This is a genomic window from Kiritimatiellaceae bacterium (assembly GCA_013141415.1).
Classification (GTDB): Bacteria; Verrucomicrobiota; Kiritimatiellia; order Kiritimatiellales; family Tichowtungiaceae; genus Tichowtungia.
On the sequence record JABFQY010000003.1, the window covers coordinates 461,372 to 630,225 of the forward strand.

The 168,854-nt window shown below is 54.7% G+C and carries 163 protein-coding genes and 2 tRNA genes (1 of these 165 cut by a window edge); 70 read left to right on the forward strand and 95 right to left on the reverse strand.

The window, feature by feature from the left end:
* The 4 genes in view from HOO88_06155 to HOO88_06170 are tightly spaced (at most 14 nt apart) and all read right to left on the reverse strand, a layout consistent with a single transcriptional unit that may run on beyond the window.
* Positions 1–226, reverse strand: partial view of a class II aldolase gene (locus tag HOO88_06155; protein ID NOU36334.1) — the beginning only. The gene continues 827 nt to the left of window position 1, outside the view; the window shows 226 of its 1,053 coding nt (coding positions 1–226); it begins with the start codon at positions 224–226; its stop codon lies off the left edge, out of view.
* 14 nt (positions 227–240) lie between these two features.
* Entirely contained in the window at positions 241–1,380 is a 1,140-nt protein-coding gene (gene lpxB, locus HOO88_06160) for a lipid-A-disaccharide synthase (GenBank protein ID NOU36335.1), read from the reverse strand.
* A 5-nt stretch (positions 1,381–1,385) separates the two neighbouring features.
* Positions 1,386–2,453 (reverse strand): SGNH/GDSL hydrolase family protein, encoded by a 1,068-nt coding sequence (locus tag HOO88_06165; GenBank protein ID NOU36336.1) that lies wholly within the window; start codon positions 2,451–2,453, stop codon positions 1,386–1,388.
* 13 nt (positions 2,454–2,466) lie between these two features.
* Positions 2,467–3,288 carry an LpxI family protein gene (locus tag HOO88_06170; GenBank protein NOU36337.1) on the reverse strand — a complete coding sequence of 274 codons (822 nt, stop codon included), beginning with the start codon at positions 3,286–3,288 and terminating at the stop codon, positions 2,467–2,469.
* Positions 3,289–3,392: 104 nt separating this feature from the next.
* On the opposite strand from HOO88_06170, the gene HOO88_06175 reads away from it, so the two are divergent.
* Positions 3,393–4,670 (forward strand): MFS transporter, encoded by a 1,278-nt coding sequence (locus HOO88_06175; GenBank protein NOU36338.1) that lies wholly within the window; start codon positions 3,393–3,395, stop codon positions 4,668–4,670.
* Between the two features lie 8 nt (positions 4,671–4,678).
* Here the strand turns inward: HOO88_06175 and HOO88_06180 are convergent, their stop codons facing one another.
* The 13 genes from HOO88_06180 to kdpA all read right to left on the reverse strand — a co-directional run bounded on the left by HOO88_06180 (position 4,679) and on the right by kdpA (position 18,266).
* Entirely contained in the window at positions 4,679–5,293 is a 615-nt protein-coding gene (locus HOO88_06180) for a hypothetical protein (protein NOU36339.1), read from the reverse strand.
* Positions 5,290–6,498 carry an acetate kinase gene (locus HOO88_06185; GenBank protein ID NOU36340.1) on the reverse strand — a complete coding sequence of 403 codons (1,209 nt, stop codon included), beginning with the start codon at positions 6,496–6,498 and terminating at the stop codon, positions 5,290–5,292. Before HOO88_06185 ends, HOO88_06180 begins: the two co-directional genes overlap by 4 nt.
* Before the next feature lie 20 nt (positions 6,499–6,518).
* The gene (gene pta / locus HOO88_06190) at positions 6,519–7,499 is read right to left on the reverse strand and encodes a phosphate acetyltransferase (protein ID NOU36341.1); all 981 of its coding nucleotides are present in this window, start codon (positions 7,497–7,499) and stop codon (positions 6,519–6,521) included.
* A 103-nt stretch (positions 7,500–7,602) separates the two neighbouring features.
* Positions 7,603–7,983 (reverse strand): 50S ribosomal protein L17, encoded by a 381-nt coding sequence (rplQ, locus tag HOO88_06195; protein NOU36342.1) that lies wholly within the window; start codon positions 7,981–7,983, stop codon positions 7,603–7,605.
* 21 nt (positions 7,984–8,004) lie between these two features.
* A complete protein-coding gene (locus HOO88_06200) occupies positions 8,005–9,012 on the reverse strand; it encodes a DNA-directed RNA polymerase subunit alpha (GenBank protein NOU36343.1) in 1,008 nt (335 codons plus the stop codon).
* Between the two features lie 66 nt (positions 9,013–9,078).
* Positions 9,079–9,588: a 30S ribosomal protein S11 gene (rpsK, locus tag HOO88_06205; GenBank protein ID NOU36344.1), complete on the reverse strand. Its 510-nt coding sequence runs from the start codon at positions 9,586–9,588 to the stop codon at positions 9,079–9,081.
* Between the two features lie 21 nt (positions 9,589–9,609).
* A complete protein-coding gene (rpsM, locus tag HOO88_06210) occupies positions 9,610–10,026 on the reverse strand; it encodes a 30S ribosomal protein S13 (protein NOU36345.1) in 417 nt (138 codons plus the stop codon).
* A 20-nt stretch (positions 10,027–10,046) separates the two neighbouring features.
* The gene (rpmJ, locus tag HOO88_06215; protein ID NOU36346.1) at positions 10,047–10,163 is read right to left on the reverse strand and encodes a 50S ribosomal protein L36; all 117 of its coding nucleotides are present in this window, start codon (positions 10,161–10,163) and stop codon (positions 10,047–10,049) included.
* 337 nt (positions 10,164–10,500) lie between these two features.
* Positions 10,501–11,208, reverse strand: a complete 708-nt coding sequence (locus tag HOO88_06220) for a response regulator (GenBank protein NOU36347.1) — start codon at positions 11,206–11,208, stop codon at positions 10,501–10,503.
* A complete protein-coding gene (locus HOO88_06225) occupies positions 11,205–13,862 on the reverse strand; it encodes a sensor histidine kinase KdpD (protein NOU36348.1) in 2,658 nt (885 codons plus the stop codon). The genes HOO88_06220 and HOO88_06225 overlap by 4 nt, the downstream gene beginning before the upstream one ends.
* Positions 13,863–13,902: 40 nt before the next feature.
* Positions 13,903–14,469: a potassium-transporting ATPase subunit KdpC gene (gene kdpC / locus HOO88_06230; GenBank protein ID NOU36349.1), complete on the reverse strand. Its 567-nt coding sequence runs from the start codon at positions 14,467–14,469 to the stop codon at positions 13,903–13,905.
* A 14-nt stretch (positions 14,470–14,483) separates the two neighbouring features.
* Complete coding sequence (gene kdpB / locus HOO88_06235; protein ID NOU36350.1) at positions 14,484–16,562, reverse strand: potassium-transporting ATPase subunit KdpB; 2,079 nt, start codon at positions 16,560–16,562, stop codon at positions 14,484–14,486.
* A gap of 9 nt (positions 16,563–16,571) precedes the next feature.
* On the reverse strand, positions 16,572–18,266 hold the full coding sequence (kdpA, locus tag HOO88_06240) for a potassium-transporting ATPase subunit KdpA (GenBank protein ID NOU36351.1): 1,695 nt from the start codon (positions 18,264–18,266) through the stop codon (positions 16,572–16,574).
* Between the two features lie 124 nt (positions 18,267–18,390).
* Here kdpA and HOO88_06245 point away from each other — a divergent pair, with 124 nt between their 5' ends.
* A complete protein-coding gene (locus HOO88_06245) occupies positions 18,391–19,761 on the forward strand; it encodes a phosphatidylserine/phosphatidylglycerophosphate/cardiolipin synthase family protein (protein ID NOU36352.1) in 1,371 nt (456 codons plus the stop codon).
* A 589-nt stretch (positions 19,762–20,350) separates the two neighbouring features.
* On the opposite strand, the gene HOO88_06250 is transcribed toward HOO88_06245, so the two are convergent.
* Both HOO88_06250 and murJ read right to left on the reverse strand, forming a co-directional pair.
* The gene (locus HOO88_06250; protein NOU36353.1) at positions 20,351–21,358 is read right to left on the reverse strand and encodes a Fic family protein; all 1,008 of its coding nucleotides are present in this window, start codon (positions 21,356–21,358) and stop codon (positions 20,351–20,353) included.
* 129 nt (positions 21,359–21,487) lie between these two features.
* Positions 21,488–23,062 carry a murein biosynthesis integral membrane protein MurJ gene (gene murJ / locus HOO88_06255; GenBank protein NOU36354.1) on the reverse strand — a complete coding sequence of 525 codons (1,575 nt, stop codon included), beginning with the start codon at positions 23,060–23,062 and terminating at the stop codon, positions 21,488–21,490.
* 99 nt (positions 23,063–23,161) lie between these two features.
* Between murJ and HOO88_06260 the strand changes: the two genes are divergently transcribed.
* From HOO88_06260 to HOO88_06315, 12 genes are all read left to right on the forward strand, one after another.
* Positions 23,162–24,193: a hypothetical protein gene (locus HOO88_06260; GenBank protein NOU36355.1), complete on the forward strand. Its 1,032-nt coding sequence runs from the start codon at positions 23,162–23,164 to the stop codon at positions 24,191–24,193.
* Positions 24,190–25,083 (forward strand): lysophospholipid acyltransferase family protein, encoded by an 894-nt coding sequence (locus tag HOO88_06265; protein ID NOU36356.1) that lies wholly within the window; start codon positions 24,190–24,192, stop codon positions 25,081–25,083. The genes HOO88_06260 and HOO88_06265 overlap by 4 nt, the downstream gene beginning before the upstream one ends.
* Positions 25,083–26,045 (forward strand): hypothetical protein, encoded by a 963-nt coding sequence (locus HOO88_06270; GenBank protein ID NOU36357.1) that lies wholly within the window; start codon positions 25,083–25,085, stop codon positions 26,043–26,045. Before HOO88_06265 ends, HOO88_06270 begins: the two co-directional genes overlap by 1 nt.
* A gap of 29 nt (positions 26,046–26,074) precedes the next feature.
* Complete coding sequence (locus HOO88_06275) at positions 26,075–26,872, forward strand: GxxExxY protein (protein ID NOU36358.1); 798 nt, start codon at positions 26,075–26,077, stop codon at positions 26,870–26,872.
* Between the two features lie 98 nt (positions 26,873–26,970).
* Complete coding sequence (locus tag HOO88_06280; GenBank protein ID NOU36359.1) at positions 26,971–28,077, forward strand: glycosyltransferase family 4 protein; 1,107 nt, start codon at positions 26,971–26,973, stop codon at positions 28,075–28,077.
* 28 nt (positions 28,078–28,105) lie between these two features.
* On the forward strand, positions 28,106–28,870 hold the full coding sequence (locus HOO88_06285) for a hypothetical protein (protein ID NOU36360.1): 765 nt from the start codon (positions 28,106–28,108) through the stop codon (positions 28,868–28,870).
* A 3-nt stretch (positions 28,871–28,873) separates the two neighbouring features.
* On the forward strand, positions 28,874–29,902 hold the full coding sequence (locus HOO88_06290) for a glycosyltransferase (protein NOU36361.1): 1,029 nt from the start codon (positions 28,874–28,876) through the stop codon (positions 29,900–29,902).
* 266 nt (positions 29,903–30,168) lie between these two features.
* Positions 30,169–30,972 (forward strand): hypothetical protein, encoded by an 804-nt coding sequence (locus HOO88_06295; protein ID NOU36362.1) that lies wholly within the window; start codon positions 30,169–30,171, stop codon positions 30,970–30,972.
* 38 nt (positions 30,973–31,010) lie between these two features.
* Complete coding sequence (locus HOO88_06300; protein NOU36363.1) at positions 31,011–32,021, forward strand: glycosyltransferase; 1,011 nt, start codon at positions 31,011–31,013, stop codon at positions 32,019–32,021.
* Between the two features lie 13 nt (positions 32,022–32,034).
* Positions 32,035–32,778, forward strand: a complete 744-nt coding sequence (locus tag HOO88_06305; protein ID NOU36364.1) for a glycosyltransferase family 25 protein — start codon at positions 32,035–32,037, stop codon at positions 32,776–32,778.
* Positions 32,779–33,612 carry an alpha-1,2-fucosyltransferase gene (locus HOO88_06310; protein NOU36365.1) on the forward strand — a complete coding sequence of 278 codons (834 nt, stop codon included), beginning with the start codon at positions 32,779–32,781 and terminating at the stop codon, positions 33,610–33,612. It begins immediately after the preceding gene.
* 40 nt (positions 33,613–33,652) lie between these two features.
* Positions 33,653–34,210 (forward strand): CatB-related O-acetyltransferase, encoded by a 558-nt coding sequence (locus HOO88_06315; protein NOU36366.1) that lies wholly within the window; start codon positions 33,653–33,655, stop codon positions 34,208–34,210.
* Positions 34,211–34,282: 72 nt separating this feature from the next.
* On the opposite strand, the gene HOO88_06320 is transcribed toward HOO88_06315, so the two are convergent.
* Positions 34,283–34,831 carry a hypothetical protein gene (locus tag HOO88_06320; GenBank protein NOU36367.1) on the reverse strand — a complete coding sequence of 183 codons (549 nt, stop codon included), beginning with the start codon at positions 34,829–34,831 and terminating at the stop codon, positions 34,283–34,285.
* A gap of 290 nt (positions 34,832–35,121) precedes the next feature.
* Here HOO88_06320 and HOO88_06325 point away from each other — a divergent pair, with 290 nt between their 5' ends.
* Positions 35,122–36,093, forward strand: coding sequence for a hypothetical protein (locus HOO88_06325; GenBank protein NOU36368.1), 972 nt, complete (start codon positions 35,122–35,124; stop codon positions 36,091–36,093).
* 20 nt (positions 36,094–36,113) lie between these two features.
* On the opposite strand, the gene HOO88_06330 is transcribed toward HOO88_06325, so the two are convergent.
* From HOO88_06330 to HOO88_06345, 4 genes are all read right to left on the reverse strand, one after another.
* Entirely contained in the window at positions 36,114–37,877 is a 1,764-nt protein-coding gene (locus tag HOO88_06330; protein ID NOU36369.1) for an ABC transporter ATP-binding protein, read from the reverse strand.
* A gap of 125 nt (positions 37,878–38,002) precedes the next feature.
* The gene (locus HOO88_06335) at positions 38,003–38,242 is read right to left on the reverse strand and encodes a hypothetical protein (protein ID NOU36370.1); all 240 of its coding nucleotides are present in this window, start codon (positions 38,240–38,242) and stop codon (positions 38,003–38,005) included.
* Between the two features lie 217 nt (positions 38,243–38,459).
* Positions 38,460–39,608: a tetraacyldisaccharide 4'-kinase gene (gene lpxK, locus HOO88_06340; protein ID NOU36371.1), complete on the reverse strand. Its 1,149-nt coding sequence runs from the start codon at positions 39,606–39,608 to the stop codon at positions 38,460–38,462.
* Between the two features lie 6 nt (positions 39,609–39,614).
* Entirely contained in the window at positions 39,615–40,388 is a 774-nt protein-coding gene (locus HOO88_06345) for an MBL fold metallo-hydrolase (protein NOU36372.1), read from the reverse strand.
* 90 nt (positions 40,389–40,478) lie between these two features.
* Here HOO88_06345 and rpoN point away from each other — a divergent pair, with 90 nt between their 5' ends.
* Positions 40,479–41,894: an RNA polymerase factor sigma-54 gene (gene rpoN, locus HOO88_06350; protein NOU36373.1), complete on the forward strand. Its 1,416-nt coding sequence runs from the start codon at positions 40,479–40,481 to the stop codon at positions 41,892–41,894.
* 114 nt (positions 41,895–42,008) lie between these two features.
* Positions 42,009–42,596 carry a 3'-5' exonuclease domain-containing protein 2 gene (locus HOO88_06355; GenBank protein NOU36374.1) on the forward strand — a complete coding sequence of 196 codons (588 nt, stop codon included), beginning with the start codon at positions 42,009–42,011 and terminating at the stop codon, positions 42,594–42,596.
* Here the strand turns inward: HOO88_06355 and HOO88_06360 are convergent.
* The 5 genes from HOO88_06360 to HOO88_06380 form a co-directional block, all read right to left on the reverse strand.
* Positions 42,593–43,027, reverse strand: a complete 435-nt coding sequence (locus tag HOO88_06360) for an OsmC family protein (GenBank protein ID NOU36375.1) — start codon at positions 43,025–43,027, stop codon at positions 42,593–42,595. The two genes, HOO88_06355 and HOO88_06360, sit on opposite strands and share 4 nt — an antisense overlap.
* Before the next feature lie 136 nt (positions 43,028–43,163).
* Positions 43,164–46,061, reverse strand: a complete 2,898-nt coding sequence (gene priA / locus HOO88_06365; GenBank protein NOU36376.1) for a primosomal protein N' — start codon at positions 46,059–46,061, stop codon at positions 43,164–43,166.
* Positions 46,062–46,123: 62 nt separating this feature from the next.
* The gene (locus HOO88_06370) at positions 46,124–46,540 is read right to left on the reverse strand and encodes a YjbQ family protein (protein NOU36377.1); all 417 of its coding nucleotides are present in this window, start codon (positions 46,538–46,540) and stop codon (positions 46,124–46,126) included.
* A gap of 20 nt (positions 46,541–46,560) precedes the next feature.
* A complete protein-coding gene (gene rsfS / locus HOO88_06375) occupies positions 46,561–47,055 on the reverse strand; it encodes a ribosome silencing factor (GenBank protein ID NOU36378.1) in 495 nt (164 codons plus the stop codon).
* The gene (locus tag HOO88_06380; GenBank protein ID NOU36379.1) at positions 47,048–47,668 is read right to left on the reverse strand and encodes a nicotinate-nucleotide adenylyltransferase; all 621 of its coding nucleotides are present in this window, start codon (positions 47,666–47,668) and stop codon (positions 47,048–47,050) included. Before HOO88_06380 ends, rsfS begins: the two co-directional genes overlap by 8 nt.
* A gap of 238 nt (positions 47,669–47,906) precedes the next feature.
* Here HOO88_06380 and HOO88_06385 point away from each other — a divergent pair, with 238 nt between their 5' ends.
* Positions 47,907–48,911 (forward strand): cellulase family glycosylhydrolase, encoded by a 1,005-nt coding sequence (locus HOO88_06385; GenBank protein ID NOU36380.1) that lies wholly within the window; start codon positions 47,907–47,909, stop codon positions 48,909–48,911.
* A gap of 60 nt (positions 48,912–48,971) precedes the next feature.
* Here the strand turns inward: HOO88_06385 and gatB are convergent, their stop codons facing one another.
* Genes gatB through gatC form a run of 3 tightly spaced genes read right to left on the reverse strand, consistent with a single transcriptional unit; the run spans position 48,972 to position 52,163 of the window.
* Complete coding sequence (gene gatB / locus HOO88_06390) at positions 48,972–50,396, reverse strand: Asp-tRNA(Asn)/Glu-tRNA(Gln) amidotransferase subunit GatB (protein NOU36381.1); 1,425 nt, start codon at positions 50,394–50,396, stop codon at positions 48,972–48,974.
* Between the two features lie 10 nt (positions 50,397–50,406).
* Complete coding sequence (gene gatA / locus HOO88_06395; GenBank protein ID NOU36382.1) at positions 50,407–51,870, reverse strand: Asp-tRNA(Asn)/Glu-tRNA(Gln) amidotransferase subunit GatA; 1,464 nt, start codon at positions 51,868–51,870, stop codon at positions 50,407–50,409.
* Positions 51,871–51,872: 2 nt separating this feature from the next.
* Positions 51,873–52,163, reverse strand: coding sequence for an Asp-tRNA(Asn)/Glu-tRNA(Gln) amidotransferase subunit GatC (gene gatC / locus HOO88_06400; protein NOU36383.1), 291 nt, complete (start codon positions 52,161–52,163; stop codon positions 51,873–51,875).
* A gap of 326 nt (positions 52,164–52,489) precedes the next feature.
* On the opposite strand from gatC, the gene HOO88_06405 reads away from it, so the two are divergent.
* Both HOO88_06405 and trmB read left to right on the forward strand, forming a co-directional pair.
* The gene (locus HOO88_06405) at positions 52,490–53,560 is read left to right on the forward strand and encodes a M42 family metallopeptidase (GenBank protein NOU36384.1); all 1,071 of its coding nucleotides are present in this window, start codon (positions 52,490–52,492) and stop codon (positions 53,558–53,560) included.
* Between the two features lies 1 nt (position 53,561).
* A complete protein-coding gene (gene trmB / locus HOO88_06410) occupies positions 53,562–54,152 on the forward strand; it encodes a tRNA (guanosine(46)-N7)-methyltransferase TrmB (protein ID NOU36385.1) in 591 nt (196 codons plus the stop codon).
* A gap of 12 nt (positions 54,153–54,164) precedes the next feature.
* Here the strand turns inward: trmB and HOO88_06415 are convergent, their stop codons facing one another.
* Both HOO88_06415 and HOO88_06420 read right to left on the reverse strand, forming a co-directional pair.
* On the reverse strand, positions 54,165–54,362 hold the full coding sequence (locus tag HOO88_06415; GenBank protein ID NOU36386.1) for a SlyX family protein: 198 nt from the start codon (positions 54,360–54,362) through the stop codon (positions 54,165–54,167).
* A 4-nt stretch (positions 54,363–54,366) separates the two neighbouring features.
* Positions 54,367–54,978 (reverse strand): inorganic pyrophosphatase, encoded by a 612-nt coding sequence (locus HOO88_06420; GenBank protein ID NOU36387.1) that lies wholly within the window; start codon positions 54,976–54,978, stop codon positions 54,367–54,369.
* A gap of 97 nt (positions 54,979–55,075) precedes the next feature.
* Here HOO88_06420 and HOO88_06425 point away from each other — a divergent pair, with 97 nt between their 5' ends.
* The 3 genes from HOO88_06425 to HOO88_06435 are packed head-to-tail and all read left to right on the forward strand — an operon-like array spanning position 55,076 to position 58,001.
* Positions 55,076–55,846, forward strand: a complete 771-nt coding sequence (locus HOO88_06425; GenBank protein ID NOU36388.1) for a TIGR00282 family metallophosphoesterase — start codon at positions 55,076–55,078, stop codon at positions 55,844–55,846.
* Positions 55,846–57,768, forward strand: a complete 1,923-nt coding sequence (xseA, locus tag HOO88_06430) for an exodeoxyribonuclease VII large subunit (GenBank protein NOU36389.1) — start codon at positions 55,846–55,848, stop codon at positions 57,766–57,768. Before HOO88_06425 ends, xseA begins: the two co-directional genes overlap by 1 nt.
* Before the next feature lie 2 nt (positions 57,769–57,770).
* Positions 57,771–58,001 carry an exodeoxyribonuclease VII small subunit gene (locus tag HOO88_06435; GenBank protein ID NOU36390.1) on the forward strand — a complete coding sequence of 77 codons (231 nt, stop codon included), beginning with the start codon at positions 57,771–57,773 and terminating at the stop codon, positions 57,999–58,001.
* A 114-nt stretch (positions 58,002–58,115) separates the two neighbouring features.
* Here HOO88_06435 and HOO88_06440 read toward each other — a convergent pair whose 3' ends face one another.
* The 4 genes from HOO88_06440 to HOO88_06455 all read right to left on the reverse strand — a co-directional run bounded on the left by HOO88_06440 (position 58,116) and on the right by HOO88_06455 (position 61,088).
* The gene (locus HOO88_06440; protein ID NOU36391.1) at positions 58,116–58,553 is read right to left on the reverse strand and encodes a CBS domain-containing protein; all 438 of its coding nucleotides are present in this window, start codon (positions 58,551–58,553) and stop codon (positions 58,116–58,118) included.
* Between the two features lie 81 nt (positions 58,554–58,634).
* Entirely contained in the window at positions 58,635–59,501 is an 867-nt protein-coding gene (locus tag HOO88_06445) for a 4-hydroxy-tetrahydrodipicolinate synthase (GenBank protein ID NOU36392.1), read from the reverse strand.
* A 29-nt stretch (positions 59,502–59,530) separates the two neighbouring features.
* The gene (locus HOO88_06450; protein NOU36393.1) at positions 59,531–60,796 is read right to left on the reverse strand and encodes a diaminopimelate decarboxylase; all 1,266 of its coding nucleotides are present in this window, start codon (positions 60,794–60,796) and stop codon (positions 59,531–59,533) included.
* A 40-nt stretch (positions 60,797–60,836) separates the two neighbouring features.
* Positions 60,837–61,088 carry an EF-hand domain-containing protein gene (locus HOO88_06455; GenBank protein NOU36394.1) on the reverse strand — a complete coding sequence of 84 codons (252 nt, stop codon included), beginning with the start codon at positions 61,086–61,088 and terminating at the stop codon, positions 60,837–60,839.
* A 256-nt stretch (positions 61,089–61,344) separates the two neighbouring features.
* On the opposite strand from HOO88_06455, the gene HOO88_06460 reads away from it, so the two are divergent.
* Positions 61,345–61,614 (forward strand): hypothetical protein, encoded by a 270-nt coding sequence (locus HOO88_06460; protein ID NOU36395.1) that lies wholly within the window; start codon positions 61,345–61,347, stop codon positions 61,612–61,614.
* A 99-nt stretch (positions 61,615–61,713) separates the two neighbouring features.
* Here HOO88_06460 and HOO88_06465 read toward each other — a convergent pair whose 3' ends face one another.
* The 4 genes from HOO88_06465 to HOO88_06480 form a co-directional block, all read right to left on the reverse strand.
* The gene (locus HOO88_06465; GenBank protein ID NOU36396.1) at positions 61,714–63,180 is read right to left on the reverse strand and encodes a RimK family protein; all 1,467 of its coding nucleotides are present in this window, start codon (positions 63,178–63,180) and stop codon (positions 61,714–61,716) included.
* Positions 63,167–63,652: a GNAT family N-acetyltransferase gene (locus HOO88_06470; GenBank protein ID NOU36397.1), complete on the reverse strand. Its 486-nt coding sequence runs from the start codon at positions 63,650–63,652 to the stop codon at positions 63,167–63,169. The genes HOO88_06465 and HOO88_06470 overlap by 14 nt, the downstream gene beginning before the upstream one ends.
* A gap of 232 nt (positions 63,653–63,884) precedes the next feature.
* Entirely contained in the window at positions 63,885–65,084 is a 1,200-nt protein-coding gene (locus HOO88_06475; GenBank protein ID NOU36398.1) for an argininosuccinate synthase, read from the reverse strand.
* Positions 65,085–65,153: 69 nt separating this feature from the next.
* Entirely contained in the window at positions 65,154–65,510 is a 357-nt protein-coding gene (locus HOO88_06480; protein ID NOU36399.1) for a DUF3127 domain-containing protein, read from the reverse strand.
* 180 nt (positions 65,511–65,690) lie between these two features.
* Here HOO88_06480 and HOO88_06485 point away from each other — a divergent pair, with 180 nt between their 5' ends.
* Positions 65,691–66,719, forward strand: a complete 1,029-nt coding sequence (locus HOO88_06485; protein ID NOU36400.1) for a hypothetical protein — start codon at positions 65,691–65,693, stop codon at positions 66,717–66,719.
* Here the strand turns inward: HOO88_06485 and hflX are convergent.
* The 8 genes from hflX to infA form a co-directional block, all read right to left on the reverse strand.
* Positions 66,716–67,993 carry a GTPase HflX gene (gene hflX, locus HOO88_06490; protein ID NOU36401.1) on the reverse strand — a complete coding sequence of 426 codons (1,278 nt, stop codon included), beginning with the start codon at positions 67,991–67,993 and terminating at the stop codon, positions 66,716–66,718. The genes HOO88_06485 and hflX overlap by 4 nt on opposite strands.
* 33 nt (positions 67,994–68,026) lie before the next feature.
* A complete protein-coding gene (locus HOO88_06495; protein ID NOU36402.1) occupies positions 68,027–68,803 on the reverse strand; it encodes a hypothetical protein in 777 nt (258 codons plus the stop codon).
* An 8-nt stretch (positions 68,804–68,811) separates the two neighbouring features.
* Entirely contained in the window at positions 68,812–69,714 is a 903-nt protein-coding gene (gene miaA / locus HOO88_06500; protein NOU36403.1) for a tRNA (adenosine(37)-N6)-dimethylallyltransferase MiaA, read from the reverse strand.
* Positions 69,701–70,183, reverse strand: coding sequence for a signal peptidase II (lspA, locus tag HOO88_06505; protein NOU36404.1), 483 nt, complete (start codon positions 70,181–70,183; stop codon positions 69,701–69,703). Before lspA ends, miaA begins: the two co-directional genes overlap by 14 nt.
* Positions 70,184–70,192: 9 nt before the next feature.
* A complete protein-coding gene (locus HOO88_06510) occupies positions 70,193–70,825 on the reverse strand; it encodes a TraR/DksA family transcriptional regulator (GenBank protein NOU36405.1) in 633 nt (210 codons plus the stop codon).
* A 103-nt stretch (positions 70,826–70,928) separates the two neighbouring features.
* A complete protein-coding gene (locus HOO88_06515) occupies positions 70,929–71,696 on the reverse strand; it encodes an MBL fold metallo-hydrolase (protein NOU36406.1) in 768 nt (255 codons plus the stop codon).
* 66 nt (positions 71,697–71,762) lie between these two features.
* Positions 71,763–72,362 (reverse strand): hypothetical protein, encoded by a 600-nt coding sequence (locus HOO88_06520; GenBank protein NOU36407.1) that lies wholly within the window; start codon positions 72,360–72,362, stop codon positions 71,763–71,765.
* 221 nt (positions 72,363–72,583) lie between these two features.
* The gene (gene infA, locus HOO88_06525; protein ID NOU36408.1) at positions 72,584–72,808 is read right to left on the reverse strand and encodes a translation initiation factor IF-1; all 225 of its coding nucleotides are present in this window, start codon (positions 72,806–72,808) and stop codon (positions 72,584–72,586) included.
* A gap of 152 nt (positions 72,809–72,960) precedes the next feature.
* Here infA and HOO88_06530 point away from each other — a divergent pair, with 152 nt between their 5' ends.
* The 3 genes from HOO88_06530 to HOO88_06540 all read left to right on the forward strand — a co-directional run bounded on the left by HOO88_06530 (position 72,961) and on the right by HOO88_06540 (position 76,823).
* Positions 72,961–75,531 (forward strand): PAS domain S-box protein, encoded by a 2,571-nt coding sequence (locus HOO88_06530; protein NOU36409.1) that lies wholly within the window; start codon positions 72,961–72,963, stop codon positions 75,529–75,531.
* Positions 75,532–75,777: 246 nt separating this feature from the next.
* Positions 75,778–76,038 carry a hypothetical protein gene (locus HOO88_06535; GenBank protein ID NOU36410.1) on the forward strand — a complete coding sequence of 87 codons (261 nt, stop codon included), beginning with the start codon at positions 75,778–75,780 and terminating at the stop codon, positions 76,036–76,038.
* An 83-nt stretch (positions 76,039–76,121) separates the two neighbouring features.
* Positions 76,122–76,823 (forward strand): hypothetical protein, encoded by a 702-nt coding sequence (locus HOO88_06540; GenBank protein ID NOU36411.1) that lies wholly within the window; start codon positions 76,122–76,124, stop codon positions 76,821–76,823.
* Positions 76,824–76,843: 20 nt separating this feature from the next.
* On the opposite strand, the gene HOO88_06545 is transcribed toward HOO88_06540, so the two are convergent.
* The gene (locus tag HOO88_06545) at positions 76,844–78,472 is read right to left on the reverse strand and encodes an FAD-binding protein (protein NOU36412.1); all 1,629 of its coding nucleotides are present in this window, start codon (positions 78,470–78,472) and stop codon (positions 76,844–76,846) included.
* A gap of 71 nt (positions 78,473–78,543) precedes the next feature.
* Here HOO88_06545 and sulP point away from each other — a divergent pair, with 71 nt between their 5' ends.
* The 4 genes from sulP to HOO88_06565 all read left to right on the forward strand — a co-directional run bounded on the left by sulP (position 78,544) and on the right by HOO88_06565 (position 83,712).
* Positions 78,544–80,196, forward strand: a complete 1,653-nt coding sequence (gene sulP, locus HOO88_06550) for a sulfate permease (GenBank protein NOU36413.1) — start codon at positions 78,544–78,546, stop codon at positions 80,194–80,196.
* 119 nt (positions 80,197–80,315) lie between these two features.
* Positions 80,316–80,597, forward strand: a complete 282-nt coding sequence (locus HOO88_06555) for a DUF485 domain-containing protein (protein ID NOU36414.1) — start codon at positions 80,316–80,318, stop codon at positions 80,595–80,597.
* Complete coding sequence (locus tag HOO88_06560) at positions 80,597–82,480, forward strand: cation acetate symporter (GenBank protein ID NOU36415.1); 1,884 nt, start codon at positions 80,597–80,599, stop codon at positions 82,478–82,480. Before HOO88_06555 ends, HOO88_06560 begins: the two co-directional genes overlap by 1 nt.
* Positions 82,481–82,491: 11 nt before the next feature.
* Positions 82,492–83,712, forward strand: a complete 1,221-nt coding sequence (locus HOO88_06565) for an outer membrane porin, OprD family (protein NOU36416.1) — start codon at positions 82,492–82,494, stop codon at positions 83,710–83,712.
* 70 nt (positions 83,713–83,782) lie between these two features.
* Here the strand turns inward: HOO88_06565 and HOO88_06570 are convergent, their stop codons facing one another.
* A complete protein-coding gene (locus tag HOO88_06570; protein NOU36417.1) occupies positions 83,783–84,535 on the reverse strand; it encodes a hypothetical protein in 753 nt (250 codons plus the stop codon).
* A gap of 86 nt (positions 84,536–84,621) precedes the next feature.
* Between HOO88_06570 and HOO88_06575 the strand changes: the two genes are divergently transcribed.
* A complete protein-coding gene (locus tag HOO88_06575; protein ID NOU36418.1) occupies positions 84,622–85,569 on the forward strand; it encodes a hypothetical protein in 948 nt (315 codons plus the stop codon).
* Between the two features lie 17 nt (positions 85,570–85,586).
* On the forward strand, positions 85,587–86,054 hold the full coding sequence (locus HOO88_06580) for a hypothetical protein (GenBank protein ID NOU36419.1): 468 nt from the start codon (positions 85,587–85,589) through the stop codon (positions 86,052–86,054).
* Here HOO88_06580 and HOO88_06585 read toward each other — a convergent pair.
* Together HOO88_06585 and HOO88_06590 are read right to left on the reverse strand one after the other, a co-directional pair.
* Positions 86,040–87,227 carry an NAD(P)/FAD-dependent oxidoreductase gene (locus HOO88_06585; protein ID NOU36420.1) on the reverse strand — a complete coding sequence of 396 codons (1,188 nt, stop codon included), beginning with the start codon at positions 87,225–87,227 and terminating at the stop codon, positions 86,040–86,042. The genes HOO88_06580 and HOO88_06585 overlap by 15 nt on opposite strands.
* Before the next feature lie 5 nt (positions 87,228–87,232).
* Complete coding sequence (locus HOO88_06590; GenBank protein NOU36421.1) at positions 87,233–87,400, reverse strand: hypothetical protein; 168 nt, start codon at positions 87,398–87,400, stop codon at positions 87,233–87,235.
* Between the two features lie 171 nt (positions 87,401–87,571).
* Here HOO88_06590 and HOO88_06595 point away from each other — a divergent pair, with 171 nt between their 5' ends.
* From HOO88_06595 to HOO88_06610, 4 genes are all read left to right on the forward strand, one after another.
* A complete protein-coding gene (locus HOO88_06595; GenBank protein ID NOU36422.1) occupies positions 87,572–88,498 on the forward strand; it encodes a hypothetical protein in 927 nt (308 codons plus the stop codon).
* A gap of 123 nt (positions 88,499–88,621) precedes the next feature.
* On the forward strand, positions 88,622–88,792 hold the full coding sequence (locus tag HOO88_06600) for a hypothetical protein (protein NOU36423.1): 171 nt from the start codon (positions 88,622–88,624) through the stop codon (positions 88,790–88,792).
* Between the two features lie 22 nt (positions 88,793–88,814).
* Positions 88,815–89,363, forward strand: a complete 549-nt coding sequence (locus HOO88_06605; protein ID NOU36424.1) for a hypothetical protein — start codon at positions 88,815–88,817, stop codon at positions 89,361–89,363.
* A gap of 415 nt (positions 89,364–89,778) precedes the next feature.
* A complete protein-coding gene (locus HOO88_06610) occupies positions 89,779–90,009 on the forward strand; it encodes a hypothetical protein (GenBank protein ID NOU36425.1) in 231 nt (76 codons plus the stop codon).
* Positions 90,010–90,091: 82 nt separating this feature from the next.
* Here the strand turns inward: HOO88_06610 and HOO88_06615 are convergent, their stop codons facing one another.
* Together HOO88_06615 and HOO88_06620 are read right to left on the reverse strand one after the other, a co-directional pair.
* Entirely contained in the window at positions 90,092–91,444 is a 1,353-nt protein-coding gene (locus HOO88_06615; GenBank protein ID NOU36426.1) for an aspartate kinase, read from the reverse strand.
* Between the two features lie 85 nt (positions 91,445–91,529).
* Positions 91,530–92,813: a homoserine dehydrogenase gene (locus tag HOO88_06620; GenBank protein ID NOU36427.1), complete on the reverse strand. Its 1,284-nt coding sequence runs from the start codon at positions 92,811–92,813 to the stop codon at positions 91,530–91,532.
* Positions 92,814–93,046: 233 nt separating this feature from the next.
* Between HOO88_06620 and HOO88_06625 the strand changes: the two genes are divergently transcribed.
* A complete protein-coding gene (locus HOO88_06625; GenBank protein NOU36428.1) occupies positions 93,047–94,462 on the forward strand; it encodes an NADP-dependent malic enzyme in 1,416 nt (471 codons plus the stop codon).
* Here the strand turns inward: HOO88_06625 and HOO88_06630 are convergent.
* From HOO88_06630 to HOO88_06650, 5 genes are read right to left on the reverse strand one after another with little or no spacing between them, the layout of a single operon-like run.
* Positions 94,447–95,883, reverse strand: coding sequence for an NDP-sugar synthase (locus HOO88_06630; protein ID NOU36429.1), 1,437 nt, complete (start codon positions 95,881–95,883; stop codon positions 94,447–94,449). The two genes, HOO88_06625 and HOO88_06630, sit on opposite strands and share 16 nt — an antisense overlap.
* Before the next feature lie 24 nt (positions 95,884–95,907).
* Positions 95,908–96,252 carry an STAS domain-containing protein gene (locus tag HOO88_06635; GenBank protein NOU36430.1) on the reverse strand — a complete coding sequence of 115 codons (345 nt, stop codon included), beginning with the start codon at positions 96,250–96,252 and terminating at the stop codon, positions 95,908–95,910.
* A gap of 23 nt (positions 96,253–96,275) precedes the next feature.
* Positions 96,276–97,010: a sugar transferase gene (locus tag HOO88_06640; protein ID NOU36431.1), complete on the reverse strand. Its 735-nt coding sequence runs from the start codon at positions 97,008–97,010 to the stop codon at positions 96,276–96,278.
* Positions 97,010–98,629 (reverse strand): response regulator, encoded by a 1,620-nt coding sequence (locus tag HOO88_06645; protein NOU36432.1) that lies wholly within the window; start codon positions 98,627–98,629, stop codon positions 97,010–97,012. The genes HOO88_06640 and HOO88_06645 overlap by 1 nt, the downstream gene beginning before the upstream one ends.
* Positions 98,626–98,985: an Hpt domain-containing protein gene (locus HOO88_06650; protein ID NOU36433.1), complete on the reverse strand. Its 360-nt coding sequence runs from the start codon at positions 98,983–98,985 to the stop codon at positions 98,626–98,628. The genes HOO88_06645 and HOO88_06650 overlap by 4 nt, the downstream gene beginning before the upstream one ends.
* 144 nt (positions 98,986–99,129) lie before the next feature.
* Between HOO88_06650 and HOO88_06655 the strand changes: the two genes are divergently transcribed.
* The 6 genes from HOO88_06655 to folB all read left to right on the forward strand — a co-directional run bounded on the left by HOO88_06655 (position 99,130) and on the right by folB (position 104,791).
* Positions 99,130–101,277, forward strand: a complete 2,148-nt coding sequence (locus tag HOO88_06655) for a hypothetical protein (protein ID NOU36434.1) — start codon at positions 99,130–99,132, stop codon at positions 101,275–101,277.
* Positions 101,278–101,315: 38 nt separating this feature from the next.
* Positions 101,316–101,645 carry a hypothetical protein gene (locus HOO88_06660; protein NOU36435.1) on the forward strand — a complete coding sequence of 110 codons (330 nt, stop codon included), beginning with the start codon at positions 101,316–101,318 and terminating at the stop codon, positions 101,643–101,645.
* A complete protein-coding gene (locus tag HOO88_06665; GenBank protein NOU36436.1) occupies positions 101,645–103,114 on the forward strand; it encodes a leucyl aminopeptidase family protein in 1,470 nt (489 codons plus the stop codon). Before HOO88_06660 ends, HOO88_06665 begins: the two co-directional genes overlap by 1 nt.
* The gene (locus HOO88_06670) at positions 103,114–103,647 is read left to right on the forward strand and encodes a PEP-CTERM sorting domain-containing protein (GenBank protein NOU36437.1); all 534 of its coding nucleotides are present in this window, start codon (positions 103,114–103,116) and stop codon (positions 103,645–103,647) included. Before HOO88_06665 ends, HOO88_06670 begins: the two co-directional genes overlap by 1 nt.
* A 19-nt stretch (positions 103,648–103,666) precedes the next feature.
* Positions 103,667–104,371 carry an SDR family oxidoreductase gene (locus tag HOO88_06675; protein ID NOU36438.1) on the forward strand — a complete coding sequence of 235 codons (705 nt, stop codon included), beginning with the start codon at positions 103,667–103,669 and terminating at the stop codon, positions 104,369–104,371.
* Positions 104,372–104,440: 69 nt separating this feature from the next.
* Positions 104,441–104,791, forward strand: a complete 351-nt coding sequence (gene folB / locus HOO88_06680; GenBank protein NOU36439.1) for a dihydroneopterin aldolase — start codon at positions 104,441–104,443, stop codon at positions 104,789–104,791.
* A 258-nt stretch (positions 104,792–105,049) separates the two neighbouring features.
* On the opposite strand, the gene HOO88_06685 is transcribed toward folB, so the two are convergent.
* From HOO88_06685 to HOO88_06720, 8 genes are all read right to left on the reverse strand, one after another.
* Positions 105,050–106,303, reverse strand: a complete 1,254-nt coding sequence (locus tag HOO88_06685; GenBank protein NOU36440.1) for a sulfatase-like hydrolase/transferase — start codon at positions 106,301–106,303, stop codon at positions 105,050–105,052.
* An 11-nt stretch (positions 106,304–106,314) separates the two neighbouring features.
* Entirely contained in the window at positions 106,315–108,093 is a 1,779-nt protein-coding gene (locus HOO88_06690) for a hypothetical protein (protein ID NOU36441.1), read from the reverse strand.
* Positions 108,094–108,174: 81 nt separating this feature from the next.
* Entirely contained in the window at positions 108,175–108,984 is an 810-nt protein-coding gene (locus HOO88_06695; GenBank protein NOU36442.1) for a phosphatase PAP2 family protein, read from the reverse strand.
* An 83-nt stretch (positions 108,985–109,067) separates the two neighbouring features.
* Positions 109,068–110,243, reverse strand: a complete 1,176-nt coding sequence (locus HOO88_06700) for a 23S rRNA (cytosine(1962)-C(5))-methyltransferase RlmI (protein NOU36443.1) — start codon at positions 110,241–110,243, stop codon at positions 109,068–109,070.
* 308 nt (positions 110,244–110,551) lie between these two features.
* Complete coding sequence (locus tag HOO88_06705; GenBank protein ID NOU36444.1) at positions 110,552–111,751, reverse strand: tyrosine--tRNA ligase; 1,200 nt, start codon at positions 111,749–111,751, stop codon at positions 110,552–110,554.
* A 397-nt stretch (positions 111,752–112,148) separates the two neighbouring features.
* A complete protein-coding gene (locus HOO88_06710; protein NOU36445.1) occupies positions 112,149–113,813 on the reverse strand; it encodes a family 20 glycosylhydrolase in 1,665 nt (554 codons plus the stop codon).
* Positions 113,791–115,266 carry a sodium/solute symporter gene (locus HOO88_06715; GenBank protein ID NOU36446.1) on the reverse strand — a complete coding sequence of 492 codons (1,476 nt, stop codon included), beginning with the start codon at positions 115,264–115,266 and terminating at the stop codon, positions 113,791–113,793. The genes HOO88_06710 and HOO88_06715 overlap by 23 nt, the downstream gene beginning before the upstream one ends.
* A 4-nt stretch (positions 115,267–115,270) precedes the next feature.
* On the reverse strand, positions 115,271–116,806 hold the full coding sequence (locus HOO88_06720; protein ID NOU36447.1) for an SIS domain-containing protein: 1,536 nt from the start codon (positions 116,804–116,806) through the stop codon (positions 115,271–115,273).
* A gap of 146 nt (positions 116,807–116,952) precedes the next feature.
* Between HOO88_06720 and HOO88_06725 the strand changes: the two genes are divergently transcribed.
* From HOO88_06725 to HOO88_06735, 3 genes are all read left to right on the forward strand, one after another.
* Positions 116,953–117,029, forward strand: a tRNA-Arg gene (locus HOO88_06725).
* 314 nt (positions 117,030–117,343) lie between these two features.
* On the forward strand, positions 117,344–118,282 hold the full coding sequence (locus tag HOO88_06730) for a hypothetical protein (GenBank protein NOU36448.1): 939 nt from the start codon (positions 117,344–117,346) through the stop codon (positions 118,280–118,282).
* A gap of 48 nt (positions 118,283–118,330) precedes the next feature.
* Complete coding sequence (locus HOO88_06735; GenBank protein NOU36449.1) at positions 118,331–118,774, forward strand: hypothetical protein; 444 nt, start codon at positions 118,331–118,333, stop codon at positions 118,772–118,774.
* A 65-nt stretch (positions 118,775–118,839) separates the two neighbouring features.
* On the opposite strand, the gene HOO88_06740 is transcribed toward HOO88_06735, so the two are convergent.
* The 4 genes from HOO88_06740 to trpE are packed head-to-tail and all read right to left on the reverse strand — an operon-like array spanning position 118,840 to position 122,545.
* Positions 118,840–119,664 (reverse strand): SH3 domain-containing protein, encoded by an 825-nt coding sequence (locus HOO88_06740; GenBank protein ID NOU36450.1) that lies wholly within the window; start codon positions 119,662–119,664, stop codon positions 118,840–118,842.
* A gap of 11 nt (positions 119,665–119,675) precedes the next feature.
* Complete coding sequence (locus tag HOO88_06745) at positions 119,676–120,458, reverse strand: TatD family hydrolase (protein ID NOU36451.1); 783 nt, start codon at positions 120,456–120,458, stop codon at positions 119,676–119,678.
* Positions 120,459–120,461: 3 nt separating this feature from the next.
* A complete protein-coding gene (locus HOO88_06750) occupies positions 120,462–121,025 on the reverse strand; it encodes an aminodeoxychorismate/anthranilate synthase component II (GenBank protein NOU36452.1) in 564 nt (187 codons plus the stop codon).
* The gene (gene trpE / locus HOO88_06755) at positions 121,022–122,545 is read right to left on the reverse strand and encodes an anthranilate synthase component I (GenBank protein NOU36453.1); all 1,524 of its coding nucleotides are present in this window, start codon (positions 122,543–122,545) and stop codon (positions 121,022–121,024) included. Before trpE ends, HOO88_06750 begins: the two co-directional genes overlap by 4 nt.
* 224 nt (positions 122,546–122,769) lie before the next feature.
* On the opposite strand from trpE, the gene HOO88_06760 reads away from it, so the two are divergent.
* Positions 122,770–122,922 (forward strand): universal stress protein, encoded by a 153-nt coding sequence (locus tag HOO88_06760; GenBank protein NOU36454.1) that lies wholly within the window; start codon positions 122,770–122,772, stop codon positions 122,920–122,922.
* A 12-nt stretch (positions 122,923–122,934) separates the two neighbouring features.
* On the opposite strand, the gene HOO88_06765 is transcribed toward HOO88_06760, so the two are convergent.
* The 6 genes from HOO88_06765 to HOO88_06790 form a co-directional block, all read right to left on the reverse strand.
* Positions 122,935–123,711 carry a hypothetical protein gene (locus HOO88_06765; protein NOU36455.1) on the reverse strand — a complete coding sequence of 259 codons (777 nt, stop codon included), beginning with the start codon at positions 123,709–123,711 and terminating at the stop codon, positions 122,935–122,937.
* 37 nt (positions 123,712–123,748) lie between these two features.
* A complete protein-coding gene (locus HOO88_06770; protein NOU36456.1) occupies positions 123,749–125,893 on the reverse strand; it encodes a tandem-95 repeat protein in 2,145 nt (714 codons plus the stop codon).
* Between the two features lie 116 nt (positions 125,894–126,009).
* Positions 126,010–127,257 (reverse strand): hypothetical protein, encoded by a 1,248-nt coding sequence (locus HOO88_06775; GenBank protein ID NOU36457.1) that lies wholly within the window; start codon positions 127,255–127,257, stop codon positions 126,010–126,012.
* A gap of 21 nt (positions 127,258–127,278) precedes the next feature.
* Positions 127,279–127,785 (reverse strand): DUF2271 domain-containing protein, encoded by a 507-nt coding sequence (locus HOO88_06780; protein ID NOU36458.1) that lies wholly within the window; start codon positions 127,783–127,785, stop codon positions 127,279–127,281.
* 11 nt (positions 127,786–127,796) lie between these two features.
* Positions 127,797–129,440, reverse strand: coding sequence for a hypothetical protein (locus HOO88_06785; GenBank protein ID NOU36459.1), 1,644 nt, complete (start codon positions 129,438–129,440; stop codon positions 127,797–127,799).
* Positions 129,437–130,450, reverse strand: coding sequence for an FAD:protein FMN transferase (locus HOO88_06790; GenBank protein NOU36460.1), 1,014 nt, complete (start codon positions 130,448–130,450; stop codon positions 129,437–129,439). Before HOO88_06790 ends, HOO88_06785 begins: the two co-directional genes overlap by 4 nt.
* Before the next feature lie 185 nt (positions 130,451–130,635).
* Between HOO88_06790 and HOO88_06795 the strand changes: the two genes are divergently transcribed.
* Genes HOO88_06795 through rsgA form a run of 6 tightly spaced genes read left to right on the forward strand, consistent with a single transcriptional unit; the run spans position 130,636 to position 136,284 of the window.
* Positions 130,636–131,670, forward strand: coding sequence for a 3-deoxy-7-phosphoheptulonate synthase (locus tag HOO88_06795; GenBank protein NOU36461.1), 1,035 nt, complete (start codon positions 130,636–130,638; stop codon positions 131,668–131,670).
* A gap of 23 nt (positions 131,671–131,693) precedes the next feature.
* A complete protein-coding gene (locus HOO88_06800) occupies positions 131,694–132,752 on the forward strand; it encodes an agmatine deiminase family protein (GenBank protein ID NOU36462.1) in 1,059 nt (352 codons plus the stop codon).
* Positions 132,752–133,633: a carbon-nitrogen hydrolase gene (locus HOO88_06805; GenBank protein NOU36463.1), complete on the forward strand. Its 882-nt coding sequence runs from the start codon at positions 132,752–132,754 to the stop codon at positions 133,631–133,633. Before HOO88_06800 ends, HOO88_06805 begins: the two co-directional genes overlap by 1 nt.
* 52 nt (positions 133,634–133,685) lie before the next feature.
* Positions 133,686–134,483 carry a hypothetical protein gene (locus tag HOO88_06810; protein ID NOU36464.1) on the forward strand — a complete coding sequence of 266 codons (798 nt, stop codon included), beginning with the start codon at positions 133,686–133,688 and terminating at the stop codon, positions 134,481–134,483.
* The gene (locus tag HOO88_06815; GenBank protein NOU36465.1) at positions 134,480–135,256 is read left to right on the forward strand and encodes a nucleotidyl transferase AbiEii/AbiGii toxin family protein; all 777 of its coding nucleotides are present in this window, start codon (positions 134,480–134,482) and stop codon (positions 135,254–135,256) included. Before HOO88_06810 ends, HOO88_06815 begins: the two co-directional genes overlap by 4 nt.
* Positions 135,253–136,284, forward strand: coding sequence for a ribosome small subunit-dependent GTPase A (rsgA, locus tag HOO88_06820; GenBank protein NOU36466.1), 1,032 nt, complete (start codon positions 135,253–135,255; stop codon positions 136,282–136,284). Before HOO88_06815 ends, rsgA begins: the two co-directional genes overlap by 4 nt.
* A gap of 1 nt (position 136,285) precedes the next feature.
* Here rsgA and HOO88_06825 read toward each other — a convergent pair whose 3' ends face one another.
* The 4 genes from HOO88_06825 to HOO88_06840 are packed head-to-tail and all read right to left on the reverse strand — an operon-like array spanning position 136,286 to position 138,967.
* Positions 136,286–136,969, reverse strand: a complete 684-nt coding sequence (locus tag HOO88_06825; protein ID NOU36467.1) for an RluA family pseudouridine synthase — start codon at positions 136,967–136,969, stop codon at positions 136,286–136,288.
* Entirely contained in the window at positions 136,966–137,433 is a 468-nt protein-coding gene (locus HOO88_06830; protein ID NOU36468.1) for a transcription elongation factor, read from the reverse strand. Before HOO88_06830 ends, HOO88_06825 begins: the two co-directional genes overlap by 4 nt.
* Positions 137,430–138,551: a GNAT family N-acetyltransferase gene (locus HOO88_06835; protein ID NOU36469.1), complete on the reverse strand. Its 1,122-nt coding sequence runs from the start codon at positions 138,549–138,551 to the stop codon at positions 137,430–137,432. Before HOO88_06835 ends, HOO88_06830 begins: the two co-directional genes overlap by 4 nt.
* Positions 138,551–138,967 carry a phosphoribosyl-AMP cyclohydrolase gene (locus HOO88_06840; protein NOU36470.1) on the reverse strand — a complete coding sequence of 139 codons (417 nt, stop codon included), beginning with the start codon at positions 138,965–138,967 and terminating at the stop codon, positions 138,551–138,553. The genes HOO88_06835 and HOO88_06840 overlap by 1 nt, the downstream gene beginning before the upstream one ends.
* 348 nt (positions 138,968–139,315) lie before the next feature.
* Here HOO88_06840 and HOO88_06845 point away from each other — a divergent pair, with 348 nt between their 5' ends.
* Positions 139,316–140,266: a family 43 glycosylhydrolase gene (locus HOO88_06845; GenBank protein ID NOU36471.1), complete on the forward strand. Its 951-nt coding sequence runs from the start codon at positions 139,316–139,318 to the stop codon at positions 140,264–140,266.
* Between the two features lie 23 nt (positions 140,267–140,289).
* On the opposite strand, the gene hisF is transcribed toward HOO88_06845, so the two are convergent.
* Genes hisF through HOO88_06860 form a run of 3 tightly spaced genes read right to left on the reverse strand, consistent with a single transcriptional unit; the run spans position 140,290 to position 143,651 of the window.
* Complete coding sequence (hisF, locus tag HOO88_06850; GenBank protein ID NOU36472.1) at positions 140,290–141,048, reverse strand: imidazole glycerol phosphate synthase subunit HisF; 759 nt, start codon at positions 141,046–141,048, stop codon at positions 140,290–140,292.
* Between the two features lie 55 nt (positions 141,049–141,103).
* Positions 141,104–142,699, reverse strand: a complete 1,596-nt coding sequence (locus tag HOO88_06855) for an oligosaccharide flippase family protein (protein ID NOU36473.1) — start codon at positions 142,697–142,699, stop codon at positions 141,104–141,106.
* A 4-nt stretch (positions 142,700–142,703) separates the two neighbouring features.
* Positions 142,704–143,651, reverse strand: a complete 948-nt coding sequence (locus HOO88_06860) for a hypothetical protein (GenBank protein ID NOU36474.1) — start codon at positions 143,649–143,651, stop codon at positions 142,704–142,706.
* 76 nt (positions 143,652–143,727) lie between these two features.
* Between HOO88_06860 and HOO88_06865 the strand changes: the two genes are divergently transcribed.
* Genes HOO88_06865 through HOO88_06875 form a run of 3 tightly spaced genes read left to right on the forward strand, consistent with a single transcriptional unit; the run spans position 143,728 to position 146,755 of the window.
* Positions 143,728–144,591, forward strand: a complete 864-nt coding sequence (locus HOO88_06865; protein ID NOU36475.1) for an NAD(+)/NADH kinase — start codon at positions 143,728–143,730, stop codon at positions 144,589–144,591.
* A complete protein-coding gene (locus HOO88_06870) occupies positions 144,588–145,394 on the forward strand; it encodes a prolipoprotein diacylglyceryl transferase (protein ID NOU36476.1) in 807 nt (268 codons plus the stop codon). The genes HOO88_06865 and HOO88_06870 overlap by 4 nt, the downstream gene beginning before the upstream one ends.
* Positions 145,376–146,755 carry a dihydroorotase gene (locus HOO88_06875; protein ID NOU36477.1) on the forward strand — a complete coding sequence of 460 codons (1,380 nt, stop codon included), beginning with the start codon at positions 145,376–145,378 and terminating at the stop codon, positions 146,753–146,755. The genes HOO88_06870 and HOO88_06875 overlap by 19 nt, the downstream gene beginning before the upstream one ends.
* Before the next feature lie 33 nt (positions 146,756–146,788).
* Here HOO88_06875 and HOO88_06880 read toward each other — a convergent pair whose 3' ends face one another.
* The 3 genes from HOO88_06880 to rpsD all read right to left on the reverse strand — a co-directional run bounded on the left by HOO88_06880 (position 146,789) and on the right by rpsD (position 148,594).
* Positions 146,789–147,157, reverse strand: a complete 369-nt coding sequence (locus HOO88_06880; GenBank protein ID NOU36478.1) for an ORF6N domain-containing protein — start codon at positions 147,155–147,157, stop codon at positions 146,789–146,791.
* 167 nt (positions 147,158–147,324) lie between these two features.
* Positions 147,325–147,957, reverse strand: a complete 633-nt coding sequence (locus HOO88_06885) for a 3'-5' exonuclease (protein ID NOU36479.1) — start codon at positions 147,955–147,957, stop codon at positions 147,325–147,327.
* A gap of 34 nt (positions 147,958–147,991) precedes the next feature.
* Positions 147,992–148,594: a 30S ribosomal protein S4 gene (rpsD, locus tag HOO88_06890; GenBank protein ID NOU36480.1), complete on the reverse strand. Its 603-nt coding sequence runs from the start codon at positions 148,592–148,594 to the stop codon at positions 147,992–147,994.
* Between the two features lie 255 nt (positions 148,595–148,849).
* Between rpsD and HOO88_06895 the strand changes: the two genes are divergently transcribed.
* Both HOO88_06895 and HOO88_06900 read left to right on the forward strand, forming a co-directional pair.
* On the forward strand, positions 148,850–150,079 hold the full coding sequence (locus HOO88_06895; GenBank protein ID NOU36481.1) for a pyrophosphate--fructose-6-phosphate 1-phosphotransferase: 1,230 nt from the start codon (positions 148,850–148,852) through the stop codon (positions 150,077–150,079).
* Positions 150,080–150,117: 38 nt separating this feature from the next.
* Positions 150,118–150,480 carry a hypothetical protein gene (locus tag HOO88_06900; GenBank protein NOU36482.1) on the forward strand — a complete coding sequence of 121 codons (363 nt, stop codon included), beginning with the start codon at positions 150,118–150,120 and terminating at the stop codon, positions 150,478–150,480.
* Here HOO88_06900 and HOO88_06905 read toward each other — a convergent pair.
* Positions 150,477–151,883 carry an MATE family efflux transporter gene (locus tag HOO88_06905; protein NOU36483.1) on the reverse strand — a complete coding sequence of 469 codons (1,407 nt, stop codon included), beginning with the start codon at positions 151,881–151,883 and terminating at the stop codon, positions 150,477–150,479. The genes HOO88_06900 and HOO88_06905 overlap by 4 nt on opposite strands.
* Before the next feature lie 92 nt (positions 151,884–151,975).
* The gene (locus tag HOO88_06910; protein NOU36484.1) at positions 151,976–153,079 is read right to left on the reverse strand and encodes a hypothetical protein; all 1,104 of its coding nucleotides are present in this window, start codon (positions 153,077–153,079) and stop codon (positions 151,976–151,978) included.
* 160 nt (positions 153,080–153,239) lie between these two features.
* Here HOO88_06910 and HOO88_06915 point away from each other — a divergent pair.
* The 7 genes from HOO88_06915 to HOO88_06945 all read left to right on the forward strand — a co-directional run bounded on the left by HOO88_06915 (position 153,240) and on the right by HOO88_06945 (position 161,227).
* A tRNA-Gly gene (locus HOO88_06915) sits at positions 153,240–153,314 on the forward strand.
* 98 nt (positions 153,315–153,412) lie between these two features.
* Entirely contained in the window at positions 153,413–154,237 is an 825-nt protein-coding gene (locus HOO88_06920) for an AAA family ATPase (GenBank protein NOU36485.1), read from the forward strand.
* Positions 154,238–154,249: 12 nt separating this feature from the next.
* A complete protein-coding gene (locus tag HOO88_06925) occupies positions 154,250–155,200 on the forward strand; it encodes a hypothetical protein (protein ID NOU36486.1) in 951 nt (316 codons plus the stop codon).
* Between the two features lie 80 nt (positions 155,201–155,280).
* Positions 155,281–156,297, forward strand: coding sequence for a hypothetical protein (locus tag HOO88_06930; GenBank protein ID NOU36487.1), 1,017 nt, complete (start codon positions 155,281–155,283; stop codon positions 156,295–156,297).
* A gap of 37 nt (positions 156,298–156,334) precedes the next feature.
* On the forward strand, positions 156,335–159,016 hold the full coding sequence (locus HOO88_06935; GenBank protein NOU36488.1) for a hypothetical protein: 2,682 nt from the start codon (positions 156,335–156,337) through the stop codon (positions 159,014–159,016).
* The gene (locus HOO88_06940; protein ID NOU36489.1) at positions 159,006–160,061 is read left to right on the forward strand and encodes a hypothetical protein; all 1,056 of its coding nucleotides are present in this window, start codon (positions 159,006–159,008) and stop codon (positions 160,059–160,061) included. Before HOO88_06935 ends, HOO88_06940 begins: the two co-directional genes overlap by 11 nt.
* Positions 160,058–161,227 (forward strand): polysaccharide export protein, encoded by a 1,170-nt coding sequence (locus HOO88_06945; GenBank protein NOU36490.1) that lies wholly within the window; start codon positions 160,058–160,060, stop codon positions 161,225–161,227. The genes HOO88_06940 and HOO88_06945 overlap by 4 nt, the downstream gene beginning before the upstream one ends.
* Positions 161,228–161,296: 69 nt before the next feature.
* Here the strand turns inward: HOO88_06945 and rimO are convergent, their stop codons facing one another.
* The 3 genes from rimO to HOO88_06960 form a co-directional block, all read right to left on the reverse strand.
* Complete coding sequence (rimO, locus tag HOO88_06950; GenBank protein NOU36491.1) at positions 161,297–162,649, reverse strand: 30S ribosomal protein S12 methylthiotransferase RimO; 1,353 nt, start codon at positions 162,647–162,649, stop codon at positions 161,297–161,299.
* A gap of 4 nt (positions 162,650–162,653) precedes the next feature.
* Positions 162,654–163,109 (reverse strand): hypothetical protein, encoded by a 456-nt coding sequence (locus HOO88_06955; protein NOU36492.1) that lies wholly within the window; start codon positions 163,107–163,109, stop codon positions 162,654–162,656.
* Between the two features lie 63 nt (positions 163,110–163,172).
* Positions 163,173–164,162, reverse strand: a complete 990-nt coding sequence (locus HOO88_06960; GenBank protein ID NOU36493.1) for a hypothetical protein — start codon at positions 164,160–164,162, stop codon at positions 163,173–163,175.
* Positions 164,163–164,328: 166 nt separating this feature from the next.
* Here HOO88_06960 and HOO88_06965 point away from each other — a divergent pair, with 166 nt between their 5' ends.
* Together HOO88_06965 and HOO88_06970 are read left to right on the forward strand one after the other, a co-directional pair.
* Positions 164,329–165,564: a glycosyltransferase family 4 protein gene (locus HOO88_06965; GenBank protein ID NOU36494.1), complete on the forward strand. Its 1,236-nt coding sequence runs from the start codon at positions 164,329–164,331 to the stop codon at positions 165,562–165,564.
* The gene (locus HOO88_06970) at positions 165,561–165,725 is read left to right on the forward strand and encodes a hypothetical protein (GenBank protein ID NOU36495.1); all 165 of its coding nucleotides are present in this window, start codon (positions 165,561–165,563) and stop codon (positions 165,723–165,725) included. Before HOO88_06965 ends, HOO88_06970 begins: the two co-directional genes overlap by 4 nt.
* Here HOO88_06970 and acnA read toward each other — a convergent pair.
* Positions 165,722–168,460 carry an aconitate hydratase AcnA gene (acnA, locus tag HOO88_06975; protein NOU36496.1) on the reverse strand — a complete coding sequence of 913 codons (2,739 nt, stop codon included), beginning with the start codon at positions 168,458–168,460 and terminating at the stop codon, positions 165,722–165,724. The two genes, HOO88_06970 and acnA, sit on opposite strands and share 4 nt — an antisense overlap.
* Positions 168,461–168,854 lie beyond the last annotated feature (394 nt).

Here is a 168,854-nt window from a genome sequence, read left to right on the forward strand (position 1 = left end):
CGCGTGAGGCTTTATCGGCGGGCGTTTTCACCGCATAGAGCGCATTGATTTTATGGCGGTTCATTGCAACAAACGTTTCGGGTTGCAGTCCGCTCAGCGTGGTGCCGGAAGGTTTAATCCAAAGCGTCTCCGCATTTTTACAAGAGGTGTTTCCGCCTCCGCCCTTCACATAATCAGCGCCACCGAATTCATGCGAGAGTTCCGTTATCGTCGTTAGACTGTCCATCGTGTTCTCCTAAATCAGTTGAGTTCATTTGAAATAATTTCCGCAACACGGCCGGCAGGACGTCCGGAGCCAAGCATTTTTTCCAAGGCTTGGAATTTTTCAATCATCGCTGCGCGCACCGGTGTACTGTTCATCAGCGGATCAATGGTTGCGACCAGTTCAATCGGACGCATGTGCTGCTGGAGCCTCTCCGGCATAATTTCTTTGCCGGAAACAATGTTGGCGATACCGAGCCACGGAATGCGGATCAGCGCACGGGCAAACAGATAGTTCAAAAAACCTCCGCGATAAACCAGCACAGTCGGACAGCGCAACAGCGCGGCTTCCAGCGTCGCTGTGCCGGAGGCGACAAAGGCGGCGTCGGCCTGTTTGAGCACTTCGCGCGCCTTGCCGGACAGAATGGAAATATTGCGCGGTGCTTTACCCGTTTTTTGCAAGATGGATTCGACCAGTGCAAGGCGGCGCTCCGGAACCGGAATCAAAAACGACACGTCGGAACGCGACTGTTCCAAAAGTTGCGCCGCTTCGAGCAGCGGAGGCAGAATGTAAATAATTTCCTGTTTCCGGCTTCCGGGCAGCAGAGCGATTTTCTTTTTACCGTTCCATGGCAGCGGCTCCGGATCTTTCGTCCGGAACTCGCGCAGTTCATCCACCATCGGATGTCCGACGAAATCGACTTTCAGATCAACGCCCTTAAACACATCGACTTCAAACGGAAAAATAACCATCAGCCGGTCAATAATCTTCGCCATCTTCGGAATACGTCCGCGGTTCCACGCCCAGACCTGCGGGCAGACATAGTAAAGAACTTTGATGCCGCGCCGTTTGAGCTCGCCAGCAAGGCGCAGGTTAAAGCCCGGATAGTCAACCAGCAGAGCGGCAACCGGTTTGCGCCGATCCGCTTCAGCCAGTATTTCTGAAAATGTCCGCTTGAAGAACGGATAGCGTTTCAGCACTTCGGCAATGCCGAGCACATCCATTTCCCTCGTGTCATGCAACAGTTCGACGCCTTCGGAACGAAGTTTGTCGCCGCCGATTCCCCAGAACGTCAGATCGGGCCGTTTTTCCCGAAGCGCACGGATCACATCCGCCGCATGCATGTCACCGGAATCTTCGCCTGCTATGACCAGAATGGATTTCACATTTTCTGACATTCTTTTTACCAACCGGTTATCTCGCGAACCTTCGCTGCCAGCTCGTCCGCCATTTCGCGATGTTTTTTAACGCTGGGGTGAAAACTTTTTCCACCCTGATCATCTGAGCCAGCATACTTGGAATAGATCAATACGGATACGTTGTCGAACTGCGCGGCAATCTCAGACAACCAACTCTGCACAGGGTCATACCTCATAGGACCGATACTCAGAATAATCTTTGAACCCGGAGCATCCGCGCGAAGTCGTTTGATTAAGCGACAGGCTGCATCGACATAATCCTCCTTCTTGAGAGGTTCTTTGCCGCTATTCGTGCCGGCGTCGTTCGTGCCCAGATTAATGGCGATGACATCCGGAACAAACTGCGAATGGTTCCAGGCCGGAGTGGCTGAAGCCGGCAGAGTCCGATCGAAAAGATCCGGGATCGTATCTTCCAGATAATTCTCCGCACCAATATTCCTGTACATACCTTTTCCGGACCAGCAGACCATCATCAGATCCGCATCGAGAGACCGGGCCGCGATGGCCGCATAGGACAGATAGCCGTTTTCGTTTTCAACTGTATTATTTGCCTGTTGAGCTGCGGCTTCGTTGGCGTACCCGCAGGTGATCGAGTCGCCGAGAACCAGCAGCTTGTGCTGACGGGGCGCAGGCGCGGAAAAAGCGCCATCCGTCGACGCACCAAAACCACCGAAACGAACGACTCCTTTCCCGCTAAGAGCACCTTCACTGCGCCGGAATAAGAGAATGTGATGTTTTTCTCCAGCGGCTAACCCTGAAGCAATCGGATAGGTGCTTTTCTCCGGGATCACGAGGATGAAGTTTTCTTTACCGTCTACTACGGCGGTAATTCCAACTTTACTGCCGCCTGAGAGTTCCAATGTGGCAGAAATTTCTGAGCCGGTGAAAATGGTTTCGATCTGGCTCCCGCTCCAGCCAAATTGATAGTCATCGGTAAAACGGCCGACGTAGCGGATTGCCGGATCGGCTGGCGATAACACCTTCAGGTCTTCTGCTGACACCCGGCAAACCAGAACAGCAACAACCAACAACACACCAAACAGCTTTTTCATTGTTGTCATTTCCTCACTCAATTCTCTTTAATACAACAATACTTATTCCTGCGGCATTTGCTTTTTTTACCACGGCCTCTTTTTCAATCAGAATAGCGCCACTCTCTTCCAAAGCCAGACAGGTTGCCCCGCTTTTTATCATTGAGCGCAAGGTTTTCATTCCGATGATCGGAATGTCGAAGCGCATATCGTGTCCGGCCTTTGGAACCTTAACGACAACTGCGCCGCGTCCGCCGAGCTTCCCGCCGCGCCGAATCGCTTTATTAGTGCCTTCAAATGCTTCAATAGCAAGAACCGTCCCTTCTCTCACAACGACCGTCTGCCCGATATCCAGATGGCTGGTGTCTTTGATAACGCGGCGACCGATCTGGATATCGTTAAGCTCACGCGCATCCGGTGAACGGGCTGTAAGCAGTCCGGCTGCCGGCATATAGTCCTGCATGAAAGAGCTGGCCGGCAGCACCTTTACCCCGGTCTTTTCGATTTCGGCGGTAATACCGCCGAGAACCGTGTGTGCATTTTTGACCGGCAGGCTTTTGAGAAGTTCAAGAAGTGCCCTATCCAGTCCAAGACGAAAAATGTTAGCAGGGCTGATTTGACCGGCCATGACCGCGTGCCGGGCACCGCACGTCTTCAGCACGTCCAGCATCGGCCCCAGACCGACGCGCAGCCAAATGACTTCGTCGGCAACTTGCGCGATCCCGCGACTGGTTTCTCCTTTGAAAGCAATGGCAATAATACGTTTTACGCCGCGGGAGCGGGCGGCGCAGGCAAGCCGTAACGGGTAGTCGTCCCGTCCGGCAATCAGAGCCAGTGTTTCGGGTGTTTCATTCATGACAGGGAAAATGGCAGAAGTTTACGTTCCTTGAAACTTTTTTCTCCAGGGTTTGGAAACCATCGGCTTGCTGAAAGGCCTGCCGCTTCTATAATGCGCGGTTTATGAGTTACCCGCCGGAAATAAGAAAGGCCCTGCGTAACATTACAATCGGACAGTGCGCCGGACTGCTTGGTCCGCTTCTTTTCGGCAACGGGTTCATGCTGGCCTATTTCCTACGGCTGGGCGTCCCCTCCTACCGCATCCTGTTTCTTTTTGCACTACTGCCGCTGATCAATATGGCGCTGACCCTGCCCTTCGCCTGGACATCAGACCGTTCCGGTAAAAAGAAAATCGGCGGCACCGGTCTTGCGGTTTCTATCATCGGTTTTTTCATGCTTCCGCTGGCCGCTTTTACTTCACACGATGCTCTGTGGTGGCTGACGGCAGGCATCCTGATTTTTTCCGTCGGCAACGCGGCCAATGGAGCCAGCTGGTTTGCACTACTGAGTCCACTTGTCCCAGAAGGAATCCGCGGAAGATGGTTTGGACAAATGCGAATGTCCTGGCAGACCACCTCCATTCTTTTTTCATTGGGACTGACTGTTCTATTGCGCCACAACCCAGAGTTATACATTTTCCAGTTTCTACTGGCGGCGACAGGCATCCTCATGATTGTGCGATTGGCCTTTTACTCACAAATACCGGAACTGGAACCGGTCAACCCGCATCGCGAAGGGTTCCTTCAGACCGCCGGATCATTGCTGAAAATACAGGACTACACGCGATTCTGCATTTACGGATTTCTGCTGGCATTTATCAACGGCGTAGCGGGTCTTTTCGGGCTGCTGGAAAAGGAAGTCCTTGGGTTCAGTGACAGCCAGCTGATCATGATGGGAAACCTGCTTTCCATCGGCACGATCGCCGGATTTTTTATCGGCGGAAAAATTGTCGACCACTTCGGAACAAAACCCGTTTTCCTCGCGGGTCATATCGGTCTTGCCCTCTCGCTAACCGGGATTTTGCTGCGCAACTTTTCACCCTTGGCAATGATCCCGACAATCGGGACGATTTTATTATTATGCGGGGCGACACAAGGTGCTGTCGGTATTGCCGGCACATCAGAACTGCTGGCGCTGATCCCGTCCAAAAACAAATCGCTCTCAACCGGATTCAACATGACACTTGCGGCAGCAGGCGCCTCCTTGGCCGGTTTTTTGAACGGACACCTTCTAAAAATAAAATTGCTTCCCGACTCCTGGATACTTTTCGGAAAGTCAATGAGCGCCTACGACATACTCTTCATCGGCTTTTTAGCGATGACGGCTCTGATGGCTGTAACACTGGGGCTCGTGCCGACCATCCGGCAGATACGCAGTCAGTGGATACCTCAAAACAACTGAGCTGAAAATTATGCTGTGAGGTGCATGTGAGAGCGATAATAGGCGAGTTCGGCGGCAGAAGCTACGATATCGAAATAGGCGTCGTGCTGGCGCAGGCGGCGCAGATCCGCTTCCGGGAAATATTTTTTGACGGTTTTCAAATCGTCCTTCTGAAACTCCTCACCTTCCGTCAAATCAAGCCACTGGATTTTCAGCGCGGAAACGTCCAGCAGGCGATAGTGCAGCCGTGAAGTGAATACCGGCAGAAATTTCCGGGCGAGTATCCAGTCGGTATGAACACTGTTGCCAGCCATAAGCGGACGCTTCTGGATGGTTTTGGTCGGCGTGCCGCACCAGCGGTCAACAAAGGCGGTCAGTTTTGAATCAATTTCTTCAACCGGCACAGCAGCGTTTGACCGGCATTTTTTCACAAGCTCCGGAAGATTTTTTTCCACCCACGGGCTGAGTGGAACGGTTTCGGAAAGCCGGACGTGGAAATTCAGATCCTCTTCCGGCGGCGTAATGCGTTTGAGGTCTTTATCCGTCAGCATAACGGCGACCTGCAGCAACTGCGCCTCGTCGAGTTCAAGCGACGTAAACTCGGTATCAAACCAGACGTAGGCGGTTGACGCTTTCCCTGTCATTTCTTTTTCGCTTTGAGAATTTCGAAGGTGTCGGAGGCGATCACCTTCTCTTCGTCAGTGTGAATAACCAATGCCTTCACCTTGGAGATTTTCGAGGTGATAACGGTTTTGTGAACCTTGTTGGCGCGCTTATCGAGCTTGAGGCCGAGGTAGCCGAAGTTTTCCAGAACCTTCTCGCGAACCTGCGGAACATTTTCTCCGATGCCAGCTGTAAAAACGATCGCGTTCACGCCGTTCATCACAGCGGCGTAAGCACCGATGTACTTTTGAATGGCGTACACAAAAATATCAAGTGCTTCGATACAGCCTTCGTAGCCTTTCTCGCACCCGTCAATCACATCACGCATGTCGCGCTGCCCGCAAAGACCCAGCAGCCCGCCCTGCTTGTTCATCATGGCGCTGACCTGCTCAGCGCTGAGCCCCTGAGTTTCCATAAGGTGCAAAGGAATGTAGGGATCGAGATCACCGGATCGAGTGCCCATCAGAATCCCGGCCAGCGGTGTGAGACCCATGGAGGTGTCCACCGATTTTCCGCCGTCGAACGCAGCGATGGATCCGCCGTTACCAAGATGGCAGGTTATAATCTTCAGCTTTTCAATCGGACGCTTCAGTTCTTTCGCCGCCTGTTTGGCAACATAACCGTGCGAGGTGCCGTGAAATCCGTAACGGCGTATTTTATGGACGGTGTACTGATCCTTCGGCAGTCCGTATAAATAGGCTTTGGGCGGCATAGTTTGATGAATGGCCGTGTCGAACACCGCGATTTGAGGCATGTCGGGATACAGCTCATAAATGGCCTGGATGCCCATCAGATTCGGCGGATTGTGCAACGGTGCCAGCACGGAATTTTTACGGATCGCGGAAACAACATCGCCGGTGATCAGAACAGAGCCGGTGAAATCTTCACCGCCATGCACCACCCGGTGCCCGACGCCGGACAACTCGCTCAAACTTTTTAACACACCTTTTTCAGCATCCGTCAGCAACTGGAAAATGGCATTGATCGCCTTTTTGTGATCGGGCAGATCCAGATACTGATGCTCTTTTTCACAGCCTGGTTTTTTGCAATCCACGCTGGAGCCGGAAATACCGATGCGCTCCGCCCCGCCCTGCGCCAGTACGGCAAAGTCATGGTCAGTGCCGACAGACTCGTAGAGTTTATATTTGATAGAGGATGAGCCTGAATTAATGACTAGAATTTTCATTTGCTACCTGTTCGCGTTTGTTATTTGAGAGACTGAACCGCCGTGATGGCTACAACACCGACAATATCTTCAGCACTGCATCCGCGCGACAAATCATTCACCGGTTTTTTCAAACCTTGGAGAACCGGACCGTAGGCTTCGGCTCCGCCGAGGCGCTGCACCAGCTTGTAAGCCATATTACCGGCGTTGAGGTCAGGAAAAATCAGCACACGCGCCTCGCCAGCCAGTTCACTCTGCGGGGCTTTGCTTTTGGCAACCTTTGGGACAATTGCCGCATCGACCTGCAATTCGCCGTCGAGTTTAACCGGCGCGCCGGGAAGTTTGGCCGCCAGCAGTTCTTTGGCTTTGACGGTGGCTTCGATCACTTTGTCAACCAGCGGGCTGGAAGCTGAACCTTTGGTGGAATAGGAAAGCAGTGCGACGTTAGCGGGAACACCGAATTGCAAAGCGGTCTTTGCGCTTTGCACTGCAATCTGTGCCAGCTGAGCGGCATCCGGATTTTCGACCAGACCGCAGTCCGAGAAAATATAAGGAACGTTATTCACACACATGAAAAATACGCTCGAAATAATTTCGCCCTTTTCCGCAGACTTAATGATCTGAAGCGCAGGCCGGACGGTGTCGGCGGTTGAATGAGCCGCGCCGGAAACCAGCCCATCGGCCTCACCGTTCTGCACCATCATCATACCGAAATAGTTGACGTCCTTGACGGTTTCTCGCGCCTGATCCAACGTGATTCCTTTGCTCTTGCGGATTTCATAAAAAGCAGCAGCGTAGCCTTCCAGCTTATCGGAAGTTTGCGGATTGATAACCGTTATGCCTGCGCTGACGCGAGCCGCGGCTTTTTCATCGCCCAGCACAATCACCTTTGCAATTCCCTCATCGGCAATCATATTGGCCGCAGTCGTCACCCGTTCATCCGCCCCTTCCGGGAGAACGATGGTGCGCTGGTTTGCTTTCGCCTTATTAATCACCGTCTGAATAAACTCACTGCGACTCATTTTCTGAATCCTTTCCATTAAATAAAAATCTGCTGAATGAAATTAAAAAGCCTCCTAAGCGTTTGCTTAAGAGGCTTTTTTCATAGGGATTCTCCTGCTGAACTTACTTTTTACTTTCGGCCGGTTCAGAAGCTTCCACCCATTCCAGAATAACCATCTCAGACGCATCGCTCATCCGCGGACCGAGTTTGGTAATCCGTGTATAACCGCCAGCGCGACCGGCAAAGCCGGGGGCGATCTTTTCAAACAACGCCTTAACCTGTTCGGGCTGTTTGATCGTAGCGAGCGCCTGACGGCGGGCAGCCAGTGTGCCTGCCTTACCAAGCGTTACCATTTTTTCGGCCAGAGAACGGGTCGCTTTGGCTTTAGCAAGGGTAGTTTTGATTCGGCTCTCGACAATCAGACTGCACACCTGATTAGCCAGCATCGAGTCGCGATGGGCGCCGGTGCGGCCCAGCTTCACTGTTTTCTTAAGATGTCTCATGATAAATCCTCGGTTTATAAACTATTCAATATCTTTGGCGGGCGGCTTGAGCAGGTCGGCGTCAAATGTCATGCCGAGTGACAGGCCCATATCTACAATCTTCTGCTTGATCTCATTCAGCGACTTTTTACCGAAGTTGCGATACTTGAGCATTTCGGCTTCCGTCTTCTGTGCCAGTTCGCCGACCGTCGTGATGTTGGCGTTGTTGAGACAGTTGGCGGCACGAACGCTCAGTTCAATTTCGTTCACACTGATATTGAGTTTGCGGCGCAGATCTTCTTTTTCGATATCAATCTGTTTTTCGCTGGCTTCGAACTCGATCAGGTCTTTGTCATAGCTGACGAAGATGTCGAGGTGATGGCGCAGGATCGCGGCGGACATAGTGAGTGCATCGTCCGGAGTCACACGTCCATCGGTCCAAATCTCGATAACGAGCTGGTCGTAGTCGGTGCGGCGGCCGACGCGGCAGGAACCGACATCGTACTTCACGCGGGAAACCGGGGAAAAGAGCGAGTCGATCGGAATCACACCGATTTCCTGTTCGTCCTTCTTATTGCCTTCAGCCGGGCAGTAGCCGCGACCGACGCGGGTTTCGATTTCGACTTCAAATTTTCCATTGGTGTCCAGTGTGGCAATGTGATGGTCAGGGTTCAGAACCTGAACGCTGTCATTGCACTGAATGTCGCCAGCGGTCACTTCGCCCGGACCTTTAACGCTGATTTTCAGGCGCTGGGGTTCGCGAGTGTAGGACTTCAGCAGAACTTTTTTCAGGTTGAGAACGATGTCGGTGACATCTTCCACAACACCGGGAAGGTTACAGAATTCGTGTGCAGCACCCTGAATTTTGACGGATGAAATTGCGGTGCCTTCCAGCGAGGAAAGCAGTACGCGGCGCATGGAGTTACCGATGGTTCGGCCATAGCCGGCTTCAAACGGTTCGGCAACAAATTTGCCGTAGGTTGCGGTGGATGCGGTTTCGTCTTTGACGACCCGCTTGGGCATTTCGAAACGACCTAATCTGATTGGCATTGTCTTTTTCTCCCAGAACCGGGCATTAACCGGCTCATATGGTTTAGTTGTCTTTGCTGATTTCGCTTAAACGCGCCGCTGTTTTCTCGGGCGGCAGCCGTTATGCGGAACCGGCGTGGTATCTTTAATTGCTGAAACGCGAAGTCCTGCAGCCTGAATCGCACGCACAGCCGACTCGCGGCCTGCGCCCGGTCCCTGCACCCGGACTTCGACTTCATTCATTCCGTGAGCCATCGCGGCGCGTGCAGCTTCCTGAGCCACCGTGGTGGCGGCAAAAGCCGTACTCTTACGCGAACCTTTGAACGCACAGCGTCCGGCGCTGCTCCAGGAAATCACCTGCCCGCGCATGTCGGTAATCGACACGATGCAGTTGTTAAAAGTGGTTTTGATGAAGACGATACCGTACGGCACGTTCTTGGCGCCCTTCATGCGGCGCTTCGGTTTGCCGTCATCGGCCGCAGGAGCTTCTTCAATCTGAGCAAAAATATCTTTCTGTCTCGGCTTTTTAGTTTCTTCCGCAACGGCGGGTGCTGCCGTTTCGATAGTTTCTTCTACAGGTTTGGTTTCTTCAGCCATGAATCGATTTCCTCGGTTAAATTATTTTTTCGGAGCGGGAGCCGTCACTTTGGCGGCTGAACGGGCGTCTTTACCGCGAACTGCGCCAACCGTGCGGCGGGCACCTTTACGGGTACGGGCATTGGTCTTGGTACGCTGGCCGCGAACCGGCAGGCCGCGGCGGTGGCGGGTGCCACGATAGGAGTTGATCGAAATCAGACGGCGGATATTCTGTCCGATTTCACGGCGAAGGTCGCCTTCGATCGTGTAGTCGGCGCGAACCGCAGCGGTCAGTTTGGTAATATCTTCGTCGGTCAAATCATCCGCTTTCTTAGCGGGATCCAGACCGGCTTTAGCAATCACTTCGCGGGAAGTGGTCAGGCCGAGGCCGTAAACGTAAGTTAAAGCGTATTCGAGACGCTTTTTTCCGGGAATATCAACACCAAGTATACGAGGCATATAAAACTTGCTCCTTAAAATTAACCCTGACGCTGTTTGTGACGCGGGTTGCGTTTGTTGATTACATAAACGCGCCCTTTACGACGCACAATCTTGTCGTCAGCGCTGATCTTTTTAACTGATGCCTTAACCTTCATAGTTCACCTAAATAATTATCCGCCCGACATTCATACTGTAAGGCGACATTTCCACCTTCACAAAACCGCCCGTTTCCGGCCCTTTTCTCTCCCAGTCTTCCGTCGCAATGTAAGCCGTAAACCGGTGTCCATTACCTAGTACTGCGCGAAAAGCGTGACTATCTATCACGGCCTCCAACTGAGCGTCCAGTAAAATAGTCTCACATTCGTCCATTTTTAAGAGCGGCTCATCATACAGACCGGTCTTTCACGTACAAGCTTCATTTCCAGAAAATTTGAGCTTGGGATGTTCGCTTTGTTTTCCGGCCATCGGCACCGTACCCGGCAACCAATTGTGCTACAGATTTGCGGGCACGCTCAGGCGGTAACCAATACCCTGCTCGGTGATAATGGTGTCGGGTTCGCATCCCGCCTGAGTCAGTTTTTTGCGCAGGTGCGTCATGTAAACACGCGTGTACTGAGCCCTGTCTTCGGCTTGCGGCCCCCATACATCGCGCAACAACTGCCGCTGAGTCACAACCCGGCCCGCATAACGCGCCAATATACCCAGCAATGAAAATTCGGTAGGCGTCAAAGAAATCGTCTTCCCAGCGTACTGTGCTTCATGGGCTGCCAAATCAACACAAAGTTTTCCCAGTGACAGCACCGGCGATTCCGCGCCGGCATGAGCCCGGCGCTGAAGAGCCCGAAGCCGGGCCAGTACTTCGCCGGCTTCAAAAGGTTTGGTTACAAAGTCATCGGCACCGCAATCCAGCGCGGCGATTTTATCATCAGGCGTTTCGCGGACGGAAAGAATTAAAACGGGTGTGGATGACCATTCTCTCAGACGTTTCAAGACTGCGATGCCATCCAGATCGGGCAAGCCAAGATCCAAGATGATAAGATCGGGGTGCTGGTGTGCGGCGGTCTGCAGACCGAGATTACCGTTTTCCGCTTCAATCACCTTATAGCCCGCACCTTCAAGTACAAGGCGGAGAAGTCGGCGTATTTGAGGCTCATCATCAATAATCAGCGTAACGGGCTGAGCGGAAGCCGAGTGTTTCATTCCTTCATGTCCTTTCTGGTTTCAACCGGTATGCGGATGATGAATTCGGCCCCACCGTGATCACGGTTACGCGCCTCAACATCCCCTTTCAATGCATGAAGCAGACCGCGACTGATAGACAGCCCCAGACCAAGTCCGCCGGTTTTGCCGGGCGAGCCGCGATGAAATTTTTCAAAGATACGAACGGTATCAGTCAGTCCGGGGCCTCGATCCATTACCCGGATCACAAGGCTGTTGTTGTGAATAGCGGCAGACAGTTCGATTGCGGTGCCGGCAGGAGTATGGACAGCAGCGTTGGTGAGCAGGTGGCTGATAGCTTGTGCGCACAGGTTGGCGTCCGTTCTGACATAGGAAATGTCTTCTGCAATGTCTGTATTCAAGGAATGTCCGGAAAGACATGCCCCGCAGTTTTGCTGTGCAAGCATCAGTATCTCACCAACTTCACACCATTCGGGCCGTGGCTGTACCATTCCGGTTTCAATGCGGGCAGAATCCACCAGAAGAGCAACAACACGTTCAAGACGGATCGAAGCTTCTTCAATTTCTCCGAGCATGGCATTCACGGCAGAGGATGCCTGTTGCTGTTTTGCGTTGGACAACGCCGTACGAATAATCGCCACCGGTGTTTTCAGTTCATGCGACACATTATCAAGTAGCGTTTTGCGCAGCTTCTCAGACTGCTGAATCAGCTCAGCGCGTTGGAAAGCGTCACGAAAATGCTCCTTCTCCAGTGCCAGACCGATCTGAGCGGCAAACGCTTCCAGCAGTTCCCGCTCCGGCAAAGTCAGGAGTTTACTGTCCGGCAGCCGCAACCCCAATACCCCCATGACGGAAGTGCGCGTTTGCAGCGGCAGAAAGATTCCCTCCGCCTGCGGCAGCGTATCCGTCCCCTTGCCTGTCGCCTGCCGATGGTCATACGTCCACAGCGCAACGCCGTACTCTTTTTCGGTCGGAATCCAGGAGCTTACCGGATCCGGCTGTCTGGATAAGCTGCGGTTTTTATCCCTAAGATGAAGAACCGTCGTCGAGCCAAAGAGACCGTCGACCTGACGCAGAGCGGCTCGGAGACCATTTTCGAGCGATTCTTCCAGCGTGCAATATTCGGTCAGCTGAAGCAGAGCCTCGGTGCGAAGTTGCCGTTCCCGACCCGCCCGTTCCCGCTCGCGCAGGCGGCTCGTGAGATGCCCGGAAACCAGCCCCACGATCAACAGCGTGAAAAACATCATCGCGTCATGAAATGTCTGGATATTGAAAGTGAAGATCGGCGGAACAAAGAGAAAATTCCAGCATAGCGCACTGAGTCCCGCCATGAACAGAACGGCACCGCGACCGAGAAAAACTGCGGAAATAATCACGGCGCAAAGATAAAACAGCGATACGGACCAATAGCCCGCCAACGGCAGTGCGACCCACCCGGTCGCGGTAACCGCAGTCAGAATCATTGCGGCAGTCAGGAATTCCCGCGCATGCAGAACTGGACGAAGCCGTCGTGCAGGTCCGGGTTGATCGGAGTTTTTCTCCGGACGAACAATATAGAGATCAATGTCTCCGGCATGACGCAGAAGATAGTCCACCAGATCGCCGCCGTGAAACAGCCTCCGCCACAAAGGCTCCTGCGGTTTACCGACGATAATCTGGCTCACGTTATGTTCCCGGGCAAGACGCAGCATGGCGATACCAACGTGCGGATCGCTGAGGGTCTCGACCTCCGCCCCCAGCTCACGCGCCAGCGCGAGATTTTTTGTAACCCGGTTCTTCTCCTCTTCCGACAGAACAAGACCTGTATCAATAAAGACAGCAATCCAGGAAGCATCTTGAGCTGCGGCAATCCGGCGCGTCCAGCGGACAAGGCTGGCGGAGTACGGGCTGGGGCCGACCCCTACGAGCAACCGTTCTGAAGATTTCCAAGGTCCGCCGATGTCGCGCTCACGCATAAAATCACGCACCTGCCGATCCACACGTTCGGCGGTATAGCGCAGCGCCATTTCACGCAAGGCAATCAAATTGCCTTCGCGGAAAAAATTATTAGAGGCAGTCGCCGCGCGTTCTCCCATGTACACCCGACCCTCGGCCAGACGCTTACGGAGCTGTTCAGGCGAAATGTCAATCAACTGGACTTCATCCGCCCGGTCGAACGCCGAATCCGGCACCGTTTCTTTCACCGAAATGCCGGTGATCTGCTGAACGACATCCACGCGGCTTTCGATGTGCTGAATATTGACGGTGGTAAAAACTGAGATGCCTTCATCCAGCAGTTCCAGAACATCCTGATAACGCTTAAGGTGACGGCTGCCCGGTGCATTGGTATGCGCCAATTCATCGACTAAAACAACGGCAGGACGACGCGCCAGCAAGGCATCAATATCCATCTCCTCCAGCACGATACTTTTATGCGGAACCTTTTTGCGCGGCAGAATTTCAAGCCCCGCAAGCAACGCCTCGGTTTCAGTCCGCCCATGAGTCTCCACAAGGCCGATAACGACATCAATCCCCGCCTGCTTCTGTTGCTGGGCGGCCTGAAGCATGGCGTAGGTCTTGCCGGCGCCTGCGCACATTCCCACAAATATTTTAAGCCGTCCGCGTTGCGCCGCCTGAGATTCCCGCTGAATTTCCGCGAGCAGCGCGTCCGGATCAGGTCGTTGCAGGTCGGTCATGGTTTGAGCCTATCATAACAGAGTTGTTTCGCCACATTTTCTATTGCTGCTGATTGAGCGCCAGATTCAGCATCAAAACATTCACCCGCGGCTCGCCGAGGAAACCGAGCTGCGGCAGTTCAATAGATCTTTCTACCAGCGCCAGCACCGTGTCCGCCGGAATACCGCGCGCGGCGGCGACACGGGAAATCTGTATCCGTGCCGCTGCGGGGCTGATGTGCGGATCAAGGCCGCTAGCAGACGTGAAGACCATATCGGACGGCACCGGCACATCAGCGGCCAGATGGTGCGCATCGCGAAACGCCTTGGCGTTGGCGACGACATTGGATTGCAGTGCGGCGCTGGTCGGGCCGAGGTTGCTGGCGCCCGAAGGTACGGCTGCGTAACCGCCGGCAGAAGGCCGCGGCCAGAAATATCTGGCGTCCGTGAACGGCTGAGCGAGTAATTCGGAGCCGATCATTTTCCCGTCGCGCTCGATCAGACTGCCGTTGGCCTTGTCACGGAAGGCAAGTTGCGCCACGCCCGTGACGGCGAGCGGATAAAGCAGACCAGTCAGTACGGTAAAAACGAGTGTCAGCCGCAGCGATTGAAAGATGAGTTTGAGCATAGTGTGATCCTTTCTTATTTCGCGAAGTGCGTGGCGACCAGGAAGAGGTCGAGCAGTTTGATGAAAATGAACGGCACAATGATTCCGCCCGCGCCGTAGATCAGCATGTTCTTGCGCAGAATGGCCGCAGCGCCGATCGGCGTATATTTCACGCCGCGCAGCGACAGCGGAATCAGCGCGACAATAATCAGCGCGTTGAAAATCACCGCGCTCAGAATCGCGCTTTCCGGCGAATGCAGGTGCATGATGTTCAGCTTCTCAAGCGGGCCGTGACCGCCGGGGCTGGCGGCGTAGAGCAGGCTGAACATCGCAGGCAGGATGGCGAAATATTTGGAGACGTCGTTGGAGATGCTGAAAGTTGTCAGCGCGCCGCGCGTTATCAACAGCTGTTTGCCGATCTCGACCACCTCGATGAGTTTGGTCGGATTGCTGTCGAGATCCACCATGTTGCCGGCTTCCCGTGCGGCCTGCGTGCCGGTGTTCATCGCAACGCCGACATCGGCCTGCGCCAGCGCGGGAGCGTCGTTCGTGCCATCACCGATCATGGCGATAAGCCGTCCGTCAGATTGTTCCTGACGGATGCGCGCCAGTTTGTCTTCCGGTGTAGCTTCGGCAATAAAGTCATCCACGCCCGCCTCGGCGGCAATGGCGGCGGCGGTGAGCGGATTGTCGCCGGTGATCATCACCGTGCGCACGCCCATCTTGCGCAACTGGGCAAAGCGTTCGCGGATGCCGCCCTTGACGACATCCTTGAGGCGGATGACGCCGAGTACGCGAGCTCCTTCGACCACGACCAGCGGCGTACCGCCCGCGCGGGAAACCTCATTCACCGCTTCCTCGACGGCCTTCGGATAGAGCCCGCCCTGCTCTTCGACGAAACGGCGCACCGCCTCGGCGGCACCTTTCCGGATGCGGCGCGGCGCGGCACCGGTTTCCGCATCCAAGTCCAAACCGCTCATGCGCGTCTGTGCCGTGAACGGAATAAACCGCGCATGCGGCTCGGCAACTTCGCGTCCGCGCAACCCGTATTTTTCCTTGGCCAGCACGACGATGGAACGGCCCTCCGGCGTTTCGTCAGCCAGAGAGGAAAGTTGCGCGGCGTCAGCGACCTCCTCAATTTTGACGCCGGGAGCCGGAATGAATTCTGTCGCCATCCGGTTACCCAGCGTGATGGTGCCGGTTTTGTCGAGCAGCAACACATCCACATCACCGGCGGCTTCGACGGCGCGTCCGCTGGTGGCGAGTACATTGCGGCGCATCAGCCGGTCGATACCGGCAATGCCGATGGCGCTGAGCAGTCCGCCGATGGTCGTGGGAATCAGGCAGACGATCAGTGCCATCAGCACCGGCAGGGTTGTGAGCACGACATCTTTTTGTCCGGCGGAGGCCTCGTTGTAGCGGGCATAAACCGGAAGCGTCAGAACCACCAGAATGAACAACGCGGTCAGGCTGACCAGTACGATGTTCAGCGCGATTTCGTTCGGCGTCTTCTGCCGTCGCGCGCCCTCGATCATCGAGATCATCCGGTCGAGAAAGGAGTGTCCCGCTTCAGCCGTGACACGCACAACGATGCGGTCGCTGATAACCCGTGTGCCGCCGGTGACGGCGCTGCGATCGCCGCCGCTCTCGCGGATCACCGGCGCGGATTCGCCTGTGATCGCTGATTCATCCACCGTGGCGATGCCTTCGACAATCTCACCGTCGGCCGGAAGTATATCGCCGGTCTCGCAGACGAATAAATCGCCGATTTTTAAATCCGGCCCGGCTGCGGCAACCTCTTTGCCGCCGACCAGCTTACGCGCCAGCGTTTTGGTTCGCATCTTGCGCAGTGCATCGGCGTGCGCCTTTCCGCGGCCTTCTGCCATTGCTTCGGCGAAATTGGCGAACAGGCAGGTGAACCAGAGCCACAGGCAGATTTGCAGATTGAATGAAGAGCATTCGCGGAACAGGAACAGCGTGCTCAGAATCGCTCCAACCCAGACAACCAGCATGACCAGATTCTTGACCTCATCGCGCGGATGCAATTTTTTGAAGGCATCCAGGACGGCCCGCCGCACCAGTGCGGAGTATTGGATTTCTACTTTTGTACTCATGACAGCTCCTTAAAATGCGCGGCCCGTTAACATCAACCCATGCTCGACGATCGGCCCCAGACAGAGCGCCGGGAAAAATGTCAGTGCGCCGATGATCATAATTACACCGAGCAGTACGCAGGCAAACGTCAGCCCGTTGGTCGGAAAGGTGCCGGGCGATGCCGGCACGGTTTTCTTGGCGGCCAGATGACCGGCGATGGCCAGAACGGCGAAGATCACGCCGAAGCGGCCCAGCAGCATCGCCGCGCCGAGTGTGAGATTGTAAAAATACGTATTGGCATTGAGCCCTGCGAAAGCGCTGCCGTTATTGTTCGATGCCGAAGCAAAGGCGTAAAAGATTTCGCTCAGGCCGTGCGGCCCGCCGTTGGTCAGGCTCGACAGCCCGGCCGCCGCGTTGCACGCGACCGCCGAGCCGAGCAGAATCAGCGTGTTCGGAATGAGAATCGCCGCTACCGCCCAGGTGGCTTCCCACGCCTGGATTTTTTTGCCGAGGTATTCCGGCGTACGGCCGACCATCAGCCCGGCGATAAAGACCGCAATCAGCACATGCATCAGCATACCGTAGAGCCCGGCGCCAACGCCGCCGAAGGCGATGCATCCGAGCATGATATTCCACAGCGGCATCATCCCCGCCAGCGGCATAAAGCTGTCGTGCATCGCGTTGACCGCGCCGCAGGAGGTGCCCGTTGTCGCAACGGCAAACAGCACGCTGTTCATTACGCCAAACCTCGTCTCTTTCCCTTCAAGCAGCGGGCCGGTTTGACTAAGCACCGGATTCGGCTGAGACTCTGCCCACCACGCCACGGCAACACTTCCTGCCAGCAGCACCAGCATCACGCCGAAAAGACACCACGCGTGCCGCCGGTCACCGATCAGCAGACCGAACGCAAAAACCAGCGAAGCCGGAACGATCAGCAGGCCGAACATTTCGAGAAAATTAGATACCGGCGTGGGATTTTCGAACGGATGCGCGCTGTTCTGGCCGAAGAACCCGCCGCCGTTTGTGCCGATGTGCTTGATGGCAATCTGCGATGCCGCAGGTCCGAGCGGGATCACCATCTCTGCGCCTGACAGCGCGGTCGCATTCGCATAGGGCTTGAGATTCTGCACTACGCCCTGACTGGTCAGCGCAACGGCGAGAAGCATCGCCAGCGGCAGCAGCACATAAACCGTTGCGCGGGTAACGTCCACCCAGAAACTGCCAAGCGTCTTTGCCGAGGCGCGCTTCAGCCCGCGCGCCAGAGCCACCAGCACCGCGATGCCGGTCGCAGCGCTGAGGAAATTATGCACCGCCAGTCCGACCATCTGCGTGAAATAGCTCATCGTGCTTTCGCCTGCATACGCCTGCCAGTTCGTGTTCGTGATAAAACTGATTGCCGTGTTAAGCGCCAGCGCCCACGGGACATTCGGCAGCTTTTGCGGATTCAGCGGTAGCCACGCCTGTGCCATCTGGAGTGCCATCAGCGTGACGAGGCCGATGAGGTTGAAAATCAGCACCGCCCAAAAGTAGCGTTGCCACGGCATTTCCTCATCCGCGCGCACGCCGCCGAGTTTATAAATCCACTTCTCCAGCGGACGCAGCCAACCCGCGAAACGCGGCGGGCGACCATCCAGTACCTTAGACAGATAGATGCCGAGGAGCGGAGAGAGCGCGAGCAGCGCGCCGAAAAATGCGATCACCTGCAACCATTCAGTTGTTTTCATGTCACAAGATTAAAGGTGGGACCTCAGACAGCCTAATTAAAAGACCGCGCCGGTATGTTAAAAAAACATTAAAACAACCAACCTGATTCATTGGAAAAAAGTTAGCGCCTGTTATTCTCCGCCCGTGAAAGTTTATCTTCCTATCCTCTGCGCCATCCTGTTCTGTGCCGGATGTTCCACCACCGGGCGGCAGCTGGCCTATGACAACACCGTACAGGTGGCCAAGCGCCCGTTCAGCGATACGGCCGAACTGGGCTGGCGCGTTAAAACCTTCTGGACGGAAGAAACCTCCGCCGTCTGGCGGCGCTACATTAGTTTTCCGCTACTCAGCCTGCACGATATTCCGGACGTAAAACCGGTACCGGCGCCAATGAAGCGTACGGTGATGTCCAAATGGCTCCGGCGAAAAACCGGCCCACCGGCTGAAGGCACCGCCCGACTGCTGCTCAACGGCGAAAACTTTTTTCCGCAGTTTGAAGAATCAATCCGTACCGCCACCAACCGCATCGATCTGAAAACCTACATCTTCGACAACGACGACGTCGCCAAGCAAACCGCCGACCTGCTCAAAGCCCGCAGCCATGAAATCAACGTACGGATTCTCTACGACTCATTCGGAACCCGTCACGCATGGGACGTCAACGCGCCGTCACTGCCGACCAACACGGTTTATGAAGTGGATGACATGATCCGGTATCTGGAAAAGGATTCCGGTATTGAACTGCGCCGTGCCTGCCATACGTTGCTCACCTCCGAGCACTCAAAATATTTTCTCATTGACCGGCGGATCGCCTATTTCGGCGGCATGAATATCGGCCGCGAATACCGCTATGACTGGCGCGACGCCATGTTCGAACTTTCCGGCCCCGTCGTCGGCGCACTCGAAACCAACTTTGAGCGCTCATGGACGCTTGCCAGCGGCGACACCTTCACGCTGTTTAAACTGCCGAAGCCGCACGCGCCGGACTATTCCGGAACCAACGAACTTTATCTGACACCCACCACGCCGATGAAAGCGTATCTCTACCGCGGACAATTGCGCGCCATCGAACACGCCAAACAGAGTATCTACCTCGAAAATCCTTACCTGTGGAACTCGTCCATCGTTTACCAGCTCTGCGCGGCGCGCAAACGCGGCGTTGACGTTCGCGTCACCATTCCGCGCGACGTCAACCACGGTATCGGCATCGCCGCCAACAAACTGACCGTCAAACGGCTGCTCGATAACGGCGTACGCGTTTTTGTTTATCCGGGGATGACGCACGTCAAAGCCGCCGTCTATGACCAGTGGGCCTGCTTCGGCTCAGCCAACTTCGACGACCTCAGCCTGCACAAAAACTACGAGCTGAATATCTTCACCGACAATCCGGCAATTGTCTGTCAGGTTAAAAAGGACTTGCTCGAAGGCGGACAGAGACTTTCAACCGAAATTCACGATGCCGGCGAAATCAGCTGGATGGATACGTTCACCGCCAGTCTCTCCCAGTATTTGTAGTGGCTAGCAGGAAAACACGCTGAAGCGTGGACTACGAACACCGCAAGGTGCGCGAATTCTGTTTGTAGTACAGGCTTCAGCCTGCTCATCCCTTCCGTCGCAAGACGGCGTTAAAAGACCAGATCGACTGCGGTCAAGTATAAGTCAACTTATCGGTCAAGTGGGTTTCTTTTGGATTTCCGAGTCCAAATAATTCCCGCAACAACGCCAACCAAAATCCATTGTACGAAAAAAAAGATAGGAATAAGAATAAACCCTGAACACCCGTACGGCGGAAGTCTCATCATAACCCACGCGTAGATCATGACCCATGCCGGTATATGGATGCATCGGATCACAACATTGCAATCATCCCAAATCCCAAAATTACCTGACAAAAACATTGCGGACACCACGAAGATGCCAATAAGAAATCCAATGAATGTTGTTAAAGCCAATTTCATATCAATACCCCTGACAGTTTACTGGAAAAGATTGCCGCCGAATCCTGGAGTGCATTCTTTTCTCCTCCCTCATTTCTTTCGGTCTCATCCCTTCCGGCGCAGGACGGCGTTGAAGACCTGCGCGGCTTCGCGGCGGCAGAGCAGGATTATCCTTTCAGCACATACCGTCCGTTTTTCGGCGTACCTACCCGTTTAATAAGCCCGGCTTTAATCAGCGGATTCAACGCATCCATTGCTCCCTGTTTGGAAATGCCAAGGCCGTCCCAGATTTCGCGCGGACTGAGGCTGCCCTTCGCCCGGAGCAGGTGCAGCAACTGTTCCTGCTTCGGTCGCAACACCAGTTTCGAAGCGCTTTTGGACGCCGCAAACTGCTGAATGCGCTGCCACACCCGTTCCAGTGTCTGCTGCAATCCTTCGGCGTTGTATTCCAGCCACGAGGTCAAATCTTCTCCCTGCTGACGCACCGCCTGCAATGCCGCGTAGTAACGCGGACGATCTTCCCAGTAATATTCATCCACCGAAAAAATATGGTGTGAGTCAAAACCCCGCCGATACAGTTCCCATAAAGCCAAAGCCCGGCCGGTACGGCCATTGCCGTCGGCAAAAGGATGAATATCTTCAAAACGGTAATGCAAGATGGCGGAGCTCAACACCGGCGACATATCCGTCGAGTTTTTGTTCCACCACTCCAGCAATTCAAACATCAAACCCGACACATCATCCGGCGGCGGCGGAACGTGCGGCCCGACCCGCACCCGGATTGTACGATAAGTTCCTGCCTCGCCTTGATCCATAACCTGTCCGGCCATGATGGCATGGAGCCGGAACAGATCCTCGTGCGTGAGCTTCTTCTTGGTCGCATTCTTTTCGATATGGCGAAGCGCGGCGAAATAGTTCAGCACTTCGCGACGGTCACGTGAAGGTACAGGTACCGGTTCTTCCTGAGCTTCCACCGCCCTCACCTGTTCCAGCGTGAGCGGGTTACCCTCAATTGCCGTGGAAGAATGGGCGTTCCGGGCGCGTGAATCCTTCTGCAAAGCAGGAATCCAAGAGACCTGTACCGTCGCACTTTGAATCTGTTCGCGTAAGGCCGCGATGGACTCCACGCGGGAAAGTAACGCCGGTGAAATAGTAAACTTCGGCTGATAACTCATGGAGGGACTCTACTCGTCGGTCAAGTATGGGTCAAGCAATTGGTCAAGTGATTTTCTATCGAAATTTTAATCGGTACTGATCAATGTAGGACAGGCTTCCAGCCTGTCTGGACAGGCAGGATGCCTGTCCTACTTTTTCCGCCGGACGACGGCGTTGAAGACCTGGGCGGCTTCGCGGCGGCAAAGCAGGACAGAGGCGAGCAGATAAACGATCATGCCGCCGGCGATGGCGCCGCCGACAGAAATAAACTGCGTCAGTTTTCCGGCGAGGTGATTATTCAGTGCCTGAAAAATCCAGCCGTGAACGAAGATTACCGTCGCGCCCATAATCACGGCGGCGATCAGCGCGCGTCCGGCTCCGGCCAGTACCGACAGCCAGCCGGGCGATCCGATGCGACGTCCGAGCCGCCAGCCGAGCGTCAGTCCGTTGAAGGCTTCCGATACGACCGCTGAACCGGCGAGGCTCATGGCTTTGTATTCGGTCGGCAACGATAGCGTGAAAATCAGGTTGAGCGAAAAGTTGATGCCGACGCTGTAGAGTCCGTTGCGATACGGCGTGCGGGTGTCGCCCAGTCCGTAGAAGGCCGGAACAAAAACTTTGGCCAGTCCGAAAAAGAAAAGGCCCGGCGCATAAACGCGCAGTACCGATGCCGTTCGATCCACGGAATCGACATCAAAATTGCCCCACCCCAAAAGCATTTCAGTGACCGGACGGGCCAGCGCCATCAGGCCGACCGCCGCCGGTATCATGACAAACAAAAGCATCCGCAGGGCGCGGTTGATGGTCAGGCGGATACGTTCCTCTTCGCCGACGGCGGCGTGGTTGGAGAATACCGGAAGCAAAACGGTGCTCATGGCGGTGGCAAGAATGCCCTGCGGAAAGTAGAGCAGGCGTTCAGCGAAATACATGGTAGCGGCGGCCCACGGCGTCGCCCAGCGCGCCATGATGCTGTTGATGGTCATGTTAACTTGCGAAACGGACTGGCCGAGCGCGGTCGGCGCCATCAGGCCGATGAAGCGGGTGACCTGCGGATCCTTTGCATTCAGATCGACGCCCGGCCGCCAGCCGAGCCGGTACATGGCGGGAATTTGCGCCGCCAGCTGTACCGCGCCCGCCACTAGCACGCCGAACGCGACGCCGGCGATTTGATCTTCCGGTGTTGCACCCATCCGCGGGCAAACGAAAATCACAAAGGCGATCCAGGTAATGTTCAGCAGGCAGGGGGTAAAGGAAGCCAGCGCGAATTTGCCGAAGCTGTTGAGGATTCCCTGAGACAGCGCGGTCAGGCAGATGAAAAAGAGGTACGGAAGCATGATGCGCAGAAGCGGCAACGTCTGCGTTCCTTTGCGGAAGGCTTCGACCAGCGGCGGAAAAAAGGTGATGCCGATGCCGATCAGAACAATGACGATCAGAATCGCGCCGATCAGCGTCAATACCCGGCGGGCGAACCGCCAGGCCGCCGTCTCGCCTTCTTTGGCACGAACCGCTGAAAAAACCGGCACAAAGGCAGAGGAAAGCGCCCCTTCGCCGAATAGCGCACGAAACATGTTCGGGATGCGAAAGGCGACGACAAAGTCGGACATCACCGCACTGGTGCCGAAGGCGGCGGCGGTGACGGTTTCGCGCAGCAGACCGAGAAGACGGCTCAGCATGGTGAACAGGCTGACGGTTCCAACCGAGCGGAATAATTTACGGTGTTCCATAAAGTTTGTCTGATTTTCCAAAGTTTGGAACTCGCAAGACTATAGAGGCTTTCGTATCTTACAACACGAAATTTAATGATCTAACCACGGACTGAACCTATGAGTAAAACTCCAGGCCGCCTGCTGGCGGGCAATGAAGAAATCCTTGCCGCTTCCTATGAGGAGTTCAACCGGATTCCGGTTGATCTCGACCTGACCGACCAGCCAAGTCACCCTCCCCGCACCCAGCAGAAGACCATCGCTGAAGCGGTCAGCGTTTCCGGGCCGGGAACTTTCGCGGGAAAATCCACCACGACGATCACGTTCGCGCCGACCGACCGCGAAGGCTGGTGGCTGGATCGCACCGACCTGCCCAACTCTCTGCCGATTCGCGTGGCGATTGACAACGTCTGGACGACCGGTTCCATCGTCAGCAACATCGTGCTGCGCGCCGGCGGACCGCATAACTATGTCCGCATGGTGGAACATATCATTTCGCTTCGCATGGGCATGGATATCGACAATCTGATGATCAAAATTGATTCCGGCGATCCGCCGCTGTTTGCACGCGGCAGTCTTGATTTGATTGAAGCGCTCGACCGTGCCGGGCGGCGGACGGTGAACCGTCCGGTGAATTATGTGACCGTTAAAGAGCCGGTCACGCTCTGCTGGGATCACGGACAGTTCCTGACCATCGCACCGCATACCGGATCCGTACCGAAGCTGACGGTGGATGCCGCTGTTAACTTTCCGAACGCCATCGGACAGCAACGCATCCAGTTCCCGGTTAACTTCACCAATATTCAAACCGGCGCGGAGGCGCGCACCAACACGCCGTACGGAAAAACGCTTTACTGCAAAACCATCGGCAAAATTTTCGCCGACGTTCGCAATCTCGGCTACACCGACCAGAATATCCTGATTGCCGGAAAAACCCGTTATCACAATCAGCCGCGCCTGATTCGTAACGGAAAGTCTCTGGAGCCGGTTTGGCACCGGGGCGTACTCGATCTGCTGGCGGCGGTTGCACTGATCCCCGACGCTCGGTTCGCCGGAGAAATCACTTCCTACAAGGCCGGACATCGCCTGGACTGCGATATGATCACGCAACTCTACCTCAACGATCTTCTGGTTTCAGTCAGCGGCAAATGAATCCGTTCAGAGAAAAAACCGAATACGCACTGGTTAAAGGACTCATCGTCTGTCTGAAGCCCCTGCCGACAAAAATCATCACGTCGGCCTTCCGGTTGTTCGGTGATCTTTTTTTTCTGCTCGGCTTCCGCCGGCGCAACCTGACGCTGAAGAATCTGGCGATCGCTTTCCCGGAGAAAAGCCGGAAGGAACGCGTCCGGATTGCGCGGCGGGCGTTTTTGAATATGGCCGAGTTCACCGGCGATAGTTTTCTTCTAATGGCCGGAAAGCTCAGCCCCGAAGAGATCCTTTCCATGGTGGACGATGCACAACTGGAAAAATACAAAACGATGCGAAACGCGTCCGGCAAAGGCGCCCTCCACATCACCGGGCATCTCGGCAACTGGGAACTGATGGCACAGTACGGCGCACTCCAAGGATTGGAATCGCATGTGGTCGCCCGCAAGGGAAGCAATCAGCTGATTGATGACCGGATTGTAACGCCGCTGCGGACGCGGTACGGCAACAAGGTTTTCTACAAAGAAAACGCCATGATCAATACGGTCAAAGCCCTGAAGCGCAACGAAGCGGTTTCGTTTCTGATCGACCAGAGAATCGGGCCGAAAGAAGGCGTTCCTGTTCAATTTTTCGGGCAGAGCGTTCTGGCGGTGGCCTCCTGTGCGGCACTGCAAATCCGGTTTGATCCGCTGGTTATTCCGGTTTTTCTGATGAAGACATCGCGCCGCCGCTATAAGCTGATTATCGGCGATGCCATCCAGTGGAACGATGACGGGTCTCCGCAGGAAGAACAGATTCAAAAACTGACTCAGCACTATCAGCGTGTCATTGAGGAAACGATCCGGCAGTATCCCGACCAGTGGTTCTGGATGCATAACCGCTGGAGGCTGTGATGAAGGCATTGCTTTTAACCGATGGTAAACCCGGTCACGAAAATCAGTCCATTGCTCTCTGTCGACACTTGGGATTGACGTATGAGATTGTCACGGTTTCCTATTCTAGGAAATCCGCCAAAGCGCTCTCCTATCTCTTCGACCGCCTCGGAATCTACACGGAAAAGATATTTCAGATTGCCGATTTCAGATTGCCGACTGCTGACTTTGACTTTGTAATTTCGACCGGCTCGACGACTTTCTATCCGAACAAGGTTCTCGCCCGGAAGCTGGGTCTTCCAAACATCGCCATTCTGAATCCAAAAGGCTATCGCCCAAATTTCACATGGATTCTCTGTCCGGCTTACGACCATCCGCCAAAACGGAAAAACATCATCGAACTGCCGCTCAATCTTTGCGCCGCTGACCCATCGTTCTTCGTCGAAAAAGCGGATGAGTTTAAAAAATTATATAAACCGGCCAAGCCGGCGGCGGTTGGATTTATCATCGGCGGACCGAACGCGATATCGACGATTGACGCCGCCGCGCTCAAGCAACAGCTGGAAAAAACGTTTGCCCTCACCGAAGGTTGCGAACGCTGGGTGACCACGTCGCGCCGCACTCCGGCGGATGTCGAAGCCGTGATTGAATCCCTGCCGTTCGACTACCGGCTGATCAACTCGCGCGATCCGTACAATCCGGTTCCGGCATTCATTCAGCTCTGCGACCGGCTGTTCGTCACCAGCGATTCCGCCTCCATGGTCAGCGAATGTGCCAGCTTCGGTACGGCCTCTGTAGAAATCCTGATGAACCGGCAAACCAAAACGCCGAACAAGTTTCAGGAACTCATCCGCGGATTGGAAAACCTCAACGCAGTCCATGTTTTTGATGAAACTCTTGGTGCGGCGAGCCGCAAAATCCACCTCTCCGCTCTACTGAAAGAACACCTCAAACCGCTAATAAAAATTAAGCAGAATCATTAACAGCATAATCATTCAGGAGCAGCCTCCTTATGCCTATAACCTGCAAATTCACGCCGCGAATCCTGTCACAGGATGAGTTTCATGCTGTTGATAAAATAGTAATGAGACATGCCTTTGACATCCAAAACGAGATGGGTCGGCTATTTGACGAGACGATTTATCAAAACGAACTGGCATTCCGCTGTAGAGTTCATGGATTAGAAGTTCTTACTGAGGGCGTAATCAGCGTCGAATACAGAGATTTCCGCAAACTGTATTTTCTGGATATGCTCGCGAACAACGGTGGGATATACGAACTCAAAGCAACCACAGCACTGAACAATAATAATGACCTCCAACTGATCAACTACCTCCTTCTCGCGGGACTGCATCACGGTAAACTAATCAATTTCGGACCTACTTCTGTTGAACACCGGTTTATTTCTACATCGCTCACACCAGAAGATAGAAAAAACGTCTCTCTCGACACTCGACGTTGGAAGGGCTCTGACTCAGAAGATATTATTCTCAGCGATGTACTTAGCAGCATGCTTGAAGACTGGGGTCTTTTCCTGAGTGTTGATCTCTACACGGAAGCCATAAAACATTTTCTCGGCAGCAACCGTAAACTCTGCTCAGTTGCAGTCTCCTCCGAAGGAAGATTGTTGGGCCACCAAAAACTCGCTTTGTTAAACGAGGGCACAGGCCTTCACATCTCCGCCATCGCGAAACACCACCCCTCCTACGAAATACATCTTGAAAAACTCTTTTCATACACCCCTCTGAGGAGGATTCAATGGCTGAATTTCAACAAAAACATAGTTCAAATGATCACTCTCCAGAAATGATTCTGCTGTCAATGGTTCTACCAACACTCTATTCCCTGACCCTCAAAAAAAATGATTCTGCTGTCAATTGTTCTGCTGAAACATGCTAACTTCCCCCCATGCACATTGTCCAAATACTTCCGGAACTGAATCAGGGCGGCGTCGAACGCGGCGCCGTCGAACTGAACCGCGAACTGGTCAGGCGCGGACACCGAAGTACCGTCATTTCCGCAGGCGGCAGTCAGGTTGCACAAATTGAAAAAGATGGCGGACGGCACATCACCCTCGATGTCTGCTCCAAGAATCCACTCACCGTTCCAAAAAGAGTTTCTGATCTCCGTCGTCTGATCTCCGACCTCTCGCCTGATATTCTCCATGCCCGCAGCCGCGTTCCGGCCTGGCTGTGTTTCTTTGCTAATAAGAAACTGAACATTCCCTTCGTCACCACCGTGCATGGATTCAATAGCATCAGCAAATACAGCAAAATCATGACCCAAGGCGACGCCGTCATCTGCGTCAGTAATCCGGTCAAAAAGTTTATTCAGGGAAACTACGGCACGCCGGAAGAAAAGATCACCGTCATCCACCGAGGAATCGATCCGGCAGAATTTGACCCCGCGAAGCTCGATCAAAGCTGGATCGACGCGTTCAAAACGAAATACGACCTGAACGGAAAATTCATTATTACCGCTGTCGGGCGCATCACGGAACTGAAAGATTACGAAACCTTCATCCGCGCCGTCGCCGCCTGCGCGCAGAAAATTCCGGAACTCCGCGGACTGATCGTCGGCGGCGTGCGGCACGATAAGCAGGCCTATTACGAACGGCTTCTTGCACTGGTTAAAGAGTTGCACGCGGAAAAGCAGATCGTCTTCGCCGGCAGTCACAGTCAAATGCCGGAAATCTACGCTCTGAGCGACATCCTGGTTTCCTGCTCCAAAAAGCCGGAAAGTTTCGGCCGCACACTGATTGAGGCCATGGCCATGAACACTCCGGTAATCGCCACCCGTCACGGCGGCGCACTGGATATCATCGAAGAAGGGCTTAACGGATTTCTTGTGTCGCCCGGCAATGTGAACGAACTGGCCGAGGCGATCCGCAGGCAGAAAGAAATTCCGCGCACCGGCCTGCGGGAATATGTCCTCGGCCATTTCACTCTGGAAAAAATGGTTGAAACAACAATCGATGTGTATAAAAAGGCTTTTGAGCAACACGCCCAAGGCTAGTCTGCAATTTGTGATATATGAGGTATAAATGAATAATCAACTGGTAAATGTAATCTGTTTCAAATGGGGAACGCGCTACGGCGTTCACTACGTCAATAATCTGTATGCCGGAGTCAAGAAACACCTTCATCGCCCGTTCCGCTTTGTGTGTGTTACAGATAATCCGGAGGGGCTGGCGCAGGGAATAGAGACGGCACCGATTCCAGAAAACCCCGGTCTGCCCGCATGGCCGAATGTGTTTCTGAAAATGCTGATCACAGCAGATGGATTTGCAAACCTGAAGGGCCCTACGCTCTTTTGCGATATCGACATCGCCATCATTGATGACATCGACTGTTTTTTCGATTACATGCCGGGTAAAAACATCATAATCCACAACTGGATTGAGGCTCGGAAACAAATATTCCGCAAACGTCCGGCTATCGGCAACTCATCCGCATTCCGCTTTGAGGCCGGAAAATCACAGTATATCTGCGATACATTCCTGCGGGAAAAAGAACGTGCCATTGACCGGAGTATTTTCTGCACCGAACAGGCTTTTCTAACCTATGCCATGAAAGAGCGAACCTGGTGGCCTGAAAAATGGGTTCGCAGTTTCAAGCGCCACAGCATGCGTATCTTCCCGTTCAACCTGATTCTTCAGCCCGTCCTGCCCAAACAGACACGCATTCTCGTTTTCCACGGCAAACCGGATCCGGATGAAGCGATACAGGGCTACAAAGGAAAGCGCCCGCATCATCACACCTGCCCCGCTCCATGGATCACAGAATACTGGCCGCAAGAGAAATTCTGAAACATGAACAGTACGACACTCATCCGGGTCAAGCTGGCGGCCAGAGGCAGAAGTCTTGAAGGCGGCACCAATTTGGCAGCCCAATGTCCTGGGAATCAGCCTCAATGGGGAACCTGCCGGTTTAATGCCGCCCCGTTCAGCCGCGAATATGACTGGCTGGTTGTCATGGATGATCTATCGCCCATTCTGCCCGGCCTGAAAGAAGAACTGGCCTGTCCGCGAGAGAACACCATTCTAATCACATCAGAGCCTTCTTCCGTTGCCCGGTACGGCAAGGCCTTCGCCGCACAGTTCGGCCATATTCTGACCAGTCAGGAGGAATGGGCGCTGCCGCACCGGAATGCCATCCGCTCGCAAACCGGCAATCTCTGGTTCTACGGAAAATCCTATGATGAAGTCTGTCAGGAATCTCCGATATCCAAAACCGGGCTGATCTCCACGGTCTGCTCATCCAAACGGCAGGCCCACACGATGCATGCCCGGCGTTATGACTTCACGCAACGCCTCAAAGCCGAACTGCCGGCTCTCGAAATTTTCGGACACGGCGTCCGGTTTATTGAGAAAAAAGCAGACGCATTGGATCCTTATAAATTTCATCTGGCCGTTGAAAACCATATTGCAAAGCACCACTGGACCGAAAAACTGGCCGACGCCTTTCTCGGCTATACCGTACCGATCTACTGCGGCTGCCCGAACGTTTTTGACTATTTTCCAAAAGAGAGCGTCATCCAGATCGACATCAACGACTTCGAAGGATCCCTCAAAACCATTCGCCGGATACTGACTACCGATGGGGAATACGAACGCCGCCTTGAAGCCGTCAAGGAAGCCCGGCAACTTGTCATCGAAAAATATAACCTTCCGGCCATGCTCAGCCGGATCATTGAAAATGCGGTGCCTCCGCCGGCAGACGCGGAAAAAGGAGAAATCTACAACCGGCGCATCATGCGGGTGCGCCATCCTGCCGAATTTGTCCGCTTTGCTGTCTGGCGCGGCCGGAACTTTCTGCGAAGCATCAGGAAATATTCCTAAAGAATATACGGCCCGATAAATTCGAATATCCAGAGAACTTTTTCACTAGTGCTGAAAACGTAGACCGGGATATTCAGGCAAATGTACTTTAAAGGGGCTATGCATTCATTAATACACATTACATATACAGCAGAAGGCTCAACGGGCAATTTGAGCTTGCGCAGCCGTATTGGAGTCTCTACTTTACGGTCGTTGGCAGATGAGAAATTGACCTTCGATTTCGACACCCTGAGATGACAAGGTTCAGTTAACCGGAGTTTCCCTATATGGGTAGTTATCACACAAAACAGGTTCTAACAAAAATCGGTATTTTCCCGGGGGATACCACGCCCGTTGCCGACCTGAGATCACTGGTACAGGCGTTGCGTGTTACTGCGATTAAAAAAGATATGATTCGGATAGGTCCCGATAAAGACGGGGGATATCTGCTGCCTGACGATCTTGATGGGGTTCTACATTGTTTTTCACCGGGAGTTGCAGACTGCAGTGACTTCGAACTGGATATGGTGAATCGGGGAATGCTGGCTTTTTTGGCAGACCGGTCCGTGGATGGCCCTGCAGTCGAACATCCCCGGTTCCGATTCATCAAAAAGTTTCTCGCTTCTATCGACGATCCGGCAGACGGGTTGATCACTCTGGATACGTGGTATCATGAAGAGCTGGGATCCCTTTCTAACAACTCGCCCGATGCCATACTTCAGATGGACATTGAAGGATGCGAGTATGAAGTGATCCACAATATGTCCGAATCGTTGCTCAACAAATTTCGTGTACTTGTCATTGAATTCCATAAGTTGCATCAACTGACCGACGAGTACTCCTTTAAGTGGATGAGCCGGGCATTTTTTAAGTTACTGAGAACCCATGCGGTTGTTCATCTGCACCCGAACAACAATCGTCGCGCAATTTCTTACGGCGGACTGGCAATCCCGTCTACGATGGAATTTACGTTCCTGCGGCGAGATCGAATTCAGCCGGCCAATCATACCCCCGTATTTCCGAATCAACTGGATCGAAAAACCATAAAAACAAAGCCCGACCTGGCTCTACCGACTTGCTGGTACGCATAACGGTCATAGCAGCAAGCCATCCGCCATGGAGCGCCTAAATGAAAGATGAAAAACTTAGCGTCCGTATTGCGGCAGTTGATTTTGGTTCAGAAAAATTCATGCTCGGAATGGTTCTTAAGCTTGCCGAATACCGTTATACGTTCGAAATCACTACCGACCGCGATGCGGATTATGTATTCCACTCTAACTCCGGCCATGATGTTTTAAAATACAGTGGCGTGCGCATCTTCATTACTGGTGAAAATGTGACGCCTAATTTCGCCGTCAGTGACTATGCGATGGCTTTTGATCAACTGACATTCGGCGACCGCTACATCTGGCTTCCACTTATCCGGCTTTACCATGAAGCCTATCCTGTACTGACCGCTCCACGGCCGTCGGTCGACGAAATTTTTCGTAACAAAACAGATTTCTGTGCCTATGTTATGTCCAACACAACAAACAGCGCGGAGGAACGCATCCGGATCTTCGATCTGCTCTCCGCCTACAAACCCGTCAACTCCGGCGGACGCTGGCGCAATAATGTTGGTGGACGGGTCGCGGATAAACTGGCATTTCAGTCAAAGCATAAATTTGTGATAGCTTTTGAAAACTGCTCGCACCCTGGCTACCTGACCGAAAAATTCGCCGAGGCCGCAGCGGCAAATGCCGTTCCGGTCTACTGGGGAGATCCAACCATCGGAAAGCTGTTCAACGCAAAAGCCTTTATCAACTGCCATGATTTCCAAACTCTGGAGGAAGCGGTTGAACAGGTTAAACGGATTGATCAGGACGATAACCTCTACCGGCAGATGCTGGCAGAGCCATGGTTCCCGGGAGGAATCGAGCCGGAATGCCTGCGCGACAAAGCCTTCGCGGACTTCCTCTCAAATATTTTTGATCAGGATCCAAAGACCGCCTTCCGCCGCAACCGCGGACGCTGGGGTCTGAAAAATGAACAGAATCTGTACGATATGTGCCACCGCCCGTATATTCACGGCTATAAACTTTTCCGCAAAGGCTGGCGAAACTTCTGCCACACATTTCTACCCCGCCGCAAAATGCATTAAGAAAGATCTCCGTATGAAAATCCACGCCTACATAATCAATCTGCAACATGCGACCAAGCGCTGGGAGCACATGCGCAATAATCTGGAATCCCTGGGCATTCCCTACACCCGGATTGAAGCGGTTTATGGCGACCAGCTTGCCGATCCAGTTGAGGGGTATAACGAACATAAGTACAATGTCCTCACCGGAAAAGTTACCAACAAACGCGAAATCGGATGCTACTTCAGCCACATGAAGGCAATGGAAGAATTTCTCAAGAGCGATCAACCTTATGCATTGATTCTTGAGGACGACGTCACCCTTCCCAAAGAAATCGAACAACTGCTTGCCAGCGCCATTCAACATGGGAAACACTGGGAGATGATTCGGCTGACCTCATCGAGAAACAGCACCTTTCTTCCTTTTGCCCGGCTATCGGAAAATCATGAGCTGGCTTATAATCTCCGGGTATTGAAAAACACCGGAGCCTACTTTGTGAACCGCCATGCCGCACGCTGTTGCACGACAAAAATGCTTCCCATGTGCCTCCCGTATGACGTGGCACTGGATCGCGACTGGGATTACGGCTTTAAAACCGCATGTATTGCGCCGCTGCCGGTTAAACTCGAAGCAGAATTCCCCGGACAGATTCCCAGAGCAAAACGAATCTACTTCTACCGTGCCACAACCTTCCACCTTTTCCACCTGCTTACATGGTTTGAACGGCGCTTCCATAGATACCGCTATTTACGGGATGCACGGACGCGCAGGAGATAAATGATGATTGTGGTCCGAATAACTGGAGGACTGGGTAATCAGATGTTCCAATACGCATTTGCACGAGCACTGCAATCCCGGGGAAAAAAGGTAATTGCCCAATGGCACGGAAGTCGCACCATATTACGGCATTGGGAACTTGATGCCGCATTTGACTTGCCTTTATCGAAAAAAATCACCGTCACCAACACCCATTCTCTGCTGAATATTTATGCGTGGGCTTTGCGCAAAACCAGCCGACAGCGCGAACCTGCCGATATGAGTTTCAATCCGCGCTTTCTGGAAATAAATGGCGGCTATATTGACGGCTATTGGCAGACAGAAAAATATTTTGCCGATATCGCAGAAACGATTCGGAACGATTTCCAATTCAAACCTCTCTCAGGGACTGAAAATCTCCGGTTGCAGACAATCATCGCCGCCCGCCCCTGCGTCTCGGTACATGTCCGCAGAAGCGACTATGTGGGACATTCTGGACTGGGCGATATCTGCACCCCAGATTATTATCGCCGGGCTCTCGGAAAACTTAATTCCATTTATCCCGGTTGCACCCCGATCATTTTTTCTGACGACATACCGTACTGCCGCGGCCTTTTCGCCGGACAGGAGGCCGTTTATACCGGATGGAATTGCGGGGCAAACAGCTGGATGGATATGGCACTCATGTCGCAGTGTACCCACCACATTATCGCCAACAGCTCGTTTAGCTGGTGGGGTGCATGGCTCAGCTCAAAAAATAACAAGCTCACTATAGCGCCTAATCGATGGTTCACCGAAACCTCAGAATCAACCAATAGGGATATCTACCCTGACCAGTGGATTTTAATTGAATAAAGCAGTGCTGCAGAACCATAGACATTCCTGAGGAATAAATATGATGACTAGATTATTAAAAAAAATTAGGAAAAAATATTGGAACATAAAACGAAAGCATTCTGTGAAGTGTGAAGTAGCAACAGGAACTTGTTTCGGTCGAGGATGCTTTGTCGATGCCAAGTCGCAAGTGGGCTCATATACATCAATCAACACCTATTCAATCGTAACCAAAACTTCAATCGGAAATTACTGCTCCATCGGAAACTTCGTCACAATAGGCCCGGGCGAACACGATATGGGGAGAATAAGTACGAGTTCTATATTTTATAAAAATCCCTACGAGGAACTGACACAAAAAAGGTGCGTCATTGGGAACGATGTATGGATCGGGAATTTTGCTTTTATTCGAAGAGGTGTAACCATTGGCGATGGTGCCGTTATTGGAGCGCATGCGGTAGTCACGCAAGACGTCCCCCCGTTTGCAATCGTCGCAGGAGTTCCTGCAAGAATGATAAGAATGCGTTTTGATGAAGAAAAGATGCACCGCATTATGGCATCACAATGGTGGAACTTACCCATTAATGAAGCTTCGCGCGCAGTGGAGCTATTAAAATGATAAATGCATAAATGTACGACGGAATATGAACCGCTGGGTTTAGTGCAATGATGATAAGAATCTTGATTCGGCCTACTTACTGCGGGCAATAAAGATATCATGTTCGATGTGCCAGCGCAGATTATTCCTGCGCGCCCAGTCAACTAAGCAGTCAATATCGGGATAATCGGCATATGCAGGGATTGAAGGATCGAAGCAACGGATGTCATCAATCAGCACCGTCACAGATTCGAAGCGTGATAGATTTTTTTCGATATTTTCCAGCTCATCACGTACAGGACAATCACTCGGCCCCTGATGCGTACTGCCGCCGGAATAATGTCCATCAAGCCAGAAGTTCACTTTACCGCTCAACGTCGGCAGCAACGTCGGGAACACTCCCTCCGACAACCCGTGAATGACGCGGATGCGAGAGTCATTATGAAACCGTTTCTCGGCTCGTTCGAACAATGTTCGTTCCGGTTCAATGGTGTAGACCATTTTTGATACAGATGCCAATAATGCAGCAGTATCACCAAGAAAAGTGCCGGTCTCAACCCATGTAGCGTTCCTGGCCCCCAGCCGCAATAAAATGCTCCGTTTAATCCATGTGGGGCTCGGAGACTCATAGCCGCGCGCCATCCACTTCCTGTATTCCCGTCGCGTCCTCAATTTTTCATTTAGATTGCCAAGGATGCCCATAATCTTCCCCACTTATTCCAACAATCACCGGCGAGCCGCACAAGGCCGCCTGTCATGGAAATAGGTTTTAGCATTACGCCTGATAGTGTCCACGATTTTTGTATATTTATTTCAATATCATTAAAATCCGGGATTCAATCATAGACACGGATCCATGATTGCGATGTGTTCTGTACGAAGATTACGGCTCAACGGCACGGCTCTATCAGCACCCGGAGCTGAAAATCTGATTGACTGTTCTATCTTGCTGCACGATAGATAACACATTGATTTGCAGGATAATCAGCATCCGCGCTGAATCCCTTTGCGACTTATTCCGCCCACAATGTAGTAATGGTATTATGACGTCTGACATTTTCAATAAACTGCGGTCTCTTGAAGACGCCCTTCGTGATTACACCGGAAGTTCCCGCCCGCTTCCGGCGGTACTAAATCAACGTCGGTTGAATATTTTAGCGACACACCTCGGATATCACCCCGCGACTCCTTGTCCTGCAGTATATGTGGTCGGAGACAGTCACAGCGCTTTCTTCTCCGGAGCTGAAGCTCTGCTGTTCCACAAGGCGTATCGTGTTTTTACAGGATTTTTCCGGGTCACGCATATCAATGTGTGTACCGAACTGCTTCCGGTTTTCCGTGTTTTTCATCTTGGTGCAGCAACAGCCTGGCAGGCCGCCTCAAAAGGCTCATCTGAACGTGCCTGTGAAAAATTGAATGTACTGCTGAGAAAAAAGGTCATTCCGAAAGGCGCAACGATTCTGCTCGTTTTCGGAGAAATTGATATCCGGTGCCACATCCCCAAGGCGATCCTGTCCGGAAAAAAATCCACAGAAGAAGCGGTTAACTCAACCGTTGATCGCTTCCTTAAACTGCCCCTTGATTTAAAGGAACGGGGATACCGCCCTGTTATATGGCTACCCGCTTTAAACGCCAAACTCCCTCCCACTGAAGATATTGAAAACACTGCATCCCTGCCGGCCATCGGGCCTCAATCGCTGCGTGATGAACTCACCCGGCTCTATTGCAGCATCCTGAAAGAAAAAGCTTCCTCATGCGGACTGAAAACCAGCGGATTATCCACTGATGTTTCAGTTCCTGAAGAAGATCGTTATCTGGACTCGGTGCATCTTTCGCAAAACCTGATGCCAAAAGCGCTGGAAGTTCTAATTGATGACGGCGTGCTGCCAATCATTCCAGCATAAGAATGATCCATCGCTTCCATTTATTCTATAAACTGCTTGTCATAAAGGCTCTTATAGAGTGCATCCGCAACGTAAAGTTCCGCATGCGTTCCGGAAGCGCGCACCATCCCGTTCTCCATCACAATAATGCGGTCGGCCATTCGGATCGTGCTGAACCGGTGAGCAATCAGGATGACGGTTTTCCCCTGTACCAACTCATTCAGCGCCAGCTGTACCTTCTCTTCGCTTTCGGAGTCCAGTGACGAGGTGGCTTCGTCCATAATCAGCACCGGCGCGTTTTTAAGAAACGCCCTGGCAATCGCAATCCGCTGCTTCTGACCGCCGGAGAGCCTCGCACCACGTTCACCGACCATCGTTTCGTAGCCTTCTTCAAACTGTGTGACAAAATCGTGTACAAAAGCGTGACGCGCGGCGGTTTCAACTTCTGCATCCGTCGCATTCTGCCGTCCCAGCCGGATGTTGTTGCGAATCGTATCGTTGAAAAGCACTGTATCCTGAGAAACGATTGAAACATGGGCACGCAAATCATTCTTCGAATAAGACCGTACATCTGTTCCGCCGATCCGTATACGGCCTTCATCCACATCGTAAAACCGCGGGATCAGGTTTACAAAAGTCGACTTGCCGGCACCGCTCGGGCCGACCAGCGCCACGGTGGTACCCGCCGGAATCGTCAGGTCAATATTCTTAAGCACCGGTTCATCTGCGTAGGCGAACGTGACATTCTCAAACCCGATTCCGGCTTTCCCCGGAAGAAACGGCACAGGGTTCTTTGCATTCAGCACAGTGTCTTCGGCGTGAAGTATATATTCGATACGTTTCACAGAAGCTTCCCCGACTTTGAGCAACCGGTGAATGGCACCCAGTTTTTTGATCGGGTCATAGGTCATGTACAGCGCTGTCAGCAACGGAAGAATATCCTGAATTCCCATGTTGGCTCGTGCCACATAGAAAATAGCCCCCGACACCCCGCAGGCGGAAATCCACTCAATCGTCGGAGCCAGCATATTGCCGTACTTTGCGGTCTTGATAGTATATACAGCCATCCGGTTCAGTAGCGCCGAAAAACGGGTGTTCTCCCGTTCCTGGAGATTGAAAGCCCGCACCTCACGCACCGCGCTGAGATTTTCATTCAGTGCGGTTGCAATATTTCCGGCGCTGTCCTGCAGCTGGCAGGCGCGGGCCAGCAGGCGCTTACCTACATAGCGGATCGGCAACACGCAAAGCGGAATAATGGCCAGCGCGAAAAGAATAAAGAGCATCTCTTTTTTCTGCACGGCCATATAAATCAAAGCTCCGATTGCCCCGATAAAGGCAATCGGCTGTTTCAGCAGCTCGTTCGAGAACTGGGTCACCACAATCTGCACCGTTGTCGCATCGCCATTGACCCGTGCCATCAGATCGCCAATTCGTGATTTCCCAAAAAAGGCCAGCGGCAGTTCCTGAAGTTTCCGGTAGAGCCGTTCCTGCAACTGAACCAGCACCCGCGCACCGCAGAAAGCAGCCAGATACTGATTAAAAAATTGACTGACTCCTTTTAATAGAAATGCCAAGGGAAGCATTCCGACCACTCCAGCCAGCATCCAACCCGTGGGCGGAGTTTCTCCGAACACCTTCGGCAGAATTTTATAGGCCATAAACGGAAACCCGAATCCGCCGACCGCGCCTGTAATCGTCCCGAAAATTAATGCCCCAGCAAAGTGCCACTTAACCGGTTTAAGCAGAACGAAATAAGGGGCAAACATCCGGAACAGTTGCGGAACTTTAAGATCAGCTTTTTTCATGGGGCAGGTTGTACCACGGAACTCGCTGAGGCTCCAAGCCTTTCACCTCACGCTTTTCCGGTGCGCATGCGGGCTTCGGCAGATACGGTGGTTCACCCGCCAGTAATGAATGAGAGCCGTTTTCATCATTTATAGGGCCACGATGAAGTTAAAGAAGAAACTGGAAGTGTACTCACCCGCTCGGCCAGCAGATAGGATTTTTCGCCGGGATAAACCACCCAGAGGTGAGCCATATCCAAGTCTGTAGTTGCACTTTTCATAGACGGGGTCAGCCGGGGTGCACTGCCATACTTCACCTCGACGGCCCAGTTTTGTCCCTTTGCCTGCCAAAAAAGACCCACCTCCGCACCGGAGTGTGTCGCCAAAAAAGACAGTTCCTCATTTCGTTTACCAATAGCGCGAGCCACCGATTCAAAGGAAAACCCTTCCCAGGATGCCCCCAGCTTAACGATTGGAACGTCATGTTTCTTTATGGTTGTAGGACGCGCTTCCCGTACTCGGGAGCGTGTGGTAACCCTTTTCAAACTGCATTACAAAATCATGTACAAAGGCGTGGCGTGCGGCGGTCTCGGCCTTAAGAAGTTATTTGAAACAGATGCGGTCGATCCAGTCATGGAAGGCATCGGAGCCGGAAAGCATTTCAATTTCCACGCGCAGGAAGATAACCGGAAGATCGCAACGGTCGAGGAGCGGAAACCGCACGGCATCTTTTTCGGTGGTGACAATCAGTTCGGCTCCGGCTTCGACGGCCTGGTTGATCGTCTCGATGATCTCCTGCTGGGTGTAGCGGTGATGGTCGGCATACTGCGCGCTATGGACGATTTCCGCACCGAGCTTACGCACTCCGTTTTCAAAACTCTCCGGCACCGCAATCCCGGAAACCGCCGCCACTTTTTTGCCCTGCAGAAAATCGAGCCCGGTCTGTTCGCGGGTATAAAGGTTTTCCAGATATTTTGAACTGTGGCGGCACTCGGAAATTTCGGCGTGCTGGTTCAGTTCCCGAAGTTTCGCCTTCAGCTCCGGCGCCCCTTCCGGCGGACATTTTGTAATAAAAATAAAACCCGCCCGTTTCAAATTGCGCATCGGCTCACGCAGCAGTCCGCGCGGCAGAACGCGGTCATAGCCGAACGGATTGGTATAATCGACCAGCACAATATCCAGCCGGTGCTGGAGTTTCAGATACTGGAAGCCATCGTCGAGCACCAGAGTATCGCAGCCGAAATGCTTAATCGCATATTTGCCGGACTTCACGCGGTCTTTATCCACCAGCACGACGACGTCCGGCAGGTTGGACGCCAGCATGTACGGCTCGTCACCGGCGAGATCGGAGTTCAGCAAGAGCCGTTCTCCATCGGACACGACGCGCGGCAGCTGCTTTTCTTTTTTCAGAAGCTTTTCCCACAGCGGCGTCTTCCGGCTCTTATAACCGCGGCTCAGAATGGCGACTTTGCGCCCTTTCTGCTGAAGCGAGCGGGCAAACGTTTCCACAATCGGCGTTTTACCGGTTCCGCCGACCGTCACGTTACCGACGCTGATCACCTGACAGCCCAGCGTATTGGCGCGGATGATCCGGTGCCGGTACAGCAGTAGCCGCACCTGCACGATCACAGAAAAAAGCCATGAAAGCGTTTTGAGGAAGCCGCGCAGACAGGCGGCGCGCTTGCCGCGCACCTCCTTGGAGATCACTTTCAGTAATCTCTGTTCCAGCCTTTCGTTCGAGCGGTTCGGCATAAAATCCTATCCTTCTAAAATCAGCAACTCACTGACGCCGTCGGCGCCGGTCAGCCGCACCGTGACATGCGTATGCCCGGCCTCGGCCAGCAGAGTTTCAAAGGCCGTTCGGGCGTGATGCGGACTGTTACAATCTGAACTCAGGTGCGCAAGAAAAAGATGCTGCAACCCTTCACCGGCGATTTCAGCCATCAGCCCCGCCGCCGCCCGGTTAGAAAGATGCCCTTGATTGCCCCGAATGCGCTGTTTAAGGCTCCACGGGCGATCCGCTTCGTGCAGCAGCGTCTCGTCGTGGTTGGCCTCGATCACCACCGCGTCGCATTTACGCAGCCGTTCGCGCAGGGCATTGGTCACCATTCCGATGTCGGTCGCAATGCCGACCTTCCGGCTTCCCGCCGAAAAAACGAAGCCGACAGGATCGTTGGCATCGTGCGGCACCGGAAAAGGATGAATGGAAAAGTTGCCGATGGTGAACGGCGATCCGGTGATAAACCGGGATCCTTTTATATCGCCGCCGATCACTTCGAAGGTTCCGGCATTGGCATAAACCGGAATGCCGTGGCTTTTCTGGAGTACGCGGATACCGGTAATATGGTCGCCGTGTTCATGGCTCACGCAGATCGCATCAATATTCTCGATCCGCTCGCCGATCTGCGCCAGCCGCTCAGCCGTTTTACGCGCTGAAAGCCCCGCATCCACCAGAATGCGCGTCGTTTCAGTGCCGATAAACGTGCAGTTGCCGGAACTGCCGCTGGCCAATACACAAAGTTTCAATGTCATAAGCGTTAAATTGGATGTTACAGCCGGAGCTGTTGTGTGTTATTTATCAGCCGGTAATTGTCAGACAGGACAGGAAGTTTGTAAACCCAAATGGCGGAACAGTATCTAGGTCAAATTCAGGTGCAGCGGATGGAGCAGTCGCTCACTCCGCAGATGCTCCAATCCCTGAAAATTCTGCAAGTCCCGATTCTCGACCTCCAAACCATGATCCGCGAGGAAATGGATCAAAACCCCACCCTCGAGCGCGAAGCCCCCGAAGTGGAACAGTCCACCGATTTCGACGAGGCCGCCCGCGAAGAACTGCGCGAGGAGCGGGAAATCGGCGAACTGACCGAGCTGGCCGAGTGGGACGCCGACTTCCGCAGTAACCGCGAAGTCGCCCGCTCTCAGGGCGACGACGAACGCTATCAGTTCATGATGGATTCCATCGAAGGCGCCGCCTCGCTTCAGGAACATCTCCTTCAGCAGCTCACCCTCGCCGGACTCGATGCCCGCGAACGCGGCATTGCCGAAGTCATCATCGGCAGTATTGACGACGACGGCTACCTCCAGCTCGATCTCGACGGCATTATCGGCTCCACGCCCGAATTTCCCGAAGAACTGTTCGAACGCATCATCACCGTCATTCAAGGTTTCGACCCCGTCGGCGTCGGCGCACGCGACCTGAAAGAGTGCCTTCTGCTCCAGCTTCGCCACCAAGGCCGGGGCGAATCGCTGGAAGCCATCCTTGTGCGCGACCATCTCGACAAACTCGGCGCCCACCAGTACGAGCAGATTGCCCGCGCCATGCGCCTGCCGATTGAAAAAATCAAAGAACTCTCCGCCGCCATCGCCGACCTCGACCCGAAACCCGGCCGCAACTACACCGCCGACAAAACCGAATACGTCATTCCGGAAATTTCGGTCGAGAAAAAAGGCGGCGTCTGGACCGTCACCCAGAATAAAAGTCCCTACCCGCGCCTGTTCATCAGCCAGAAATATCTCGAGCTGCTGAAGGACAAAGCCGTTGCCGCCGACACCCGCAAATATATCCGCGAAAAAATCGCTAAGAGTAAATTTTTCATCCGCAGCATCGACCAGCGGCAGGACACCATCTACCGCCTTGCCTGCGAGATTGTCCGCGTTCAGGAGGACTTTCTCGAAGAAGGCATTTCCGGCCTGAAACCGCTCACCATGAAACAGGTCGCCGAAATTCTGGAAGTCCACGAAACCACCGTCAGCCGCGCCTGCAACGGAAAATATATGGCCACGCCGCAGGGCACCTTCGAGTTCAAATACTTCTTCACCACCGGCGTTGCCCAGGCCGACGGACGGATCATCTCCAACGCGTCCATCAAAAGCGCGCTGGCCGCCATCGTCCGCACTGAAAGCAAGCGCCACCCGCTTTCCGACCAACGGATCGCCGACGAACTTTCCAAGCAGGGATTCGATATCGCCCGCCGCACCGTCGTCAAATACCGCGAACAGCTCAAAATCCTCCCCGCCCGCCTCCGCCGACAAACTTGATGAAACATTTAAAATTGTAGGACGCGCTTCCCGTATTCGGGAGCGTGTGCTGAACACAGGCTCTCTGGATACAGAGAAGCCTGTCCTACAAGTAAAAAAATACTACGCCCCGCCATGACAAACCTTCACATCACCAAAGACGAAATCAACCGCCTGCCGATGAAGCAGTATGAAGGCCCGATTCACCTGATCCGCACGCCGGACGACGCGGAGCGCGCCGCCGTAAGGCTGAAGAAAGAGACTCTGCTGGGATTCGACACCGAAACCCGACCGACCTTCCGCGTCGGCGAATATTACCAGCCGTCCCTTCTGCAACTGGCGACCGGAACCGAAGTCTTCCTGTTTCAGATCAAACTCACCGGTCTGACCAGCGGACTGTGCGAAGTACTTTCCAGCCTGGACATCATCAAAACCGGCGTGTCCATCCGCTCCGACGTCAGCGAACTGCGCAAACTGACCGCCTTTGAACCGGCCGGATTTGTCGAACTGGCGGAACACGCCAAAAGAGCGCACATCAAAAACCTCGGACTGCGCGGACTGGCCGCCCTGCTGCTGGGCTTCCGCGTTTCAAAACGGGAACAGACTTCCAACTGGGCGAAAAACGAACTGACCGAATCCCAGATCCGCTACGCCGCCACCGACGCCTGGCTCGGCCGCGAAATCTACCGGCACATGGACGGACTTGGGCTGATCAAAAGTTAAACGGCGGAAATTTTAACCGGCGCGCCGTTGAGCAAATTGAAAGAAACCGGGCAGCGGGCATCGACTTCGTGAATGAAGGCTTCTTTTTCTTCCGCCGTCAGGTCGGCGTCAACATCTACCAATATCCGAAATTCCTTAAAGCCGACCGGATCGTCCGTCGGTTTGCCGAGCAGGCCATCCGTGTTGATGTCGCCTTCGACGGTGATTTTCATGCCGCGCAGCGCAATCCGCTTCTGCATCGCAACGATCCGTCCGATGGTGCCGATGCATCCGGCCAGCGAAACCAGTAGGTAATCGAGCGGCGTCGGTCCGGCATCCGTTCCGCCCGCGTTCGCCGGCTGATCGACAATCACCTTGTGCCCGTGCACCGAACTCTCCAGCTTAAACTTCGCATCCAGCACCGATTCCACTTTTACCGTTTTTATCGCCACAGCTTTCTCCTTTTAAACCCCATTATGGACTGCGGCGGCTTGCCGCCGCTTTCACAGGCGAAGCTTGCTTCGCCCGCTCACCGAAGCAAGCTTCGGTAACCAAAGCGCAGGCAAGCCTGCGCACTCCAAACCTTTTTCACAATAACGAAGTTGCATCCACATCCACCGTCACCTTAACCGTCTTCGGCAGTTTCATCATTCCGAACGCCGCGCGGATGGCGTCATTCATCGTTTTCGTCCGCGCCGCCCGCAACAGAATCTGCCAGCGGTATTCGCCGCGCATCCGGGAAATCGGCGCAGGGATGGCCGGTGAAAGTACAATTCCACCCGCCGCCGTTTTTTCTAAACATTGGAAAAGCTTCTCCGCCGTCGCTTCCACCTCGGCCTCGTTTTTGCCGCGCAGTGTAATGCAGGTCAAATGAGTATAAGGCGGATAACCCAGCTCTTTGCGGAAGGCCATCTCCTGTTCGCAGAAACCTTCAAAATCCATTCGCCGCGCGGCCTGTACCGCCGGATGGTGCGGCGTGTAGGTTTGCACGATCACCTCGCCAGCCGCCTCGCCGCGCCCGGCGCGGCCCGCTACCTGCGTCAGCAGTTGAAATACCCGCTCCCCGGCGCGGAAGTCGGCCATGTGCAACGCGTGGTCAGGATTCACCACGCCGACCAGCGTGACGTTCGGAAAATCCAATCCTTTGGCGATCATCTGCGTGCCGATCAGAATATCGATTTTGCCGGTGCGGAATTTTGCCAGTACATCGCGGTGCGCATTCTTGCGGCGCATCGTGTCGGAATCCATCCGCTCGATCCGCGCTTTCGGAAACAGCTTTAACATCACTTCTTCAATTTTTTCCGTACCGGCGCCGCCGTGGCGGAACTTGTCGGACTTACACTCCGGACAGCGCACCGGCACCGGTTTTTCTTCGCCGCAGATGTGGCAGACCAGCTTTGCCCGCGCCTTATGAAACGTCATGCCGACACTGCAATGCTCGCATTCCGCCACATAGCCGCAGTCAGGACAGATCAGCGACGAAGCGAATCCGCGCCGGTTCAGGAAAATCATCGTCTGTTCGGCGCGGTCAATCCGGATGCGGATGGCTTCGACCAGCTCGCGAGAAAACAGCACCGGCTTACCTTCCCGCTCTGCCGCAATGCGCATGTCCACAATATGGATCGGCGGCATCCGGCGGTCGTCCACGCGGATCGGCAGTTCGACGTAGCGGTATTTGCCGCTCTTCGCATTGGCGTAGGATTCCAGCGCGGGCGTCGCCGTACCCAGCACGACGGCGCACTTTTCCATTCTGCCGCGCATCACGGCGGTGTCGCGGGCGCTGTAGCGCGGCACTTCGTCCTGCTTGTAGGTCGGCTCGTGCTCTTCGTCCACCACGATCAGGCCGAGATTATGAACCGGCGCAAACAGCGCCGAACGTGCGCCGACCACAATCTGCGCTTCGCCGGAGCGGATGCGGTGCCACTCGTCGTAGCGTTCGCCGTCGGACAGCGAGCTGTGCAGAACGGCCACCCGCTCCGGCTTATCGGCAAAGCGCGAGCGGAAACGGTCAACGGTCTGCGGCGTCAGCGCGATTTCAGGCACCAGTACAATCGCGCCTTTGCCCTGCTCCAGCGCATGGGAAATCGCCTGTAAATAAACTTCCGTCTTGCCGGAACCGGTCACGCCGTGAAGAAGCAATACCGGCGGATCGGTTTCGTCCATCGCTTCGACAATCTGTTTCAGTGCCACGGACTGCTGTTCCATCAGCGCCAGCGGTTCGGTCTTGAGCAGTTCAACGCCTTCGTGCGGATCGCGGTAAACCGACTCGTTGGAAATCGTCACCAGGCCCTTTTTCTCCAGCGTTTTGATGGTTGCCGCAGAAACTTCCGCCGCAACCGTCAGCTCCATTAGGAGCATCGAACCGGCGCGTTGAAGAAGATCAATTATTTTTTGCTGTTTGGGAGTTAACGTAGACGCGACGCCCCCGTCGCGTTCTTCTCTCTTAAAAATGCTGTATGTCCCTGATGCAAGCCCTTTGGGGTTTTCTTCAATATACCGCCTGAACTTTTCCAGACTCTCCGGACTGCGCACGATATGGTCAAATGACCCCTTCTGCCAAACCGACTCAGACTGTCCTGTCAGTTTCTTGATCTTCCGGGCAGATATTGATTTCCACGCCTGAACAATCGCGGAAAGAGTGTGGTCTCCAAGAGGAGAGACCAAAACATGGACATGATTCGGCATAACAATATAACTTCGGAGATCATACTGCACACCCTGCTTTGCATACAGTGCATCAACAACAGGCTTGCGTAGTTCCGGTCTTTGAAAAACGCAGAAACCAGATCCCTGATCAAGCCAGCGCTCGAAGCGTTCTGTAAAACAAGTTCGGTATGTCTGTTGCCACTCAGCTAAATGCGACGAGGGCGTCGCATCTACGTTGTCTTCTGTAGACACGACGCCCTCGTCGCGTCCTGCCGCTGGTTTAGGGTTTTCAGCAAGCCATTCATCCCGTTCCTTCTGCCACTGCTTCAGCTTTTCCTGCGGCAAAGAGTCAGCCAGCCGGAAAGTCACGAAATAGGTAGTGCCGTCCTGCCGCCAGTGCGAAAGGCTGCCGCCAGAAGAATGAGAAACAGCCAAGGATAAATCAAAACTGTTAAAACGCGACGAGGGCGTCGCGTCTACATTCAGAGAAACCGTCAGCTGTTTCTTGCCGCCACTTTCTTTGTTGCGGACAACGGCGGGAAGCAGAGTCCGCACGCAGGTTTCGAATGGTGCCAAATAGTAAGAAGACATCCAGCGCGCTAACTCCATGACCGATTCGGTAACCAGCGACTTTTCGCCCAGTACTTTACCGATGGGTTTGAGATCACCAAAAGCCGACTTATCCGCAAAACCGACCACGAAGCCGGTCACCGTCCGCGACCGGAACGGCACTTCGACCCGCGAGCCGATCTCGACCAGCGGACGGAGCGGCTCGGGAATCAGATAGTCGAACTCACGGTCCAGCGAGAGGTCAACAGCGACTTTGGCAATGCGGTTCATTGGGAACAGAGAGTAGCCACGAAGAGCACGAAAAGACACAAAAAATAAGCGGCCAAAGCCGCTTAATCTCCAATGATTTTCACGAGGACGCGCTTGTCGCGCAGGCCGTCGAATTCGCCGTAGAAAATCTGCTCCCACGGGCCGAAGTCGAGCTTTCCGCCGGTGACGGCGCAGACGACTTCGCGCCCCATGATCTGTCGTTTCAGGTGGGCATCGGCGTTGTCCTCAAACCCGTTGTGCGCGTACTGGCTATGTGGTTTTTCCGGCGCCAGCTTTTCGAGCCATTTGTCGAAATCCTGATGCAATCCGCCTTCGTCGTCGTTGATGAAAACGCTGGCGGTGATATGCATGGCATTGACGAGACAAAGTCCTTCTTTGATTCCGCTTTCGCGCAGACACCCGTTCACTTCAGGAGTGATGTTGATAAAGGCGCGCCGACGCGGCGCTTTAAACCAGAGTTCTTTGCGATAGGATTTCACTGGCCGCTCCTGTCAACGGTTCAGGCTTTCGGCAGCGCGATACGCTTAGCGTCGTTCCAAAGTTTTTCGAGGTCGTATAGATTGCGCATCTCAAAACTGAAAACGTGAATCATCACGCCGTCGTAGTCCACGATGACCCAGCCGCTGTCGCCGGTTCCGGCGGCGCGGTAGCCTTCGTACTGCTCGTTTTTGCAGAGGCGCTGAAGACCGTCGCTCAACGCCTTGAGGTGCGGAGCATTGGCGGCGGTGGCGATGATGAAATAATCATACAGACTGGACAACGGACGCATGTCGAGTATGGCGATATTCTCGGCCTTTCTGTCGTCCAGGAACTTGACCGCCTTCTGCACAACCTCCGACAATGGCCCCGCTTTGGGAGCCGCCTTCTTCGGCACGGCCTTGGCGGGTTTTACGACTGGCTTCGCCTTGGGGGCGGCCTTGGCAGCTTTTTTGACCGGTTTCGAGGCGACAGCTTTTTTAACCACCTTTTTCTTCGTCACTTTTTTCTCAGCCATATAATCCATGCTCCGCAATATACATTTCCACTTCTGGCGGCACAAGGTAGCGGATACTCAGCCCTTCCGCCAGCCTCATCCGGATATCAGAGGCGGAAATTTCGATCTCGTGAATCCGGATCAAACGCTCCATCAGCCGGGTTTTCCAAGGCTCGGAAAGCTTAATCTTTGCCGCAATCTGCGCCGAATCCTCACCGCCACGCGCAAACGGTACGATGGTACACATTTCGAGCAGTTGATCCACATTCCGCCACGCATGGAGAATGGTCAGCGAATCAAGCCCGACAATGAAAAACAGCTCCGCGCCGGGATGCTCGGACTGGACCTGCGTCATCGTATCGAAGGTGTAGGAAACCCCGCCGCGCTGAAGCTCCATATCCGAAACCTCAAAGCTCAGATTTCCCTCCGTGGCCAATTGAAGCATTTCGAACCGGTGACGCCCTTCGGCCAGCGCCTTGCCCTGCTTATGCGGCGGCACGGCGGCGGGCACAAAAATCAGACGGTCGAGCTCCAGCTGTTCTACGGCGTCCTGTGCAATCGTCAGATGTCCCATGTGCACCGGATCAAACGATCCGCCGAACACCCCGATCCGCTCTCTGTTTTTTCCAGACATTGGAAAATTTTTACCACAGAAAACACAGAAAACACGGAAAATCTAATGTTTGGAAACGTAGACGCGACGCCCTCGTCGCGTTTCTTAACTGGAACAACGCGACGAGGGCGTCGCGTCTACATTCGGGAAAATCTTTACCAGCCTGCCGCGCCGTAGCCATACGAAGGCGGGCCGCCGCACTTGCCGCCGCGCCTGTCAACTGCTACAAGTCAGAGATTCTCAGAAAAGGAGCCAGCTCATGCGGAAATTCATACTGCTGTTCATCCTGCTCGCCGCATCAGTTCACGCTGGGTCTTATCCCGGACTCAAAGTACAGGGGCGGTACCTTTACGACCCTGCCGGTGATCGGATTACCCTGCGCGGCGCCAATGCCATGATTGTCTTCTGGGACCGCTACGGAGAAAACAATTATGCCGAACTCGCAAAGACCGGCGCCAACTGCTGCCGCATTTTCTGGTCGACGGGACACGAGTCGGAACCCGTCATGCCGGCATCGGATCTGGACAAGACGCTGAGTAATTGCATCAAAAACAAAATGATCCCGATCGTGAGCGTATGGGATGCTACCGGTGACTGGAGCAAATTCCAGAAGTGCGTGGATTACTGGACCCGCCCGGACGTTTCGGCGGTTTTGAAAAAACATGAAAAATATCTTCTGCTGAACATTGGCAATGAAGTCGGCACGGTCGTCAGCAATGAAGTGTTCCGCGAAAATTATAAAACCGCCGTAAACCAAATCCGGAAAGCCGGCATTCACGTTCCGCTGATCATTGATGCCGACGGCTACGGCCGTAATGCAAAAACCCTGCTGGAAAACGGACCGTATCTGCTGGCCGAAGACCCCGATCAAAACCTCATTTTCTCGTGGCACCTGTGGGATCCGATGAAGTACGGCGGCGGCTCCACCGATTCAATCCGCAAGTTCATCGACGGCTCAATTGAAAAAGACATCTGCTTCATCGTCGGCGAGTTTGGCCCCACCGAATTCGGCGACCAGCCCGCCTCCGGCAAAGTGAACTGGGAATACCTGATTGAATACGCCGACAAAAAAGATATCGGCTGGCTGGCCTGGGTATGGAACTTTTCGGACCGCCACTCCATCGTCAACCCGGCCACCGGAAAATTCGGCGACTGGACCAACTCGCCCTGGGGCGAACAGGTCGCCGTCGCCAGTCCTTACAGCATAAAAAACACAGCCAAGAAAACACAGTGGCTGGAGAACGGCGTCAAAGGCGCGAAATGAATTCCTTCTAGCGTGGAAGCGGCTTCCACTTTGAGCTCTTGGCGGCTTTGCGCAAGGACTTCAGGCGTCCAGCTTCTTCTTCAGCATGGCGATGACGGTTGGCGGATTGGCTTTGCCTTTGCTCTGTTTCATGACGTAGCCCATGAGGGAATTAATAGAAGCCGGATTGCCCGCTTTATAATCCGCGACGGCTTTGGCGTTTCCGGCGATGGCTTCTTCGGCCCATTTTTCGAGCGCGCTGTCGTCGTTGACCTGCGCCATGCATTTGGCTTCGACCACTGCTTTCGGGTCGCCGCCTTCGGCAAAAAGAATTTCAATCAGCTCATTGGCCGCACTGGAACTAATGGTTCCGCCGCCGACCAGATCAGCGACCTGCGCCAGCGTTTCCGGTGTCAACTGGCTTTCGTCAACGCTGATGCTTTTCTCGGTAGCGAGGCTGGCGACTTTTCCCATCATGTAGTTTGAAACCAGCTTGTACTGCTTGGTTTTGTGGCAGGCGGCGTCGAAGAAATCCGAGATGTGTTTTTCGGCGGTGAGGACTTTGGCGTCGTAGTCGGGCAGGCCAAGTTCTTTGACGTAGCGTTCGCGCCGCTGAACCGGCAGTTCCGGCAGTTCGGATTTCCACTGAGCAATCTGCGCGGCGGAAATTTCGACGGGAAGCAGATCGGGCTCGGGGAAATAGCGGTAGTCGTGCGCGTCTTCTTTGGTGCGCTGGGAAAACGTTTCGCCGCGGTCGGAGTCGTAGCCGCGCGTTTCCTGAACCACTTTGCCGCCATTTTCGATCAATTCGATCTGGCGCGCGATTTCATACTTGATAGCCTCGACGATGAAACTGGGCGAATTCATGTTTTTAATTTCGACCTTGGCGCCGAGCTTTTCCTGTCCGACCGGACGGACACTGACGTTGACGTCGGAGCGCATGTGCCCTTTTTCGAGGTCGCAGTCGGAAATGCCACCGTATTCCATGATCAGCTTGAGGGCCTGAATATAAGCGAAAGCGTCGTCAGCCGAATGCATGCACGGCGTGGAGACAATTTCCATCAACGCGGTACCGGCACGGTTATAGTCGATCAGACTGCCGCTGGCGGCGTGCGTATTCTTGGCGGCGTTTTCTTCCTGATGAATCCGCTCCAAGGTGAAAGTTTTCAGCTCGCCGTTCACTTCCGTCACAATCTTTCCGCCGAGGCAGAGCGGCCGGTCGGCCTGCGTGATCTGGTAGTTTTTGGACATGTCGGGATAAAAATAGTTTTTGCGATCCCACTTGGAGTGCGGATTGATTTCGCAACCGAGCAGCAGTCCCGCCTTGCAGCAGAGTTCGATGGCTCTGGCGTTGAGCACCGGAAGCGCGCCAGGATAGCCGAGGCAGACCGGACACACATTAGTGTTCGGTTCCGCGCCGTACTCGTGCTTACAGCCGCAGAACATTTTCGTCCGCGTCTTCTGCATCACATGGGTCTCAAGTCCAATACAGGCTTCGTATTTCATAATCAATTTTCTAAAATTTCGGTTTCTGGCGGTGCCATTCCGTCGTCTGTTCGTAGGCGTGGCCGACCTTGAGGATGCTCGGCTCCATAAACGAGTCGCCGAGAATCTGGAGCCCGATCGGCAGACCCGCTTTGGAAAATCCGCACGGGACGCTCAGCCCGCAGATACCCGCAAGATTGACCGGCGTGGTCAGAATATCGTCGAGATACATCTTGAGCGGATCGCTGGTCTTCTCGCCGATTTTATACGCCGGTGTCGGAGTGACCGGCGCGAGAATCGCGTCGCAATGAGCAGATGCGGCTCTAAAATCATTATGAATCAGCGTACGGACTTTCTGGGCGCGCAGGTAATAGGCATCGTAGTAGCCGCTCGACAGCACATAGGTGCCGAGAATGATGCGGCGTTTGACCTCGGGGCCGAAACCGGCGGCGCGGGTTTTGCCGTAGAGTTCAATCGGATCGGCCCCGTCTTTGCGCAGTCCGTAACGGATGCCGTCGAAGCGCGCGAGGTTGGCGGAAGCTTCCGCTGTGGCGATGATGTAATAGACCGCAATCGCATACTTCGAGTGCGGCAGGCTGATGTCCACAATCTTCGCGCCAAGCTTTTTACAATGTTCGATCGCGTTGCGGACCGCTGTTTCGACTTCCGGATCCATCCCTTCGACGAAATATTCCTTCGGCAGGCCGAGCTGCATCCCCTTCAAACTGTGGTCATCGGTCAGATCTTTTGAATAGTCTGGAACGGGCAAATCGACCGTGGTGGAATCCATAGGATCTTTACCGGCCATTGCGGTGAGCAGAATGGCGGCATCCCTGACCGTCTTGGTGATCGGACCGATCTGGTCGAGCGATGAGGCGAAAGCGGTCAGGCCATAGCGGGAAATCATGCCGTAGGTCGGCTTAAGGCCGACGCATCCGCAGAAGGCGGCGGGCTGGCGGATCGATCCGCCGGTATCGGAGCCGAGTGCGGCAATCGCTTCATCCGCGGCGACGCTGGCGGCCGAACCGCCGGAGGAACCGCCGGGAACGTGGTCGGTATTCCACGGATTACGGGTCTTTTTGAAAGCCGAGCTTTCCGTGCTCGAACCCATGGCGAACTCGTCCATGTTGACGCGACCGAGAAAAACAGCGCCCGCTTCGCGCAGTTTGGCGATGGCCGTGGCGTCGTACGGCGCAACGTAACCCTCGATAATCTTCGACGAACAGGTGCAAGGCTGACCTTTGACGTTCAGCAAGTCTTTGATCGCCAGCGGAATGCCAAGTAGCGCGCCCTTTTTACCAGCGGCACGCGCCTTGTCGGCGGCTTCGGCCTGTGCCAGTGCGGCGGCGCGGTCGATGGTCAGGTAGGCACCGATCTTTCCGTCATGCGCGTCAATCGCGGCCAGCACGTCGTTGACGATTTGCACCGAAGTGCATTTTCCCTGCTCCAGCAGGTCGGAAAGTTCAGAAATAGTTTTTGTGTTTAGTCCGGCCATGATTATTCCATAATTTTCGGGACGAGAATCTGCCCGTCGCGGGCGGCGGGGGCGTTGGCGATAACGGCGTCGTGATCAAGTGAAGTCCGGGGAGTATCTTCGCGAAGCACATTGACCAGCGCCATGGCGTGCGCCGTCGGCTCGACGTTCGACACGTCGAGTTCGCCAAGCTGCTCGACGTAGGTGAGCACTTGATCGAGCTGTCCCTGAAACAGTTCCGCCTCGCCGTCGGCAAGGTGAATCCGCGCCAGATGCGCGATATAGGAAACGTCCATATGTGTTGAGTCGGCCATGCTTTTCTCCAAATGAGGCCGAACTATAGACAGGCCGCCGAAACGGGGCAAGCGGCAACTGCGTTGCGGCCTGCTTGATCCGAAGGACTGGCAAACTTTGAGAAATACACAAACAAGAAGTAAAGCCGGAACTTAGGGCGTACTCGCCCGTAGATCCGGCTTGTAAGCCTGAAAGCCGGACCCACGGCTTCGCCTGAGTTCCGGCTATACCGACAGCTCAATCGCGAAATGCCCCAACAATTCATCCGCAACGCTGTTGCCTGCGTTGGGGCTTGCTGTTTTTTCCAATCCTTGAAAAACTCCCCGCCCAATTCAGAGAGGACTCCATGAACAAAACATCGAAACAATTTCTCGCGGATATGATCAACGCCATCAGCCCGTCCGGCTATGAACACTGCGCGGCGGCCGTCTGGAAAGAATACGCCAAGCCATTCGCCGACCGGGTTGAAACCGACGTTCACGGCAATTCACATGCGGTGATCAATTCCGGCGGAAAAGTCAAAGTGATGCTGGCCGGTCACTACGACGAAATCGGCTTCCTGATTTCCCATATCGACGACAAAGGGTTTCTCTGGATTGCCCCGATCGGCGGCTGGGATCCGCAGATCGCGCAGGGCCAGCGGGTGGATATCATCGGCAACGGCGGCAAAGTGGTGCGCGGAGCGGTCGGCAAAATCGCCATTCACCTGCAGGAAGCTGAACAGCGCAAAAAGGTTTCCGAAATCAAAGACCTCTGGGTCGATATCGGCGTGAAGAACAAAAAAGAAGCAGAAGCGCTGGTCAGTATCGGCGACCCTCTGGTCATCCAATACGGCTTTGAAGAACTGCAAAACGGCCGCGCCGTCGGTCGCGCCTTTGACGACCGGGCCGGAGCCTTCGCGATTCTGGAGGCGGGCCGCCTGCTCGCCAAAATGAGCACACAGTGCGAAGTGCATGTCGTGGCGACCGTTCAGGAAGAAATCGGCCTGCGCGGGGCGCGGACGGCGGCGTTCGGTATCGAACCGGATGTCGGTATTGCTGTGGATGTCACCTTCGCCACCGACCATCCGAACATCGGCAACGTACTGCATCAGGAAGGTAAAGTGGAACTCGACGGCGGACCGGTCGTCACCCGCGGCCCGAACATCAATCACAAGCTGTTCGACCTGATTATTAAAACCGCCAAAGAAGAAAAAATCCCGGTGCAGATCGTCGCTGAAGCGCGCGGCACCGGAACCGACGCCAACGCCATTCAACTTAACCGTGCCGGTGTCGCCACCGCGCTCATCAGCATTCCGCTGCGCTACATGCACAGTCCGTGCGAACTGCTGAGTCTCGCCGATCTGGAAGCTGTTTCTAAACTGCTGGCCGCCGTGGTCGCTAAAATCACTCCGCGCACCAACTTCATTCCGTTCTAAAATGAGCGCCCCCGACACTCTGCGTATTTTTCCGGAACAGTGGCTAAACCCGATTGATTTCCGGAACAGCTTCGATCAGCCGGAACGCCCGTTCGAAATCGACCTCGGCTGCGGCAAAGGCCGGTTCCTGCTGGCGCGCGCGCGCAAGTTTACGGAAACCAATATTCTCGGAATCGACCGCCTGATGAATCGTATCAAGCGGCTTGATAAAAAAATCGTGCGGCACGGTCTGTTCAACGCCCGCGTCCTGCGCGGCGACGGTTATTACACCGTCACGTATCTCGTGCCGCCGGAAAGCGTGGACACCTATTACGTTTTCTATCCCGATCCGTGGCCGAAAGGAAAGCACCACCACAACCGCATCTTCAACGAACTGTTCATGGATGCCATCGCACGCACGCTGAAGCCCGGCGGAAAACTCCACGCCTCAACCGACCACCTGCCCTACTTTCAGGAAATCTGCAAACTGATTAAAGCCGACAGCCGCTTCGAAGAAACTGAAACCTTCGTTCCGTCCGAGGATGAAGTGTCCGATTTTGAACTGATCTTCGCCCACAAAACACCCGGCCGCTGTTCGTTCGTCCGGAAATGACGAAGGAAAGCGTTAATAATGCGGCGGGCGGTCGTGGCCGCCGATGTCGTTTGATTCGGAGCTGGCGGCGAGTTTTTCTTCGAGGAGTTCAACCCGGGCCGTTAGCCGCTTGACCTCAAGTTGTTGCTGGTACATCTCCGCGCTAAGATCCTCCAGCATCCGGCTCTGATCCGAATAAAGCATTTCCAACTTGGTCAGCCGATTTTCCATACGATCAGCCGCCGTAGGTTTCTTCGTAGTCGGCCTGCGCGGCTTTGATCACTTCTTTGGCCCGATCGGCACCATAGAGTTCGATCACCTGCACATTGGCTTCGCCGCCAGCGGGACGTTTGTAGGTTTCAAAATAGTGGAGCAGGCGGTCGAGCAGAACCTTGCGAACCTGATCGACACTGTTGACGTGCGACCAGAACTGATCTTCGTGCAGGACAGCAATGATTTTATCGTCAGCCTCGCCGTGATCGACCATCTGGACTCCGCCAATGACGCGGGCGTGCAGGATGACTTCGCCACGGTTAATCGGCCGTTCGGTGATAACACAGACATCCAGCGGGTCGCCGTCGCCGCGCTCTGAGGTGGGGGACAGTTTTTTCACCCGCGCGCCGCAATAGGTTTTCGGAATGAAGCCGTAAAGGGTCGGCGGCATCGACGAAGTCAGCTGAGGGCGGTCAACCAGAAGATAGCCGGTGGTTTTGTCCACTTCGTACTTCACCGAGTCAAACGGCGTCATTTCGATATAGGCATTGACGACATCGGGGGCCTGTTCGCCAATATCAAGACCATGCCACGGATGCGGGCGCCAGCGGTAGAAAGTTTGTGGAAAGCTCATGGTTTAGACATTCGTAAATCCACCTGTTTTTGGCGAGTACATAGTTACAGGATAAAAATAAAGTGCCCCTGTCCGCCTCTTATGGCATGGTGTGCGCATGAAAATCCTCTTTACAGGCGATATGGTCGGCAGTGCGGGTCGGCAGGTTTTTCAGCGTGTGACCGACCGGCTGCGCGCCGAAGGCCGGATCGATCTCGTGATCGCTAACGCCGAGAATGCCGCCGGAGGACGCGGGCCTTCGCCGGAAATCGTCGAGGCGCTTTTCGCCGCCGGAGCCGCCGCGCTAACGCTCGGCGACCACGCATGGGACGATAAAAACCTGACCAGCCTACTGGAAACCGAAACACGACTGATCCGTCCGGCGAATTTTCCGCCCGCCGCCGCAGGCCGCGGAATGACAACCATCGAAACCGACGAAGGGCCGATCTGCATTATCTCGCTGATCGGGCGCGTTTTTCTAGATCCGGCCGACTGCCCGTTCCGCGCCGCCGACCGGCTGATCGGCATGAGCAAAGCCAAAACCATTCTGATTGATTTCCACGCCGAGGCGACCTCGGAAAAAATCGCGCTGGGCCGCTACCTCGACGGACGCGTCACCGCCCTGCTCGGAACGCACACTCACGTTCAGACGTCGGACGAAAACATCCTGCCGAACGGCACGGCTTATATCACCGACCTCGGTATGACCGGCCCGAAAGATTCCGTGATCGGCCGCGAAGTGGAGCCGGTTATTCAGCGCTTTATCACCGGCATGCCGCAAAAGTTTGATACGTCAAATAAAGATCCGGCGCTCGAAGGCGTCATTCTGGATATCGATATCAAAACCGGCAAGGCCCGCTCGATTGAACGGATTCGCGAAAGAGCCTGATGGAAGAAACGCGGAAAATTTACAGCGTCGCCGAACTCAACCGCGCCGCGCGGTTTACGCTCGAAAACGGCATCGGCGAAGTGTGGGTCGAGGGCGAAATCTCGCGCCTGACACGCCAGTCGAGCGGTCATTGGTATTTCACTCTCAAGGACGAAGCCGCCGCCGTTTCCTGCGCCATGTTTAAACAGAATAACGCCGCCGCGACGTTCGAGCCGAAGGACGGACTTAAGGTGCGTGTTCTCGCACAAGCCAGCCTCTACGAGCCGCGCGGAAGTTATCAGCTCATTGTCCGCAAGATGGAAGAAGCCGGTAAAGGCTCGCTTCAGGAGCAGTTCGAAAAACTGAAAGCCAAGCTGTCCGCCGAAGGGCTGTTCGACGCCAGCCGTAAAAAACCGCTACCGCTTCTGCCGCAAAAAATCGGCGTGGTCACCTCGCCCACCGGCGCGGCGATCCGCGATATCATCAACGTGCTGACACGGCGGTTTCCGAATATTGAAATCCTGCTCGCGCCGGTTACCGTGCAAGGCGAAGGCGCGGCGGAAAAAATTGCCGCCGCAATTGATTATTTGAATACATACAACAGGAAAGTAGGACAGGCTTCCAGCCTGTCCACAGAGAGTGAGAAGTTCTTCACCCCATGGCTCCCTGTCGATATAGAAAAGCGTCATCTACCGCATTGGAATCAGGACAATGCCTCCTACTTTGTCACCTTCCGGCTGGCTGATTCACTGCCGCATGAAAAACTCCAGCTCTGGCAACAGGAGCGCATCCAATGGCTAAAGTCGCATGACGAACCTTATTCTAAAAACGAACTAACGGAATATTCGAAACTGTTCAGCGAACGGATTAATCAATGGCTGGACGTCGGTTCGGGATCCTGTCTGTTGGCCGAGAAGCAAAACGCGTCCGTTGTAGAAGCCGCAATGCAACATTTCGACGGCAATCGCTACCGGCTGGGCTCATACGTGATAATGGCCAACCATGTTCACGTCCTTGTCTCACCACTGCCCGGCAATAACTTGGCAGATATTCTTCATTCGTGGAAATCGTTCACAGCAAATCGGATTAATGAACAAACCGGGCGACGCGGTGCCGTATGGCAGGATGAATCATACGACCACATTGTGCGAAGCCCGGAACAACTGTCTTTTTATAACGACTACATTCGGAAAAATCTCAATCAGTCGAAAGAAACGGCTGTGGCACGAATAGACAGGCTGGAAGCCTGTCCTACTTTGCCGATCGATCTCATTATTGTCGGGCGCGGCGGCGGAAGTATTGAAGACCTTTGGGCGTTCAACGAAGAAGTCGTGGCGCGAGCCATCGCCGCATCGCGGATTCCGGTCATCTCGGCGGTCGGCCACGAAATTGATTTTACGATCAGCGATTTCGTCGCCGATGTGCGCGCGCCAACACCATCAGCGGCGGCCGAGCTGGCCGTGCCGGTCAAAGCCGAACTGGAAATGCAGATTGTGCGGTTGGCCGCGCGGCTCGGCGGTTCACTGCAAAATCAGGTTCATATTCTGCGTGAGCGGATTCCCGGATTTCGTCAGACCATGGTTCATGCACTGACGGACGGGCTCCGGTTACGACAGCAAAAGGTGGATGAAACCAGCCGAACGCTTGCCGAGTGTTTGAAGAATGCGGTAACAATTCAAAAACAACGCCTGCCCGGATTGCAACAGACTATGGATCACCGGATGGAAAGTGCGGTGGCAGAACGGAAACAGAATCTGCGCAGGCTGGAATCTCAACTGCGTGCATTAAGCCCGCTGGCCGTGCTGGATCGCGGTTACAGCCTGACACAGACGGAAGACGGCACCGTTGTGCGTGATATCGCGCAGATCAGAGCAGGCGGAACAGTTCGTACGCGATTGGCAAAAGGGACGTTCATTTCAGAAGTCAAAAAGAAGGAGGCATGAGTATGGCCGAAAAAACGGTAGATTTTGAAAAATCGCTCGAACGGCTCGAAGCCATTGTTGAAGAAATGGAAGGCGGTGACCTTTCGCTTGAACAGATGATCAAGCATTTCGAGGAAGGCTCTAAGCTGGTTACACTTTGCTCCGGCAAACTCAACGAGGTGGAGCAGAAGATCGAGAAGCTGGTGAAAAAAGGCGGCGTATTATCTGCCGAACCGTTCGACCCGGATAAATAAAAAAGGTTTCCGGACTCCGGACCTGAGCTATTGCGAAAGTGCTTTTGGTATCCAAAAAGAAGCGCCCCAGCTAAGGGGCGCGATAAACCTTTTCCCTGAACCTCGAAACAATTTTTACATGCCGGGGCCGGCAATGTAGCTTTGCAGGTTTTTGATCACGAATTCTTTTTCCTGAATCATGAATTTGACAATATCACCGATGGAAATCACCCCGACAACCTGATCGCCATCCAGCACGGGCAGGTGGCGAATGCGCTTGTCTGTCATCAGCTCCATACAGCTTTCCAGCGTAGTATCGGCCTTCACCGTAGTCAGCTTGGTGGACATGATTTCACTGACTTTAGTGCCCTTGCCGCATTTGTCCTTTAGATAGACTTTGCGGATTACGTCACGCTCAGAAAAAATTCCGACCAGTTTATTCCCGTCCATAACCAGCGCAGTTCCGGCCGACTTTTCAGCCATTTTGGAAATCGCGTCGCGAATAGCGGTTTCGGGAGATACGGAAATCAGTTCTTTGCCCTTTTTCTCAAGCAGTTTAGCAACGTTAGCCATGTCATTATCCTTTCTGTTGAAAATCGCTGTCTTCAGTTTTTATTATACGGGGCGCGCCGCCTCCATACAAGGTTTAGTCGTTTATAGAACGCCCGCTGACACCATCGCCTTCTGCAAAGTTTCCTTATCTGTCGCGCTCATCTCGCAAAGCGGCAGGCGGTAAACCTCTTCGATTTTACCCATCATGGCCAGCGCGGCCTTGACCGGAATCGGATTGGTGTCAACGAACATGGCATCAAAAAGCTTCACGTACTGGTTATGGAGAAGTTGAGCGGCATCCCAGTTGCCTTCCAGAGCGGTGTGGATGAGCGAAGCCACCACACCCGGCACCACGTTTGAGGCCACGCTGATTACGCCGATCGCGCCGTCACGCATCATCGGTAGCGCCAGAGCGTCGTCGCCGGAAAGCACTTCAAGGTCACAGACATCCAGTGTCTGGCGAACCCGTTCCACCTTGCCGCCCGCCTCTTTGACCGCCACCACGTTCGGATGAGTCGCCAGCCGTGCTACGGTTTCGATGGCAATTTCGCGGCTCGTACGGCCCGGAACGTTATAAAGTACCACCGGCAAACCGATATCGGCGACCATTGAAAAATGGCGGAAAAGCCCTTCCTGATTCGGCTTGTTGTAATACGGCGTTACCTGAAGCGTGGCATCCACGCCCAGCTCCTTGGCCAGCGTCGTCAGTTCGACCGCCTCGGCGGTTGAATTGGCGCCCGTTCCGGCAATCACCAGCACACGGCCATGAACCGCTTTGACGGTTTCTTCGATCACCTTCATGTGCTCGTCGTTGTTGAGAGTCGGCGACTCGCCGGTCGTACCGACCGGCACAATTCCGTCAATTCCGTTTTCGATCTGAAATTCGATCAGCTCGCGATAGCGGACGAAGTCAACTGATCCGTCCGCGTTGAACGGAGTGACAATCGCTGTATGGGCTCCTTGTAGCATGATGTTCTCCTTAGGCACGAGACTATGCGCTATACCTTAAATTTATTCAAACCAGCAAAATCAAGCGTGGCAAAATAATCCTGAACCGTTTCGGCGCGACGGATCTGGACGACCTCGCCGTTTTCGCGCAACAACAGTTCGGCGGAGCGCAATTTGCCGTTGTAGTTAAAGCCCATCGCATGTCCGTGTGCACCGGCATCGTGAATCACCACGAGGTCGCCGATTTCAACCGGCGGCAGCGCACGGTTGATGGCGAACTTATCGTTGTTTTCGCAAAGCGATCCGGTTACATCACAGACGAAGTCATGCGGCAGGTTTTCTTTCCCAGGCACGGTAATGTGGTGGTAAGCACCATAGAGTGCCGGACGCATCAAGTTCGCCATGCAGGCATCGAGACCGACGTACTGCTTATAGGTGTTCTTTTTGTGAAGCACGCGGCTGACCAGCCAGCCGAAGGGGCCGGTCACCATCCGCCCGCATTCCAGCCGCACGTCGAGCGGGCCGAGCCCGGCTTTTTCAATTTTCTCGGTATAAAGCTTGCGGATGCCTTCGCCAACAAGCGCCAGATCGACCGGCTTTTGCTCCGGCTTGTACGGAATGCCGATTCCTCCGCCAATGTTGACGAATTCAAATTCAATTCCCAGTTCGGCGGAAAGTTCGCCAACCAGATCAAACAGCAGATGCGCTGTTTCGATGAAATAGGTCGCGTCGAGTTCGTTCGAAGCCACCATCGTGTGCAGGCCGAAACGTTTCACACCTTTGTCGCGCAGAATCCGGTAGCCTTCAAAAAGCTGCGGGCGGGTGAAGCCGTACTTCGCCTCTTCAGGATGGCCGATAATCGCGTTGCCGCCTTTCAGCGGGCCGGGATTGTAGCGGAAGCAGACCAGTTCCGGCAGTCCGGCGCACTGTTCGATAAATTCAATATGCGTGATGTCGTCGAGATTGATAATCGCACCGAGCTGTACGGCCTTCACATATTCATCGGCGGGCGTGTCGTTGGAAGTGAAAATGACTTCTTCGCCGGAAAGACCGATCGATTCCGCCAGCATCAGCTCCGGAAGCGACGAGCAGTCCGCGCCGAACCCTTCGGTTTTCAGAACTTTCATCAGGTACGGATTGGGCGTGGCCTTGACGGCGAAATATTCCTTGAAGCCCGGGTTCCACGCAAACGCGGCTTTCAGGGCGCGGGCATTGGCGCGGATGGCCGCCTCATCATAAAGATGGAAAGGCGTCGGAAATTTTTTCGTCAGCGCTTCAAGCTGTTCACGGTTTAAAGGACATTTCTTTTGCGGCATTATTCGCTCCGGTTTTCAGACGATAGGAACATGGAGCTGCTTATTTGGTTTTCACCGGCTTGGCGAGCTCTTCTTGACTTAGAAATCCATCCCCATTCGTGTCCGTGGCATTAAAAAAGGCTTCCGCCGCCTTCTGGTCAAACTCTTTCCCGGCTTTTTGGGCCAGCTTGGTGCGTGCAGCATAGCACTCTTCCCGGCTGACCAATCCGTCGTGATTTACATCTGCCGAGCCAAACGCCTGAAATACACAAAGCGTCATCATAACCAGTGTTCCGCATAATATTTTCCGCATACGCCCTCCTTGATCCTTTAAACATGCCTGCGACCGGATTTTTGTAATCTCTTCCCGATCGACTCTCAATACAAATCCAGCAGGAACGCTTGGTTCTCTAAAGACAACTCATCCGCTCTGTAATCAATCGTACCGACGGCCTAAAAAACAGCTGTCCTAAAATTTGGTTGCGGGACAATACAGAGAAGCGTAAACAGGCGGGCAGTCTCTCATGTGGGAGGCATGTTTATCAGAGGTAAAAGACCGGGAGGTTGATATGAACCGTTTATTTTTCGGCACGATAATGGTGACGGCGTTCGTTGCGATACAGGCATCGGCGCAGAACGCTCCTAAGTTTCACGCGGCAGATGCGGATAAAGACGGAATCGTCACAAAGCAGGAATTTCTGAACAAGCAGGCCGAATGGGCCAAGATCCAAAAGAGAGAGTGGAGCAACGCCGACGGCGAAAAGAAATTTTCAGAAAAAGATATTAACGGTGATGGGGTTATGTCTGGCGACGAACTCCTGCCTCCGCAGAAAAAATAGAAATAATCAGAATTACTTTTCATAAAGACCCGCCGGATTTCCCCGGCGGGTTTTTGTTTGAAAGCGCGAAGCTGAATTGACTCCGAACAACCCGCCACTCTATTTCCGCGGACCGTCAATGCGGTTGATGATGGAGCGAATGACGGTGAGGTAAAGTTCGTCTTTGAGGACAAGGTCTTCGACGCCGTAATCGATGCTGGGGTTATCGTTGACTTCGATCACAACAACCTTATCCCCGATCTGCTTGAGATCCACGCCGTAAAAACCGTCGCCAATCAGGTTGGCGGCTTTCAGCGCAGTCTGCACAACCGCAGGCGGCGCGTCTTCGACCCGCAAGGTTTCGCTGTCCCCGTCAAGATTTCCGGGTTCGCCGGCCCAGTTGCGAATCTGCCAATGACCGTCCGCCATATAATACTTGCAGACATAAAGCGGCTTGCGATCGAGGATGCCGACGCGCCAGTCGAAATCCGACGCCATAAATTCCTGTGCGATGATCAGGTCTGATTTTTCAAACAGCTCGTCCAGCTGAGTGCGGAACTGTGCTTCGTCTTCCGCCTTAACCACGCCCTGCGAGAAGGCGCTGTCAGGCTGTTTAAGTACACACGGGAAGGTGATCCCCAGACTCGCCGGCGAACTTTTCAACGATTCTTTCTGAAGGATGACGGTGCGCGGTGCGGGCAGCTTGGCCTGCGCCAGCCGTTCCGCGAGGTACACCTTGTTGGCGCAGCGCATGATAGACCACGGATCATCAATGACAACCAGACCTTCGGCGTGGGCCTTGCGCGAAAAGCGGTACGTATGGTGATTCACCGAAGTGGTTTCTCGGATGAACAGTGCGTCGAATTCGGGCAGACGGCTATAGTCTTCCCGCGTGATAAATTCGGTATAGACGTTGAGTTCGTCGGCGGCTTCCTCAAACTGCCGGAGAGCCCGAGCGCAGGACGGCGCATTTTTTTCTCCCGGATTAACCAGAATGGCGAGGTCGTAGGCGTACTGCTGAATCCGTGTGTCATGGAAACGCTTGCGCGAAAAATAAGTGCGGGCGAATTCGGCGATGTGCGCCTGATCAACTTCCGGAATTAACCCGAGCGAAAGCGGCGTAATCTGCTGAATCAGCCACTTTTTCGTGAATTCAAAACTGACTTTGAGCAGCGGTGCTTGAAATAGATTATAGAGAGAGCGCCCGATGTAGCGGTGTTCAGGCAGAACAGTCTGACCGAAATAAATGTAAAGGGTGATTTCTTTTTCCGCCACCTTGGCGAAGGTTTTCTGAATCAGCTCATCGATATCTTCCGCAATGGTGCGAATGATGGTCTGCGAACGGAAATCCTGCATGGTGGTCACGCTGGGAATAGCGCGGTGATCGCGGGCAGCGGCCAGCAGAGAAACGTAATACCCGACGGACTGATACCGGTACGAACGGCAGAGATTGAACACCCGCGCGTTTTTCATTTCCGCATAACGGCTTTCGGTCAGATAGGCCTTAGCCGAAACCACTTCGACTTCCTCGATATCAAACGTCCAATGCGCTGGATTGTTTAGAATAATCAGATTACGAACGGCCACGAACGCGCCCTCCTTTGAGCGCAGATTTTAATTCCAGTCGCATGCGGACAGCGTGACGGCCCGATGCATGATAATCCTGAAGTATTTTTTTGATTTCAAAACCGAAACTCTCATACCATTTGATGAGGGCGGGTTTGCTGTGTTCCGCCTCGAGCGTCACAGCCGTACGGTCGGCGCGCCGAGCCAGACTCAACGCCATTTCCATCATCTGCCGACCCGTCCCGCTGCCGCGAAAAGCAGGCAGAACGGCGATGGAGAAAATTCGCAGGGAGCGCGGGTGATGGTAGAGCACCATGGCGCCAACGGTTTCGCGGCCGGCAACGGCAACCCAGACGCTTTGGATCGGACTTTTTAGACTATGCCGCAAGGCGCGTGGACTGGCGCGCAAGTCGTCATGAAAACAGGTTTTTTCTATAACCTCAATCGCCGGAAGATCGTCCCGTGTCGCGGCCCGGATGTGGATGGTACTCATGCGCCTTTCTTGTAATTTGGAGTCCGCTTACTACCACCGTTTGAAACGGCACACCAGCAGGAATCATCAGGAAAATATTTTCCATGCTGTCGGGATTTCCGGTTGGGCATTCCCGCCCCGCCGGAATAGCCTTTCACGGAATCGAAAACGGTTAAGCAGGGCCAAAATCTCAGCTGACGAAATAACCCGTCCCGCGGGAAAATTACCCCGCAGGACGCACCTCAACGGCAGGTTATTTCTTCTGCATCGCGGCGCGAACACGCAGACGAAGAGCGTTCAGCTTGATAAAGCCGGTCGCGTCAGTCTGGTCGTAGCCGCCCGCTTCGTCAAAGCTGACAACCTTCGAGTCGTAGAGCGAATACGGCGAACGGCGTCCGCAGATATGCACGCCACCCTTGAAGAGCTTCACGCGCACATCGCCGGTGACCATTTTCTGACTTTCCAGAATCGCCGCCTGAAGCATTTCGCGCTCCGGTGCGAACCAAAAGCCGTTATAAACCAGCGTGGCATACTTCGGAATCAGCGAGTCGCGCAGATGCATCACTTCGCGATCCATGGTGATGGATTCCATGGCGCGATGCGCGTGGTGCAGAATCGTTCCGCCGGGAGTTTCGTAGATGCCGCGATCTTTCATGCCGGTGAAGCGGTTTTCGACGATGTCGATGCGTCCGATGGCGTGTTCGCAACCGATAGCGTTTAGTTTACGGATCAGCGCGGCAGGCGAAAGTTTTTTGCCGTTAACAGCAACCGGGATGCCCTTTTCGAAACTGATTTCGACATACTCCGGCTTGTCAGCGGCCTGTGACAGCGGCTTGGTCATGCACCACATATTTTCATCCGCCTCATTCCACGGATCTTCCAGAATGCCGCCTTCAAAACTGATGTGCAGCAGGTTGCGGTCGGTGCTGTATGGCTTCTTGGCGGAAACCTGACAAGGAATACCCTTCTCCTCCAGATAGTTGATCATGTCCGGGCGGCCCTTGAACTTAAAGACTTCCGGCATGCGCCACGGAGCGATGATTTTGATGTCGGGCTTCATCGAATAAGCGGTCAGCTCAAAGCGAACTTGATCGTTGCCCTTGCCGGTCGCGCCGTGACAGATGGCTTCCGCGCCCTCGGCGATGGCAATATCCATCATACGCTTGGCGATCAGCGGGCGGGCAATCGAAGTGCCCAGCAGATAAGTGCCTTCATAGATGGCGTTCGCCTGCATCATCGGAAAAACGAAATCCTTCGCGAACTCTTCGCAGACATCGTCCACGATACATTTAACCGCGCCGTGCTTGAGCGCTTTGGCTTCCAGCCCGTCGAGCTCTTCCTCCTGCCCGACGTTTGAGCAGTAGCAGATCACTTGCGCGTTAAACTGTTCCTGAAGCCAGGTCAGAAGCACCGTCGTGTCCAGACCGCCTGAATATGCCAATACAACTTTCATCATTTTCTCCTGAATGTAGGACAGCCATCTTGGCTGTCCAGACAGGCTGGAAGCCTGTCCTACCTTTGTTTAAAACGGAATATCGTCATCAAATTCACCGGGAGCCTGAGCGTCGTCCGGAACCGGCGGACGGTCGTCATCAGCGGGAGCGCCGCCGTCTTCAGCCTTAATGCGCCACGCCTGCAGGTTATTAAAATAGCGTCCGTTATATTCTCGACCGCGGATATCAAATGTCACGGTCACCACCTGACCCTCTTTCAGCCCGTCGAGCATCGTGACCTTATCCTGAACGCACTCCAGCGCAATGTCCTGCGGATATTTTCCGTCCTCGACCGTCACCACGAACTCGCGCTTGGTAAAGCCCTTTGTTCCGAAGGTCTGAGCCTCCTTAACAACCTTAATTTTCCCTGTTAAATCATACGCCATAGTTTTCTCCCTGAATTAGTGGATCGCACTATTCAACAGACCGCAGAGAATTTCAACCCTTCTCCGCCTTTCATGTTCGCGGATATGTTGCCAACGCCAGTGTACCTCGGGAATTGACTTCACCTGAGCCCTGACCTAGAAGTGCTGTGGACTCGAAAACACTTCAATAGAAAGGGTTGTATGTTAAAAAAGCTCATTGCTGTTATCGCCGGTTTCGCGGCACTCGCCGGAGCCGTTCCGGCCGAAAAGTCGGCTCTACCCATTCAGGGCGGCGAACGAATTCTATTCATCGGAAACAGTTTGACGGCAAAGTTGCCGGAAGATCTCAATGCATTTTTTAAGGCTAACGGACTTCCGGCGTTTGAAGGGTATCGGTTGCAGATTTGGAACCAAACCTTTGAAACACACTGGACCATCTCAAGAGAAACGCATCCCGATCTCTTTCAAAACCCAATCCCGGCAACCGCCAACGGCTATGCAGTCAAAGGCGATTGCACCCTTTGGAAAAAAGGCCAGTACAACGATCCGAAGTATATTGATCGCGGCTACATTCTGGCGGCGGAAGCCATTCGCAACGGAACGCCGGACGGCAAGCCGTGGGATATTGTGGTGCTCCAAAGTTACCGCTCTTTCCTTGAGACAAATAAAATGACCCCCGGCCCGAACGGCAAACCTGTCTTTGAAGGACCGTTCATGAAGTACGGAGCACTGTTGCTTGATGAGATCAAAAAAATCGGCGCGCAACCGCTATTTTACGAGCCTTGGGTAATAAACCCGGAAAAAGGTGGCGATCTAAATGACCCGAAAAGTTACTTCAACGCCAGTTCCGCCCGTGTCGTCACAAACCACAAAATACTGAGCGATGCGTATGGCAAAGTGCCCGTCATCCCCGTCGGGCCGGCAATGTGCATTCTATCGAAAGAACGCCGCCCCGCCGAAGCCCCCGTCGGCTGGTTAATCACGGACAATGTTCACCCAAGCGCCTTCGGCGCAGCCCTGAGAATCTACACGATCGGCTCCGCGCTGAGCGGCAAACCGGCAACGGAGCTGCACTACGAATGCACCACCAAAAGCGAAAGTGATCGTTACGCCATCGGTGGGAAATCGATTATGAATAAAGGCCGCAAGGACACGATGGTTCTCACGGCGGAAATCGATAACCTGATCAAAGAGGTGGCCGCTGAACAGTTGAAACTGTCCGGATTTTAACTCTTTCCGGCCAGATATGGTTCACAGCGCGGAATGAGCGGCGCGGGAACGCGGACAAACAGTTCGGCGAATTCGCCTTCGTACTTTTCCTCCAGCACGGTTGCCGACTGTTTCAACTGCGCCAGCAGGCGGCCTTCACTCATCGGGATCGCCAGCTTCATCAGCTGGCTGTCGCCTTTAAGATTATCGGCCACCCCGTTCAGCAGATCTTCAACCCCTTCGCCGGTAATAGCTGAAACGGCGGCGGAGCGGCGCAACGTATAAGCCAACTGCCGCGCAACATTCCGTCCGGCATCCTTATCAATCTTGTTCAGCACATAGAGCACTGGTTTATCTTCCGCGCCGATTTCTTTCAGCACCGTATTCACCGCCGCGATCTGCTGTTCGACCTGCGGATGAGAGCAATCAATTACATGCAGAATCAAATCGGCTTCGACCACTTCTTCGAGCGTCGCCTTGAACGAATCGACCAGATGGTGCGGCAGTTTACGAATAAAACCCACCGTATCGGTCATCAGACATGGCTCGCGGTTCGGCAGTTCGACCTGCCGCGTCGTCGGGTCGAGCGTCGCGAAAAGCTGATCTTCCGCATAAATATCGGCGTCCGCCAGCCGGTTCAGCAATGTGGATTTTCCGGCGTTGGTGTAACCGACAATCGAAACCAGCGCCCAGCCGTGGCGCTGACGTCCGCGCCGCTGTTCGGCGCGGCGTGTGCGCACCAGTTCCAGCTCCTTCGTCAGTGTGCGGATTAAATTCTGAATACTGCGGCGGTCCATTTCGATCTGCGTTTCGCCCGGCCCTTTAAGACCGATACCGCCCGCCTGCCGTTCCAGATGCGTCCACATGCGGCGAAGACGGGGAAGCAGATAGCGGTGCTGCGCCAGCTGAACCTGTAAACATCCTTCTTTGGTTCGCGCCCGCTGAGCAAAAATATCGAGAATCAGCTGAGTCCGGTCGAGCACGCGCACCGCCAGCGTCTCTTCCAGATTACGGCCCTGTGCGGGAGAAAGATCTTCGTCGAAAACCACCAGATTAGCGCCGCTTTCCTTCACCATCTGCGCCAATTCATCCACCTTGCCTTTGCCGATAAAATGCGCGGCGTGAACCTTGGACTGTTTGCAGAGCATCTGGCCGAGCACTTCTGCGCCCGCGCTCTCCGTCAGCTGCACCAGCTCGGCGAGCGTATCGAACGCATCCTGTTCGCTGTTCCGTCCGCGCACCTGCACGCCGACCAGCACGGCTCGCTCCTGAGCATGAGGTATCGTTGTCTTCATCTCTTTCATAAATGGACTCCTGCCGTCAGGAAACTATGGCAAATAATACGTCCGGTAACCGAGCTTCCCGTCGTGGTATTCATAAACCCGGAAAGCCGCCTGCCGCCCCAGCCAGCTGGACAGCGGCGGCCCGGCATACAGCGGGATATTGCCGACCCAGTGCAATTCGTCCCGATGAAAATGTCCGGCAATGACCGCCTTAACCGGATAGCGGTTAAGCAACTCAGTCCACCGCAGACCTTCTTTTGAATCCCCCCAGCCGCTGTGCGAACTGTTTCCGTAAAAATCATCCACCGATGGCGCATGATTAAAAATTACCGCAGGCTGTCCGGCGTGCGCCTGAAGCAGCTTATCCAGACTGCTCACTGGATCGTATCCCTGAATTTTGATTCCGTTCGAAAGCGGTTCGGTGCAGACAAACACGAATTCGACGCCGCCGTATTCCGCCGACGAAATCAGCGGGCCGAACCGGTTGGTGAAAACCGCGACCGTTTCCTCCGGCGATTTTTTCAGCAGGTCATGGTTGCCCGGAACATAATGTACCGGCGCTTTCAGCCCGCTGAAAATGGTCAGCGCTTCGCTGACGACGTTGGAGTCCATGATGCAGTCGTGCATGATATCGCCGGTCACGGCAACGAACGCAATCTTCACCGGCAGAGCATTAATTGTTTTAACCGCCGCGCGCGCCCTATCGGCATGTTCCTGTAAACCGAAATGCGTATCGGTTATCTGTACAAAAAAAACAGGTTCACCGGCGAAAACCGGAAGGTGTGTCAGCAGAATCGCAAAAAGAAAAAACGTCCGTTTCATACCGGAGCTTATACGCCCTTCACCGGAACGGCTCCACCCTTTTCCCACACGCCGGCAACCTTATCCGCCAGACTTTTTTCGTCCGGATAATCCGCCGTTTTGACCCACTCTACGTTGAGCTGATGGCGAAACCAGGTCATCTGGCGTTTCGAAAGCTGGCGGGTGCGGATGACGGTTTTTTCTTTGGCTTCGGCGACGGCCATTTCTCCGCGCAGGACGGCGAAGGCTTCGGCATAACCGATGGCGTGCTGCGCGGTCGAAGAAAGTTTGAGTTCCATTAATCCACGCGCTTCTTCGAGCAGTCCGCCCGCGTACATTTTTCCGACCCGTTCCGCGATTCGCCGATGAAGATCGTCGCGTTCAACGTGCAGTCCAATAACCGTCGGCATTTCGCTCTTCCAGCTTTCGGAAGTTTTCTTTCCTTCCAAAAGCCGGATGAGGCGGCGCGGATTTTCTTTATCGGCGAGTGCTTCGTAAGCTTCCGGTGCGGCGGTGCGCGCCTCGGCCTGCAATTCGGCGAGCGTCATTTTTTCCGTCCGTTCGCGCAGCGCCACGTCGGCGGTTGGCAGATCGTCGAGTCCTTGCAGAAGACATTTCACATAAAGCCCGGTGCCGCCCGCAACAATCGGCGGAGTTTCCGATGACTGGAAAGCCGGACGAACCGCATTGAGCCAGTCGCCGACACTGAAGGGTTCGGTCGGGTCAGCTAGGTCGATACCGAACGTTTTAACCCGCGCCCGCTCTTCCGGCGACGGCTTGGCCGTGCCGATATCCATGCCGCAATAGATATTCATCGAGTCGGCGGAAACGATGGCCGTGCCGGTTCGCTCAGCCAGAATCTGGGCGACGGCGCTTTTGCCCGATGCCGTCGGACCGACGAGCACGAACGCGCTGGGTTTATTCAGAGTCATTGGAGTCGTTTTTCAGCGGATGGCGGGTGTGCCAGAGCGATGAAAGCATATACAGACCCACGGCGATGCAGATGGCGGAATCGGCGACGTTGAAAGACGGCCAGTGGTACGGGCCGATATAAAAGTCGAGAAAGTCGGTGACATAGCCGACACGAATACGGTCGATCAGGTTGCCGCAGATTCCGCCGACCATCAGGCCGAGCGCAATGCGGTGGTCGAGCGTCGGATTGAGCACCTTGCGGTGATAGACCGCCAGCAGAACAAGCACCACGATGGAAAGGAGAATGAGTATCGGCATCTGCCCGCCGAGTATGCCCCACGCCGCGCCTTCGTTGCGGACATAAACCAGATTGAAAAATCCGGGAATGACGGACTGCGGGTCGCCGCCATAAATGAAGTCAGCGCGTACCCACAGCTTGGTCCATTGATCGAACAGAACAACGATCAGGCCCAGAATGAGTACCAGCATGGAGTTCTCCTAGCTGCGCATGGTACCGCCGAAGGGGCGGTAATGAGCGCGGCCTTTTTCGAGTTCGGACTGGGCGCGAACGGTGTAGCGGACATACGGAAGCGCCTGAAGGCGTTCGATATTGATCGGCTGACCGGTCAGTTCACAAATTCCAAAAGTGCCTTTTTCAATCCGGCGAAGCGCCGCGTCGATTTCGAAAATCACTTCCTGCTCGCTGCCCATCATGTTGAGCTCCATTTCACGGTCAAACGTGTCGGTTCCTTGGTCGGACAGCGACGGATCGCGCTGGTTGGCTTCGAGATTATCGCGGGACAGCGTGCTGTATTCGCCGGAAACGCGTTCGCGGAGCGTCAGCAGAACATCCTTGAATTCACGGGCTTCCTTGGCGGTCAGCTTCTTAGCGGCAGGCCCGGCAAGCACTGGAGCAGCCGGTTTATGCACGGGAATCGGAATGATTTTTTTGACGGCCTTCTTCGCGGCGGGCTTTGCCTTGGCGGGGGCCTTCTTAACCACAACCTTTTTGGCCGCTTCTTTTTTAGCCGGGGTCTTCTTGGCAATTGTTTTTTTGACCGCCGGTTTAGCCGGTGTCTTTTTCACGACTTTTTTAGCCGTTTTCTTATTCAAAACTTTTTTAACAGCCATTCGCAAAGCCCTTCCCGTTATCCAAAATCAATGTCCCGCATCAAAAATGAGGGGTGCTTTTAGCACGGCACCAGCAGGGTGTCAATCGACATCCCGCCGGATTTCAGGAAACCGTCAATCCATCCCACGGGACCTCAATGCCGGCGGGCAAAACAGCCTGAAGTTCGTCGTGATCGGAATTGTGCGTTAGGTGCGTCAGGAACGACCGCTTCGCGCCGATCCGCTGTAAATGCTCCACGCACTCCTCAATCGAAAAGTGCGTGGCGTGCTTTCCGGGACGCAGGCCATCCAAAATCATCACATCCAGACGTTCCAACATCCGGAAGCTTTGATCAGGAATGCCGGAACAGTCAGGAATATACGCCAGCCGTTTGCCGTCCGCTTCGACCTGGAATCCGTAAACCGCTTCCTCGCCGTGCATCACCGGAATCGGCGTCACCGTCGCGCCGCCGACATCAACCGTCGCGGCCATTTCCGTAAAGACCACGCGCGGCACACCGCCGAACGAGTGGCTTGTTCTATCGACATAATCAAACTTCACACGCATCGAGACGATAGTTTCCGGCGAACCGTAAACGTGAATGTGCGCCTTCTGCATGTCGCTGAAGCGACGGATGTCGTCGAAACCGAAAATATGGTCGGCGTGCGGATGGGTGATAAAAACCGCATCGACCCGCTCGACACCGAACGTCAGCACCTGATCGCGCATATCCGGCGGCGTATCAAACAGCAGATGCTTTCCGCCCGCCTGAACGTATAGACTGCACCGGCGGCGCTTGTTCTTCGGATTATCCGACCGGCAGACCGCGCAACCGCATCCAATCATCGGAACGCCGTGCGAAGTTCCCGTACCAAGGAAGGTGATTTTCATGACAGTCGTTTAACTTCCAAGGCCCTCGATTGCACGTCAAATCGCGGCCCTCGTCAAAAATCGATCTTAATCATCCCACCCTTTACCTGTTTCACCAACCGGATAGTCCTTCCACAGCTCCAGCGCCCGTTCGCGTCCTTCTTTTTCGATGAATTCCGCCGCGCTTGAAAACGGCCACTCCTCCCACCGGCGGACATAGCCGTGCTTAACGGGATTGTGATGAATGTAGTTCATCACCGCCAGACGATGGGCATCCGAACGGATCCGCCGGTCGGAGCACCGGTGCCAGCATTTTCGTCCGGCCCGGTTTTCTTCCCGGTTCCACTCAAATGACATTCTCCCGTGTAATTTCCCGATGTCTGAAATCAGTGATGCAAGGTCTTTTGTGCAGACCAGCGCGTGCCAGTGGTTCGGCAGAACACACCATGCCGCCAGCCGGTTTTCGTTTTCGATTAAAACCGTACGCAACCGGAATTCGAAGTCCGCCATCCGCCCGGGAGTATGGCCGAGAATCGGAGCATGCTCATAACACGCACCGGCAAGGTGATAATGATGAATGCCAGGCTCTGTATAATGCGGCGGGCTGTGCCACGGTACGCGGCTTTGACGGCGAAGGCGCAAAACCTCCTCGCGTTTCTCCGGTGTCATCTCGCGCCATTCATACATTTCATCGCCCTCAAAGACCGGCTGAAGCCGGAACTACTTGCCTGACCGTGCGCTCACTGCATCATAAATTCTTTGTCAGATCAATCCGCCTGAAGGCGGAACTACATACCTGTCCATAGCCATTCAGCTCACAAGGCATTTAGTCCCGTCAGTGTAAAAGTCATGTAGTTCCGGCTTTAGCCGGTCGGTGTAAAGGGTACGTAGTTCCGGCTTTAGCCGGTTCAGGCGTGGCGGTAGGTGATGCGGCCCTTGGTCAGGTCGTAGGCGGAGATTTCAACGGTCACTTTGTCGCCGATGGAAATGCGGATGAAATTTTTGCGGATCTTGCCGGAGACGTGCGCCAGCACCGTGTGTCCGTTATCGAACTTCACGCGATACATCGTGCCGGGAAGCACCTCGATCACCGTCCCGTCCAATGAAACCAAACTGCCTTCATCTTTCGCCATACAGTCTCCTGACCGATTTGAAGCGCTGTATATTCTTTCCCCGATATTGAAAACAAGCCGAAAATCAGCCGTTTTAAACAACGGCTTCAGTACGGCGCAATCTGCCAAGGCCGGTGCTGACAACACCGCCCGACCAGCCTATGATAGCGATCATGAAGATTGTTCAGCATGCCGAGCAGAGCGAGTCACGGACGGGCCTGAGGGCCGAGGATATCCATAAATGGATTGACGGTTTTTTTGACGCAGAGAGTTATAACGACTTTCAGAAAGCCGGACACAAGCCATCCTATGATCCTTATAACCACCGCAAATACCGCCACTGCGCGGAAGCTCTTGAGGAGGCGTACAAGGAATTTGAAGGCCGTTATACCCGTGAGCAGATCAAGGCTGTTTTTGAAAGCCACCTGAAAGACGATTACGACGGGTACATACCCAATCAGGAAGATTTTGAAAACGGCACGTTCACTGAAAAGTATCATGAGCATGGAACCCGGGAAGCCATTCTGAGTGAGGCGGAGCTGGCAGAATACTTTAAAGGCACAGCCGATCCAAAAAAACAGACCCCACAGCTGTCGCCCGGCTTCTACTGGCGGATTGTCTGGCCGACCGTTTTCGCCGCCATTCTGTTCGCCGCCTCGTCATTCGCTCTGATCGTTCCGCTCTTCCGCCAGAACATGATGGAGCAGAAAAAAGGAATGATCCGCGAACTGACACAGACGGCCTCCAGCGCAATTGCCTTTTATGTGAATCAGGAGAAAAGCGGACAGATCACGCGCGCGGCGGCGCAGGCTGAAGCCGCTGCGGAGGTCGCGCAGCTGCGCTACGGGGATGACCGCAAAGATTATTTCTGGATCACCGACATGCATCCGACCATGGTGATGCATCCCTACCGCCCCGATCTGAACGGAAAAGATCTGACCGACTACACCGACCGGGAAGACAAGAGCAGAAAAAAACTGTTTGCGGAGTTTGTCCGGCTCGTGAAAAACAACGGCGAGGGCTATCTGGAATACCGCTGGCAATGGAAAGATGATCCGACACGCACCGCGCCGAAACTCTCCTACGTGCTTCAAATCCCCGAGTGGAACTGGATCATCGGAACCGGAATTTACATTCACGACGTTGAGGCCGAAATGGCGCGCCTTTCCAGAAAACTGCTGATTGCTGACGGCATCATCACACTGGTTCTCTTTGCCATTCTCGGCAATCTGGTTTTCCAGAGTCGCCGGATCGAACACGACCGCACACACGCTGAAAGCGGCCTGCGCGAGGCCAAAGACCGCTACCGGGCACTGGTCGAAGCCTCCGGCGAAGGCTCCATTCTTGAAGTCGACGGAAAAACCGTTTACTCCAACCACGCCATCCACCGCATGACCGGATACAGTGAAAAGGAACTGGCGGCTATGGATATCTGCTCTCTGCTGGCTCCGGGCGCAGAGGTCAACTTCTTTGCCGCCGATCACTTGCGAAAACTCTTCGCCGGATCCGCCTCTTCCGCCGGCTTTGCCGCCGTGCTGCAAACCAAAGACAGCCGTCTGCTGGATGTCTGGATTTCCACATCACGGCTGTTCTTTTCACAAAAACACGGCCACGTCATTTTGTTTTCAACCCTGGCGCGCGGTCCGGAAGAAACCCTGCGCGGATTTCACCATACCGCTCCGTCCGCCCCCGCCGGACAACCACTGAACACCCTGCCGGATGAAATTGAACAGGCCCGGACCGCCGGCGAAGTGGTTCATATTTTAAAAAAACTTCCCGCGCAAATCCGCCTGCTAACGGATCGGGGAACCCGTACCGAAATTCTGCGGCAGATGATCGGTGAATCCTTCGATGCCGCCATCCGCCGCTTCATCCAGTTTTCACTGGATGCCTCCCCCTCGCCCGTTCCGTTCGCCTTTCTTTCGCTCGGAAGCAATGCACGCCACGACATGACTCTGTTTTCCGACCAAGACAATGCGCTGGTCTTCGCCGATGTTCCGGAGGATCGTTTGATTGAAACTCGGTGTCAGTTTCTCCTCATCGGCGATGAAGTCTGCGGGCGGCTGAGGCAGGCGGGATGCCCCTACTGCCACGGCGGCCTGATGGCGGCCAACCCGAAATGGTGTCTCTCCCTGTCGGAGTGGAAAGATCATTTCCGCACATGGATCGTGCAGGCCACCCCGCAGTCCATTCGCGATGTGAATGTCTTTTTTGACCTCCGCTGCGCCTTCGGCAGCGACGAACTCGTGCAGGAACTTAAAGAGTATGTCCAGGCACTGACGCAGAAGAACCCCGAATTTTTCATGCACTACGCCAACAACTGCCTGCAATACAAAGCGCCGCTGACCCTGTTCGGCCATCTGAAAACCCGGAAACAGGACGGCAAAAAAACAATCAACATCAAAGAAAGTCTCAAACCGATTGAAACCTTCGCCCGCATCTATGCGCTCAAACACAATCTTCCAGAGATTGGAACACTCGAACGGATCCGGCGGTTGCAGGAGCTGGAAATTCTGCAGCCGCAAACCGGACTCGAGATGAGCTATGTCTTTGATTATCTCTGGCACATGCGCTTCTACACCCCGCTCATCGCCATGGAAGGAACCTCATCCGCGAATGACCAGGTGGACATCGAAGCCATGACAGAAATCGAACGGCAAAACCTGCAAAACGTGCTGGCAAAAATCTCCACCTTCCAGACCAAACTCAGCTACGACTTCCTCGGTACCGCCGCCGGGCAGTAGGAGAGTGCCGGGGGGTGGGAGGTGGGTATGGGAGTATGTGAGTGTGGGTGTGTGGGAGTATCGGAGTGTTGGAGTATGGGAAAATTTACGGGTTGTCGACATTCACCCGCCGCGCTACATTCCAAGCGTTGTGAATCAACCCCGTTAAAAAACTGAAGTAAGGCTAATAACACTGTTCGAATAAAAACAATTGGATTACTTATGTGGTTCCTAATTTTAGCTCTAGTAATACTCCCAATAATCTGGATGATGATCACTAGACTCCTAGAAAGCAGGAATATTGATCCAACCGACCCCCTTCGAATATTAACGGTTATTATTGTTGGATTTACTGGATTGTTTTTCGAAAGCGAACTCGGTCTTTTCGAAAAGATTTTTGGCCTGATTTTTTCTGCTTTGATAGGGGGCTTCTTTCTGGCTGTTATGGAAGAAACTCTTATCGTTCCGTGGTGGGAAAGTCTTCTGGAATGGATGAAAAGTAAATTTGGGGGCATGGACAAAGGTTGAACAAAAAAAGGGTTCGAACCACCGCTCTCCCTCTATCGCTGGCTCCGTCCGTTCAGAGTTACGAGAAACGTTCGGTATAAATAATGGATATACCACCTCAAATAACTGAAAAGTTTAGAAAGAACGAAAGCGAAGCCTTCTCAATCCTCGAGGAGGCGAATGAAATTGTCTCCGCCTTTGATGCATCTTCCGTTCAGTTCAGGGTTAGCTCAACAGCTCCTCTCCCGTTACTAACGATTAATGAACAGGCGCAATCAATGGCGTTTATTGTCAGATACGACCACTTACCCGTTCTAAACAGTTTTGTTGCGGGGAGACACCCAGATGGACGCAGATATTTTTTAAATGAGATCGATCAAGTGCGCGCAGCACTAAATGAATACCGAACAATATTTTTCAACAATCGGGACGGTATTCATTACGGAGCAATCACCAACCTTTACCAAAGCGCCTTCAACCGGAAGAGCCCTCACCCATCAATGAAGTATGAGGCCATATCGTCTGAAGGAACTGATGTATCTGACGACTATCTCAACCACTTGAAAACAAGAAAGAAGGCAATCCAGCACGCAATAGGAAGATCAGATTTCGATTACATTTTTAATGGAGTCCTTCAACATTCCGATGGTCAATACTCCAAAAGAATGGTGAAAGAATATACTGATGGATCATTACAATATACCCTATTGAAAAACCTCTTAATTGCCCAAGGCTTGAAAGATTTACTGCGTGAACACTACAAGGTAATCAATGTGATGAATTTCCCAAAAATGGGAGCACTATAAAAAACACCGAACCAGAGCGTTCAGCCTAATTCCATTTTTTCAACCACCGCTTCGGAAATACGCAGGCCGTCGATGCCGGAGCTGACGATGCCGCCGGCGTAGCCCGCCCCTTCGCCGCAGGGATAGAGTCCGCGAATCGCCGACTGTCCGTCTTCGCCGCGAACAATCCGTACCGGACTGGAGCTACGCGTTTCAGATGCGTAAAGCAGTGCTTCGTCCAAAACCACGCCGTGCATACTGCGAAGCATTTTCGGCACGGCACTGCGTAAGGTGTGTTCGACAAATTCCGGCAGCAGTCCGCGCAGTTGCGCCGGACGGGCCATCGTGCAGGATCGTTCCGCCGGAAGATCGGACGGTGCCGCGCCTTCCAAAAAATCCACCAACCGCTGGGCAGGCAGAGAATAATCCGATCCGCCCGCCGCGAACGCCGCAGCTTCCAGTTTTTTCTGAAATTCGATTCCAGCTAAAACATTGTAGCCGAGGTCCGTGACCTCGGATTTTTTACCGCCCTCACGGCGGGCGGCTACAATTGGGAAATCTTCTGTCATCACGGGAACGAGAAAAGCGGCATTTCCCATCGGCTTGTCGCGTCTGGACAGACTCATGCCATTGGTGGTCATCAGACCGGCCGACGAAGCGCAGGCAATAACCAGTCCGCCGGGACACATGCAAAAGGAATAGCAGGCGCGGGCATTTTCCTCTTCGCGGCGCGTCAGCCGGAAACTTGCTTTTCCAAGCGTTGGAAAACTGCCGCCCCACTGTGCCGTATCAATCCGGTGCTGGGGAATTTCGAGCCGCACGCCGACAGCGAACGGCTTGGCTTCGAGCGGTACGCCCTGCTCTGCCAGCATTTCGTAGATGTCGCGGGCGCTATGGCCGGTCGCCAGCACACAGCAGTCAGTACGGAACTGTTCGCCGGAAATCACCGCGCCGCGCACCGCGCCGTTTTCAATTTCGAGCCGGTCGAGCCGCGCGCCGAAGCGCACTTCGCCACCGAGTTCGATAATCCGGTTGCGCAGCGCCGGAACCAGTTCTTCGAGTACGTCGCTGCCGATGTGCGGTTCGGCGTCGATCAGAATATCGGGCGACGCGCCGCAACTCACCAGCGCTTCGAGAAAGCGGCGGACGCGCGGACGGTCTTTGCTGCGCGATGTCAGCTTGCCATCGGAAAAAAGTCCCGCGCCGCCTTCGCCGTAGAGCACATTGCTTTCAACATCCAGCGTTCCGTTTTTCCAGAAGGCTTCGACCCGTTTGGCGCGCGGCGCGGCGGCTTCGCCGCGTTCAATCAGAAGCGGCTTGAGCCCGGCTTCCGCCAGACCGAGCGCGGCCATCAGTCCGGCGGGACCGGCGCCGACCACGAGAATTGGCGATTGAAGATTGATGATTGATGATTGGGGAGTGGAGATCAGGGTTCGGAGTTCAGAAACTTCCTCAACATCGCGCAGACCGGCGGGGAGTTTGCCGGAAAATTCGACTTCGACGGCGACGGTCATACGGGGCGAACGTCCGCGGGCATCAATCGATCGGCGGATGGTTTTCAGTCCGCTCAGCGCCGACGGATTACATTTCAGCGCCTTGGCGGCGGCCTTCAAAAGCTGGTCGGGCGTGTATCCCGGCGGCAAATCGAGCTGGTTAATACGGAGTTTCATAGGATTTTTCTTTAATTCAAAACGGAAAGGTATATGACGGACGCTTTCTTTTGCGACCAAAAAGGAGTTCCATGCATACGCGTTTGATTCCGCAGATTCTCACCTGCTACCGCTCGGGCTATTCGCTGAAGCGCTTCGCCAACGACCTCATCGCCGGACTCATCACCGGTATCGTCGCCCTGCCACTCGCTATCGCTTTCGGTATCGCTTCCGGCGTGACGCCGGAACAGGGACTTTATACCGCCATCATTGCCGGCTTCATCATTTCCTTTTTCAGCGGCAGTCAGGTGCAGATCGGCGGGCCGACCGGCGCGTTCATCGTGATTGTTTACGGCATCGTCCAGCACTACGGCGTCGCCGGACTCACCGTCGCCACGCTGATGGCGGGCGTCATGCTCGTCCTGATGGGCGTCTGCCGCCTCGGCTCCGTTCTTAAATATCTGCCCTATCCGCTGATTATCGGCTTCACCACCGGGATCGCAGTCCTTATCGCCGTCACACAGATTCCCGCTTTCCTCGGCATGAAGCTGGAAAAATTTCCCGGCGAATTCATCGGTAAGCTGGAAGCCATCGGCACGCACCTGCACCTGATTGATCCACTTTCGTCCGCGCTCGGACTGCTGGCGCTGCTGATCATGATTATCTGGCCGCGCATCACCCGCCGTGTTCCCGGCTCGCTGGTCGCGATTCTCGTCACCACTCTGCTGGTTACCTTACTGAAACTGCCGGTTGAAACCATCGGCAGCCGCTTCGGCGGTGTACCAAATCATCTGCCCGCGTTTGCTTTTCCCGCCGTCAGTCTTGAACTGATGCGCGGACTTTTTCAGCCCGCGCTGACCATTGCGCTGCTGGCAGCGATTGAGTCGCTGCTTTCCGCCGTGGTTGCCGACGGCATGACCGGCCAGCGTCACCGCTCCAATATGGAACTGGTCGCGCAGGGCATCGCCAATATCGCCTCGCCGCTGTTCGGCGGCATTCCGGCGACCGGCGCAATTGCCCGCACGGCCACGAACATTAAAAACGGCGGCACGACTCCGCTGGCCGGAATTGTTCACGCCATTACGCTGCTTTTGATCCTCCTTTTCTTCGGCCATTACGCCGCGCTGATTCCGATGTGCGCACTGGCCGCCGTCCTGCTGATTGTCGCCTACAACATGAGCGAATGGCATTTCTTCGTGAAACTCTTCTACAGTCCGCGCAGCGACATCCTCGTTCTTCTTACCGTTTTCTTTCTGACTGTCTTTGCCGACCTGACCGTCGCCATACAGACCGGCGTCGTGCTTTCCGCATTGCTCTTTATGCGCCGCATGGAAGCGGTGACGAATGTCGGTGTGATCGATCTGGATGACACAGAGCGCGCTAAAGACGATCCGAATGCGCTGACGCGGTTCAACGTGCCGAAAGGCGTCGAGGTGTTTGAAATTAACGGCCCGTTCTTCTTCGGTGCCGCCAGCAAGTTTCAGGATGAGATCAGTAAAATCCGCATGCCGAAAGTTTTCATTCTGCGAATGCGGAATGTTCCGGCCATCGATGCCACCGGCCTGCGGGCACTGGAAGGCGTTGTCACCGCCGCGCACCGCGACGGCACCGTCCTGCTGCTTTCCGGTATTCACAAACAGCCTGCCGCCGCCATGAAAAAAGCCGGTCTGATTGAAAAGATCGGCCACGCCAATATCCATAAAGACATCGCCCATGCGCTGGATCATGCCAGACGGATTATCTAGGATCAGAAATGGCCAGCCAGCGGGATAAGTCAAAATAGCCGATTAAATCGCTTTCCTTGATGAGTATTTGACAGTAAAAACTTCGGCTTTGTTTTATCAGCTCAACAAAGGAGATCATTATGTTGCACGAACCGGCGGTTCAGACTGAAAAGGACAATGCGTCCGACTGGAAAGCGAAGTTAGGCATTAAGCTGTTCTGGCTTTATTGCGCAATCTATGCGGGTTTCGTCACGCTGGCGGTTTTCGCCACCGAAACGCTAAAAACACCGGTACTGGCCGGAGTGAATCTGGCCATCATCTACGGCATGGCGCTGATCGTTTTTGCGCTCATCCTCGGGCTGATCTACAACCACGTCTGTACGAAAAAAGAAGATGAGATGAATAAAGGAGAGTCGAAATAATGAATTACACAGCCAGCCCCATTGCCGTGGCAATTTTCCTGATGTTCGTCGGTTTTGTGCTCGGACTCTCCTTCTATTATGCGCGCAAAGCCAAATCGGCCTCCGGCTACTTCGCCGCAGGCGGAACCATTCACTGGTTTGTTAACGGGGTCGCTTTCGCCGGCGACTATCTCTCCGCCGCTTCCTTCCTCGGAATTTGCGGCATGATTGCCACCATGGGCTATGACGGATTCCTCTATTCCATCGGCTACCTCGCCGGCTGGATTGTAGCGCTGTTTGTAGTCGCTGAACCGATGAAACGCCTCGGCAAATATACCTTTACCGACGCGCTGGACTCCAAATTCAACTCGAAGGGAATTCAGCTGATGGCGGCCATCAGCACACTGGCCGTTTCGGTATTCTATCTCATTCCGCAGATGGTTGGTGCCGGAGCACTGGTTACACCGTTACTCGGTCTTCCGCAGTGGGTTGGCGTGATTATGGTCGGCGCGATTGTGATCACCATCGTGGCCACCGCAGGCATGACGTCCACCACCTACGTCCAGTTCCTTAAGGGCGGACTGCTGATTATCTTCTCCACCGTGCTTGTCATTGCGGTGCTCAATAAAGGTCTTTCAACCGAGCCGGGCAGCAAAACCTTCTTCCCGAAGCAACTCAATGCCGCAACGATAATGACGACAGGTGCTGACGGATATTCCTTTGTCGCAAAAACGGACGACAAAAAATCAGGCAAGAGTTTTGCAAAACTGGCAAAAGACGGCATCGAAAGCTGGTGGCTGATCAAAGGAGCCTCACTGGAAGAGGTTCAGTCCCAAACCGTGACACCGTCCGGAACGCTCTATAACGGTGCACCCAAAGAAGCGAATCTGTTCAAGTCGGTTGGGCATGTAACCAAGTTGCTTGACGAAAACGGCAGCGAGATCGACAAAACCGGCAAGATCGGCCCGTTTAAATATCTGGCCGCTCTCTCCCGGGCCGAGGTGGTGCGCTATCCGAAAGGCGCACAAGTCAAGCTGACAGACGGCGACGCACACGTGACACTTTTCTGCCCAGTGGTCACCAAGGGTGCCGACCTGCTGGTTCCCGGTCAGAAATTCAAGACCAAGACCCCGGTTGAAAAGATGAACTTCATCTCGCTGATGCTGGCACTCTTTCTGGGTACCGCCGCTCTGCCGCATATTCTGATCCGTTACTACACCGTTCCGTCACAGCGCGATGCCCGCAAATCGACCATCGTGGCCATTGGCGGAATCGGATTCTTCTACGTCCTGACGCTGTTTATGGGTCTCGGGGCCATGACGCTCGGCGTAATTGATATGACGGATGACAATATGTCCGCCCCGCTGCTGGCCAGCTCATTCAGTCTGGTGCTCTTCTCCATCATCTCCGCGATCGCCTTTGCGACGGTTCTCGGAACTGTTTCCGGCCTGATTGTCGCGGCTTCCGGTGCGGTGGCGCACGATCTGATGGATAAGTTTATGAACGTCAAAATGACGGATCATCAGAAAGTGAAAGCCGGAAAAATCGCCGCGATTGTGGTTGGCATCATTGCAATCGGCCTCGGAATTTCCTTCCAGGGTATGAACGTGACCTTCCTGGTCGGCTGGGCCTTCGCGGTGGCCGCCTCAGCTAATCTGCCGGCTATCATCATGCTTCTGTTCTGGAAAAAGACGACCTCGAAGGGGATTGCCTGGTCGATTGGTGTCGGCATGATCTCCGCGCTGGCAATTATCCTCACCTCGCCGGACATGTATGTGCAGTACAAGCTCAATCCGGCAACTGCGCTGCACAGCCTCAACCAGCCGGGCATCATCTCAATCCCGCTCAGCTTCATCACGCTGGTGGTTGTATCGTTGTTGACTCAGAAAAAAAATAAGAACTGAAAGGAGTTCCTATGATCAAAAAAATACTATTCATCCTCAGCGTCATCACTCTTAGCTGCGCCGCATCGGACAGCCTACTCAAGCCGATCAACGACCTCGGTTACGGAACCTGGACAGCTCGCGCTCAGACTCTCAGCATGTACCGGGATTTTGAGAGCCCCGCCTCCGGCCCGGAGAACGCCTACTCAACAACCGCCGGTCTGCGCCTCGGATACACCTCTCCGGAGCTGGCCGGGTTCAGTTCCGGGTTTGTTTGGGATTATGCGGAACCGCTGAATGCCAGTGACGACAGCAACAACGGTAAAACCCTTCTGAGCAATGGACGCATTAATGTGCTGACTGAAGCCTGGTTGAAATACAACTTGGGCGCAATTGGGCTGACCAACACGTTTGTCAAAGCTGGACGGCAAGTCGTCAACGGCGAGGTATTCCGCGCCGACGAATTCCGCCAGAAACCCCGCTCGCTGGAAGCGGCTCTTCTGACGACGAAAGATATTCCCAACACCGTGCTGACGGTCGGACATGCGAATCGTCTCAGCAACTGGCAGGACGATGGAGACAAATGGCGCTTTAAAAACATCGAAGATACCCTCGGAACGACGGCCTACGGAACACACGGTGTCTCATGGATCGAAGGCGTTTACAAAGGCATCACCAATCTTGAAGTAGCCGTCTATGACGCCTATGCCTACGACATTGCCAACATCGCCGGCAGCCGTGTCAAATACACCCTAACGGACACCACCGCCATCAACGGCTATTACCGCCATGAAGAAAACGTCGGCAAAGGCGTGGATCACAAATCCGACATGTTCGGAACTTCGATTGAGCAGAAGATCGGCGGAGTCACTCTGGAACCCGGCGTTCTCAGTATCCGCGGCGACAACCTGCTCTTTCAGGAAACCACCACTGGCATCAACCACCCGCTGGGTTCATCCATGATGATCTACTCCGGAATCTTTAACGGCGGCGCAGATAACTATTACCTCAAAGCAAGCACGAAGATCGGCAAGACATCGCTTTATGCACTCTACAACTATACCTGCCAAGACAACCTCAGCACCACGGGGATGAAAGACGGGCAGGAGCTCGACCTCGTCGTGAAACAGCCGATCACCGATCGCCTCACCGTCGCACTCAAAGTCGGCGCGGGCTATCGCGACAGCAAGAGCGGCACTACGGGTGATACCGTTGCCACCGACGCTCGGCTTTTCGTCACCTACGACTTCTAAATTCGACGGTTGATTAAGAAAAGCGCTCCGGAAATCCGGAGCGCTTTTTTCATGCCGAAGGAATGCTTCATTATTCCATCGACCAGAGCCGGATTGGTATCCAGGCCAGTTGCATATAGGCCCGATCATTCTTTTGGCCGAATGCCACGAGGCCGCAAAGAAAGTAATAGGACGTCAGCCGGTCGTATTTGACCCGGCTGAGCGAAGTCGAGGGCCAGACAAAGCAGTCGCCCATTTGATCCTGCTTAACGCCGTCCAGCGTCGTTGTGACCCGGCAAAGCGAATCCGGAGCCATCACATTCGGACATCCGGGCATCTGCTGTTCCTTGGTGACCGGCATTAGACTGGATTCGTATGCCACCAGCGGAATGATACCGGCCCGCATAAACCTCTGGTAAGCGAGACAGTCGCCGCGCGGATAGTCATAAACTTCCGAATCACCGGCGACAAAGAGACCGGCTAAAAACGGCAGGATGGTTGTACCCCAGCAATCGGTCTTGATACATAAACTGCGCCCGCCGCGCTTCGCGTCGGGCAGCCAGAACGACCGTTCGCGATACGGCCCGGCCGGAACGCTCCAGACAAACTCCCTATGAAGCTTGGCTTTGTATCCAACATAGGCTCCTCGCTCAAAGGTCAACGCCACATCGCTGGATTCAGCTTCGATCCGAATTTGATCCATTTGCTGAGGCGTCGAAACGGGGAGATAGTCCGCCCACTCTCTTCGGGTCGCGGGGCCGTTTCCTTCCAGCGAAGCAAAATTACAACAGCCGCCAAGCAGCAGCAAAAGGAACGATATTACAGACAGAAAAACAGGCTTCATTGTGCGGGCTTGTGTAAGCAATCTCAGCCGGGAAGTCAACTGTTCGCAGGTTGTCTTTCCGGATTGTGTCCGGTAAACTCCGGAACATGAAAAAGGTTCTGTTCTCCGGCCTCCTGCTCGTCTCTGCTATGGCATTCGGCATCGAGAAGGGAGCGTCCCGTACCGCAGTTCTCGCCGAACTGGGCGAACCGAACGGTTCGATGCGGCGCGATGGAAAGGAAATTCTTCTGTTCAAGACCGGCACAGTAACCCTTCAAAACGACATCGTGACCGGAATCAATCTCTCGCAGGAATATGCGCGCAAAACCGAGGAGCGCGCATTGAAGGCCAAAGAAATCCGCGCGGCGGAACGAGTGGAACTGGAAAAACAAAAACAGCTTTATCCGGAAGACCACGTCATCCAAACCGGATGCGCATACAGCAAAACCGAAAACTGGGAAGCCCTTCCCGAATCCATCCGCCCTGCACACGGGAAATATGCGTATGATGTTTACCTTCCGCCGGGCTATCACGGATCGGATCGGCACTACACCTGTCTTTTTCTGGAAGCGCCCGCACTCTGGGACAGCGTAAAGGAACGTGTCCGCAAAGAAAAATGGATCGTTGTCATCCTGCCCGATGTCGCGCAGGAGCAGATGGGAAAGACGATCAACGGAAACTTTCTCGCCGCGTTCGATGATGTAACCGCACGCTTCCGGATCGCCAAAGACCGCATCTTCACTGCCGGGAAAATTCCGGCAGCCCTTTTCACTACCATGCGGCCCGTCGCCGGAATTATTCTTCAGGATCCCGACTTCAGGGGCATTGAAAGGGCCGGATTTAACCCTGACTTCCTCCGTAAAAATCCGGATCTGCGCGCCTATGTTCTGCTTGGCAACAGTGATCGCGACAACGTGTCCTATCAGGCTCAATTTATTGTCAGTCAGATTCCGAAATACCACATCGAAGTCTATCTGGATGAAAACCCGGTTCTTCCGCCAGCCCTTGCTGACGGAGCAATCGATTGGATAAAAAAAGAATACAACCTGCCCTGAACCGCCAAGGAGAAAAAATGAAAAAGCTAATACTGCCTGCGATTCTGCTGTTTCTCGCCGGATGCGACTACGACATTCCGCTGAGTCAGACTCCTTCCGCGCCCGCCAACCCGGCCTTGGCTGGAAAATGGAGCGGGCAACCCGCCAACGAAAAACCGGTTCGAATAGAAATTAAAACATCCGGAACGGATTACAGCGTCATCTACACCGAGGGCGGCGACGAGCTGACCTTCAAAGGATTCGAAATCAAAGCCGCCGGACTGAACCTGATCCAGCTGGAATTGAAAGATGCCGAAAAACAAAAATACCTCTTTGCGAAATACGAACTGACTCCGGACGGTCTGTCCGTTTACCGACTCAATCCGGAAGTCGTCTCCGCCAAATGCCAAACCGCCGAAGAGCTATTAAACGATCTGGCGGTTCACCGGAACAACCCGTTTCTGTTTTCTGAACCGCTGAAATTCACCCGATCAGTTCAGCAGTGATTGCGCGGCCAGATAGCCGGTCGTCCAGGCCGCTTGCAGATTGAAACCGCCGGTCAGCGCGTCGATGTCCATCACTTCACCGGCGAAATAAAGGTCGGGAACCAAACGACTTTGCATCGTTTTAAAATCGATTTCCTTCAGCCGGATGCCGCCGCAGGTGACAAACTCCTCGCGGTGCCGGTTTTTTCCGGTAATCGGCAGAACAAAACCGCTGACCTGCGCGGCGATATGCCGCAACGCCTTGACCGGACATGCGCCCCACTCGCGTGCTTCATCCACACCGGCACGAGCGACCAGCAGTTTCCAGAGTCTGGCTGAAAGGCCGACCGGCGACCACGTTCCGACCTGCTTGCGCGGCGAGGCGGCGCGGAATTTTTCCAGCGTCTGAAAAACCTGTTCCTCGCTCTGCGCCGGAAGCCAGTTGATTTTCATTTCAAAACGGTAATTTGTTTCCGCCAGCGTCCGCGCACCGAACGACGAAAGTCTCAAAACCGCCGGGCCGCTGACGCCGCCGTGCGTAATCAGCAGTGCGCCGTCGGCTTTCAGTCCCGGCGCGCTGACGCGGACATCTTCCACGACGATTCCGGCCAGCGCGGTGAACTCTTTGTCCGACGTGTTAAACGTAAAAAGCGACGGCACACACGGTTCAATCGTATGGCCGAGCCCTTCAATAAATTCGCCGCCGCCGGTCGCCACCAGCAGTTTCCTGCAACTAAGCTGTTCGCCGTCCGCCAGCTTGACGTTGAATCCGCCGTCAAATCTCCGGACTTTGAAAACTTCCGCGTTCGTCCGGACATTCACGCCGGTTGCCAGCAACGCGTTGATGACATCTTCAGACGTATCGGAGCGCGGAAAAAGACAACCGTCGTCGAGCGTTACCAGCGGTACGCCGTGCGATTCAAACCACTCGACCGTCTCCGCCGGGCCGAAGCGGTGAAACGGACCGATCAGTTCCGCGCCGCCGCGCGGATAGTTTTTCACGAACTCGCGGATATCGGAACATTGGTGCGTCAGATTACAGCGCCCGCCGCCGGAAACGCGTACCTTCGCCAGCGGCTTCGCGCCCTTCTCCAGCACGAGAACGTTCAGCTCCGGCGCGGCTTCGGCGCAGACCGCGGCGGCGAAAATTCCCGCCGCTCCGCCGCCAATTATGATGACATCAGAAGAAATCATTTGGCTTAACGTCCATGGAACAGCCGGTCGGTGTAGTCTTTAAGCGTGTGTCCGTTACGCCGGACATCGCGCTCCGCCGCCGGAATAAAAATGAACTGAATCGCCACCCAGACGGCAATCACCAGCAGGATCAGCGTCAGACACCCCAGCGGCAGTTTATAAAATTTTGCCATGGCCGGAGACTACACCACCGAACAAAACACGGAAAGGTTCCAGTTGCCGGAAGATTTCAGCAACCGGAACTATTTTCTTTTTCCTTTCTTTTGATACTGGTTTCTGAGATTGAGAGAGTGCGATTTTTTATCCATCGCGTGGTAAACAAAAGAAACGGAACAGAAAACAGTATGAGCATTCCAAAAGTATTGATTATCGGAGCAGGACAAGTCGGGTTCAGCATCGCCAAACATTTGCTTTCATGTAATGCGGCGCATGTCGCGCTTTACGACGTACGGCCCGGCGTGGCAGAAGGTATGGCCCTCGACCTCTCCCACTGTCTGTTTAACGTCGTGCAGTGTTCCTGCGACGGAACCGATCAGGTTGATCAAGCCTTTGAAGGAGCCGACATGGTCGTTTTCTCCGCAGGCGCTCCCCGTCAGAAAGACCAGAAGCGCATCGACCTGCTGATCCAAAACGCCAAAATCGTTTTAGACATCGCGGAAATCGCGAACCGGAAAGTTCCGGCGGCTCCTTTCCTGATTATCACCAATCCGGTTGACGTACTTTCCACCATCGTGAAAAGAACCTTCCCGAAAATGCATGTCATCGGAATGGGCTGCGGACTGGACACCATGCGATTCCGGTATTACATCGCCTCGTGCCTGAAACTGCCTACCGGAACGGTCGACGCCTTCATTGCCGGATCTCACGACGACACCATGATGCCGCTATGGGAAACCGCCCGCGTAGGAGCCGTTCCGCTGACCAATCTGATTTCGGAAACTGACCGGGAAAAAATTCTCGAACTGACCCGTTCATCCGGCGACCGGATTGTGAAGTCGTTGGGCCGGGGCAGTTCGGCCGCCGCCGGCGTACTGGGCGCACAGATGGTTCATTCGTACTTTTCGGAAGACGGAACGGCCTACAGCGCAGACTGCTTTATGACCGACTGCTTCGGCGTCAAAGACTGCATGATTTCCCTGCCCTGCGTGCTGTTTAAAGATGGCGTTCATCCGATCAAAACACCGTTCACCGAAGCACAGCGGATTCATTTCGAACAGACCGCCCGCCGCATCGATGAAAACGCCAAAATGGTTCTCGACGGAATTAAATAGACGAAGCGTTTGAACGCCGTGGATATCTCGGCCTTCGGAGTTTAGAGCCTCGCGCAAAGCCGCCAAGGCGCAGAGAGTTTCTAATATGGAAGCGTAGACGCGACGCCCTCGTCGCGTTTTACTATGAATGAATGCGACGAGGGCGTCGCATCTACGTTTTATAATGTGGAAGCGGCATCCCTGCCGCTGGCCAGAGGCAAGGATGCCTCTTCCACACTAAAACTCCTCATCGGAAAATCGCGGCTGTACAGCGCCTTCGGTTCCGCTAAAGTCGGAGCAGACCGGAAAGCATGAACCTAAACGAAAGGGGCGAACGATGAAACAGGTTGTATTCTATGCATTGGCGGCGGGACTGGTTCTGAGCGCAGGCTGTTCCAAAAAAGAGGAAAAACCATCTGCCCCGGCGGTAAGCGCCGCAAAACCTGCCATGCCGACAACCGTGGCACAGATAACCGGCAAAGTCGCCGCAGTCACGGCACAGGCTCAGGCCGCCACCAAAGAAGTCGCCCAGAAAGTTGAAGCTGTCAAAAGCGCGCTAACGGTTAAGCCCGATCAGGTCATGGCCGAGCTCAACCAGCCGATCGCGGACATCAAGGCCAAAGCCGCCGCCCTAGGACAGCCCGAACTGTTGGCCTACGCCAACACCTACAAAACAGTTCTACTTGAGAAAAAAGATCAGCTCGCCGGACTGACCAGCCAGCTGAAGGCTCTGCCGATGGCCGACATGCTCGGCGAAAAAGGTATTGCCCTCAAAAATCAGCTGAGCCAGTACACCGCCCAGCTCGCCGGACTCAAAGAACGCTACAGCGTCTACCTCGACATGCTCAAAAAACTCGGCGTCAATCTCTCGGCATTTGGAATTTAACTTTCCTCGCCAAGGCGCAGAGAGCTTCCAATGACTGTAAACGTAGACGCGGTGTCCTCACCGCGTTTCTTAGCATGGATAACGCGGTGAGGACACCGCGTCTACATTTTGGAAAAATTAACCTCGAATGGACGCGAATCACCGCGAATGGAGCCGCGCGCAGCGCTCTGGAGTGCGGCGGCTCGACGCCGCTTTCAAAACATCGAAGATTTTTGACCGCCAAGGCGCAGAGCGTTTCTGAACTATGGAAGCGTAGACGCGACGCCCTCGTCGCGTTTTACTATGAATGAATGCGACGAGGGCGTCGCATCTACGTTCCCCACGTGTGGAAGCGGCTTCCAGCCGCTGGCCAGAGCAATGATCCCTCTTCCATCTTGAAACCCGTCAAGCAGGATATGAAAACGAATGTCGGGTTGTGATTCCGAAACCTGCAAACCATAGTGATATTCAACTGGACGACACCCAAACGCCGCCACATACCTACATCGAGCTGAAAATCGACCATCTGCCCATCATCAAAGAGGTGGTGATCGGTCCGAAAGCTGAACGGAAGGAAGAATGGGCCGCTGCCTTCAAAGTCCGCCTCAGTCAGGTGAATAAAGAGAAAGACATTCCCGTCAAAATATCAACCCTTCCGTTTAAATAGCCGAGTCGCTTCCAATGTCTGGAAAACTTGGCGACTTCTTGACTCGGCGAAGCCCGCAGAGCGAAGACGGTTGCGCGAGACTCTAAATCCCAAAAAAAGCGCTACCAAGAGCACGGAGAGCTTTTTCACGGTCGGTATCTTTGACGGCGAACATCATGCTGATTTCCGACGCGCCCTGATTGATCATTTCGAGATTCACACCGGCGGAGAACATCGCCTGCGTCGCTTTGGCGGCCATGCCGGGCGTATAATGCATCCCCTCGCCTACGACCATGATCAGCGCCAGTCCGTGTTCGACCAGCACCGCATCGGGTTTCAATTCGGCTTTAATCCGGGCGACAACCTTTTCTTCTTTTGCCGCCGGCAGATTGGCCGAAGCCAGAATGACGGACATGTTATCAATCCCTGACGGCGTGTGTTCAAAGGAAATGCCTTCGTCTTCCAGAATTTCAAGCAGGCGGCGGCCGAAACCGATTTCGCGGTTCATCATATATTTATCGATGTAAACGGCGCAAAAGCCGGGAGCGCTGGAAATACCGACCACCGTCTGTTCGCCGGGCGCGCGCTTCGGCACAACCATGGTGCCGGGAGCCGCCGGATTATTGGTGTTCTTAATGCAGATCGGAATATTGGCGCGCACAGCGGGCACAATCGCCTCGTCGTGGAAAACGCCGAAACCGGCGTAGGAAAGTTCGCGCATTTCGCGGTAGGTCATACAGTCAATGGCGGGCGGATTTTCAATGATGCGCGGATCCATCGAGCAGACGGAATCCACATCGGTGAAGTTTTCATAGACGTCAGCCTTAACCGCCGCGGCAAGAATCGCACCGGTAATGTCGGAACCGCCGCGCGGAAACGTCGCGACGTCGCCACCTTTGGTGACGCCGAAGAAGCCGGGAAAAATCACGATTTCTTTGATGTTTTTCAGCGCGGCCAGCTTCGGATAGGACTCGTCGAGCACCTGAGCGTTACCGAAATCGTCGCTCAGGAGCATGCCCGCTTCGCCGGGATTGACGTATTTCGCCGGGAATCCGGCCTTGGTGAAGGCTTCAGCAATGACACGGGCGGCGCAGTCTTCGCCAGCGGCTTTCATGGCGTCCATAAACTGTGCGTCGTTTTTGCCGCGGCCTTTAATACGTCCGCGCAAATCGGCTTCGATGGTTTTGGTCACGGCTTCCGGCAGTTTCAGGTCGCGCTGAATTTCGGCGTAGCGATTCACCACAGCCATCAGGTCGGCCTCAAAATCTTTTCCGGCAATGACGGTGTTCGCCAGCGCGATCAGCAGGTCGGTGACCTTGGTGTCGGCTTTATTCCGTTTGCCCGGCGCGGAAACCACCACGATGCGGCGGTCGGTGTCGGCCGTGACAATTTTTACAATCTTCGAAATCTGCTCTGCATTGGCGACGGATGTCCCGCCGAATTTAACTACTTTCATTGTTCAATCCCCGTTAACCACGGAATACACCGAATACACTGAACGGATCCTTTCCGTGTTTTCTGTGTGTTCTGTGGTGAATTTTTTATTCAAAATCTTCAATCGCCATGCGGACAGGTTTGCCATCCACCACATTCAGCCGCTCGATTTCCTCCATCGCCGCGACAAAGTTCTTTTCCAGCGCCTTGTGAGTCAGAAACACCACCGGCACCTGTTCGCCCGCGTTCTGCTCTTTCTGCATAACCGCGCCGATACTGATTTTGTTTTTGCCGAGCACATGCGCGACCTGAGCAATCACGTCCGGCTGATCTTTCAGCGAAAGGCGCAAATAGCAGCGGATGGAAATATTCGCCGCGTCGCGCACCGGCAGAGCCTTGTTCTTCAGCAGCCAATCACTGCATCCGCCCTTGCCTGCCGCCGCTTCCATGATGTCGCCGATCACCGCGCTGGCGGTCGGCAGACGGCCTGCGCCGCGTCCGTAATAAAGCGTACTGCCAACGACATCGCCTTCGACGAAGACCGCATTGTATGCATCGTGCACCGCCGCCAGCAGATGTTTCTTCGGCACCAGCGACGGCTCGACGCGCATTTCGATCTCGCCGTTTACCTCGCGGATGACGGCCAGCAGTTTAATGCGATAGCCCAGTTCGTCGGCATATTCGATTTCGCGATGCGACAGTCCGCGGATGCCTTCAATCGTGAAAGCGTCCATCGAAACCGGCGCGCCGTAAGCCAGCGAAGCCAGCACCACCGCTTTGTGAGCGGTGTCGATGCCGTCGATATCCAGATCCGGCGGCGTTTCAGCGTAACCGAGCTTCTGGGCGTCGGCCAGCACGGCGTCGAAATCGAGCCCTTCGCGTTCCATGCGCGTCAGGATGTAATTGCAGGTTCCGTTCAGAATGCCGTACATGCTCTTGATCTTGTTTCCGACCAAGCCGTCGCGCAAGGCGCGCAGAACCGGAATGCCTCCGCCGACGCTGGCTTCAAAATAGAGCCCCGCCCCGCTTTGGACGGAGGCCTCGAACAGTTCGTGGCCGGCTTCCGCCAGTAAGGCCTTATTGGCCGTGACCACCGGTTTACCGTTTTTCAGCGCGCGCAGTACGAAATCCTTGGCCAGCTTGACGCCGCCGATCAACTCGACAATCACGTCGATTTCCGGGTCGTTAATGACAGAAAGCGCATCGGTCGTCAGAAGCGATGAATCCACTTTGACGCCGCGATCGGTTTTAATATCGAGGTCGGCGATTTTCCCAATGACTGGAAAAAGTCCGGTGCGCTGCGCCATCAGTTCGCCGTTTTTGAGGACAGCCTCAACCACGCCTGCACCGACCGTGCCGAATCCCAGAATGCCTATCTTTACTTCCTTCATAAATCGCCCTTCGGGCAGGCCCGAGACTTTAGACTTGAGGCTTTAGGCAAATACAGATTTCCAAACCCCTAAGGTCTAAGGCCCAAAGCCTAACGCCTTTTAGTGAGCGCCGACTTTACCCCAAAGCCGTTCAAGCTCAAGGCGAAAGCCTTGGTTTCCAATTTTTGGAACAGTTGAAACTTGCGCGGCAGAACCGGATCGGTACGATGGTCGGCTTATTTAAGGAGTTACCAATGAAAATTAATCCGTCTCCCAGCTACAGTATCGACTTAACCGTTGAATCGAAACTCGACCGTCAGGCGCTCGAAAAAATCATTATTGCCGCCGAAGGCGTGCCCGCCCTGTCCGAAGGCGTCGCCAGTCCGTTCCGCTTTGTCGTCAACTGCCGCAGCAGCGACCACCAGCAGGAAATTTTTAAAGCTCTAGAAAAAACCGCCGGAACCCGCGTGGTCTCCGCCGACGAAGTGACATTCCGTTCTCACCTCGGCGGAAAAATTGAAGTGACGAGCAAGCTCGATCTCACCGCCAAAGGCGCGCTGGCCATCGCTTACACGCCGGGCGTCGGACGAGTCTGTATGGCAATCAATGAAGATGTCGCCCGCGCCGATGCACTGACCGTCAAAAAGAATATGGTGGCGGTCGTTTCCGACGGCACGGCGGTTCTCGGACTCGGCGACATCGGCCCTGAAGCCGGTATGCCGGTGATGGAAGGCAAAGCAATGCTGTTCAAAGAATTCGGCGGTGTGGACGCGTTCCCGATCTGTCTGGCAACCAAAGATACCGAAGAAATTATCCGCACAGTCAAACTGCTGGCGCCGACGTTCGGCGGCATCAATCTCGAAGATATTTCCGCGCCGCGCTGTTTTGAAATTGAAGAGCGGCTGAAAGCGGAAATGGATATTCCGATTTTTCATGACGACCAGCACGGCACCGCCGTGGTTTCGCTGGCGGCGCTTTATAACGCGCTGAAAATCACCGGCAAGAAAATGGAAAATCTGAAAGTGATCGTCAACGGCGTCGGTGCCGCGGGCGTGGCCTGCTCAAAAATTCTGCTGGCGGCAGGCGTAAAAAATCTGGTCGGCTTTGACCGCACCGGCGCGATCTACCGCGGACGAAGAGACGGCATGAATCCGGTTAAGGAATGGTTTGCTCAAAATACCAACCCCGATAACGAACAGGGAACGCTGAGCGAGTCACTGAAAGGCGCCGACCTGTTCCTTGGCGTTTCCGCGCCGGGCTGCATTACCGCCGACGATGTGAAGAACATGGCGAAAGATCCGATTATTTTTGCGATGGCCAATCCGATTCCGGAAATTATGCCGGAAGTCGCTAAGCCGTGGGCGCGTATTATGGCGACCGGACGCTCGGACTACCCGAACCAGATCAACAATGTTCTTTGCTTCCCCGGAATTTTCAAAGGCGCACTGCGCTGCCGCGCCAGCGCAATCAGCGAAGGAATGAAACTGGCGGCGGCCCGCGCAATTGCCGATCTGGTTTCCGCCGACGAGCTTTGCGAGGAGTTCATCATTCCGTCGGTCTTTGACCGGCGCGTAGCAGACGTGGTTGCCGATGAAGTGGAGCGGGTAGCGCGCGCCGAAGGACTGGCCCGCGAAGTCATCGACGGCAAAACGCTCTACAAGCTCCGCTGACCTGTTGCGGAGGGGCAAAGCGTTTCGACTTCAATGAGCCGGTGCAGAAGCGCATGGCGCAAAATGCACAGGTCGGCGGCCAGCGAACGGGTATGGGCGTAATAGAGCGCATCCATCTGTTTATCAATTTCGATGAAGGCGTCGGAATAGCTGAAAACCGCCGGGAAATAACGGTAGGAATCTTTGATTTCGCTGCCGTTGACTGCTTTAGGAACCTGCCCGCACAGCCAGAGCTTTCCTTTCAGCACACTTAGCAGCTGAGGAAAACGATCGAGTGATATTCCGTAGAAGATCATCAGCAAAAAGCTCGGAACCGGGTTGCTGGCAACAAAGTATGAGACGCTGATTTTATTTCCGCCGATTCCCCAACAGGCGCGATTCACAAACCGTCCAAGACCGGAAAGGCGGATGAGGCTGTAGAGGAAAATGAACGGTATGAACTGCATGACGGCAAGCAGGAGAGCGAACTCCCAGCCGAAAACAGCACGCAGAAAGTCGCGCATGTAGTTCTGAGGCCGGGTCTGCGCGACAAGCCACGGGTCTTCAATTTCAAGGCAGGTTCCGTCTTCCGGATCAATGATACGGTTCCCGGAAACGATCTTGCCTTTGATCTCCAAATTGCGGCCGACGTATGTATCGGAAAGAATAATGCTGTCGGAAATTTCGCATTGCCGATCGATGAGAACATGGTCGGAAATGACAGTACCGGAACCGATGGAGGAGATGGCTCCGATACGGCAGTCGTTACCGATGGCCAGTGGCGGCGTGAACGTAACGGAAGGCGGCGTGATCACGTTGTAGCCAATTGAAGCACCGTCGACCGAGGAGTATCCGCTGGAAAGATATCGGCCCATTTCGTTCCGGACGATATCCATATTGAGCTGGTAGTAGTGAGAGATGTCGCGGATGAAGGTGAAGTCCAGACCTGCTGATTCAGGCACATCCGCCGCCATCGTGCCGCAATCTTTCTGTTGAATGAAGCTATCGATCCGTGCCTGAGACCGACTGACAAAAAAGGCCGATCTTTCGTTACACCGAATGCAGCAGCCTTTCAGAAGCTCCTGCAGTTTTTCCTGTGTAAATCCTGCAAGGCGACGAGGGAAAATCGCTTCGCCAGCGTACAACAGACCATCGCTCCAGCGGTCTGGATCGCGCAAGAGGTAAGCCCGGGGATCGTCGTCAGGACGGATGAAGCTGTAGTTGATGTTGAGGCCCCATTTTTCACCGTTGCCGCAGAACATTTCAATATATTCGGCGTCTTTCCCGAGAATGATCTGTACGTCAGTGATACCGAGATCAACACACAGCTCAAGCCAGTAACTCAACAGCGGACGGCTGCCGACAGGAAGCAATGCCCAGGGACGTTCCCCAAGCATTTCCGCCCACGTCTTTTTGCCACCGGTATAGAGTACGGCTCTCATAACTGCATTTGCACGCCGGATAGATTATTGTCTGGCAGCTTTAGTGGCTTCTTCGACGGTATCGAAAATTTCAAACACCTTGTAGGCGCGGGTAATTTCAAACACCATGCGAGGCTTTTTCTGGAGGCAGGCAAGTTTCATGTCGCCGCCGCGTTCGGTAATGCGTTTGAGCGCCGCAATAAGCGAACCCAACCCTGCGCTATCCATGAAGTCAACGGCGGACAGGTCGAAGACGAAGTTTTTAATATCGGCTTCGCCGGACTGCCATGCGGCCAGCTGTTCGCGGAACGCTTCGACCGTTGCGGCGGTCAGCGGGCCGGATAGTGTGATGATTCCGATTCCCTGTTCTTTTGTGCATGCTACGCTCATGAGTAACTCTCCTATTCTCTTACCTAATACGCCCCCCGCCCGAAAAGGACGGCGGGAACGGTTTTTAACATAATGCGGATGTCCTGCCAAATACCCCGGCTGTGGATATATTCCATATCCAGACGCACCTGCTGGTCGAAAGGAATATCGGAGCGCCCGCCAACCTGCCAGAGACAGGTAAGGCCGGGTTTAACATGCAGCCGTTTACGTTCTTCGAGCGTGTACTGCGCCACTTCAGACGGAAGCGGCGGACGCGGCCCGACCAATGACAGGTCGCCGGAAAGCACATTAAAAAACTGCGGCATTTCGTCGATGCTGAAGCGGCGCAGAACCCGTCCGATCCGCGTGATGCGCGGATCTTTTTTCATTTTAAAAATCACGCCGCCCGTTGATTCGTTCTGCGCCATCAGCTGTTCCTTGATCCGGTCGGCACCGCGGCGCATGGAGCGGAATTTATAGAAATTAAAAATGCGGCCGTTGATGCCGACACGCGGCTGGACATAAAGCACCGGCCAGCCGTCCTCGATCACGATCAGCACCGAAACAACGATGAAAAGCGGTATGAGCAGAACGATGGCCATCAGACTGCAAACGACATCCATCAGGCGTTTAATGATAAGCAAACTGTTCAGCGCCCATTCCCAAACCAGCAAACGGCTGCGCTGGCGCCAGCGAAGGCGCTTAATGTCCGCCTTGGACACCGGGAGATCGAGCGTTTTAAAAAGCTCTTTTCTAGCCTGATATATGGATTCACTCATCAGTCGGCCTGCCTTCTGAAGACGTAACTTACGATATTCCGCGCGTCACGTCTATAGCGCTCAACGCAATCTGCGGCGACATTGGTAATCAGCAGCCCGCGCCCGCCTTCGGCATAGTCATCCAGCCCCGGCTCGGTCGCATTCGCCCCGGACAAATCCCATTCACGGCCACCGTCCACACAAACCAGCCGGCAGCCATGCTCGTTGAGAATCAGCTGCACCCAGATGGTGTCCTGTGCGCTCAGCCCACTATGTTCCACCACATTCATGCAGTGTTCAATCGCCACCAGCCGGACGCGCGCCGCCAGATCTTCATCGGCCTTTTCCAGCAGCCGCTTCTCCATCTCCTCCGTGCAATCTGAAACTGCCTGCATGTCAACCGCAATGGTTTTATCCATCAGAACGCCGGACGGTTCCGCCATCCGGATGGTGATGGCCGTGCAGTCGTCGTGGCCGATCGCATAGTTCTCCGCCTCGATGAGGTTGAGCAGTGCCGCAGGACAGTCAATGGCGTATGGATTTGCGGAAACGCGCGCAAAGAGCGTCTTCAATGTTTCTTCGCCGCATTCTTCGCCGGTTTCGCGATGAAGCGCTTCCGTCAGTCCGTCGGTATAAAACAGAATGTGCATACCGGGACAGGATTCAAGAATCGTCTGATCTTCCTCGGCGAAAGGCCGGTCAGGCCCGATCGGCATGCCGACGGGAATCCCGCCGCCGCCGGCAGGAAATGCAACCGGTTTACCGCCGCAAATAACCACGGGATCAGGATGTCCGCAGTTCATACAAACCCAGCGACCGGCGTCCGGTTCATAAAGCGCCATCAGCAGCGTGGCATAATAGGCGGGATTGTTGAGCGTCGCGCGCAGTCGCGAATGAAGTTCGTTACAGATAAACGCCGGGCCGCGCTCGTAGAACGTCCGGATCAGCTCCGTGGAAGTGGCCTTCAGCATCGAAGAAATCATCGCCGGAGCAACGCCGTGCCCCGAGACATCGGCCACATAAACGCAGCAGCCTCCGTCCGGCAGAGCAATCACATCAAAGGCATCGCCGCCGACATCCATGGAAGAACGGTAGTTAATGCGGACTTCAAACGGCTTGGAAAAAAGCGGCTCGGTGGAAAACATCGACTGCTGAATTTTACCGGCAAGCTCCAGCTCGTGCGATACGCGCCGTTTCCAGTGGGCCAGCGCATCATTGCTGCGTTTAAGCGCCAGCGCATTGCCGACGCGCAATACCAGTTCGCGGGCATCAAACGGCTTGCGGATATAGTCCATGGCTCCAAGGTCGAAGCCCTTTTTAAGGTCTTCGATCTGTCCCTTGGCCGTCACCATAATCACCGGCACATCGCGGGTCGCGGCCAGCGATTTTACCGCGCCGCAAAACTCAAAACCGTCCATGCCGGGCATAACGACGTCGGCAAGAATTAGGTCGGGCCGTTCGCGACGTACCATTTCCAGCGCCGACGGACCATCGACCGCTTCGGAAACTTCGCAACCGTAGGAGGAAAGAAGCTTTTTCAGATAAAGCCGGTTGGGACGTTCATCATCCACAACCAGCACTTTCCCGCTCAGATCAGGTCGAACGCCTGCCGGAACCGGCTCTGCCATGACCGGGCTCATTGGTTCCGGGTGATAAATTCGTGCGACCAACTAATCAGTGCGTTGCAGAGATCCGCACAGCGCGGCATCTGTCCGCTGCGAAGCGTCAGCTCGACTTCCTGCGCCAGCACGGAAATTTCCGGCAGTCCCATCGTGCCGCCCATGCCCTTGATAGAGTGCGCCGCCACGCGAACCAGCTCATTGTTTTTACTGTCGAGACCCGTCTGAAGCTCGCCGGTCATCCGTTCAAGTTCTTCGCAGAAGGCGGCGATCAGTTCGTCGTCCATCTCGAAGGTTTCGACTTCGAACTGGCTGATCCGTCCATCCAGATCGGGAACCAGCTTACGAACTGTTTCAATTGCGCGCATAAGTGCCATGATCAACCCCTTCCGTTCCGTTCATAGAATACGGGCGATGATAACCATTTTTAAACAACTGGCGCAAGCCTTTCACCTGCCGTTGAAATCAACAGCAAGGTGTTGAAGAAAAAGCGCGGTTAAGACAGGATAGGATTCCTGATTATGCAGAACGTTTTCATAAACTACCCCGAAGTTCCCTGGAAACACGGCTGGCGGTTTTTCTCCGGCCCGGAAGACCGGTCGCCCTTCGTCACCCGATCCCTTTCCGGCGCGCTTACCGTGCCGGATGCCGACTGGACTCTTCAGCTGATTGAGCCGGAAGCTCCCTGCACCACCCGCCTTTTCTCCAACGGATTCTCTATCGGCGCGCGGAAACATCCGGAACGGAACCGGATCGATGCCCTCGTAACGGCCCCCGGCCTGCTCTGCGGGACAGCCTCCGGCATGCCGGCACCGAAACTCTCCTCAACAGCGGAAATCAAAAAAGACAACGGCTTCGAGTGGCTGCAGAGCGGTCACACCATCATTCTCCTTCTGCATCAGGAAACCCGTTTCGCACTCGTCTGCGGCGAACTTTCGCTCGAACATGCTCTGCTTAAAGCCGAGGAAGCGCTCGACAAAAACTTCGAAGCGCTCATGCAAAGCGAAACCGACGAGCGTAAAAAAGTCAGCCGGCTTTTCAGCGTCAATCCGCGCCATAACCCGCCCGTCGCTCTCGCGGCAGAAACTCTGGCCGCCCGTTTACGCGAACGCACCGGGGCCATTCACGGCCTCTGGAGTCTGGCGGAAGGCTTTTCTGCAGAAACTTTTTCACTCAACGAACTCTACCCGCTGGTTCGCGCCTGGAATATTATTGATCCGCCGGTCGCACTCGAACTGGTGCAGACTACGCTGGCTCTCCAGCAAAACAGCGGCGGCTTTCCATCCTGGGTCGAAGCGGGCGGACTTTCCTCATCCGTCGCACCGTGGCCGTTTATCGCGCAGTCGTTTGAGCTGGTGTGGCGGAATGAACGAAATCCGGCACTGCTCAAACGACATCTGCCCGCCCTGCGCAAATATGCACAGTGGGTCGTACGCCGGTTCGATCCATACCGCGACCGGATTCCCGCCTGGCAAAGCGAGCAGGAAGTTTTTATCCCGGAAAGTTTCGAACGCGCTAAAGCAACTCCGGAACTCACCGTCATGCTGATCGCCGAACTCGAAGCGGTTCTGCGCCTGTGCGGAGAAAGCGAATATGCCGAGTCAGCGGTGGAATCGCTTACCGAAGAGCGCGACCAGTTCGTCCGAACACTCAACACGGTTTTCTGGAACCCCGGAACGCAGGCCTTTTCCAATGTCTGGAAAGCCGGACACTATCTGAACGAACCGTCCTTCGGATCGTTTATGCCGCTCTTCTGGCGCGGACTGGATAAAGAAAAGCAAACCGCCCTGCTGGAAAACTTTGAAGAAACCCACGGCTTCCCTGACCATCACGATCCGGCTTCATGGAAACTGGAAGAAATCGACGACACAACGAACCGGCCCGCCATCCACCAGTTTATGGCGTTCGAAGCCATTCTTCAGTCCACCGACAGCACTCGCGGTCTGCTCATGCTTTTCGTGCGCCGTGTCCGCGAAGGATTTGCCGCGTGGTTTGAACGAGAAAGCATCGAAGCCGCCCGCGGTGAAACCGGCGGCGCGCCGGCCTATGCGCTCGGCCCGGTCACGGCGGCGCTCATCCTCACCGCACAAGTCGAGTTCGAGCGGGAAGCGTCCAAAGCCCCCTCGGCGGCGCAACTGATTCTGCAATGGGGCCACCGGCAGCGGGTCAGCAAAACGGATCTGCGAATCGTTTCGGTTTTTCTGCTGGCCATCCTGATTGTGCATTTAACCTACACTCTGCCGCAGCATCGCGATTCAAAAACCCGCGTCGCGGAAGCCGCGCTGAATTACCAGCAGGGCCGTTACACCGATGCCATGCGCATCTGCCGCCGCTACCCTCAGGCGTCCGTCTCGCGATTTATTCAGGCCAATCTGCTGATGCTCGCCGAGCGGCCGGATCAGGCTGAAGGACTTTATCGTCAGGCTCTCACCCAGGAAACCGAAAGTCCGTCGGCGCTTTTCGGACTGGCGCTGGCCCTGCAAATGAACGGCGACTTTAAGCAGGCGGAAAAGCGCTATGCCGACTTCATCGACATCCACGAAAAACGCCATCCGGAAGCGGCAAAGCTGGCCGATGAATTCATACAGGCTGCCCGCGAAAAATTCAGCAATCCGCCGCGCTGGAAGCGGGCGTATGAACTGCCGATGATGAACGACCTTGGATTATGAAGTTTACCCGCACCCCGTTTCCGCTATATTTCGAACCTATGAAAACACGGATCAAAAAATTACTCCCCTTCGCCGCCCTGCTCCTGCTGGCCGGATGCTTCCGCAATGACCTCCGCACGGAGACGTTTAAAATCAAGCAGCTCCGCACTCAGGAAGGAGTGCAAATCATCGCCAAAGCCCTGCAACCGGTCTCCGGCATTAAAGAAATCCGGCCCGATCTGGAAAAACATGAACTCACCGTCGTGTTCAACGGACTGGAGGGCTACATCAAAAACATTGAGTACGCTATTGTCAAAGCTGGCTTCGATCTGCCGAACTGGCCCGCCAACCCCGCCGATAAAGCCAAACTGCCGGAGGTACTGCGCTGATGAAAACAACCCTGACTCTCCGCCCGCTTGAAACCCAGGCGAAAGAGGCCTGGATCGTTTTCGTTCAAAACAAAAAGCCGCTTCTCAGCGGCAACGCAGAACTGGCAAAGCTGATTTCCGCTCAGATAAAAAAAACCGGCTTCAGCGGTGACTACGCTCAAACACTCGTTTTCCAAAACGGAACCGGCGACGTCGTCCTCGCCGGACTCGGCGACAGTAAACACTTCCGTATGGAATATCTCGAACGTGCGGCGTCCGCCGCCGTTCGCGCCGGAAAAAGCGCCGGACTAAAAAATTTCGCCGTCAGCACCGCCGCCGGACTCGGTAAAGTGTCTGACACCGCCTTCGTCCGTGCCGTCGCCCGCGGCGCGGCGTGGGGAACCTACCGCTTCGACACGTTCAAAACCGGCGGCAAAAAAACCAAAGGTGAAATGTCGCTCACCTTCGCCGGACCGTGCGATAACTCTGCCGCCTGCCGAAAAGCGCAGGCCGAAGCCGAACTCGAAAGCAAGGCGTTGCTCGAAACCGCCGACCTCGCCAACCTGCCCGGCAATGAAGCCACGCCGCAGAAGATTTCCAACTGGGCGCAGAAAATGGCCAAGGAAAACAAACTCGCCTTTTCCGTCCTCAGCAAAGCCGAGCTGAAAAAGAAAGGCTGCAACGCCATCCTCGCCGTCGCGGCAGGCAGTGCGCTGGACGCCCGGATCATCACGCTCAAATACAAAGGGACCAACCCCAAAGCCCAACCGGTTGTCATCATCGGCAAAACCATCACCTTCGACTCCGGCGGAATTTCGCTCAAGCCCGGCAAAGGGATGGAATGGATGCGCTACGACAAATCCGGCGGCATGGCCGTACTGGCCGCCATGCAGATGGTCGCCCTGCTCAAACCGGAAACGCCGGTCATCGGCATGCTGGCCGTGGCAGAAAATATGCCCGGCGGCCGCGCCACCCGCCCCGGCGATATCGTCAAATCCCACGCCGGAAAAACGATTGAAATTTTAAACACCGACGCCGAAGGCCGGCTCGTCCTCGCCGACGCCCTTTCGCTGGCCCAGCAACACAAACCCGCCGCCATCGTTGACCTCGCCACGCTCACCGGCGCGGTCATTACCGCGCTCGGACATACCGCCGCCGCCGTCGTTGGCAACAACCATAAACTGAACGGCTTGCTGATCAAAACCGCCGACGCCGCTGGCGAACGGTTATGGGAACTGCCGCTCTGGCCGGAAAACATGGATGATATGAAAGGCACCTTCGCCGATTTGCAGAACATGAGCAAATCCGGCACCGCCGGAACCATCAACGGCGCGGCCTTCCTTGCCAACTTTGTTCCCGAAACCGTTCCGTGGGCGCACCTCGATATCGCCGGAACCGCCTGGGAAGAATCTTCCAAACCCTGGATGGATCCCGGCGTCACTCTCTTCGGCGCACGCACACTGGTTGAGTGGATCAAGGAATTGAAATAATGAATATAACCGCTACTGTACTTGTATCCCTTTGTACCTTGTTACCTTTGATAAGCAATGCAGGGTTAATCCTCTCGCCGGGAGATTCCTTTGATTTTGAATTCAATTCTATATCGTCAGTTGAGTCAGCTCCATTATTCTATCCCAGCGCCTCATATTCACTTAAGGAAGAATCTCCAAACACATTGCTATTTACAGTATTTGATGGAGATATAAATGGCTCTGAGATCTTCTCCTTGCCAATGTCAGGAGGACTCGGGGGCGGTGTTGTAGGCTTAGAGTTTCCTTCCGGTTCCTATTGGTGGCCAACTCTTAAAGGCGCATTAAGGGTGGAAGTTCTTACGGGAACAATCGAGCTAGATTCATTTACTGTAACCACAAAGATAGGTAGTCAATATTACGAACAAACTTATGCGGTTCCTGAGCCTAGCTCCATTGCCTTGTTTCTGCTTGGAACCGGAGCTCTTCTTTTGAGAAGAAATAACTTCAATAAGCGAATTCAGCCTACAGGGCACTCCGCGCCCAAATGCTAATTCGAAGCGTTAAAAAAATATGAACCTGAACGGTAAAAGAGCATTGGTAACCGGCGGTGCGGTGCGGATTGGCCGCGCGATTACCGAGGCATTGCTGGCCGAAGGCGCAGAAGTGATTGTCCATTTCCGGAACTCCGAAAAGGAAGCCAATACCTTCTGGCCGAATATCATTCAGGCCGACCTCGGTGATCCGGCACAGTGTGAAACGCTGCTGGAGCGTGCTTCCCAGCAGTTCGGGCCGATCGATATTCTGGTCAATAACGCCGCCGTTTTCCATCAGACAAAACTGGCCGACGCCACCTACGACGCCGTGATGAAAGAGCTTCAGCCCAACCTGCTCGCGCCGCTGGCGCTGATCCGCGGGTTTGCGCGGCAGACGAAGACCGGAAAGATTATCAACCTGCTCGACCGGCGCATCACCTCGCACGACACCACCTGCATTCCGTATATGCTCAGCAAAAAAGGGCTCGAAGAGCTGACGAAACTGGCGGCGCTCGACCTCGCTCCCGGCATCACCGTCAACGCCGTCGCGCCCGGCGCGATCCTTCCGCCTCCGAAAGACAGCGATAATCCGGCGTGGGAAGTTGCCGGAACCATTCCGCTCGGCAAACGCCCGACGCCCGCCGATGTCGCCAGCGCCGTTCTTTATCTGCTAAAAAGCGACCACATCACCGGACAGACGATTTTCGTCGATGGCGGGCAGAATTTATTGGGAATGGAATAGCAGTTTCAAGGCCGCCGGGACGGCGGCGATACGTACCGCCGGCGTCCCGCCGGCCCTGGGAATTTTAATATGGATAAAATTTATATCAGAGACTTGGCGCTGAGATGCATCATCGGCTTGTATCCCGAAGAGCGGAAGAATAAGCAGGATGTGATCATCAACATCGTGCTGGAGACCGACCTGCGCGCCGCCGGAAAGAGCGATTCGCTGAACGACACGGTGGATTACAAAGCCATTAAGCTGGCGATTCTGGATTTTGTAGAAAACAGCAGCTTCAACCTGATTGAGTCACTGGTGGAAGGAATCACGGCCATCTGCCTGAAAGATAATCGCGTTCAGAGTGCCACGGTCACGATTGATAAACCCGGCGCACTGCGCTTCTGCCGCAGTGTCGCGGTTGAAGTCACCCGTTCGCGGTGACACTAAAACAAGGCAGGCTGGAAGCCTGCGGTACGTATCGCAGGATTCCAGCCTGCCTTGATAAAAGACGAGTCTGTCGGCTACAGTTTTTTGTAATCCGCTCCAGCTGGAGCATGTAACGATTTAAGCGCCGCAAAAGGTAAAGCCGGAACTTAGGGCGTATTCGTCCGTAGATCCGGCTTCTGAGTGTTAATAGCCGGATCCACGGCTTCGCCTGAGTTCCGGCTATACTGACATCTCAATCGCGAAAAGTTATAATCACCGCCCGACAGCCGCATCGATGCGGCGCGACAGATCTTTCATCACCGGTTTCATTTCCGAATCGGCGGCGAGATTTTTCATTTCGCTCGGATCGGCTTCCACGTCAAACAGCCACTCAACCCCGTTCGGGAACCGGCTGTATTTCCACTTTCCACGGCGAATCGAACGGATCAGTGGCTTGGGGTATTGAATGATGGCCTCTTCCCGCTCATGTAAACCGGTTCCTTCCAGCACGGCGCGCAGAGAGAATCCATCTTCGGTCGCCTGCGGTTTTCCGGCGTAGTCGAGCAGTGTGGCGGGAAGATCGGCTGTGCTGACCAATGCATTCGTTTCCACCCGTCCGGTTTTTTGATTCGGCAGTTTGACAGCCAGCGGAATACGGTGAAGTTCTTCGAACGGAACCGGGCCTTTAAAAATCAGGCGGTGCGCCGCGTCCATATCGCCGTGGTCGGTGGTGATCATCACCAGTGCGTCATCGAAAATCTGTTTTTGTTTTAGCTTATCTAGCAGTTCGCCGAGGTTCCGGTCAAACCGTGTTAAACAGTCCCGGTAAACGGCGCGATAGCGTTTTGCTTCGGCTTCACTGTTGCGCACGGTTTCGGAGTAGATTTTCTGATTGCCCATCGGATAGGTGTCCCACGGCGGCCCGTCCGGTAGTTCCCGTTCCGCCCACGAAGCTGGCAAAGGCGTGTTTTCCGGCACAACCGGTTCGTTCATAAAATCCTTCGAGTACGGAGAATTCGGCATGGCCCAATAGACGCCATGCGGCTCGTCGAGAGAGATGAAAAGAGCAACCGGTTTATCAATCTCATCGGCTCTGGAAATAAACTCCAGAGCGTAGTCGCAAACTTCCCGGTCACTGAGCGGCCGGTTTGGCGGTTTGTATTCGTTATAAACGCCCTGCTTTTCGTCCCAGCCAGCAATGGCCGCCGGATCTTCGCCGAGGTGCCACTTCCCGAAATAAGCGGTGTAATAACCCTGTCTTTGCAAACGCTGAGCGATCGTTTCCTCACGCAGAGGAATCCCGTTGTCCACCACACCATGCTTCCACGGACTCCGTCCGGTCATCAGCGTGGCCCTCGCCGGAGAGCAGAGCGGTGTCGCGCAATACACCTTGTCAAAACGGGTCGCGGTGGCTGCAAAACCGTCCAGATTGGGCGTTTTGAAAAACGGATCTTTCGCGCCCATCGCCCGGTGATGCTGCTGGTCGGAAAAAATAAAAATAAGGTTCGGCTGTTTTTTGCGGTTCATTCTGTTTCTCCTCAGTTGGTATGTCTGGAAATCACGACAGGTGCTGAAGCTTCCGTCCGTTCAATCGTCAGCTCGCCCTGCGGCGTTGGAAGCGTCAGTTTAAAAGCCCGGCGGAAAACCGCCTGTTCGTGCAAATGAACTTCGCCATAACCGGGAGCCGTTATTTCCGCGCCGACAAGATGCCGCAGAATGAAGCGCGTCATGCCGCAGCTGAATCCGTGACAAAGGCCTTTCGGCCAGGCGTTGATGCCCCAGACTTCGGGATTATTTTTCTTCAGCGGCTCAAAACTTTCCCAGATGCAGGGCGTTTGCAGTTCGTCCAGCATCGCTCCGAAATAGTCCTTCACTCCGGCTGCCGCGCCTTCCGGATCGCCGCACAATGCGCGGGCCGACGGAACATAGGCCTGATAATAGCCGGTGATAATCGGCGGAAGAGTTTCTGAAGCGAGCGTCGCCTTCAGCTCCGCTTCCTCACCCGGATTCATCAGGCTGGCGAACACCGCGCGGGCATTACTGTGCAGTGACGGACCGCTCGGTCCGAAGTTGAGTTTTTCGACATAGGTTTTCTGGTAGTGCATTCCGAAATCCAGCGGCATGCGCCACGGTGTTTCGGGTGTTTCCGCCAGTCCCAGCGTGTGATGGAATCCGCCCTTCGTGCGAAACAATTTCCTTAACAGCGAACGTAAACGGACGGCGCGGGCCAGATAGTCTGTGCTGCGCGGTTCGTCTCCCAGCTGGCGGGCGATCCACGCGGCATCCTGCAAACACTCCAGCCAGAAAAACTGTTCGATGCTCAGTTCCTCCATGCGCCCGCCGAGCGGCATGGGCGACCAATCGACAAAGCCCATCTTGAAAAAATATTCCACGTCGTCGCGGCGCTCGACCCGCCCGTCTTCGCCGCACTGAGTTGAAATAATCCAATCCATCTGCGGCCAGAACCGGTCGCGGATCGAAGAGACAACCGTGTCCGAAAGGCCGTAGCACTGCAAATGCTCGCGAACCATTTTGATCGATTCGAAGGAGAAAACCGGAATGTTGTTTGCCCATTGCTTCAACGGAAATTTTGCCAGCAGACGCTCCGTCGGGCGCGGATCAAAATAGCCGAAGTCGAAACTGCCTTTCACCATGCGGCCGTCGCCCCACCAGAGATGGCGGTCGCGTTTCGGGCCGTCCCAGAATTCATCCGGACGGGTATTCAGCCGCGCCGTGTAGAGCGTGGATTCCCAGAGTCTCTGCCAGAAAGGGTCTTCGCACTGAAACCGGCTCCGCCGCTCTTTTCCGTAGAATTGCGCTTCCACAGCGATTTTTAAAAGCTCCACCTTGCCGACAACACCGGCCAAGCGGATGCGCGCAAACCGGAAAGCGCCCTCTTCGATCTGGAATGAGAACAGTCCGGCGGATGAAGGATAAAAATTCTGCTTACGAGGACGCTGTCCTTTGCACTGACTGGCAGGCCCCCAGTCGCGGGCTTCCAGTTCGCTCTCGCCGGTACTGCAGGCGATTCCGCCGCCGGAAGGCAGTTTCAGTTCCACGGTCAGGTGGCCGACCAGTTCGGTGCCGAAATCAATCAGTACATCCAGTTCGTCACCGGCCCGGACTTCGCAGCGGAACGGGCCGGGATCTTTTCGTAAGTCCAGATTCTCCAGCGCAATTTCCGGTTCAAGGCGGCCCGGAGAAAGCAGGCGCATGGCGTGCGGATAGACGGTGAGAAACGTCCACTCTCCGTCATACCGCCCAGCAGTTGTATTGGTTGGATCCGGGCTTAGACTTTCATCCAAAAACAACTTCATCGTTTCTCCCTGTGTGATTGTACGCCAGCCGCCATTAAAGGTTTAATTCTTCCCTGAGTCAAAGCGGAGACCAATCCGTTTTTAATGATTTTGTCCGTCGGCCCCGGAAAAAGGCAGGTTTCGGCAAATCCAACGTGATGGATTGTACAAGACCTTCAGGATCCATTCGCGAACCGGTTGAAATAAAACCAGCGGAAAAAAGAAAAGGTAGAAGGAAAGACTGCCGACCAGAATGTCGGACAGCCAGTGGCCGCCGCCCGCCAGACGCGGCAAGGCAAAAACAATTATACCGAAGGCGGCGCACCACCCGTACCATGAGCGCAGTCGCCAGATAAGAAAGGAGCCGATAAACATCAGCACGGTCGCGTGGTCACCGGGGAAACTGTTGCTGGAGCCGACCTTTACACTCCAGGTGATATGCTCCTTCAAATCCGTAAGCAGAATCGCCTGCGCCTTCAGTCCGGCGGTTTCCGTCGGCGACAGGCGATGAAAATGAATAAGCGCCTCGGATGCCAGCGTAACGAGCAGAAGCGCGGCGATCATGTAGAGTCCGAACTGAATCAGTTCGGCGCGGTTTTCATTCCGCGGATTGCGGACATAATAAATGACAAACAGAAGTCCCATCCATGCGGCAGCGACAAGATCAAACGCACGATGGTTGGCAATGCCCCAGACCGTCTGCATCACCGGATTGTCTTTCATTGTGCCGTTCATCGCCAGAAAGACATTCGAGTCGATCGCCTTCCAGAAAGAATCCTGCTGTGTATAACGGAGGGCCGGGCGACCCTTCACATCGTTATAGCCTTCCTGACACCGGAACCAGCTGCCAAACAAGACTGCCGCCAGCACCATGCACAACAGGATTAACACCAGAGAACTGCGCTTTTTCAAATTAAACTCCTCACAAAAATCGAATAACGCGGGAAAATATGCCGTAGGCATTTTGGAATGCAATCCGGTTTTGTTATCAAAAACTACTCCGCGCGACAGAGCAGGCCTTTGAGATAGGCCCCTTCCGGGAAATTCAGGGCGATCGGATGATCCGGTGACTGATTCAGTACCGCCAGAATTTGCCCGTTCCGTCCGGCATCGAGCGCGGAGTCGGCGACAATCTTCTGAAACAGAGGCATCTCCATCAGGCCGGAACAGGAAAAAGTGAAAAGCAGTCCGCCGGGCCGCAGCAGTTTGAAGGCCAGCAGGTTGATGTCTTTATAACCGCGCGCGCCCTTTTCGAGCTGATTGCGCGATTCAATGAACTTCGGCGGATCGAGAATGATCAGGTCAAAGTCGCGCCGCGAGTCGCGGAAGCGGCGCAGCTCTTTGAACACATCGCCTTCGATGTATTCCGAAGCCGCCGGATCGAGTCCATTGAGCGTGGCGTTTTGTTTGGCAATCTCAAGCGCCGGGCCGGAGCTGTCCATTTGCAGAACGTGCTTCGCGCCGCCAAGCAGTGCGGCGACACCGAAGCCGCCGGTGTAGGAAAAGCAGTTGAGTACGTCGCGCCCTTCGGCCCACTGGCGTACGGCCAAGCGGCTGTCACGCTGATCGAGGTAGTAACCGGTCTTGTGTCCGCCTTTAATGTCCACCAGCAGACGCATGCCGCTTTCTTCGATTTCAACGTGCTCCGGCGGCTCCGCGCCGCTCAGCACGCCGCAACGCGACGGAAGACCTTCTTTTTCGCGCACCGAAACATCGGATCGCTCGTAGATGGAAAGTCCGGGAAAAAGTTCCTGCAACAGTTCTACGATGGTGTCTTTCCAAAATTCGGAACCAGCGGAAAGAAACTGGCAGACCAGCCAGTCGGCATAGCGGTCGATAATCAGACCGGGCAGTCCATCGGACTCCGCCGCGACCAGCCGGAGTGCGTTGGAATTAATTTTCCCGCGAGCAGCAATGGCATTTTTCAGCTTCGTCCGGAAGAAGTCGGCATCAATAACGGTCGCCGGATTAAAGCTCCAGACGCGCAGGGAAATCTGCGACTGCGGCGACCACGCGGCTTGCGCCAGCGGTTTACGGTCAAACGAACAGACCGTGACGGTTTCGCCGACACCCGGCGCGACTTCGACGCGCTCGATCGCTCCGGAAAAAATCCACGGATGCCGCTGAAGCAGATTCTTTTCGCGACCTTTTTTTAGAATGACAGAATTCATGCCCGCGTTCTTAAACATAGAGTGAGATCAAGTCGACTTTAAATCGCTGGTGAACGTTACGCATCACTCTGAGCGGGCGGAGTCCGCGATAGAGTGAATGCGGTGATCCGAAACAACTGTAGGTGCAGGCGGGTGACTTCGCCTAACGTTTGTACGGTGGTTCCGAGCATTGGGAAAAACGCGGGTAGCGTTGCCGTTCTGAAGAGCGCCGGGTGAGGTCACCCGGCCTACATAACACTGAAAGAAATCCACTCCCCTGTAGGCCGCGTGACCCCACGCGGCGGGAGGTTTTTGGATAGGTTCTGGTTTCAGCACACGATGCGGGCGAACTTGCGCTTGCCGACTTTAAGAATCATTCCGTCGGCAGGCGTGATGACCGCTTTGACGTCGGAAATCTGTTCGTCGTTGATGCGCACCCCGCCTTGCTGAACCAAACGGCGGGCTTCGCTGGTGGAGGTCGCGAATCCGGCTTTGACGACCAGATCAATGATACCGGTGTCGCCATCCAGTTTTAGATCGGGCATATCGTCCGGCAGTTCGTTCTGAGAAAAGATGCGGGCGAATTCGTCGGAGGCTTTCTGGCCTTCGCCAGTGCCGACAAAGCGGTCGACGACACAGCGGCCGAGTTCGTCTTTAACGGCGCGCGGATGCAATTCGCCGGAGGCGACTTTGGCCTGCATAGTTTTGATTTCCGCCGGATTCCGGCAAAGGATGTGCAGGAAATATTTCCACATCAGCTCGTCGCTGACGCTCATCAGTTTGCCGAACATATCTTTGGCGCATTCATTGACGCCGACATAGTTGCCGAGGCTCTTGCTCATTTTCTGCACGCCGTCGAGTCCTTCGATCAGCGGAAGTGTCATGACGACCTGCGGTTCCTGTCCGTAAACCTTTTGCAGTTCGCGGCCCAGCAGCAGATTGAAAAGCTGGTCGGTTCCGCCAAGTTCCACGTCGGCTTTGACCATGACGGAGTCGTAGGCCTGCACCAGCGGATAGAGAAATTCGACGAGAGAGATTGGGCGGTTGTCAGCGTAGCGTTTAGAAAAGTCGTCGCGCGCCAGCAACTGGGCCACGGTGACGTGCGCGGAGAGACGGATGACGTCTTCAAACTTCATGCCGCCGAGCCATTCGGAATTGAAGCGTACTTCGGTTTTTTCCGGATCGAGTACTTTAAAAATCTGCCGCTTATAACTTTCGGCGTTGGCGGCAACCTGCTCGCGGGAAAGCGCCGGACGGGTCGCTGACTTGCCGGACGGGTCGCCGATCATGCCGGTGAAATCGCCGATAATGAAAACCACCGTATGCCCCGCGTCCTGAAATTCGCGCAGCTTGTTCAGGCCGACGACGTGGCCGAGATGAATATCCGGCGCGGACGGGTCGGCGCCGTATTTGATGCGCAGACCGCGCTTTTCTTTTTTGGCGGCTTCGAGTTTGCGCTTCAGTTCCCCGGCGGAAATCAAATCCACATGGCGGGCTGTGAGGACGTTGAGCTGTTCATCAATAGTCATAGTGGGATGGAGAATATGGAACCGCATTCCGCGGAACAAGGAATATCGAAGCTGGGGATAAAAAACCTTTCACAGGCTCCATCCCGCATACTTTGTCTTTCGCTCCGGTAGCTCAGCTGGACAGAGCAACGGCTTCATAAACCGCACCGGCAACCCCGGTAAAGACCGTCGCGCTGACCGCGCTCATCCATACACTTACACCGAGAAGCCACCAGGTTGTCCGCTCGCCGCCGCGGAAATAGTCGCTGGTGTTATTTGTTAAACGCCTTAAAAACCCGCCCGAGGTTCGAGAGAACCAGCATGAAGACGAAGATGATGATGTACTCTGTTATGTTGCTTTTGACATTGCATACATCCTTACATTTTTCAGGTTCTGGAAACCGCGCTGCCTGAAAAGCTATTTCTTATCGGCCAGACTTTCTTCAAGTCCACCGGGCCTGTTGCGCTTCAACCAAATGTCCGCGAAACGCGCCTTGAGCTCCATGCTCACCGCTTGCAGCGGGCCAAGGGAGGCGTTATCCCTGATTCGACGTGCACGTTCAAGCGCGTAGCGGGCCATGTCGTGCGCCAGCAGCAGTTCCTCGCGGCAGCGCATGCCCTCGCCCGTTTGCGGGGTAGCCTTCTCAATGTGTGCCCGCGCCAAATCGAGACATTGCCGCCCGGCCTCCAGCTTCTGGTCCGTCAGTAACGGAAGATAGGACGCGAGTTCCTCTGGCGGCAGGTGCGAACCGAGAAACAGGAAACTGCGGTTCGGAATGGGGATGTCCATGGCTTCATCCAATTCCCCAAGCGCGACAGAGGCCTTGCCCAGATTTCCCGAGGAGTCTTTGAAGAGCAAAAGGTCGAGGCTGTCCGCCAGCGCCGGCTCATCGGCGCGGGGATTCCATGAGGCATTCGCGGCGAGCAGCAGACCCGGCAAGGCGGTCGCCCACGTCTGGGGATGACCGTTATCGCCCCAATGCGTATGCAGAAATCCTCTGGCTCCGTGGCGCACAGCGGCCTGAGCGGCGGCGCGGATGTTGGCACGCGCCGTGTGCAAACGCCCGGTAAAACTGTTCCAGGTGGAATCTCCCGGTGCAATATAGAACGGCTTGCCTGTTGCCGCGATCAGCGCGCATTGTTCGTCGAACGGGTGATCGGCCTCATACCCCCAGATGACCGGGCGGGCGTTGTCCGGGGCGAGCGGGGCCAGCTCCGGCGAATGCAGCAGGCCATCCGCCCAGTAAAGCGCCTCACGCCCATGCGCGGTGGCGAGCGCCACGAGTTTCGACAAATGATTGAGATAGAGACGGCCCTTTCCCATGGTTTCAGCCAGAGGCTGGCTCCAGCCTGTCCCCAGTTCCCAGGGCTCGTCGCCGCCGATGTTGAACTTGCGGCTCGTGAAGTTGGGCAGCAGCTCGTCAAATAATCCGCCGACAAAATCCAGCGATGCCTGGTCGGGCCTGAGCGTCGTGCCCCAGGGGCGGCGCTTGCCGTCAACCGGGTGCACAAAGCCGTCCGGGCACTCGGCAAGATGCCGGTAGTCGTTGTGGCGCAGCCATCGCTCCATGTGGCCGAAGCTGTTCTGGTTGGGAACGAGTTCGATGTGGAGTTCGCGGCAATGGGCGTCCAATGCGCGGAGTTCCTCAGCCGTCATCGGGGAAGCACCCTTCCAAACCGTTTCATGGCCCGCGTAGGCGAATGTATGCTCCATGTAGAGCTGGAACTGGTTCAGCTTCAGGGATGCCATGAGGCTGGCGATGTCCATCAGAGACTCAAGCGTCGGAACTTTGCAGCGGCTGATATCCAGCATGAATCCGCGCTCAGGCAAGGCCGGCGCGTCCTCAATTTCCAGACAGGGCATCCGTTCGCCGCACTGGCCGGCAATCTGTGCGAGTGTCTGGCGCGCGTAGAATATGCCCGCCGGCCCGCCATGCGCGATGTGCACGCCATCGGGTGAAATGGATAAACGGTACGCCTCGGCGCCCAGCGTCGCATCAACCGCGACAGAGGGTGTCTGCTCCGGATGGATGCAAACACCATCTTTAAGCCGGACAGAATTAGGCTCGGGTATCAGAATCATTTTCATTCCGTTTAAAAGCGTTGCCAACGGCATAGGTGACCGCTGCGCCGATCGCTATCACCCATGTCCACGCGATGGAAATCCGCCCCGTTTTAATGGCGGCAAGGCTTATAGACGCCACCAACAGCCCCAACCCGATCGCCAGCATGTTTCCGGCATCATTGCCGCGCCTGCCTCGCAGACCCAGCAGGAATACTCCGAGCAAGACGCCGTACGTGACGCTGGTAACCTGAAATGCGAGCCACAGGAACGACTCACTATCGCGAAACAGCCATGCGATCAGCGCAAGGATGATGGCAAAAATGTAAATAAGCCAGCGGGAGATCGCCAGATGGTTGAGTTTCTCTCGCTTCCTGCCCGTCCATGGTTCGATCAGATCCCGTAAGACCGAGGAACTCAGGGCGGCCGTCGTGGAGTCAATGCTGGACATCGCCGCGGCCAGCACGCCGGCGAGCAGCAGCCCGCGCAATCCCGCCGGGGCGATTGCTGTGATAAACCGCGGAAATGCCTCATCATTGCTTGAGAGATTCGTGAGCTCGGCGCCCAGCGGCGTGCAGCTTATTCCGTAGAGACCAACCCCCACCAGCAGGAAAAGCGCCGCAATCGGGATGGCGATGAACCCGCTGAGGGCAACACTGCGCCGTGCGCTGGCTGCGTTTTTGGCGCTGAGCAGGCGTTGCGTGAGATCCTGATCCGTTCCCAGCGCAGCCGTTGTGCTGATAAAACCGAACCAGATAGCCATCATCAGCGTTTTCGAGTCGTTGAACCACGCGCCGATTCCTTCTCCGTCGGGTACGAGCCGGAATACTTCAAAACGCCCGCCCTCCATACCCGCTGATACAAAAGAGTGCCATCCCAGCACCTGCACGATGTAGCAAAGCACGGCGATCCCAGCCCCCGTAAACACGAGCGCCTGCACACAATCTGTCCAGATCACCGCCTTGATGCCGCCGTAACCTGTGTAAATAACGGTGAAAAGGGTGAACGCGATGATGACCCAATGCAGAGGCATCCCGAAAATAATACTGAGTCCCTTTGCCGCGATAAGCAGCCTGACACCGGACGCCATCAACCGGGTGACAAGGAACAGCAGGGAGCCCGCGTACTGGCTGCGCGGCCCGAAGCTCTTGCCGAGAAACTCGTAGATGCTCATGCAGCCCGCATTGTAAAAGGCACCGATGAACACGGCGGCGACGAAAAACCGCGCCAGGATGGACCCTATGCCGAACTGCAGATAAGTCATGTTTTCGCCAAAGCCAATGCCCGGCACCGCGAGAAAGGTGGCCGCGCTGACTTCGGTGGCGATGAGCGATGCAAGCACCGCAAGCCATGGAACCTTTCGCCCCCCGACAAGAAAATCCGCCTCATTCTCCTCGCGGCCGCCGGCATAGAAGCCTACGCAAAGAACCGTAATCAAATATGCAGCCGCAATCAGCCAGTCAACAAAAGCCATTATTTCATCCCTCCTGCCGGATTCTCTCCAGCGTTTTCAATACAATCGGTTCGGTAGGCTGCAACGACGCCTGTGCCTCAAACAGCGCGTGCGCCACCATAGAGTAATCCGGTCTGCGTCCGCAACGCCTGCAGTGGAGTTCGCGCACATAGCGGATCGCCCGGTCGATCAGCTTGTTATTGCTCGGCTTTACCCAGGTCATGAGGTTTCCCTCGTAGCGGCCAAGACGGCCCATCATCAGCGTGGAATGCGCATTGAGCAGCACCTTCAGGCAGAGGTTGCGCTGAATCACATCGGCAGGCATCGGTACCGCGACCGCAATGTCATCAAGGGCGAAACGGACACTGCTGCTGCCGTCCTCAATCGAAAACAGATGCGCGGCAGAGCCCCATCGCGCCTCGCGGTGCGCACGGGCATGGTTGGAAATGTCATACCCAAGCAGCCAGTCCCTGCCGGTTATGCTGCGCGTTTCCTGCCATTCGAGCGTGCGCGGCCCTCGCCCAAGGAGGGCATCCCAGGCACCGGCGCTGTCCCGTGACTCGGCAAGCGTCAGGTAGCAAAGCGATTTGGGCAGACTGGTGTCCTGCAGGTTCTCAAATGCGGCGAGGCTGAATGTCGGGGCGCGCTCGGTGGTGTCGGTCAACACTGTCAGTCCATACTCGCGGGTAGAGTAAAGCACATGGCCCCCGTTCTGGTAAATGGCACTCTCGGCCTCCGTCAGCGGCGCCAACTCTGCATAATTCAATCGCTCTATCGCTGCCATCAGGCGCTCCAGTTCCTCCCCGATCATGCCAGGACGGTCACGATGCCGGATAGCAATCAACAGGGCCGCCAACTGGACGGTGGTGGCCTGCATGCGTGTGCTGCCCGCGAGAGCCATCGGCCCCACAGTCAGATTCAGCTTTCGAATGCGCGGGTCATCCAGCGTTTCACGCGAGCGGGTGGCGACACGCCTGAGCACGTCGTCGGGATTACAGTAACAGAACCACGGCGCGCGGATCGAAAGCGGAATCGAAGCCTGGACCGCACCGATGACAAACGGCGTCTCCCCGCCTTCCGTCACACCCACGAGCATGTCGCCATCCCGGTAGCCCAGTTCCGTTAATTGTCGCGCTCCATATTCGGGGTGATCCTCAAAGCCCTCAATCGAACGGATCAGCGCAACATCACCGCCCGCCATGAATCCGATTACGGATTCCCGCAGTTCCGGGGGCAGCACGCCGCTCCGGCAAAGCATTTCGACGGTAAGGGCAAGCCGTCCCGTAGCGCCGCATCCCGCAATAAACAGCCGTCCTCCGGAGGCAAAGGTGTCCGCAATGCACTGAGCAAGCTCCGCAATCCTCTCCGCCTCACCACACAAGCACGACAGCGCTAAGAGGTCTACCTCCCGCAATCGGTTAAACGCGGCGCGCAAATCCTCCTGTGAAAGGCGGGAGAGATCCGCCGTCAGGGGATGAGACTGCTCGGTGGGCAGGTCTCCTAGACTAAATTCGCCGGCCACCTTCAGGAACTTTTCCGCTTGGTCAATAGCATTCAGCATAGACTCTCGAATACCACAGCTCTCTCATTCTTGTCGAGCATCCCCCTGATCAGTCCTCCGGTACCGGAGGCCGGCAACTCTTTTCCAATGGTTGGAAAAAATCCGCTTTCATCTTTCATCGTTCATCCTTCATAGTTCGCCCCGTCGCTCCGGTAGCTCAGCTGGACAGAGCAACGGTTTCCTAAACCGTAGGTCGCGGGTTCGAATCCCGCCCGGGGTACCAGCGGGATGAGAACCATCGGGTTCGCGCCGAGGCCAAAGGCCGAGACAGGCTTCACAAACGTGAAGCAATGAAGCGAAGCGGAATGGCAACCGAGCCGCAGGTGAGCTGGGCTTCACATTCGTGAAGCAACGACCAAAGGGAGTGGCAATCCCGCCCGGGGTACCATTCGACTCGTTCGATTCACTCTCTCGCTCATGGCAGGCCATCCCTTCGAACGAGACGAATACCCTGAGCGAACGAAGAGAGTCGAAGGGGCTGGCGTGCCAGTTCATCGCTTATTGCTAAAGCAACGGCGGACAGCTAGATTCTCCGGCATGGGAAAACTGGAAAATACCTTTTCGTGGTCGTTCAGCGCAGCGGCGGATTTCGACGAATGCCGGCGGCGGCGCTATTGGAGCAAGTACGGCATGTGGGGCGGCTGGGAAAAGAACGCCTCTCCGGAAACAAAAAAGGCCTACCAGCTCAATAAGATGGATAACCGCTGGGGTTTGATGGGTCAGGCAGCAGAAAATTCAGTCATGCGCATTCTGCGCCAGCATCAGGCTGGCAATCCGATTACTGCCGACGAAGCATTCGAAACCGTCGCCCGTCCTTTCCTGCGCCAGAAGTGGACGGAATCCAAACGCGGCGAATGGAAGACTGATCCGAAAAAGTTCTGCTGTCTGCGCGAACATTATTACGGCGTGATGGGCGATGAAAAAGCGGTCGCCGAGCAGATGAGCGGTCAGATCAAAAACTGCATTATCAATTTTGTCGGCAAGGTTCTTCCGAGAATTGGAACCGTCGCCCGCGAACAGGAACTGCCGGTTAAAACGCCGGATATGGGCGGCGACCCGGAGAGCATCGAGTTCAACGGTGTGAAGATGTATGTGATTCCGGATTACGCTTATCGCGTCGGAGGACAGTTTCATATTCACGACTGGAAAGCCGGCAAGGTAAAAGAATCGCACCGCGAGCAGCTGGGGCTTTACGCGCTCTGGGCTCGTGAAAAATTCCGTGCCAAACCCGAAGATACGTTCCTCTACGTCGAATATCTAAACGAAGGTCTGGTCGCCCCGTTCCAGTTGACCGCCGAAGATTTCAAACTGCTCGAAGCGCGTATCGAAGATTCCGTGGCGGAAATGACGGAATATCTGGTTGATTTTGATCGATCCAGAAACGCACCGCTCCCGAAGGAGGAGTGGGAACTGGCGGCCGATCCGGCCTCATGCAAAAACTGCAACTTTTACGAGCTCTGCAAAGCCGAATTGTAGCCGCGATCCGTGATCGCGGATGTGTATGAAATGGACACGCATAAACACATGAAACGTCTGACCGGGATTTGGGAAAGCCACCCGCGTTATTTTGTTACGGCCTGTGTTCACGTGCGCCGGAAAATTCTAACTATTCCGGCTGTACACGAGATTTTGCGGAAGCACTGGGATAAATCTCTGGATCTGTACGGATGGGCAATCGGCTCGTATGTGATCATGCCTGACCACGTTCATTTCTTCTGCACGGATGCGTCTGGCACGACCACACTTTCGCAAATGATTGGTGCATGGAAGCAGTGGAGCGCAAAGGAGTTGACCGCACTTTTAGGGATTAGCGCCCCTGTTTGGCAAAAAGAATTTTTCGACCACTTACTTCGATCAAACGAATCCTATTCGGAAAAGTGGAATTATGTCCGGCAGAATCCGGTGCGTGCGGGGCTGGTGCTCGATGCCGATCAATGGCCTTACAAAGGACATGTTCATTATCTATAAAACCGAGGTCAAGGCCCTCGGCTACAAATGGAACGACGGCAGATGATCGCGGATGAACAATATTTCTATTTTTTCTCTGTTGGAAGAAGTCTGATTCGTGTCGGCTTGTTAACCACCGGCAGATCCATCCCTTCAACCCAGTAAACTTTGCCGGTGATCTGAAGTCGCATACCGGTAAACGTTTTCATTTGAGCCTCATTCCCGCGAACATAACAGACGGTGATGTCCGTAAAGTGATCATCCACCAGCTGATAAAGCGTACCGTCGAACGGCCGCAATACGCCGTAATAGGTTCCCTCGACGCCCTGCAGCTTGGAGGAATCTTCGACGAGCTTCTTCTTCGATGCCGCTGAGATGGATGTCATGACTTCCTGAACGGTCGGCTCCGCAACAGCCTGAACGACCGTCTGAGTTTTCTGCGTCGATGACGGCACCGCGACAGGCTCAGTTATCACAGCTCCGGGTGCATCAACATATTTGCGGCTGACCCAAACCGTCGTGTTGGAAGTTGGCGCAATCTTCAACCACTGAGCGATTTCTCCGCGAACATTCAAAACCGTTCCGCTGCTCGCTGTGCCGACTACGCTGTGGCTTAAACTCGGGCCGGAACGGATATTAAGCAGTTCCGTCCGCACCGTTTTATCGCTGACAAACTCGCCGCTCACCCAAAGGTCTATCGTCTCGGGCGGCAGAATACCGACCCATTCCGGATTGCTGTTATCTTTCAGAACCAGTTCGTCGCCCAGCATGGTGCGACCGAGTAGAACGGCGTTGGTGTCCGGCACGGCGCGCAGACTGACGCGATCGCCGACTACCTTTACTTTGACAGCAGCCTCTTCCGCATACGCAACGGCGGTCAGCGCAATGAGTGCAAACAGAATTTTTTTCATAACGTCTTTTCCTATTCCAGTCCGAACAAATGGATCGCATTCTGTGCGGTCGTTTTCGCCAGCGACTCTACTTCACAGCCGCGCAGTTCGGCAAGCCGTTTGGCAGTATCAACCACGAAAGCCGGCTCGCAACATTCGCCGCGATGCGGTATCGGCGCCAGATATGGTGCATCCGTTTCGATCAATAAACGATCATCAGGAATAAACTTCGCCACTTCGCGCAGCGGATCGGCATTGGCGAAAGTGACGATGCCGCTGAAGCTGATATAAAAACCGAGATCGAGCAGCGCCTTCGCCATCTTCCGGTCACGGGTAAAGCAGTGAACCACGCCGCGCCGCGCCGGATCACCTTTCCAGTGCCGGGAAAAATCGGTGAGCATCGCCAACGTGTCATCGTCGGCGTCGCGCGTGTGAACAATCACCGGCTTACGAAAATGGATGGCGGTTTCAAGACATTGGAAAAACAGCCGTTTCTGCTCTTTGGCTTTTTCCGGTTCGTAAAAATAGTCGAGCCCGGTTTCGCCGATAGCAACCGTTGAATCTTTTGCCGCCAGTTCACGCAGTGCTGTAATGTCGTAAATCGGTCCGGACGCCATATGCCGGTCGTAACCGGCGGCGGCGTAGATTCTTTTCGGGAAAGCTCCAGCCAGCATTTGTGCCAGTGCGTTGGCTTCCGGCGAGCCGCCGACGGCAATCATCTTCCAGACGCCGGAAACTTCCGCGCGCTCCAGCACGCGCTCCAGCGTGCCGTCCTTCACAAAGTCGTCAAAATGGACGTGCGTATCGAAATACATGACTTACATATCCAGAAAGTTCTGGAGGAGCTCTTTGCCGTGCTCGGTGAGAATGGATTCTGGATGAAACTGGACGCCGTGCACCGGAAGTGTTGTGTGCATCAGTCCCATAATTTCGCCTTCAGCCGTTTCGGCGGTGATCTTCAGGCAGGACGGCAGGCTTTCTCGTTCGACAATCAGCGAATGATAGCGCGTGGCATTGAACGGACTCGGCAGGCCTTTAAAAACGCTTTCGCCGTGATGCAGAATCGGCGAGGTTTTGCCATGCATCAGCCGCGCGGCGCGAACGACGTTGCCGCCAAACACGTCGCCGATCGCCTGATGACCCAGGCAGACGCCGAGCAGCGGAACGCGCGGGCCGAATTCGCGGATGATGTCGCACGAAATTCCGGCTTCACGCGGCGAGCACGGGCCTGGACTGACTAAAACTTTTTCCGGTTTGAGCGCGACGGCTTCGGCGACGGTGATTTTGTCGTTACGGAAAATTTTCATCTCCGCGCCCAGCTCACCAAGATACTGTACAAGGTTGTAGGTGAACGAATCGTAGTTATCGATCACGAGAATCATTTTGCCACCCCTTCCCGCGCGGCGGCGTAGTGTTTGGCCAGCGCGAGGGCTTTCATCATGCCGCGGGCTTTGTTGCGGGTTTCCTGATATTCCATTTCCGGAACCGAGTCGGCGACAATGCCGGCGCCAGCCTGAACGTAGGCTTTATTCTTGTCGAGCACGACGGTACGGATGGTGATGCAGGAATCCAGATTGCCGTCGAAACTGAAGTAGCCGACGGCTCCGGCGTACGGGCCGCGCTTCGACTTTTCGAGTTCGGCGATGATTTCCATCGCTCGGATTTTCGGCGCGCCGCTGACGGTTCCGGCAGGAAATGTGGCGCGCATAACATCATAGGCGTCGTGCTCCGGCGAAAGCGTTCCGGTCACGTCGGAAACAATATGCATGACGTGACTATAGCGCTCTATAACCATCTGCTCCGGCACTTTGATACTGGAAAATTCGCAGACGCGGCCAATGTCGTTACGTCCGAGGTCAACCAGCATAACGTGCTCGGCCAGTTCCTTCGGGTCGGCGAGCAGTTCTTTTTCCAGAGCCAGATCGTCCGCTTCGGTTTTGCCGCGCGGCCGAGTTCCGGCGATCGGACGGACTTCAATCCGGCGGTCTTCACAGCGTACGTGAACTTCGGGCGACGAACCGACCAGTGCACTTTCAGCGAGATCGAGACAAAACATGTAGGGTGACGGATTGACGGCGCGCAACGCACGGTAAACATCCAGCGAATCTGCCGTATTCTCCACTTCGAAACGCTGTGAAAGCACGGTCTGGATAATGTCACCGGAACGGATGTATTCCTGCGCCTTGCGCACCATGCCGCGAAACTCGTCCGGAGTGGTGTTGGACTGCGGCTCGATCGGCGCGACATCTAGATGTGCTTCGATCAGCACACGGCCAACCGGCTGCAGCAGCGCTTCACAAAGTTCATCAATTTCCGCCAGCGCTTCGTCATAGGCTTTATCGGGGTTGCCATCGACATAGGCATTGGCAACCACTTTCATGGTGTGGTTGACCCGATCAAAAATAATGATGGCGTTGGTGATCATCATCACCATGTCGGGATTGCCGATGACGTCTTTTTTGATCACCGGCACACGCGGCTCGAAAACGGAAATCATGTCGTAACCGATAAAGCCGACGGCCCCGCCGGTAAAACGCGGAAGCGCCGGATCGTGTACCGGCTGATAGCGGCTCATATAGGCCTTGAGCGCGTTGAGCGGGTCGGCGTCAGCGACTTTCGTCGTTGCGCCGTCTTCGGTGATTTCGGTGACAGAGCCGCGTGCGCGGAGGATGGCGCGCGGATTTCCGCCGATGAAAGAGTAGCGCCCGATATGCTCGCCGCCTTCGACGCTTTCCAGCATCCAGGTGTGCGAGGCGTGGTCTTTTTCGCGCAGAAATTTCCGTACGCGTTCATAGGCGGAAACCGGCGTTTCCTGATCGGCTAGGATTTCCTTCCAGACCGGAATCAGGTTCCCCTGCTTCGCCTTTTTCAAAAACGCTTTTCTATCCGGTTGCACACTCATTGAAACACCTTGTTTTAAAGCGCTTTTGTACCCGCAACGGCGGGCTGGCGCAAGTTTCCCGTTCCCAAACATTGAAAAAATCTTCCGCAAAAAAGCGTCACGGAATATGCAGATGATTTGCTGTAAACGGCTCATGGCCGCCGCATCATCCGCCCAGAATGGATTTCCGCTCAAACAGTTCCTGAGTTTTCTCGGGCCGGGGTTCCTCGGAGCCGGACGAACAGATCCTCAAGGAAATTGAAACCGGCGACTACGATCTCGTCGCGATGGCCACACACGGCCACAAGTTTCTTGGTGACATTCTTTCCGGGAGCGTTTCAGAAAGCCTGAAACACAAAATCCGCATTCCGCTGCTGCTTAAATCCGAACCGTCTTAGGTTGCGTCACAGCTAAAAAACAAACACGGGGCCGAACATAACCGACGTGTCCTTACTGGTGTTCTGTTCGGTGTATTCGAAGCGCCCCAAAACGCCTACCCGTTTATTGAACATGGCGGTTGCCCACACGCGAAACGTGCTGTTCAGTGTGCCGTGATCGAGATCGTTCGAAAGATAATACTTGGCATCGGCACCGAGCATCCGCCAGTGCCAGTAGGCTGAAATTCCGTACACGGCAATATCGGAACGGTCTCGATCGGCCTTCAGACCCCAGGCTGGCGGGAATTGGGTGGTCACGGTTTCGGGCGCATATCCGACGTACGGAGTGATTGACAAGTGTATCGGGCGGATCCGCCAAACCACACCGACTTTCCCCAATGGTTCACTGATGGTCACTTTGACGGTGCGGGTCTGAATCTGATGCCAGACATAACTGCCGCCCAGATACCAGGTCAGGTTCGCTTTTGGATCGCCGTACAGGCTGACCGATGAAATATTTCCCCAGACCTCGCTCTGGTTCACGTCCGTAAAAAACGTCGTGTTGTTTAATACGAAGCGCGGCGAGGCATACATCACAAAAAGACCGGACTCCGGGCTCATATCGGTCTGTCCGTTTTTTAAATTCTCGTTTGCAGCGACTCCGAAAAGCGGGCTGACAATCCACGCCGAAGTCGGGTGTGTCGCCGGACTTGCTTCTTCTGCTGGCAGGGCTTTCATCGCGCCCGCCAGTAAAATAAACAGACTTACGGCAACAACTCTCCGGAAGGGCTTACAAAAAATTATTTTCATTCAATCGTTCTGATCCGGAGTTTTATCTGCGTTCAGCTTACCGTTCCAGCCGTACCCGGTAAAATCCGGACCCAGCCTGATTAACAGTTGTTGTATAAACATTCAGCGGCGGCGTGGCAACATTGTTGCTCGTCAACGTGTTCCATCCGCTGATCAGATTCGACGACATCTGAACCGTGTAAAAGCGGTATTGAACACTGCTCCACCGGATCACCACGTTGGTTCCGCCGGTCAGCTGCGGAACATTCACAGCGAACACAGAAGTTTTATTCGTCGGATTGGTACCCGCCATATATTCGGCATAGTTGGACGCACCGTCACCGTCCGGGTCCGCATTGGCATCGGTGACGCCGTATGCTGACTTCCAGCTGTTCGGAATGCCGTTGCTACTGCTGTCTATGAAGACCAGCGAAATGGATACCGTCGCCGTGTTGCCAATGACCGTTCCGTCAAAAGCGTTGAACGTGAACGAATCCGAACCGTTCAAACCTCGTACCGGAATATAGGTCAGCGAAGGCGGTGTTCCAACCAGATGCCCGTTCACGGGCAGCGAGACAAGGTTGTAAGTCAGCGCGTTGGTTTCAGCATCCGTTGCCGTCAGCGTGACCGACACCGGGATTCCGTCGGTCGCGGTCAGACTCTGTGCCAGCGCCACCGGCGGGTCGTTGACCGGTGTCACCGTGATCGAAACCGTCGCTGTGTTGCCGGTCAAAACTCCATCGCTGGCCCGGAACGCAAAGCTGTCCGAACCGTAATAATTCGTCGCCGGAGTGTAGGTGATGGTGTTTGACGAAATCGTGCTGAGTGTCCCAAAGCTTGGAGCCGTCACCACAGCATAAGTCACCGCATTGGTTTCGGGATCAATCGCCACCAGCGTAATCACCCTTGCCGTATCTTCCACCACGTTGGTCACACTCTGATTCTGCGACACTGGCGGCAGGTTACTGTGTGTTACTGTGATCGAAACCGTTGCCGGAACCGAATCAGTAGAACCGTCGTTGGCTTTAAATGTAAAACTTTCCGCACCATAATAATTGGTCGCCGGAGTATAAGTGACTGTATTGGACGAAACCGCACCAAGCGTACCGTGTAACGGATTAGCAACAATGGAGTACGTCAGCGCATTGGTTTCAATATCCGTCGCCACCAACGTGACTACCTTGGCTGTATTCTCAGCCGTCGATGTGCTCTGTCCTTGCGCCACCGGCGGATCGTTGACCGGTGTCACAGCAATCGAAACCGTGGCGGGCGTGCTGGTCAGACTGGCATCACTCGCCCGAAAAGTGAAACTGTCTGAACCGTAGTAATTCGTCTCGGGCGTATAGATGACGGTATTGGACGAAACCGCACCAAGAGTTCCGTGCGCCGGATTACTGACGATAGCATAGGTCAATGCGTTGGTTTCCACATCCGTGGCAACCAGCGTAATCACCTTGGCGGTATCTTCCACCACATTGGTCACGCTTTGGTTCTGCGCTACCGGCGGGTCGTTCACCGGCATCACCGTGATCGAAACTGTGGCAGGCGTACTGGTCAAACTGGCGTCCTTGGCTGTAAAAGTGAAACTGTCCGCGCCATAATAATTGGTTGCCGGCGTGTACGTAATCTGATTGGTGGCTGTAATAGCGCTAAGCGTTCCGTGAATCGGACTGGTTGCAATCGCATACGTCAACGTGTTGCTTTGTGCATCCGTAGCGGTAAGCGTGATGGCCTTCGCCGTGTCTTCGGCATTGGTCACACTCTGACTGTTCGCCACCGGCGCGGTGTTTGCGACAGGTGGAGCGTAGGCAATGGATATATTTTTAAAATAGGTATTTCCAGTATCAGTACGCGTGCCCGCCGCGCTATTCTTTACAAAATTAAAAGAGTACGCCTGCCGATTGCCATCCGCACATTCCAGCTTGATAAAGTAAGTTCCATCCGGAACAACGTTTCCTAACTTATCTTTCAAATCCCAAGTAGCTGTCATCGGGCTTGGCGCGGCATGACTAGAACGTGTGGCACCCATCTTTCCATCAACAGATGCTCCATCGGCAGCATTCCACGTGCTCAGAGAAGTTTTCCGCGTTTCTCCGTAGCGAAGAATCGTCTTTACAATCGTACTGTTCGTTTGAGTTACCCATACAGCAACTACGTTTTGCTGCGCATACTGCCCCCCCGGAGCGGCTGTGTTAAAAGTCATATTGAATTCGGTTGCCGCAAAGGCTCGCCCGCAAACCAGAATTAAGATTATCGAAATTGTCACATTTATTTTCATACTTCACCTGCTGTTATGTCTGTTTAATTCAGTTCTCCAGATTAGAAGAAGATCGAAATATCGAATCCAAAAAGATCCAACTGGTTGTTTTTGTAGCCGCCAGTAAAGGTCGAGTTGAAGCTGCCGTTAGCAGTGTTACTCAGATAGATACTGTAGGCATGAGTATGGGTGTTATAACGCCAGCCCGCTGCCATGGATGGCCCATTGCCCGTATCATACCCACTAACTGGAAACGCCATTTCTCCGAAAAGCTGCTGACTTTTCGTCAATGCAAAGCTCAGGCTGACTGGAATTGCCATTGTATGACTCGAACCTTCCACGTTACTAAAAGGATCGGAAACTTCGCCCGGATATCTTTTGTTCAGTGCCTTACCATCCTGAAGACTGTTGGCACCTTCGAAGGTAGACAGCGAAGTATAAAGCAAGCCACTCCCTGCACGAAACCGCCAGAATGATTTTTCAAACAGCAACGCACCATTTCCAGCGTATTTCGCTTTGCCGTCATCCTGCCAAAAAGCTGTTGTTCCTACCGACAGCGATGCGTCAACACCCTGCTTGTTCTCATCGAGTAGCTTCACCTTTGTCATAAAATCCCACAGGTCATAGGATCCTTGTTCGAATGTCACTGGATCCTTTGTATAGTGTTGCCGGCCATTTACGCGCTGCATCATCACATCCCAGTTTTTTGTAATGCCATAGCCGAACAGGATACCGACTTTCACGCCAGACTCGAGTCCTAGCAGGTCGTTAAAGGGATCCCCGCTCCCTCCTTTTGCAAAAGTTTGATTCTGTGACGTATGGGCAAAACGTGCGTAAATGTCGCCCTTCGGAATGGTGGCGGTTTTCGGGAACAGCACGCCTACCGGCGTGCGGCGCATATTTTCAGTCCACTCATACGTTCCTTCGGGGAGAACTTCGGCAACTTCCTTGCCCTTTACACCCTTGCCATCCGTGGCAACAAACAACTGTTCTTCCAACTCGTTAATCCGGGATTTCGAAGTTTTCAGCTCCTGCTGAATCTGTGCTGTGTCAGCGGCAACCATCGGCGCGGTGCTCGCAGTTTTCAGTTGTCCTTCAAGTTCCGCTATCCGGCGGCTCTGTTCAGCGGCCTGCGCCTGAACAGCACCCAGCTCGTTTTTGGCGTTTTTCAACGCGGCTTCAAGGCGGGCCACATAGTCGCCCTGCTCGCCAGCTGAAATCGGTTTGGCATCATCGGCTCTGGCAGAAAAACTCAACAAGCCGGTCAGCAGAACGGCAGCACTTAGGATTTTCAATGTATTTTTCTTCATGAGTTCTCTTTCTGTTCCGCTTTATTTCACTTTAATTTCAACCGACTTCACATAGCCTTCGTCTTCGTGCACGCCGCCGGTATAGCCCGCCGGAAGAGGAATTTTAAAGTTGCGGTAGTGGCTGCCTTTATCCTTGCGGGATTCGATTCGCAGAACATAGGCGCCGCTCAGCAGATCATGACTGCCGATCTGCGCCGGAACGCTAAAGGTGCCGGTTTTGTTCCACCGAATGGTCGCGCCGCTCACGGCATCGACGTCAGCGGGCTTTTCTTTGGTCTTGGATTTAAAAAGCCATCCAAGCATGTCTTTGTAGTACTCTTTCTTTTTGGAAAAAATGTGCAACGTCTGAACAAAATCGCCGGTGTCATTTTCCAGCCAAACCACAATCATCGGCTCATCGCCGGTTCCGTTGCGCACCGAAAAAGTCATATCCAGCGTCTTGCCGGCGCTGTCGGCGTACAGAGCGGAAAAAACCGGCAGTGCCGTCAGCAGAGCCAGCGCCAAAACCATTTTACTTCTTTTCTTCATACCATCCCTTTCTATCGGTTAAGCATCATTATCGCCGCAAGAACCACTGAAACAACAACTAAGATTATTGCCGTGTTGCGCATAACAGGATTTCTGGATTGCACCCCCATTATAATTCCTGTCAGCGTAGCGATAACCATAAAGATACCGGTCAGATCAATCAGCACACGTTGTACCGGACTGCTCTTTTTACCCCGGTGAAGCTGAACCAGCGCGGCGGCCAAGCGGTTTTTCGACTGATGAACCTCGTACCGCTTCTGTGTCTTATCCACCACGACCGCCGTGTTCGCCCAAACCGATTCGACATTAAACTGAATCTTCTCTTTACCGTCCTCCACCGAACCTGCATCCAGTTTCCCAGAATACTTTCGCGCCAGTTCCTGTGCCAACTGCAATCCAGTCCTGGAGTCCGAATCCGCCGGAAGCACATGGCTTTCCGTCACGGTATAGCTACGATCCGGCAGACTGACCGCAACATCAAACCGTCCCCCTGCCATATCTTCGAAACGGATGGACGCCGATTCGTTCTGCAGTGAAAAATCTTTTGCGACTACGCCCGCTGGTAACTTGGCTTTTAAGTAGCCGCACAGCTCAGCCTGTTCAATCTGAATATTTTCCGGCACTTCAAAGCGGGTTTCTGAATTGAAGAGCGACGGACGGCTTGCCAGAAATCCGCTGAGTCCGAAGAAAAGAAAAAGAACACTCATCGCCAGCGAGGCGTAGATATGCAAATTCCGCACGCAGGTGCGCCAGAGCAGGCTGGACTCACTAGCCCCGGGCGCAGCACCGCTGGCAAAACTCTCCTTGAAAAACAGTTTCGCCGGATGCCTCTTCTTTTTCAGGATGTCCCGCAACCCGTTCATCATCGGGTCGCTGCCGCAGGTGTACACTTCTGTGTCCTTGGTCAGTGGATAGTTGAGAAAATGATCCGTCACCCGTCCGCGCAATCCGGCCCAGTCGTCATCGGCGAAATCAAGACAGGTGTACACGTCGAGATTCGGGATTTTCGCCAGCCGGTCGAGATAGAACAGGTCTTTTTCTTTTCGCTGTCCGAAATAGAGAGTCTTCTTAACGTCCGGACAGCTTTCAATCATCGCCACCAGCGGGGCCACGCCGGTACCGGTGCCTACAAACACCTTGGGATTTTTCGTTTCCTGTAAACAAAAACCGCCTTTAGGTTCCGTAACCTCTACTTCGCCGCCGACTTCGTAGTTGACGAAAAACGAACTGCCGCGCCCTCCTTGAACCAAAGTCACGCACAGAGTGACGGTCCCGTCCCGCATATCGACAATCGAATAGGCGCGGTTGAAATAGCCGATATCATCCTTAAAACGCACGGTGACATACTGGCCGGGTTTAAATTCGTTCAGCGCAGTCTTCAGCCGAACCTCCATCGCCGTATTCGAAACCGGTGTCTTCTCAATAATCAGCGCCTTGTACCAAGAAATCTGCAAGGAAGGATCGTCCCCTTCCAGTTCGATGGCCTGCACCGGACAGGAATAATAGGCATTAAGCAACTGCTTGTGATGCTTCTCATAGTCGCGTCCGACGGCCTCAGCGTGAACGGTGTAGGTCAGACGAAAAATCCCTTTGCAGGTCCGTTCACAATTGCCGCACCCGATACAATCCCGATTGCATTTTACGCTATGGATCATTCGAATATCCCCCACCCCGGACTTTTCACTTCCTTGATCTGACCGTTCTCACGAATCAGAAACAACGCTTCGCCGCCAAGCGGCTTAATAATTGCAAAAGTTTTTTCAGGGCCAAGTATGACACCGGTCGTTGACAGCGTGTCGGCCAGCCAGTTCTTCCCGGTTTCCGGAAAGGCGATACTCACCGAGAGAATATCCGTTTTCGCCGTATAGCCGGTGCGCGGATCCATGATGTGGTAAAATTCTTTTCCGTTGATCATGATCGGCTGTTCATAGTTGCCGCTGGTGGACGCCGAGAGTCCTTTCCCCGGATCATGAATTACGCACCACGTGTCGTCGCGGTTTTCCGGATGTTGCACGGCAATTCGGAAAGGCCGGTTCTTCTGTGAAACACCAAAAGCAGCCGTTTCGCCGCCGATTTGAACCAGCGCGCTCTGCGCTCCGCCCGCTTTCAGCATTTCAATCACATGATCGGCGATGATGCCTTTAACAATGCCGCCGAAATCAAACTGAAGTCCGGATTTGGAAAGCGTCAGCTGGTTTCCGGTCTGCCCGGTCAGATTCAGTCCACAACGTTCACGGACGGCGGACACCTCGGCATCGGACGGTAAAACGCCTCTCTTTGCCGCCTGCTTCCACAGATTGCGAATCGGTGCACAGGAAATATCAAACACGCCTTCACTCAACTGCCAGGACTGCCGGGACTTTTCGAAGGCTTCCGCCAGCATGGGAGAAAGAGTCACAGTTCCGGCGGCATTCAGATGGTTAATATCCGAAACTTCGCTCCCAGCTTTATAGTCGTTAAATACATTGTCGATACTTTCCAGATAAGCCCAGACCCGCTTGCTCAGCTCGACATCGCCGGGGTAATAGCGAACCTGAACAGAAATTCCGTAATACAGATCACGAACTTCCTTATACCAGCCATCTGCCTCCGCCGCCGCGCCTTGTGTTGCGCCGCCGAGCAGAGCCAGTAAAAATCCGGTTAAAATGACTTTGTTTACACGCATTCTGAATATCTTCAATATCTAAACCATACCATTTCGCTTTCCTATGTCACGTTAGATTTTGATTCGAGTGATAATTTATAATCACAGAGAGCGTTTTCTCTCAATTGCGCGAGATACAAGGTCTGGAAAATAAACCAGTACTGCCGGTTTCCAAATGGTTGCAAACACCGCTATACTCCGCGCCGATGAAACCATTTTGCCCCATTGAAAATCTGCGCGTCGAGAGCGTCACCCAGCTCATCACGCCGGAAAAACTGAAAAAAGAGCTGCCGTTAACCGACGTGTCGCGGGAAACCGTCACCGCTGGCCGCGAAGCCATTCGCGCCGTGCTGGAACGGCTTGACCCTCGCCTGCTGGTCATCGTCGGCCCCTGCTCAATTCACGATCCAGACGCCGCGCTCGACTACGCCCGCCGCCTCGCCGCGCTCAACGAAAAAGTAAAAGAACGCCACCAGATCGTCATGCGGGTCTATTTTGAAAAACCGCGCACCACCATCGGCTGGAAAGGCTTCATCAACGATCCGCACCTCGACGATTCCTGTGACATGGAATACGGCCTGCGCGCCGCACGCCAGCTCATGCTCGATATCACCGCGCTGGGTCTGCCGGTCGCCACCGAATTTCTCGACCCGATTATTCCGCAGTACATTGCCGACCTCGTCAGCTGGGCCGCCATCGGCGCGCGCACCATCGAATCGCAAACGCACCGCGAAATGACTAGCGGACTTTCCATGCCGGTCGGCCTCAAAAATGCCACCGACGGAAGCGTCCAGCGCGCGATTGATGCCCTGCTCGCCTGCCGTTCGCCGCACAGCTTCCTCGGCATCGATCAGGACGGCCGCAGCAGTATCGTTAAAACGCGCGGCAATCCCGACACGCATCTGGTACTGCGCGGCGGCGGCGGAAAAACCAACTACCACGCCGACGAAGTCGCGGCGGCTGCCGAAAAACTGCGCGCCGCCGGACTGCCGGAATTTATGATGGTCGATTGCTCACATGCCAATTCCGGAAAAAATCCGGCGCGCCAGTCCGAGGTTTGGAACGAACTGCTCGAACAGCGCAAACAGCCGGACTGTCCCGTCATCGGCGCCATGCTGGAAAGTTTTATCGAAGCGGGCAGTCAGCCGATCAGCAATCATCTTAAATACGGACAGTCCATCACCGACGCCTGTATCGACTGGGAAACGACAGCGGCCCTGTTGGGCCAGGTAACGGAGTAATGGAGTATCGGAGTTCTGCATACATGAGAAGCAAACCCAACAACTCCCATACTCCAACACTCCCATACTCCATTACTCCCTCCCTTCGCCTTCCCGCCGAATGGGAGCCGCAGGATGCCGTACTGATCTGCTGGCCGCACGCACAAACCGCCTGGGCTCCGTACCTGAATGAAGTCGAAGCGGTCTTCATGGATATTGCCGAAGCCGTGACGCGTTTTGAAAAACTGATCGTCGTCGTTCCCGATGAAGAGTGCATGCGAACCAAACTGGCGGCGCGCGGTATCAACATGAAAAATGTCGCGCTGTACGAAATTGAATCCAACGACGTCTGGGCGCGCGACTTCGGGCCGATCACGATTTATGAAAACGGTCAGCCGATCCTGCTCGATTTCACCTTCAACGGCTGGGGCGGAAAATTTAAAGCCGGACTCGATAATCAGATCAGCACCAAACTTTATGCGGCCGGCGCTTTCGGCAATACGCCGCTGCGTACCGTTGACCTGATTCTCGAAGGCGGAAGCATCGAAAGCGACGGCGAAGGAGCCTTGCTGACGACTGCCGAATGTCTGTTGAATCCGAATCGCAACGCACAGTTTAACAAAGCGCAGATCGAACAGCTGTTAACCGATGAACTGGAGATCAAAAACTTCCATTGGCTGGAAAACGGCGGGCTGGCCGGCGACGATACAGACGCACATATCGACACCCTCGCCCGGTTCTGCCCCGACAGCACCGTTCTCTATATGCAATGTCCCGACCCGGCCGACGAACACTATCCGGCACTCCGCAACATGGAAGACGAGCTGAAAAAAAGGCCGTACCGTCTGATTCCTCTCCCGTGGCCAGCGGCGAAATTCGACGGCTCCGGCAAACGCCTGCCCGCCACCTACGCCAATTTCCTCGTCATCAACGGCGCCGTGCTGGTTCCAACCTATAATGACCCCGCCGATTCCCAAGCCTTGGAAACCGTCGGAAAAGCATTCCCGAACCGTGAAATCATCGGTATAGACTGTTCCATACTGATTCTGCAGCACGGCTCGCTTCATTGCGTGACGATGCAGATTCCCAAAGGAGTTTTGTGATGGAAAAACTAATCGTCGGACTGGTTCAACAGTCGTGTACCGCCGACCGCAAGGCCAACATTGAAAAAAGCATCACCGCCATCCGCCGTTGCGCGGAACAAGGCGCGAAGCTGGTCGCGTTACAGGAACTTCACACCGGCCTCTATTTCTGCCAAACCGAAGATACGCAAAATTTTGAACTCGCCGAAAAAATTCCCGGCCCGTCCACCCAAACATTCGGCGAACTGGCGAAAGATCTCGGTATTGTCATCGTCACTTCACTGTTTGAAAGACGCGCGGCGGGCCTTTACCACAACGCCGCCGTGGTGATTGAAAGCGACGGAACAATCGCCGGCAAATACCGCAAGATGCACATTCCAGACGACCCCGGTTATTACGAAAAATTTTACTTCACTCCCGGCGACCTCGGCTTTACGCCGATCAAAACGTCGGTCGGCACGCTCGGCGTGCTGGTTTGCTGGGATCAGTGGTATCCGGAAGCCGCGCGCCTGATGGCGATGGCGGGCGCGGAAATTCTGATTTATCCGACGGCGATCGGCTGGGATCCGAACGAAAAGGAAGGCGAAAAAGCGCGTCAGCGCGAGGCGTGGATCACGATTCAGCGTTCGCATGCCATCGCCAACGGCATTCCGGTTTTGAGTGTCAATCGTACCGGTTTCGAACCTTCTCCCTGCGGCAATGGCGGCGCGCAGTTTTGGGGATCGAGTTTTGTCGCCGGATGCCAAGGTGAACTGCTGGCGCAGGCAAAACCAGACGGAGAAACCGAACTGGTCGTTGAACTTGACGGCAAGCGCAGTGAAACCGTCCGGCGCGCATGGCCGTTCCTGCGCGACCGGCGGATCGACGCCTACAGCGGACTTACCGCCCGCTTTCTGGATTAGTTTTTGTTTGCAAAACGAATGGATTATCCATACATTTTGCAAACGAAACCTAATGAAGCCCTACTTAGACAGCTATATCGAATCGTTGCTATCCAGCGGGCGCTACTTCTTTACCCGCAATGAACTGCATGAAAAGTTCAATGCAAATGAAGCGGCGATACGGCAATGTTTGCAACGACTGACCCGGAATAAGCTGATTCTTCAGATTCGAAATGGATTTTACGTCATCATCCCGCCGGAGCACCGAAACGCAGGAATTCTGCCGCCGGAAATGTTCATGGAGGATTTCATGCGTTACCTGAACCGTCCGTATTATGCCGGACTTCTGTCGGCAGCCGCATTGCACGGAGCCGGACACCAGCAACCGCAGACTTTTTCGGTCATCACCATCCGACCGCCGATTCGCCCGATTCAATATAACAACCTGAAAATCTGCTTCCCGGTTAAATCGGAAATGCCGCAGACCGGCATCGAACAGAAAAAAACTCCGGCCGGATACGTCGCCGTATCCTCGCCGGAACTGACTGCACTCGACCTGATGATTTATCTGAAACAGTCCGGAGGACTTCCGGCGGTAACCGCGGTGCTGGAAGAATTGAGTGAACTGCTGACCCCTGCGAAGTTAAAGCAGGTCGTCGGCGATTCCGTTCCATCCACTGCATTGCAACGCCTTGGCTTTGTGCTGGATGAAATCCTCAATAAGAAGGAGCTGGCTGATATACTTTACACCGAACTGCTGGCCCGCAATTTCTTCCACATCCCGCTCAATCCATCCGCCGATAAAGCGAACAGCCCCGTCAGCAAAAAGTGGAAAGTGTCCATTAACGTCGATCTGGAGGCTGAGCTGTGATTCCCCGCGCCTTTATTACCGCATGGAAACAGACCGCGCCGTGGGTCAGCGATGCGCAGGTGGAGCAGGATCTGGTGATTTCCCGATCATTGGTCGAACTTTTTTCCGACGGTCTGCTCGCGAACACGCTCGCCTTTCGCGGCGGCACAGCCCTGCATAAACTCTATTTTTCTCCCGCTCCGCGCTACTCCGAAGATATTGATCTGGTTCAAATCCGCCCCGAACCGATCGGGCCGGTTGTTGACCGGCTCCGCAAGCTGTTCCATTTTCTTGACGCTCCGAAAATCAAACAAAAGGATCGCAACACCACCCTGCTCTTCCGGTTTCAAACCGAGGTCGAACCGGTGATCAATATGCGGCTGAAAATTGAGATCAACTGCCGTGAACATCAATTCGTTTTCGGCCCGGTCAAAAAAAGTTATTCCGTTGACTCGCCGTGGTTCAGCGGCAAAGTTGATCTCACCACCTTTAAACTGGAAGAACTTCTGGCGACTAAAGTCAGGGCCCTCTACCAACGGCGCAAAGGTCGCGACCTGTTCGATCTCTGGTACGCCGACCAGCACACCGCTATCAACTGGCCAGTTGTCATGCAGGCCTTTCATCAGATCATGGAAACTGACGGCACGCCAGTAACGGAAAAGCAGCTCCGGCTCAACCTTGAAGAAAAACTGGCACATCCTGACTTCCTGACCGACATCAGCAATCTGCTGAGACCGGAAATCCGGTTTGAGACAAAAAGCGTGAGTCCTAATTTCTTGTGGAGCGAAAAATGAGCAGTCCTGAAACCTTAGAAGAATTTGGTTTTAATACGTGGTTCAAGGAACAGGCCGACGCTTCTGTTTCCAAGGACTGCAAGCCGGCCCGCATTACCGCCGTACACAAAGGCTGGTGCGACATCAGCGACGGCACCGAAACCCGTCCGGCAAAAACCACCGGCAAGTTGCGCCGCGAGGCCCGCACCACCAATGACTATTTGACAGTCGGCGACTGGGTGCTGGCGACCAATTTTGACGGCGGCGATTTCGCGATGATTCACTCCGTGCTGGAACGGCAGAATACGCTGAAGCGCAAAACGGCGGGCAAAGAAGTCAGCCACCAGCTGATCGCCGCCAATATCGACACGGCCTTCGTGGTTCATACGCTGGACAAGGGATTTAATCTGCCGAAGCTGGAGCGCTATCTTTCCATCGTGAACGAGAGCGGCATCGAACCGGTCGTTCTGCTCACCAAAAAAGACCTGCTGTCCGCCACAGAACTGAAAGAGCGTTTGGCTGAAGTGGAAGCCCGCCTGACGAACGTACCGGTTTTCGCTTTCAGCAACACCAACGGTTCTGGCCTGAAAAAAGTTCAGAAACTTTTCCAGCGCGGAAAAACATACTGTCTGATCGGCGCGTCCGGAGTCGGCAAAACCTCGCTGATCAACAGCTTGTTTGGCGAAGAGGATTTATATTTCACCCTGCCCGTCCGTGAAAGCGACGGCAAAGGCATTCATACCACGACGTGGCGCGAACTGATCGTGCTGAATAACGGTGCGCTGGTAATCGACACGCCCGGCATGCGTGAACTCGGCCATCTGGATACCGGCGCCGGAATCAAAGATACCTTTGAAGAACTCACTGCGCTGGAAGGTCAGTGCCGGTTCAGAGATTGTGCGCACACCAAAACCAAAGGCTGCGCGATTGAAGCGGCGGTTGAAGCCGGAACGATTCCGAAAGCGCGCTACGAAAACTTTATCCGCATGCGGCAGGAAACCGCCGCCAACGAAAAATCCCTGCGCGAACAGAAGTGGAAGAATAAGTAGCCTACGGCTGTTCCATCAGCCTGCCGAAAAACGCCGGAACCGGAGCTTCGAAACCCATCCGCTTTCTGCTGTGCGGATGATTGAATGCGATGCGGCGGGAGTGCAGAGCCATCCGCTCAAACTTTTTTCCTTTGGGGCCGTACTTCGTGTCGCCGACCACCGGATGACCGAGTTCGGCCAAATGAACACGGATCTGATTCTTCCGGCCTGTCAGCAGATTGATTTTCAGTTCGCTGAACAGTTTGTTTTCCCGCACGACGGTGTACTGCGTCTCCGACCACTTCCCTTTCGTCTGGTCGGTTGAATAGACAAACTGATCGTCATTTTCCGCCAGATAACTCGAAAGCGTTCCGGATTTCTGCGCCAGCGATCCGTTGGCGATGGCCAAATATTCTTTCTCTACTTCCTTCCAGTGATCTTTGAGATGCTGCTGAACGGCTTCGGTCTTGGCGAAGATCAGCAGGCCGGATGTTTCGCGGTCGAGCCGGTGAACCACAAAGGCACGCAACCGGGAACGGGCCGCGCCTTTACGCAAATAATCGGTCAAAACCCGTTCGGCAGTTTGCGTTTCGTCGCGGTGAAAACTCATCGTCAGCAGACCGGGCTCTTTGTTGATCACCAGCAGGTCGCGGTCTTCAAAAAGAATTTCCAATCCTCGCGGACGGTGTTTGCGCGGCGTTTTCATGAAACAGATAAAATCTTTCCGGTTGAGCCGGCGCGGAATGAAAATTTACCGCCCGGCTTTTTGTCCATCAGCGCCGCACCGATCGGCGACGACGGGGTAATCACACTGACCGCGAGTCCTTCAAAATTAACCTCGATGCCGCCGGCGCACGGCAGCAGAAAGCAAAGCATCTTTTCCTTATCCAGTTCTGTCTCAACCAGCGCGCCAACGCCGATAGGCAAACTGTCATAAACCGGAATCATGAAGGTACGCAACGTTTCGAGATCAGCGACCAGCGCTTTAAACTGCATGGCGTGGCCGCGCGCCAGATAGGACGATTCCAGCCCGCAGGTGTCCCACTTGGTTTCGGCGCGCGCCTCGCCATCGGTCGCGCCAGCGGAAGCCTGCTGATTCGCCGCCCGCTGACGGCGGAGATCGTTCTCCAGTTCGGTAATCACGGCACGCAGCAGAGCGGTTTTATTCATTTGTGCGCCTTAAGCATGCGGGCCGCGGAACAAATCAACGCCGAAAAAACCGGAATGCGGGGGAACACAACCAGATCGTAAAGCGAACGACCCTGGACGTTCCATTCCTTATGCCAGTCGCAAACCGCCATGCAGTTGATTTCGTCCACATCGCCCTGCGCGATGGAATTTTCAATCACCTTGGCGAACAGAAGATTGCCCGGCGTGCAAAACGAATAGTCGTCGCGGTAACCGATTTTAATCACATACAGCGTGCGGTTAATCCGCATGGCAAAGTGCGCGGCAATCGTTTTCCCATCCGCTTCCAGAAAATTCCACTCCATCCAGCCGTGCCGCTCGAGCCGTTCTGCCGCCGCGAGAAAAAGTGCGGCGTTCTCTCTGTCGTCTTGAATCGCCGAATTCCGCTCGCCCTTCCAGCCGCTGCTCTCAACCTCCATAAAGTGCGCCAGATTTTCAGCGACCGTCCGGCTGGTTTCGCGGAGGAGAAAACGGACGTCCGGCAGCTCCTCGAGTTTGCGCCCGCGCCGCTTGAGCTGACGGCGAAAGCCGTGCGACAGCCCTTCGTGGTACGCATTGTAATCTACCGGAAGCCGGATAAAGTTTTCCGCGCCCGCCGGACGGCAGACCGCAGAACATTCCTTCTGCTTAAAGCAAATCATGGACGGCGAACTGTCCGGCAGCGACCGGAACCGGATCAGCGGCCAGCCTTTGCGCGAAACCTGAAGATGCTTAATGAATGTTCCGAGCAGATTTTCCCGTCCGCGCAAAGTCAGACAGTCAACCGATGCCGTATGCAGAAGATCATGCGGCATTTTAAACAGCAGAACCGGACGGAGCGGCAGTTTGTACGAACGAACCGTAATCAGTGGAAGCACGCCGACCAGCCGGTCGCCTTCGTACGCAAAAAGGCAGAGCCAGCGTTCGCCGGGAATCAGCCGGTGTTCAAAAAACGCGCTGATCCACGGATACGACAGCATCGGCGAGGCGGTGGTCGATTGAAGCAGCAGCTCCGCCCAGGCATCGGCATGTTTCCCAAGCTCCGGAAACGTATCCACCTCAACGATCCGGAGGCTTCCGGACGGCGAGGCGGATTCGTCTGGCTGGAGCCGTGCTTTCATCAACGGTCAGTGTTTTCGAGCTGAAGAGTGCCGAAGTCAATTTTGCGGTAGTAGCAGTTGCGCGGCTGGCCTGCGTCGTTCTTGGTGTGGCAGATTCCGCCGCGATTCGGACGGACGATGAACAGCAGTGAGTTCTGCTCGCAGTTGACGCGCGCTTCGAGCAGCTCAAAGGTTTCGCCGGAGGTCAGACCTTTGATCCAAAGCTCCTGCCGCGACGAACTCCACAGCACCAGCATCTTGCGCTTCAGCGATTCTTCGAACGCCAGCTTATTGATGTAGGCGACCAGAATCACTTCCTTGGTATCGGCGTGCTGAACGGCAACCGGAATAATTCCCTTGGTGCCGGCAACCGCCTTCTCCAGCTTGTTCCAGTCGAGTTCGAGTTTCTGCCCTTCTTCCAATTCCTTGCTCATGATTTTCTCCGTTTGAAGACCGGCAATATACACAGCCGCCCTGAACCCTGCCAGTCTTAAGGTAGACGCGACGCCCTCGTCGCGTTGCTCCAGGTGGAATGCGCCGTCTCGGCGCGTTTAAGCGTGCACAGAGTGCCCGCTCCACCTTTGGATGGTTACAGCTATCTCAACCACAGATAAACGCGACGAGGGCGTCGCGTCTACATTTCTCCTGCCCTATTGAGCGCAGGTATTCTTTGATCTGGCGGATGGTGAATTCACCGAAACGGAAAGTTCGCTTTGTAATCCGACCCGTCAATCGTTACTCTGCAACGGTTTTCATCAAGGAAGTTACCGACGAAAGGATTCACCATGTACACGAGTTTTCATCCCGGCAAAGTCTGGCTGGATACCAACGGCAACCGCATTCACGCCCACGCCGGATCCATCATTACCATCGGCGACACGTTCTACTGGTACGGCGAGAACAAAGAAAAAACTTTGCCCGACTCCGGAATCTGGCATTGGGGCGTCCGCATGTACCGCTCAAAGGATCTCTACAACTGGGAAGATATCGGTCTCGTGCTGCCGCCGGTGCCCGAGGACAGAGAAAATCCGCTGCATCCGGCACAGTGCATGGATCGTCCGCACATTCTGTTCTGCGCCAAGACCGGTAAATTCGTCATGTGGGTAAAAATCATGGGCGGAGGCGGCATCCAGTATCCGGTCATCGCAACCGCCGATGCTATCACCGGGCCGTACACTGTAATCAAGAAAACCAGACCGCTCGGCATGAGCTGCGGCGATTTCGACCTAGTCGTCGAGCCAACCGACGGAAAAGCCTACTATTACTTTGAACGCGTACACAGCGAACTGATCTGCGCCGACCTGACCGAGGACTACACCGATGTCACCGGCTATTATTCGACACACTTTCCTCTCATGGGACCGCCCTCTGTCCGTGAAGCACCGGCCTATTTCCGACGGGGTCGCATGCACTATATGTTCACCTCCGGGACAACCGGTTACTATCCGAACCAAAGCGAAGTCGCCTGTGCGTGGAGCTATCACGGCCCGTGGAAGGTGCTGGGCGATCCGCATCCCGGAGATACCGAGCACAAATCCTATCAGTCGCAGATCACCAGTGTTTTTAAACATCCAGGTAAAGAAAACCTGTATATCGCTCTGGCCGACCGCTGGATGCCTAACTTCCCCGAGCAAAACACTTCCATTGCCGACTACGTCTGGCTGCCGGTGCGCTTTGACGGCGAAATGGCCTATCTCGACTGGCACGATGAGTGGCGGATTGAGGATTACGAATAAGGCGGCGTGCTTCGAACGGCGCGTTACAACCGTACCGTTACGCCCTTCGAGCGCATGTATTCTTTCACTTGGCGAATGGTGAATTCGCCGAAGTGAAAGATCGAGGCGGCGAGTACGGCGTCGGCTTTACCAACGGTGACCGCTTCGACCAGATGATTGAGCGTTCCCGCGCCGCCGGAGGCGATGACCGGAACGCCGACCGCTTCGGAAATGGCGCGGGTGAGTTTTAAATCGTAACCGTTCTTCGTGCCGTCGGCGTCCATGCTGGTCAGCAGAATTTCCCCTGCGCCGCGCGCGACGCCTTCCTGCGCCCATTCGATGGCATCCATCGGCGTCGGATTGCGTCCGCCATGCGTGTAAACTGTCCACAAACCGTTGTCGTTCCGGCGGGCATCAATCGCCAGCACGGTACACTGACTGCCGAACTGTTCGGAACAGACGTTGAGGATTTCCGGATTGTTGACGGCGGCGGTGTTGAACGAAACTTTGTCGGCTCCGGCATTGAGCATGCGGCGGACGTCGGCGGGCGTACGGATTCCACCGCCGACGGTGAGCGGCATAAAAACCTGTTCGGCGACGCGACGGACAATATCCACCATCGTGTCGCGTCCGTCGCTGGAAGCGGTGATGTCGAGAAAGGTCAGTTCGTCAGCGCCCTGCGCTTCGTAGGCTTTGGCGCACTCCACCGGGTCGCCGGCATCGCGCAGTTCGACAAATTTGACGCCTTTGACGACGCGGCCGCCGGTTACATCCAGACAAGGTATGATTCGTTTTGCCAACATAGGTTTTGGAGTTAACCACTAATGCCCCCGCCCGGCAAGTTTCCTGCCGGACAAATCAGCCGCGCCGCGGAGTGAGCAGGTCGAAGACGAAGTTGAGTTTTTTGATATTGAGGGCGCGGAAGTCGGCAACGTCTTCATCTTTGACCAGCCGGAACATCCGGATGGCGACGAAGAAAAGGAGCAGGTAGATCGCCCCGAGTGCGAAGAGCGTGACCACGTTAAACCAGCGGGTTTCAAAAAGGCCCAGCAGGTTCCAGTGGTCAACGGCGACATCCATGATGCTCGACAGAATAATGAGAGTTAACGTCATCCGGAGCATGTATGCCATCGGGAAAAAGATGCCGCCCAGAATTTTTTTAACAACGGCGAGGCGGATCGGCGCGGAAATCAGGAACGTTCCAGCAACAGCCCCCATGCCGCCCCAGACTCCAAGATTGAAATAAACGATCAACAGCCAGTCGAGAGCCAGATTGATGGCAATCTGAAGAATCATAACCGGCATGGTGGCCATGATTCGTTCCTTGGCCTTGATGGCCATGGAGAGCGGCGTGGAGATGGTGGAAAACAGATGGATGAGGCAGAACCCGGACGCGATGAGGCCCGCAAGAGCCATGCTATCGCCATACACCAGAACCACCGCCTCCGGAGCAAAAAAGAAACCGAAAATGGCAAGCGGCACCATGAAGAGAATCGCCATTTTGTAGTAGGCTTTGATGAGCCTGCCGAGGCAGTTCGGGTCGCGGCTGTAGGCTTCGGCAAAGCCGGAGGTGAAGAGCATGTGCAACGAATCGGGAATAAAGAAGATGACCAGCGGCGGCAGGGAATAGCCGAGGTCGTAGGCACCGATCACGGCGGGCGTGACCGTGAGACCGAGAAAAAACACCTCGGTGTATTTCATCATCATCATCCGCACGATCGTGTTGCTGAGGATGGCGGCGGAATATTTGGCGGTACGGCGTTTCCCGATGCCGTACGGCGGGGAGCGCCAGTTGAAATTGTAAATGTGTCGCATCATGAGCCATGCGCCAGCCATGTAAACCAGTGCATAGGAAATGATCTGCGCCCAGATAGCGGAAGCGACGGTCGGCACGGCGCGAAGCAGGGTAAGAAGAAGTATCAGCCAGAGCACGCCGCGCACCAGAGTGAGTATGGAAATGTGTTTGGTGCGGAACAGTGAGGTTTCGATGGCGGACACGTTTTCTTTGAGCAGGCTGAATCCGATCAGCAGACCGGTTAGAATAAGATATGGGCCGAAATCGATATGAAACCAGCGATTCATCCAAGGTTTTAAAACCACTAACAGCAGCGTGACGAGAAACGTAGTCGCCGCCTGCAACCACAACGATTTCCAGATAAAGCGCTTCAGTCCGGCGGCGTTGCGCTGCACCACCAGTTCGGGCACAAAACGGAACAGTGCAGAAACCAGACCCAATCCGCAAAAAACACCGGCCCAGTCCGCAATGTTCATGCAGATGGCGTAAACGCCGTAGGCGGTACTGCCGAGCAACCGCACCACCAGCACGGAAATGGCAAAATAGACGAAAAAGAGAATCGCCTTGCTGGCCACCATCCACGGAATTCCGGAAACCGCTTCGCGGGCAAAAAAGGCTTCTTTTTTTCCTGCACCCTGAGATGAATCGTTTGCATCCATAAAATCAGCAGTAGTTTTTCTTAATGAATCTGCGCACACTGACCCACAACTGGCGCCGCACTTCAAAAGCCATCGCACCCAGTCGGCAGAGAGTTTTATATTTCCGCTGAAGAAACCACGGCGTGGCAGGCAGCAGCCAGCCTTTCGCCTCCGCCCACTCCAGCAGACCGACGACTTCGTCGAAATATTCCATATTACGCAGAAGCCAGCGTCTCCAGGGTTTCGGACTGCCGCCGAAATGCACCACCGCGCGGGACGGATCCGCGTCCATAGCATAACGGTGAATCGGCGGCGGTTCTTCGGAAAACGCCAGCATTGAACTCATAACGGATTCGTCGAGCAGGAAGTAGGCAAAACTGCGGTCATTCACCACGCCAGCCGATGCATTATCCGAAATCACCTTGCGAATCTGCGCGTCCCAGCGACGAATGAAATCGAGGTGTTTGCGATGTACCGTGAAACAGTGCGCATTGCAGGATGTGTTAATGGCGGGAATCTGCCGTTCGCCAATGTCGTTTTGCCAGATTTCCAGAACCCGGCGCGGAAGGGTTCCGCGCTTTTCGCCGCGGGCGTAGCGCTTTTTGAACAGGTAGGCGATCTCTGCCTCCGGCCGCATCCGGATCTGCAACCCTTCGCCGGCAACCTCGATCAGCGGCGTAATGTCACCGGTAACAATACAGTCGGAATCGATCCACATAATCAGATCGGTTTCCGCCGTCAGAATGGCGGCCGTCTTTTGGTAAACAATGTTACGGTGGTTGGCTTCATCGGAGGCTTTGAACAAAGTCACCTTGTCAATCTGGCGCAGCAGTGCACAGTCCACTTCACCAAGATTATGCGTCACCACATGCACCGGAAGCTGAACCCCGTGACGGCGCAACGAGAGAAGAAGCAGATAAGTGCCCCAAACAAAGTTGTGATCGCAGGCGGTAACAATCGTTTTACTGCTCATGCGTGCTCATTTTCCGCTGATTTCCCGTTCAATAAGTGCTTGTGCCCCTGACCGGTTCTGGCAACAATCCGAAGGTATGAAAAAAGCCGGTGTGATTGCAAATCCTAAACGTCCGCACGCCGCCGACTTCTTCGTCAGGCTCGCCCGGAAAGCCGAAGAACTCGGCATCGAACTGTTTGCCGACCGGCAGACCGCCGACCTTCTCCCGTCCGCCACCGTCGTTGAGTTCGACCGGATGGCGAAAACCGTTGATGTTGTGCTCGCGCTCGGCGGCGACGGCACCGTTCTGTTCTGCGCCAAACTCCTGAACGGCGCGAATGTTCCGATTCTTGGAATCAATCTCGGCAGTCTCGGCTTCCTCACCAGCGTCGGCGAAGATCAACTCGAAGTCGCTCTCGACGCGCTGGCCGCCGGAAAATGCAAACACGACATCCGCACCGTGGCCGACTGCGCCGTTCTGCGCCACGGCAAACCGGTTGCTGGCTACCGGATTTTAAACGACGCCGTCATCGGTTTCGGCGGTTCATCGCATATCATCACACTTGGACTCTCCATCAACGGCGAACCGATTACATCCTTTGCCTGCGACGGCATGGTCGTCGCCACGCCGACCGGAAGTACCGGCCACTTTCTTTCTTCCGGCGGCCCCATCATTCAGCCCGGCGCGGGCGTCTTTGGTGTCAGCGTCATCTGCCCGCACACGCTCAGCAACCGGCCGCTGGTTCTGCCGGATTCACACACCATCGAAATCACCGTACAGCACACGCACAAAAAACTGGTGCTTTCCGCCGACGGACAGGATGTCGAAGAACTCGACACAGGTGATGCCATCCGGATTGTCCGCAGCGAAAAACCGGTCGCCTTCCTGCGCCTTCCAGACTACAGCTATTTCTCGGTTCTAAGCCGGAAACTTCATTGGCGAGGTTCGAGCCTGATATGAGCTACTGGGTGCACAATCTCAATCCGGTGCTTTTCCATATCTGGGGGCCACTGGCCGTTCGCTGGTACGGTCTGGCCTATCTACTCGGATTTCTCGGCGGCTACCTGCTTCTGCTCCGCATGTCCAAACGTAAAGAATTTGCGATCCCGCCGGATGAACTCAGCAACTTCATCATCCACATCGCCATCTACGGCGTATTCCTCGGCGGACGGCTCGGCTATGTTCTTCTTTATGCGTGGGACATTTTCATCCATGACCCGCTTTTTCTTTTTCGCGTCTGGGAAGGCGGCATGGCCAGTCACGGCGGAATGCTCGGCGTCATTCTCGTCGTACTCTGGACAGCGTGGAAAAAGAAAATCTCCTTCTGGAATATCACCGACGGCCTCGCCGCCGTCGCGCCGATCGGCCTTTTCTTCGGACGCATCGCCAACTTCATCAACGGCGAACTCTGGGGCCGCCCGACCGACGTCCCGTGGGCCGTCATCTTTCCGCAGGCGGAAGATATCACGCCAACGCCGCGCCATCCGTCGCAGCTTTACGAAGCGTTCGGCGAAGGTCTCCTGCTGTTCACCTTTCTCTGGCTCATCCGCCGAACCGTCCGGGGCAAACGCGAAGGCGGCCTGAGTGCCGCATTCCTCGTCATTTACGCTGTCATGCGCATCGCCTCCGAATTTTTCCGTGAACCCGACAGCACCATCTACTTCGGCTGGCTCACCAAAGGTCAGCTCTATTCGTCCTTTATGATTCTGGCCGCAGTGATTATCCTCTGGCGGAAGAAACTTCTATGCAAAGCATCCTCATAAAAAATGCTGATTTGGTTAGCGATGGTGCGATTCGCGCCGCTGACATCCTCATTCGCCACGGACGGATTGACCGGATCGACAAGACGATCGACGCGCAGGCGGACATCGTGATCGACGCCGAAGGCAAAGCCCTCCTGCCCGGCATGATCGACTGCCACGTTCATTTCCGCGAGCCGGGCCTGACCCATAAAGGCGACATGCAGAGCGAATCGCGCGCCGCCGCCGCCGGAGGCGTAACCTCCGTCATGGAAATGCCGAACACCAGTCCGCCGACCGTCACCAACGAACGGCTGGAAGAAAAGTTCGCCCTCGCTGCGCAGAAAATGGCCGTCAACTATTCCTTCTACCTCGGTGCATCGCTCAACAATATTGACCAGATCAAAGCGGTCGATCCGAAGAACGTCTGCGGTGTCAAAGTGTATATGGGTTCATCCACCGGCGATATGCTGGTCGATCGGTTCCAAACTCTGGAAGACCTCTTCCGCGAATGCCCGGTCAATCTCACCGCGCACTGCGAAGACGCCGGCATCATTCAGAAACACGAACAGATTTTCCGCGAGCGCTACGGCGACAAGACTCCGTTTGCCGCGCACCCGCACATCCGCAGCGAGGAAGCCTGCTACCGCTCCAGCGCACTGGCGGTTGAACTTGCCCGCAAACACGACACGAGATTGCACGTCCTGCATATCAGCACGGCCCGCGAGCTGGAATTGTTTGACGACGGCGTGGCCCGCATCAGCAGTCCGCGAGAAAATGAGTTCTATATTGAGCGCGACGAAACCGTCCGTAAAATCACCGCCGAGGCCTGTATTCATTATCTCCACTTTGACGACACCGCCTACGAAACCAAGGGCGCGCTGGTGAAATGTAATCCGGCGATTAAGCGCGCCTCCGATCGCAAAGCTCTGCTTCGCGGACTGCTCACTGATCGGCTCGATACCATCGGCACCGACCACGCGCCGCACACCTTGCAGGAAAAACAGGGAACCTACTGGACGGCTCCGTCCGGCATGCCGGTCATTCAATCCGCCCTGCCCGCCGTTCTCGAACATTTCCACAGCGGGTTGCTTTCGCTGGAAACCATCGCCGCAAAAATCGCCCATAATCCGGCGCGCATCTTCAACGTCAAAGAGCGCGGCTTTATTCGCGAAGGCTACTGGGCCGACCTCGTGCTGGTTGACTTGAACCGCCCGCAGACCGTTGCCAAAGAAAACATCCTCTATAAATGCGGCTGGTCGCCGTTCGAAGGCGTCACCTTCCGTTCATCAGTGGACACCACCATCGTCTCCGGCCAAATCGCCTGGCAGAACGGCAAAACGAACGGCGCTATCCTCGGACAGCGCCTTGCATTTGAACGGTAAGCGGAGCAACGAAGTGGTAATTGCAAATGCCAGTTATTCGTCCTGCTGATAAAAATCAAAGCCGATCTTTTTGCGCGGCGGATCCGGTGGCGGAGTCAGTAACGGCTGAAGCTGTTCCCAGATCACGGCCAGCGCGCCATTGTGTTCCAGTAGAGTTTTATCAATTTCGGCTAGCCGACGAAGAATTTCCGCATTCGCCGCCAGCCGTTCACGCATCAGGACAAACGCCCGCACCACAAACACGCTCATCGCTACCGCTTCCGGACTGTTCAACACCGTCGCCGCCATAATCGCGCCGTGCTCAGTGAAAGCGGCGGGTAATTGCGGTGAAAACTTGAGTTTTTTGAGGTGGTCACAATTTGTGACCACCTCTTCCTTCTCGTCCTGCGTCAGTCGGAACATAAAATCCTCCGGAAACCGGTCAGAGCAGAATCAAACGCAGTCTTTCTCAAGCTCTTCGGAATACCGAAGAAGCTCGACCTACAATAACCTTGTAGGACGACCTTCCCGCAGGGAGGTTGTGAAAAAGACACCGCTTTCACCTTCTTGGGAATCCCAATCGGAAATCATCAATCGTCAATCGTCAATTTTTCCCAGCCGGGCTGGGTGAGGAGATGCTCAAGGAGAACGGCGCAAGCAACAGCGTCGTAGAGGGCGTCGTGGGCTTCGCCGCGCGGACAAAGTTCCCTGACGCGGACTTCTAGTTTTAGTCCGGCAATTAAATCTTCGAGTTTATGCGACGGTGCTTTCGGCCACGCCTGCCGCGCCAGTGCCAGCGTATCGACCCACGGCCCGAAATGGTTCATTGGTGCCATCTGTCGCAGAAACTTTTTTTCGGTCGCGACGTTGTGCGCGGCGAGCGGACGGCCGATCACCCACCCTTCCAGCTTTTTCCAGACCTTGGAAACTTCATCGGCGGCGGCAATTTCTTCGCGCAGTTTATGGTGTTTGCCCGGCGCGTAGGCGTTGAAGGGTCGGTTGATGTCGACGCGGACGAGGCTTTCAAAAGTTTGCGCCGGATCGACGCGTCCGTTTTTCAGAACGACCGCCGCAACCTGCCACGGCTCGGTATCGAAACCGGGTACGCTACCGGTGGTTTCGAAATCAAGAACGGTCAGCGTTGTTTCGCGAATCAGCATGGAAGAAAAGATACGGGATGCGGGATGCAGGATGCGAGCAACAAAAAAGGCCTCCGTTTGCACGGAGACCTTTCTGAGAAGCGGCTGGCCGCTTCGCTTAGCGCGAGTAGAACTCGACGACCAGCGAGGCTTCGCACTGTACCGGCACTTCGCCGTGTTCCGGCAGGCGGCTCAGGGTGGCGGTCAGCTTTTTGTCGTCCACGGTCAGGTAGGCCGGTGTGGTGGCAATCTGCTGGGCGGCCGGGAATATTTCCAGCTCGCGGCTGCCGTCACGGACAGTGATGACGTCACCGATACGAACCTGATAGGAAGGAATATTGACCTTCTTGCCGTTCACAAGGAAGTGAGCATGGCCGACCATCTGGCGGGCCTGATAGATTGAGCGGGAAAACCCGGCACGCAGGACAACCGCGTCAAGACGGGTTTCGAGAAGCTGCAGCATGATGTCGGCGGTGTTGCCGATTTTGCGGGAAGCTTTGGCGTAGTAGCCGCGCAACTGGCGCTCAGCCAGATTGTACTGATAGCGCAGGCGCTGTTTTTCGATGAGCTGTTTGCCGTAGTCGGTCAGTTTGCTGCGGCGCTTGGAAGGGCCGTGCTGTCCCGGCGGGTTCGGGCGGCGTTCGAGGAATTTTTCACATTTCGGCGACAGGGCGATGCCTAAGCGGCGCGCCTTCTTGATCTTGGGTCCATTATACTTCATTCAACTCTCCGTTTTCTGGTTTCTGTTTTCCTGCTGTTCCGCCCAATTAAGCCCGTTTTCGGGGCCGCCAGTTTAGAAATACTCATTTCAGGCGTTCACCTTTGTGATAATCCTCCGGCGGAACAAGGGGCGCATTAAAGCGATGCAGGCGGGTGAAGTCAACCACTAGAAACGTTTTTTTGCCTTGCCTTGAAAGCCGAACTTCCCATCATGGTGCGCTTGTTTTTTAACCCTGAGCTGAAAAGGATTTGTCCCATGAAAGACGTGAAGAAAGTTGCCATCCTCACCGCAGGCGGTCTGGCCCCCTGTCTCTCCTCCGCCATCGGCGGCCTGATCGAGCAGTACAGCAAGGTCGCACCGAAAATTAAAATTATCTGCTATACCAGCGGCTACAAAGGTCTGCTGCTCGGCGAATCGATTGCCGTTACTCCGGCCATCCGCGCCAAAGCGTCCGTTCTGCATAAACACGGCGGAAGCCCGATCGGCAACAGCCGCGTGAAACTCACCAATGTCAAAGACTGCCTGAAGCGCGGTCTGGTTAAAGAAGGTGAAAATCCGCTGGAAGTCGCCGCGCGTCAGCTGGTGAAAGACGGCGTGGACGTTCTTCATACCATCGGCGGCGACGACACCAACACCACCGCCGCGGATCTGGCCGCTTACCTGAAGGACAACAACTACGATCTGACTGTCGTCGGCATGCCGAAGACGATTGATAACGACGTGTTCCCGATCCGCCAGAGCCTCGGCGCGTGGACTGCCGCCGAAGAAGGCGCCAAATATTTTGAAAACGTCGTGGCCGAGCATAATGCCAATCCGCGCATGCTGATCATTCACGAAGTGATGGGCCGCAACTGCGGATGGCTGACCGCCTACACCGCGCAGGTTTACCGCGACCGGCTTAACAAAATGGGTTTTGTTCCCGGCATCGGCCTGAGCAAAATGCGTAAAGATGTTCACGCGATTTTCATTCCGGAAATGGCAATCGACATTAAAGCCGAAGCGGCCCGCCTAAAAAAGATCATGGATGAACATGACTGTGTGAACATCTTTATCTCGGAAGGCGCCGGACTGGAAGCCATCGTCGCACAGATGACCGCCGCCGGTGAAGAAGTTCCGCGCGATGCCTTCGGCCACGTCAAGCTCGACGCCGTCAATCCCGGCAAGTGGTTTGGCAAGCAGTTCGCCGAAATGCTCAACGCCGAAAAGGTGCTGGTGCAGAAGAGCGGCTATTTCGCCCGCGCCGCCGCCGCTAATAAGGAAGATCTCAAGCTGATCAAGCGTTGCGCCAACAAGGCGGTCGAATGCGCACTCAAGCGCATCAGCGGCGTAGTCGGCGAAGACGAAGATCAGAAAGATATGCTTCGTGCTATTGAGTTCCCGCGCATCAAAGGCGGCAAGCCGTTTGATATCGACGTGAAATGGTTCGGTAAGCTGCTCGCGGCCATCGGACAGGCCAAAGGCGAAAAAGTCGCTGTTAAACACTAACCGCCGCAAGGGCGGCCTCCGGGCCGCCTTTTTATTTTATGAAAACCGAGCCGTTCAAAATCTGCACGACCTGTTCAAAACACTGGGAAACGCTCGAAGATTTTCTGGCCGACCCTGAGCTGGAGCTGTCCGGCTATCAGGTTTATTTCGAAGATCTGAAAGGCGGTCTGTTTTACTTCACCCATCTGCACGAAAACTGTTTCACCACATTAGCCATACCTGTCAAAGCGTTCACCGGCCTGAGCAATCGCCCGATGCTGGCTTCACGGAGCGATAAACCGGTCTGCTGTCCGGATCTTTGCGTCCGGAAAAACGAATTGGATCCCTGCCCGGTTGAATGTGAATGTATCTGGGTGCGCGAGATTATGCAGATCATCCGCGACCGGAAGATACAGGCTTAAATCATCGGCATTCCGTCGGCGGACGTTTCCGGCAGAGTCTCCTGCCGCTCGATCAACTCAATCAGCTGCCAGCGTTTAGACCGGAACCGCGCAATCATTCCGACCGCCAGCAGGCTGATATAAACCAGCGCCCAGGCCCAGGCGGCGATCACGCCGAGTTTCAGCACCAGCACAATCAGCACTTCGCCTGCCGCGAAAAAAAACCACGCCATGGAGGTTTCGTACCACATCACAAAATGCGTATCGCCTGCGCCGCGCAGCGCGCCGGAAATGATCAGATTCGTGGCGTCCATCAATCCCCAGCAGGAGGCGAAAATCAGCAACGTGCGGGCCAGATTGAAAATTTCATCGAACGGCGCATCGCCGCGCGCAAAAAGACGGATATAGACCTCCGGCATCAGCACAAACGTCAGCGCGGCGCAAAGGGTATAAATCCAGCCGATATGCACGGCACGCCAGCCGACCGCCGCAGCTCCGTCCAGATCGCGCCGCCCCAGATGCTGCCCCACCAGCGTACCGGCCGCCTGCCCGATTCCGATTGAGGGCATAAACGCGATCATATTGACGCTCAGTGCAATGTTCGCCGCCATGAAAGCCGTTTCGCCCAGCCGCCCGACCAGCAGTACAAACAGCGAAAACGCGCCGATATCCAGCGTCATGTGAATACCTGACGGAACACCGAAACGGAGCAGCCGCCGGAATAAAGGGGCGTCGAAATAAAACAAACGGCGCGTGTTGTAGAGACGGTCGTTCTTTTTTGAAAAATAGAGCCCCAGCATGATGAGCGGCGAAATGAAACCGGAAATCACCGACGCCAGCGCCGCTCCGGCAATCCCCATTTCAGGAAACGGGCCGACGCCGAAAATCAGAAGCCAGTTCAGGATCAGATTCACAAAGGTTCCGAGCAATGCACACAGCATAACCACTTTCGTCAGCCCGCGACCGGAAAAAAAACTGCTGACCGCGGAAGAAAGCGGCAGGAATAATCCGCCGGACAGCAGAACTGTTAAATAGGTTTTTTCCGCCGCCAGCACCTCCGGCGCGTGGCCGCTGAGCGAAAGCATCCAACGTCCGACGGGAATCATCAGAAGAATCAGCGGAAACGAAAAGAGCGCCAGCAGAATCGACTGCGCCACGGAGCGGCTGCAACTGTGCAGGTCGCCGCTGCCGTAATACTGCGCCACCAGACTGTTGGAAAATGCCGCCGTGGACATGAAGCCGCACACCAGCGTGAAAAATAAAATTCCCGCCGGCACGGCGGCCTGCAAGGTTGCCGGGCTGTACCAGGCCAGAAACATGCGGTCGCAGAAATTCTGAACGGTGAAGGAGGCGGAGGTGATAATCAGCGGCACGGCAATGCGAAGCAGAGCGCGGTACGAGGAAGATGAATGCGTGGTGTTCATGGGAGATTTCAGTGTTTCCGAACTCCGGAAAAATTGCGAGCCGGTTTTTCCAGCGTTTGGAATGGCCGGCTTTATATCCGCATTATGAGGATTTACGCGCCGACCTGACGGCGGAATGAAAGTTCCGGGACGGTCTCTTCTTCGGCGGCAGGCGGTTCTTCCATCAGCTGGCTAACGCGCTCGGTTAATTCAGGAATGACAATATCGGGCGTGCCTTCGAACAGTTCGTAGCGGGAGAAGGTTTCAGCGTCAATTCTTCCGCTCAGTCCGTTCAGCGCTCCGGCGTACAGACTGGTGTTGGTCAGCTGTCCGTCAAAAACGAGGAACACGCGGGTAAAGTGTCCGCGTTTGAGTTCATTGAAAAGCGAACGCAGAAAGCCGTTAAAGCTGTCGCCGGTTTCGCCGATGAACCGATCAACGATGGTGTCGTTAATACAAAAGGTACAGACGGCAACCTTTTCATTCTGAATAACAAACACACCGTCAACCAGCTCGTCGCCTTCGGTGCGGTAGTGGCCTTCGCCGATTTTTCGGGAAATGACACCCGGATAGTTGGCGACGCCGAGCAGGACAATGTCTTTAAACTCACCGTATTTTTTGTCGGCCTTTTCGCGCATCCCGTCCGTAACCGGCTCGGAAACCGGCAGGGCCGGAATAACCGGAACAGGATTTTCTTCAACGAAACCTGTTTCTTCAGGTTGTGTCTGATTTTCCTGCTGCTCATCAATAGTTACAGCCTGAGCCGACGACTGTTCAACAGCCCCTGTCATATCGGCACACGGCATATCGTGCGACAGTAAACTCTCCCGAAGTTCCTCGGAGAGTATTTCAAAGTTGTCGTAGATGCTGTCGGCAATTTCTTCGCCGATGTGCAGAACGGACGACTCCACGCGCTCAATAGACATCCGCATGGCGTTCATTTCCGCCGATTTTTGTGAGATCGCGCGTTCAGCTGTGCGGCTAACCGAAATCGCAACGACAGCGAGAACCATCGCAACAACGGAAAGAATCATGGTCAAAAGAAAACTCAACAGAGCTGTCGTCGAAATGGTTTCGACTCCACCCTGCATGGCGCGCAGAACCAGAACCGTTGCCACTGCACCGAAAACAGCGGAGCCGAAAATAATACCGGGAGTTCCAACAAGGATTCTGCCTCGCGCTGTCATTTCCGGTTCATTTCTTTTGCCTGAGTCCATAAAAAAGATTCCTTTGTGCCAATGCACCGAATGCTTTCCGCGCATTATAGGAAGCGGCTTCTTTAAGCCAAGCGATTTATCGGCGAAACCTGCCGGACGAACGGAAAATCAAGAGACTGGACATCGAACTTTTGATTCTCTATCTTGCGGGCTTTCTCCGGCGGGAGTAATTCAGTGGTAGAATGCAAGCTTCCCAAGCTTGACGTCGCGGGTTCGACTCCCGTCTCCCGCTCCACTTCGCCAAATCCATTGGCATACAATTGGTTGTGTTTTTTCTTTTAAAACGCGAGTGCCATCATCTATTCTCCTCCGGCAAAAGGCAGGTAACAGCTTATGGAATATCTATCCTTCTGGAAGATGAGACAACCACCGTTCGAATCAAACTGCGATGCGCAGTTTTTCTATGAAAGCGAAGCACACGGCGAAGCGCTGGCGCGTCTGCTCTACCTTGTTTCGGATCGCGGCATGGGCATGGGTGCCATGACCGGAGAAATCGGCAGCGGGAAAACGATGGTGCTGAATGTGCTGACATCCCGCCTGCGTAAAGATCTCTACACGACAATCAAACTGCATACCGCCCACCTGCCCTTCGAACATATCGTGGCGGAAATCAACCAGCAGTTGCGCGGCAAAGGTGAAGTCGCATCGGCCGATGACAAATACTACCTGCTGAAAGAGTTCGAACAGCTCCTGCAAAACAAAGTCAGCTCGATCGGCAAACACCTGATTCTGATTCTGGATGAAGCCCAGTTCCTGAGTGAAGAATGCCTTGATGAACTGAAGTGTCTGACCAACTACAATCAGCAGGAATCTGTGCTGACGGTGATCCTCTCCGGCCAGCCGGAACTAAAGGCCAAGCTGAGCGCCCTGCCGCAGATTTATCAGCGACTCGGCATGTTCTGCTATCTGAAAAATCTGCGGTATGAGGAAATGGTTCCTTATCTTGAGCACCGTCTAAAAACCGCTGGCGCCGAAAAAGCGGATATTTTCAATCCGGACAGCATAGATCCGCTCTTTTCATTTTCCGGCGGATGCCCCCGCCAGATCAACCGTGTTTGTAAACTGGCGGTTGACCGCGCATGCCTGATGAAAAAATCTCAGGTCGATGCCGACATGATCCGTATGATTGTCCGCGACATTGAAAAACATTTCGGCTGATCGGAGCGGACGATGAAAAAGGCGCGCATCGCCGGAATCACTGCGATTCTCCTGCTGGTCTCCACATTTGTTTTCGATCGTTTTGTTTTTGGATCTCATTACACTAACCGGCTGCGCGCCAGTCACCTGATACGCTCCGAATTATGGTCCATTGGCATCGTCCGCAGCGAAAATCCGTTCAAACTGACTGCGCCGGAAAAGCCGATTCTGCGCGCCCGCGACATCACCGACACCGCCGCCCGCATGGTGGCCGATCCGTTTGCCGTGCAGGAAAACGGACAGTGGTATCTTTTTTTTGAAATCGACAGTGTTTCCACCCATCAGGGCGAAATCGGGCTGGCAACCAGCACAGACACCACGAACTGGGTGTACCGGCAGATTGTGCTGGATGAACCGTTTCACCTTTCTTATCCGCAGGTGTTCAAGTGGAACGGAACCTATTACATGATTCCGGAAAGTCATAAGGCCAACTCCATCCGTCTTTATCGGGCCGATCCGTTTCCAACCCGCTGGACGCATGTCGCCGATCTGATTCAGGGCGACTATCAGGATCCAACCATCGTCCGGCATAATAACCGCTGGTGGATTTTCGCCAGTACCGGACAAAATGAAAATATGGAGATTTTTTACGCGGATGAACTGACCGGTCCGTGGCGCGCCCAGGCAAATAACCCGGTGATTCGAAACGACCGGATCCGTGCACGCTGCGGCGGACGAATCCGTGAGATCAACGGCAAGCTGATCCGCTTTGCACAGGATTGCCTCCTCCGGTACGGGCACCGGCTGCTGGGGTTTGAAATCACAACACTCACACCGGAAAATTATGCCGAGCAGCCCGTAAAAGAAAATCCGCTGCTTACGCCGGACGGTTCAGGCTGGAACGCCTGCCGGATGCATCAGCTCGACCTTTATCAGACCGGCACCAACAGCTGGATCGGGTTTGTGGACGGCAACGCGCATTAAAGCCGGCATCGCATCCAATTTTCTGGACGAAATCCGCAGCAAAACGCAGTATGAAAAACGAATAGGCATCATTGGCCGTTATGCAGAGTAAACCCAAAACGATTGTAACCGTCATTGCCGACAGCAATTTCGTAATTCCTGTTTACATTCTGGTTCTGTCGCTGAAATTTTTTGAACCCGCTCAACGCATTCACATCCTCGGCATCTCACTGTCCGCTGCAGAGAAAGCTTTCTTTACTCAGTTCGAAAATGTGTTTGTTTTCGACTCTTCGATTCCGCGCAGCGACAAGCCGGGTGCAATGCGCATCATCGCCGACATTCTCAAAGGCGAGGCGCTGATGACGGCAAAGGACTGTGAAGAGCCGTGGATCGCCCTGCTCGACGGTGACTGTATTGCGACGGGGAATCTCGAACCCTGTCTGGCTCCGTCTGAACCGGCTCTTTATGCCCGCTCCCGCACCCTTGAAGAAGATGACCGGATTTTCCAGTACTACCGTATTCCCGGTGAACCGGATCACGGCATTCCCAGACGGTTTCTGAACCGCTGGCGGCAGGATGTCGGCCCGCATTCCGAACCGTCACGCACAACAACGGTTCTCTCCGGAAATCTTGTTCTGCACCGGAACTATCTCGACTTCGCCCGCATATGGCAGACCTTCATGGAGAAAGTTCTCGTTCACACCGATCCGTCGAAGACAGACGTCGCCTATTACATGCCGGCAGAGTTCGCGTTGAGCGCATGGCTGATGTTCGCTGAGAACCCGCCGCCCGTCCGCGAGGTCTTACTCAACAGTAATCCGGACGCCCGCCTCGTGCATCTGGGGCCGGCCCCGAAGTACTGGCGATTCTGGACGCTGAAGAAGTTCGAGTTTTTTAACCCGGTGATCCGCCTGCTCGACTGGGCAAAAGACCAAGGATATGAAAGACCTCTATTGCCAGCCGCGCTCAAAAAGCGTAATAAGGCGCTCATTATAGCCGGGGCGTTTACTTATGAGGCGTTTATTATGGTGCGCAGGAAGATTAAAAAGTTCTGTAAACGGGCGGTCGGCAACTCGCCGGATCGGCAGGCACAGCGTTACGCACGGCAGAGAATTTGAATCACATGCGAATCGAAAAACATCCGGGATGTGAACTATGAGAGATAAACCGAACGACGACCTTCCTTTTGGAAAGCCCGCTGACAAAGAGACAGAGATCATACCGGAACTCAAAGAGACGCCTGCTGAGGAAATCAGCATGAGAACGTCTGCTCCGGTTCCGCCCCGGTTCAACGAAGAAACCCCTTTCCGCATCAAGGATCAATTCAGCGACCTCAACACGATTCCGCCGACACTTGCGCGCGATGCCGCCCGCCCTTCCAAAGCGCAGATACCCGGAACAGGGCTGGCAGAAACCGCCCGGCCCGGACGCACCATTCGCCGCGAAACCTCCTTTCAGGATTTCTTCCGCAATCTCGATATCATCAAGATTGCGCGCGGGGTTTACCGTAAATTCTGGATGGTTCTGCTGGCTGCTTTCGGAATGCTGATTCTTTTTATCCCTGTGGCCCGCAGTTTGCAGGGCGGCGTCACCTGGTCTGCCGAATCCGTCATCATCTATACCAAACCGACCCAAAAGCAGATCGACTCTCAGGGTTCCGCATTCCTCCTGCGGCCGCTCTCACAGGATACTCTGGTGGATATGTTCCTTTCCCCGGCACACATCAAAGTACTGGAAGAGTCCACCGGATTTAAACCTCTCACGAAACATGTCTCGTTCGATTCGCAGAGCAAATCCGATATCGTCAAGCTGCGCGTCAACGCCATGCCGAGTGAAAAAACTGCGATTGACGGGGTTAATAAACTGTCCGCAATCATTATCGAAGATAACGATCAGTATTACCGGCAGCTGGCCGCCGCAGCCTACGAACAATACAAAACGCAACGCGAAATCACCGAGCAGTCATTTAATGAGGCCGTGAAGGCCGTTGAAGAATTTCAGCTGAAGAACCAGTTACTGGAACTCAACACGCAATATCAGAACTATTTCTCATCCGTTAACGCCGCTTCGGAGCGCCTTAGTATCGCGCAGGTTGCGCACGAAGGGCTGATCGTACGCATCAAGAACTACGAAAAAATGATCGCCGAACTGCCGGAAGAAGTACTCAACGAGGCGCAGGAAAATAACCCGCTAAAGGGACGCATTTCCAACGCTGAAGCCGCTCTGCTTCAGGCCCGCATTCAGTACGCCTCTGATAATCCCAAGATTCTTCGCCAAGAGCGTGAGCTGGAAGAACTCCGTAAACTGCTGCAGAGCGGAACCTTTGACGAAACCCGCGAACGTACCTATTTAAAAAATCCGCTCAAGGGTCAGCTTGAAGGGGAACTGCTGAAATTGCGCTCCGAAGAAGATGTCGCCGCTCAGCAGGTCACCTCGCTGAAAAAGGATTTGGATACTCTTCAGGCTAAATTCAAAGATCTGCCGCGCCTTGAAAAAGAATACGCCGCCCTGCTCCAGAAGCGTGCGGAACAGGATGCTGCGCTCAAGGTGATCAAGGCGAGCGAAGAATCGGCCCGCCGCACCATGCAGGCCAACCTTTCGGACTTCAAACTGATTAATCCGGCCGTCACCGCTGAACCCACCGTCGCCTCGCTGGTCGGGAAAATTATTCCGATTGTCGGATTCATTCTCGGATTTTTCGGCGGACTGCTTGTGGTGCTCCTCATTGAACTGCTCGATGCTAAAATCCGCACCCAGCAGCAGCTCGAAACGGCTTACGACGCGCCCTGTCTTGCTTCCATTATCGAAATTCCGAATCTGGAAACCTATGACACGTACAAACTTTTACTCCCCTCTTTGCGCGAAATTTCCGAGCGCCTGAATATCGTTCTGCAGGGCCACCGCGCCAAAGTGCTGGGATTCTTCAGCTCTCTTGACGGCGAAGGAAAGAGCACGCTCTCGTTCAATCTGGCGCGCTACTACAGCTCGTTACACATCAAAGTTCTCTTCGTCGGTTTCGATGCACAGCCGAACCCCTGTCTGCCGGGCACCGAAGACACCGGCTGGCCGCAAATGGGAATTGAAGACTACCTGCGCGGCGAGGCCGAGCTGGCGGATATGCTCACCCATGTGAATGGCGTGGATGTGATCCGTGTTCAGTCTATGCAGGCCGATCTGCTTGATCTGGCCAAAGGCTCCGCCATGCCGCGCCTGTGGGATCTGCTCCGCCAGAACTACGACCTCATCATAACCGAAGCCCCTGCCATATTGGATCATCCGCTGTCCGGAACGATTGCCGGATTCCAGGATGAAATCATTTATGTGCTCGCCTCACCGGTAAGCGATCGCCGTATCGTGGATGCCGGCCTTGAATTTCTGGAAGATCGCGGTCTGGCGCCGCGCGCCCTGATCTTCAACCGTGTCGACGCCTACTATCTTGAAGATGTCCGCCAACAGCGCATCATCCGCAGTCTGGCCGATGAACCCCGCAACCCGGCAGATGATCTGATCGCCTTCTTCCAGCGTCTCAAGCTGGTTGTTACTCAGAAGCTGAAGAAAAATTCTATCGATAAACCGGTAGAAGAACAGGTCGCCAGCGAACCAATTCCTGAAGTAACAGATGAATTGCTGGACGAAGAAGAACTTCCGGAGTTTATCGGGGAAGCAGGAGAAGAAGCTGACGTCTCAGACGGTCTGGACGAAGTGGATCTGCTTGAAGATCAGGAACCGGAACAGAATATTGATCCGGAAAATTTTTCCTTCAAAGATTGGCTCGGCGAGCCGGGTGGAAAACAGACAAAAAAACCGGGTGAGGGGTCTAAAGACGATGAGAAGTAAACTCTCCATCACCGCTGTCCTTCTGCTTCTGGCAGGTCTAGCTCAGGCTGCGGACGATACCGCCGCGCACTCCAACCTGCTCAGCCAGATCACCGCCACGCAGAAGCGTTCCAAGTTTCCTCCGGAATTTTTCATTCCGCACACAACAGAAAATCGCAAGCTGCAGGTCGGCGACGAAGTTGAAATCAGTGTTTTCGGCCAGCGCGATACGATTGCTGAAAATGTACCGGTTGCACCGGACGGGAAAATCTATTACCGCTTCTTGACCGGCATTCAGGCTGAAGGCCGCACCGCTCAGGAAGTTGCCTTGGAAATGGAGTCGAAACTCGGCCACCTCTTCAACAATCCGGAAGTTTCCATTATCCCGACAAAGTTTATCTCCAACCGCTTTGCCATCTTCGGAAAAGTCGAAACCGGCGGCGTTTATCCGCTGGATACCCCGACCACTGTCCGGCAGGCCATTGCCAAGGCGCAAGGCATCGCGCTCGGTAAATACCACGACAGCTGGATTCCGATTCATAACTACAAAGACAGCTGGCTGATCCGCGACGGGCAGAAAATCCCCGTCAACTTCGAATCCCTTATGATCAAGGATGACTTTTCGGAGGACATCTATGTCCGCCCCGGCGATGTCATCTATATCGCCTCCGCACTGGGCCGCGAAATTTACCTGATGGGCGAAGTCAATCAGCAGCAGTCCCAGCCGTTTACCGCCGGCCTGACGCTCACTCAGCTCATTTCCGGTCTCGACGCCGGAGCGGGCGGCTACAAAGAAGCCTCCGCCGACATTAAGCGCGTTGTCATCCTGCGCGATGCTCTGAACGAACCGAAGGTCTTTAAGGTCAATCTGGATGCCATCCTGCGCGGCAAGGAACAGAATGTTTTTCTTGAACCGGGTGATATTGTGTTTGTTCCGGAGAAATCATTCCTTTTCACACGTAATCTGGTGAAAGCGATGTTCAGCACCTTCGTTAATACGTTCGCCGGCGAATTCGCCAGTGACATCAACCGGAAATATCTATTCCCGACAGGGACCCAACCATGATGAAAACGAAACGGTTATCCATTCTCCCGGTTCTACTGACGGTGATGATCGCCGCTGGATGCACAACCTTGCGCGACAAGCCGCATCTTACCAGCAACGACGAGTTGCTTCCGGCTAACGTGCTCGAACTGCCGAATGCCGGCGACCTGAGTCTTAAGGAAATGGAAACCGGCATATGGATTCAGACCGATCCCGAATCGATCAGGGACACGTCCCTGCTGACCCAACGCAAAGACGGCCCCTACCTGCTTGGCGTCGGCGACGTCCTTGAAATCACCCTTTACGGTGAAGGCGACGCGGAAACGCGGCGCGTTCTGCCGATCGACCCGGCCGGCAACATCACCTACATGCTTCTCGGAACCATCCCGGCAGCAGGCCGTACCCTTGACGAACTCACGCAAGACATGCGGGTACGCATCCGGGCAAAACTGAACTATGTCATTTTGAACGTCGGCCCCGTCAAACTGGGCAGCCAGACTTTTACCGTGCTCGGCCAGCTGTATAAACCGCAGGTTTATCCTCTGCAGGGACGCACCTATCTTCTCGATGCCATTGCCATGGCGGGCGGACCGAAAGTCGGCATTATTCGCGATGTCAGCGCCGACATCCACGACTATGCTCACGCCACCCTGGTGCGCGGCGGAGAAGTGGTGCCGGTCGATTTTGAACGCCTTGTCAACAAAGCCGACACCTCGCAAAACGTCGAGGTTCTTGCCGGCGACATCATCATGATTCCTTCCGCACTGGAGCGCAAAATCTACGCGCTTGGCGCTTTCAACAATCCGCAAGGCATTCAGTTTGCCTCATCGCAGACTTCCCTCATGAATGTTCTCGTGCAGGCTGGCGGCATCAACCGCACCACCGGCGACGGTCACGTTCTCATCATTCGCGGCAACACAGCCAACCCGAAGGTCATGCTGATGGATATGTCGCAGTTCGATGTAAAAAAAGCGCGCGTGTTTAAAATTCTTGGCGGACGTTCCATGGATGTCGTTCTGCAGCCCGGCGATATCGTCTATGCTGTCCCGAAAAAATTCGGATATTTCCGTGATGTCATCAAACAGGCTATTAACACCTTCGGCACCAGACTGTCGGCCGACGCTGCCAAAGATATCTGGCAGCAGAAACTCGACCCGTTTGACTTTGGCGGAGACCGTCCGCTCTAACCCCGGCCCCGGCAGATAAAAACCGGCAATTCCAAAAGGATTGCCGGTTTTTTGCGCTTTCAGGACAAGCTAGACAGGATCAGCAACCAAGTCGTAGTCCATCGCGCCGCTGACCTTCGCATCGAACCGGTCGCCGGGAACGGCGTCAAACTCCGGCAGGAAAACAACGCCGTCCACTTCCGGCGCTTCATACTGCGAACGGCCAATCAACCCTTCTTCACCCGGGCCGTCGATCATCACTTCGATAGTTTTTCCGATCTGCGCCGCACAACGCGCGGCGGAAACTTCACGCTGGGCTTCCATCAGCAGGGCACGGCGTTCGGCTTTAACCGCTTCCGGCACACCGTCATCCATTTTGGCCGACAGAGTTCCCGGCTCAGCGGAATAGGTGAACACTCCGGCGTGAGTAAAGCGCCCTTCTCTTACAAACGCCAGCAGTTCGCTGAAATCCTCTCCGGTCTCGCCGGGATGTCCGGTAATGAACGCGGTGCGGATGGCGCAACCCGGAATCACCTCGCGGATCAGATCGAGTTTTTCCAACGTCTGAGTCTTTGTGATCTGGCGGCCCATCGCGGTAAGCATACGATCCGAAATGTGCTGAAGCGGCATATCAATATACGGGCAAAACCGCGCATCGGAGGCCAGCACATCCAGCACCTCTCGCGTGAGGTGCTGCGGACAGACATACATCAGCCGGAACCAGATATCTGCCTCGATTTCGTCGCGCAGTCTGCACAGCAGCGACTTGAGATGCAGCTCGCCGTCCCAGTCCTTGCCGTACGCCGTCGTATCCTGCGCAATCAGATTAAGCTCCACCGCTCCGGCTTCAATCAGCGCACGGGCTTCCGCAATAATGTCATCCATTGGACGGCTGATCTGCTTTCCGCGGATTTTCGGAATGGAGCAGAACGTGCAGGGATTGGAACAGCCTTCAGAAATTTTCAAATAGGCTGTGTGTGGTGAACCCATCCGCAGACGCGGACGGATCAGAAAATCACTATACCCTTCCGGCTCGGATTTTTCGGCTGTTTCGCCCAGCAGTCCGGCGCAGATTTCCGGCAGACGGCTGTAGTCGTGAAACGAAACCCGCGCATCGGCGGCTTCCAGAAAACCTTCCAGCTCCGGACTGTCAGCGACTCGCTTAACCAGACATCCGACCGCCACCACGGCGCGCGGCCCCCCGCCGCCTTTGAGTCCGCGCAGTTCATGTAAAACGCCCGCCGCCTCTTCGCGGGCGTCCTGAATGAAGCCGCAGGTATTGACGAGACAGATATCAGCGTCCGCCGGTTCTTCGGCAATCAGCCAGCCGCTTTCCACAAAACGCCCGAGAATCAGCTCGGAGTCCACCGTATTTTTGGCGCAACCGAGACTGACCAGCGCAACGACAGGAGAACGGGAAGACAGTTTCTTCTTATTTTTCATATTTTTATTCCGGAAAAAAATCGCCCAGTTTTGAGCCGCGCACAGGTTTTGTTTTCCTCGATACAGATGGCGGCGTTTCACAGCGCAGCAGAAACTCGCGGCATGAAATTACCGATGCGCCGAAAACAGAAACCAGCCTTTGCTCAATCCAGTCCGACGTCACCACCAGAATCCGCGACGGGTCTTTTGCATCATGAACCATCTGCTCAATCAACCCATCCGCCGTGCGGTTAGACGGCGAAAAAAGCACTTCAAGGTTCGGCGCATCCAGAGCGACGTCGCGTCCGCCTTCCCGCCCGTCGAATACTACGGTGATTTTAGAAGCCATTCCCGCCGCCGTCTTTTCGATCCGGCGAACCAGCCGCTGGCGGGCGGTCTGCAAATCGTCCCGCCTGCCTTCAAGCGCCGCATCCTGATGCATCAGGTTGTAGCCGTCTATGATGAGCTGGTCGTAATCCATGCATGTCCCCCTGGGGGTCAGGCCTTGACTTTTGCTAAATTGGCAAAAGTCAAGGCCTGACCCCTATAGCGTTTTAATCCGTTTTTCTAGCTTGCTGGAAAATTCTGTCAGAGCCGGGCTGTCGTTCAGCTTTTGTCGGGATATTTTCATATAACGACTGGCTGCAGAGCCATCTGAGTGATTCATCAACCGTTTTGCAAGCTCCCTCTGAGACAGGCCGGTGCATTGCTTTAAAAAACTCAGTACCACACCCTTTTCTCCATCATCCATCCCAGCGAAGGTCCGGGTTCCGCCGGAGAAACCTAGTTCATCCGCTACGATTTTCATCGCCTGTTCCAGCGGAATGCCGGTCTCCACACGTCGCATAGATGCATCAATCGAGCCGTTTGTTTTTTCCTCGTAACAACGCTCCATCGCACGCTGGAAGTCAACGCCTCCGATTGCTTTCGTTGACCGATTCAGCAGTGCGCGGAATTCCTCATCATCCTCGGCGATACCGGTCTCAACATAGTTTTGATACCGCTTCACTCCCGGCCCCAAAAGACTGGTCACCTGTGCATCCAACGCATCATAATTCACCCAAGCTAACTTCTGACTTAGACCGGCATATGCCTGAAATGAACTCCATGCAAACGATCGAAGAACGCGGACTTTTTCCTCCATCGACCATTTTGACGCAAAAACGGTTTTCACCGGGTTTAAATGAACGTAGCGTGAAAGTTTCATGAGATATGCGTCGCCTTCAACCGGCTTTGCCTTATATCGGCCTGCGAACAGATGTCCAACACGCTTGTGAATGGTATTAAAATACATCGTATAACTACTGTTGAACTGTTGCATAAACGGGCTCAAATTGGACCGCGGTGTACACAGAACAAAATGAAAGTGATTATCCATCAGTACATAGGCATACAGACGGATATGATACAGCCCGACAGAGTCCTTCAACTTTTCGAGAAACACCTGACGGTCATGATCGTTCTCGAAAATCCGGCCTCGCTCTATGCCACGCGCCGTCACGTGATAAACCGCGCCCTCATACTCAACTCTCATTTGTCTAGCCATACGAAAAAAGTCACACAGCTTCCGGCTCCCTGTCAACTCAATAGGGGGTCAGGCCTTGACTTTTGCCGAATCGGCAAAAGTCAAGGCCTGACCCCCTATGAGAGTGTAAAGATTCAGGCTTTCAGATAAACACGCGATGGATTAGGTTCTGAGCATGAGCCAACTCCACGGTACCGTTGCCCACGTCATGCGCCGGTTTGTGCCCGATAAATGGGGCGGAACCGAAACCGTTGTTTTCAACCTTGCCCGCGAACTCGAAAAATCAGGGGTCGCCAGCCCGATCTTCTGCACCGATATGTTTGCCAAACCCGGATCGGAAAAGATCAACGGCGTCACCGTCCGGCGATTCCGTTACTGCTTCCCCTGGTTCGGACTGAGTGAAGAGGCCAAAATGGCGTTGCGCCTCAAAGGCGGCAGTCCGCTTTCTCTGTCACTGTTCTTTGCTCTGCTGTTCCAGAAAAACCTGATTCTAATTCATACGCACGTCGGACGGCGGCTCGGCGGGATTGCCCGCACCGTAGCCCGCATCCGGAAAGTGCCGTACGTCATCCACGTTCACGGCGGACGCCATACCGTCCCGCAGGATCAGTACGACCACATGACCGCGCCGGTTAAAGGAAAGTTCGAGTGGGGAAAAATCTTCGGCCTCCTGTTCGGATCGCGCCGCGTTTTCGATGATGCCGCCGCCGTCATCTGCGTCGGACAAAGCGAAGCGGACGAGATGAAACAGCGCGGCAAGAAAAACATCCACTATCTGCCCAACGGAGTGCACGTTCAGCGGTTTTCAACGGCAACGCCGCAGGCGTTCCGTAAAGAATACGGACTGGAAAACAGAAAATTCGTGCTCTGTCTTTCGCGCATCGACTTCCAGAAAAACCAGCTGATGCTGGTAAAAGCCTTCGCGGAATTCCGCGAAACACATCCGGATTGGAAACTCGTTTTCATCGGCTCGGTTTCTGTCGAAGAATATCACCGCAAAATACTCGACGAGATCGCCCGGCTGAACTTGCAGGATTCCGTACTGATTATTCCCGGACTCAAACCCGACGATCCGCTCCTGCCGTCGGCCTACAAAGCAGCCGAAATGTTTGTTCTGCCGACAGCCAACGAACCGTTTGGCATCGTCATCCTCGAAGCGTGGGCCGCCGGCACGCCGGTGATCGCCACGCGCGTCGGCGGCATTCCCGGCTTCACCACCGACGGCGAAAACATTCTGCTTTCGGAAGACAATGACGCCGCCATGCTGACCGGGAAAATGGAACAGCTGGCCGGGTCGCCGGAACTCCAGCATAAACTCCGGGCCAACGGCCTGGCCGAAGTTTCCGCGCACTACGACTGGAGCGCGATCGCCGAGAGAGTCATCAGAATTTATGAGGAGGTTCTGAAATGACCAAACTTCTCATCTGGATCGGCGTACTCGTCGGCGGCTGGCTCGGCTGGTGGCTCGGCGGGAAAATGGGCTTCAGCTTTTTCGGCGAGTTTATCGTCAGCAGTATCGGCAGCATCGCCGGCGTGTTCATTGGATGGAAAATCGCGCAGGAATACTTCTAACGCTCCTGCATCATATTCCGCAGCACGTAATTCAAAACCCCGCTGTTTTTCAGGTATTCAATTTCAAGCGGTGCATCGACGCGCGCTTTCACCTGAAAACGGATTTCTGTAGGCCCGCTGACCCCAGCGGGCGCGCCGGGTGAGGTCACCCGGCCTACAACGTCGAGAATTTTTCCCGGCGCAAAGTTTTCCGCCACGCCAATGATTGAAAACTGTTCTCTACCGGTCAGACCGAGCGACTCCGCCGTTTGACCGTTAATGAATTCACACGGCAGAATTCCCATACCGACCAGATTAGAGCGGTGAATCCGTTCGAAGCTTTCCGCAATGACGGCTTTCACGCCGAGCAGTTTTGTCCCTTTGGCGGCCCAGTCGCGCGACGAACCGGCGCCGTACATTTTGCCCGCGACGACAACCAGCGATGTGCCGGCTTCTGCATACTTCATCGCGGCGTCGTAGATAAACATCTCCTCGCCGGTCGGCAGGTACATCGTGCGTCCGCCTTCGGCTTCGATCATTTTATTTTTGATGCGGATGTTGGCGAAGGTGCCGCGCATCATCACTTCGTGGTTACCGCGCCGTGAGCCGTACGAATTAAAGTCGCGTTCAGCGACGCCGTGCGCCCGCAGATAATCGGCCGCCGGACTCTTCTTCGAAATGTTCCCCGCCGGAGAAATGTGGTCGGTGGTGATGAAATCGCCGAACAGTCCCAGCACGCTGGCATTGTGAATATCGGCCAGCGGCGCGGGCGGCTGTTCGCACCCTTCAAAGAAAGACGGCTCGCGAATATAGGTGGAAGAATCATCCCAGACGAACACCTGGCTCTTCACCGTCTCCAGCGCGTTCCATTCCGGACTGATCGCGGCGGTATCGCCGTAAACGGCTTTGTAAAACGCCGGATCGGCGGCCAGCGCGATCGCGGAATTCAATTCGTCGGTTGTCGGCCAAATATCTTTCAGGAAAACATTTTTCCCGTCAGCGCCTTGGCCGATCGGATCTTTTTCCAGATCGATGTTAACCGTTCCGGCCAGCGCATAAGCGACCACCAGCAGCGGCGACGCCAAATAGTTGGCTTTCGTCAGCGGATGAACGCGCCCTTCAAAATTCCGGTTACCGGAAAGCACGGCGGCGACCGTCAGGTTTTGCTCCTTAATCGCCTCTTCGATTTCCGGTGCCAGCGGGCCGCTGTTGCCGATACAGGTAGCGCAACCGTAGGCCGCGACCTGAAAGCCAAGCTTGTTGAGCGGCTCCAGCAGTCCGGCTTTTTCGAGATAACGTGTCGCCGCCTGCGAACCGGGCGCCAGCGACGTTTTAACAAACGACGGAACCGTCAGCCCCTTTGCGACCGCCTTCTTGGCGACCAGCGCCGCGCCCATCATCAGGCCGGGATTCGACGTGTTCGTACAGCTCGTGATCGAAGCAATAACAACAGAGCCATTGGCGATTGACGATTGATGATTGATGATTTCAGGTTTTACAAAGTCTCTCTGAAATTCTTCCTTAAGGCCGGAGAGCGTTAACTGCTGATGCGGACGGCTCGGTCCGGCAAGCGACGGTTCGACGGCCGACAAATCGAGCTCCAGCGTATCCGAAAACAACGGCTCAACCTGACTCCTGACTCCTGACTCCTGATCCCCGGCCCACATGCCCTGCGCCTTGCAGTAGGCTTCAACCAGCGCGCACTGTTCTTCACTGCGACCGGTTTCGCGCAAATAGCCGATGGTCTTTTCGTCGATCGGGAAAAAGCCCATCGTCGCGCCGTATTCCGGCGCCATATTGGCCACCGGACAGCGGTCGGCCAGACTGAGATTGGCCGCGCCTTCGCCGTAAAACTCGACAAATTTCCCGACGACACCTTTCTTGCGCAGCATACGGGTAACCGTCAGCGCCAGATCGGTGGCCGTCACACCGGCTTTGAGCGCACCGATAAATTTAAAGCCGACCACTTCCGGCGTCAGAATCGGAATCGGCTGGCCGAGCATGGCCGCTTCGGCCTCGATACCGCCGACGCCCCAGCCCAGCACGCCCATACAGTTAATCGTCGTCGTATGGCTGTCGGTTCCAACCAGCGTATCAGGGAAAACAATTGGCGATTGCCGATTGTCGATCCCTGACTCCTGACCCCTGACTCCTGATACCGCGACGCACGTCGCGAGATATTCCATATTGATCTGATGACATATGCCAAGGCCGGGCGGAAGTACGCGCAGTTTTTCAAAAGCGCCCTGTCCCCACTTGAGAAATTTGTAGCGCTCGCCGTTGCGCTCAAATTCGCGGGCCACATTGATTTCCAGCGCGGCGGAACAACCGGCGGAATCGAGCTGTACGGAATGATCGACCACCAGATCAACCTGCACCTGCGGCTCAATCCGCGACACATCTTTACCGGCTTTTTTCATCGCCGAGCGCAAAGCCGCCAGATCAACGACGCAGGGAACGCCGGTGAAATCCTGCAGGAGAACACGGGCAGGCATAAACGGCAGTTCGACCAGTTCGCTCTTCGGTGACCATTGGGCCAGTTGCGCAAGATGTTGGGGTGTGTAGGCCGGATGCCCCTGCATCCTGATGAGTGACTCCAGCAGAACCTTCACCGAAAACGGCATACGCGAAAAGTCGTAACCGCCCTGTTTTTCCAGTTCCGGCAGGCTGTAATACGAAACGTCGGAACCGGGCAGTTTCTTCAAAAAATCGGTTTTATTCACAGAAGCTCTCCAATCGGTTAAAAGGCGGCACATTTAACCACGGATTACGCGAATTACACGGAAAAAATGAGGGGTTTCTTGCGCGGTAAAAGCCGCCCGCTGAGGGCAGCGGGCCTACAGGCCGCTGGCTGGCGGTGAGCCGGTCGAACCGGGTCGCATCTTTGGGTCGACGGCATCGGGCCTTGTGCGACAGACACTCTTATCTGTCGTTTTTTTTGCAGGCTGGAAGCCTGCGGTACGTATCGCAAACGTCCTCGCTTGCCTTGACTGAATACTGAATATCATCCACAGATGGTATAAGAACGCCCGGTCGGGGACCGGGCCTTCTATGGAGTCTGTCAACCGCTTCTGCTTATAATCCATTCCTTTCTCTGTTTCAAAAGACTGTCCGGCTGATTTAAAAGTGCGTTCATTTCGACTGAACGAA

Bases quoted from the DNA above. Each gene is read 5' to 3' on its own strand.
- HOO88_06385 (NOU36380.1), top strand. From the start codon at position 47,907: ATGCGGAAATTCATACTGCTGTTCATCCTGCTCGCCGCATCAGTTCAC.
- HOO88_06675 (NOU36438.1), top strand. From the start codon at position 103,667: ATGAACCTGAACGGTAAAAGAGCATTGGTAACCGGCGGTGCGGTGCGG.
- HOO88_06750 (NOU36452.1), bottom strand. From the start codon at position 121,025: ATGATTCTCGTGATCGATAACTACGATTCGTTCACCTACAACCTTGTA.
- HOO88_06175 (NOU36338.1), top strand. From the start codon at position 3,393: ATGAGTTACCCGCCGGAAATAAGAAAGGCCCTGCGTAACATTACAATC.
- sulP (NOU36413.1), top strand. From the start codon at position 78,544: ATGCATACGCGTTTGATTCCGCAGATTCTCACCTGCTACCGCTCGGGC.
- HOO88_06830 (NOU36468.1), bottom strand. From the start codon at position 137,433: ATGAATAAAACCGCTCTGCTGCGTGCCGTGATTACCGAACTGGAGAAC.
- gatA (NOU36382.1), bottom strand. From the start codon at position 51,870: ATGGCCGGACTAAACACAAAAACTATTTCTGAACTTTCCGACCTGCTG.
- HOO88_06660 (NOU36435.1), top strand. From the start codon at position 101,316: ATGAAAACACGGATCAAAAAATTACTCCCCTTCGCCGCCCTGCTCCTG.
- hisF (NOU36472.1), bottom strand. From the start codon at position 141,048: ATGTTGGCAAAACGAATCATACCTTGTCTGGATGTAACCGGCGGCCGC.
- HOO88_06420 (NOU36387.1), bottom strand. From the start codon at position 54,978: ATGAGCTTTCCACAAACTTTCTACCGCTGGCGCCCGCATCCGTGGCAT.
- HOO88_06585 (NOU36420.1), bottom strand. From the start codon at position 87,227: ATGATTTCTTCTGATGTCATCATAATTGGCGGCGGAGCGGCGGGAATT.
- rimO (NOU36491.1), bottom strand. From the start codon at position 162,649: ATGAAAAATAAGAAGAAACTGTCTTCCCGTTCTCCTGTCGTTGCGCTG.
- rsfS (NOU36378.1), bottom strand. From the start codon at position 47,055: ATGGCTGAGAAAAAAGTGACGAAGAAAAAGGTGGTTAAAAAAGCTGTC.
- HOO88_06300 (NOU36363.1), top strand. From the start codon at position 31,011: ATGAAAGATGAAAAACTTAGCGTCCGTATTGCGGCAGTTGATTTTGGT.
- HOO88_06380 (NOU36379.1), bottom strand. From the start codon at position 47,668: ATGTCTGGAAAAAACAGAGAGCGGATCGGGGTGTTCGGCGGATCGTTT.
- HOO88_06710 (NOU36445.1), bottom strand. From the start codon at position 113,813: ATGATTCTGATACCCGAGCCTAATTCTGTCCGGCTTAAAGATGGTGTT.
- lpxB (NOU36335.1), bottom strand. From the start codon at position 1,380: ATGTCAGAAAATGTGAAATCCATTCTGGTCATAGCAGGCGAAGATTCC.
- rpsD (NOU36480.1), bottom strand. From the start codon at position 148,594: ATGAAGTATAATGGACCCAAGATCAAGAAGGCGCGCCGCTTAGGCATC.
- HOO88_06270 (NOU36357.1), top strand. From the start codon at position 25,083: ATGAAGGCATTGCTTTTAACCGATGGTAAACCCGGTCACGAAAATCAG.
- HOO88_06720 (NOU36447.1), bottom strand. From the start codon at position 116,806: ATGCTGAATGCTATTGACCAAGCGGAAAAGTTCCTGAAGGTGGCCGGC.
- xseA (NOU36389.1), top strand. From the start codon at position 55,846: ATGGAAGAAACGCGGAAAATTTACAGCGTCGCCGAACTCAACCGCGCC.
- HOO88_06955 (NOU36492.1), bottom strand. From the start codon at position 163,109: ATGGATTACGACCAGCTCATCATAGACGGCTACAACCTGATGCATCAG.
- HOO88_06425 (NOU36388.1), top strand. From the start codon at position 55,076: ATGAAAATCCTCTTTACAGGCGATATGGTCGGCAGTGCGGGTCGGCAG.
- HOO88_06475 (NOU36398.1), bottom strand. From the start codon at position 65,084: ATGAAAGTTGTATTGGCATATTCAGGCGGTCTGGACACGACGGTGCTT.
- HOO88_06290 (NOU36361.1), top strand. From the start codon at position 28,874: ATGAACAGTACGACACTCATCCGGGTCAAGCTGGCGGCCAGAGGCAGA.
- HOO88_06495 (NOU36402.1), bottom strand. From the start codon at position 68,803: ATGAAACGGACGTTTTTTCTTTTTGCGATTCTGCTGACACACCTTCCG.
- HOO88_06970 (NOU36495.1), top strand. From the start codon at position 165,561: ATGACCAAACTTCTCATCTGGATCGGCGTACTCGTCGGCGGCTGGCTC.
- HOO88_06450 (NOU36393.1), bottom strand. From the start codon at position 60,796: ATGCCGCAAAAGAAATGTCCTTTAAACCGTGAACAGCTTGAAGCGCTG.
- HOO88_06580 (NOU36419.1), top strand. From the start codon at position 85,587: ATGAAAAAGCTAATACTGCCTGCGATTCTGCTGTTTCTCGCCGGATGC.
- priA (NOU36376.1), bottom strand. From the start codon at position 46,061: ATGAACCGCATTGCCAAAGTCGCTGTTGACCTCTCGCTGGACCGTGAG.
- HOO88_06790 (NOU36460.1), bottom strand. From the start codon at position 130,450: ATGCGTGTAAACAAAGTCATTTTAACCGGATTTTTACTGGCTCTGCTC.
- HOO88_06630 (NOU36429.1), bottom strand. From the start codon at position 95,883: ATGAGAGCCGTACTCTATACCGGTGGCAAAAAGACGTGGGCGGAAATG.
- HOO88_06570 (NOU36417.1), bottom strand. From the start codon at position 84,535: ATGAAGCCTGTTTTTCTGTCTGTAATATCGTTCCTTTTGCTGCTGCTT.
- HOO88_06910 (NOU36484.1), bottom strand. From the start codon at position 153,079: ATGGACTCAGGCAAAAGAAATGAACCGGAAATGACAGCGCGAGGCAGA.
- HOO88_06605 (NOU36424.1), top strand. From the start codon at position 88,815: ATGAAACAGGTTGTATTCTATGCATTGGCGGCGGGACTGGTTCTGAGC.
- HOO88_06295 (NOU36362.1), top strand. From the start codon at position 30,169: ATGGGTAGTTATCACACAAAACAGGTTCTAACAAAAATCGGTATTTTC.
- HOO88_06825 (NOU36467.1), bottom strand. From the start codon at position 136,969: ATGAAAACGCCGCGCAAACACCGTCCGCGAGGATTGGAAATTCTTTTT.
- HOO88_06690 (NOU36441.1), bottom strand. From the start codon at position 108,093: ATGAAGTTGTTTTTGGATGAAAGTCTAAGCCCGGATCCAACCAATACA.
- folB (NOU36439.1), top strand. From the start codon at position 104,441: ATGGATAAAATTTATATCAGAGACTTGGCGCTGAGATGCATCATCGGC.
- HOO88_06250 (NOU36353.1), bottom strand. From the start codon at position 21,358: ATGAGTTATCAGCCGAAGTTTACTATTTCACCGGCGTTACTTTCCCGC.
- HOO88_06740 (NOU36450.1), bottom strand. From the start codon at position 119,664: ATGAAAAAAATTCTGTTTGCACTCATTGCGCTGACCGCCGTTGCGTAT.
- HOO88_06930 (NOU36487.1), top strand. From the start codon at position 155,281: ATGCAGAGTAAACCCAAAACGATTGTAACCGTCATTGCCGACAGCAAT.
- kdpB (NOU36350.1), bottom strand. From the start codon at position 16,562: ATGAGTACAAAAGTAGAAATCCAATACTCCGCACTGGTGCGGCGGGCC.
- HOO88_06810 (NOU36464.1), top strand. From the start codon at position 133,686: ATGAAGCCCTACTTAGACAGCTATATCGAATCGTTGCTATCCAGCGGG.
- HOO88_06775 (NOU36457.1), bottom strand. From the start codon at position 127,257: ATGAAGAAAAATACATTGAAAATCCTAAGTGCTGCCGTTCTGCTGACC.
- HOO88_06615 (NOU36426.1), bottom strand. From the start codon at position 91,444: ATGAAAGTAGTTAAATTCGGCGGGACATCCGTCGCCAATGCAGAGCAG.
- HOO88_06470 (NOU36397.1), bottom strand. From the start codon at position 63,652: ATGAGTACCATCCACATCCGGGCCGCGACACGGGACGATCTTCCGGCG.
- HOO88_06895 (NOU36481.1), top strand. From the start codon at position 148,850: ATGAAAGACGTGAAGAAAGTTGCCATCCTCACCGCAGGCGGTCTGGCC.
- rsgA (NOU36466.1), top strand. From the start codon at position 135,253: ATGAGCAGTCCTGAAACCTTAGAAGAATTTGGTTTTAATACGTGGTTC.
- gatB (NOU36381.1), bottom strand. From the start codon at position 50,396: ATGAAATACGAAGCCTGTATTGGACTTGAGACCCATGTGATGCAGAAG.
- gatC (NOU36383.1), bottom strand. From the start codon at position 52,163: ATGGCCGACTCAACACATATGGACGTTTCCTATATCGCGCATCTGGCG.
- HOO88_06220 (NOU36347.1), bottom strand. From the start codon at position 11,208: ATGAAACACTCGGCTTCCGCTCAGCCCGTTACGCTGATTATTGATGAT.
- trmB (NOU36385.1), top strand. From the start codon at position 53,562: ATGAGCGCCCCCGACACTCTGCGTATTTTTCCGGAACAGTGGCTAAAC.
- HOO88_06440 (NOU36391.1), bottom strand. From the start codon at position 58,553: ATGGCTAACGTTGCTAAACTGCTTGAGAAAAAGGGCAAAGAACTGATT.
- HOO88_06785 (NOU36459.1), bottom strand. From the start codon at position 129,440: ATGATCCATAGCGTAAAATGCAATCGGGATTGTATCGGGTGCGGCAAT.
- HOO88_06485 (NOU36400.1), top strand. From the start codon at position 65,691: ATGTTAAAAAAGCTCATTGCTGTTATCGCCGGTTTCGCGGCACTCGCC.
- HOO88_06330 (NOU36369.1), bottom strand. From the start codon at position 37,877: ATGAAAAAAGCTGATCTTAAAGTTCCGCAACTGTTCCGGATGTTTGCC.
- HOO88_06545 (NOU36412.1), bottom strand. From the start codon at position 78,472: ATGAAACTCCGTATTAACCAGCTCGATTTGCCGCCGGGATACACGCCC.
- HOO88_06650 (NOU36433.1), bottom strand. From the start codon at position 98,985: ATGGCACTTATGCGCGCAATTGAAACAGTTCGTAAGCTGGTTCCCGAT.
- HOO88_06945 (NOU36490.1), top strand. From the start codon at position 160,058: ATGATGAAAACGAAACGGTTATCCATTCTCCCGGTTCTACTGACGGTG.
- HOO88_06715 (NOU36446.1), bottom strand. From the start codon at position 115,266: ATGGCTTTTGTTGACTGGCTGATTGCGGCTGCATATTTGATTACGGTT.
- HOO88_06920 (NOU36485.1), top strand. From the start codon at position 153,413: ATGGAATATCTATCCTTCTGGAAGATGAGACAACCACCGTTCGAATCA.
- HOO88_06565 (NOU36416.1), top strand. From the start codon at position 82,492: ATGATCAAAAAAATACTATTCATCCTCAGCGTCATCACTCTTAGCTGC.
- rplQ (NOU36342.1), bottom strand. From the start codon at position 7,983: ATGAGACATCTTAAGAAAACAGTGAAGCTGGGCCGCACCGGCGCCCAT.
- kdpA (NOU36351.1), bottom strand. From the start codon at position 18,266: ATGAAAACAACTGAATGGTTGCAGGTGATCGCATTTTTCGGCGCGCTG.
- HOO88_06455 (NOU36394.1), bottom strand. From the start codon at position 61,088: ATGCGGAAAATATTATGCGGAACACTGGTTATGATGACGCTTTGTGTA.
- lpxK (NOU36371.1), bottom strand. From the start codon at position 39,608: ATGCCGAACCGCTCGAACGAAAGGCTGGAACAGAGATTACTGAAAGTG.
- HOO88_06805 (NOU36463.1), top strand. From the start codon at position 132,752: ATGGAAAAACTAATCGTCGGACTGGTTCAACAGTCGTGTACCGCCGAC.
- HOO88_06655 (NOU36434.1), top strand. From the start codon at position 99,130: ATGCAGAACGTTTTCATAAACTACCCCGAAGTTCCCTGGAAACACGGC.
- HOO88_06745 (NOU36451.1), bottom strand. From the start codon at position 120,458: ATGTATTTCGATACGCACGTCCATTTTGACGACTTTGTGAAGGACGGC.
- HOO88_06935 (NOU36488.1), top strand. From the start codon at position 156,335: ATGAGAGATAAACCGAACGACGACCTTCCTTTTGGAAAGCCCGCTGAC.
- HOO88_06705 (NOU36444.1), bottom strand. From the start codon at position 111,751: ATGACTATTGATGAACAGCTCAACGTCCTCACAGCCCGCCATGTGGAT.
- HOO88_06590 (NOU36421.1), bottom strand. From the start codon at position 87,400: ATGGCAAAATTTTATAAACTGCCGCTGGGGTGTCTGACGCTGATCCTG.
- HOO88_06185 (NOU36340.1), bottom strand. From the start codon at position 6,498: ATGAAAATTCTAGTCATTAATTCAGGCTCATCCTCTATCAAATATAAA.
- HOO88_06575 (NOU36418.1), top strand. From the start codon at position 84,622: ATGAAAAAGGTTCTGTTCTCCGGCCTCCTGCTCGTCTCTGCTATGGCA.
- hflX (NOU36401.1), bottom strand. From the start codon at position 67,993: ATGAAGACAACGATACCTCATGCTCAGGAGCGAGCCGTGCTGGTCGGC.
- HOO88_06670 (NOU36437.1), top strand. From the start codon at position 103,114: ATGAATATAACCGCTACTGTACTTGTATCCCTTTGTACCTTGTTACCT.
- HOO88_06875 (NOU36477.1), top strand. From the start codon at position 145,376: ATGCAAAGCATCCTCATAAAAAATGCTGATTTGGTTAGCGATGGTGCG.
- rpsK (NOU36344.1), bottom strand. From the start codon at position 9,588: ATGGCTGAAGAAACCAAACCTGTAGAAGAAACTATCGAAACGGCAGCA.
- HOO88_06795 (NOU36461.1), top strand. From the start codon at position 130,636: ATGAAACCATTTTGCCCCATTGAAAATCTGCGCGTCGAGAGCGTCACC.
- miaA (NOU36403.1), bottom strand. From the start codon at position 69,714: ATGACTCTGAATAAACCCAGCGCGTTCGTGCTCGTCGGTCCGACGGCA.
- HOO88_06645 (NOU36432.1), bottom strand. From the start codon at position 98,629: ATGAGCCCGGTCATGGCAGAGCCGGTTCCGGCAGGCGTTCGACCTGAT.
- infA (NOU36408.1), bottom strand. From the start codon at position 72,808: ATGGCGAAAGATGAAGGCAGTTTGGTTTCATTGGACGGGACGGTGATC.
- HOO88_06435 (NOU36390.1), top strand. From the start codon at position 57,771: ATGGCCGAAAAAACGGTAGATTTTGAAAAATCGCTCGAACGGCTCGAA.
- HOO88_06965 (NOU36494.1), top strand. From the start codon at position 164,329: ATGAGCCAACTCCACGGTACCGTTGCCCACGTCATGCGCCGGTTTGTG.
- HOO88_06515 (NOU36406.1), bottom strand. From the start codon at position 71,696: ATGAAAATCACCTTCCTTGGTACGGGAACTTCGCACGGCGTTCCGATG.
- HOO88_06260 (NOU36355.1), top strand. From the start codon at position 23,162: ATGAGTAAAACTCCAGGCCGCCTGCTGGCGGGCAATGAAGAAATCCTT.
- HOO88_06320 (NOU36367.1), bottom strand. From the start codon at position 34,831: ATGGCGCGCGGCTATGAGTCTCCGAGCCCCACATGGATTAAACGGAGC.
- HOO88_06625 (NOU36428.1), top strand. From the start codon at position 93,047: ATGAAAATTAATCCGTCTCCCAGCTACAGTATCGACTTAACCGTTGAA.
- rpoN (NOU36373.1), top strand. From the start codon at position 40,479: ATGGCGGAACAGTATCTAGGTCAAATTCAGGTGCAGCGGATGGAGCAG.
- HOO88_06415 (NOU36386.1), bottom strand. From the start codon at position 54,362: ATGGAAAATCGGCTGACCAAGTTGGAAATGCTTTATTCGGATCAGAGC.
- HOO88_06600 (NOU36423.1), top strand. From the start codon at position 88,622: ATGAATGAATGCGACGAGGGCGTCGCATCTACGTTTTATAATGTGGAA.
- HOO88_06865 (NOU36475.1), top strand. From the start codon at position 143,728: ATGAAAAAAGCCGGTGTGATTGCAAATCCTAAACGTCCGCACGCCGCC.
- HOO88_06460 (NOU36395.1), top strand. From the start codon at position 61,345: ATGAACCGTTTATTTTTCGGCACGATAATGGTGACGGCGTTCGTTGCG.
- HOO88_06310 (NOU36365.1), top strand. From the start codon at position 32,779: ATGATGATTGTGGTCCGAATAACTGGAGGACTGGGTAATCAGATGTTC.
- HOO88_06905 (NOU36483.1), bottom strand. From the start codon at position 151,883: ATGAACACCACGCATTCATCTTCCTCGTACCGCGCTCTGCTTCGCATT.
- HOO88_06555 (NOU36414.1), top strand. From the start codon at position 80,316: ATGTTGCACGAACCGGCGGTTCAGACTGAAAAGGACAATGCGTCCGAC.
- HOO88_06620 (NOU36427.1), bottom strand. From the start codon at position 92,813: ATGAAGGAAGTAAAGATAGGCATTCTGGGATTCGGCACGGTCGGTGCA.
- HOO88_06880 (NOU36478.1), bottom strand. From the start codon at position 147,157: ATGTTCCGACTGACGCAGGACGAGAAGGAAGAGGTGGTCACAAATTGT.
- HOO88_06770 (NOU36456.1), bottom strand. From the start codon at position 125,893: ATGACTTTTAACACAGCCGCTCCGGGGGGGCAGTATGCGCAGCAAAAC.
- HOO88_06535 (NOU36410.1), top strand. From the start codon at position 75,778: ATGATGATCACTAGACTCCTAGAAAGCAGGAATATTGATCCAACCGAC.
- HOO88_06730 (NOU36448.1), top strand. From the start codon at position 117,344: ATGGGAAAACTGGAAAATACCTTTTCGTGGTCGTTCAGCGCAGCGGCG.
- HOO88_06925 (NOU36486.1), top strand. From the start codon at position 154,250: ATGAAAAAGGCGCGCATCGCCGGAATCACTGCGATTCTCCTGCTGGTC.
- HOO88_06960 (NOU36493.1), bottom strand. From the start codon at position 164,162: ATGAGAGTTGAGTATGAGGGCGCGGTTTATCACGTGACGGCGCGTGGC.
- trpE (NOU36453.1), bottom strand. From the start codon at position 122,545: ATGAGTGTGCAACCGGATAGAAAAGCGTTTTTGAAAAAGGCGAAGCAG.
- HOO88_06275 (NOU36358.1), top strand. From the start codon at position 26,075: ATGCCTATAACCTGCAAATTCACGCCGCGAATCCTGTCACAGGATGAG.
- HOO88_06595 (NOU36422.1), top strand. From the start codon at position 87,572: ATGAGCATTCCAAAAGTATTGATTATCGGAGCAGGACAAGTCGGGTTC.
- HOO88_06735 (NOU36449.1), top strand. From the start codon at position 118,331: ATGAAACGTCTGACCGGGATTTGGGAAAGCCACCCGCGTTATTTTGTT.
- acnA (NOU36496.1), bottom strand. From the start codon at position 168,460: ATGTGCCGCCTTTTAACCGATTGGAGAGCTTCTGTGAATAAAACCGAT.
- HOO88_06560 (NOU36415.1), top strand. From the start codon at position 80,597: ATGAATTACACAGCCAGCCCCATTGCCGTGGCAATTTTCCTGATGTTC.
- HOO88_06800 (NOU36462.1), top strand. From the start codon at position 131,694: ATGAGAAGCAAACCCAACAACTCCCATACTCCAACACTCCCATACTCC.
- HOO88_06180 (NOU36339.1), bottom strand. From the start codon at position 5,293: ATGACAGGGAAAGCGTCAACCGCCTACGTCTGGTTTGATACCGAGTTT.
- HOO88_06520 (NOU36407.1), bottom strand. From the start codon at position 72,362: ATGTATGAATGGCGCGAGATGACACCGGAGAAACGCGAGGAGGTTTTG.
- HOO88_06765 (NOU36455.1), bottom strand. From the start codon at position 123,711: ATGAAAATAATTTTTTGTAAGCCCTTCCGGAGAGTTGTTGCCGTAAGT.
- HOO88_06405 (NOU36384.1), top strand. From the start codon at position 52,490: ATGAACAAAACATCGAAACAATTTCTCGCGGATATGATCAACGCCATC.
- HOO88_06355 (NOU36374.1), top strand. From the start codon at position 42,009: ATGACAAACCTTCACATCACCAAAGACGAAATCAACCGCCTGCCGATG.
- HOO88_06855 (NOU36473.1), bottom strand. From the start codon at position 142,699: ATGGATGCAAACGATTCATCTCAGGGTGCAGGAAAAAAAGAAGCCTTT.
- HOO88_06940 (NOU36489.1), top strand. From the start codon at position 159,006: ATGAGAAGTAAACTCTCCATCACCGCTGTCCTTCTGCTTCTGGCAGGT.
- HOO88_06200 (NOU36343.1), bottom strand. From the start codon at position 9,012: ATGCCAATCAGATTAGGTCGTTTCGAAATGCCCAAGCGGGTCGTCAAA.
- HOO88_06305 (NOU36364.1), top strand. From the start codon at position 32,035: ATGAAAATCCACGCCTACATAATCAATCTGCAACATGCGACCAAGCGC.
- HOO88_06845 (NOU36471.1), top strand. From the start codon at position 139,316: ATGTACACGAGTTTTCATCCCGGCAAAGTCTGGCTGGATACCAACGGC.
- kdpC (NOU36349.1), bottom strand. From the start codon at position 14,469: ATGCTCAAACTCATCTTTCAATCGCTGCGGCTGACACTCGTTTTTACC.
- HOO88_06860 (NOU36474.1), bottom strand. From the start codon at position 143,651: ATGAGCAGTAAAACGATTGTTACCGCCTGCGATCACAACTTTGTTTGG.
- HOO88_06540 (NOU36411.1), top strand. From the start codon at position 76,122: ATGGATATACCACCTCAAATAACTGAAAAGTTTAGAAAGAACGAAAGC.
- HOO88_06780 (NOU36458.1), bottom strand. From the start codon at position 127,785: ATGAAGAAAAGAAGTAAAATGGTTTTGGCGCTGGCTCTGCTGACGGCA.
- murJ (NOU36354.1), bottom strand. From the start codon at position 23,062: ATGGAACACCGTAAATTATTCCGCTCGGTTGGAACCGTCAGCCTGTTC.
- HOO88_06635 (NOU36430.1), bottom strand. From the start codon at position 96,252: ATGAGCGTAGCATGCACAAAAGAACAGGGAATCGGAATCATCACACTA.
- rpsM (NOU36345.1), bottom strand. From the start codon at position 10,026: ATGCCTCGTATACTTGGTGTTGATATTCCCGGAAAAAAGCGTCTCGAA.
- rpmJ (NOU36346.1), bottom strand. From the start codon at position 10,163: ATGAAGGTTAAGGCATCAGTTAAAAAGATCAGCGCTGACGACAAGATT.
- HOO88_06900 (NOU36482.1), top strand. From the start codon at position 150,118: ATGAAAACCGAGCCGTTCAAAATCTGCACGACCTGTTCAAAACACTGG.
- HOO88_06445 (NOU36392.1), bottom strand. From the start codon at position 59,501: ATGCTACAAGGAGCCCATACAGCGATTGTCACTCCGTTCAACGCGGAC.
- HOO88_06265 (NOU36356.1), top strand. From the start codon at position 24,190: ATGAATCCGTTCAGAGAAAAAACCGAATACGCACTGGTTAAAGGACTC.
- pta (NOU36341.1), bottom strand. From the start codon at position 7,499: ATGAGTCGCAGTGAGTTTATTCAGACGGTGATTAATAAGGCGAAAGCA.
- HOO88_06685 (NOU36440.1), bottom strand. From the start codon at position 106,303: ATGAACCGCAAAAAACAGCCGAACCTTATTTTTATTTTTTCCGACCAG.
- HOO88_06315 (NOU36366.1), top strand. From the start codon at position 33,653: ATGATGACTAGATTATTAAAAAAAATTAGGAAAAAATATTGGAACATA.
- HOO88_06870 (NOU36476.1), top strand. From the start codon at position 144,588: ATGAGCTACTGGGTGCACAATCTCAATCCGGTGCTTTTCCATATCTGG.
- HOO88_06165 (NOU36336.1), bottom strand. From the start codon at position 2,453: ATGAAAAAGCTGTTTGGTGTGTTGTTGGTTGTTGCTGTTCTGGTTTGC.
- lspA (NOU36404.1), bottom strand. From the start codon at position 70,183: ATGCTGGTACTCATTCTGGGCCTGATCGTTGTTCTGTTCGATCAATGG.
- HOO88_06480 (NOU36399.1), bottom strand. From the start codon at position 65,510: ATGGCGTATGATTTAACAGGGAAAATTAAGGTTGTTAAGGAGGCTCAG.
- HOO88_06285 (NOU36360.1), top strand. From the start codon at position 28,106: ATGAATAATCAACTGGTAAATGTAATCTGTTTCAAATGGGGAACGCGC.
- HOO88_06835 (NOU36469.1), bottom strand. From the start codon at position 138,551: ATGAAAGCACGGCTCCAGCCAGACGAATCCGCCTCGCCGTCCGGAAGC.
- HOO88_06225 (NOU36348.1), bottom strand. From the start codon at position 13,862: ATGACCGACCTGCAACGACCTGATCCGGACGCGCTGCTCGCGGAAATT.
- HOO88_06530 (NOU36409.1), top strand. From the start codon at position 72,961: ATGAAGATTGTTCAGCATGCCGAGCAGAGCGAGTCACGGACGGGCCTG.
- HOO88_06700 (NOU36443.1), bottom strand. From the start codon at position 110,243: ATGAATTCTGTCATTCTAAAAAAAGGTCGCGAAAAGAATCTGCTTCAG.
- HOO88_06510 (NOU36405.1), bottom strand. From the start codon at position 70,825: ATGGCTGTTAAAAAAGTTTTGAATAAGAAAACGGCTAAAAAAGTCGTG.
- HOO88_06640 (NOU36431.1), bottom strand. From the start codon at position 97,010: ATGAGTGAATCCATATATCAGGCTAGAAAAGAGCTTTTTAAAACGCTC.
- HOO88_06280 (NOU36359.1), top strand. From the start codon at position 26,971: ATGCACATTGTCCAAATACTTCCGGAACTGAATCAGGGCGGCGTCGAA.
- HOO88_06665 (NOU36436.1), top strand. From the start codon at position 101,645: ATGAAAACAACCCTGACTCTCCGCCCGCTTGAAACCCAGGCGAAAGAG.
- HOO88_06170 (NOU36337.1), bottom strand. From the start codon at position 3,288: ATGAATGAAACACCCGAAACACTGGCTCTGATTGCCGGACGGGACGAC.
- HOO88_06345 (NOU36372.1), bottom strand. From the start codon at position 40,388: ATGACATTGAAACTTTGTGTATTGGCCAGCGGCAGTTCCGGCAACTGC.